At 57.6% G+C, this 230,686-nt stretch carries 191 protein-coding genes, 3 tRNA genes and 2 pseudogenes (2 of these 196 cut by a window edge); 103 read left to right on the forward strand and 93 right to left on the reverse strand.

Annotated features, from left to right (window positions below; all coding sequences use genetic code 11):
- The 16 genes from SH664x_RS09225 to SH664x_RS09300 form a co-directional block, all read left to right on the forward strand.
- Positions 1–462, forward strand: partial view of a GntR family transcriptional regulator gene (locus SH664x_RS09225; RefSeq protein ID WP_437206894.1) — the final stretch only. Its footprint begins 702 nt before the window's first position; only the last 462 of its 1,164 coding nucleotides appear in the window; its start codon lies off the left edge, out of view; it ends in the stop codon at positions 460–462.
- A 109-nt stretch (positions 463–571) separates the two neighbouring features.
- Positions 572–1,651, forward strand: coding sequence for a DUF1559 domain-containing protein (locus SH664x_RS09230; protein WP_437206896.1), 1,080 nt, complete (start codon positions 572–574; stop codon positions 1,649–1,651).
- 199 nt (positions 1,652–1,850) lie between these two features.
- Positions 1,851–2,375 (forward strand): carboxypeptidase-like regulatory domain-containing protein, encoded by a 525-nt coding sequence (locus tag SH664x_RS09235; protein WP_437206898.1) that lies wholly within the window; start codon positions 1,851–1,853, stop codon positions 2,373–2,375.
- 160 nt (positions 2,376–2,535) lie between these two features.
- Entirely contained in the window at positions 2,536–3,330 is a 795-nt protein-coding gene (locus tag SH664x_RS09240) for a HEAT repeat domain-containing protein (protein ID WP_437206900.1), read from the forward strand.
- A complete protein-coding gene (hisD, locus tag SH664x_RS09245) occupies positions 3,327–4,625 on the forward strand; it encodes a histidinol dehydrogenase (RefSeq protein WP_437206902.1) in 1,299 nt (432 codons plus the stop codon). The genes SH664x_RS09240 and hisD overlap by 4 nt, the downstream gene beginning before the upstream one ends.
- Positions 4,626–4,721: 96 nt before the next feature.
- A complete protein-coding gene (locus SH664x_RS09250) occupies positions 4,722–5,309 on the forward strand; it encodes a sulfatase-like hydrolase/transferase (RefSeq protein WP_437207200.1) in 588 nt (195 codons plus the stop codon).
- The gene (locus SH664x_RS09255) at positions 5,288–6,115 is read left to right on the forward strand and encodes an HpcH/HpaI aldolase family protein (RefSeq protein ID WP_437206903.1); all 828 of its coding nucleotides are present in this window, start codon (positions 5,288–5,290) and stop codon (positions 6,113–6,115) included. Before SH664x_RS09250 ends, SH664x_RS09255 begins: the two co-directional genes overlap by 22 nt.
- A gap of 1 nt (position 6,116) precedes the next feature.
- Positions 6,117–7,136 carry a Gfo/Idh/MocA family protein gene (locus tag SH664x_RS09260; RefSeq protein ID WP_437206904.1) on the forward strand — a complete coding sequence of 340 codons (1,020 nt, stop codon included), beginning with the start codon at positions 6,117–6,119 and terminating at the stop codon, positions 7,134–7,136.
- Positions 7,133–7,927, forward strand: a complete 795-nt coding sequence (locus tag SH664x_RS09265; RefSeq protein ID WP_437206906.1) for an SDR family oxidoreductase — start codon at positions 7,133–7,135, stop codon at positions 7,925–7,927. Before SH664x_RS09260 ends, SH664x_RS09265 begins: the two co-directional genes overlap by 4 nt.
- Positions 7,921–9,036 (forward strand): alanine racemase, encoded by a 1,116-nt coding sequence (locus SH664x_RS09270; protein WP_437206908.1) that lies wholly within the window; start codon positions 7,921–7,923, stop codon positions 9,034–9,036. The genes SH664x_RS09265 and SH664x_RS09270 overlap by 7 nt, the downstream gene beginning before the upstream one ends.
- On the forward strand, positions 9,033–9,953 hold the full coding sequence (locus SH664x_RS09275) for a dihydrodipicolinate synthase family protein (protein ID WP_437206909.1): 921 nt from the start codon (positions 9,033–9,035) through the stop codon (positions 9,951–9,953). The genes SH664x_RS09270 and SH664x_RS09275 overlap by 4 nt, the downstream gene beginning before the upstream one ends.
- Entirely contained in the window at positions 9,950–10,795 is an 846-nt protein-coding gene (locus SH664x_RS09280; protein ID WP_437206910.1) for an amidohydrolase family protein, read from the forward strand. The genes SH664x_RS09275 and SH664x_RS09280 overlap by 4 nt, the downstream gene beginning before the upstream one ends.
- Before the next feature lie 147 nt (positions 10,796–10,942).
- Entirely contained in the window at positions 10,943–11,896 is a 954-nt protein-coding gene (locus tag SH664x_RS09285) for a 3-hydroxyacyl-CoA dehydrogenase family protein (RefSeq protein WP_437206911.1), read from the forward strand.
- On the forward strand, positions 11,893–12,984 hold the full coding sequence (locus tag SH664x_RS09290; protein ID WP_437206912.1) for a dipeptidase: 1,092 nt from the start codon (positions 11,893–11,895) through the stop codon (positions 12,982–12,984). Before SH664x_RS09285 ends, SH664x_RS09290 begins: the two co-directional genes overlap by 4 nt.
- A complete protein-coding gene (locus tag SH664x_RS09295; RefSeq protein ID WP_437206913.1) occupies positions 12,981–13,460 on the forward strand; it encodes a RidA family protein in 480 nt (159 codons plus the stop codon). The genes SH664x_RS09290 and SH664x_RS09295 overlap by 4 nt, the downstream gene beginning before the upstream one ends.
- Before the next feature lie 7 nt (positions 13,461–13,467).
- Positions 13,468–14,940, forward strand: a complete 1,473-nt coding sequence (locus tag SH664x_RS09300) for a hypothetical protein (RefSeq protein ID WP_437206914.1) — start codon at positions 13,468–13,470, stop codon at positions 14,938–14,940.
- Positions 14,941–14,962: 22 nt separating this feature from the next.
- Here the strand turns inward: SH664x_RS09300 and SH664x_RS09305 are convergent, their stop codons facing one another.
- Together SH664x_RS09305 and SH664x_RS09310 are read right to left on the reverse strand one after the other, a co-directional pair.
- Positions 14,963–15,718: a phytanoyl-CoA dioxygenase family protein gene (locus tag SH664x_RS09305; protein ID WP_437206915.1), complete on the reverse strand. Its 756-nt coding sequence runs from the start codon at positions 15,716–15,718 to the stop codon at positions 14,963–14,965.
- Between the two features lie 19 nt (positions 15,719–15,737).
- Positions 15,738–16,847 carry a GntR family transcriptional regulator gene (locus SH664x_RS09310; RefSeq protein ID WP_437206917.1) on the reverse strand — a complete coding sequence of 370 codons (1,110 nt, stop codon included), beginning with the start codon at positions 16,845–16,847 and terminating at the stop codon, positions 15,738–15,740.
- Positions 16,848–17,169: 322 nt separating this feature from the next.
- On the opposite strand from SH664x_RS09310, the gene SH664x_RS09315 reads away from it, so the two are divergent.
- The 11 genes from SH664x_RS09315 (at position 17,170) to SH664x_RS09365 (ending at position 31,993) form a co-directional block, all read left to right on the forward strand.
- A complete protein-coding gene (locus SH664x_RS09315; RefSeq protein ID WP_437206918.1) occupies positions 17,170–18,957 on the forward strand; it encodes a sialidase family protein in 1,788 nt (595 codons plus the stop codon).
- 116 nt (positions 18,958–19,073) lie between these two features.
- Positions 19,074–20,288 (forward strand): mandelate racemase/muconate lactonizing enzyme family protein, encoded by a 1,215-nt coding sequence (locus SH664x_RS09320; RefSeq protein ID WP_437206919.1) that lies wholly within the window; start codon positions 19,074–19,076, stop codon positions 20,286–20,288.
- Between the two features lie 45 nt (positions 20,289–20,333).
- Positions 20,334–21,350, forward strand: coding sequence for a D-2-hydroxyacid dehydrogenase (locus tag SH664x_RS09325; protein WP_437206920.1), 1,017 nt, complete (start codon positions 20,334–20,336; stop codon positions 21,348–21,350).
- Between the two features lie 1,057 nt (positions 21,351–22,407).
- Entirely contained in the window at positions 22,408–23,445 is a 1,038-nt protein-coding gene (locus SH664x_RS09330; protein WP_437206921.1) for an SDR family NAD(P)-dependent oxidoreductase, read from the forward strand.
- A 401-nt stretch (positions 23,446–23,846) separates the two neighbouring features.
- The gene (locus SH664x_RS09335) at positions 23,847–26,246 is read left to right on the forward strand and encodes an ATP-binding protein (RefSeq protein ID WP_437206923.1); all 2,400 of its coding nucleotides are present in this window, start codon (positions 23,847–23,849) and stop codon (positions 26,244–26,246) included.
- A 125-nt stretch (positions 26,247–26,371) separates the two neighbouring features.
- Positions 26,372–27,883 carry a sigma-54-dependent transcriptional regulator gene (locus SH664x_RS09340; RefSeq protein WP_437206925.1) on the forward strand — a complete coding sequence of 504 codons (1,512 nt, stop codon included), beginning with the start codon at positions 26,372–26,374 and terminating at the stop codon, positions 27,881–27,883.
- Between the two features lie 209 nt (positions 27,884–28,092).
- Positions 28,093–29,010, forward strand: a complete 918-nt coding sequence (locus SH664x_RS09345; protein WP_437206927.1) for a DUF1571 domain-containing protein — start codon at positions 28,093–28,095, stop codon at positions 29,008–29,010.
- 99 nt (positions 29,011–29,109) lie between these two features.
- Positions 29,110–29,277 carry a DUF1328 domain-containing protein gene (locus SH664x_RS09350; protein WP_437206928.1) on the forward strand — a complete coding sequence of 56 codons (168 nt, stop codon included), beginning with the start codon at positions 29,110–29,112 and terminating at the stop codon, positions 29,275–29,277.
- A 264-nt stretch (positions 29,278–29,541) separates the two neighbouring features.
- A complete protein-coding gene (locus tag SH664x_RS09355; RefSeq protein ID WP_437206930.1) occupies positions 29,542–29,811 on the forward strand; it encodes a hypothetical protein in 270 nt (89 codons plus the stop codon).
- Between the two features lie 515 nt (positions 29,812–30,326).
- Positions 30,327–30,399 (forward strand) — tRNA-Thr (locus tag SH664x_RS09360).
- Between the two features lie 97 nt (positions 30,400–30,496).
- The gene (locus SH664x_RS09365) at positions 30,497–31,993 is read left to right on the forward strand and encodes a glycerate kinase type-2 family protein (protein ID WP_437206931.1); all 1,497 of its coding nucleotides are present in this window, start codon (positions 30,497–30,499) and stop codon (positions 31,991–31,993) included.
- A gap of 225 nt (positions 31,994–32,218) precedes the next feature.
- Here the strand turns inward: SH664x_RS09365 and SH664x_RS09370 are convergent, their stop codons facing one another.
- Together SH664x_RS09370 and SH664x_RS09375 are read right to left on the reverse strand one after the other, a co-directional pair.
- A complete protein-coding gene (locus SH664x_RS09370; protein ID WP_437206932.1) occupies positions 32,219–33,049 on the reverse strand; it encodes a hypothetical protein in 831 nt (276 codons plus the stop codon).
- Between the two features lie 564 nt (positions 33,050–33,613).
- Positions 33,614–34,600, reverse strand: coding sequence for a glycosyltransferase family 2 protein (locus SH664x_RS09375; protein WP_437206933.1), 987 nt, complete (start codon positions 34,598–34,600; stop codon positions 33,614–33,616).
- Positions 34,601–35,066: 466 nt separating this feature from the next.
- Here SH664x_RS09375 and ahcY point away from each other — a divergent pair, with 466 nt between their 5' ends.
- The 3 genes from ahcY to SH664x_RS09390 all read left to right on the forward strand — a co-directional run bounded on the left by ahcY (position 35,067) and on the right by SH664x_RS09390 (position 39,296).
- Positions 35,067–36,395, forward strand: coding sequence for an adenosylhomocysteinase (ahcY, locus tag SH664x_RS09380; RefSeq protein ID WP_437206935.1), 1,329 nt, complete (start codon positions 35,067–35,069; stop codon positions 36,393–36,395).
- Positions 36,396–36,864: 469 nt separating this feature from the next.
- Positions 36,865–38,565 carry a family 16 glycoside hydrolase gene (locus SH664x_RS09385; RefSeq protein WP_437206936.1) on the forward strand — a complete coding sequence of 567 codons (1,701 nt, stop codon included), beginning with the start codon at positions 36,865–36,867 and terminating at the stop codon, positions 38,563–38,565.
- Between the two features lie 125 nt (positions 38,566–38,690).
- Complete coding sequence (locus tag SH664x_RS09390; protein WP_437206937.1) at positions 38,691–39,296, forward strand: c-type cytochrome; 606 nt, start codon at positions 38,691–38,693, stop codon at positions 39,294–39,296.
- 79 nt (positions 39,297–39,375) lie between these two features.
- On the opposite strand, the gene SH664x_RS09395 is transcribed toward SH664x_RS09390, so the two are convergent.
- Positions 39,376–40,263: a sugar transferase gene (locus SH664x_RS09395; RefSeq protein WP_437206938.1), complete on the reverse strand. Its 888-nt coding sequence runs from the start codon at positions 40,261–40,263 to the stop codon at positions 39,376–39,378.
- A 394-nt stretch (positions 40,264–40,657) separates the two neighbouring features.
- Here SH664x_RS09395 and fabF point away from each other — a divergent pair, with 394 nt between their 5' ends.
- From fabF to SH664x_RS09425, 6 genes are all read left to right on the forward strand, one after another.
- Positions 40,658–41,941: a beta-ketoacyl-ACP synthase II gene (gene fabF, locus SH664x_RS09400; RefSeq protein ID WP_437206939.1), complete on the forward strand. Its 1,284-nt coding sequence runs from the start codon at positions 40,658–40,660 to the stop codon at positions 41,939–41,941.
- Between the two features lie 70 nt (positions 41,942–42,011).
- Positions 42,012–42,998, forward strand: coding sequence for an alpha/beta hydrolase (locus SH664x_RS09405; RefSeq protein WP_437206941.1), 987 nt, complete (start codon positions 42,012–42,014; stop codon positions 42,996–42,998).
- Between the two features lie 142 nt (positions 42,999–43,140).
- Entirely contained in the window at positions 43,141–44,268 is a 1,128-nt protein-coding gene (locus SH664x_RS09410; RefSeq protein WP_437206942.1) for a cysteine desulfurase family protein, read from the forward strand.
- Between the two features lie 124 nt (positions 44,269–44,392).
- Positions 44,393–45,934 (forward strand): sensor histidine kinase, encoded by a 1,542-nt coding sequence (locus SH664x_RS09415; protein WP_437206943.1) that lies wholly within the window; start codon positions 44,393–44,395, stop codon positions 45,932–45,934.
- 375 nt (positions 45,935–46,309) lie between these two features.
- Positions 46,310–47,299, forward strand: coding sequence for a PstS family phosphate ABC transporter substrate-binding protein (locus SH664x_RS09420; protein WP_437206945.1), 990 nt, complete (start codon positions 46,310–46,312; stop codon positions 47,297–47,299).
- A 170-nt stretch (positions 47,300–47,469) separates the two neighbouring features.
- Entirely contained in the window at positions 47,470–48,786 is a 1,317-nt protein-coding gene (locus SH664x_RS09425; RefSeq protein ID WP_437206946.1) for a YbaY family lipoprotein, read from the forward strand.
- Positions 48,787–49,071: 285 nt separating this feature from the next.
- Here the strand turns inward: SH664x_RS09425 and SH664x_RS09430 are convergent, their stop codons facing one another.
- The 9 genes from SH664x_RS09430 to SH664x_RS09470 form a co-directional block, all read right to left on the reverse strand.
- Complete coding sequence (locus SH664x_RS09430) at positions 49,072–50,175, reverse strand: DUF1559 family PulG-like putative transporter (protein WP_437206947.1); 1,104 nt, start codon at positions 50,173–50,175, stop codon at positions 49,072–49,074.
- Positions 50,176–50,701: 526 nt separating this feature from the next.
- Positions 50,702–51,094 (reverse strand): hypothetical protein, encoded by a 393-nt coding sequence (locus tag SH664x_RS09435; RefSeq protein ID WP_437206949.1) that lies wholly within the window; start codon positions 51,092–51,094, stop codon positions 50,702–50,704.
- Between the two features lie 1,740 nt (positions 51,095–52,834).
- Positions 52,835–53,695, reverse strand: coding sequence for an ATP-grasp domain-containing protein (locus SH664x_RS09440; protein ID WP_437206951.1), 861 nt, complete (start codon positions 53,693–53,695; stop codon positions 52,835–52,837).
- 815 nt (positions 53,696–54,510) lie between these two features.
- Positions 54,511–55,581, reverse strand: coding sequence for a metallophosphoesterase (locus tag SH664x_RS09445; protein WP_437206953.1), 1,071 nt, complete (start codon positions 55,579–55,581; stop codon positions 54,511–54,513).
- A 163-nt stretch (positions 55,582–55,744) separates the two neighbouring features.
- Complete coding sequence (locus tag SH664x_RS09450) at positions 55,745–56,659, reverse strand: alpha/beta hydrolase fold domain-containing protein (protein ID WP_437206955.1); 915 nt, start codon at positions 56,657–56,659, stop codon at positions 55,745–55,747.
- 117 nt (positions 56,660–56,776) lie between these two features.
- On the reverse strand, positions 56,777–57,244 hold the full coding sequence (locus tag SH664x_RS09455; protein WP_437206957.1) for a carboxypeptidase-like regulatory domain-containing protein: 468 nt from the start codon (positions 57,242–57,244) through the stop codon (positions 56,777–56,779).
- 156 nt (positions 57,245–57,400) lie between these two features.
- The gene (locus SH664x_RS09460) at positions 57,401–58,453 is read right to left on the reverse strand and encodes a DUF1559 family PulG-like putative transporter (protein WP_437206959.1); all 1,053 of its coding nucleotides are present in this window, start codon (positions 58,451–58,453) and stop codon (positions 57,401–57,403) included.
- Between the two features lie 225 nt (positions 58,454–58,678).
- Positions 58,679–60,925: a carbohydrate-binding protein gene (locus tag SH664x_RS09465; protein WP_437206961.1), complete on the reverse strand. Its 2,247-nt coding sequence runs from the start codon at positions 60,923–60,925 to the stop codon at positions 58,679–58,681.
- A 2-nt stretch (positions 60,926–60,927) separates the two neighbouring features.
- The gene (locus tag SH664x_RS09470) at positions 60,928–61,503 is read right to left on the reverse strand and encodes a sigma-70 family RNA polymerase sigma factor (protein WP_437206963.1); all 576 of its coding nucleotides are present in this window, start codon (positions 61,501–61,503) and stop codon (positions 60,928–60,930) included.
- Positions 61,504–62,197: 694 nt separating this feature from the next.
- On the opposite strand from SH664x_RS09470, the gene SH664x_RS09475 reads away from it, so the two are divergent.
- From SH664x_RS09475 to tsaD, 7 genes are all read left to right on the forward strand, one after another.
- Positions 62,198–64,675 carry a hypothetical protein gene (locus SH664x_RS09475; protein ID WP_437206965.1) on the forward strand — a complete coding sequence of 826 codons (2,478 nt, stop codon included), beginning with the start codon at positions 62,198–62,200 and terminating at the stop codon, positions 64,673–64,675.
- A 506-nt stretch (positions 64,676–65,181) separates the two neighbouring features.
- Positions 65,182–66,222, forward strand: coding sequence for a DUF1559 family PulG-like putative transporter (locus SH664x_RS09480; RefSeq protein WP_437206967.1), 1,041 nt, complete (start codon positions 65,182–65,184; stop codon positions 66,220–66,222).
- Between the two features lie 72 nt (positions 66,223–66,294).
- Complete coding sequence (locus SH664x_RS09485) at positions 66,295–66,720, forward strand: hypothetical protein (protein WP_437206968.1); 426 nt, start codon at positions 66,295–66,297, stop codon at positions 66,718–66,720.
- 271 nt (positions 66,721–66,991) lie between these two features.
- Complete coding sequence (locus SH664x_RS09490) at positions 66,992–68,290, forward strand: fibronectin type III domain-containing protein (RefSeq protein ID WP_437206970.1); 1,299 nt, start codon at positions 66,992–66,994, stop codon at positions 68,288–68,290.
- 218 nt (positions 68,291–68,508) lie between these two features.
- Complete coding sequence (locus SH664x_RS09495) at positions 68,509–69,831, forward strand: glucuronyl esterase domain-containing protein (protein WP_437206972.1); 1,323 nt, start codon at positions 68,509–68,511, stop codon at positions 69,829–69,831.
- Between the two features lie 160 nt (positions 69,832–69,991).
- On the forward strand, positions 69,992–71,494 hold the full coding sequence (locus SH664x_RS09500) for a S41 family peptidase (RefSeq protein WP_437206974.1): 1,503 nt from the start codon (positions 69,992–69,994) through the stop codon (positions 71,492–71,494).
- Positions 71,491–72,576 (forward strand): tRNA (adenosine(37)-N6)-threonylcarbamoyltransferase complex transferase subunit TsaD, encoded by a 1,086-nt coding sequence (tsaD, locus tag SH664x_RS09505; protein WP_437206976.1) that lies wholly within the window; start codon positions 71,491–71,493, stop codon positions 72,574–72,576. The genes SH664x_RS09500 and tsaD overlap by 4 nt, the downstream gene beginning before the upstream one ends.
- Here tsaD and SH664x_RS09510 read toward each other — a convergent pair.
- Positions 72,548–72,754, reverse strand: coding sequence for a hypothetical protein (locus SH664x_RS09510; protein WP_437206977.1), 207 nt, complete (start codon positions 72,752–72,754; stop codon positions 72,548–72,550). The genes tsaD and SH664x_RS09510 overlap by 29 nt on opposite strands.
- A gap of 51 nt (positions 72,755–72,805) precedes the next feature.
- Complete coding sequence (locus tag SH664x_RS09515) at positions 72,806–73,033, reverse strand: hypothetical protein (RefSeq protein WP_437206979.1); 228 nt, start codon at positions 73,031–73,033, stop codon at positions 72,806–72,808.
- 191 nt (positions 73,034–73,224) lie between these two features.
- Here SH664x_RS09515 and SH664x_RS09520 point away from each other — a divergent pair, with 191 nt between their 5' ends.
- Complete coding sequence (locus SH664x_RS09520) at positions 73,225–73,416, forward strand: hypothetical protein (RefSeq protein WP_437206981.1); 192 nt, start codon at positions 73,225–73,227, stop codon at positions 73,414–73,416.
- A 155-nt stretch (positions 73,417–73,571) separates the two neighbouring features.
- On the opposite strand, the gene tsaB is transcribed toward SH664x_RS09520, so the two are convergent.
- From tsaB to aroA, 6 genes are all read right to left on the reverse strand, one after another.
- Positions 73,572–74,288, reverse strand: a complete 717-nt coding sequence (tsaB, locus tag SH664x_RS09525; protein ID WP_437206983.1) for a tRNA (adenosine(37)-N6)-threonylcarbamoyltransferase complex dimerization subunit type 1 TsaB — start codon at positions 74,286–74,288, stop codon at positions 73,572–73,574.
- A gap of 172 nt (positions 74,289–74,460) precedes the next feature.
- Positions 74,461–74,546 (reverse strand) — tRNA-Leu (locus SH664x_RS09530).
- A 142-nt stretch (positions 74,547–74,688) separates the two neighbouring features.
- A complete protein-coding gene (gene hemQ, locus SH664x_RS09535; RefSeq protein WP_437206985.1) occupies positions 74,689–75,534 on the reverse strand; it encodes a hydrogen peroxide-dependent heme synthase in 846 nt (281 codons plus the stop codon).
- Positions 75,535–75,588: 54 nt separating this feature from the next.
- Complete coding sequence (gene acnA / locus SH664x_RS09540; protein ID WP_437206986.1) at positions 75,589–78,345, reverse strand: aconitate hydratase AcnA; 2,757 nt, start codon at positions 78,343–78,345, stop codon at positions 75,589–75,591.
- 179 nt (positions 78,346–78,524) lie between these two features.
- Positions 78,525–79,982 carry a transcription antitermination factor NusB gene (locus tag SH664x_RS09545; RefSeq protein WP_437206988.1) on the reverse strand — a complete coding sequence of 486 codons (1,458 nt, stop codon included), beginning with the start codon at positions 79,980–79,982 and terminating at the stop codon, positions 78,525–78,527.
- On the reverse strand, positions 79,979–81,244 hold the full coding sequence (gene aroA, locus SH664x_RS09550; RefSeq protein ID WP_437206990.1) for a 3-phosphoshikimate 1-carboxyvinyltransferase: 1,266 nt from the start codon (positions 81,242–81,244) through the stop codon (positions 79,979–79,981). The genes SH664x_RS09545 and aroA overlap by 4 nt, the downstream gene beginning before the upstream one ends.
- Before the next feature lie 539 nt (positions 81,245–81,783).
- Here aroA and SH664x_RS09555 point away from each other — a divergent pair.
- Positions 81,784–83,091 carry a glucose-1-phosphate adenylyltransferase gene (locus tag SH664x_RS09555; protein WP_437206992.1) on the forward strand — a complete coding sequence of 436 codons (1,308 nt, stop codon included), beginning with the start codon at positions 81,784–81,786 and terminating at the stop codon, positions 83,089–83,091.
- A gap of 84 nt (positions 83,092–83,175) precedes the next feature.
- Here the strand turns inward: SH664x_RS09555 and rnr are convergent, their stop codons facing one another.
- Entirely contained in the window at positions 83,176–85,461 is a 2,286-nt protein-coding gene (rnr, locus tag SH664x_RS09560; RefSeq protein WP_437206994.1) for a ribonuclease R, read from the reverse strand.
- 156 nt (positions 85,462–85,617) lie between these two features.
- Positions 85,618–86,148: a hypothetical protein gene (locus tag SH664x_RS09565; protein WP_437206995.1), complete on the reverse strand. Its 531-nt coding sequence runs from the start codon at positions 86,146–86,148 to the stop codon at positions 85,618–85,620.
- A gap of 395 nt (positions 86,149–86,543) precedes the next feature.
- Between SH664x_RS09565 and SH664x_RS09570 the strand changes: the two genes are divergently transcribed.
- Entirely contained in the window at positions 86,544–87,284 is a 741-nt protein-coding gene (locus SH664x_RS09570; RefSeq protein WP_437206996.1) for a sugar phosphate isomerase/epimerase family protein, read from the forward strand.
- A gap of 58 nt (positions 87,285–87,342) precedes the next feature.
- Complete coding sequence (locus SH664x_RS09575) at positions 87,343–88,464, forward strand: aminopeptidase (RefSeq protein WP_437206999.1); 1,122 nt, start codon at positions 87,343–87,345, stop codon at positions 88,462–88,464.
- Between the two features lie 117 nt (positions 88,465–88,581).
- Here the strand turns inward: SH664x_RS09575 and SH664x_RS09580 are convergent, their stop codons facing one another.
- The gene (locus SH664x_RS09580) at positions 88,582–90,063 is read right to left on the reverse strand and encodes a FecR domain-containing protein (protein ID WP_437207000.1); all 1,482 of its coding nucleotides are present in this window, start codon (positions 90,061–90,063) and stop codon (positions 88,582–88,584) included.
- On the reverse strand, positions 90,056–90,637 hold the full coding sequence (locus tag SH664x_RS09585; RefSeq protein ID WP_437207001.1) for a sigma-70 family RNA polymerase sigma factor: 582 nt from the start codon (positions 90,635–90,637) through the stop codon (positions 90,056–90,058). Before SH664x_RS09585 ends, SH664x_RS09580 begins: the two co-directional genes overlap by 8 nt.
- A 358-nt stretch (positions 90,638–90,995) precedes the next feature.
- Between SH664x_RS09585 and SH664x_RS09590 the strand changes: the two genes are divergently transcribed.
- Both SH664x_RS09590 and SH664x_RS09595 read left to right on the forward strand, forming a co-directional pair.
- Positions 90,996–92,075: a DUF1559 family PulG-like putative transporter gene (locus SH664x_RS09590; RefSeq protein ID WP_437207003.1), complete on the forward strand. Its 1,080-nt coding sequence runs from the start codon at positions 90,996–90,998 to the stop codon at positions 92,073–92,075.
- Positions 92,076–92,291: 216 nt separating this feature from the next.
- Complete coding sequence (locus tag SH664x_RS09595) at positions 92,292–92,702, forward strand: hypothetical protein (RefSeq protein WP_437207005.1); 411 nt, start codon at positions 92,292–92,294, stop codon at positions 92,700–92,702.
- 315 nt (positions 92,703–93,017) lie between these two features.
- Here SH664x_RS09595 and SH664x_RS09600 read toward each other — a convergent pair whose 3' ends face one another.
- The 4 genes from SH664x_RS09600 to SH664x_RS09615 all read right to left on the reverse strand — a co-directional run bounded on the left by SH664x_RS09600 (position 93,018) and on the right by SH664x_RS09615 (position 98,332).
- Positions 93,018–95,567, reverse strand: a complete 2,550-nt coding sequence (locus SH664x_RS09600) for a phosphocholine-specific phospholipase C (protein WP_437207007.1) — start codon at positions 95,565–95,567, stop codon at positions 93,018–93,020.
- Positions 95,568–95,806: 239 nt separating this feature from the next.
- Positions 95,807–96,886, reverse strand: coding sequence for a class I SAM-dependent methyltransferase (locus SH664x_RS09605; RefSeq protein ID WP_437207009.1), 1,080 nt, complete (start codon positions 96,884–96,886; stop codon positions 95,807–95,809).
- Positions 96,887–96,998: 112 nt separating this feature from the next.
- Entirely contained in the window at positions 96,999–97,271 is a 273-nt protein-coding gene (gene rpsT, locus SH664x_RS09610) for a 30S ribosomal protein S20 (protein ID WP_437207011.1), read from the reverse strand.
- Between the two features lie 269 nt (positions 97,272–97,540).
- Entirely contained in the window at positions 97,541–98,332 is a 792-nt protein-coding gene (locus tag SH664x_RS09615) for an NYN domain-containing protein (RefSeq protein WP_437207012.1), read from the reverse strand.
- Between the two features lie 226 nt (positions 98,333–98,558).
- On the opposite strand from SH664x_RS09615, the gene SH664x_RS09620 reads away from it, so the two are divergent.
- Positions 98,559–99,023 carry an ATP-dependent zinc protease family protein gene (locus SH664x_RS09620; RefSeq protein ID WP_437207013.1) on the forward strand — a complete coding sequence of 155 codons (465 nt, stop codon included), beginning with the start codon at positions 98,559–98,561 and terminating at the stop codon, positions 99,021–99,023.
- Between the two features lie 172 nt (positions 99,024–99,195).
- Positions 99,196–100,101 (forward strand): 30S ribosomal protein S6--L-glutamate ligase, encoded by a 906-nt coding sequence (gene rimK, locus SH664x_RS09625; RefSeq protein WP_437207201.1) that lies wholly within the window; start codon positions 99,196–99,198, stop codon positions 100,099–100,101.
- A 60-nt stretch (positions 100,102–100,161) separates the two neighbouring features.
- Here the strand turns inward: rimK and SH664x_RS09630 are convergent, their stop codons facing one another.
- Positions 100,162–101,433, reverse strand: a complete 1,272-nt coding sequence (locus tag SH664x_RS09630) for a YkgJ family cysteine cluster protein (RefSeq protein ID WP_437207014.1) — start codon at positions 101,431–101,433, stop codon at positions 100,162–100,164.
- Positions 101,434–101,598: 165 nt separating this feature from the next.
- On the opposite strand from SH664x_RS09630, the gene hflX reads away from it, so the two are divergent.
- Positions 101,599–102,975: a GTPase HflX gene (gene hflX / locus SH664x_RS09635; protein ID WP_437207016.1), complete on the forward strand. Its 1,377-nt coding sequence runs from the start codon at positions 101,599–101,601 to the stop codon at positions 102,973–102,975.
- A gap of 45 nt (positions 102,976–103,020) precedes the next feature.
- A complete protein-coding gene (locus SH664x_RS09640) occupies positions 103,021–103,899 on the forward strand; it encodes an RAD55 family ATPase (RefSeq protein ID WP_437207018.1) in 879 nt (292 codons plus the stop codon).
- A 321-nt stretch (positions 103,900–104,220) separates the two neighbouring features.
- On the opposite strand, the gene SH664x_RS09645 is transcribed toward SH664x_RS09640, so the two are convergent.
- Entirely contained in the window at positions 104,221–105,081 is an 861-nt protein-coding gene (locus SH664x_RS09645) for a hypothetical protein (RefSeq protein WP_437207020.1), read from the reverse strand.
- A gap of 284 nt (positions 105,082–105,365) precedes the next feature.
- Positions 105,366–106,187, reverse strand: coding sequence for a HEAT repeat domain-containing protein (locus tag SH664x_RS09650; protein WP_437207022.1), 822 nt, complete (start codon positions 106,185–106,187; stop codon positions 105,366–105,368).
- 474 nt (positions 106,188–106,661) lie between these two features.
- Between SH664x_RS09650 and SH664x_RS09655 the strand changes: the two genes are divergently transcribed.
- From SH664x_RS09655 to SH664x_RS09665, 3 genes are all read left to right on the forward strand, one after another.
- The gene (locus SH664x_RS09655; protein ID WP_437207024.1) at positions 106,662–107,471 is read left to right on the forward strand and encodes a DUF1961 family protein; all 810 of its coding nucleotides are present in this window, start codon (positions 106,662–106,664) and stop codon (positions 107,469–107,471) included.
- Positions 107,472–107,567: 96 nt separating this feature from the next.
- Positions 107,568–108,974, forward strand: coding sequence for an asparagine--tRNA ligase (gene asnS / locus SH664x_RS09660; protein WP_437207026.1), 1,407 nt, complete (start codon positions 107,568–107,570; stop codon positions 108,972–108,974).
- 961 nt (positions 108,975–109,935) lie between these two features.
- Positions 109,936–110,835, forward strand: coding sequence for a hypothetical protein (locus tag SH664x_RS09665; RefSeq protein ID WP_437207028.1), 900 nt, complete (start codon positions 109,936–109,938; stop codon positions 110,833–110,835).
- Between the two features lie 55 nt (positions 110,836–110,890).
- Here SH664x_RS09665 and SH664x_RS09670 read toward each other — a convergent pair.
- A pseudogene (locus SH664x_RS09670) lies at positions 110,891–111,990 on the reverse strand (IS3 family transposase); the annotation flags it as partial.
- A gap of 385 nt (positions 111,991–112,375) precedes the next feature.
- Here SH664x_RS09670 and SH664x_RS09675 point away from each other — a divergent pair.
- The gene (locus tag SH664x_RS09675) at positions 112,376–112,684 is read left to right on the forward strand and encodes a hypothetical protein (protein WP_437207030.1); all 309 of its coding nucleotides are present in this window, start codon (positions 112,376–112,378) and stop codon (positions 112,682–112,684) included.
- Positions 112,685–112,764: 80 nt separating this feature from the next.
- Positions 112,765–113,082: a hypothetical protein gene (locus SH664x_RS09680; RefSeq protein ID WP_437207032.1), complete on the forward strand. Its 318-nt coding sequence runs from the start codon at positions 112,765–112,767 to the stop codon at positions 113,080–113,082.
- A gap of 120 nt (positions 113,083–113,202) precedes the next feature.
- On the opposite strand, the gene cmr6 is transcribed toward SH664x_RS09680, so the two are convergent.
- From cmr6 to SH664x_RS09755, 15 genes are all read right to left on the reverse strand, one after another.
- Complete coding sequence (gene cmr6, locus SH664x_RS09685) at positions 113,203–114,339, reverse strand: type III-B CRISPR module RAMP protein Cmr6 (RefSeq protein ID WP_437207034.1); 1,137 nt, start codon at positions 114,337–114,339, stop codon at positions 113,203–113,205.
- Position 114,340: 1 nt separating this feature from the next.
- Positions 114,341–114,805 (reverse strand): type III-B CRISPR module-associated protein Cmr5, encoded by a 465-nt coding sequence (gene cmr5 / locus SH664x_RS09690; protein ID WP_437207036.1) that lies wholly within the window; start codon positions 114,803–114,805, stop codon positions 114,341–114,343.
- Positions 114,802–115,635, reverse strand: coding sequence for a type III-B CRISPR module RAMP protein Cmr4 (cmr4, locus tag SH664x_RS09695; protein WP_437207038.1), 834 nt, complete (start codon positions 115,633–115,635; stop codon positions 114,802–114,804). The genes cmr5 and cmr4 overlap by 4 nt, the downstream gene beginning before the upstream one ends.
- Positions 115,635–116,786 (reverse strand): type III-B CRISPR module-associated Cmr3 family protein, encoded by a 1,152-nt coding sequence (locus tag SH664x_RS09700; RefSeq protein ID WP_437207040.1) that lies wholly within the window; start codon positions 116,784–116,786, stop codon positions 115,635–115,637. The genes cmr4 and SH664x_RS09700 overlap by 1 nt, the downstream gene beginning before the upstream one ends.
- The gene (gene cas10, locus SH664x_RS09705; RefSeq protein ID WP_437207043.1) at positions 116,783–118,786 is read right to left on the reverse strand and encodes a type III-B CRISPR-associated protein Cas10/Cmr2; all 2,004 of its coding nucleotides are present in this window, start codon (positions 118,784–118,786) and stop codon (positions 116,783–116,785) included. The genes SH664x_RS09700 and cas10 overlap by 4 nt, the downstream gene beginning before the upstream one ends.
- On the reverse strand, positions 118,779–120,065 hold the full coding sequence (gene cmr1, locus SH664x_RS09710; protein WP_437207045.1) for a type III-B CRISPR module RAMP protein Cmr1: 1,287 nt from the start codon (positions 120,063–120,065) through the stop codon (positions 118,779–118,781). The genes cas10 and cmr1 overlap by 8 nt, the downstream gene beginning before the upstream one ends.
- Positions 120,066–120,086: 21 nt before the next feature.
- On the reverse strand, positions 120,087–120,368 hold the full coding sequence (gene crn3, locus SH664x_RS09715) for a CRISPR-associated ring nuclease Crn3/Csx3 (protein WP_437207046.1): 282 nt from the start codon (positions 120,366–120,368) through the stop codon (positions 120,087–120,089).
- Positions 120,365–121,564, reverse strand: coding sequence for a TIGR02221 family CRISPR-associated protein (gene csx2, locus SH664x_RS09720; protein ID WP_437207048.1), 1,200 nt, complete (start codon positions 121,562–121,564; stop codon positions 120,365–120,367). Before csx2 ends, crn3 begins: the two co-directional genes overlap by 4 nt.
- A gap of 72 nt (positions 121,565–121,636) precedes the next feature.
- Positions 121,637–122,845, reverse strand: coding sequence for a GIY-YIG nuclease family protein (locus tag SH664x_RS09725; protein ID WP_437207050.1), 1,209 nt, complete (start codon positions 122,843–122,845; stop codon positions 121,637–121,639).
- Complete coding sequence (locus tag SH664x_RS09730) at positions 122,838–124,886, reverse strand: DEAD/DEAH box helicase (protein WP_437207051.1); 2,049 nt, start codon at positions 124,884–124,886, stop codon at positions 122,838–122,840. Before SH664x_RS09730 ends, SH664x_RS09725 begins: the two co-directional genes overlap by 8 nt.
- Entirely contained in the window at positions 124,876–125,892 is a 1,017-nt protein-coding gene (locus SH664x_RS09735; protein ID WP_437207052.1) for a virulence RhuM family protein, read from the reverse strand. The genes SH664x_RS09730 and SH664x_RS09735 overlap by 11 nt, the downstream gene beginning before the upstream one ends.
- A complete protein-coding gene (locus SH664x_RS09740; protein ID WP_437207054.1) occupies positions 125,889–126,500 on the reverse strand; it encodes a hypothetical protein in 612 nt (203 codons plus the stop codon). Before SH664x_RS09740 ends, SH664x_RS09735 begins: the two co-directional genes overlap by 4 nt.
- Complete coding sequence (locus SH664x_RS09745; RefSeq protein WP_437207055.1) at positions 126,497–129,310, reverse strand: class I SAM-dependent DNA methyltransferase; 2,814 nt, start codon at positions 129,308–129,310, stop codon at positions 126,497–126,499. Before SH664x_RS09745 ends, SH664x_RS09740 begins: the two co-directional genes overlap by 4 nt.
- A 368-nt stretch (positions 129,311–129,678) precedes the next feature.
- On the reverse strand, positions 129,679–130,701 hold the full coding sequence (locus SH664x_RS09750; RefSeq protein ID WP_437207057.1) for an IS30 family transposase: 1,023 nt from the start codon (positions 130,699–130,701) through the stop codon (positions 129,679–129,681).
- A 115-nt stretch (positions 130,702–130,816) separates the two neighbouring features.
- Positions 130,817–136,246 carry a DEAD/DEAH box helicase family protein gene (locus SH664x_RS09755; RefSeq protein WP_437207059.1) on the reverse strand — a complete coding sequence of 1,810 codons (5,430 nt, stop codon included), beginning with the start codon at positions 136,244–136,246 and terminating at the stop codon, positions 130,817–130,819.
- Between the two features lie 237 nt (positions 136,247–136,483).
- Between SH664x_RS09755 and SH664x_RS09760 the strand changes: the two genes are divergently transcribed.
- The 8 genes from SH664x_RS09760 (at position 136,484) to SH664x_RS09795 (ending at position 142,162) form a co-directional block, all read left to right on the forward strand.
- Positions 136,484–136,816 carry a hypothetical protein gene (locus SH664x_RS09760; protein WP_437207061.1) on the forward strand — a complete coding sequence of 111 codons (333 nt, stop codon included), beginning with the start codon at positions 136,484–136,486 and terminating at the stop codon, positions 136,814–136,816.
- A 244-nt stretch (positions 136,817–137,060) separates the two neighbouring features.
- Positions 137,061–138,812, forward strand: a complete 1,752-nt coding sequence (locus SH664x_RS09765; protein WP_437207063.1) for a hypothetical protein — start codon at positions 137,061–137,063, stop codon at positions 138,810–138,812.
- A 357-nt stretch (positions 138,813–139,169) separates the two neighbouring features.
- Positions 139,170–140,231, forward strand: coding sequence for an integrase core domain-containing protein (locus SH664x_RS09770; protein WP_437207065.1), 1,062 nt, complete (start codon positions 139,170–139,172; stop codon positions 140,229–140,231).
- Positions 140,232–140,291: 60 nt separating this feature from the next.
- Positions 140,292–140,600 (forward strand): hypothetical protein, encoded by a 309-nt coding sequence (locus SH664x_RS09775; RefSeq protein WP_437207067.1) that lies wholly within the window; start codon positions 140,292–140,294, stop codon positions 140,598–140,600.
- Positions 140,601–140,727: 127 nt separating this feature from the next.
- Positions 140,728–141,051 (forward strand): hypothetical protein, encoded by a 324-nt coding sequence (locus tag SH664x_RS09780; RefSeq protein ID WP_437207068.1) that lies wholly within the window; start codon positions 140,728–140,730, stop codon positions 141,049–141,051.
- Positions 141,032–141,424, forward strand: coding sequence for a DUF6876 family protein (locus tag SH664x_RS09785; RefSeq protein WP_437207069.1), 393 nt, complete (start codon positions 141,032–141,034; stop codon positions 141,422–141,424). The genes SH664x_RS09780 and SH664x_RS09785 overlap by 20 nt, the downstream gene beginning before the upstream one ends.
- A 64-nt stretch (positions 141,425–141,488) precedes the next feature.
- Positions 141,489–141,734 (forward strand): type II toxin-antitoxin system Phd/YefM family antitoxin, encoded by a 246-nt coding sequence (locus SH664x_RS09790; protein WP_437207071.1) that lies wholly within the window; start codon positions 141,489–141,491, stop codon positions 141,732–141,734.
- Positions 141,731–142,162, forward strand: coding sequence for a type II toxin-antitoxin system VapC family toxin (locus tag SH664x_RS09795; protein WP_437207073.1), 432 nt, complete (start codon positions 141,731–141,733; stop codon positions 142,160–142,162). Before SH664x_RS09790 ends, SH664x_RS09795 begins: the two co-directional genes overlap by 4 nt.
- Positions 142,163–142,250: 88 nt before the next feature.
- On the opposite strand, the gene SH664x_RS09800 is transcribed toward SH664x_RS09795, so the two are convergent.
- The 17 genes from SH664x_RS09800 to SH664x_RS09880 form a co-directional block, all read right to left on the reverse strand.
- Positions 142,251–143,258 carry an IS30 family transposase gene (locus SH664x_RS09800; RefSeq protein ID WP_437207074.1) on the reverse strand — a complete coding sequence of 336 codons (1,008 nt, stop codon included), beginning with the start codon at positions 143,256–143,258 and terminating at the stop codon, positions 142,251–142,253.
- A gap of 162 nt (positions 143,259–143,420) precedes the next feature.
- On the reverse strand, positions 143,421–149,765 hold the full coding sequence (locus SH664x_RS09805) for a DEAD/DEAH box helicase (RefSeq protein ID WP_437207076.1): 6,345 nt from the start codon (positions 149,763–149,765) through the stop codon (positions 143,421–143,423).
- A complete protein-coding gene (locus SH664x_RS09810) occupies positions 149,762–154,093 on the reverse strand; it encodes a hypothetical protein (protein ID WP_437207077.1) in 4,332 nt (1,443 codons plus the stop codon). The genes SH664x_RS09805 and SH664x_RS09810 overlap by 4 nt, the downstream gene beginning before the upstream one ends.
- Before the next feature lie 69 nt (positions 154,094–154,162).
- A complete protein-coding gene (locus tag SH664x_RS09815; RefSeq protein WP_437207079.1) occupies positions 154,163–154,894 on the reverse strand; it encodes an ASCH domain-containing protein in 732 nt (243 codons plus the stop codon).
- A gap of 74 nt (positions 154,895–154,968) precedes the next feature.
- The gene (locus SH664x_RS09820) at positions 154,969–155,964 is read right to left on the reverse strand and encodes a hypothetical protein (protein WP_437207081.1); all 996 of its coding nucleotides are present in this window, start codon (positions 155,962–155,964) and stop codon (positions 154,969–154,971) included.
- A gap of 60 nt (positions 155,965–156,024) precedes the next feature.
- The gene (locus SH664x_RS09825; protein ID WP_437207083.1) at positions 156,025–157,068 is read right to left on the reverse strand and encodes a hypothetical protein; all 1,044 of its coding nucleotides are present in this window, start codon (positions 157,066–157,068) and stop codon (positions 156,025–156,027) included.
- A complete protein-coding gene (locus tag SH664x_RS09830) occupies positions 157,065–157,685 on the reverse strand; it encodes a hypothetical protein (protein WP_437207084.1) in 621 nt (206 codons plus the stop codon). The genes SH664x_RS09825 and SH664x_RS09830 overlap by 4 nt, the downstream gene beginning before the upstream one ends.
- 214 nt (positions 157,686–157,899) lie before the next feature.
- Entirely contained in the window at positions 157,900–158,688 is a 789-nt protein-coding gene (locus tag SH664x_RS09835; RefSeq protein ID WP_437207085.1) for a hypothetical protein, read from the reverse strand.
- Positions 158,689–158,737: 49 nt separating this feature from the next.
- Entirely contained in the window at positions 158,738–159,379 is a 642-nt protein-coding gene (locus tag SH664x_RS09840; protein WP_437207086.1) for a hypothetical protein, read from the reverse strand.
- Positions 159,380–159,416: 37 nt separating this feature from the next.
- Complete coding sequence (locus SH664x_RS09845; protein WP_437207088.1) at positions 159,417–160,313, reverse strand: hypothetical protein; 897 nt, start codon at positions 160,311–160,313, stop codon at positions 159,417–159,419.
- Between the two features lie 114 nt (positions 160,314–160,427).
- Complete coding sequence (locus SH664x_RS09850) at positions 160,428–161,324, reverse strand: hypothetical protein (protein ID WP_437207090.1); 897 nt, start codon at positions 161,322–161,324, stop codon at positions 160,428–160,430.
- A 36-nt stretch (positions 161,325–161,360) separates the two neighbouring features.
- On the reverse strand, positions 161,361–161,963 hold the full coding sequence (locus tag SH664x_RS09855) for a hypothetical protein (protein WP_437207091.1): 603 nt from the start codon (positions 161,961–161,963) through the stop codon (positions 161,361–161,363).
- A gap of 14 nt (positions 161,964–161,977) precedes the next feature.
- Positions 161,978–163,165: a restriction endonuclease subunit S gene (locus tag SH664x_RS09860; RefSeq protein ID WP_437207092.1), complete on the reverse strand. Its 1,188-nt coding sequence runs from the start codon at positions 163,163–163,165 to the stop codon at positions 161,978–161,980.
- Complete coding sequence (locus tag SH664x_RS09865; protein WP_437207094.1) at positions 163,162–164,745, reverse strand: N-6 DNA methylase; 1,584 nt, start codon at positions 164,743–164,745, stop codon at positions 163,162–163,164. The genes SH664x_RS09860 and SH664x_RS09865 overlap by 4 nt, the downstream gene beginning before the upstream one ends.
- Positions 164,746–164,829: 84 nt before the next feature.
- Entirely contained in the window at positions 164,830–168,252 is a 3,423-nt protein-coding gene (locus SH664x_RS09870; RefSeq protein ID WP_437207096.1) for a DEAD/DEAH box helicase family protein, read from the reverse strand.
- A gap of 76 nt (positions 168,253–168,328) precedes the next feature.
- A complete protein-coding gene (locus SH664x_RS09875) occupies positions 168,329–169,540 on the reverse strand; it encodes a sigma-54 interaction domain-containing protein (protein WP_437207098.1) in 1,212 nt (403 codons plus the stop codon).
- 507 nt (positions 169,541–170,047) lie between these two features.
- Positions 170,048–174,916 (reverse strand): DEAD/DEAH box helicase family protein, encoded by a 4,869-nt coding sequence (locus SH664x_RS09880; RefSeq protein WP_437207100.1) that lies wholly within the window; start codon positions 174,914–174,916, stop codon positions 170,048–170,050.
- 88 nt (positions 174,917–175,004) lie between these two features.
- Between SH664x_RS09880 and SH664x_RS09885 the strand changes: the two genes are divergently transcribed.
- The 5 genes from SH664x_RS09885 to SH664x_RS09905 all read left to right on the forward strand — a co-directional run bounded on the left by SH664x_RS09885 (position 175,005) and on the right by SH664x_RS09905 (position 180,020).
- Complete coding sequence (locus SH664x_RS09885) at positions 175,005–175,526, forward strand: hypothetical protein (protein WP_437207101.1); 522 nt, start codon at positions 175,005–175,007, stop codon at positions 175,524–175,526.
- A 266-nt stretch (positions 175,527–175,792) separates the two neighbouring features.
- Complete coding sequence (locus tag SH664x_RS09890; protein ID WP_437207103.1) at positions 175,793–176,125, forward strand: hypothetical protein; 333 nt, start codon at positions 175,793–175,795, stop codon at positions 176,123–176,125.
- Positions 176,118–179,030, forward strand: a complete 2,913-nt coding sequence (locus SH664x_RS09895; RefSeq protein WP_437207104.1) for a tail fiber domain-containing protein — start codon at positions 176,118–176,120, stop codon at positions 179,028–179,030. The genes SH664x_RS09890 and SH664x_RS09895 overlap by 8 nt, the downstream gene beginning before the upstream one ends.
- Before the next feature lie 136 nt (positions 179,031–179,166).
- Positions 179,167–179,787, forward strand: coding sequence for a ParA family partition ATPase (gene parA, locus SH664x_RS09900; protein WP_437207106.1), 621 nt, complete (start codon positions 179,167–179,169; stop codon positions 179,785–179,787).
- Positions 179,784–180,020 carry a hypothetical protein gene (locus SH664x_RS09905; RefSeq protein WP_437207108.1) on the forward strand — a complete coding sequence of 79 codons (237 nt, stop codon included), beginning with the start codon at positions 179,784–179,786 and terminating at the stop codon, positions 180,018–180,020. Before parA ends, SH664x_RS09905 begins: the two co-directional genes overlap by 4 nt.
- Here SH664x_RS09905 and SH664x_RS09910 read toward each other — a convergent pair whose 3' ends face one another.
- Positions 180,021–181,067 carry an NAD(P)-dependent alcohol dehydrogenase gene (locus SH664x_RS09910; protein ID WP_437207202.1) on the reverse strand — a complete coding sequence of 349 codons (1,047 nt, stop codon included), beginning with the start codon at positions 181,065–181,067 and terminating at the stop codon, positions 180,021–180,023.
- A 490-nt stretch (positions 181,068–181,557) separates the two neighbouring features.
- Here SH664x_RS09910 and mobF point away from each other — a divergent pair, with 490 nt between their 5' ends.
- Both mobF and SH664x_RS09920 read left to right on the forward strand, forming a co-directional pair.
- Complete coding sequence (gene mobF / locus SH664x_RS09915; RefSeq protein WP_437207109.1) at positions 181,558–184,434, forward strand: MobF family relaxase; 2,877 nt, start codon at positions 181,558–181,560, stop codon at positions 184,432–184,434.
- Positions 184,435–184,437: 3 nt separating this feature from the next.
- Positions 184,438–184,854, forward strand: coding sequence for a hypothetical protein (locus SH664x_RS09920; RefSeq protein ID WP_437207111.1), 417 nt, complete (start codon positions 184,438–184,440; stop codon positions 184,852–184,854).
- Between the two features lie 38 nt (positions 184,855–184,892).
- Here SH664x_RS09920 and SH664x_RS09925 read toward each other — a convergent pair whose 3' ends face one another.
- Positions 184,893–185,123: a hypothetical protein gene (locus tag SH664x_RS09925; RefSeq protein ID WP_437207112.1), complete on the reverse strand. Its 231-nt coding sequence runs from the start codon at positions 185,121–185,123 to the stop codon at positions 184,893–184,895.
- Positions 185,124–185,293: 170 nt separating this feature from the next.
- Here SH664x_RS09925 and SH664x_RS09930 point away from each other — a divergent pair, with 170 nt between their 5' ends.
- Together SH664x_RS09930 and SH664x_RS09935 are read left to right on the forward strand one after the other, a co-directional pair.
- The gene (locus SH664x_RS09930; RefSeq protein ID WP_437207204.1) at positions 185,294–185,557 is read left to right on the forward strand and encodes a type II toxin-antitoxin system ParD family antitoxin; all 264 of its coding nucleotides are present in this window, start codon (positions 185,294–185,296) and stop codon (positions 185,555–185,557) included.
- 74 nt (positions 185,558–185,631) lie between these two features.
- A pseudogene (locus SH664x_RS09935) lies at positions 185,632–185,841 on the forward strand (type II toxin-antitoxin system RelE/ParE family toxin); the annotation flags it as partial.
- Positions 185,842–186,083: 242 nt separating this feature from the next.
- Here SH664x_RS09935 and SH664x_RS09940 read toward each other — a convergent pair.
- Positions 186,084–186,353: a hypothetical protein gene (locus SH664x_RS09940; protein WP_437207114.1), complete on the reverse strand. Its 270-nt coding sequence runs from the start codon at positions 186,351–186,353 to the stop codon at positions 186,084–186,086.
- 343 nt (positions 186,354–186,696) lie between these two features.
- Here SH664x_RS09940 and SH664x_RS09945 point away from each other — a divergent pair, with 343 nt between their 5' ends.
- On the forward strand, positions 186,697–186,822 hold the full coding sequence (locus SH664x_RS09945) for a hypothetical protein (protein ID WP_437207116.1): 126 nt from the start codon (positions 186,697–186,699) through the stop codon (positions 186,820–186,822).
- Between the two features lie 95 nt (positions 186,823–186,917).
- On the opposite strand, the gene SH664x_RS09950 is transcribed toward SH664x_RS09945, so the two are convergent.
- The 3 genes from SH664x_RS09950 to SH664x_RS09960 all read right to left on the reverse strand — a co-directional run bounded on the left by SH664x_RS09950 (position 186,918) and on the right by SH664x_RS09960 (position 188,395).
- Positions 186,918–187,148: a hypothetical protein gene (locus tag SH664x_RS09950; RefSeq protein WP_437207117.1), complete on the reverse strand. Its 231-nt coding sequence runs from the start codon at positions 187,146–187,148 to the stop codon at positions 186,918–186,920.
- Between the two features lie 142 nt (positions 187,149–187,290).
- Complete coding sequence (locus SH664x_RS09955) at positions 187,291–187,710, reverse strand: hypothetical protein (RefSeq protein WP_437207119.1); 420 nt, start codon at positions 187,708–187,710, stop codon at positions 187,291–187,293.
- A 4-nt stretch (positions 187,711–187,714) separates the two neighbouring features.
- On the reverse strand, positions 187,715–188,395 hold the full coding sequence (locus SH664x_RS09960) for a hypothetical protein (RefSeq protein ID WP_437207121.1): 681 nt from the start codon (positions 188,393–188,395) through the stop codon (positions 187,715–187,717).
- 613 nt (positions 188,396–189,008) lie between these two features.
- Here SH664x_RS09960 and SH664x_RS09965 point away from each other — a divergent pair.
- Both SH664x_RS09965 and SH664x_RS09970 read left to right on the forward strand, forming a co-directional pair.
- Positions 189,009–189,284, forward strand: coding sequence for a DUF1778 domain-containing protein (locus SH664x_RS09965; protein ID WP_437207122.1), 276 nt, complete (start codon positions 189,009–189,011; stop codon positions 189,282–189,284).
- On the forward strand, positions 189,284–189,790 hold the full coding sequence (locus SH664x_RS09970; protein WP_437207123.1) for a GNAT family N-acetyltransferase: 507 nt from the start codon (positions 189,284–189,286) through the stop codon (positions 189,788–189,790). The genes SH664x_RS09965 and SH664x_RS09970 overlap by 1 nt, the downstream gene beginning before the upstream one ends.
- Positions 189,791–189,840: 50 nt before the next feature.
- Here the strand turns inward: SH664x_RS09970 and SH664x_RS09975 are convergent, their stop codons facing one another.
- A complete protein-coding gene (locus tag SH664x_RS09975) occupies positions 189,841–190,794 on the reverse strand; it encodes a DUF3991 domain-containing protein (protein ID WP_437207125.1) in 954 nt (317 codons plus the stop codon).
- Positions 190,795–191,261: 467 nt separating this feature from the next.
- Between SH664x_RS09975 and SH664x_RS09980 the strand changes: the two genes are divergently transcribed.
- Positions 191,262–192,335 (forward strand): replication initiator protein A, encoded by a 1,074-nt coding sequence (locus SH664x_RS09980; RefSeq protein ID WP_437207126.1) that lies wholly within the window; start codon positions 191,262–191,264, stop codon positions 192,333–192,335.
- A 7-nt stretch (positions 192,336–192,342) separates the two neighbouring features.
- Here SH664x_RS09980 and SH664x_RS09985 read toward each other — a convergent pair whose 3' ends face one another.
- Both SH664x_RS09985 and SH664x_RS09990 read right to left on the reverse strand, forming a co-directional pair.
- A complete protein-coding gene (locus SH664x_RS09985; RefSeq protein WP_437207128.1) occupies positions 192,343–192,762 on the reverse strand; it encodes a type II toxin-antitoxin system VapC family toxin in 420 nt (139 codons plus the stop codon).
- Positions 192,759–193,007 (reverse strand): FitA-like ribbon-helix-helix domain-containing protein, encoded by a 249-nt coding sequence (locus SH664x_RS09990; protein ID WP_437207129.1) that lies wholly within the window; start codon positions 193,005–193,007, stop codon positions 192,759–192,761. Before SH664x_RS09990 ends, SH664x_RS09985 begins: the two co-directional genes overlap by 4 nt.
- A gap of 236 nt (positions 193,008–193,243) precedes the next feature.
- Here SH664x_RS09990 and SH664x_RS09995 point away from each other — a divergent pair, with 236 nt between their 5' ends.
- From SH664x_RS09995 to SH664x_RS10050, 12 genes are all read left to right on the forward strand, one after another.
- On the forward strand, positions 193,244–194,140 hold the full coding sequence (locus tag SH664x_RS09995) for a hypothetical protein (RefSeq protein WP_437207130.1): 897 nt from the start codon (positions 193,244–193,246) through the stop codon (positions 194,138–194,140).
- Complete coding sequence (locus SH664x_RS10000) at positions 194,103–195,014, forward strand: hypothetical protein (protein ID WP_437207132.1); 912 nt, start codon at positions 194,103–194,105, stop codon at positions 195,012–195,014. The genes SH664x_RS09995 and SH664x_RS10000 overlap by 38 nt, the downstream gene beginning before the upstream one ends.
- Before the next feature lie 140 nt (positions 195,015–195,154).
- The gene (locus SH664x_RS10005) at positions 195,155–195,820 is read left to right on the forward strand and encodes a SprT-like domain-containing protein (RefSeq protein ID WP_437207133.1); all 666 of its coding nucleotides are present in this window, start codon (positions 195,155–195,157) and stop codon (positions 195,818–195,820) included.
- Between the two features lie 37 nt (positions 195,821–195,857).
- Entirely contained in the window at positions 195,858–197,009 is a 1,152-nt protein-coding gene (locus SH664x_RS10010) for a hypothetical protein (protein WP_437207135.1), read from the forward strand.
- Positions 197,010–197,048: 39 nt separating this feature from the next.
- Complete coding sequence (locus SH664x_RS10015) at positions 197,049–197,609, forward strand: hypothetical protein (RefSeq protein WP_437207137.1); 561 nt, start codon at positions 197,049–197,051, stop codon at positions 197,607–197,609.
- Positions 197,610–197,712: 103 nt separating this feature from the next.
- Positions 197,713–198,450 carry a hypothetical protein gene (locus SH664x_RS10020; RefSeq protein WP_437207139.1) on the forward strand — a complete coding sequence of 246 codons (738 nt, stop codon included), beginning with the start codon at positions 197,713–197,715 and terminating at the stop codon, positions 198,448–198,450.
- Between the two features lie 41 nt (positions 198,451–198,491).
- The gene (locus SH664x_RS10025; protein WP_437207140.1) at positions 198,492–199,076 is read left to right on the forward strand and encodes a hypothetical protein; all 585 of its coding nucleotides are present in this window, start codon (positions 198,492–198,494) and stop codon (positions 199,074–199,076) included.
- Between the two features lie 12 nt (positions 199,077–199,088).
- The gene (locus SH664x_RS10030) at positions 199,089–199,784 is read left to right on the forward strand and encodes a hypothetical protein (protein ID WP_437207141.1); all 696 of its coding nucleotides are present in this window, start codon (positions 199,089–199,091) and stop codon (positions 199,782–199,784) included.
- Between the two features lie 74 nt (positions 199,785–199,858).
- Complete coding sequence (locus SH664x_RS10035; protein WP_437207142.1) at positions 199,859–201,415, forward strand: type IV secretory system conjugative DNA transfer family protein; 1,557 nt, start codon at positions 199,859–199,861, stop codon at positions 201,413–201,415.
- Positions 201,408–202,172, forward strand: coding sequence for a hypothetical protein (locus SH664x_RS10040; RefSeq protein WP_437207143.1), 765 nt, complete (start codon positions 201,408–201,410; stop codon positions 202,170–202,172). Before SH664x_RS10035 ends, SH664x_RS10040 begins: the two co-directional genes overlap by 8 nt.
- A gap of 15 nt (positions 202,173–202,187) precedes the next feature.
- Complete coding sequence (locus tag SH664x_RS10045; protein ID WP_437207145.1) at positions 202,188–202,733, forward strand: manganese efflux pump; 546 nt, start codon at positions 202,188–202,190, stop codon at positions 202,731–202,733.
- 153 nt (positions 202,734–202,886) lie between these two features.
- Complete coding sequence (locus SH664x_RS10050) at positions 202,887–203,183, forward strand: helix-turn-helix domain-containing protein (RefSeq protein WP_437207147.1); 297 nt, start codon at positions 202,887–202,889, stop codon at positions 203,181–203,183.
- Between the two features lie 12 nt (positions 203,184–203,195).
- Here the strand turns inward: SH664x_RS10050 and SH664x_RS10055 are convergent, their stop codons facing one another.
- Together SH664x_RS10055 and SH664x_RS10060 are read right to left on the reverse strand one after the other, a co-directional pair.
- Complete coding sequence (locus SH664x_RS10055; RefSeq protein WP_437207149.1) at positions 203,196–204,365, reverse strand: tyrosine-type recombinase/integrase; 1,170 nt, start codon at positions 204,363–204,365, stop codon at positions 203,196–203,198.
- Positions 204,366–204,546: 181 nt separating this feature from the next.
- A tRNA-Arg gene (locus tag SH664x_RS10060) sits at positions 204,547–204,620 on the reverse strand.
- A 711-nt stretch (positions 204,621–205,331) separates the two neighbouring features.
- Here SH664x_RS10060 and SH664x_RS10065 point away from each other — a divergent pair.
- From SH664x_RS10065 to SH664x_RS10075, 3 genes are all read left to right on the forward strand, one after another.
- Entirely contained in the window at positions 205,332–205,844 is a 513-nt protein-coding gene (locus SH664x_RS10065) for a transposase (RefSeq protein WP_437207150.1), read from the forward strand.
- A complete protein-coding gene (locus tag SH664x_RS10070) occupies positions 205,808–206,146 on the forward strand; it encodes a hypothetical protein (protein ID WP_437207206.1) in 339 nt (112 codons plus the stop codon). Before SH664x_RS10065 ends, SH664x_RS10070 begins: the two co-directional genes overlap by 37 nt.
- A gap of 75 nt (positions 206,147–206,221) precedes the next feature.
- A complete protein-coding gene (locus SH664x_RS10075) occupies positions 206,222–207,139 on the forward strand; it encodes a GntR family transcriptional regulator (protein ID WP_437207151.1) in 918 nt (305 codons plus the stop codon).
- Between the two features lie 534 nt (positions 207,140–207,673).
- On the opposite strand, the gene SH664x_RS10080 is transcribed toward SH664x_RS10075, so the two are convergent.
- The 6 genes from SH664x_RS10080 to SH664x_RS10105 all read right to left on the reverse strand — a co-directional run bounded on the left by SH664x_RS10080 (position 207,674) and on the right by SH664x_RS10105 (position 210,863).
- Positions 207,674–207,868 carry a hypothetical protein gene (locus SH664x_RS10080; RefSeq protein ID WP_437207153.1) on the reverse strand — a complete coding sequence of 65 codons (195 nt, stop codon included), beginning with the start codon at positions 207,866–207,868 and terminating at the stop codon, positions 207,674–207,676.
- Between the two features lie 89 nt (positions 207,869–207,957).
- Complete coding sequence (locus tag SH664x_RS10085; RefSeq protein ID WP_437207155.1) at positions 207,958–208,344, reverse strand: phage holin family protein; 387 nt, start codon at positions 208,342–208,344, stop codon at positions 207,958–207,960.
- Positions 208,345–208,686: 342 nt separating this feature from the next.
- Positions 208,687–209,157, reverse strand: coding sequence for a hypothetical protein (locus SH664x_RS10090; RefSeq protein ID WP_437207157.1), 471 nt, complete (start codon positions 209,155–209,157; stop codon positions 208,687–208,689).
- A gap of 136 nt (positions 209,158–209,293) precedes the next feature.
- The gene (locus SH664x_RS10095) at positions 209,294–209,554 is read right to left on the reverse strand and encodes a hypothetical protein (RefSeq protein ID WP_437207159.1); all 261 of its coding nucleotides are present in this window, start codon (positions 209,552–209,554) and stop codon (positions 209,294–209,296) included.
- Between the two features lie 269 nt (positions 209,555–209,823).
- The gene (locus SH664x_RS10100) at positions 209,824–210,282 is read right to left on the reverse strand and encodes a CsbD family protein (RefSeq protein WP_437207161.1); all 459 of its coding nucleotides are present in this window, start codon (positions 210,280–210,282) and stop codon (positions 209,824–209,826) included.
- 410 nt (positions 210,283–210,692) lie between these two features.
- A complete protein-coding gene (locus SH664x_RS10105) occupies positions 210,693–210,863 on the reverse strand; it encodes a DUF1328 domain-containing protein (protein WP_437207162.1) in 171 nt (56 codons plus the stop codon).
- Between the two features lie 721 nt (positions 210,864–211,584).
- On the opposite strand from SH664x_RS10105, the gene SH664x_RS10110 reads away from it, so the two are divergent.
- Complete coding sequence (locus tag SH664x_RS10110; RefSeq protein ID WP_437207164.1) at positions 211,585–211,842, forward strand: hypothetical protein; 258 nt, start codon at positions 211,585–211,587, stop codon at positions 211,840–211,842.
- Positions 211,843–212,068: 226 nt separating this feature from the next.
- On the opposite strand, the gene SH664x_RS10115 is transcribed toward SH664x_RS10110, so the two are convergent.
- The 3 genes from SH664x_RS10115 to SH664x_RS10125 are packed head-to-tail and all read right to left on the reverse strand — an operon-like array spanning position 212,069 to position 215,117.
- A complete protein-coding gene (locus tag SH664x_RS10115; RefSeq protein WP_437207166.1) occupies positions 212,069–213,172 on the reverse strand; it encodes an HlyD family secretion protein in 1,104 nt (367 codons plus the stop codon).
- A complete protein-coding gene (locus SH664x_RS10120) occupies positions 213,169–213,984 on the reverse strand; it encodes an ABC transporter ATP-binding protein (protein ID WP_437200695.1) in 816 nt (271 codons plus the stop codon). Before SH664x_RS10120 ends, SH664x_RS10115 begins: the two co-directional genes overlap by 4 nt.
- Positions 213,981–215,117 (reverse strand): ABC transporter permease, encoded by a 1,137-nt coding sequence (locus SH664x_RS10125; protein WP_437200696.1) that lies wholly within the window; start codon positions 215,115–215,117, stop codon positions 213,981–213,983. The genes SH664x_RS10120 and SH664x_RS10125 overlap by 4 nt, the downstream gene beginning before the upstream one ends.
- A gap of 321 nt (positions 215,118–215,438) precedes the next feature.
- Here SH664x_RS10125 and SH664x_RS10130 point away from each other — a divergent pair, with 321 nt between their 5' ends.
- The 8 genes from SH664x_RS10130 to SH664x_RS10165 all read left to right on the forward strand — a co-directional run bounded on the left by SH664x_RS10130 (position 215,439) and on the right by SH664x_RS10165 (position 222,200).
- A complete protein-coding gene (locus SH664x_RS10130; RefSeq protein ID WP_437200697.1) occupies positions 215,439–215,675 on the forward strand; it encodes a hypothetical protein in 237 nt (78 codons plus the stop codon).
- Between the two features lie 234 nt (positions 215,676–215,909).
- Complete coding sequence (gene infA / locus SH664x_RS10135; protein ID WP_437200698.1) at positions 215,910–216,128, forward strand: translation initiation factor IF-1; 219 nt, start codon at positions 215,910–215,912, stop codon at positions 216,126–216,128.
- A 33-nt stretch (positions 216,129–216,161) separates the two neighbouring features.
- Entirely contained in the window at positions 216,162–216,626 is a 465-nt protein-coding gene (gene rnhA / locus SH664x_RS10140; protein WP_437200699.1) for a ribonuclease HI, read from the forward strand.
- Positions 216,627–216,679: 53 nt separating this feature from the next.
- Positions 216,680–218,764, forward strand: a complete 2,085-nt coding sequence (recG, locus tag SH664x_RS10145; RefSeq protein WP_437200700.1) for an ATP-dependent DNA helicase RecG — start codon at positions 216,680–216,682, stop codon at positions 218,762–218,764.
- Positions 218,765–218,853: 89 nt separating this feature from the next.
- Entirely contained in the window at positions 218,854–219,735 is an 882-nt protein-coding gene (gene modA, locus SH664x_RS10150; protein ID WP_437200701.1) for a molybdate ABC transporter substrate-binding protein, read from the forward strand.
- Positions 219,732–220,631, forward strand: coding sequence for an ABC transporter permease (locus tag SH664x_RS10155; RefSeq protein WP_437200702.1), 900 nt, complete (start codon positions 219,732–219,734; stop codon positions 220,629–220,631). The genes modA and SH664x_RS10155 overlap by 4 nt, the downstream gene beginning before the upstream one ends.
- On the forward strand, positions 220,628–221,275 hold the full coding sequence (locus tag SH664x_RS10160) for an ABC transporter ATP-binding protein (RefSeq protein ID WP_437200703.1): 648 nt from the start codon (positions 220,628–220,630) through the stop codon (positions 221,273–221,275). Before SH664x_RS10155 ends, SH664x_RS10160 begins: the two co-directional genes overlap by 4 nt.
- Positions 221,276–221,438: 163 nt before the next feature.
- Positions 221,439–222,200, forward strand: coding sequence for a hypothetical protein (locus tag SH664x_RS10165; protein ID WP_437200704.1), 762 nt, complete (start codon positions 221,439–221,441; stop codon positions 222,198–222,200).
- 113 nt (positions 222,201–222,313) lie between these two features.
- Here the strand turns inward: SH664x_RS10165 and SH664x_RS10170 are convergent, their stop codons facing one another.
- From SH664x_RS10170 to SH664x_RS10200, 7 genes are all read right to left on the reverse strand, one after another.
- Complete coding sequence (locus SH664x_RS10170) at positions 222,314–222,850, reverse strand: rhodanese-like domain-containing protein (protein WP_437200705.1); 537 nt, start codon at positions 222,848–222,850, stop codon at positions 222,314–222,316.
- A gap of 32 nt (positions 222,851–222,882) precedes the next feature.
- The gene (locus SH664x_RS10175; protein WP_437200706.1) at positions 222,883–224,565 is read right to left on the reverse strand and encodes a SufS family cysteine desulfurase; all 1,683 of its coding nucleotides are present in this window, start codon (positions 224,563–224,565) and stop codon (positions 222,883–222,885) included.
- Between the two features lie 24 nt (positions 224,566–224,589).
- Entirely contained in the window at positions 224,590–226,029 is a 1,440-nt protein-coding gene (locus SH664x_RS10180; protein ID WP_437200707.1) for a family 2B encapsulin nanocompartment shell protein, read from the reverse strand.
- Positions 226,030–226,111: 82 nt separating this feature from the next.
- Positions 226,112–227,569 carry a family 2B encapsulin nanocompartment shell protein gene (locus tag SH664x_RS10185; RefSeq protein ID WP_437200708.1) on the reverse strand — a complete coding sequence of 486 codons (1,458 nt, stop codon included), beginning with the start codon at positions 227,567–227,569 and terminating at the stop codon, positions 226,112–226,114.
- A gap of 92 nt (positions 227,570–227,661) precedes the next feature.
- On the reverse strand, positions 227,662–228,621 hold the full coding sequence (gene cysK / locus SH664x_RS10190) for a cysteine synthase A (RefSeq protein WP_437200709.1): 960 nt from the start codon (positions 228,619–228,621) through the stop codon (positions 227,662–227,664).
- Between the two features lie 548 nt (positions 228,622–229,169).
- Positions 229,170–230,378 (reverse strand): FecR/PupR family sigma factor regulator, encoded by a 1,209-nt coding sequence (locus SH664x_RS10195; RefSeq protein ID WP_437200710.1) that lies wholly within the window; start codon positions 230,376–230,378, stop codon positions 229,170–229,172.
- Positions 230,379–230,382: 4 nt separating this feature from the next.
- Positions 230,383–230,686 carry the 3' portion of a sigma-70 family RNA polymerase sigma factor gene (locus SH664x_RS10200; RefSeq protein ID WP_437200711.1) on the reverse strand. It continues 263 nt past the right edge of the window, so only the last 304 of its 567 coding nucleotides appear in the window; the start codon falls outside the window, past its right edge — the gene reads right to left on this strand; it ends in the stop codon at positions 230,383–230,385.

Here is a 230,686-nt window from a genome sequence, read left to right on the forward strand (position 1 = left end):
CTGATGGAGCAGGCGTTTCGGCAGGCTCTGGGAGATCAGGTTGATCTGCAGGTGTGCTACGGGGCGGTCGCTTCGACTGTAGTGTCGAGGCACGAACAGGAACTGGAACAGATGCTGGACCGGCTGTTTGCCTTGCCGGCGCCACCAACAGCGATCTTTTGCACATTCGATTCGTATGCAGAGATGCTGTACGTACTGCTGGGACGAAGAGGGATCCGGATTCCGGAAGACGTCTCTCTCGTGGGGTTTGGTGGAGCCCGGCGCATTGGCGCGATCCAATCGCGTCTCGTTTCCGTCACGCTGGATGAAGAATTGCTGGGGCGTGAAGCCATTGATCTGCTGAACCGGATGCGGAGCGGGGAATTGCCGATTGATCTGGCAGTGACTCGCGATCTGCCGATTGGATTAAGTGAAGGGACCAGTCTGAAAACGTCTGGCATCACGGGCCGTCCCTGCTCATGATGCTGTGCTAGAAATTTGCGTTGTGCTTTGAAGTGAATACTTGTTGGTAACGCTCACCATTCGCTCGAGAATTTTTTTTATTTCACCATATCCAGGCGAAGGAGTTTGAATGATGCCGATTGCAAGAAAGCCCAAACGTTACTGCGGATTCACGCTGATTGAACTGCTCGTGGTCATTGCGATCATTGCCGTTCTGATTGCATTGCTGCTGCCTGCCGTGCAGCAGGCTCGGGAAGCCGCCCGCCGTTCCCAGTGCAAGAACAACCTGAAGCAGATGGGCCTGGCCCTGCATAACTATCTCGACACGTTCGGCGTGTTTCCGATCGGACATTGCTATCGGCCCAGTGGCAGCGCCGCGAGCGGCAACTCCGGCGGCGGAAAAGGCTGGAGCTGGGCCACGTTGCTGCTCCCCTATCTGGATGGTGGCAATGTGTACAACTCGCTGAATCTCAGCGCGACGATGGCGGATACGAAAGAGGGGAGTACGACTGCCGGACCGGTGTTCCCCGGCAGCAATAACAAGGCGTTTGTATCGACACCCATGCCCTGGGCGCTCTGTCCTTCCAGTGCCACCCCACTGACGGGAGCCAACGGAGGCACCGGGCTGCCGGGGCGTTTCGACGCATTGGCAACAACGAACTATAAGGCTTCCGCTGGATCGTTTCAGGGGAGTGAGTCCGGCTTTCAGAGCCACCCCTCGACGGAACGATACAATGGTCTGTTTTTCCGCGACAGCAACATCAGCCTGCGGGATGTCACGGACGGTTCGTCCAACACCATTGCGATTGGTGAGAACAATTGGGAGCTCAGCCAGATTGGTCGTCTTTATGGGGCAGTCGCACAAGCTGGGGGAACAACCAACGGCGGTTCTTTCTGGTTTCTCAGCAATGGCGAATGGCCGCTCAATCCTCCCGCAGGGTTAACACCTGCAACGAACTGGTATGACTATGGCTACCACAGTGCCCATAGGGGGGGAGCCCAATTCGTCTTTGCCGATGGCCACGTCTCATTCATCAGCGAGAACATTCATCACACTTTCCGCTGTTGGGGGAATAACTCAAACACGAACAACTCGAATTGCAGTGCAGCGACTCCGACTCTCGTTGCGGACGCGAATGCGGCCACTACTTACGGACTTTATCAAAGGCTGTTTTCGAGAGCTGACGGGTTCATCATCGGTGAATTCTGAGCGGGCTGATGTTGACGTCTGCGGAACAGTGAAGTGGAGAGAATGGGGTGACGGCCTAGCTGTCATGAAGTGAGGGTGCCCTCCCAGGTCTGTTGATCAACCGGATCCTCTTTCTCCCCTTCGAATCAGTCCCCCGGATGATCCCTGATCTTGACGTGGGATGATGCGTCTGTCGGAGCGTGTCGCGGAACAGATTTGTATGCAGCAGCATTTCGCTGTCGCGGTCGACCAGATCACCATGGAGTCAGAAATGTGTGGGTCTCGTTTCCTGTTGAACAGCACGATCTGCTGGCCGGGATTGTTCGCCGTATTACTCGCGGGATGCGGTGGAGCCGGGGTGCCGCTGACGGATGTCAGCGGCGTGGTCACGCTGGACGGAAAACCACTCCCCAAGGCAACGATTCAGTTCATGCGTGTTGACGAAAATGGACAGGGGATCAGCCGCCCTTCTGTCGCGACCACGGATAGTTCCGGACGGTACAAGATGCAATACAGTACCCAGCATCATGGTGTTCCCCCCGGCACCTATCGTGTGACCATTTCCACGTTTAAATCGGAGTCACTCGACAATCAGGAGCGGGTCATCCCCCGTGAGCCGGAACTCGTTCCCGAAGTCTACAATACGAAGTCTGAGCTGAGGGCCGACGTTTCCAAACGGACCACCATGGACTTCGACCTGAAGAGTGATGCGGGGCCGATTGTACAGCCGGATGGTCGGAAATAGTTGCCGGTCGTCAGAACGCAGCTGAAATTTCTGACCTTAAGCTCATTGGACTGTGATGACAGTGGGGCCACTCAAACTCTGGTGCATATCGATGGCATTCATTGCTGCGATTCACGCTCCCTTCGCACAGAGAGCGGATGCACAATTCACGGATGAGAAGATGACAAAGGAATTGAAAGATGCACTTCAGCTGCAGGGGACCTGGGTCAGCATTCATGCCGCTGATGCCCTGTTGCAGCTGGGAGAGCTTCAAACGGTTTGGAACGCGTTTGAGGCTCAGCAGGAAACGTCTGAACCACGCTACCGGATTGGCGTGTGGAGAACACTGGCAAAGTCGGCGCCAACCGATTCACAACGAGCGAAGTTCGTAGGGAGAATTCAGGAAGTCCTGCGCGATGATCAAGCTACAGATCAGCTCCATGCTGTTGAAGCGCTGGCCAAGCTGCGGTTGCCGATTGCACAGGAAGACCGGGAAGTTGTGCAACGGATGGCCTTTTCTTCCACCGATGCCGGCGCCCCATTCGCATTGTGGTGTCTGATGAATTCCGGCGATGCCACCGCGGCAGATCAGCTGGTGGCCTGCATCACGAGTCCGTTACCGGTCGCCAGGGCGCGGGCAGCTTATGTGCTCTGGCAACGGGGTGAGGTGACCGATGAACGGCGGGGTGCGATTGAACAGCAGCTTTCCAGCGAATCGGACGATTCTCCCGCAAAAGTGATGCTGACCGCTGCGTTGGGCGGTGAATCTGCATTGAAACTCGCACAGGAAGGGACCACAGCGGGAGCCCGTTCGATGGGGGCTATGGCGATTGTCGGAAATCAGTCTCAAGCGGCGCGGGACGCCCTTGAGAATCTGATGAAAGATCCGGATCAGGATCTGCGCGTCGCTGCTGCGTTTGCGTGGTTGAAAAACTTCTCAAAGTCCGCCGTGCCTGCCGGAGTGACCACACGATGAAGCTGTTGAAGGATGGCGGCCACCGTCTGTTCGAGAGCGATCCCGAAACAGGTCGCATTGTCTCTGAAATGCTGCTCGATCTCGAAACGCATGGCATGAATGCCGTGCGCAAGTACAGCCAGCGATTTGACCATTGGTCTCCCGGAAGTTTTGAACTCTCGGCCAGTGAAATCTCGCGTGCCGTTAGTTCGCTGCCGGAGCAGCTGATCGAAGACACTCGCTTCTGCCAGGAGAACGTCCGTCGTTTTGCGGAAGCCCAGCGGCAAACGCTGCTGCCGCTGGAGGTCGAGATTCGTCCTGGCGTGATTCTGGGACATCAACACATTCCGGTCGAAAGGGTGGGGAGCTACATCCCTGGCGGTCGTTACCCGATGTTCGGCTCAGCGCAAATGAGCATCATTCCCGCTAAGGTGGCCGGGGTGAAGCAGGTCTCAGCCTGCACTCCTCCTGTCGTCCGGGATGGAAAGCCCGTCGATCCCGGTTACTTTGCAGCCACCGTCTTTGCAATGCAGGCGGCCGGCGCGGACCGGATCTTCATTCTCGGGGGAGTTCCGGCACTGGCGATGATGGCTTTCGGGCTGGGGGACGTCGAGCCGGTTGACATCCTCTGCGGTGCCGGCAACAAGTTTGTCGCTGAAGCGAAGCGGCAACTGTTCGGTCGCTGCGGAATTGATCTGCTTGCCGGCCCGACCGAGATTCTGATCATTGCTGATGATTCCGCCGATCCCGAACTCGTCGCCTGTGACCTGCTCGGGCAGGCTGAACACGATCCCCACAGCGGGGTCTGTCTGATCTGTCTCAGCGAGGATTTCGGTCGCCGCACTATCGCCGAAGTTGAGCGGCAGTTAAAAGTGCTGCCGACGCGGGAAATTGCTTCGCAGTCCTGGCGCGATAACGGCATCGTCATGGTTGCCGACAGTCAGGCAGAAGCCGTGGCTCTCAGCGACGACTATGCTCCCGAGCATCTGGAACTGCACGTCAGTGACCTCGACGGGTATTTCAACAGCCTGAACAATTATGGTTCGCTTTTCATCGGGGAAGAGACCACCGTGGCCTACGGAGACAAGTCCATCGGCACCAATCATATTCTGCCGACCAGCCGGGCTGCCCGTTACACCGGTGGCGTATGGGTGGGCAAGTTTCTGAAGACCTGCACTTACCAGCGGATGACCCCAGCAGCGAGTCGGCAGGTTGGTGAAGTGACACAGCGGCAGTGCCTGGTCGAGCGGATGGAGGCTCACGCCCTGACCGCGGAGATTCGGGTAGAACGTTATGCTGTCGTCGGCACGCCCTGATTCTGCCGCAGGTCGGTTGAGTATCATGAGAAGACCTATCAGTGGGGATGAATGCCGTTGGGAAATCTGATTTGCCGTATCTGCGTGACGGTTGTCATGTTGGCTGCGGGAGGTAATGCGGGCCGCGGTGCCGTGCCGTCACGACCGAACGTGCTGCTGATCGTTTCCGAGGATCACAGTCCACAACTCGGGTGCGACGGTGATGGAGCGGCGCGCACTCCACGATTGGACACTTTGGCCGCCCATGGAGTGCGATTTGAGTGGGCCTTCGTCCCCTTTGCCGATTGCAGTCCTTCCTGCGCGTCATTTCTGACAGGCCACTTTCCTCACCAGAACGGGCAAATCGGACTGTGCGCTCACCGGTTCACCAGGTATGACGCAAGTGTGCCTGGTGCCTTTTCATCACTGAAGGCATCAGGCGATCGCATCGGGTTGATCGGCAATCTGCACGTTTTGCACGAAGAGAGTTTTCCCGTTGACGTCCGCGCCATTCCGGATGTGAACTTCAATCATCGGAACATCAGTGACTACGCGGCCGCGGCAGCCGGTTTCTTCGATCAGAGCGATCAGCCGTTCTTCGCATCCAATAACTTTGCGGACGCCCACCCCTGGGACCGTCGCAAGATTGAAGTTTATTTCTTTTACCTAAATGGAATTTGTCGGTGGCCAGAACCAGCCGTGTAATCGAAAACCTTAAGCAGGGTCTCCCGTCTCTGGGGGTTAGTCTGCATCTGAATGAGCCCTCCGTATACGAGCTGACGAGCCTGATGGGATTTGACGCCATCTGGCTCGACCTGGAGCATCACACTCATTCCGTGGAATCGGCCAGCCGGCTCATTCAGGCAGCCCGTGTGGGAGGAACGGATGTCGTCGCCCGTCCGGGAAAAGGAGAGTTCATGCGGATGGCGCGCCTGCTGGAAGCCGGCGCAGCCGGGATCATGTATCCCCGCTGCGATTCCGCCGCCGAGGCCGCCGAGGTCGTGAAGTGGGCCCGGTTCGCCCCCCTTGGCAAGCGTGGCTTCGACGGCAGCGGAGCCGATACAGCGTTTCTAATGACACCGATGAAGGAATACATCAAGCGCGCCAACGAAAACACGTATGTCATCATTCAGGTCGAAGAGCCGGAAGCTCTGGATCAGTCCGATGAGATTCTGGCCGTCCCCGGTGTGGATATGCTGATGTTCGGCCCGGCGGATTTCAGCGTTCTGACGGGTATCCCCGGCGAGTTCGGACATCCGAGTATCCAGTCTGGATTGGAACGGGTCGCCCGCGCGGCGCGTCAGGCGGGGAAACACTGGGCGGCGACGTGTGGAAGCCTCGATGTCGCTCACCAATATATTGAAATGGGTGCGCGGCTGGTATTTCACGGTTGCGATCTGGTCTACGTGAAGCAGGGACTCGACCAGTTACGGGAAGCCGCCGGAGAGAAGCTGGGGATGAAAATCGGTCCCCGCTCCCAGGGCACAAACAGCTATCTCGCGGGGAACTAGCGTGCCGGCATCATCTCACAAGATTGTCATTCTTGGAGCCGGCTCGATTGGTGAGCGGCACCTGCGCTGCTTTCTGGCGACGGAGCGGGCACAGGTCGGCTTTGTGGAGCCGCGCGCGGAACTGGCTGCCGAGATCGCCAGCCGCTACCCATCGGCGACGCTCCATGCATCCCTCAGTGCCGCCATTGCTGAAGGCGTGCAATCAGCAGTCATTGCCACGCCAGCGCCCTTGCACTTACCACAGGCGAATGAACTCGTGTCTGCCGGGCTCCATGTCCTGATTGAAAAGCCCTTAAGCATCAACCTGACTGGAGTCGATCAACTACTCGAGGCACGGGCACGGACGGAACGGATTGTGGCCGTGGCCTATGTCTATCGGGCGAACCCCGTGTTGACGGAGATGCGGCAGGCGTTGCAGAGTGGGCGATATGGCTTGCCGTTGCAGCTGGTGGCAACCTGTGGCCAGCACTTTCCAACGTATCGGCCAACTTATCACCAGACTTACTACACGCGACGGGAATCGGGAGGAGGAGCCGTTCAGGATGCACTCACCCACATTCTCAACGTCGGCGAATGGCTTGTCGGCCCTATCGACCGGGTCGTTGCGGATGTCGGGCATCAGGTCCTGCCGCATGTGGATGTCGAGGATACGGCTCATGTGCTCGCCCGGCATGGGCAAGTGATGGGGAACTACACACTCAATCAGCATCAGGCTCCCAATGAGGTGACCATCACAGTGGCCTGCGAGCGGGGAACCTTGCGGTTCGAAAGTCATCAGGCACGCTGGCGGGTGATGGAAACCCCCGACACCCCCTGGACCGATTCTGCACCCGTCACGCTCGCGCGGGACACCTTATTCATCCGTCAGGCGAATTCATTCCTGGATGCGATTGAAGGTCGGGCGGCCCCGCTTTGTTCTCTGGAAGAGGGAATCGCGACCTTGCAGACCAATCTGGCGGTACTCGCCAGCGCGGACCAGGGAACCTGGCAGCAGGCACCGGGAAAGCAAGAACCGGCATGAGCAATCCATCCGTTCAGGAACTGTTTAGCCTTGCCGGGAAGACCGCGCTGATCACCGGCGCGACCGGGCATCTGGGATCGGCGATGGCCCAAGCCCTTGCGGAGGCGGGAGCACGCGTCGTCGTCAGCAGCCGCCACATCGAAAAGGCGCAGGCGTTCGCGAATCAGCTGCCTGTTTCGCCGACAGGTCCGCACGCCGCTGTCCAGATTGATCAGACCTCCGAACTCTCTCTACAGCGGGGGATGGAAGCTGCCTGCGAAGCCGCAGACGGGATCGACATTCTCGTCAACAACGCCCATCAGGCATTAGGGAGCGACTGGACAACCGTGACCGGCGAACAGTTTCAGCAGCAGTTGGCGAATCTGACGGGGTATTTCCTTCTCGCACGGGCCTTCCGTGATCAGGCAGTCAACCGGCAGTCAGGGGGAAGCCTGATTTTCATTGGCTCGATGTATGGAGTGGTGGGCTCCTATCCGGATGCCTATGCCGGAATTGGGGCGGCCAGTCCGGTCGCCTATCATGCCCTGAAGGGCGGGATCGTGCAGATGACCCGTCACCTCGCGGTCTACTGGGCGGAGGACCGGATTCGGGTGAACTGTCTCAGTCCGGGGCCGTTTCCTTCCGGGAATGCCCCCCCCGAGATGGTGGAAAGGCTGAAAGCCAAATCTCCCATGAAGCGGATGGGGACGGCCTCAGAACTCAAGGGGGCCGTTGTATTTCTCGCCAGCGAGGCCGCCAGTTATGTGACGGGCCAGAATCTCGTAGTCGATGGAGGCTGGACAGCATGGTAGAGACTTTTCAATCCGCACGGGAAGCCGTTGCCCAGACCCCGTCGCTGGTCATCGACATCGCCACGGTCGACCGGAATATCCGTCGGCTGGCCGAGTACGCGGCCAGCCACCGCCTGCAGATTCGTCCTCACACCAAGACGCATAAGTCGTTGTCGTTCGCGGAGCGGCAACTTGCGGCCGGCGCGAGCGGACTGACAATTGCCAAGGTGGGGGAAGCGGAGACCATGTCCCGCGTCTCTTCCGATCTGCTGATAGCCTACCCCGCTGTGGATAGCGTTCGAGCACAGCGGATCGCTGAGCTGGCAAAGCGGCATACGGTGCGGGTCGCGGTCGATTCGTCCGCCGGTGCCCGCTCGCTGGCGACTGCGGCGCAGGCCGCCGGCTCCACGATCAGCGTGCTGGTGGATATTGACGTCGGGTTTCACCGCACAGGAGTGCAGAGTGCGCTGGATTCCCTGCTGCTAGCCCGAGAAGTCGTCTCCCTGAATCCGGCGCTCCGGCTCGGCGGACTTTTCTTTTATCCTGGCCATGTCTGGTCCTCGGGAGCCCAGCAGGCTACCGATCTGGGAAAGGTCGAAGCCATCATCAGTGAAGCGATCGATTGCTGGCGTCGCGACGGGCTGGAGGCACGCATTGTCTCCGGTGGCTCGACACCGACCGCGTTTCAGTCCCATCTAGTTTCGAGCCAGACCGAGATCCGCCCCGGGACTTACATCTTCAACGACATGAACACGGTGCAGGGGGGATTCTGCAGCCTCGAAGACTGTGCCGCTGGCATCGTTTGCACCATCGTCAGCACCACCGTTCCCGGCAAGGCGGTGATTGATGCCGGCACGAAGACATTGACCAGCGACCGGAATGTGACCAAACCCGAGTCCGGGCACGGTCTGGTGCTCGAATACCCTGGTGCCCGTCTGGTCCGCCTCAGTGAAGAACATGGCGAGATCGACCTCGCAGAATCGCCGGCGACTCCGCGGATCGGAGACCGGGTCACGATCATCCCGAATCATATCTGTCCCTGCATTAACCTGCAGGGAGTCGTCTGGGGCCAATACTCTGGGGGAGCATTGGAAAAAATCAACATTGACACGCGGGGGCTGCTGACATGACGGCATCGTCGACCACCCTGGCGGGAGTTCTGCCAGTCTTTCAAACACCGTTTCATGAAGATGAGACCATTGACAGCGACACGCTGGAGCGTGAGATCGACTGGCTGTTCGAGCGCGGCTCCGACGGCATTGTGATGGCAATGGTCTCCGAGGTTCTCCGGCTGGATGATCAGGAGCGGCGGCAACTGGCCGAACTGGCCTGCCGGTTTGCCCGGGGACGCGGAGCGGTCGTCATCAGTGTCGGCACTGAATCGACGACCACCGCCGTCCGCCTGTCGAAACACGCTGCAGACTGCGGGGCAACGGCACTCATGGCCATTCCCCCCATCTCGATCGGCCCGCTGGAGGATGAACTGTTCCGCTACTACGAGCGGATCGTCACGGCGACGCCGCTGCCAGTGATCGTGCAGGATGCCAGCGGGTACGTCGGCCGGCCGATGTCGATCGCGTTTCAGGCACAGTTGATGCGGACTTTCGGCGGCGACAGGATTCTGTTCAAGCCGGAAGCGACACCGATCGGTCCCCGTCTGTCGCAGCTACGGGACGGAACGGGAGGACAGGCTCGCATTTTTGAAGGGACCGGGGGAATCGCGCTGGCCGACAGCTTCCATCGTGGCATCGTCGGCACCATGCCCGGAGCCGACCTGATCACGGGCATCGTCGCTTTGTGGAAGGCACTCAGCGCCGGACGGGAACAGCAGGCTTATTCGCTGTCCATGCCGATCAGTGCGATTGTCGCGCTGCAGCACTCACTGGACGCATTCCTCGCCATTGAAAAATACCTGCTGGTGCAGCAGGGAGTCTTCCGCAACACCATCACCCGCGGGCCCCGGGGCTATCAACTCGATCCCGAAACACAACAGGAAGTCGACCGGCTCTTCAGGATTCTCGGCCGGACGATTGAGGAGCAGGCATGATTATCGATGTGCATAGCCACGTCTGGGAGTACCCGCTGCACTTTGGTGACGATTTTGTGAAGCAGGCAATGCGGGCTCGCGCCGGACAGGAAGTCGATCTGACCGTCCGCTACGAGGATTACCGCGCGACCTGTCCCCCGGAGACAAAGACCGTCGTCTTCGGCGGCAAGGCCCGACTGAGCGGTCAATGGGTCGAAGACGAATACGTTGCCAATTATGTCAGCAAGCATCCCGATACGCTGATCGGCTTCATGTGCCTGGACCCGACGCAGCCGGGCTGGGAACGGGAGATGCGACACGGGCATCAGGGACTGGGGCTGCGCGGCATCAAACTGCTGCCGATGTATGCCGGCTTTCGCCCCGACGATCCACTGCTGGACCCGATGTGGTCCTACGCCAGCCGGCACGAGCTGCCGGTGCTGCTGCACACCGGCACGACCTTCATCTCACAGGCGCCGCTGGAGTGCACGCTGCCGCGGCATCTGGACACGGTCGCGATCCGCTTTCCGGAAGTGAAGATGATTCTCGCCCATCTGGGGCATCCGTATGAAGGAGAGTGCATCGTCACCATCCGCAAGCATCCGAATCTGTATGCCGATGTCTCCGCCCTGCATTACCGTCCTTTCCAGCTGTATCAGTCGCTGATGCTGGTGCAGGAATACGGGGTGTGGAACAAGGTGTTGTTCGGCACCGATTACCCGTTCACCACCGTCAACGAATCCGTCAACGGGCTGCGAAAACTGAACAGCATGGTCGAAGGAACCAACCTCCCCCGGCTGAATGAAGACCAGTTGGAGAAAATGATTCACCGCGATTCCCTGACCCTGCTGGGGCTCGCCTGAGCGGTGAATCGAAGCCCGGAATTGGGAACGTCTGGGGCTTCCCGTCGCTCCAGCTCCGGCGATTCGTCGGCCTACGGTCCCTCATCAGCACTCCCCAACCCGTCGCGGCCGGCCCGCGAGTTTGACTTCGGAGATTGTGAACGAACCATGGCTTTGCAAAAAATCGGCGTCGTCGGACTGGGCTTGCTGGGACGGGGAATCGTCACCTGCCTGCTGTCGCGGGGATTGATTGTCTTCGCCACCGATCGAGTGGCTGCCGTCCGGGATTCCGCCCGGCAGCATATCACCGCGGCCATCGCAGAAATGCAGGCCCGGCAGGTCGTCTCAATGGAGACTGCCGCCGATTGGCCACAACGTTATCACGAGGTCGTTTCACTCGAGCAATTCGCCGACTGCGACTTTGTCATTGAAAGCGTGGCTGAAGATCTCGAAACCAAGCGAACGGTCTTCGCCCAATTGGAAACGGTCATCGGTTCCGAGATTCCGCTGGCGAGCAACACGTCGGCTCTGCCGATCACGTTGCTGCAGGGATCCTGCCGGCACCCCGAGCGGGTGGTGGGCATGCACTGGGCCGAGCCCTGCCATCTCACCATCTTTCTCGAAGTGATCCGTGGCGAACTGACCAACGACCAGACGGCACAGGCAGCCATCGAGCTGGGCAAAATCGCGGGCAAGGATCCCGCACTGGTAAAGAAAGACGTTCCCGGGTTCATCGTGAACCGGCTGGGCTATGCCATGTATCGAGAAGCGTTCTGGCTGCTGGAAAATGGCGTAGCGGATGTGGAGACGATCGATCGGGCGTTCCGGAACGCGCTGTCGGTCTGGGCGAATATCGCCGGACCGTTCCGCTGGATGGATCTGACAGGAGTTCCGGCCTATGCCCGCGTGATGGAACGGCTCTTCCCTGAATTGAGCCGCACACAGGAGGTCCCCTCCATGATGCACCAGCTGGTCGACGATGGGGCGCTCGGAATCGCGAACGGTCGCGGATTTTATGAATACACTCCGCAGCAAGCCCGGGCCTGGGAACACCTGTGGACGGAAAACGTCTGGAAGGTGAACCAGATGAGAGAAGAATTGAAAATGGAGGAATCCACATGATTCCGATCATCGACGCTCATCTCGATTTGTCGTGGAGCGCGCTGCAGTGGAATCGTGATCTGACGCTCTCCGTCGATCAGGTGCGGAGTGCTGAAGCACATATGACCGATCACCGCGCGCGCGGGCGCAACACGGTCACACTCCCGGAACTGCGCCGCGCCAGGGTCAGGTTGTGTCTCGGAACGGTCCTGGTCCGTTCCAAGCCGGAAGTCTGTCCGCCCGCCGGATTCAATCGCCGGGATCTCGATTTTCGCAATCAGCACATCGCCGCTTCAGTGGGGCGAGGGCAGGTGCAGTATTATCAGCTGCTCGAAGAGCTGGGCGAAATCGTGATGATCCGCACGCGTGAGGATCTGCAATCATTCTGGGAGCAGAAGACGGCTGACGGTCCCATCGGCCTGATTCTGGCCATGGAGGGGGCCGATCCAATTCTGACTCCGCAACATGCCCGAGAATGGTGGGATCTGGGGCTGCGCTGCGTCGGCCTGTCCCATTACGCACAAGGGCCGTATGCCATGGGGACCGGAGCGCAGGGACCGGTCACGCCGGTCGGCCGCGAACTGCTCCGGGAGTTTCAGAAGCTCGGGATGATTGTCGACCTGACTCACTGTGCAGAACCGGGCTTTTTTGAGATTGTCGACCACTATGAAGGTCCGGTGCTTGCGAGCCACAACATGTGTCGCAAACTCGTTCCGGGGGACCGGCAGTTCTCGGACGAGCAGATTCATCGCCTCATTCAGCGGAATGCGGTCATCGGCATGGCCTTCGATGCCTGGATGCTCTCCCCCGGTTGGGTCATCCATAAATCGCATCCTTCCGAAGTGAGCATCGAAGCGGCCGCTGATCATATTGACCATATCTGTCAGCTGGCCGGTAATACGCAGCATGTCGGCATCGGCAGCGATCTCGATGGCGGCTTCGGTACTGAGCAGACACCCGGAGATCTCGACACGATCGCCGACCTGCAGAAGTTGACCGGCATCCTGAGCCGGCGCGGCTATTCGCAACCGGACATCGAAGCCATCTTCTTTGGAAATTTCCTGCGACTCTTTTCCTTAGCATTGCCACAGGGGGGCAGCACCCGATGATCCGACAACGTGAACAAAAGCTCGAACAACTGGGTTTTCCCCTCGACCGCATCCCCGCAGAAGGGAGTCTGGTCGACGCGCTGACAGTTGTGAATGATATCGTCTATGCCTCGGGGCAGGTCCCATTTGACGGAACCGAACTGGTGAGCGTCGGTAAAGTTCCCACTGAAATTTCCGAGGAAGCGGCAACGCGGGCGGCCGCGCTGTGTGCTGCGAACGTCCTGCGAGTCGTGAGCAAGCATCTCGGCTCGCTTGATGTGATTGAACGGGTCGTCCGGATCACCGGATACGTCAATTCCACGCCTGACTTCACGAAACAGCATCTGATCATTAACGGCGCCTCCCAACTGGTCCGCGACGTCATGGGAGAGCAGGGACGTCACGCCCGCACGGCTCTCGGAATGGCGCAGCTGCCGCTCGGATCGAGCGTTGAAGTGGAAATGATTCTGCAGTTGAAGTCTGGTTATTCGAACTGAAATGGACATGCTGATGCTTCGGTTAGGGCTGTTGACGGTCTTGTTCTCTGCAGGGTTTTTGGGGTCCGCAGAGGCTCAGACTTCTGCGACACCCGTCGACATCGGCAATCGGCGCGAATTGTTTGTCGACCGGTTTCTGCTCGATTCTCTCCACGGACTTGAACTGCAACTGCAACGCCCGCAGGATGCCGGAGTCGCCTTTGCCTTCGATCACCCGTGGGAAGGGACTTTCAGCGGATATGTGACGATCATCCAGGATGGTGACCTGTATCGCGCCTATTACCGTGGCCATGCCCCCAAGACCGACAAGGTCTTCGACGGCAGTCCGGATGAATTGACCTGCTATGCCGAATCACGGGACGGCAAAGTCTGGACCAAGCCCGCTGTGGGACAATACGCTTATGACGGCTCCAAAGAAAACAACATCGTTTTGTCCAACGCCTCACCGGTGACGCATAACTTCTGTCCGTTTCTGGATACCAATCCCAACGCGGATCCGCAGCAGCGTTACAAGGCAATTGGGGGGATCGCCAAAACAGGACTGCACTGTTACGTCTCCGCGGATGGGCTGAACTGGCGACGTTTGCAGGACGGACCAATCTTCTCCGACAAAGGCTGGGTCTTCGATTCCCAGAACCTGGCCTTCTGGTCCCCGACGGAAAACTGTTACGTCTTGTACTACCGTCGCGTGTTGAACAAAGTCCGCGGAGTCGCCCGCGCCACGTCTGCCGACTTCATTAACTGGACGCCTCCCGAGGTGATGACATATTCAAACACAGGGAGCGAAATCCCCCGGTATCAGCTGTACACGAACCAGACCCAGCCGTATTTCCGCGCGCCGCATCTGTATCTGGCCACACCCGCCCGGTTCATGCAGGGGCGTCAAGTGCTGACGAAGGAGCAGGCGGAACAGATTGACGTTCACGCCCAGTACTTTGGTGACACGAGCGATGCGATGCTGATGACCTCGCGCGGCGGCAACCTGTATGACTGCACGTTCGAAGAAGGCTTTATCCGGCCGGGGATCGGCTATTCCAACTGGGTCTCCCGGACCAACTACCCCGCGTTGAACATCGTGCAGACCGGACTGAACGAGATGTCGCTGTACGTCAATCAGGACTACGGACAGCCGACCGCCCACCTGCGCCGCTACGCACTCCGGCTCGATGGACTGGGAGCTCTGCATGCCGGAGCCTCTTCCGGAACGGCCCTCACAAAGCCGCTCAACTTCAATGGCCAGCGACTCTCCCTGAACTTCGCCACATCGGCGGCCGGGGGAATCCGGATCGAGCTTCAGCAGCCTGACGGTACGCCGATTCCGGGCTATTCGCTCGCCGACAGCGTTGAACTGATTGGCAATGAACTGGATCGCACGGCGCTCTGGCAGGGGAAAGGCTCGGAACTCCCTCCCGGTCCAATTCGTATGCAGATCGAGATGCGGGATGCCGATCTGTTTTCGCTGCAGTTCACTGAAAATTGATGTCCTTAGATCCCACGATTGATCAGGACACCATCCCGGCTTCAGCGCGTTGCTGCTGTAGCGACTGCAGATAGCGCTGATGGGCCGCTTCATCGCGGCGGCAGCTGATTCCTTTGAATACCATCGCAAAGGAACGGCGGTGTCGCGTGGTGGAGCGGTTCGGCTCGGCACGGTGGATGGTCCAACCATGATGCACGGTGACATCTCCCGGCTGCAGATGGATCTCCACTTCATTTGTCAGATCAGCCTCGCCAAAATCGCTGATCCCCTGCGAAAAGCCGACAACCTTGCTCAGATGATGGGGACGGGGAGGCTGCAGATGTGACCCCTTCACATAGCGCAGGCACCCATTCTCGGCGTCAACGTCGTCGAGGGCGCACCAGATGGTCAGCACATTCGGCGGGACGAGCTTGAAGTAATAATTGTCCTGATGCGGAGGAGTGGGATGCGTCGTCTTCGGCGGCTTGTTGAACCATTCCGGATCATCACAATGGGCTGGCTCTTCCAGCATCGCCTCGGCGAGCTCTTTCCATTTCGGATTATCACAGTAGGCCCGAAAGAAATCGGAATTGGCTGCCATCGCCTGCAACTGCTTCAATGTGTCCGGTTGGCCCGGGGTCTCATAGAGAGCCACATTGCTGGCGAGTGTAGGAACGACGTTCTGAATGAACCCGTCCAGTTCCTGCCGCAACATCCCCAGTTCGGAAGGAGTGAGGAACTGGCGGACAATGGTGAACCCTTCGCGATCGTATTCGCTTTTGTGTTTGGCGTAGGGCATGCAATCTCCTCAAGGTCTGTCACCGGGCCGGAGGGGCCAGCGTGGAGCCGGCGGATAAAGTCAACGGCATCATGGAAACGGATTGATCGAACAAAGGACGCGCGCCGCTGCGCATTTCGCTGAGCAGCCGGACGGCGGTTCGCCCGAGTTCTTCTTCGTCAACGGCGACCGACACCAGTCGACTGGTGATCGCCCCTTCCCGCCACGTGCCCCCGAAACCGATCAGCGACATCTGATCGGGAATCGACACCCCCATGCGGTTCAACAGCACATAGATCAGTTCCGCTTCAGAGTCGAAAGGGGTGAATATCGCCGTCGGTGGTTCCGGGTGTTGCAGCAGCTTCGTGAGTGTCTGTTCGACGAACCGCTCATGCGCGGGAGTGATCTTGGCGGTGGAATCCCAGAAGACGAATTCCCTGGGGACGATTCCGCCCCCCGCTGCCAGCGTCTCCCGCAGCGCGTTTTCGTACGCCTCTGTGAATGGCGTCCGTTGTGCGCCGAGAAACGCCACTCGCCGATGTCCCGCCTCCCGCAGCGCGCGGGCGGCCATCTCACCGACGAGTGCCGGTGAAAATGTCACCAGCGGAGATTGAATCCCTTCCACGGGTCGGTGGCAGCAGACGACCGGTACTCCCCGGTCCTGGAGCGGGCGAATCTGATGGGCCGGCGTCGCCGGAATCGTCGTCGGCACGATGGCAATGCCGGCGATCTTCTGATCCAGGAGCTGCAGAATGGTATCCGCCTGCCGATGGGGATCGTTCTCAGTATCGCTGACGATGACTTGCAGCCTCAGGTCGGAGGAAGCATTTTGGAAACCCCGCAGCAGAGAGGGGTAGAAGCCGCTTCGCGTGTCGGGCACGAGCAGGGCAAAGATGTCGACCCCGGCATTCAGCCGTTTCAGGGCATCTTCGTGAATAAACGTACCGCGACCCGGAATACGGCGAATCATCCCCGCGTTTTCAAGTCCCGCCAGTGCCTGCCGGACCGTATTGCGAGACACCTGCGCTGTTTCGGCGAGGGCATGCTCGGTCGGGAGTGCTCCCCCCGGGCGAATGCGTCCTTCGCGAAGCTCGCGAATCAACCACGCTCTCAGCTGCTCGTGTTTCGGAAGTGTGTCGACTGCGTCCATCCCCCCTCGCCTTTATGTGCAGCTTTGTTCCGACAAATGTTTCACTGAGACATGCTCAACGTCACTGGCCCACAATCTGTCCACGTCCAAAAAAAAATTCTTTTGAGACTCATGTTCTATTGTTTTTTCAAAAGAAAAGCAGCCGCTTGCTTCGGTTTCTGCTTGATTCGCCATCAGTATTTCCTGGACCTGAATGCCGATTGTCTTGAAAAGATACCTACAAATCAAGTACAAACTCCTTCGGCGCTGACAAGTCTCCTCCAAACCAACTCCTCCGTCCCTGCAGGTCCCGAAACGGAGGTGACCAGAAAGGTTGCTGTCGATGTCTGACATGTTCAAGTGTTGGTCCGCCGCCCTGTTGTGCATGGCATTCTGCCTCTCGGCCATCGCTGAGGGGGCACCTCCCCAACGTGTGGAAGGGTTCGATCAGATCGAATTCCACTACGACGCCAGCAACGGCCGAGCCACTCGCGATTACCGCGGCATGGCCAAAGGTTTCACCACCGCCGCCTGGTGGGCTCCCGGCCAATGGAAGCAGAACGAAGTCATCTGGAAATCGGCCATCGTCCCCGAGAAAGAAGCGGCCACTTTTGTCTTTGTTGCCGCCAGTTCCCCTTTGCCCCCGGAACTCGCTCGAGGTCCCGAAGCGAAAATCAGTGTAAATGGTCATTATGCGGTGACTTTCACGCTGGGCTACAACCGCGACATCACTTGGGCCGACGGTGATTGCCGGCTCAAATACACCTCCAAGCGGGTCGAGTTTCCATTCACGGGGACGCATCGCCAGCAGGAGCTCAACGGTAACAGCGGTCTGTATGAACTGACTGTCCCCGCCTCCATGATCGAGGCGGGCAAGCCGGCCACAATCAAGGTCGAAATCCCCTCCTTTCCTGCCTGGGAGCGGGGATGGTTCATGATCAAGGAGCGCCGCGATGTGATGACCGAGACCGTCTCCTCTCTGCAGGGAGAAGTCGAAACACTCCGGCAGGACATGGTCGCAACGAATCAGAGCATTCAGGCGCTCGCCAATGCCCTCTACGGAGAGCAGCAGGCGAATCACGATTTTCAGCACACAGTCATTTACACCAACGGCCATCGCCACCTGCATCCCGCCGACCTGATCAAGCTGCAGAATGGCGAACTGCTGATGATGACTCGGGAAGCGACAGACCATTATGCCCGTGATGGAGAAGTCATCATGATCCGCTCCAAGGACGGCGGATTGACCTGGGGAGAACCGCAGACAATTGCTGCGATCAAGAATTTCGATGAACGGGAAGGGTGCGGCATTCAGTTGTCCGACGGCACGATCATCGTCGGCGTGTTCTATAACAACCTGTACCGCGACGACGGAACCTATATCTTCAACGATCGCCAGCATCTGCAGGAACCTCAGCGCCGGTTTCTCGGCAGCTATATCATCAGCTCCACGGATAATGGCCATACCTGGTCGGAGCCAGCTTACGTCGACACGACTGACATGCCATTCAAGAATGTGGAAGGACCGACCGATGCTCCCATCGAAATGCCGGACGGTTCCATCCTGATGGGACTGATCGGCTACAACTTTGACGGTGATGAAAAGAACCGCGCAGCGGTCCTGATTCGCTCGACCGACAAGGGAAAATCCTGGAAGTTCCACGCCGTCATGGCCGGCGACCCGAAGGGGCTGCTCGGCGGTTTCGTGGAGCCCGGGCTGGTGCGCACCAAATCGGGGCGGCTCATTGCCGGGCTCAGAAATCACGGTCAGGACCATGCCATCTGGATGACCTATTCCGACGACGAGGGACTCACCTGGACACCTCCGCAGAAAACCGATCTGCATGGGCATCCGGTCGATCTCATCCAGCTTGCGGATGGGAGGGTGATGGCAACCTACGGGATCCGCACTCCGCTGCACGCCCGACCGGGCGGCGTTCGTGCCTGCTTCAGCAATGACAATGGCGCGACCTGGGATTTGAGCACAGAAGTTCAGATCCGCAACGACTTCCTGAACTGGGACGTCGGCTATCCGGAATCCATTCAGCTCGAAGATGGCCGGATTCTGACCGTCTACTACTACAACCAGTCTGGCAAGTATTTCATCGGGGGAACTTTCTGGACCCCGTGATCCGAAACAATTTCTTCGGCGTCCGGTTTAGCGGCACACTTCAGGTCTGCCGCTAACAACCACCTTGCTCACCCGTTTCGAATACTGCCGTTCTGCAAGTCTTCGGGGGAATTCCCATGGTGATCACTGACGTTCGGACCACCTTACTGACAGGCCCCTGCACGAATGATCCGTTTCTCAGCGAAGCCCGTCAGCTGCGTAGCGTGGCGATGGTCGAGATCTTCACCGATACGGATTTGATTGGTATCGGCGAGACGTATGCCGGTTACTTCTGTCCCGAAGCGGTGCCGGCGATCGTCGATTTCTTCCGCCCGATTCTGATTGGCCAAACTGTCGACGATGTCCCCGAACTCTGGCGACGGATGTATCACTGCGGGAACTTCTGGTGTCGCGTCGGCCTGGGGGTATCCGTCCTGAACGGGATCGAAGCCGCACTTTGGGATCTGAAGGGAAAGCTGCTCGGACTCCCGGTTCACAGTGTCATCGGCAGCTGTCGCCATCAACGTCTTCCCTGTTATGCCACCGGGGGCCCCAGCAACTATCCACTCGACCGGCTGGCTGGCAAGATCGACCATTACTTCTCGCTCGGCTTTCGTGGCATCAAAGTCGGAGTCGGGAGCTATTCAAAAGAGAATGGGTGGTACATTCCCGGACAGCCGCAGGAAGCTGCGGAGTTTGAGGCCGCCAAACTGGACTTCATGCGAAAGAAGATCGGCCACGACGCCTGGCTGATGCTCGACGGACACATGGGGAACAGCCACAGCAACACCTGGAATGTGGAAACTGCCACGGCCGTCGCCAACGCTGCCGTCCCGTTTGACCTCTTCTTTCTCGAAGAGCCGTTGCACTACACCGATGCCGCTGGTTACGCAAAGCTCTGCGCCGCGACGGCACTCCCCATTGCCGGGGGAGAGTGCCTGACCGCCAGTTCCGAATGGCGGGCCTTCATCGATCAGGATTGCTTCGACATCGGACAGCCGGACGCTTCGTTCATGGGGGGACTTGGAGAGTTCCTGAAAGTCGCTGCCCAACTGGAAGCCCGATCCCGGTCGATCGCCACGCACGCGTGGGGGGCCGGCGCCTCGCTGATGCAGAACGTGCATGCCGGCTTCGCGGTCACTAACACCGCCATGCTGGAGGTGCCACCCGATTATGGACCGCTACATACGGAAATGATCGACGGCGGGCTGGTGATTCGGGACGGTTACGTGCTTCCTCCTGAACGTCCCGGACTGGGGATCGTCTTGACCGACGAGATCAAACGGCGGTTCCCGTTTATCCCCGGAACGGGAGAATTCAACAGCGTCCCCGGGAAGATCCTGAATCACTGAACGCCCTTTTAACGTGTCGCGATCAATCGTCACGAGGCTGAACAAATGGCTGTGAACTTATTGGTCGACATGCCTGTGAATCCGCAAAAGCTGGCGGAACTGCAGACGATTCCGGGCTTGCAGATTGACTGCCTCGAAAACCCGTCTGAAGAATTCCGGGAAATTGACCCGCAACGTCTGCGGGGAGTGCATGCGCTATTCTGCACCCGCCCCCCCACGAACTTCAGCGAGTTCGACAACCTGCAGTGGATCCAGCTTTCCTCCACCGGCTATACCCAGATTTTTGGTCTGGATCTGGTCAGTCGAGGAATCCGGGTGACAAACGCCCGTGGCTGCTTCGATGTTCCCATCGCAGAATGGAACATCGCCATGATGGTGAATCTCAGCCGCAACCTGCGTCAGATGCTCCACAACCAGGAGCAGGGGCGCTGGGACCGCAGCGCCGCATTTCAAAGCGAGCTGCGCGGTTCCGTCGTGGGCTTATGGGGCTATGGAGGGATTGGTCGTGAGACCGCACGATTGGCCAAACTCATGGGGCTCAAAGTGCATGTTCTCACCCGGCATGGCACTGGTTCTCGCGGCCTCATGTATGCGGTCCCCGGCACAGGAGATCCAGCAGGAACATTGCCCGATCGGGTGTTTACAGCGGAGGAGACCGCTGAGTTTCTGCAGGGACTCGACTTCCTGATCATTGCCTTGCCGCTCACCTCTGCTACGGAAGGAATGATCGGAGAACGGGAATTGAAGCTGCTCCCGAAGTCAGCGTTTGTATTGAATCCCTCCCGGGGGCCCATCATTCAACGCGCAGCACTCCTGAAGTCACTGCAGCAGAACTGGATCGCAGGGGCGGCACTGGATACCCATTATCAGTACCCGACACCTCCCGAAGACGAATTCTGGCGGCAGCCGAACGTGATCTTCACCCCCCACATTGCCGGCTCATCCCTGAATCCCAACTTTCTGGACAGGATCTGGGACATCCAGGTGCAGAACACGCGCCGCTTCATAGACCAGGCCCCGCTGCTTAACGAGTTGACTGTGGCACAGCTGCAGGGCAAATAAAACGCGATCCTTCGGTTCGGGCGTTTTCCGCAGCAGCGAAACCGACCGCGCCCCAGGCGCTTTCGGACCGAGTCAGAGACCTCGAGAAGCTCAATCAATCCCCGCTTGGGGGTCTTTCAATCAGCCCGCAGAGTCAGGCACGTGAGGAGTTGCTCCTGCGTGAACTCCTGAGGGCTGTTGCGATACGAATACGGCGTCACATGCCTCCGCGCAATCCACAGGGAGAGCGATGACTTCCAACAGGATGTTCGTGCGTGGCGGCTTGCTCATCAACCGCGTCGAGCGCATTCGTCACACCGGTTCCAGAAGACCTTTCAACAGAGCAAACGCAGTTCGGAAAGCGATCAATCCTTCCTGCATGTCGCCTCAAGCCAATTGATGGTCAAACGCCTCGCATAACACACTTATTGGACACCCTCTCAGAACGGTCGACGATGCACCCGGTTGGGACAGGATGGCCTGCCTTCCGTGAAATTCAAAGCAGCTGCGAGTGCTGATTCATCAAGCCACGAAGTCCCGGGCCGATCTCTCCGTCCCCAATCCGAGCAGACAAAAGGGGTGAGTTCGGTCAGGGTGATTTCGTAGTCCGGGCCACTCCCCGCTGTGCCGGATCACAAGGGTGAAGTACTCGCAATATGACAGGGGAAAAGCGAGGAGCTGCTTGTCGGGATTGCCGCAAATTTCACAAGTCAGCGTCTAGCAGTTCCTGGAATCCCTCAGGCCAAGAGCGATGCATCTTTCGGTAAGAGGCAACGATGGGAGGCCTCAAGAACTGGTTGCGAAGCGAACATCCATCGCCCGTCCGGAGCGCGGTCTGTCCGATCTCGTGACCCCTCAAGGTGTTCCAGAATCATGCAATAAATACGCAATCCTGCCGGCGTGCACGATTCCTGGGACACGGGGTGCAGATTTCCGACGTCCTGCCGAATTCCGGAATTCGATTTGCTTCTCACGGGAGGTGAATCGTTTCGGAGCGACCTCCCTTCGCCTTGGTCTGTTGAATCCTCGCGTCTGTCCTGCGACCGATCCCTTGGGCCGGAAAAATCATGGAAATCTCATGGCAAGTCTGACAAAAAAACTGCTCGTCGGAGTTGGCATCGCAGCCGGGGCAGCGCTCGCTGCCCGATCAATCGTGCGTCAGTCACGCTGGATTTCCCTTGAGGGGAAAACCGTCCTGCTGACCGGAGGGAGCCGGGGGCTGGGGCTCGTCATGGCACGGCAGCTGGTCGATGCGGGTGCCCGTGTCGCTCTCTGTGCGAGAACCGAAGCCGACCTGGATGTTGCGGCTGCTGAGCTGCGCGAGCGGGGGGGCGACGTCTTCGCAATCCCATGCGATGTCAGTGACCAGTCGCAAGTGCAGCGCATGGTGGAGGAAGTGCTCAAGGCATTTTCCCAGATCGACATTCTGATCAACTGCGCCGGCATTATTCAGGTAGGCCCTCTCGAAGCCATGACGACGCAAGACTTCGAAAAAATCATGCGGGTGAACTGCTGGGGGCCGCTGCACACCACTCTCGCGGTCCTGCCCCGCATGCGGGAGCGGGGGACTGGACGGATCGTCAACGTTTCCTCTTTCGGCGGGAAGCTGGCGATGCCTCACCTGCTCCCCTACGTCGTCAGCAAGTTTGCCCTCATCGGATTGTCACAGGGGATGCGGGCCGAGTTGCTGAAAGATGGAATTCTGGTGACGACAGCCATTCCCGGACTCATGCGGACCGGGAGCCCGCGGAATGCTCAGTTCAAAGGCCAGCATCGCAAAGAGTACGCCTGGTTCTCCATCGGCGATTCACTGCCAGGAATTTCGATGCCCGCTGAGGAGGCCGCCACCCAGATTCTTCAGGCCTGCCAGGCGGGAAGCCGTGAAGTTCTCGTTCGGCAGCCTTGGAACGTGATGATGCTCGCCCAGCAACTTGCACCCGGACTGGTGCAGGAATTCGCGAATCTGAGTGACCGACTGCTCCCCGCAATGGGGGGAATTGGTCAGGAGACGGCACTTGGTTATCAGAGTGAGTCTGTCTGGTCGCCATCCCTGTTGACGACACTGACGGAACAGGCCGCTGCAGAGAATAATGAACTCCGCCCGATATCTCCCTGAATCCTCTATCTCCACTGCGACTGCAGCCCGGTCAGCGAAGGAATCTTCCGCTGACGTTCAGGCGGGTCATCTCGCTGTGCAGCGGAATGGAAAGAAGTTTCGGCGCTTATTCATCAGCGATCTCCGGTGTCAATCCATTTGTCCGCATGCTGCCGGGAGAGTCGAACGAATTCACCCTTTGCGGTAAAACGCCCGGGGGCGATACAATATCTGGATCGATTGTTCGGCGAACTTCCGCCAGCGGGTGAAGGAGATGAGAGAAGAACGTTTTAAACGTGAGCTTGTTCCTGGAATTCCTTTCTCTGTGAGTCGGTCGGGAACGGAGACGTGGAGTCGGGCGCCGGAGCGCAAAGCCGGCTCCCGGTAAACTGAAGACGACGGGGGCGGAGGCGTTGTTCTCTATGCTGGACTGGATTTCAGCGATCTTCGAGACCGATGGATTTCCGCCTCGATGGGAATGCGGCACCGGGTGGGCAGATGCCCCGTTCTGGGGTTGGCTGCATATTCTGGCAGACCTCGGGACGTTTACAGCCTATGTCTGCATTCCGCTCGTGTTTATCTATTTTCTCAAGCGGCGGCCTGACCTGCCGATGACCCGGGTCTGGTGGTTGTTTGCGACATTTATCTTTGCTTGTGGCACGGTACATTTGCTGGAAGCGATTATTTTCTGGGTTCCGGTTTACCGGCTGTCGGCGGTCATCAAGCTGGTGACCGCCATTGCCTCGTGGGCAACTCTGCTTTCGTTGTTGCCGATGCTTCCGATCGTGCTGACGCTGCGCAGCCCCACGCAGTTGGAGAAGGAAGTCCGTGAGCGGACCGCTGAAGTCCGCGCTGCCCACCGGCGGATCCAGGAGAACGACGAACGGCTGCGACTGGCACTGCTGGCCGGTCGGATGGGAACCTGGAGCTGGAATCTTGAGCCGAACACGATGGAACTCGACGCGACCGAGATCGAGTTGACCGGCCTCGGGAAACGTTCGGGAACGATCACCGCCGAACAATATTTTGAGCGGGTCCACCGCGATGACCGCGAAGCTCTGGACCGTGCGCTGCGGGAGGCGATAGATGGGCTGGAGCACTTCAATCATCTGTTCCGGCTCTACATTCCCGAACGGGGGTACCGCTGGTTACAGGCGCGCGGCAGCGTGATCGGCTCTCCCGGCGGCAAAGCGGAACGGATGGTCGGGGTCAACTTCGACGTCACCGATCAGATGGCCGATCAGGAAGCCCTGCGGGTCCGGACACGGGCGATCGAGTTTGCGACGAACGGCATCGTCATTACCGATGCCCGGACCTCGGGAAATCCGATTATCTATGTGAATCCGGCGTTTCAGGTGCTCACAGGCTACCTGCTGGACCAAGTGATCGGGAAGAACTGCCGGTTCCTGCAGGGCCCGGAGACTGACCCGACCGCGGTCGACGAATTGCGCCAGGCCATTCGGAATCAGGTCGAATGTGAAGTGACGATACTGAATTACAGGCGCGATGGACAGCCCTTCTGGAATCATCTGCAGATCGCACCGGTGACCAACGATGACGGACTGGTGACGCACTTCATCGGCCTGCAGACAGATATCACAGATCGCGTGGCGAACGAGCGACGTCTCTTGGAGGCTCAGATCGTGGCGGAATCCGCCAACCGGGCCAAGAGCGAATTTCTCGCGAATATGAGCCATGAGATCCGCACGCCACTCACTGCGATTCTCGGCTGCGCGGACAGTCTGTGCCGGGAACTTTCTGGCGAAGCACCGCGGGCGACGGCCAAAACGATCCGTTCCCAGGGCCAACTGCTGATGGGAATTCTCAATGACGTCCTTGATCTCTCCAAAATCGAAGCGGGGAAGCTTGAGATCCATAAAGAGCCCTGCTCGATCATGGCCACGATCGCCGACGTGCGGTCGCTGATGGACCCGCAGGCGAGTGCCAAAGGACTGGAACTGATCACCTGCTTTGACACAGCGCTGCCGGAAGTGATCCACACGGACCCGCTTCGGTTTCGTCAGGTTCTTATTAACCTCACGAGTAATGCCATTAAATTTACTGAAAGGGGGAGAGTGGAACTCCGCATTCAGGCGGATTCGGAGAACTCCCTGCTGCAGGTCTCGGTCGTCGATACAGGCATCGGGATTCCTGCCGAAAGGTTGAGAGCGATCTTTGACGCCTTTACTCAGGTGGATGATTCGATCGTCCGCCGCGTGGGGGGGACAGGGCTGGGGCTGACAATCTGCCAGAGGCTGGTCCAGATGCTGGGAGGGGAGTTGACTGTTGTCAGCCAGCTGCACGAGGGGAGCATGTTCCGCTTTTCCATTCCATTTGGAATGGAGGGGGAGCAGTCCCTCTTCACCGTCGACGAACTGACCGAGCGTCGGTCTCAGAAGGAGTCAAATGAGTCGCTGGATGTCCGTATTCCGGCTCGCATCCTGATTGCCGAGGATACAAAAGCGATTCAATTTATGCTCAAGCGAATGCTGGAGCCGATCGTTGACGAAATTGTCGTTGTCAATCACGGAGCGGAAGCACTTGAGGCCCTTGATGCTGCCGATCCGGACGCCAATCCTTTCGCGCTGGTCCTGATGGATATGCAGATGCCCGTCATGAACGGCTATGACGCGACCGCGGAAATCCGGGCTCGAGGATATCAGCTTCCCGTCATCGCCCTGACTGCGGGAGCCATGGCCGGTGACCGTGAACGGTGTCTGGAGGTGGGCTGCTCGGACTATCTGGCGAAGCCGATCGACCGTGGAGCGCTGCTGGCAATGATGGTGACCTATTGCAATCAGGGTCTGCGGAAGCCACCATAAGAGCAGTGCGACGGATAGCGGTCCATTTTTGATTCGAAGTCCTGTCACTGCTGTCCGCCGAACACACCCGCATTCAAGCAGACGAATGCGGGCGCCGCCTTGCCGCAAACTCCAGAATAGCAATTATGGCCACGAAGCCGCGTGCGCTGATTATCGACGATGACCGGACAGTTCTGCATTTGGTGCAGAAGTCCCTCGAGAAGCTGGAGATTGATGTCCTCTCGGCCTCCTCGGCCGATGAAGGACTCAAATTGATTGCCGACCAACGGCCCGATGTCGTCCTGCTCGATATTCTGATGCCCCGGATGTCGGGGCTGGAAGTTTTCCGAAAGGTGCACGATCTCGATCGCCGCCTGCCGGTGATCTTTATCACCGCCGAAGCGGGGAGCGAAACCGCGATCGAAGCGATGCAGATGGGAGCCTACGATTATGTCGCCAAGCCGCTGGATCTGAATCGCCTGAATGCGCTCGTCGCGAAAGCTCTGGAAACCCGCAGGCTGATGAGTGTCCCTGTGGCGGTTCCCGTGCGCGAACAGGAGAAGTCTTCGAGTGCCACTGGTGATCTCTTTATCGGTCGCAGTTCGGGCATGCTGGAGGTGTTCAAAGCGATCGGGAGAGTCTCAAAACAGAACGTTACCGTGCTGATCCGGGGGGAAAGCGGAACGGGGAAAGAGCTGGTTGCCCGCGCTCTGTACCAATTCAGTGACCGTGCAAATCGTCCGTTTATGGCCGTGAATTGTGCAGCACTTCCCGACACCCTGCTGGAGTCGGAGCTGTTCGGTCATGAAAAGGGGGCGTTTACCAGCGCCGATCGACGACGCATCGGAAAATTTGAACAATGTAACGGCGGAACGCTGTTTCTGGACGAAGTGGGCGATATGTCTCCACTCGTGCAGGGGAAAGTGCTGCGGTTACTGCAGGAGCAGCGGTTCGAACGTGTCGGCGGTAACGAGACCATCGAGACCGATGTTCGCATCATGGCGGCGACGAATCAGCCGCTCGAAAACATGGTGGAACAGGGAGATTTTCGCAGCGATCTGTTTTACCGGCTGAACGTTGTCACCATCACGCTTCCACCGCTCCGGGAGCGTGCGGGGGATATTCCGTTGCTGCTGCAATACTTCCTGACGCGAGTTCGCAAAGAGCTGAATAAGCCGGAAATGGAAGGCATTTCTCCCGAAGCCCTGGAAATCCTGCAGCGTCACTCGTGGCCCGGCAATATCCGCGAGCTGCAGAGTGTGGTCCGGCAGTGTGTGTTGCGGGCGACCGGTCCGGTCATCGTCCCCGATTTCCTGCCGCAGACGGTACTCGAAGAGAGTGAAGTCCCGACTGCTGAGCCGCGTCTCTCCATTGCTCCCCTGGTGGAAGTAGAATTCGCGTCGGGACACCGTGAGGGGACACCTCCTCTGAATCTGAAAGACTTCATCGAGGCCCGGCTCGCAGCAGGAACAACGAACCTGTATGCCGAAGCGGTCGAGATGATGGAGCGGTTTCTCTTCACCCGCGTTTTGCAGGCGACCGGGGGGAATCAGACCAGGACTGCCGAGACGCTCGGCATCACACGAGGGAAAGTGCGCGATCGCATTGCCTCGTTCAATATCTCGCTCGGAAAGAATGTGACCATCGACGGCGATTGAGCGACAAGGACGTGACTGGACGCTGAGCGACCAGTCATGAAGGATGCGGTTCAACCGTCGCTCGCCCGCATCTCCTCAAGTTGGAACGAGTCCTCCGCAGAAGCGACTTTTCATCGTCAATGGTGCAAAAAATCACCTTTTCAAACGGTTGGCACGCCCGTTGCCCTAAGGTTTAACACCTTGCCGGACAACATTGTGGGAGTGGGACGATGAGAATTTTAGCCGTTTTGACGTTGGTAACGGCCGGTGCACTGACGCTGTGGGGAAACCCCAGCGTTGAGAGTGTCCCCCCCTCAGCAGCCCCCACTCCGGAGCAACCGAAAAGTGTCTCTCCGGCACAACCGGAAACTCCATCGACGTCCTTGCCGGTTGAAACAATTGCGCGCTACCGCCCGGCCCCGACCGCAGATGAAACATCTTCGGCGCGGCCTGTTGAGGATTCGCAACAGGGTTTACAAGAGCTGATCCACCGTCTGGAAAAATGCCTCACGGCCTGTCAATCGCTGCATTGCTACACCGCGACTCTGGAGCAGCAGGTCCGTATTAAAGGGACCCTCCGCGATGTGGAAATGGTGAGTTTGAAGGTCCGGCGTAGCCCCTTTAGCGTCTATATGCAGTGGCAAGAAGATGGGCAGGAAGTGCTTTATGTCGAGGGTCAGAACGACAACCGGCTGCTGGCGCGACCGACACGGGGGCTCGTCTCCTTGCGGGGTGTCTGGAAGCTGCGTCCTGACAGCCCTCAGGCCATGAAATCGTCCCGATACCCGGTGACGAAGTTGGGGATCGAGAAACTGACCGAAGAAATCCTGCAGTTCTATCAGGCTCGGCACTTCAGCCCAGAGGAACTGCGGATCGAGCAGTCACCGCATCAACAGGGGAAATCCGCCTGCCAGAAGTTTGTTGTGACGTTCAAATCTTCGGAAGTCGCTCGGGAATATTCCCGCTCGCAGCTCACTTTCTGTAACGACTCCAATCTCCTGATCGCTCTGGAGAATGAAGGCTGGTCCGATAAGGGCCGGCCGAATGGTCTGCTTGAGAAGTATCTTTATCACGACCTGAAGAGTGGAGAGGTCGAGGATCACGAATTCGAGTCCTCGAACCCCGCTTATCACTTCGCCCAGGACTGATCCGTCCGGGTCTGCCGAGTCTGTCTGACCGCTTCTTCCCGAGTGGCTGCCTGTGTTCAGCAGCCCAGGGGGAGCGCATCCTCACGTGGAGTACGCCCCATGTTGTCCTACGCCCTGACATTCCTGATTATCGCCATCGTCGCTGCGGTCCTTGGTTTCGGGACACTTTCCGGAATGGCCGCGACCGCTGCCAAGATCTGCTTTGTCGTGTTTGTGATTCTGTTCCTGATCTCGCTGGTGACGGGACGTCGCACCCCGACAGTTTAGAGCGCTTTGACTTTTGCTTGCCCAGTCTGCCATCGGAAAGCCAGCGTGTCCCTCTCTGGAACGCTGCTGGTGCACAGGGAGGTCTGCTGCTGTCAAGGCGATCTCTCCTCGTAAAGCAGATGGAATAAGCAAGTTGGTCCCCACGTGTTCGAGCGGGTGTCACCCTCCTCTGGAATGCTTTTTCCAAAGGTCTGCCATCTCCTTGCAGTCGCGGTGGACCGACACCTCGGTCTGAAAGCGTCGGTTGAACGAAAGGAAGCTGCCATGCGCGGCGTGATCATTCTCATCGCGATCGTCGTCATTATGGTCCTCGCCGGATGGCTGACATTCTATTCGTCGCGGGGTCAGGTGGGCGTATCCGTTGAGACGGAGAAGATCCAGAAAGATACGCAGATTCTTCTGGAAAAAGGGGAGCAGGCTGCGGACCGGGCGAGCCAGAAGATCGATGAGGCGATTCACACTCCGCGTGAATCGACCCCTCCCGAGAACTCAGGGCCGAGCGTTTCCCCCAAATCTGTCGACTCCAATCGCTAAGCTGGAGCGGGAGTCGTTTTCCCGTCTTGTTGAAAGTCCTGTCGCCCGCATTGGCAATTGCCGGTGCGGGTTTCTTTGTTTTAACTGGTCGGGTCGGCGACGGGAAATCAGAGGTCAATCCGCTCGACTGCGAGTACCTTGGGGCTTGAGCTCCGGGGACGACCGTTCGAACTCTCGCGTCGCGGCAGCTGGATGGTTATTCGAAGCACATCGCGGACGATTTCACTCAGGAAGGGAATCCCCGCTTGCAATTCTTCGCCATTTCTCAAATACTCACGCAACGTTGAATCGAGGCCCCGGCCCGGAAGCTCCAAAACTGCGTGGCAGATGTCTAATTTGCCTTCATAACCTCTCAGAGGTGTGGAGGATACGACAAGCACTCCGGTTGGAAGTGAGAATCTGAGTCGGTTCGATTCTACGGAGCCCGTATTCGTTCGATGCTTTCCCACTTCTGCGCCGCGAGAGGCTGGCTGCGGCATGCAGTTCGAAGGGGTGATGCAGCGATCACGCCAGTGGCCACCGTAGCTCAGCTGGCAGAGCAATGCTTTCGTAAAGCATAGGTCGTCGGTTCAAATCCGACCGGTGGCTCTTCGCCCCTGCTTTTTGGCGGGGGCTTTTTCATGCGCGGCTGACGGAGCCGGTTCAGCCCCGGCTCGACAACTGTCTGGTCTCTCCGGTGGTCCGAATGTCTGAATCACATTCCATTTCCACGCTTCGGCAGGATGCACTGGCCATCTGGCAGGCGGGGGTCGATGCCGTTGCTTCTGAGCGACTGGTCTCCCGGCAGATCTCCACCTGGAAAGGGGGGCTGACCGTCTGTGGCCACCGCTGGATCGCCAAGCCGCAAAGCCGTATCTGCGTTGTGGGGGCAGGCAAGGCGGGGGTCGGAATGGCGGTCGGTCTGGTGCGGGCACTCGGTCCCGAGTGGCTGTCGCGGACCAATGGCTGGATCAATGTTCCGGAAGACTGTCTGGAACCGTTCGATTCGAATCATCCCGCTGCCGATGCCACTCTCGCCAGTTGTTTTTCGATTCTTCGAGGCCCACGGGAGATTGCTGCGCTCCGGCAGCTTCCTGATCCGGGGGGCTTCTATCTTCTCGGGGCGCGACCGGCCGGACTCAATGAACCGACCGAAGCGGGGGTGTTCGGGACTCGTGAAATTCTTCGTCGCGTCAGCAGCCTCACTCCCGACGATCTCTGCCTGGTTCTGATTTCCGGAGGAGGCAGTGCGCTGCTTCCGGCGCCTGTGGAGGGAATCAGTCTCGCCGATAAGCAGCAGGTCACCCGCTTTCTGATGCGCTCCGGAGCCACCATTGATGAGCTCAATGCGGTCCGTCGCTCGCTCTCCGCGGTCAAAGGCGGTGGCCTGCTGCGTGCCTGTCGTGGAGGGCGGTTGATTTCGCTGATTATTTCCGATGTGAGTGGCGATCCCCTGGAAGTGATTGCCTCAGGACCAACGGTGAATGTCAAATCCGATCCGCAGCGGGCCCTCGAAGTTCTGAACCAATTCCTTGAGCGGTCTGGTGACTCCGCCGCGGTCCCGGCGGCAGTGTTCGAGGTTTTGACTCACCAGAGAAATCAGCAACAGGCACGGGGAACGAAGAGTTCACCAGTCCGCAGCGAGTTTGAAAACTGCATTATCGGCAACAACCGGACAGCAGTGACTGCCGCGGCGGGAGAAGCCGTGCGAAGAGGCTACCACGTGGCAGAGACGGAATGGGACAAGTCGGGAGACGCTGCCCAAACCGGCCGTGAGCTGTCGCAACGCCTGCTCCGGATTTCAAAAACTCCCACACCCGGCAATCGAATCGCCATCGTGAGCGGAGGTGAGCCAACAGTACAGCTATCGCGACACAGCGGGGAACAGAAAGGGGGCCGCAATCAGGAGCTGGTCCTCGCTGCTGCGGCCGAGTTCCTGAAGCTGCCCGACACATCGATCCCTCGAATCGCTCTCGTCTCCGGGGGGACCGATGGGGAGGATGGACCGACGGATGCCGCCGGTGCGGTGATCGATCGGGTCATCCTGGAAGAGATCCGGTCTACTCAGGTGCGGCCGGACGAATTCCTGCAGGCGAATAACTCTTACCCGTTTCTGGACCGGTTTGGAGCGCTGGTAAAAACCGGACCGACACACACCAATGTGATGGATCTGCGCGTCGGCCTGATCGACCGGGAGTGCTGATTTACGCTGGCCGTTCGCGATGATGCAGCCTCATTCGAAGCCCTTCGCAGAACCAGCGGGCCGGAACATCTCGACTGGCGACTGATCCGTTTTCACGACGCGGGGATGAGCAGTTCACCAAACGAAGCATGGGCGACCCGGGACTGAAGAGAGCGGCCTGCACTCAGCGGCACCTGTTCGCGATCGGCTGGTCCGTCTTAGGGCGGTCGCCCCGTTCGCCGGACATCACCGCTGCAACGGAGTCACCAATCGGTAGGAGCCCCGGAGGCTGATCGTCAGCTTGTTGGCTCGCAGCATCAAGGCAAAGGCCTGAGCCGGATCGGCGTTCACGAACTCGCCCGTGTAGTTGCCGGAGACTCCGGTCGTCATGACCTGCCAGCCCGCCTCTTCACCGAGTGTCCGGAACACGGTTTCCAAGGGGACGTCGATAAAGCGGAAGGTGCGACGGGCAGGATCCTCGACACGAACCACTTCGACGCCACGGGGACGGGGGGCGATCTGCGCCGCTTGTGCGACGCGCGTTTCTGGTTCCAGTGGCAGGATCCGGGCGACGTGCGCGGGTTCTTCCCGGGTCAGCTTCGGAGGCGGTGCGATCTGCTGCTGCGAGTCCTTCACTTCACGCTGCAACATCGACAATTGCAGTCGGAGGAGTTCCTGCTTGATGTCCATCAGGTCGGCCTGAGTCACAGCCGCCGGGTGGTAACCCGGGGCGACCGGATCAGGAACGGGGATGCTCCGGGGAGCCATCTCGGCGATTGGCATCGGCGGTGCAGCAGGGACAGCGGCCGGAGGAGCGGAGGTCACCCCGAGCGGCATCGACGGGTCAGCGGATGCGACCTGGAGGGGACGGGCGTTGACGGGAGCAGATTGAACTGGAGCTGCGGCAACCTGTGCCGGTTCCGACTGAACTTCCGGCAAGGGACTCGACTGCCCGGACGGGGCGTCCTGACCGGACTCTTTCAGCACATGGGCGAAGGGAAGCTGCGGCGATTTGTGCTTCGCCTGCATTGCCAGCCGGACCCGCTGCGGGCTTGGGATACCCAGTAACAGCGTCATCGCCAAGGCCAAGCCAAGCGCCCAAAATGCGGTCCGGAAAGGAGTTGTCGACATAGCGTGGCCGGAGCAGACGTAATCCGGGACCGCTGTTCAGATCGTTGACGCCACCATCACAAACAGTCGGCCGCACGTTCTCGTGAGCTGCTCTCCCCACATCATCGGACGGCATGCTGCCGGTTCTTCCGCGGATTCCATGAAATCCGACTTTTCGATGCAAAAAGCGACAGACCGGTTTCCAGACATGCGGTCGTTCGTGCAAGAGAGCCGACATCGGCGCAGCAAAAAACGCGGCAAGGTCCCCTCAAAGCTCCCAGCTTCTCCTTGCCGCGTTCGGATGTCGAACACGAATTTCGGGCAATCAGACCCTGGCCCAGACAGGGTGTTCCCCGTCCAGCGACGGCGAACATGCTGAACCATAGGTCACCGCTGGAAGGTGTCAAATTGAATTGATCGTTCCGGTCAAAGAATTTGGGCGCGTTACGGAACGGGGCGAAATCAGCTCGCAGACAGGGGGCCAGGAGGCAACTGTTCTGTTGAACAATCGACACGAATGCGATTCGGCAACTATCGCTGCGCGGGATGCTTGGAGCCGGCCGTGTCGCGCAGCGGCGTTCGCTCTGCGACGCTGTAGGTATCGCGCTCGGTGGCGGTATTGGCGACGATCAACTCTCCGAGCAGACCGAGAGAGATGACCTGCGCGCCGAGCAGTAATGCTGCAATCGAATAAAGCAGCAACGGGCGGCTTCCGATCGGCTCTGCAGAGACCAGATGCAGCACGTTCATGAGAAACCAGAGTCCACCACAGTAAAACATCCCCAGCAGACCGACGGCAAAACAGCCGACTCCGATTCCCCCGAGGAGGTGGAGCGGTCTCTGTCCGAACGCAGTGAGAAACTTGACCGTCAGGAGATCGAGAAAGCCGCGAAGGAAGCGACCGAAGCCATATTTCGAATGCCCGAATTGTCGTGGCCGGTGATGCACAACCGATTCGGTGACTTTGAAGCCCCGCGCGTGAGCGAGAACTGGAATGAAGCGATGCAGTTCTCCATACAGTCGCAGTTCCCGGGCGACCTGGGCACGAAACATTTTGATGCCGCAGTTGTGGTCGTGCAGCTTCAATCCGGTCAGTCGGCTCACCATCAGGTTGAACACGCGACTGGGGTAGACCTTGTGCCACGGATCGAGACGCCGACGTTTCCAGCCGTTAACGACATCGAAGCCCGCTTCAATCTTCTCGAGAAAACGGGGGATCTCGGCGGGATCATCCTGCAGGTCGGCGTCAATCATCATGACGAGTTCTCCGCGGACACAATTGAGTCCAGCGGTCAGCGCAGCGGCCTTGCCAAAGTTCCGCCGCAGGCGAATCCCGAAAACCCGGGAGTCCTGCTGGGCCAACCCCTGAACGATTTCCCAGGAACGATCGATCGAACCATCGTCCACAAAGATCATTTCCACTTCGATCTCGTGTTCTGTACAGACCTTGCAGATCTGGTCGTACAGCTCCCGCAGGCTGTCTTCTTCGTCGAGCAGCGGGATCACGATCGACAGCATCAGGAAACCTCTCAACGTTGCGCAGGAACCGGGGGCTCGGAAAGCGATTGTGCACCTAGCATATCGCGAAACAGGAGACAGAGACCAGCGGAATCGGCTCTCACCCGTCGGTCGAGCTCGAAGCTCAGAGGAATCAGGGGGCCATGCCGGATATTGTGTCCGGAGTCAAAAGATTTCCAGTCTCGTTCGCCCTGTCCCGTGCGGCGGATCGGCAGCTGTGGTGGACGCGGTGTTGACGGGGGCCAAATGGTCCAGATTGGCGAATTTGGTTCAAAACGCAATCACAGCCTCCGATCTGTTGGTGGAAAAAGTCCCCTAAAAGTCGTTCCGGGATTAACCGTTTTAATAGCCTGACCTCTCATGAATCCCTATACTGACCGCTCCCCGCCAAGGGGTTAGGTTGAGGAGGGGGCACGAGGCAGCCCACATCAGCCTCAATCATTCTGTAAAAACTCGGAGATCCAATATGTCGACAGTGGAAGCACTGCCCTACAAGGTCAAGAATCTGGCGCTGGCCGAACTCGGTCGGAAGGAAATCGAACTGGCCGAATACGAAATGCCAGGCTTGATGGCCCTGCGCAAGAAGTACGGCGCGAGCAAGCCGCTCAAGGGGGCCCGCATCGCTGGGTGCCTGCACATGACGATTCAGACCGCAGTGCTGATGGAGACGCTGATCGAACTCGGCGCTGAAGTCCGCTGGTCGAGCTGCAATATTTTCTCCACGCAGGATCACGCGGCAGCCGCCATGGCCGCTGCCGGCATTCCGACCTTTGCCTGGAAGGGCGAAACCGAAGAAGAGTTCAACTGGTGCATTGAGCAGACCCTGTTCTGGCCAGATGGCCAGCCGTTGAACATGATTCTCGACGACGGTGGGGACCTGACCCTCATGGTGCACGAGAAGTACCCGGAACTGCTCGCCGGCATCAAGGGGCTGACCGAAGAAACGACGACCGGCGTTCATCGGTTGCATCAGATGTTTGCTGCCGGAAAGCTGGGTCTGCCGTCCATCAATGTCAATGATTCGGTCACCAAGAGCAAGTTCGACAATTTGTACGGCTGCCGTGAATCGCTGGCCGACGGGATCAAACGCGCCACCGACGTCATGATCGCCGGCAAGGCGGTTGTGATCTGCGGATACGGAGACGTCGGTAAAGGCTGCGCGGACGCAATGGACGGCCTGGGTGCCCGCGTGATCGTCACCGAAATCGACCCGATCTGCGCCCTGCAGGCGGCAATGGAAGGCTATGAAGTCACCACGATGGAAGAAGCCGCTCCTTATGGCGACATCTTCGTGACCACGACCGGCTGCATCGACGTGATTACCGGCAAGCACCTCGAAGCGATGAAGCACAACGCCATCGTGTGCAACATCGGTCACTTCGATTCCGAAATCAACGTGGCCTACATGAAGAACCGCAAGGACATCCAGCGGGTCAATATCAAGACCGACGCTGACGTCGGCGGTCCGGTTGACAAGTACATTTTCCCGGATGGCAAGGCAGTGCTGGTCCTCGCCGAAGGGCGCCTGGTCAATCTGGGCTGTGCAACCGGTCACCCCTCGTTCGTGATGTCCAACAGCTTCACCAATCAGGTGCTGGGACAAATCGAGCTCTGGACCAAAGCCGATCAGTACGAAATTGGCGTGCACGTGCTGCCCAAGCATCTGGACGAGGAAGTGGCCCGCCTGCACCTCGACCAGCTGGGCGTCAAACTGACCAAGCTGACGCCGGAACAGGCGGAATACTTGGGCGTGCCGGTCACGGGACCGTTCAAGCCCGATTATTACCGGTACTAAGAGGCGGACACTCTTTCCAGCTCCCGAACGCCGTCTCCCGCTTGATCAACAGGGAGTTTCGCGTGGTGGGGTGAAAGGAAAGAATGCTCCACGAGCCTTCCAGGAGGCTTGGCATCGATTGGCCTGCCTGGCGTGAATCTTCGAAACGCGAAGCGGCATGGTTTCTGACCGTGCCGCTTTTGCATGCGCGAAAGAGACTCACCGGGCGCGTCTGGAGTGGGCTGCCGCGGATCACTGTCTCGCCGGTTCCCGTGATGGGCCGGACGGCTGCGGCAAATCAACGAATCAATAAGTTCCTGCGAGATGACGAAACCCGTTGCGTCAGGTAATCTGTGACCAGCATCGGAAGAGTTCGTCTCCCGGCCCGCCGGAACCCCTTGGCGACAGAGCTCGATGCATCCGTGTTTGATTCACCACTGTTCGACTCTTCAGTCGCAGAAGGTTCCTACCTTCACACCAGGGAAGCCACATGATCCGCACCTTCGTCTGCCTGCTGGGTACCTGCCTGATCGCAGCAACTGCCGTTGCCGCAGATCCTGCAGAACAGGGATTTGTCTCGATCTTTGATGGGAAATCACTGGCGGGCTGGCGAGGCGATGCCGCGATCTGGCGCGTCGAAGACGGAACCATTGTCGGTGAAACAACGCCCGAGAAGACGATCCCGCAGAATACGTTTCTGGTCTGGGATCAGGGTGAGGTCGATGACTTCGTTCTGAAACTGAAGTTCCGGATTTCCGGCGAGAAGGCGGCCAACAGCGGAGTGCAGATCCGGTCCAAGCAGCGTGAAGATGGCCGCATGATCGGTTATCAGGCAGATTTCGATCTGGCCGGCAAATGGGTCGGCGGAATCTATGAAGAACTCGGCCGCGGCGTGCTGGTCAGGCCGGGAACAAAACTTGTCGCCACGACGGAAAAGAAGCCCAAAGGAGAGGAACTCGTCTCGCGCGAGGAATTGGACAAACTCTATCATCAGGGGGAATGGAACGATCTCGTAATTCGCGCCGAGGGGCATCATCTGACCGTTCAGGTCAACGGCGTCACCACTGCCGACCTGACCGATCGCAATCCGGAAGCCGCGGTCTTCAAGGGACTGGTCGGACTGCAGGTGCACGCGGGACCACCCATGAAGGTCGAGTTCAAAGACATTGCCCTCAAACGTCTTCCGCTGCAGTTCGGGTTCAAGAAAGTCGTCCTCGTTGCCGGTTCCCGCAGCCACAGCTACTTCACCCACGAACACAGGGCGGGCTGCCTGCTTCTGCAGGAAGGAATCGACAATTCCCGGAAGGAGCAGGGACTCAAGGTCGTGACCTCTCTTTATACGGACGGCTGGCCGAAGGACCCGACTGCGTTCGATAATGCCGACGCAATCGTCTTCTACTGCGATGGCGGAGCCAAGCATCCTGTTGCCGCGCACCTCGATGAGATCGATCGGCTGGTAAATGAAAAGCAGGTGGGCGTCGTCTGTATCCACTACGGGGTCGAGATTCCCAAAGGGCCTGGGGGAGACCATTTTCTCAAGTGGATCGGCGGCTACTTCGAAACCAACTATTCGGTGAATCCCCACTGGACGGCCAGTTTCAGCGTGCTGCCGGTACATCCCGTGACGCGGGGTGTCAATCCGTTCGAGATGAATGACGAGTGGTACTACCACATGCGGTTTGTACCCCAGATGACGGGAGTCATGCCGATCCTGTCCGATATTCCGCCGCGCGAGACGTTGAATCGTCCGGAAGGTCCGCATTCCAGTAATCCCCATGTGCGTGAAGCGGTGCTGGTCCGGGAAGAGCCGCAGCATGTGGCCTGGGCGTATGAGCGTCCTGACAGCAAGGGACGGGGATTCGGATTCACGGGTGGACATTTTCATCAGAACTGGCAGAACGATGACTTCCGCAAACTCGTGCTGAACGCCATCGTGTGGACAGCCGGAGCGGATGTTCCCGCGACCGGTGTCGAATCGCCTACTCCCGACGAGGCCCGGCTCGAAGAGAATCAGGACGAGGCCAAACCGAAGAACTACAAGCACCCGGAGCCGGTGAAGTATCCCCCGTTGAAGGCCACTTCTCACCTTGAACGAATTCCGACCGGTGCCTGGCCGGAGGGGGTGCACGTTTCGACTGAAGTTCCGGAAAAAAAAAGGATGAGCCTCTCCCTGATGGCTGGCAATCGCTAATTGACCAGCCCGGCAATCCGCGACAGCAGCAGGCGATCCGGGAATATCTGCTGGACGATCGACAGACCTGGCGCAGCCGACGCGAGCTGCTGGCTGCGCTGGGAGAGTCGGAAGCGGGGAGTCGGTTGCTCCTCAAGCTGCTGAACGAGGCCGCACTGAGCGATCATCTGAAGATCACCGCGCAGGCCACACTTTCAATCTGCCGATTTCCTGCCCTGCACAAGGAGATCAAGGGGGCGGTCCCCGAGTTGCTGAACCGGGATGGCCAACCTCTTCCTCCCCTGTGGGAACTCGCCCGCAAACCGGGCGATCCGGTTCAGGGAAGAATTCTGTTTCATACGACTGCTGCCTGCATGAAGTGCCACCAGGTGAATGGTCTGGGGCTTGAGGTCGGCACGAACCTTTCGGAAGTGGGCAAAAGCAATTCGAAAGAGGGGCTGCTGCAATCGGTGTTGTACCCTTCCGCGCAGATCTCACCCGGTTACGAGACCTGGCTGATCGAGCGGACCGATGGTCGCCATACCGCGGGCCTGCTGATCAAGGAATCTCCGGAAGAATTGCAGCTGCGCGAAGCGACTGCGGAAGTGATTGCAATCCCGCGGCAGGAGATTGAGAACCGGATCCAGCAACCGGTCTCATTGATGCCGTCGGGGATTCAACGGTTGCTGACGACGCAGGAACTGATCGATCTCGTCGAATATCTGGCCACGCTCCAGCAACGTCGTCGCTGATGAGGACGGGGGGACGAGCCAGACGCCCTTGGGCGGTCGACAGGAGAGCGTCAGCGTGAGAGTGATTGGCGGCGAAAGTTCAGAGCGCGCCACTCCCGGTGACGACGACCCCAATCGTCCGTACCAGAATCTTGAAATCATTCCAGACGGTGAGGTTCTGCAGGTAGTGCAAATCGAAGGCGACCTTGCGTCGAAAGCTTTCAATCTCGTTGTCGTAGCCGTTCAGAATCTGTGCGACGCCGGTCAGTCCCGGTTTGAGGCCGAGTCGGTCGAGATATCCGGGAATCTCGTCGCTGAGTCCACGAATGAATTCTGGCCGCTCGGGTCGGGGACCGACCAGTGACATCTCGCCGATCAGCACGTTCCACAACTGAGGCAATTCATCGAGACGGGTCTTGCGCAGCAGCTTGCCAATGGGCGTAATGCGGCTGTCCCCTTTGACGGCGAATTTTGCACCATCTTTCTCGGCGTCCACCCGCATCGTGCGGAACTTGTAGAGAGTGAAGTGTCGTCCGTACGCGAATTCGGTTCGTCGGTCGCTGCCGGGGCGCCGGCGTTCCAGTTCGGGAGGAATGTCGATTTCGGTTTGTCGGCGGTCCGGCCCCGGGCGACGGAGGTTCAGTCCGACCCGCGTCTGACGAAAGATAACCGGGCCGCGTGAGGTCACTTTCACGAGCAGCGCGACGACCAGCATCACGGGGGCCAGCAGGATCAGCATTGAGGCAGCGACAGTGACATCCAGGAGCCGTTTGCCCAACTGGGTCCTTTCCGGGACGCAACGGATGTCGGTTCGGGGGCAGGGCAGGTTCAGCAGCGTGAACCACCAGACAGACCGAAACGGGTCTGTCCCTGCGAACTGGATGACGTCGTTGAGTGAAGGTGCTTCTTCGGCGTGACTTTCAGGAGAGTCGACGGACCGAGTGGTGGTGGCTGATGCGATCATGGGAGATTGAAGGTGAGTACCCATTGCGCGCTCCGGCAAGCGGAACGGAATTCCGGTTTTAGGGGTCGTGGTCAACACTACTTCATTGTTTGGGCAAAGTCTGATTTCTCAGGCGTTTCTTCGTAAAACTCGGGAAGTGACTGCTCGAAAACTACAAGGCTGTGGGTCGGGTTTTCCGTGGCGATTTGTTGCGCAAAAGAAACATTGGCGTAACCTGTGTCACGGGTTTCGGTTATGCGATCGCTCCCAGGGGCGAATTGCCCTCTGCGGGCTTCTCATGATTGACAGAACCCGCATATAATCTCTGAATTCCCTGTTCCCCGTCTTGGCCGAGGTGCGCTGAGGGGGGCCTGGCAACGGATGCCGGGTGTCGGTGAAACTGAGCGCCGACAATTGAATGTCATCTGAAGGTTGTATCATGCGAAGACGAGTCGTCGTCACCGGGCTGGGGTGCGTCACCCCGATCGGCAACAGTGTTCCCGAAATGTGGTCGGCACTGCAGCAAGGGAAGAGCGGCATCGATTTCATTACGCACTTTGACGCTTCCGGATTCCCGACAAAGTTCGCAGCCGAAGTCAAAAATTATCGCCTGGGCGATTACATCAGCCAGCCGGAACGCTTTGAATATGCCGGTCGCAACATCCGTTTTGCGATCGGAGCAGCCGTGCAGGCGGTTAAGGATGCAGGGATCGGCGATCAGAAGTTCGACCCGACCCGCTTTGGCGTGTATCTGGGTGCAGGGGAAGGTCAGCAGGACTTCCTGATGTTCATGGGGCTGATTGCCAACGCCCAGAAGAACGGCGAGTTCGATCTCGAGCAGTTCACCCGCGAGGGGTTGCAGAAGATGAATCCCCGTGAAGAGGTCGAACAGGAGCCCAACATGCCGGCCGGACACCTGGCCAGCCTGTTCAATGCCCAGGGGCCCAACCTCAACTGTCTGACAGCCTGTGCCGCATCCAGCCAGGCGATCGGCGAGGCGACCGAGATCATCCGTCAGGGAGAAGCAGACCTGATGCTCTCCGGCGGTGCGCACAGCATGATTCATCCGTTCGGGGTGACCGGCTTCAACCTGCTGACGGCGCTCTCGACCAATAATTCGAATCCGCGCGGAGCATCACGTCCCTTTGATCGGGACCGGGATGGCTTTGTGCTGGGCGAAGGGGCCGGGATGCTGATTCTCGAAGAACTCGAACATGCGAAACGCCGCGGCGCGCGCATCTACGGCGAGATCCTCGGCTATGGTTCTACGGCCGATGCTTACCGCATTACGGATATCCATCCGGAAGGGCGGGGGGCCACTGCGTGCATCAAGATGGCCCTGAAAGATGCTGGCTGCGAGCCAACCGATATCGATTACATCAACGCTCACGGCACCAGCACGGCGGTGAATGACAAGGTGGAAACGCTGGCGATCAAGCAGGCGTTTGGTGAGCAGGCCTATAAAACGCCGGTCTCCAGCACGAAGAGCATGATGGGACACCTGATTGCCGCTGCGGGCAGCGCGGAAGCGATTGTCTGTCTGATGACCATGAACGATGGCTGGATTCCACCGACTATCAACTACGAAACACCAGATCCACAATGCGATCTGGACTATGTCCCCAATCAGCCTCGCGATCTGAAGGTGCGCAAGTCGCTGTCCAACAGTTTCGGTTTCGGGGGACAGAATATCTCTCTGATCTTCTCACGCTTTGATGAGTGACGGTGGAGAGCACAAACGGGATCTGAATCAGTTACGGGCCAGTTTCTGATGAGAGAAAGTTGTGAATATCATGTCGCAATGGCAGCTCTGGCTGCTGGGGACGATTGGAGTTTTGGCAATCGTCGACCTGCTGATCCATCTTGGCTATTCCCTCTTTGCGATGCGGCGATTTGAAAATCGCCCGGCCTTTTTCGTTCAGTCCCCGCCGGAGGATGGCCCTCTGGCGGAGCCGCTGAGCATCCGGACCAAAGATGGGCTGACCCTTTCCGGGGGAGCCTATTTCCCGGCGGAAACTCCTCCACGCGGGGTAATTGTTTTTGCCCCGGAGACTGACGGACGATACGAGACCTCCATGAACTATGCGGGGGCTCTGGTCGACGCCGGTTTCGTGGTGATCGCCTTCAGTTTTCGTAACAGCGGAGAGAGTGAAACACTCTCGACGTACCAGGCGACTCACTGGATCACCCAGTACGAGGCGGATGACCTCCAGGCCGTGCTCGATTTTGTTCAGTCTCAGCCACAGTTCGAAGGGTTGCCGCTGGGGCTGGTCGGAATCAGTCGTGGTGCGGGAACGGCGCTGGCCGTGGGGGCGGCCCATCCTCGAGTTCAGGCGATCTGGGCTCAGGGGGCATATTCCACCCATTCCCTGGCGCTGCATTACTCGGTCGAGCGGATCGTGCAGTTCGTCGGCAGCTGGGGCCGATTCATTCCCCGCTGGCACATTCGAACCACGCTCTGGTTTACCTTCCGGTTGGCGGAAGCCAAGTTCGGAGCCAAGTTCATTTACCTCGAATCGCTCCTCCATAAGTGGAAAGGACGTCCGGTCAAGTTTGTCAGTGGCGCACGCGACAGTTACGTCCCGAGCCTCATCTCGCAGCGGCTGTGCCAGCTGAGCGGCCATTCACCCGACCAGGCCTGCTGGATCGTTCCGAAAGCAAAGCACAATATGGAGCGAGTCGCCGCCCCGCACGACTATGATGAGCGAATCGTTCAGTTCTTCGATCAGATGACCGAACCGCATTACGCTTCGCCGGTCCACACAGCGAGTGCACGTTAATTCCTGCTGTACTCGGCCAGCGGTCGGCGCCGGCTGTTCACCGGACATGGCAAGTCGACAGCGAAACCCTGTCGTGTGCGAGATGGTGGCGTACTGAGGTGAACCGGGACCGGGGGAGCGCTTTCAACCTGGTCAGAGCTCGATGATTTATCTGGATAACAACGCGTCAACGAGACTCGATCCTGAAGTGGCCGCCCGGATGGCGGAGCTGTCGCAGGTCGCTTTCGGAAATCCGGGGAGCCGTCACGCGGCCGGACGTAAAGCGCGGCAGATCCTTGAAGATGCGCGCGAGCAACTCGCAGAACTCGTTGACGCAGCCCCCGAAGAAGTCATCTTCACCTCAGGGGGGACCGAATCGAACCATCTGGCGATTCATGGACTCACCGGCAGTCAGCGCGGAGGATTACTGGTTTCCCCGGGGGAACATCCTTCGGTGGAAGAGCCTGTTCGCCGACTGGTGCATCAGGGATGGCAGAGACGCCCGTTGGCTATCGATGCACTGGGGCGACTCGCCGATTGCGGTGAGGTTTCACTCGATGGCATCGTTCTCGCTGTTGCCTTGCTGGCTCACAACGAAACGGGCGTCATCCAGGATCTGGGAACGCTGGCGATTCGATGCCGCGAGGCAGAGGTTCCGCTACACATCGATGCTGTCCAGGCTGTGGGAAAGATCGACGTCCGATTTCGTACCTCGCTGGCGGCCAGCATGTCGTTGGCGGCCCATAAGTTTCATGGGCCCCGCGGAATCGGCGCCTTGCTGTTGAGTCAAGGCTGTCGGCTGGTTCCTCAGATGCTGGGGGGGCATCAGGAACAGGGACGGCGGGCCGGAACAGAATCGGTTGTCCTGGCCGCCGGGATGGCAATGGCCCTCGCCCGTTGGAAGCAGCAGCAGACGGCTCGCACCGAGGCACTCACGGCACTGAGAGACCGCCTGCAGCGCAGCCTTGTCGAGACCTGTGCACCGGTGGTGATCAACGGAGACACGAGGCACCGTCTGCCGAACACCTTGCATCTCGCGTTCCCCGGCTGTGCGGCGGACGCATTGCTTGTGGCGCTCGATCTCGCTGGAATCTGCTGCTCCCTCGGCAGTGCCTGTGCGAGTGGATCGACCGAGCCGGCTCCCATTCTGCTGGCAATGGGGTTGCCGCGCGAGGTTTATGAGTCGTCGCTGCGGCTCAGCCTCAGTCATGAAAACACCACCGAAGAGGTCGACGAGGCGGTCCGGCGGATTGCTCATGTCGTCAAGAGACTCCGCGCCCGGGAGCGGTGATCAACGTCCGCACGGTCGCTGGGGGCTGCTTTTCGGGGGCCGGGGTTGTTTCAGGCGAATCCCGATTGGTAGACTTCGCCATCCCGTCGGGAGGTCTGGGAACGCCGTATAAAGGACTTCGGCCGTGTTGCTGACTCGCTCCATTCGCCGCAAACTTGCCTTGGCACTGGCACTCGTGCTCTGCCTCGTCAGCCTCTCGGCGGCCTGTAGTGTGCGTGGAGTCTACAGTTGCCGCCGCATGGTCCGTGACCTGGAACTGAGTATCAAAAATCTTCCCCGGCGCGACGGACTGGTCGCTACCGTGAGCGACGTTCTCAAGCCGTTCGCTCACGATTTCCCCGCCCCGATGCAATATGAAGAATTCCGCGACAACTTCGCGAAAGTCCGTGAGCGGGCACGGGAATTCGAAGACAACTGGAAATCGCTCGACGACTCGCTGCAGCACTCATACGCAGAAAACGGGACATATGCCCTGCTCTTTTCCTCGGTCTCCAGCTCGCTGAACGAGATCGAAAGTGGAATGTCCCGGCTGGCCGACTCACAAACCTATGAGCAACAAAAAAACTCTATTCTGCGCAGCGTGACACAGGTCATCTCCGCCATCGAGGCCCTGCCTGATCCGGCGAACCGATTGAACGAAAAGCTGCTGCAGGCTCGCTCGGATTACAGTCTGCAGTTGCGTCTGGTCTCGGGACTGGGGGCCTTTTCGGTGGTGCTGGTGATTGGGCTGATGTTCTGGGGCTACAACCTGATCTTCATGCCGCTCCGCAAACTGCATCATGGGGTCCGTCGCGTGGCCGATGGCGATTACTCGCATCGACTGAAAATCGACACGCAGTGCGAGATTTCGCATCTGGCTCATGCATTCAACCAGATGGCGCAACGGATTCAGGAAGAACAGCGAAATCAGTCGCGGGCCATTGAAGAACGAAGCAAGCAGCTGGTCCTCTCCGAGCGACTGGTCGGTGCGGGCTTCCTCGCTTCGGGGGTTGCCCACGAAATTAACAATCCTCTTTCCGTCATCATGACCGCAGCCTACGGGCTGGAAATGCGGCTCGATGATCAGGCTCTCTCCCAGCTCTCAGAAGCCGATCGTGCGGACATCCGTGAATACCTTGGACTGATTCAAAGTGAAGCGGAGCGCTGTGAACGGATTACCAAGAAGCTGCTCGATTTTTCGTACGGGAAGGATCAGGAACGAAACCGTTACGACGTTACAGCGATTGCGGCGGAGGTCGCTGCGATGGTGGGGCATTTAAGTCGATATCAGGATCGGAAGCTGACCCTGAGCCAGACACTCCCGCTCCATGCATGGGTCAATGCCGCCGAAATCAAGCAGGTGCTGCTGAATCTTGTCGCCAATGGACTGGACGCCACCGGCCCGGGGGGACGTGTCGAGATCGAACTGAGCGAATTGCCGGACGAGGTGGAGATCACGGTCCGGGACAATGGCTGTGGCATGACCCGGGAGCAGATGCAGCACATTTTTGAGCCGTTCTTTACGACGAAGGAAGTCGGTAAAGGGACCGGACTGGGGTTATCGATTACGCACCGCATCGTGCGCGACCACGGGGGGACGCTGGAAGTTCACAGTGCCGGGACGGGTCAGGGCTCGAGTTTCACGCTGCGGCTTCCCAAGGCGGCCCGCCGGAGTCAGGCGGCCTGAATTGTCTTCTTCAGCCCGTTGGCCGGCAAAGGGACGCCCTCCGCAGAATCTGGAGGAGCCGCTCACATCGTTTGCGGCTCGTGGGTCGCGCCAGCGTTCAACACCGAGGCGGGCGCAATCGGATCGGCCCCGGTTTTCTCACAGCCGCCACGACAGTAAGACCGCCGGCTGGATTTCTGAGAGCGGCGCGTCAAGGGATTGCGGCGATTTTTCGCCCAAAATCTCGTCTTGAGCAAATTCTGCCGATCCGCTTATATTTTCGCCAACATGACTGCGCGATAGGTCCATCCAAGGGGGGTGGAGCAGCCAGGGAGCAAGCATCCGACTGGGATTTTGCACCGTCTGCCGGAGTCGTGTCCCAAGGAGGGAAGTGGAATGAAATTGCATGGAGTGAAATTGCTGTTAGGTCTGGCTGTCGCTTCACTGACCGCCATTGCAGTTCAGGCAGAAGAACCAGCTTCGATTCCCGCGATCGATCCCGCTCTGCCGCCTTATCAGCGGGTTGAAGGACTGAAGGGAAAGCTGACCCTGATCGGCTCCGACACTCTGGGACAGATGGCCTCTGTCTGGGGACAGCACTTTCAGCAGCTCTATCCGGAAGTCAAAGTCGAAGTGGTCGTGAAAGGTTCTGTGAATGCCGTGGCTTCAGTCATGGATGGACAGGCCCAGATCGGCCTCCTGAGCCGTCAGATCAACCAGGATGAGATCGCACAGTTCCAGAAGCGATTCGGATATCTGCCGACCGTTCTCACACCTTCATTTGAGCCGATCGGAATCTATGTGCATCAGGATAATCCCATCACCTCGCTAACCATGCAGCAGCTGGATGCCATTTTCTCGACATCCCTGAAGCGGGGTGCTCCGAAGACCGCAACCACGTGGGGCGATGTCGGACTGGCTGGCAATTGGGCCACGGCTCCGATTGCCGTTCAGGGACGCACCCCCACGACCGGATCTCAGCTCTTCTTTCAGGCTGGCGTGCTCGGCGGCGGTGAGTTCCGGAAGGAAATGGTCAGCAATCCCAGCAATCTGGGCATGATCAAGGCGGTCGCAGCCAACCCGAACGCAATCGGTTTTGTCGGTGCGATTCACGAGATTCCCGGGGTCAAAGCGGTGCCGCTGGCCATGCAGCCCGGCAGCACCCCCATCGGTGTGCACAGCCACGGATATCCACTGGTGCGTCCGCTGCAGATCGTTCTCAACAACTCTCCCAAAGACAGCCTGTCCCCGCTGGAAGTGGAGTTCGTGAAGTTCATCTTCAGCAAGTCGGGACAGCAGGACGTGGTCATCAGCGGTTTCGCACCGATCAGCGGCGCTGCCACCGAAATCTCGCTGCAGGCGATCGGCGTGCATACCCTGAACTAGTTGAAATCCGGAGTATCACTTCTGTTCGGAACTGCAGCGCAGCCTGATTCCGTCGTGCCCCGCAGAGCTGTCGTCTGGACACAACAACGATCATCCTGCTCTTTACTGCAGAACATTATCTGACTTCATTCGAAACAATTCTCTCGCATTCGCGAGCCAGGAGCCTGATCATGAAAAGGATTTCATATATCTCTGCAGCGCTCGCTCTGGGAGCTGCCCTGACGATGACAAGTCAGACGCAAGCAATTAATCCCGGGCAGTCAACGACGACGCCAGCGCTGCAGCCCAATTACGGGATTGTGAACCCCGGTGTGCTGCCCGGCATCGGCTATTCCAACCCGGCCATCCAGAACGACCCGTTTCTCTCATCGAGCATTTACAACTCGGCTCCCATCTATCCGAGCATGGGAACCACGAACTTCAGCCCACTGATCAACCCGGGAGTTCCAAATCCGGACCCCCACGCATACCCAGACGGCCGCTCCCGGCAGATCGTTCCGGGATACAACCCGGGTAACCCGTCCAACAACCGCAAATGGCGGTTGGGGGTTTACTCCAAAGATCTGGACACCGGCGTCAAGATCATGGATGTGGTGAACGGCGGCGCTGCCCACCGGGCCGGGCTGGAAGTCAATGACCTCATCGTCTGTGTGAGTGGTTACCAGGTCGGGTATGTCGGCGGCCAGCTTTATGACTGTACTTCGGAATTCGATCGCAGCGCTGACCAGAACGGCTGGGTCAGTCTGCTGGTGCAGAACAACCGGAATGGCCAGCTGCAGCTCGTCTCGGTTCAACTGGATTCGAAGTTCTCGTCGCTGCGTGGGTCGATCGCTCTGCCGAACCGCCAGAACCTGCCGAACAATGCCCTGATCAATGTCGAACTGCAGGAAATTGTCGGCAATACCGCGCGGCCGGTGACTTTTGCGAGCACGCAGATCAACAATCTGACGCAGTACCCGATTCCGTTCTCGATCGACTTCGATCCGGCTCGGATGTCTCCGATGGGCCGCTACATTGTGTATGCGAGCTTGGTGTCCGGCAATCGCGAGGTTTATCGCACGACTCAGAATCTGCCGCCGATGATGCATGGACAGCCCCGCACGGTAAACCTGCAGCTGGAGCAGGTGCAATCCATGTATGACCCGCGCTCCAACTCGCTCGACCAGAGTGCACAGGTCGCGCAGATTGTGAACTGGTTCAATCTGTATCTGGGACGTAACCCGTCGGATCGCGAACTGGGGAACTGGCTGGAAGCCCTCCGCAACGGAGCTTCAATGGCGCAGGTGCAGCAGGAACTGCTGGGCAGTAATCAGTTCTTTAACGCCTGCAACGCCGACCGCCGGATGTATGTGGAGCGGGTCCATGAACTGATCGTCGGCCGTAAACCGAATCAGGAAGAACTGAACTACTGGTTGTCTCGCTACGACCAGAATGCAGCTCGCCGTGATTTTGCCCGCGACTTCCAGAATTCGATGGGCATTCAATAGCGGATGCTGCTCGTTTCGGTCTGTACGCATTCGGCTTTGAAAGTTCGCTGAATACCACTCCCCGTGTGACAAGATCGGGCCGATCGAAACCAGAATGTCTTAGTCCCCATCGTACGAACGGTCCGCCTGCCGTGCGATAAATCAAGTCGAACTGAGCCCGGATTCAAATTGAGTCCGGGCTTTTTCATTGCACGTCTGGGAATGTGAGCCGCAACAGTTCACTCTCGCGGGGCTCGCAGATGACTTCAAATCATCCGCAGCGGGGCAAGCAGCATCCAGAATGAGTTAAAACTCTCCAATCACCTCGTTGCCGCTGCGGGTTCCGAGTGCACGCCAGATGTCACGGCTGACATTGTCGCTCGCGAAACGGACGGAACCATCGCAAAGCCCGAGCATGACTCCCCCACTGTGACGACTGCGTGCGGCTGTCAGGCCGGAATTATGACTCGCATTCCCGCAGTCGAACTGGGTGGAATTCGGCGTATAGAAGTGGTTGTACAGGGTGTCGCCGTAATGCCCGTTGAGCCACTTTGCTCCTCTCATCCCGGACCATGTGGTGGAACCGGAGGAGACACAGACCGCCTCGCTGGTCAGCGTTCCGCCTGCGAGTTCCAGAACCTCACCTTGTGGCGATCGGGGTGAGCCACCCGGCTGGGAACTGGGAAGTCCTCCGGGCCCGAGAGTCTGCTCAGAGAAACAGGCAGTGTTCGATGTCCCATCGGTGATGTCCCTCAGGCGGGTTGCCGATCCCGAATACATGACGCCGTTTCCCTGGGAAATGTGGCTCGCATTCTCGACACCATCCCCTGTTGTCGCCGCGTAGTTGGTCGGGGCAAATTCGGAATCGGGAATCTGTCCGAAATCGCTGGGGCAAAGATAGGCAGGAATTCGGGTTCGTGCGGCGATCTCGTTCTGTTTCATCGGCGACGACGGAAGACCGAAATTGGGCGACGTGTTGAAGTCGAGTAATTGGTAGAGACTCCCGCCATCCATCAGCGGCAGGATCTGTGCCTGAACGGAAAAGACCTTCGGATAGTTGACCCGCCCGGGGGGCAGCACGCCGTGAGCGGACTCGTAATTGTGCAGCGCGAGCCCAATCTGTTTCAGGTTGTTTCGACATTGCGAACGCCGCGCAGCCTCACGCGCCTGCTGCACCGCCGGCAGCAGCAGTGACACCAGAACCGCGATGATGGCGATGACGACGAGCAGTTCGATCAGCGTGAAAGCTTGTACCCGCCGTACGAACACGCGCGATCGGCACGGCCCCTTGAGTTCCCCTCCCGTCGAAGAGTCACGGTGCTTCAGCGACAAGCCACGCTTGAACGCCGGGTTTTCTTCCGACAAATGGCCAGGCATCTTTGCGATGCGATCCGGAAAATGTTGATTCATGATGGTATTCATCACCCCGGATTGTCTCCGGGCCCCCAAGGCAGACCACTGGCCTGATATCACAGCAGGAACATGAAGAGCCTGCATCTGGCGGCGCGTGATGGCGCGCTCACACCGGAAAATGGACTGCTTGGAGAGCGAGCCTGATTGACCGAATGAGCGCGCGAACTCGCGCCGACAGAGCGACACACATTGCAACAACCACGTGAGAACCATTCCCTGGGGAGGATTGTGTCACCGCGCAGAACAGAGACCGCACATCCGCGAGGAGGCACATTGCCATTTCATCTCGAAATCGGCTGGCAACCTGGCGAGAGCATTTGGACTCGTGATTGCCTCTTCCTCGCTTCCGGAAGACAGCATTTCACCACACGAAACGCTGGCTGCGCGGACACTGGAAAGAGCAGCCTGCTCAAGGACACTTCCTTCTTGTCCGATCGCTGGCGGCCGTGCGTTGAAAAAGTCTGTCAGACAGACGCTCAATACGTTTAGCAGCGACCCGCATCGGCAGAGTTGGTTCCCAAAGTCAGGCCGGCGAGCGGGGCGGAGGAACCGGAGGGGGCAAGAAGGTCTCGGGAATGCGCAGCATCCCGGTCAGCGCTGGCTCCGTCGAGATGCCCTCTGGCGTGGGGATCACCATCGCGGCGTCGATAATCGTCCAGGGCATGGACGTCCACGACATCGTTGAGCCGCTGCACTGTTCCGCCAGCAGCCTGATCACATAGTGGTCTTCAGAGGCGTCTTCAGCCGACGCAAAAGTCTCGACCGGACGCCCGGTTGTTGTGGCAAGTGATTCGGAAGTCCCCTTCTTCTCGCAACAGCTGGATCGAACGGGTGCGGCACTCGCTTTGATCGTCTGAATCTGTGCCGTGCAGGTTTCCTGTCGAGCTGCAGCCAGCACAAAAGCGGGCAACGTCACGCGATTTTCTTTCGCCCACGCCAGTTTCTGTGAATTGGAAAAGCAGCAGCACGTTTTCCAACATTGGTCCGCTGAGCGACACCCGCAGGCTCGGTGCTGACAGGGGAACGGTCGCGAAAGGTCTTTCCTGGCAGCCGTTTCACTGCGCAGTTGCGGCAACGGCAACGGAAAGAGCAAAGCGATCCATCCGAGGCAGAGAAGCAACGACACCGCACGACGGGGCTCGCGCAACCCGTTCAGCGTTTGCCAGATTGTAACCCGCCGGCGCATCATGATGATTTCTCTGGCGCTGCCAGAGCCGCTGTTCCGGCTCGCTCTCCACTGGAAAGATTACGCTCAGAAGAGACCGCTGTCACGCGAGTCGGAGGAAATCGATGTTGTCCATCCCCATTTCTCGAACCTGAAAAAAGCGTTCTCGCGTTCTTGTCGACTGATTGCTGGTTCGACATCGCGCAGCTTCGAGAGAGTTTGGAAGGCGCGAGGCCATCCTCAGGGAGTACAAACGTCTTCCCCAGTCGACGGTTGAACTTCCCGGATGTTCTGTTCGGCTGAGATGAGCCCGTCAGTACCTGAAAACGACGCTTGAGTACCCGCCACCGCTGGATGGAGATTGACCTCGGTGTGGCAGACCGAAACGGCTGATTGACTCTGATCTGTCCATTTTCAGGAAACGAGACTGCGCCTTTCCTAGAATCCAAATGCACTGGACATGCACCGGAGAGGACCACCTTCAGGCGTGCCGTGGCTGGCCGGAAGCCTGGCAGACATTGTTCAGGACTGAGAGATCTCGCAGTGGGGTGCTCGATGCGAGATGTGCGATTTCCTGTCAGCCTCCGCTTTTGATCGGAAGTCCTCAGTTGGCTCTGGGGTAAGGATCACGCCCCTCCCGATCGGCCTCGGCTGAAAAATAGTTTTGCGCCTTTTGAGCCATGCGGCTCTTCATATCGGAATTCCACGGCTCGTTTCGGCGGTACCCAGCCATCTCTTTGGATTCCTGGGATAGACACAGGAAAAGCGCTGCACTCCAGCGACATGTTACTACTGGGACCTGTGAAGTGTCGGCAATCGATACCGGGGGATCTCGCCGTGAGTTCCTCCGTGTCGAGCCGACATGACGTGGTTCGTTTTCAGGTAGCCTTTGGACCGCGATGTTCTGGCTGCGGCTTGTGCAGCTCGGAGTGCCTGATAAAGAAATCTGGTAATCAACAGGAACATCAATTTCAGTGTGATTGCCAGCACGAGCCTCAGTCGACTTGTGATTTTCATGGTGCGAGCCCATGGTGAAAACTCGGTCGGGAAAGTCGCGCGGGGCCCGGTGCGGATCTGAATAGTGATCCATAAATCGGGTCGCATCTCGGTCAGTACGCGACATCAATGCGAAGCTTGTCGTGAATCCATGATGTCAACGAACTTCTCCAGTGCAAAGTGAATATCACTGGTGAGCTTACGAGACTCGTCAGACGACCTGCCCAGACAGCGGAGCCTACCAGAAATTCGATGATGTCCCGGTACGTTGTCTTCAGGGCGGCGTGCAGGATTAAGGAGGTCAACAATTGCTTCTGCGTGAACTTGGGCGGGCCTTTCAGATACGAATTATGGGGTGACTTATTTGCGTCCCGTCCGCATCGAGGGAGAAGTGCCTTCAATTAGATCATTCATTCGTGATGTCTCGCTCATGGAATGCGTTGCGGCACCACACAAATCAAGATTCAAGCCCTGTATCAACAGGGCAAGGGGAGTTCATAACAGGGTCAGGATGGCGTGGGCGAACCTCGACGGAGCCTCGGGCGAGAACCCGAGGAACAGGAACGGCTCGTTGATTTCCAATTCCATCAACAGGAATCGCCCGTCGCTGACCACTCCGTCAACCCGGGCGTACAGGAGCGGCGAATCCACTTTCGACAGAACGTCACGCGCCTGTGCGATCAGTTCGGGCGATGGGTTTCCGGACTGGTATCGCCCACCGTGCTGGTGCTGGATGCGGAAGTCTCCTGGTGCCGGACGTTTGACGACTGCGTGACTGTACTCCCCCCTGAAAAAAACGAGAGACCATTCCCCCTCTGAGACAATTTCGTCCATGAACGGTTGAACGAGAGTGTCACTCATGCCGCATTGCTCCTCAAACCGGGCTTGATCTCTGCCGGCCTCTGCGAGCGACGTCCTCCACGTCTGATGGGCTCCCGCGGACACGACGGGCTTCACGACCGCCTCCCTCCAACCCCGTGCTTCCAGAACCTGACGCAGTGGCCGCCGGTTTCCCATTGTCAGATACTCCAAGGGGACAATCTCGACCCCCTGTTCCGCCAGGTCCAACAGATATTTCTTGTGGATATTGGCGAGTACAGCTCGAGCGGGATTCCAGAGGTTGACCCCGGCCCTCTCGCAGGAGCGGAGCCAGTCTGCATACTGAACCGGGAGATGGTGGTAATTCCAAGGGGAGCGAATCACGACACCAGAGAATCGAGACCACTCGACGGTCGGGTCCTCCCAGGGGGCCGAGGCGACAGAAACTCCTTTTGATTGCAGGAGGTCCGTCACGACCATGTCGTCGTCGACGATGCCGGGTGATTCTTTATAAGTGACAAAGGCCACTGTGCTCACAAAACGCCTCTTGATGGCAACTTGTGCTGACGGTGAAGACGCGAGAGGAACGTTACCGTGATTCCAGTCGTGAGCGAGACATGATAGAGCGCCACGTTCTCCAGCAACATGATGGAATTGGCGGCGAGAAACTTTCGTGCCTTTCCGGCGCCTGATTCCCGAGGTATGGCCGGTGAGGATTGGGCTGGCGATTCCCGCACTGAGAGTGACAGGTCCCGATCGATTGGATTCCCTCCTCAATTTCTTGATCCACCTGGCGGCGACAGAAAAACCTCCGGGGACCGAACATTCGCCCCGCCAGTAGCGGACGAAGTTTTTCGCAGAGCAGGGCTTTTTCGGTCTTCAGGGATTGCTGGCGACGCGTGTTGTTGGGCTTCTGTGCCAAGTCACAGGATGAACCAATCAAATCCTCCAGACGCATGCGCCGGAAGCCGGAGGTTGTGAGATTCTCCGCTTTCGGCCACGGATGCTCATTACGTGCTGCACGTTCAAAAGCGACTCGAGCTGGTTCAACGCTTCCTTAAGCAGATTCGGCCTTAGGCGAGCGGAAGGAGCCCATGATCCTTGAAACTGCCATGCTCAGATCTCACCTCCAGGCGGCGGAACCGGCTGTGCCACGAGATCGCGAGTTCAATCTTTCAGCGACTGCCGTCTCTCTCCAGGCGTAATCAGAATTCCCCAATCAAACTTTCAAGGAGACTGGGGCAGAAAACGGCGGCAGGTCGACTGTCATAAAAAAAGCGACCGGCATGGCCCCGGCCGCTTTCAGGTTCATCCGCCGGAAACTGCATTCCGTAACGTGCTGAGGCCCCGCCTCAGAGAATGGGGGCGGTCTGCATTTCAAACTTGTTCTCAGTTGATTCGTTCCGCTGTCGACGGGTGGGTGAGTAGTCTCCGACTCGCACCACCCGACTCTCCGGCTGGAACTCCAGCAGCCGCAACCAACCATCACCTCCATTGGGACGCATCTGGAAGTTGACAACCATTTGCTGCACGTCGCGGCCGGAGGGAGTGCTGGTGACCAGCCTGCCCAGCCCGTCCTCCAGAACATGCCCGTTCATTGTCAGCACGAAATTTTCGTGCTTGCAAATCAGATTGTTCCATAACTCTTCGCCATCCATGACGTCCTGGTTGTTATTCTTCGCCACGGCGTAGCGATGCGGGTTCCACCGCTGAGCGTCCCCATAACGGGCCCAGTCTTCCCGGGTTCCATCGGAATGCAGATAGGCGTGAGTCGTCAGGATGACTTCGTGATCGGCGTTCCGGGAGACCACGTCGTTGGCCCAACGAACGACGTCGTGTCGGGGCCCAAATTCCAGTGCGAGCACCAGAAACTTCCGACCACCGGCCGAAAACCGGTGGTAGCTGTTGGTCATGCTTTCCGGTTCTTTGTCATAAGTGCCCCCAAAAGTCGGCATCGACCGGTAGTCTTTCACCGGAAAGTAGTCGTTCACCAGCGTTGTCCGATCCTGGCACTTGCCACCAGCCCCATAGTCGTGGTTGCCGGTGACAAAGCTATAGGGGACCCTGCCATCCAACGCTTTCAGGGCCGCAGCGGCGTTCACGTACTCTTTCGCCAGGTTATGGTTGGTCAGATCCCCGAGTTGGCAGACCCAGGCGATGTTCCTGGCCTCGGCGTTCTCCAGAATCCAGTCGGTCTGTGCCTTGGCGATTTCCGGACGACGTTCCGTGTAGTTCTGAATATCCGGCAGCACAACTACGGTGAAAGCACCGGGAGTGACCGGTGCCGGGACTCCGTCCACGAGCACACCATCAGCGTACGGGTCGGGCTTGGCATCCTCTGCCAGAACAAATGGATTGCAGCAGGACACGACGCCGAGTGTCATGCCTGCTTTCAGCAGATCGCGTCGAGAGATCGCGTTCATTTCACACTCCATACTCGGAAGGTTCAAAGGGGGGGAAACGGGGTGAGACAGCCAACGGCTGTGCGCACGAGACGAACTCAGCATCGCCCGCTGGACTCGTGCAGAATCAGCACTTCGTCCGGCAAGACGCTGGCTGCGCAGACAGGGGGCGAAGCAACTGCCCTTATTTCTGACTTGAGACCGGGGAGGGGGGAGCCGCGTGTGCCCCCGACTTTGCCGGCGCCTTGTCAGAGACACTGTTGATGAACTCCAAAGATCTAGTAATCACTTCCGGAGTGATCCCCATGTGCCCCGCGGTCTCGTAGTGATGGAACACATGAGGCGCGCTCTTCGCCTTCAACTCTTCCACCATTGCCAGAGCATTGGCGATGGGGACGGACTTGTCGTTATCGGCGTGAAAAATCAGCAGCGGTCGCATCTGGGCACTGACGTGACGAATCGGCGAAGCGTGCTCGCGGGCGACCGTGGAATCGACGCCTTGAGGTGTCCACAGATTTCCCCAGGGGCAGGTCAGCAGATCATGAGGTCCCGAAACACAGATGGAAGCACAGAAATCATCCCGGGCATCTTCCCAGCCGCCAGTTTTGGCGAAGTCGTTATTGCCGAGCGTGGCGGCCAGTGACACCATGTGCCCCCCCGCCGACTGCCCGATCAGAAAGATACGATCCTCGTCGATATTGTACTCTGCGGCGTGTGCATGGATGTAGCGGATGGCGCACTGTACATCCTGGTAACAGGCCGGTGGAGGGGAACAGGTCCGCAGCCGATAGTCGATTGTCATCGCGAAGAAACCCATCTCTGCCCACTGCTGGACGTTGATCGCCCCGTTATCTTTCTTCGTGCCTCGCGACCAGCGCCCCCCATGCACCGACAGAATGGCCGGAATTTTCTTTTCGGATTTGGGATAGGCAATATCAGCCAGTAACCCGGCCCCCAGAACCCGGCCGTAGACGACATCTTCCTTGCAGACAATTTCGGGCTGAGTCGAGCTCAGTTCCGAGGCTTGAGCTCGTGACGAGCTGAACACCAGCCCCTGCAGAACGAGAACAAGGGAAGTGGTGCACACAAAGACTTTCATATGGAATCCTCATCTGATTCCCCGATCGCTTTTCGCATCGGAGTTGCAGAACAAATGACAACGAGAATGACTGTAAACTCACAAAGACCAAGAAACGGAATGCGTGCCGTTTCTGCTTCAGCTGCTCAGATCGAAAACGAGATCTTTAGCACCTTGCTCGGGAATGGTGACTTCCAGACCGCTGTCCGTGGGGGAAGCATATTTGGACGGAATCTTGCGGATTGGCCCCATTGTGCTGGGGCGGGGGGGAGCAGGTTCCCCCGGAGCCGGAGGTTCCGGGGGATGAATGGTCACCAAGAACTCCCCCACAGGCATGCGTTCAATGCGAAACTTTCCATCAGCATCGAGAACGCCAAAAGCTCCAAGGCCCGATGATCGGGATTCAAACGCCACGACACCGTCCTGCAAGGGCTTGCCGTCAAGCGTCACTGTCCCTTCCGCCGTGGCAATCTTCACTTCGCGGACCGGGCCCGAGCACCCGCACATCAACAGGAGTGCAAGGATTCCAGAGACACTGAAAGTCGCCGATGGCCGCTGCACCCAGGGGCTCTGCAGGACTTCGCCCATAACAGAAGTATTATGCATATTGTCGATAACTTTTTAACAAAAGACGCTTTGCCAGTATTTTGCGACACACACAGTTGTCACAAGGGCGACGAATATCTTCCGGAACGAGATTGTTACGACGGGCGGGACAGCCCGTCGTAACGACCCGCGATCCCTTCTTGTTGCCGAGTGCTATTAAAACTCACCCAGCGGCAGGCCGTCATCGCGGGACCCCAACTTTAGAAACGTGCCGAAATCCATGACGTCCGCAACGAACCGTGCACTTCCATCGGCCAGCAGCGCATGGATGCCTCCCACGTGAGAACTTGTAAGAATCGTGTTGGCATCGTAGGCGTTATTGGAGCCGACGGAGACAGTCGGCGAGTTGTTAGCGTAGCGAATCGTCGTGGTCCCGGTTCCGAAAGCCTGACTACTCGCAGGAAGCGTCGTGAAATCACGGTAGGTTGTCGAGGCATTCCCCGAGGTATAGCCGGCCCAGCCTCCGAAATAATTGTTCCGGTAATCGAGGCCCTCGACCGGGCCGGACTGCTCGGCCACGATCATGGTGTTGGACGTGCCGTCGGTGACGTCCCGAACTCCCCAGGACATGTTGGGCATCAACAGTCCATTGCTGCAAAAGATGCCGCCGTAAGAGAGCTGGGTGGAACAGGTCCCGGCAGTTCGACCGGCCGGGTCCGGTGTGGCTCCCATAATACCAATATAGTCATGCGTTTGCCCCAGATCGAGATTGTTCATGGGCGGATCTGTTCCAGCCGCGGTGGTCCCCAGGAAGCTGGAAGGGCAGGCATAGGCCGGAACAACAAACCCCTTGAGAATGGAGTTCTTTTCTGTGCCGTACCCAAACGTTCCGGCAGGATTGCGCGATGCGAATCCGCCGATGTTATCGAGGCCTGCAAAGTCGAGCGCATTGTAGACATTGGCCTGATCCAGATAGGGCAGCAGGCTGACGCGCCAATTCGGCTTATTACGAGGGGCGAGTGTCCCCACGGGAAAGCGATTATAGACGTCGTGATAGTTGTGCAGCGCCAACCCCTGCTGCTTCAGGTTGTTCTTGCACTGGCTGCGACGGGCGGCCTCCCGGGCCTGCTGAACAGCAGGCAGCAGCAGTGCGATCAGCACCGCGATAATGGCAATAACCACCAGCAGCTCGATGAGCGTAAATGCACCGGAGCGCCGTCGGCTTGCGCTCTCCAGGTCAACAGGGTTACGAAAGGTAACAATAGACATAGGCACCCCAAACAATCCTGGCAGAAAAGAAGTGAAGTATGAACTTCGCCTGAACGCCGGCGATTTCGACTGATGTGATCAAGACTTGTCGTTGTAAGGGACCTGACCAGAGAGAAGATGAATAACTTATTAATAACCAGGTTTTGGCTGTCGAAATGTTTGTACGTCTATTATGCTTTTGGCCAATATTCACTCCAGGAGCGACAGATTGTTGATGCCCCGCCATCAGGGAATGGCCGGGGGAATCGACTCGTTAGTGGCTGAAGGGGACAGGGGAACAATCCGGAACCAGTCGAAGTTCCCCAGCCGCCCGCTGCTATGGTTCGCTTCCATCACGACGCGCAGCAATTGGCGGCCGGCCTGCAGCTCGACAGGTGCCGAGGTCACCGTCGCATACCAGTTCTCGACAGGTCCGTGCTCCAGCGTGGTGATCGGAATGGCGACAGAGGGAGTGATTGCGGGGTTGTCGGCATTCTCCACACCGATTTCAAACCGGAACTTCCCCCCTCTGAGCTGCGACCCGGCATGGGCTTGGATGACATATTGACCAGGCTGCTCGATGTCGACGGTATACGTCAGCCACTCGCCGGCCCGGGCTACTGAGACGTTGGTGATCGTCTGCTCGCCGAAGAGATACTGTTTCAGCTCCACGCTTTCGTTGGTGCGGTAGACGTTGGCCAGTGAATCTGGCGTTGTGTCGTAGTAGGCGACATCCTGTCCGCCCAGGTCGAAATCTTCCGCCTCGATGATCTGATCGACGTGAAACGGACGGCCCCGGAAAGGACGCGGGATCAGGTCCTGCGTCGCCGGGACGACCGCGGGATGATTTTCCCCGTCAGACGACACCACGATGCGCAACTGATCGGCTTCTCCCCGGGCAGTGCAGCGGACGGTCAATGTCTTACGATCGGCGCTCAGCCGTACCCAGTCATTCGGGGCAGGAGATTCATGCAGGTAGGGCAGGTTCCACTGGCCGCTCAGCCCGCGAATGGCATAGCTGGGGGAGAAATTGGAACTGAAACTTTCCTTTGCTGTTTTTCGAAAAATCGGGAAACCCTGATACTGCGTCTCACGACAGGCCAGCCACTCGTCACTCCCTGCCAGTTGATCGCCGCGAGCAATGACCGCCAGAATCGGCCGGTCAAACGAGACCGAACCTTCGACAACAACCGGCGACTGACGACTTCTTGAGCCGACGGGATCAAAATGGACCAGATAACTGTCGACATGGAGCCCCGCAGGCAGCCACGCGGAGCGGTTGTTGAAGGTCGTATACAACCCGGGCTCGGTCATCGTGACGGCGAGCGGGGAAACGAGTTCCTGATCCTCTCGTTCCAGGAAGAGAGTCAAAGAGTCATTGGCTTCGGTTCGGCCTTCTACGATGCTCGCGGGGGCGGGGTGAACAAAGCGCATGGCACCTGAAGTTTCGGCCACGAGACTGTTCAATCGCCATGCCCGTGAGAACCGTTTCGGGTTGAAGGCGATTTGCCTGACCGCCAGATTCGTCGCGGTGAAACCATTGGCCTCGCCGGTTGTCAGCGTGATCGGATTCCCCGGACTTCCTCGATCGGTGAAGTGGGGGCGCACTTCCACAGCCCCCTTGAAGACATGCACTTCACTCTCCCCATTGAAATCAGTGGAGAGCCCGAACTCTGTCCCCAGGTCAATCAGCTTGACCGTGGGAGTATCGATCATAAAACCGGTGTCCTCCGGAGAAACCTTGGCCACGAGCTGCCCGTGCCACAGCTGACGGCCGCCGTTCTGTGTGAATTCGATTTCAGTCGGTGCCTCGATCGTGGCTTCAGTCCCCCACGGAAACACGACCTTGGCCAGCCCTGACGAAAGGGTGTAGCGTCCTACGGACAACCAGTCTCCTTCCCCCAACGTGGCCACGACGCCGTTCACCTTCCAGGTACAGTCCGTGGAGCGAATAATCTTCGCAAAACGAGCCGGGGTTTCATTGGTGGCAGGTTTTTCCACCAACGTCGAGCGAGATGCCCACCAGCCGCAGGTCCCGCCGATCAGGAGCAGCAGGCTGCAGACACAAATCCCTGGAAGCAGTCGCAGTGACCGCTTCCAGCTCCTCTTCTCTCGAGAGACCTGCGGTGCTGCAAGATGGCCGCAGAGGACATACGGCACGACATCGTCGGTTAGCCGCGAAATCCAGGTGAAAACATCTTCGGTAGGATGCGGCCTTTCCACTCCCGGTTCGGAATCCGCAGGAAGTGGCGACTCCTCCTGTGTGACAGCCCCCTGTAATTCACGGATCAGCCGGCCTTCCCGCAGCTGACGGTGAATGGAAACACTGTCATAGACATACTGAACGTAGGCCCAGCGCGCATCGTCCGACTCGCAGACCAGTCGATCCAGTCGGGCCTGCTGCTCCTCAGATGCCACCCCCGCAATCACTGCGTCCGTCAGGGCGCCGATTTCATCGAACAGGTCAGACTCTGGACGGGAATGTCCGAACATTTCTACTCCAGCGGGCGGATCGCTCTCTCAACACATTGCCTCAATAGACGCCGCACCCGGGTCAGCGCCTGATACGTGGACACCACCGTCCGCCCCAACTTCCAGGCGACCTGCTCAATCGACAGTTCGCCGCCGTAGGCCAACTCCAACAGGTTTCGATGCGGGGGAGCCAATTGCTCCATGCAGTGTTCAATCGCCTCGAGCCGCAGCTTCAGCTGATCCGATTTGGCTTTCTGCATCACCGCGATTTGATCCATCGACGCATCACTGAATCGCATCCGCTCACGACGCATCCGGTTGCGATGATTGAGCACCTGATAGTGGGCAAAACCACACGCCCAGGCATAAAGATCGCGGGTCGAGTCCCATTCATCGATCCGCTGCAGCAGCCGCACATAGGTCTCCTGCAGAATCTCTTCAGCCAGTGCCCAGTCCAGCACGAGTGAAAAGATGTACGCATGCAACAGACGCTCGTGGCGAACGAGCTGTCGCAGAAACTCTTCACGATGCGAATTGCTCGCATGTGGCGAATCCGAGTCATACCCGTGGGCAGCCGCTGGGGGACGGCGATCTGCCATAAATGCGACTCCTGGGAGAGTGAGAGGCTCCGGAAATCAGCAGGTATAGACCGTGGTTCCGGATTTCTGACAATGATTATTGGGACTCAAACATAAAATTCCGAAGATTGACATTTCATCAGTGTGGCACGATCTGTGAAATGCTCTCGTCTCCCCGCGGGAAAAACCTTGTCTGTCTCGCCGAAATTGGATGCCGCCGATGCGGCCGCCCACGATTCGACCCTTTCTGAACCTCACCCGGGCGGATCGCATTCACGTTGACCGTCGTGATCGCCTTGCCACTCACAACTCGTTTTTTTTGCGAAGCACAACGAACTTGGAGCAGTCGGACTCACAAGTAGGGCCGAACTCCTGCACACGGGCATCGGAAGAACTGAATGTCCCCGGAAAGTGGCGTCACCCAGCGACAATCCGAATCAGACGGTTGGCTTCCAGCTCGCCACTTGAAATAGAACAAACAAACCTCGCGAGCGAGCTTCCGGAACATTCGGACATGCAGGTGTCCGTTCAATACAATCGCGGATCTCAACGGGAAAGGTAATGTGTGCACCGAATGTCGTTGCGTACCGATCGCAGACGTCGTCCTATCTTCCTCAACTTTGCAACGCGTTTCTGCTGCCGTATCAGGTGAGTGTCCTTCGACCTCCCACTTCGTCGTCGCACGAAAGCGCTGCATCAACGGACTTCTTCGCCGATGCAAACACAACCTGGATTTTTGGCGACGTTTGTTTGTCTCGTAGGGCTCTCTGCACCTCTTTGCGCGGAAGATTTGCCCGACCATTCCACTGCCACTCTTCCCAATACCCAGCCCCTCCAGCTGATTGAACCGTTAAACGAAGCGATGGTTCGCGGGATCTCGCTGTATGCCGAGCGCGAACTTGAACGGGCTCATCGGGAGCGCAAAGCCGGCTGGCTGAAGCATTCCCCGGACTCCGCGCAGGGGCAACAGGACCGCATGGCAGCCCGGGAACGTTTGAAAGAAATTATCGGTCTCCCCCGGCAGCTGGCGGAGTTGCCGACATTGCTGAGAAGCGGGAACGACCCCGCTGCCAGCGGTCACACGGCTCCCGGCGGATTGCTGGCTGGAAGCCGCGTCATCACCTGTCAATGGGATGCCTTCGAAGGAGTGACCGGCCGAGGGCTGCTGGCTGTGCCGACCAGTGTTCGTGGGGACAAAGCATCGAGCCTGCCCCTTGTCGTATTCATCCCCGATGCTGACCAGACACCGGAGGCGTGCTTCGGCCTGTCGCCGGGGATTTCTGAATCGCAGCAATTTGCGCGGCTGCTGGCGGAACAGGGGTGCCTGGTACTCTGCCCACTCCTGATCAACCGCGATTCCGAATTCACCTATCGCAATGCGGAACTGCCGCATCGCGAGTTTATTTATCGACTTTCATTTGACCTCGGCCAGCACCCTGTCGGTTATGACGTCGCGAAAATCCTGACCGGAATTGAAGCAGTCAAACGGGACCTCGACCGTCCGCTCTCAACAGTTGTGATCGGCACAAGTGAGGGTGGCCTGATCGCGCTCACCGCCGGGGCGATCGCACCGCAGTCCATTGAGGGAGTTGCCGTTCGGGGGTACTTCAATGAACGCACACAGGTCTGGAGAGAGCCGATCTACCGTAATCTGTACGGCCAGTTGCGTGAATTCGGCGATGCCGAAATGGCCAGCCTGATCGCTCCGCGGCCGCTGTTGATCGAGAACTGCGCTGTCCCGACGGTGACCCGGACTGCACTGCCCGATGGTCGACCATCACGGGCTGCGCCTGGAGAGATCCACACCCCTGATCAGGAGAGCGTTCAGCGCGAGTTCAACAGAGCTTCCGCATATTACCACCAGATGAACGCCGGACCGGCCGCGACATTACTGCTCAACACACACAGTAACGAAGCAGACAGCCGATCGCTGGCAGCGCTTGACCGGATCATTACTTCTGTGATTCCCGACTTTCACGTCCGGCCCCGCGAGGCTGACGTTACACGGACGTCCTTCGGAAATTCGGAAGCCTTTCAGAAGCAGCGGATGAAATCACAGGTCGAGGAACTCGTCCGCTATAGCCAGCGGATTCTCGATCGAAGTCAGAAGTTTCGGGAGGACCTCTGGCAGGACCTTCGCAGAGCGAGAACCGTTGAACAGCACATCTCGCTGTGCGACAAGTATCGCCAACTGGTCCATGAGACTTTTATTGGCACACTCCCTTCCGCTTCAGTCCCTGCAAATCCCCGTTCTCGAAAAGTCTTCGAGAATGCCGACTGCACCGGCTACGAAGTGATGCTTGATCTCCATCCTGCCGGCCCCCAGACTGCCGGCTCTGCACTTCAGGATCCAGGTGTCTTCGCCGGGGGAATTCTGCTCGTCCCCCATGATTTGAAACCGGGTGAAAAACGTCCGGTGGTGGTCTTTCAGCACGGGTTGGAAGGGACTCCGCAAGCGACCCTGGAGACCGACCCGAATTCGAGAGACTGGAAATACTACAAAGCAGCCAGCCTCGAACTGGCGAAACGGGGATTCGTGGTCTATGCCCCGCAGAATCCTTATCGCGGCGTTGACCGCTTCCGCATCCTGCAGCGCAAGAGCAACCCGCTCGGTCGATCGCTGTTCAGCTATATTGTCGAGCAGCACCGCCAGACGCTGAATTGGCTCGCCGGGCTCTCCTATGTCGATGCAGACCGGATCGCCTTCTATGGTCTGTCATACGGAGGAAAGACCGCGATGCGCGTCCCCATGCTGCTGGTTCCCGGTGAGAACAGACCTGGGTATTGCCTGTCGATCTGCTCCGCGGATTTCAATGATTGGATTCGCAAGAATGCGTCAGCGGAGAGTTCGTACTCGTATGTGTACACCAATGAGAACGAGATCTTCGAATGGAACATGGGCCATGTCGCCAATTATGGAGAGCTCGCCTGGCTGATGATTCCCAGACCATTCATGGTCGAACGGGGGATGGATGATCCCGTGGCGCCGGATGACTGGGTCTCCTCGGAATTTGCCCGGGCGCGTCGCCCCTACATCAAGCTGAATCTGGCCGATCTTGCTGAGATTGAAATTTTCAATGGCCCGCACACGATCAATGGCCAGGGGACTTACGATTTCCTCCACCACCATCTGAACTGGCCGAAGCGATCCACCAATGCATCTGTCGAAAGTGGTGAATCGAAATCGAATTAACAGTTCGTGAGTCAAAACTCAGGGTGCTGGCAATCCGGCCGCCCTTGCGGGCCACAGTCCGCCACGGCGGTGAGCTTCATCAGCAGAAAGTACGCCCCATCGCGACCCTGCTCCTACTATCCATGCACAATGGTCGCCACGATCACTCCCAGCGTGTCGACCGCAATGTGCCACTTGTGGGCCGTGATTTTCTAGCCGGCGTCGTATCTCTGTTCGTCTTCTCCTACGCCCGTTCGCACCGACTGGCTGTCGAGAATCGCGACGCTGGGGCGGTGCTTGTTCCGCCAGACACCCCCGCAACAACTGCCATGTCAGTTGTTGCAACTGCCTTGACAGCAGTGAACAAATCCATCACATTTGACCAAAACTGGTCAACGTGTCGGGTCTTTTCTTTGTGTGCTGTTGGAGTCCTTCGCAATATCGAAAATTAACTTCTTCTTCCTGAGTTGTGATGCGCTCGTCCCCAAGATCATCCCCGTCTTTCAATCTTGTCACGGAGTCAAGGCATGAAGCGTCGCCGAAAACAACAGGCTGGTTTTACACTCATTGAGCTCCTGGTGGTGATCGCCATCATTGGGGTCCTGGTGGCTCTGCTGCTGCCGGCAGTGCAGCAAGCTCGAGAATCGGCGCGTCGCAGTCAGTGCAAGAACAATCTCAAACAGATCGGGCTGGCACTTCACAACTACTACGACGCCCACAACAGTTTGCCTCCGAGCGCCATTCAGGACCGCCGGGTGAACACTGCTGAAGCAGGACTGTGGGCCTGGACGGCCATGATTCTGCCGTACGTCGATCAGGCTCCGATGTACAACCTCCTGAAAGTCGGGGATCAGCGGGTCAGCGATGCTTACCAGAAGAATCTGGCGGAGATGCAGGCCGGGATGCCGGTCTTCCGCTGCCCCTCGGACATCGGCCCCGTCACGCACAACGTGAACCGCTACTTCAAAGATCCCGTCACCTCGGAAGAGGTCTATCTGGCGGTCACCAACTATGTCGGTTCCAACAGCAATCGCGGAGTGATCCGGTGGACCTCACCCAATCCCCGTAACGGCAGCGACAACGTCAACACCGGTGGCGCCACGGGTGCCTTCGTTCCGAACGGTGCCGGCACTCCCGCTCGTGGTGCTCCCATCAAATTCAGTCACATCACCGACGGTCTGAGTAACACGTTTTTTGTCGGGGAGCGGGCTTACGAGATTGGCGGTGCTCCGGCTCGACCCGAGGCCGGAATTCTGTATGCCGTGGCGAACCACCATACGGCGGCCAGCCTCGCCGAAGGGCTCCTCGGCGGGTCCAACCAGTCCACAAATCATCGCGGGCAGAACACTGCCGTCGGGGCAGCCTGGCTCCCGTTGAACAGCACCATCACCGGCGAGCACAAGAGCGGATATAGCTCCAATCATGTGGGTGGCGTGCACTTTGTGATGGGTGATGGCTCTGTCCGGTTCATCAGCGAGAACATTTATCACGTCCCGGGGAATACCATTAACTGTACCCTGGGGTCCCTCATCGGCATCGCGGATGGTCTGGTGGTTGGGGAATTCTGACAGCGGATTGGAACGTCTGTATCGACAGGTCCCCTACGCTTCCGTATTCCACCCAAGACCATGAGGTGTCGCTTGAAGATTCCAGTTTTCACGAGACTCCCCTGCCTGCTGGCGTGGGGAGGAATTGCCCTGTTGCTCCCCGGATGCCACAGGGCTGACTTGGACATCGCTCCTGTCACGGGCATCGTCACTCTGGACGGCGTCCCACTGGAAGGAGCCGTGGTGGCCTTTTCCTCAGGGAAGGGGCGTCCTTCTCTGGCAGTGACACAGGAAGATGGCAGCTACGAGCTCACGTACACCGCCAGCAGGAAAGGGGCCCTCGTGGGTCCCCATACGGTCCGCATCACCACGGAGAGGAATCCTCAGGAGGGTTCCGGCAATCAGCCCGGAGTGAAAGGGATCAAGGAGTTTCTGCCTCCCCGCTATCACGAACAAACGGAATTAACCGCCAATGTGATTTCCGGCAGCAACAAGATTGATTTTGCGTTGACCAAATGAAGAGACCTCTCCCAGCGGGGGGCGATCACAATTGATCGTCCCCTGATTTTTCCTTCCTGGCCACGCCGTGACTCATCGGAAAAGCTGCCTAGACACTTTCCGGTCCTCCTCGCGCATTTTGACTCTTGAGTGTCCCGTTCTCGCTCGGCGGAAATGAGCCCTTCATCAGACGAACTGTGTGCCGCGCAGGACCGAGAGAGGAACTTGCTCGCCATCCATTCCGCTGGCTGAATCAACCTGCCAGCCACACCCTCCGAACCAGGAACTCGCCATGCACGATTTGAATCGACGCCACTTTCTTCAGGCTTCTCTGGCAGGGCTTTCCGCGATCCCTTTATTTGGCCACTCCTCGCTCATCTGGTCGAACGAAGCTGCAGCCGACGGATTCTTTCCGTTGAAGCCCAAGGATACACCCCCCGACTTCCGAAACGGGAACCCGGACACGCTGTTTCTCACGTGGCAGCGTGATCCGACCACGACCATTCTGCCAACATGGGTGTCCGGGGAACTGCCCGAGGCTCAGGCCCGGATTCACATCGCGAAGGTCGGCGAAGAAACCTGGTACACCTTCCCGACACAACGGCGCAACTACCCCGTTCCGGAACTTTTCGTTTATCGCGCGGAAGCGACTGGCCTCGAACCGGGCACGCAGTATCAGCTGAAGATCGGCACGGGAACCGAAATCCTGAGGTTCCAGACGATGCCCGCCAAAATCACCAACAGTTTTCAGTTCGTTTCTGGTGGAGACAGCGGCCCCAAGGACGATGCCCGAACGAGCAATCTGCTCGCAGCCAGTCAGGATCCCATGTTTGTCCTCATGGGTGGTGACATCGCCTATGACGTGACCAGCGCGGGAGCCCGTCCCGGAGCGAATCTCCAGTTCCTCAAGAACTATCGGGCGGACATGCTCGACTCCGCCAAACGCCTGATTCCCATCGTGCCGGCCATCGGAAATCACGAGGCAATTACCATCCGCGATGCCCGCGTGGCTCCGTTTTTCAGCGCACTCTACGCAGGACTGTTTCCCGAGCAGACCTATGCTACGCTCGATTTCGGTGACTACCTGAGCCTCGTCCTCCTTGATACCGGACACATCGCTCCCATCGACGAGGAGCAGACGTCGTGGCTGAATCACCAGCTGCGGGAACGCACCGAACGACCGCACCTGATCGTTGCTCAGCATGTCCCCTCCTATCCTTCGTACCGGTCGTTCGAGAAATCGGGCGTGGAGAGCCGCGAACACTGGGTGCCGCTGTTCGAAAAATTTAACGTCGACGTGGTCCTCGAGCATCACGACCATACGTTCAAACGGACTCACCCCCTGAAGGACGGTTTGATCGACAAGAACGGGTTGGTCTTTCTCGGCGACGGATCATGGGGCGCATTGCGTTCATTGCACGATGTTGAGCCGCGTCCCTATATGGCGTCAACCTCCTCGAATTATCATGTGACTCTGCACCGCATTGAAGGAGATCGGCGATTCCATATCGCCATGACTCATTCCGGTCGGCTTGTCGACATCTGCACGACACAGAAACGCCCCCAGCATCCGATGGGGCGGGGTGCCTGAATCCCAGGCGATCAGCACTGTCGGTTTTGACGTGGCAGCGATCGCGTTTGCTCCACCGCACTCCGTTGCCACGTTCATCACTCCCCTCACGGTCACAAACGATTGGTGAGCGGCGTGGATCGCGGCGCGGCCTGATAGTCAGTTCCTCCCGAAGGCGGGGGAACAAGCCTGTGCAGAACACCTGACATTTGGTTCCTCTCCTCATCCTCGGAACGTCTATGAACTCTTTCCTGAAGAACATATGCGCTGCAGGCCTGCTCCTGCTGTCACAACACCGCCCACAGGCATTCGCCAGAGATAAGTACAACTTCGATGAGGACAAAGTCTCTCCCTATACGCTGCCCGATCCCCTCCGAATGGAAGACGGCACGCCGGTGACCGATGCCGGGATGTGGCACGAGAAACGTCGACCGGAAATCCTCCGGCTGTTCGAGACACACGTCTACGGCAAACCGCCCGCAGCCCCTCAATCGATCGAATACAGAATCGTTGAGCAATCGGACGAAGCACTGAACGGCAAGGCGATTCGTAAGCAGGTCGAGATCGTGCTCGCGACCAAGCCGCAGCCCATCACCATGATGCTGTTGCTCTATGTCCCGAAGCGCCCGCATCCGGTCCCCGCGTTCCTGGGACTGAATTTTTGGGGGAATCAGGCAACCACGACGGATCCCGCCGTCCTCATGAACGCAAACTGGATGAGAGATGATCCGTTGAAAGGGATTGTCGAACACCGGGCCACTGAAGCCTCGCGGGGCGTGAATGTCAGTCGCTGGCCATACGAGAAGGCCATCGACCGCGGATACGCTGTCGGCACGATTTTCTATGGAGATCTGGATCCGGATTATGATGACGGCTTTCAGAACGGCATTCACCCTGCCTTCTATCGCGCGGGACAGACTCGTCCTGCCCCTGATGAATGGGGAAGTATCGGGGCCTGGGCGTGGGGGCTCAGCCGGGGGCTTGACTATCTGGAGAAAGATGAACTGATCGACGCCGGCCATGTGGCGGTGATCGGACATTCCCGACTCGGTAAAACCTCTTTATGGGCGGGAGCGACCGATCCCCGTTTCGCCATCGTGATTGCCAACGATTCCGGGTGTGCGGGGGCGGCCCTCAGTCGCCGCCAGTTCGGGCAGACGGTCGAGCAGATCCGCACCAAGTATGGGCAGTGGTTCTGCGGGAATTTCCAGCAGTATGGGGATCAGAATCCTCCTCCGGTCGACCAGCATCAGCTCATCAGCCTGATTGCTCCCCGTCCGGTCTACGTGGCGAGTGCTCATCTCGACCGTGGCGCGGACCCCAAGGGGGAATTTCTCGGAGCGCTCCACGCCGACCCGGTGTATCGGCTGCTCGGGACCAACGGAATGGGTGGCGAAGCCCCTCCCAGTGCGCAGCCTGCGGTCGATCAGCCACTGACGGGCTCAACAATTGGTTACCACGTGCGGACTGGCAATCACGACATCACCGAGTATGACTGGGCTCAATACCTCGATTTCGCGGATCGACACTTTCAGCATCCCACACCGTCGGTTCGCGAATGAGCCTGGAATGCCCCGATTGACTTGCGAAGGTCAGGGGCGAAGAGAGGGGCCGCCTCGCTCTATCGCGAGGGGACTCCTGCGGTCATCTTGCTGCGGGGCGCAGGCGTATCTACAATGCGACAGCGGAATAATCTTGCACCACAGGTCGAGGGATGGCCGGATGTTGAAGAGTTCTCAACAACTTTTTTGTCTCATTGCTCTCTTCTGTTTCGCCGGAACGCTTGTTCCCGGCACTGTCCGGGCTGAGGACGGGAAAGCAGCATCGACCGAGGCGAGTCCGGACAAGCCCGCGAAAACGACCGATGAAGAGTACTACGAGTTGATGCGGGTCTTCGTCGATACCTTTCAGGAAATCGACCGCAACTACGTGAAAGACGTCGACCGCAGAAAACTGATCGAGGGCGCCGTCCGCGGCATGCTCACCGAGCTCGATCCCTATTCGGATTACATTGCCCCCGAAGATCTCGACAAGTTCACCCAGGCCCTTTCACAGGAATTCACGGGCGTCGGGATTCGCGTGAATTTCGACGAAAAAGACCGGGCGATTGAAGTCGTCACCCCGCTGGCCGGCAGCCCCGCCTACGATGCGGGGATTCATTCCGGAGACCAGATCGTCGAAATCGACGGCAAGCCGGTCAAAGACTTCCCCCACCAGAAAGAACTGACCACCGCGGTCGAAATGCTGCAGGGCAAACAGGGGGAGAAAGTCGAACTGGGGATCGTCCGCGCGGGGGACAAAGACCGCAAGGTCGAACGCCTGGAGCTGATTCGCGACACGATTCATCTCGACACCGTGCTCGGCGACTCATGCGACAAAACCGGCAAATGGGAGCTGATGCTCGATCCGGAAAAGAAGATCGGGTATATCCGCATCACGCACTTCACCAGCCGCAGCGCTGCGGAAGTTCGCGAAGCACTCAAGAGTCTTCGCCGGCAGGGGATGAAGGGCCTGATCATCGACCTGCGTACGAACCCCGGCGGCCTGCTCCAGTCGGCGGTGGACATCTGCGATCTCTTCATTGAAGAGGGAACCATCGTTAGCACGGATGGCCGCAACAGCCTTCCCCGCAAGTGGACTGCCAAGAGCTTCGGTACCTTTACCGGCTTCCCGATTGCGGTACTGATCAATAAATACAGTGCCTCCGCCAGCGAAATTGTGAGTGCCTGTCTGCAGGATCACGGCCGAGCGGTCGTCATCGGCGAGCGCAGCTGGGGCAAAGGGAGCGTGCAGGACGTGATTGACCTGGAAGGGGGCAAAAGTGCCCTCAAGCTGACCACGGCCAGTTACCATCGCCCGAGCGGAAAAAACATTCACAAGTTCCCCAACGCCAAGGATGAAGACGAGTGGGGAGTCTCGCCGAATGAAGGCTATCGCATTGAGTATTCGATGCCCGAGTTCATGAAGTACCAGGAAGACCGCCGGCTGCGTGATATCCCCGGCAAAGGGGGCGAGAAACCGAAGTTCGATGATCGCCAGCTGAACGCTGCTCGTAAATACATCGAAGAACAGTTGGCAAAGGGGACGGCCGCTCCCAAGAATGAGGGACAGAAAGCGGACGACCAGAAGAAGGAGGACGAAGCTCCCCCCGCACCTGTCGAAACCAAGAAGGCAGCCCGGAATTTCTTCCGTCTGTATCCCGTGCCGGCAGGGCAGGCAACATGACGGAGTTGCAGTCGAGTCCACTGCCGCCACCGGTCGCGGCAGCGGATTCCGCATCGGTTGGTCCCTTGCTGGCGATTGAATCATCCTGCGATGAAACCGCTGCCGCAGTGGTCGACGAGCAACTGCGAGTGCTCAGCAGTGTCGTCGCCTCACAGGATGAACTGCATCAGCGGTTTGGCGGCGTCGTCCCGGAAATTGCATCACGCGCCCATCTGTCCCGCATTCTCCCGGTGATCCAGGCGGCACTGGAACGCGCGAAGATCTCCCTGTCACAGCTGTCGGCAGTTGCTGTGATGACGGAACCGGGACTTGTCGGGTCGCTGCTGGTCGGAGTGACTGCTGCCAAAACATTGGCGCTCGTCCTGAACAAGCCGCTGATTGCGGTCAATCATATTCATGCCCACCTGTACGCCTGCCGGATGATCGCCGAACGGGATGTCTTTCCGGCGATCGGACTTGTCGTCAGCGGGGGCCATACCAACCTGTATGACTGCAAATCGGCCATCGAATACGAACTGATTGGCTCGACCATCGACGATGCCGCCGGCGAAGCATTTGACAAAGCGGCCGCGCTCCTGGGGCTGCCCTATCCCGGAGGACCCTGGATTCAAAAGATCGCTCAGGGAGGGAACCGGAAAGCCTTCGATTTTCCCCGATCCTTCCTGCACGACGACCGGCTCGCCTTCAGTTTCAGCGGACTGAAAACCGCGCTCCGCTATACGGCGATCGGCCAACCGGGTTCGAAGCAGGTCATTCCCCCGCTGACGCCTGAACGCACCGCGGATCTGGCTGCGAGTTTTCAGGAGGCCGTTGTCGACGTCCTGATTGGGAAGTGCAGACAGGCACTCAAGCGGTATCGGCGCCGCACCCTCTGCATCGGCGGCGGTGTCGCTGCCAATGCCCGGTTTCGCGAGCGGCTGGAAGAGCTGCGGAAGAAAAACGGCATCGACGTGGTCATCGCCCCCCTGTCACTCTGCACCGACAACGCTGCGATGGGAGCGATTGCCTGGGAGCTGCTGCGTGCGGGCAAAACAGCTCCGCTCGATGTCGATGTCACTCCCGGACTCGTTCGGCAGGCCTGAAGCCCCGCTCCGCCCCCGAAGCCTGCTGCCTCCTGAGCGACTCAATCTCCGGGCCGATCCAGCGTCGGCAAAGCTCCGTAATAGGAATCTGCAGCCGGGCTGCTTCCTGCCGTAATGCCTTCCAGTCGGTCACCGGCAGGAAGATGGAGATCTGCTTGCGAACTTCCACTGCGGACATGCATTGCCTCTGATGATGGGGGCGGACGAGAAAAATCGCAGAGTCGGGCAGCTATCGATCGTGGCGTGGATCGCCACGTCGGTCAGCCGTTCGATTCAGACTGGGGGGGGCCCCCGACTTGGTTGCTCCCGGGACTTTCGCGACGCGGCGTTTGCGGCGACGCTGCACATGCGGCAGAGCCCGATCGATTCCCGGATCGTCGCAATCCCAGTCCTGCCGACTGATCTCCGGAGGAACAGGACGATCTGCATCCCAGCCCAGACGAACTTCCCGAACCATGATCCCAGCCTTTCCCTGAATGTGAACCTTGCCAGACAGCATTCCCCTGCCCGCTGCGATTTCTCAAACAGCCGTCCACCCGTTTCAGTCCGTGCAGCAACGGGCCCGTGGAATGGTTCATCCCAGTCAAACCGCTCCGGATAGCTCCGCGAAGGTTGCGCAGGACGCCCATCCGCGACGGCCCTGAAACATTGAGAACTCTGCACCGCTCCACCTTCCTCTCGCAGCAGCAAACGAGTCCGATTGTCGGGACCTGCTGCGACCCGGAAGCCGAAGAGCACAATGTGCTGAAGAAATACGTGCGGGGAGAGAAAACCTTTCAGGAATTTCTCAAAGGAGCAAGGCAGATCGCGACCGGCTCCGGAGAACTCGTCGGCCTATAGGGAACCGGGGCCGATTCCGGTGCTCGTGCCATATACGCTGGGACTGATAAAACGCACCACCCCGCGCATCAGCGACCGCCGGATCAAAAGTCAGACCGCGACTCCACCGGGGAGCATCGGTCCGCAGCGTCCCAGCAGATGACCGCCAGACCGGTTCAACTCTGGCCCGACGCCTTTGCATCCGCCTTTTCTTCTGCAGCACTCCGGCGGATATAAACCGGTTCCAGCGACCAGGCATCGTCACACTGGTTGCGGTCGGCGCGCTGAGAGGCCAGTCGGGCGACTGATGCCGCCTGCGGAGAACAGTCAGCGCCAGTCCGCAACGCCAACCCCTGCAAGTCCTCGGTCAGCTTTTCTACTCCCGGTCCGGAGACAGACTGCGACGAAGTGACGAGAGAGCGCCACTCGGCCAGTGCCACCAGCCGCGGAGGCGTGACGCAGCTCCAGTCCCCCTCGGTGCTCTGGTGGTATTCACCTGCGAAGAGGTCACCACGCAGGGCATCGTCGATGACCCACACCGACCGCACATCTGGCGGCGACTGCGAGGCCACCGCGAGAAAGGTATCGACTCCCACAATTCTGCAGCCGGTCGCAAAAGCGAAGGTCTTGGCGCAAACGCAGCCGGTGCGCAGCCCGGTGAAGCTTCCCGGACCGATACTGACACCCACCACATCAACATCGAATGACGTCAGCTGATGACGCAGGAGCAGCTCGCCGATCTCAGGGACCAGTGTTCGCGCATGTCGGCGACCGCTGGCAGACAGTTCCACGTTCTCGAGCAGCTCTCCATCCCGCAGCAGGGCAACGGAGCCGGCACGTCCCGAGGTTTCGATTCCGAGTGTGATCATGACAAAATGGGAGGCAGGGGACACGTTTCCATGTCCGGGCGGACGGCGATCCCACATCACATCGAGCCTGAACAGGGGCGCAGGCTCATGGGCCTGAGGCTCTGCTAGGGAGGAGCACCACCACTCACAAAAAAAGCCGCTTGCCCGTGAGGAGCAAACGGCTGAATCCATCGGCTCGTCAGTGAGCCGAGGCAAATGCTCGGGACAGGATTCGAACCTGCAAGCCCAGTTACGGGCACCAGCACCTCAAGCTGGCGCGTCTGCCAGTTTCGCCACCCGAGCGGTAGTCCGGTACTCTAATGGGGGACACGTGATGCAGCAACTCAGTTCGCCGCTGCGGAACGCGGAAAATTGCATTCTCATGTCCGGGGGGACTGCCGCAATGACCCCCACGTCCCCGTCAGGGTCGTAAATCCGTCAGCAGTCACATAATCCGCAGATGCTTCAGGACCTCTTCCGCAGACATCAGGTATCCGAGGTAGAATGGCCCGAACTCCGCATAACGGGCCGATGCCTCATCAAACCGCATTGTATAGACAATTTCCTTGATGTATTCCGGAGTCCGCCCCCACAGCGTGACACCCCATTCCCAGTCGTCGAAACCGGTTGACGCGGTAATCAACTGAGACACCTTGCCGGCGAACTTGATGCCGGACGTGGCGTGCTCCGCCATCAGCGCGGATCGGGCACTGAACGGCAGCTGATACCAGTTCGCCTGCGGATGCCGGATCTTGTTCATCGGATAGAAGCAGATCACCGGCCAGGCGGGGGCTTCCGGATACAACCGCTGCTGATTCATCATCGGCAACCGCTGTTCATAGGCCTTCACCTTGGCGGCATACGACGGATCATCAGGGGATGTCCCGGTCGCCTGCAGCTTTTCGGCGTACTGCTCCACCGTCGGGACGTATTCAGAGACCTCGGTAATCGAGACAAACGAATACGTCGGCTGCAGAGCGGCTCCCAGACGGGAGGCCCGCAGCCCCTGATGCACCGCATCGAGCTTGAGAGGATCCGGGTCAAGCAGCATCAGCCCCAGATCGGCCCGATGTCCCGAGACCGCGGAAACGAGCAGCCGCTGCGGTGCTCCTTCCCGTTCCGGATTCAGCAGGTCGATGACCTCCGCCGCCCCGGCTGCACGGTCCTCCGCAGACAGGGCAGCCAGAGCAGCCCGGTCCACGGAGTAATAAATGTGCAGGCAATGCCAGCCTTCCTGCAGACGAGTGGTCGGTTCTGGCAGGGGGGGAGCGGAATGTCCGGGGCGACTCATGACAGCCTTTCGAGCGGTCGCAGTCGGGATCTCCAACGTCGAAGGACGTCGAAATCAGCTCTTCAACAGGTCTCGCAGCACCTTGTGCAGAATGCCGCCGTTGCGGTAGTACTCGACTTCCACCGGGGTATCGATCCGGCAGGTGGTGACGAAGTGCACGTCTTCCCCGTTCGCACGGTGAGCGGTCACTTCCACAGCCTGTCCCGGCTTGAGGTCATCGTTCAGGGCGACGTCAAAGACCTCGGTGCCGTCGAACTCCAGCGCTTCGCGACTTTCACCAGGGCGGTACTGCAACGGCAGAATCCCCATCCCGATCAGGTTGGAACGGTGGATCCGCTCATAGCTTTCGGCGATGACCACCCGGATCCCCAGCTGCTGGGTTCCCTTGGCGGCCCAGTCGCGGGACGAACCGGTTCCGTATTCCTTACCGGCCAGAACAACGAGCGGCGTGTTGGTCTCCTTGTACTTCATCGCCACGTCGAAAATGGATCCCTGAGTGGCGGTCGGCAGGTGGACGCTGACGCCCCCTTCGGTCCCGGGAGCGAGCAGGTTCCGCAAGCGGATGTTGGCGAACGTTCCGCGGGTCATCACCCGATCGTTGCCGCGTCGGCTTCCGTAGCTGTTGAAGTCGACGGGGGGCACTCCATGCTCGATCAGGAATTTTCCTGCCGGGGAGTCTTTCTTGATGCTGCCGGCCGGGCTGATGTGGTCGGTCGTGCAGGAATCCCCCACGCTGACCAGCACCCGGGCCCCGGTCACCGACTGGATCGGGGACGGTGTCTTCGGGATGTCGACGAAGAACGGAGGCTCTTGAACGTAAGTGCTGTCTGCATCCCACTCGTAAAGGTCTCCCGTTCCGCTCTGAATCGCCTGCCACTGCTCGGGGCCTTCGGCCGCATGGGAGTATTCGCGGACGAACATCTCGGGATTCATGGCTGCGGCAACGGTGTCGGCAATTTCTTTCTGGCTGGGCCAGAGGTCTTTCAGATAGACCGGGTTCCCCTGCTGATCTTCCCCGATCGGTTCTTCGACGAGATCGATGTCGGTCGTTCCGGCGAGGGCATAGGCTACGACCAGCGGCGGGCTGGCGAGGTAGTTGGCCTTCACGTGCGGATTGACCCGTCCTTCGAAGTTCCGGTTGCCGGACAGGACCGAGCAGACCACCAGATCGTTCTCCTGAACGGCGTCGGCGATCGGGTCCGGCAGCGGACCGCTGTTACCGATACAGGTGGTGCAGCCATAGCCGACGGTCTGGAAGCCGAGTGCGTCGAGTGCTTCAGTCACACCGGCGCGCTTCAGATAGTCGGTGACGACGCGGCTTCCCGGAGCCAGTGAAGACTTCACCCACGGTTTCCGCTGGAGTCCCCGTTTAACGGCATTCCGGGCGACGAGTCCAGCCGCCATCATGACGCTGGGATTGCTGGTGTTGGTGCAGCTGGTGATGGCCGCAATGACCACGGCACCATGCTTCAGCTTGAACTGCTCTCCCTCGTATTCCACTTCCACGCCGTCGAGCCCCGGATCAGCAGACACTGCTGCTGCGGTCGCGAGCGCCGGGCCCCCTTCGTCGAGCATGGAGGCAGGAGTCGAATCGGCGGTGGGGGTCGATTTGCCGAACGTCGTCGACAGATCCTGCTCCCATTGGCTCTTCATGCCGGAGAGGAGGATGCGGTCCTGCGGACGCTTTGGCCCCGCCATCGAAGGTTCGACGTTCGCCAGATCGAGTTCCAGAGTGACGGTAAATTCCGGATCGGGAGTGTTTTCGGTCCGGAACATTCCCTGTTCCTTGTAGTAGCGTTCGACCAGATCGACCAGTTCCGGGCTGCGGCCGGTCCGTTCGAGGTAGCGGAGAGTTTCGGCGTCCACCGGGAAGAAGCCCATGGTCGCACCGTATTCCGGGGCCATGTTGGCGATGGTGGCGCGATCGGGCAGCGACATTCCCGCCAGTCCCGGACCGAAGAACTCCACGAACTTGCCGACCACACCCTGTCGTCGCAGCATCTGCGTCGCGGTCAGCACGAGGTCGGTCGCGGTGGAGCCTTCCGGCAGTTCCCCGGTCAGTTTGAAACCGACCACTTCCGGCAGCAGCATGTAAATCGGCTGGCCAAGCATTACCGCTTCCGCTTCGATCCCCCCCACACCCCAGCCGACAACCCCGAGGCCGTTGATCATGGTGGTGTGCGAGTCGGTCCCGACCAGTGAGTCCGGATAGGCGACGCCGTTACTCGTCAGCACCACGCTGGCGAGGTATTCCAGATTCACCTGATGCACGATCCCGGTGGCGGGAGGGACAACGCGGAAGTTCTGGAAGGCCTGCTGTCCCCACTTCAGGAACTGATAGCGTTCCTGATTCCGTTCGAACTCGCGATCGACGTTGATCTGCAGCGAATTGAAGGCGGCAAAGCTGTCGACCTGCACGCTGTGGTCGATCACCAGATCGCAGGGGACCAGCGGGTTGATCTTGCGCGGGTTCCCCCCCATGCGGACCATTGCCGCCCGCAACGCAGCGAGGTCGACCACGGCGGGAACGCCGGTGAAGTCCTGCAGCACGACCCGTCCGGGCATGAACGGGATTTCGGTGTTGGAGACCTGATGCGGAGACCAGTTCAGAATGTTCTGCACATCCTGGCGGCTGACGATGTAGTCATCGCAGTTGCGGAGCGCTGATTCCAGCAGCACGCGGATCGAGAACGGCAGCCGGGAGACTTCCCCGAGACCGGATTCGGTCAGTTTGTTCAGACGACTGATTTTGACGTCGCCCGCTTTGGTCTTGAGGACGGCTTCTGAACCGAACAAATTGGATGCGCTCATAATGGGGTTCAACTCCGGTGTGGCTGGATCGGGGCGTCGGGTGAGGACTCTCACGCTGCGGCCGCCCGGAAAATCAGGCTGCTGGGAGGGCAACCTGCGATCTCGCTCTCTTCGAATTCAGGGTGTCGGCACTATTTTGTCCGGTGTCGGAGCGGACTTCAAATCTGCTGAAAAAATGGTCAGTTTCCGGAACGAATCAACAACGTCTGATATCCCCCATCCGCGGGGGTTCCGGGCCAATGTTCACGGACGCTTTCGACCCGAAATTCGGGATGATCCGCCAGCACCGCGTGAACCACCCCTTCATTCTCGTCCTGATCGATGCTGCAGGTTGAATAGAGAATTTTTCCCCCCGGTTTGACGCGGGAAAGTGAGTCTCGCAGCAGCCGTTTTTGCAGGTCGACCAGTTCCGCCAGGGATGCCGGAACGAGTCGCCACCGGGCCTCGGCCCGTTTTCCCAGCACCCCGGTATTGGAGCAGGGGACATCCAGCAGGATGGCATCGAACGGTCCGGCGGGAAGATCTTCTCCTGACGGATGAATCTGCTGAACATGGACATTCTGCAACTTCAGTCTGGTCACATTCTCGTCGACCGAGCGGAGCCGGGCATCTGAAATGTCGCAGGCGATCACCTGTCCGCTGCCGCGCAGGCGTTCGGCCAGATGGGCGGTCTTCCCGCCGGGAGCAGAACAGACGTCGAGAATGGTGTCGCCCGGCTGGGGATCGAGCAGATCGACGGCGTTCATGGCCGATTCGTCCTGCACGCTGAACCAGCCCTCGCGAAACCCGGAAATATTGCCAACAACCGCGCTCCCCAGCAGGTTGATCGATTCCGGCAAGGGACCGGCGACAGCGGGAACGCCCGCCGCCTCCAGCACCTCCAGCATTTTCTCGCGCGTCGTCTGGAGAAGATTGACCCGCAGCGACATCCGCCCCTGCGTCGTCAGCCATAGACTGGTTCGCCGCAGCTTCTCGTTGTCCGCGAAGCGGGCGTGCCACCGATCGATCAGCCAGCGGGGGAGACTGGCGACTTCTGACAGCCAGGCCCGCGAATCGACGTGCGGGTCCGTAAAGACCGGACGTGCGAAACGGACCGCGCGAACGCTCCACTCCAGGCCCTGTAATTGAACCAGCGGAAGGAGATCTGCCCCATCGACCGATGGGCTCTCCGGCTGATCCGCACCGGCTTGAGTCAATTCCCGTTCCAGTGTCCGCAGGACACCGTTGATGAATGGTTTGGCGCGATCCTTCTTCACCAGATCGCACAGCTGCACTGTTTCATGAACCGCGGCATGGACCGGAATATGCGGCAGGCAGACAAGCTGGCAGCATCCCAGCCGCAGGAGCCACCACAACTCGTCTTCGACACTTTCGCGCGGACGCGAGACATATCTCGACAGGATCTTGTCGAGAGTCAAGCGACGACGGACCACTTCATTCGCCAGTTCGGTCGCCAATCGCCGTTCGCGCGGGTCGACCTGCCGGGCTTCGAAGAGTTCATCGAGAACCTTGGAAACGAAGGCGCCCCGCTGCTCAAAGGCCTGCAGCGCCAGAAACGCCAGCCAGCGCGCACTGGCCGCTGCGCCCGAAGGGGCTTTTGAACTGCGAGTCGACGATCGTCTGCGCGGCGACGTCATGTTTCGCCTCGACAGAGTTGATCCAGATCCGCGAAAAACTGAGGATACGTCTTGGACGTACAACCCGGGTCCGCGATCGAAATGCCCGGCGCCCGCAGCCCCAGCAGCGCGAAGCTCATCGCCATGCGGTGGTCGTCGTAGGTGTGGACGAGTGCCGGTTGTGGATTCCCGGGGTGAATCGTCATGCCGTCATCATGCTCTTCCGTGCGGATCCCGCAGCGATTGAGTTCCGTCACCACGGCAGCCACGCGGTCCGTTTCCTTGAGACGCATATGGGCGACGTTGCGGATGCGCGTCGGCCCACTGGCGAACGGAGCGACACAGGCCAAGGTCTGGGCGGTGTCACTGATGTCGTTCATATCGACGTCAATTCCCTGCAGCGCTCCCCCCCGCACCGTAATGGAATCGGATCTCCAGTCGACCGAGCAGCCCATCCGTTCGAGTGCGAGCACGAAACGAACATCCCCCTGCAGGGCCTCGCGATGCAGGCCGGTCACTGTGACTTCGCCTCCGGTGACCGCCGCTGCCGCAAAGAAATAGCTGGCGGCCGAGGCATCGGGTTCGATGTCATATTGCCGTCCGGTATAGGGATGGGACCGAACATGAAACACGTTGGGATGCGGCTCGCTGATGTGTGCCCCAAAGTCCTCCATCATCCGCAGCGTGATGTCCACATACGGGCGGGAGACCAGTTCTCCCAGCACTTCAATCGTGGCGTCGGACCAGGCCACCGGCGAGACCATGAGCAGGGCACTCAGGTACTGACTGGAAAGATTGCCGGCAACGTGCATCTTCCCGCCCGGGAGTCCCTGCGCGTTCACAATGACGGGCGGACAACCGTTGTCGAATTCGCAGACGATATCGAGCCCGACGCTGCGGAGCGTATTCACCAGTGGGGCGATGGGCCGCTCGCGCATCCGAGGATTGCCGTCGAGTCGATAATCGCCGTGCGCTGACGCGCAGAGCGCTGTCAGAAAACGGATACTGGTTCCGCTGTTTTCGCACCACAGGTCGGCGGTGTGGTTCGGCAATCGACCTTCGGTTCCAGGAATGACGATCGTCTGCTGTTCAAAATCAGTTTCAATCCCGACCCCCAACGCGGCGAGCCCGTCGGCCATGACCCTGGTGTCGACACTGTCGAGGACGCCGGTCAATCGGGTGGTCCCCCGAGCCAATGTCGCCAGAATCATTGCCCGGTTCGTAATGCTTTTGGATCCGGGAGGCCGGATTGTTCCCTGAATCGGCTTCGAAACAGGTGTCATCTGCAGAGAGGTCATTGCGTTCTGACGTTCTAACGCGACAAGGGACGAAGGGCAGGGTTCACGACGGGTGGAATTCAGCACAAAAACTCATCTTACGGGAGAAACCGCGACTTGTCGTGCGACTGCAGCCAGCGGCTGGGCTCGGTTCTTCCGGCTCGACGGCAGGACCACGATCCGACGGCGTGCCTGTCACGCACTTCCGGTTTATTGCAGCTGGACTCTGAGGATCAACACGCCTGTCATTTCCCCCCAAAAATCAGGCCGCGTCATAGCAGAATCGCTGCCTCATTCAAGCGGGAAAGCCTGAATCATTCACACTTTCCAACGAAGCGGCACATTTGAGACTGGATCGCGATGAATCCCCTGAAAACATTGAGTTTTCACTCTCGCGTTTCCGACGGGGGTTCGACAGAATCACCCGAGCGAAGAAATTTTTCGAGACACCCTGGCCTGACCCCGACCGATCCATTCCCGCGCTGAACCAGTTCGGCAACCGTTCGGATTTTGTCAGCCTCCGCGACCAGCACACGAGCCGGATCATGAATAATATTGTCTGTTTCATTCTGGGAGGGGGGAAAGGGACTCGTCTGGTCCCGCTTACCGCCGAGCGGTCGAAACCGGCTGTCCCGCTGGGCTGTAAGTACCGGCTCATTGATATTCCCATCTCCAACTGCATCAACAGTGGAATCCGCCGGATTTACCTGCTGACCCAGTTCAATTCGGTCAGCCTCCACCGACACATCCGACAGACCTACAATTTCGATCCTTTCTTCGGGGGATTTGTCGAGATTCTGGCCGCGCAGCAGACAAATGACGGCGCGGACTGGTATCAGGGGACAGCCGATGCCGTTCGCAAACAGCTCCGCTATCTGCAGCAGCCCGGCGTCGATTACGTCTTGATCCTCTCGGGTGACCAGCTGTACCGGATGGACTTCGACAAGATGCTGCAGACGCATCTCGACCATCAGGCCGATGTGACCATTGCCGCCCTGCCCATTTCCCAGGAAAAGGCGGGATCATTCGGGATCATGCGGCTGGGGGAAAACGGCCGTGTGAATGGCTTTCTGGAGAAGCCGAAGACCTCCAAGGAACTCGCCCAGTTCGAAACCGATCCGGCCTGGATCGAGGCGCAGGGGGTTCCCAGCGGCGGCCGGAATTACCTGGCCAGCATGGGTATTTACCTGTTCAACCGCGATGTCCTTGTGGAATCGCTGGACAAGACGAACTATCAGGACTTCGGTAAAGAGGTGTTTCCCGCCTCGATCCGCGCCAAGCATGTGCAGGTGCACCTGTTTGACGGATACTGGGAAGACATCGGAACGATCAAGGCCTTCTACGAGGCCAATCTCGATCTGCGTCTCGCGAATCCCCCGTTCAAGCTCGATTGTCCGACAGCACCGATTTTCACCCGGCCCCGCTGGTTGCCGCCGACCCGGATCGATGGCGCTCAGGTGACAAATAGCCTTCTCTCGGATGGATGCGTCCTCGAACCCGGGGTCGTGGTCGACAATAGCCTCGTCGGCCTGCGCAGCGTGATTGGCGAAAACGCCACCATTCGCCACTCCGTCCTGATGGGAGCTGATTTCTATCAGGGAGACAAACGGGCCACGCACGCTGATCCCACCGCCCCGCCGCTCGGGATCGGCGCCGGCTCCACAATCGAAGGAGCCATCGTCGACAAAAATGCCCGCATTGGCCGTAACGTCGTGGTCCGTTCGCCTTTGGCCAACCCACCGGACGGCCGCTGCGGGCCGATCGTCGTTCGTGACGGAGTGATCGTCATTCCCCGCGATGCGGTTCTGCCCGACGGGTGGAAGATGGACAAGATTGAACCCTGCCAGTTTTAGCGCAGGTTGCTCTTTTCAGCCCCCGCGCAGCAAGCGATCCGTATGCTGAAACGCTTGCTTCCGCGAGGGGAACGCCCAGACTGATTACCGGCGATGCCGTCGGGAACGGGACGGCTTCGGTTTGGAACTCTTCGATTTGCGAGAAGTTCTTCCCCGGGGCGCATCGGCCCGACGATGATCTCCCTCGCCGTTCTCGCGCCCCCGGGATTTTGAGCGCGAACTGGCGGTGACCAGCTGGAAGTTCAGCTCTCGTCGATCGACATCGACATGCGCGACTTCCACCTTCACCTGATCTCCCAGCCGAAACTGATGCCCGGTGCTGCGGGAGATCAGCGCCATCGCTGTCCGGTCGAAGTCGTAATCGTGCTTGGGAAGAGCGCTGATATGGACGAGCCCTTCCGCCGGAATCTCGACACCCCTGCAGAAGAAACCGAACCGGTCCACGCCCGTGATGGTGGCGTGCATCTGTTCGCCCACCCGTGATTCCAGATACGACAGCAGTTTGATTTTCGTCAACTCCCGCTCTGCCCGTTCTGCGCGGCGTTCCGTGGTCGAGCAGTGTCGTCCCAGCCGCAGCAGTTCTTCCATCCCCGGGCCGGCCGCTGCCTTGTTGCCCGTCAGTAACGACAGCATCTGGCGGTGAATCAGCAGATCGGGATAGCGTCGAATGGGACTGGTGAAGTGGCAGTAGTGCTCTTCCGCCAACGCGTAATGACCAAGGACCACCGGCGAATACTCGGCCTGCTTCAGGCTCCTCAGCAAGGCAAAGTTGATGGGGTGTTCTTCCGGCTGGCCTTTGACCCGCTCCAGGAGCTGCTGCAGATCGCGGCGACTCTGCACCTTCTTCATCGGGTAGCCGAGAATGGCGGCAAACGCGGCCAGTGCCGTCAGTTTCTGCAATGCGGGCTCACCATGTACGCGTCGCATCAGGGCTTGCCCCCGATCATTCAACTCCACCGCTACGGCGACATTGGCGGCCAGCATGAATTCCTCAATGATCTGATGACTTTCATCGTGCACCGTCTCATGAGCCCCGGTCACTTTCCCTTCCTTGTCAAGATCGAGCTTCACCTCGGGCATATCCAGTTCGAGTGCCCCGTGAGCGAAACGCCGTCGTCGCAGAATCATCGCCAGTTCGTGCATGTCGCAGAGCAGCTTGCGAATTTTGGCCGGCACTGATTTTCCTGCGGCGGTCTGCACAGCTTTCCCATCGTTCGCCTGTGAGGCAGTCACGATCGGCATCACCTCTTCATAGGCAAAGCGGCGATTCACCCTGATCGCCGATCGGGCGAAACGGGACGAGATCGGAATCCCTTCCGCGGAGAATTCCATAAAGGCGGACATCGTGTAGCGAAGCCGATCCTGCTGCAGAGAGGCCAGACCGTTCGAGATGATCTCCGGCAGCATGGGGATCACTTTGCTCGGCAGATAGACGCTGTTTCCCCGCTTCTGTGCCTCGCGATCCAGCTCGGTTCCCGGTTGCACAAAATGCGAAACGTCCGCAATGTGAACCCCCAGATGCCAGTGTCCGTTAGCCCAGCGTTCCAGCGAGATGGCATCATCAAAGTCGCGGGCATCGACGGGATCGATCGTCACTATCAGCATCCCCGTCAGGTCTTCACGCCCCTCTTCAATCTCCTCGCGGAAGTTTTCCGCTTCCAGTCGGGCTGCCGCGAGAACCGGCTCGGGAAACTCGTCCGGAATCCCGAACTCGTGGATGATCATCTGGGTGTCGACGCCCGGTTCACCGCGGGGCCCGAGGACTTTTGTCAGAACCCCCTCGCCAACCTGCCCGACGGCGGGAAACCGCAGCATTTCCACCACGACCTTGTCGCCGTCCTGAGCCCCTTTCGCCCCGGGATCACCCACGGAGATCGGTTCGCGATAATCTTTGCCGTCGATCCGGACCCAGCCCTGGTCCCCTTCTTCGAAGTAGGTGCCGACAAAAACGTTTGTCGCCCGCTCGACAACCTCCACGACGTACCCGCAACGCTGTCCCCCCGCCCGGCGGCGTTTGGTCAACTTGATCTGCACTTCATCGCCGCTCTGGGCATCACGCAGATCGTTTCGATCGACGAAAACGTCTCCCGGGAGGTCCGTCGGCTTGGGGTCATGCAGGATGACGAAGCCATCGCCACTGGAAATCTTTCGCAGGATTCCGAGATACACATCCGCGGGTCGCCGGGCCTGAATCCGCCCGGAGGTGGTCAGTCGAATGTCCCCGGCTGCAATCGCCCCCTGCAATGCTTCCTCGAACGCGGGCATCTTCTTTTTGGTGACGCCCAGTTTTTTCGCCAGCACCTTCGGCTTCATCGCCTGATAGGCAGGGGCCTGGACGAACTTGGCGATTTCGGATCGCAGACGGGACATGAAGACTCCACGAGCAAGAGTTCACTGCCGGGATGGCCAAGCCCCGACAGGCGAGGCAACAGCTTCGTTCAAGCTTATCAGGTCGCGTCAATGCAAACACACCCGACCAGAAATGGCCGGGTGTGCGAGTTTTCGAAGTTCGGGAAGCCCGTTTGATCATTCCTTGCGGAAGAAATCGCTGGGGCCCTTGTGGGTGTAGTACGGATAAACGACCGCTCCGCCGACCGCTCCCTGAGCCGGATAGACCAGGTCATTGGGACGCTTGTAAGAGTACGAATAGCCGTGCTTGGGATACCAGTTCAGATCGTTGCCGTTGCCGCAGCTCCGGCAGCCGTGCGGGCAGCCCCCATTGTTGGGGCAATTTCCGTGGGGGCAGTTGCCGTAATATTCACCACCTGCTGCACCCGCCCCACCCGGAGGACAGGCTTGACCACCGCGTGCCGGTGCGTACTGACCGACGTTTCCATTGTGGTAGGTTGTGGTTGTATTGTGATGCTCGTGATAGCAGTCGACCGCTTCATCCACCACGGCCCGAATCGGCTGATGGCCATGGCTGTAGGTCACGCCGGCACTGGGGACCAGTTCCGGGTTCTGGCCACGGGCGACAGTATTCATCGAAGTACAGCCGGCAGCGCTGAAAGAGGCCAGCAGGCACGCGGTCAGCATGTGTAAATTCAATCGCGTCATGTCTTTGTCCCCAAAGTCCCTGTGCGGTGGACTGCCCGGAGCCTCGGCCCGAACAGGCGGTATGCGACCGCTGCGGACATCGCCGCCCCTTCATCCCCCTGCGGAACGCATCACCCGATACGCTTCCGTCAACCGCTCGTCCCCCCCCTGTGGGGCTCTGCGGATTCCCTGTCGTTCGTTATCGGCATTTTGCACGACAAAATGCGAACAATCCGTGAGAAACGATAATTCGGCCCCTTCGGAAAAATTCGACGATCTTGCAGGATTCGCCCAGTCGGAATAGAGTACGGCGACGGCGTCTTTCACGCAGTTTGACCGTTATGGATTACGGTAAGTCCGCTCCTCCCGGGGCGGTTCTGTGAGCCGATTCGAGAATGCAAGCAGGGAGTGTGCGCGTGTTTGTTGCCGCTTCAACCAGGTGTTTTGCCGAACTGGATTTCTGGGAAGCTCTGAATCAGATCATCGACCTTGAGTTCGATAAGGTTGAGCTCTGGATTGACGAAAACGGAGCCCTGAAACCAGAAGAGATTCTGACAAATCCGGATGATTTTACCGCCCGCATCCGGGAACAGACCCGACTTTCGCCCGTCGCCTTTACTCTGGCTCACGACCTGGATCGGGCCTCGTTTCAGGGACTGTGTCGCGTCGCGAAGTCCCTGCGCATCACCCAGATCGTGCTCCCCTCGTCACCGCTGGGGACACCATTCAATTCGGAAATTGACCGCCTCCGCGATCTGGTCAAGTTTGCTTTGACCGACGGGATTCGTGTCGCCATTAAAACTCAGGCCGGACGGCTTTCGGGTGACCCGCACACAGCCGTCGAACTCTGCCAAGCTGTGGAAAAACTCGGGTTGGCCTTCGATCCCAGTTATTTCCTCGACGAAAAAACCGTCGACGCCATTCTCGATCTGGTTTCGCCCTACACCTTACACGTGCATCTACGTGATTCCACGCGGGAACAGTTGCAGGTTCAGGTCGGACTGGGGGAGGTCGACTACAGCAAACTCATCACGCAGCTGGAACGTCGTCGCTACACGCGAGCTCTCTCCGTCGAGATCCTCCCCGAGTTGATGCCGCTGGATCAACGTCCGCTTGAGCTGCGGAAGTTGAGAATGCTCATCGACTCCTTGCTGTAAGCCGAATGAAGTCCCTTCCACAGGCATCTGCCACTGAAACCGGTTGGAAAGCAGACGCGTGAAAGACCCACGGATTGAGCGGTTGGCCGATCTCCTGATTTCTCACAGTTGCGCCCTCAAGGCGGGAGAGCGGGTGCTGATCGAGGCCTTCGATCTGCCGGAACCGGATCTCGTCTGCAGACTGGTGGAAAAGGCGGCTGCCGCGGGAGCCCAGGCGTTCGTCTCCTGGAAGAACAATACGATTCTGCGGTCGCTGTACCAGTCGGCCACGCGGGAAGCGCTGCAACTGACGGGCGAACTCGAAGCAGCCGCCATGGCAAAGATGGATGCCTACATTGGCATCCGTGGCACGTCCAACAGTGAAGAGCTGTCGGACGTCCCCGGCTCGCAGCTGGATCTGGTCCAGTCCTGCATCTGGCAACCGGTCCACATTAACCTGCGGGTGGCGAAGACCAAGTGGGTTGTGCTCCGCTATCCCACCGCTTCGTTCGCACAGGCCGCCCGAATGAGCACCGCCGCGTTCGAAGACTTTTACTTCGAGGTCTGCACCGCCGACTATAAGTTGATGGCTCAGAATCAGGAGCCCCTCAAGCGCCGGATGGAAGCGGCGGATCGCATCCACATCAAGTCACCCGACACCGATCTCCAGTTTTCCGTCAAGGACATTCCGGTCGTCACCTGCAATGGCCGGCGCAATATCCCTGACGGTGAAGTCTTCACTGCCCCGGTGCGGGACAGTGTGAACGGCATTATCACCTATAACGCGCCGTCGCGGTATCAGGGAGTCATCTTCGAGCGGGTCTGCTTCGAGTTCAAGAACGGCAAGATCGTGAATGCCACCTGCCAGGGCGAGACTCGGCGCCTCAACGAGATTCTCGATGCCGATGAAGGGGCCCGCTACATCGGCGAGTGGTCGCTGGGATGCAACAACAACGTCAAGCGGCCGATGCTCGACACGCTGTTCGACGAGAAGATCGGCGGGTCGCTGCATTTCACCCCGGGAAATGCTTATGCCACGGCAGACAACGGCAACCGCAGCCAGGTCCACTGGGATCTGGTGCTGATCCAGACCCCCGCGTATGGGGGAGGCGAGGTCTGGTTCGATGGTGAACTGGTTCGCAAAGATGGCCGCTTTCTTCCTGAAGACCTGGTGCCGCTCAACGTGGGCCTCGACGCCTGACCGACCCGCGGGAGGTTTCGGTTCTTGAACGGGACCTTGTTGCTTCGTCCGCGCTGACCGCAGCCGTCCACTTCCGCAGAAGAGCAGGAAATCCGCGAACAGGCAGGGAATCCCGGATTACGGGTTTGTCAGCTCCTGCGGGGGAGTGACGTCCGTGTGTGCTGAAACCCGATGTTCTCCCGCGGGTGATTGTTGCGCGGATGATTGTTGATCGTGAGGAACCACGACGATCGCATACATCAGCGAAGAATCGGAATACGCATTCACTGATCCGAGCTCAACTGTCCCCGGCTGAGGGATTGAACGCTTCCAGAGAGAGAGTTGACGATCGACGGAGACTCCTGGCCCCACGCCGAGTCGCTCGGGTCCCGTGCTCACGGTTTGTTCGTCAATCCCCACCCCTTCGGGCATCAGAATGAATTCATTCTTCAGCCAGGAAGGGGGCGCCGTGCGGTCATCAAAAATCAGATACAGATCGGCCGGCCGGCTGAGCGTGATGGACAGCCGCAGGTCCAACTGCTTGTCGCCGTTGAAGGTCATCAGGTAGTCAGCGCCGAGAAGATAAGCAGGGAGTCCGGCCTCCGTCATTCCGTTAAACTCATGTGGACGGTCGACGTAAATCTTGGCGTCCTCTCCAAAAGCCCGCTCGGCGACACGATAGTAATTCAGGGAATCGACACTGCGGATGTTGTCCCGGACATCAACGATGAGCGGTTGCCGCGAGGGGAGTTGCTGCTTTGTCGGGAAGCTCGCATCCGTCACCAGGTAAAGGCGTTTGAGCACGCCGGATTCAATCAGGACCCCTTGACCTGTTTTCAGCTGGGTTTCCGTCCCCCCTTTATCGGGCCGGACGCCCACCACTCCTTTCACGACGGCGACTTCCGCAGTATTGTTATCTCCAATCGAGACCCCGAACTCCGTTCCATAGTCGGTAATCTGCGTCTCCGCCGCACGAATGCGGAACCCGGAAACCCCTTCAGGAACCGTCACGAACGCTTTGCCACGATGGAGCACGCAATTCATGCCGTCTTCGAGAGTGACTTCGCTCAGTCCCGCCAGCCGCATCCGGATGCCATTCAGAAACCGGATCTCCGCCTGCCGATTCTCCACAACCACGCGCTCTCCGAGGTGGATACGTCGGACCACCTGCGCCTCCGTCGCGTCACCTTCATGGTTAACGAGGTGCATTTCCCCAATCTGAGGTGCCGATGTGACCAGGCGGCTGCCGGGGCTGACTCCCGTCAGCGTCAAGTTGCCGGTCACGACGGCCGCGAAAAGCAGACAGGCCACGACAGCTGCAGCCTGTGACCAACGGCGTCGACGATGGCTCCCCCCGGCCGGCGTCTCAGACGCCCGGTCGCCTCCACTCTTACGAGACGGAAGGGCCTCCGTCAGATGGGCTTCGGAATACCTCGTCGAAACCTGTCGCAACTTGGCATGCAGCGCCACCTGCGTGGTGAAATAGTCACACGCCTCAGTGCTGCGGACAATGATTTCGCTCAGCTGCCGCCAGTCGGAAGGGGTGGCGCGGTCATCCAGAATTGCATTGACCAGTTGCGGCAATGGCTCATCGAGGGCTGGAGAATCACGCTCAGGCATGATTGGCCTCCGCTGTGACTTTGCCTGTCACACATTTCCAGAGTAAATCACGTAGCCGTTTCAGCTGCAGATATAATGAGTTCGGAGTCATCCCGATTTCACGAGCGACGTCCTGCAGCGGTGTCGATGACGCATAGCAATTTCGCAAGAGCTGCTGTTGTCGGGCCGGCAGACGGGCGACGCAGGCTTCGAGCGCACAAACTCTCTCCTCCAGCAACGTCTCCTGACGTTCGAAAGAGGCTCCCACCGCTTGCAGGGCTTCGTCAGTCAGCGTCAGCATGCGCCGACCCTGCTCACCCAGATACTTCTGAACTTCCATTCTGGCGAAGCCGACCGCCCAGGCGACAAATGGCCGGTCGGGGTCGAAGTTTTCCCGCTTGGTCCAGAGAGCCAGCGACACGCGCTGGAAGATCTCATCCACCGCTTCCCAGCCGGAGACCTGAGTCATCACGTAAGCATAAAGCTGACGTTGGCTTGCAGTGAATTCTTTGATGAAGAGCTCGTCCCGTCGGGCGGCCGATCCCGCTTCAGCAGACCTGGGGCACACCGGGCTCAGAGGTTCGTGCGTTGACATGGGGATGTTCGCATCAGGCGGGTCGCCACCATTCAATTGGACCATCTCTCTCCCGTCATTCCGGCGAAATCTGTCATCCGAATTGAAATTTTTGTTTCTGGCGTGGCCGCACCGTCCCTCTGGCTCGGTCTTCAGCTCCGTTCCGAGTCTGATCTCCCGCGCGCACCGCAGGTGTTTCCCTCGAGTGTACGAGAAAAATCCAAAAACAGATCGGGATTCGCAAATATCTCGACAGATTCAAGAAAGTCGATGGGAAGATACTTATCGGCCCACCATTCGGATTGGACCGAACAGCCTCATGGCTTGATCTGCTGTCACGTTCCCCTTGCTCATTTCGCTCTTCCGGAGGAGATTCAGCATGTCTCGGTACTCAACGCGTCGGGCATTTACGTTGATCGAGTTGCTTGTCGTCATCGCGATCATCGGTGTCTTGGTGGGCCTCTTACTCCCAGCGGTGCAGCAGGCCCGCGAGGCTGCCCGCCGCACACAATGCAAAAACAATCTCAAGCAGCTGGCGCTGGCTCTGCACAACTATCACGACACGTTCGCAACCTTCCCCCCGGGGTTGGTCGCCGTCGCCACAACCTACAACGTTGAAACAGAGGGCTTCAGCGGCTCCTCTGGCAGCGAGAAGGGTGGGCCCCGTGCCAAGCGGGGTGCGCCGGACTATGCCTGGACGTCGTTTGTACTCCCCTATATGGAGCAAACCGCCGTCTTTAACACGCTGGGCGTGAACAGCGTCGATGCGATGGACGCCATCAAGAGCGCCACCGTGCGGGAAGTGATCAGCAAGCCGATTCCGGCATTCCTCTGCCCATCCGACACGAAGCCCTCCGAGACCGAAAACCGCAAGTTCAAACCGGATGGCACGGTTAAGTGGGCACTCGTGGATAGCTCCGGCACTCAGTACAACGACATTCTCGCCCTGCAGAATTATGTGGGCAACATGGGGCGGGGACGAGACGCCCTCACTTGCTGCAGCGCGGATCGATGGTACCAAATGAACGTCGGTGCCTGGACAGAGGGACCGTTCAATGTGAACTCCCGCGTGAATATCCGCTCGATTACCGACGGGACATCGAACTCAATTCTGTTGGGGGAACGCGCCTGGACTTTCAATGCCGGGGGACGCGAGCTGCAGTCCAGCGCGGCAGCCTTGTTCTACACCCAGTCGATCAAGGGGCCCACAGAAGGACACGGGGCTTCCCATGCCCTCGGGATCGGGGGAGGGGGGATTAACTATCCCTATAACGAAACGGAAAGGCTTTCCGGCATCTTCACCTCCCGTCACACCGGCGGCTCACAGTTTGCCCTTTGCGATGGTTCCGTCCGCTTCATCAGCGAGAACGTCGACCACCGCACCGCAACCGGTGCTTACGATTCCACGTTTGAACGGCTGCTCGCCATTCAGGATGGTGGAACTCCCGGTGAGTTCTAAGGCATTTTGACCGAGGTCTGCCCTGCCTCTGAAAGCGAAACGATTCCTTCGGGCACTCGAAACGCTGGTTGTAGAGGCAGGGCTGCGGAGGCAGAGGTGAGGTGACAGCAACAGGGATGGGGCCGGCTCGACAGCGACGCTCCGGCCTCTCCCTGCACCCCCTCTCCAGAGGATCACTTCGAATCACGCGGAAGGTCGAATCCCATGAATTTCCTGATGAACCAAGTCCGATTGGCTGCCGGCCAGTTCCTTCTCTGGGGCCTGCTCGCCCTGTGTCTGTCTGGTTGCGGTGGCGAGAAGCTCAAGTTTTATGACGTTCATGGCTCTGTCACTCTCGATGGCAAGCCGGTCCGCTATGCGGAAATGCACATCGACCCTTCGTCCGAAGATGCGAACAGCGGCCGGACGGTGCATGTGAAGGTCATTAACGGCCAATACACAGCCCCCTTCAAAGTGGCAGGTGGGCCCGCGAAGTGGAATATCGCTGTCGTTGACGTCGATTCACTGGGGATCAAGGATCCCGACAACATGACGCCGATGGAAGATGAAAAGTTCCTGCGTGCGAAGAAGCTGACCTTCGAGAAAGAGATCGCCGTGGAACAGGAAGAAATCAATCTCGAGCTGTGAGCAGATGCCGGCCTGAGTAAGTCACTGTTCGAGCGAACCAGATTCACTTTCCATTCACGGGTTGACTTGCCGCGGTCATGACTCGCTGATTGCTTCCGACGCCGTTCGGACAGTCAATCAGCAGCTTTCCAAAGGGGCACGCCGGAGCAGCCGGGAAGAAACGGGCTGCAATCGCACGTCCAATTTCTTTTTCGGCTGCTTGCTGATTCCACAGTCAATCCCGATGCGGCAAGCGACATCTCACGCCCGGAGGATGGCCTCCGCTCACAGGGACGGAATTTCCCTGACAACGGGCCTGCTGATTTCACCCAAGGATCAGGTGTCCGTGCCGACGGAGGCCGCACTGACCTTCCCGGCCATCAGCGGATCGCTGGTCGTCCACTCCCCGGTTTCCAGTTTCCCGGCGTAACGTTTGACGAATCCGGGAAGCTGTGGGCTGGTGACCTGGATGTCGTACCAACCTCCCGAGGAACGAGTGTCGAACGAAATCATGCCGGTCTTCTCCTCTCCCGATTTCCATTGTTGCGCTGGGTGTCCGTAGGACAGGTCCGTCACGTCAAGGATCAACGGTGTCTCGTTTGATGGAGAATCAAGTTTGATTTGAAGCTGCGCCAATCCCGCTACCGGGGTCGAGGAGCGCTGCACCGCTTCGTGGAACTGCACCTGGCCGAGCGGATCACCCGCATTGCCGCGAAACTCCCGATAGTAGCCATTGGGACCGTGCACGCGCAGGTGATAACGCCCATCCTGGAAATCGCTGAGATCCCAGGAGTCTTCAACAGCACTTCCCGGCTCGACCCCATAGTATCTCACCTTGAGGCCACGGCTGGTAACGGCATAGACGATGAAGGGGGAGCCGGCGGCACGTTCGCCGAAACGCTCCTGACGCGCTTCAAAGCGAATTACAAACTGGCTGCGGCTTTCGCTGAGCGCTCCGTTGACTGCAAGCTCGTATGGGAGCGGGCAGGCGACACGGGTGTCGGGCTCCTGCCGGGGGAGTCGGGAGTCCTGTGGAACTTGTCGGATTTGTTCCACTTCGGCATCGGTCAACGGATCATAGCCCGCGGGGAGTCCTTTAAACCTCGAGTTGTAGATCTCTTCGATGTAGGTATCCCGCACGAGAAAATCATTGAGACCGGGCGATCCTTCCGCACTGGGGCGAAACGCGGCCGTCAGGTCACCACAAATAGCGCGGCGCCAAGGCGTGATATTCGTCTCGCGGACTTCACGTCCACTGCGGTGCGAGGCAATCTTCTCCAGCAACCGCAGCACCGAAGTGTGGTCGAAGACCTGCGAGCAGACAGCGCCTCCCCGACTCCAGGGAGAGGCGATAATCATCGGCACGCGGAAACCGAGACCGATCGAGTTGTCCCGCAGGCTCGACTTGGGCTTGTATTTGAAATCGGCGTCCCTCTCCAGATATTCGAACGCCGTGCTCAACCCGGGTGAACTCCGGCCGGTTTCCGGGCGATTGGGATGCGGCGCCTGAAACGGCGGAATGTGGTCGAAGTACCCATCATTTTCGTCGTAGGTCAGAATGAAAATCGTCTTCTTCCAGACGTCGGGATTACTCGTCAGGATGTTCAGGACTTCGGAGAGGTACCACTGCCCGAACCACGCATTGGATGGATGGTCGGAAAACCGGGCGGAAGGAACGATCCACGAGACGCCCGGAAGGGCCCCCTGTTCCACATCCTTCCGGAACTGATACAGCACATCTCCCCGGGGAACGTTGAGTCGGCGGGTTTCCGCTCCATCCCGATAGGAGAGTTCTTCGAGTCTGCGATAGTGGGAATCGCCGGAGTTTGTCGTAAACGCGCGGGCGTGCAGGCTCTTTTCACGCTCCGAGAGTTTGTCATAGGCAATCTGTGAAAACTCCTTGATATCCTGGAGCTGATCCGCCAGTCGCTGCTTCAACTTGTTGAGCTGTTTGGTCAGCGCCGCTGCTTCTTCTCCTGACTTTCCGGCGAGTTGCTCTTCCAGGAGGGCGATTTCCCCCGGCAGCGCTCGGTTGCTCTTCTCCAGATATTGCCGATGACGGGGATAGAAGCGGCTCTTGAACTGCAAAAAATGTTCAATCGGATTGTCCCCATAGTTCGAGAGCCAGCCCTCTTCTTCGCTCGACAGTCCCGTCGGCAGGTCGAGTTCGTTCTGGTAAATCTTCCAGGAGATCCCGGCATCCTGCAGTCGCTCCGGGAACGTCGTCCACTGCACCCATTTCCGGTATTCGCAGTCTTCATTCCGCACAATGATTTGGGCATCGTCCGTCTGGGCGGTCCGGCTGGTTCCCGTCCAGAGATACAGCCGGTTGGGAATCGTCCCCGTCAGGGTGGAGCAGAAATTCTGGTCGCAGATCGTAAAAGCATCCGCGAGTGCATAATAAAAGGGAATATCTTTGCGGGTGTGGTAGCCAAGGGTCAGCGGAATCGAGGCATAGTCCTTACGGCTCGATTTCTTAACATCGAGCCAGCGATCATGCAGCCCCTTGTTGGCGGCGTCGACCTGATCGGTCCAGCCATGGGGGAGTGAGCCCATCCACGTCACTTTGGTCTGCTTCATGTCGAGTTCGAAGGGGACATGACGGTCACCTTCCTTGCTCGTCTGCACAAAGACCGGATTGCCATCCGCCAGCCGGATGGCCCGGGGGTCATTGAAGCCGCGAACTCCACGGAGACTCCCGAAGGCATGGTCAAACGAACGGTTCTCCTGCATGAGGATCACAACGTGTTCCGCATCGAGAAACGAAGATCCCTGCTCCGGTTCGATCGCTGCGGCACGCTGGACCGCGGCGAGGAGACTTCCTTGCAGTCCGGCTGCACCAGCCAGAAAGGCCATATTCTGGAGAAAGTGACGGCGGGTTTGCATGAGTGCACCTGCGAGCCCTGGAACAGAAGGAGAACGTAACCGGAGGCCAATCAAGGGAACTCCGCGTGCGCGGCAAAATGGTGGCGACCGAGCAGAGTTATGATAGCGAACGGATCCGCTCGTTCCGAGGGAATCTCGCAGCCGATTCCGTTCCCGGATGAGCACAGAACGAGAGCACTGAAGCCACACCTGAGCGTCTCCCCTCGGAAAGGGAGTAGGTCCCGCCATCTGCAGCGACTTCAGCGGGAGACGTAGTAACTATTGGCCAGATCGTGCGGGAGTTGATGCACCCCCAGCAGTTCAAAGCCCGCCTCCTGCAGCATCCGGATGGCCAGTTCTTCACCCCACATCGTCCCGAGCCCCGCGCCATTCAGGGCCAGCGAGACCGTCATGCAGTGCATGCAGGAGATCGTATAAAGATAGGGCCCCAGCGGGTGCGTCAGATTCTTTTCAAGGTGGCTCGAGGCCTTGATGTCCTGCATCAGATAGCGGCCATTGGCCCGCAGCGACCGGCGGATCGAGGCCAGCACCGCCGCCGGCTCCGCCTGGTCATGAATGACGTCGAAAGAGGTAATGAAATCGAACTGCTGCGACCCATCGAGCTGGGAGATATCGCGCTGTTCGAAGCGAATGTTCTTCAGGCCCCGTGCATCGGCCAGCGACTGGGCAGCGGCAATCGCCTCCGCTGAAAAATCGTATCCGGCAAAACGGCTCGCCGGATAGGCGGCTGCCAGCTTCAGCAGAGCCCAGCCGGAACCGCAGCCGACATCGAGGACGTCAATCCCTTCCTGCAGCCTGCCGATCATGCCAGGGACCAGCGGCAAGATGTGGTCGAGCAGTGCCACGACGACGGTTTTCTCACTCTCCTCGGCCATGACTTCATGAAACCGGGGGAACTCCGAGTAGGGGACTCCGCCGCCGTTGCGGAAGCAGTTCAGGATCTGCTCTTCCACCTGGCCCAGGATCGGAATGAACTGCATCGACGCAGCGATGTTCAGTGAGCCAGGTGAGCGGACCAGAAAGGCGGCGTGCTCGGCAGGCAGAGAGTACGTCTGCTGCGCGGGATCGTAAATGACGATGCCACCGGTCGTGAGAGCCCCCAGCCACTCCCGGACGTAGCGTTCATTCAGCTGCAGCCGTTCCGCCAGACCAGCGGATGTCAACGCTTCCCCACGGCCCAGCGCGTCGAAGAGTCCAAGCCGGTGGCCGATGGAAATCATCAAGGCCAGACCGGCGGAATTCAGAATGCCCAGCAGTCGCTCAGCGAACTGGTCCGCGCGTGCGGAGTCGAACTGGGCCGATTGGCAGACAACACACATCCCAGATTCTCCCGCCAATCCGCTGAAAAGTTGTCAATCATCCATGACAGGATCATTGCAGATTCAGATTCGGACTGCAGGATCTCCTGATCTCCTCCCTGAAGAGGAAGTCTCAGGCCTTCTTCGCTTTTTCAGCGAGCAGGTGGGCCAGACGCGATTTGGTCCGAGCAGCGGTGTTCTTGTGAATCAGCTGCTTGGCTGCGGCTTTGTCGAGCTTCTTGGTCGCTTCCTGCAAAGCCGTCTGAGCAGCCTGGAGGTCGGTCGACTCAGCGAGCGTGCGCACCTTCTTCACGGCGGTGCGGAGCGTGGAACGCTGCTGACGATTGAGCAAACGACGCTTGGCGCTTTGACGCAGGGCCTTTTTGGCGCTGGGTGTATTGGGCATGGATCTTCAGTTGCCTTCAGGATTTCTGGACAATCGCCACCGACAGAATCTCCGTGCTCGCGGCAGCGAAACAGGAATGATAATGATCCGGTCACACCGGTTCCAGCGAGAAGGGAAGAAAATTACTCCTGTCCCTGCACGAGTTTCCGCTGAGTTGAATCGTTCCGCCGGTCCCATTCCGGAGAAGACGAGCGAAACCGACTGAACTCCGGCGAAACGCATGTCAAAAACCCGCCTCACACACGCACAAGAATTGTGGCACAAACAGGTTACAACATCTCTTCCCCTCGCAGCAGATCACGCACACGCTGCTCCCAGAATGAGAGTTCGTCGGCATCGATCGCTGCAGCCTGGGGCGCTCCGCCCTCCTCATTCGCCTCGGGTTGCTGGACGACAGGTGTTGGGGATGGCAGTTTCCCCGCGGGCAATGGATTGCCGGAGGGCAGGGGCGGCGTGGTTGGCTTTGCGGGTGCCGGTGCCGGAGGAGGACTGGAGGCGGGCGAGGGGGACCGCAGTTCTTTGTTCACGCCACGACGAATCGAATCGACATCGATACTCTCGAATTCTTTCAGCCACCGCTGCAGCTCTTCGTCAGACACCTCGCGGGGTCGCTCTCCACTCCGTTGCGGCGCAGTCTGTGCCTGCTGCTCACGCCCCAGACGATCTTCCAGCTGGTCCAGAAACTGATCGGAGTCCAATGCCTGGGCGCGGCAGACGCGTGCCACACGCTGCAGGCGATGATCGCTGGAAACAACGATGAGTTGTCGCGGAGAAAAATGCCCGTGAACGAGATCTTCAATGACGTCGTCCGCCTCGCGACCGGATGGTGAGAACAGGACCGTCATCCCCCAGGGGTGGCATTCCTGACGCGAAACATGCTGCGCATCCCGCGCGTCGAAGACGATCGTGGTTCGCTGCAGTTCCTCCGCTGTCAGCAATCGGCGGAGCAGTTTCAAAAGCCGGTCCCGGGCCCGTTCCAGATCCCCTGGCCCATAGCGGGCGCGTGCGAACCCCGCTGCATGCAGCAGGTTATAACCGTCGATAAGGAAATCGATCGACATGACGTAGGGACGCGATTCGGGAATGGCGAGCGGAGTTCCGTCCGCAGCAATTTCTCAATTTCTCCGCAGCCTCAGTTCAATTCCGAAGGAATCGGGATAAATTGTACTCGAACCAGTGCGGGAGCACTGCGCGGGGATCCGATCTGTCGCTCACCGCTCCCCGCCCCCGAGAGTGATGCCCCCGACCTCTGCCGACGCAACAGTTTTCTTCGGTGCTGAAAACCAGATGGCCAATTCCCCCCCGCAGCTGACGATTGCAGGCTGGCGAGAATGGATCGCACTCCCCGAACTGGGGGTTTCCGCCATTAAAACCAAGCTCGACACGGGAGCCCGCACCTCCGCAATTCACGCATTCGACATCGAATTTGTCACCCGGCGAGGACAAAAATGGGTTCGGTTCCAGATTCATCCGTGGCAGCGGCGAACTCGTGGTACGGTAACTGCTGAGGCACCGCTGTCGGGATACCGCGAGGTTCGCAGCTCCAGTGGACATGTCGACCTGCGGCCCTGCGTCTGCACGGATGTTCAGTTATTCGGCTCCGTTTTTCCCATCGAATTAACGTTGGCCAATCGCGACCAGATGGGGTTCCGCATGCTTTTGGGGCGCGAAGCCATTCGGGGACGATTCCTTGTTGACGCCGGCAGTTCCTATCGCGACAGTTCCCGCGTGCCGGTGAAGAACAGAAGCTGATTGCACACAGAGCCGTTGAATTACAGAGGTCCTGAATTTCAGACGGCCCGATTTTTTTCGTTTCACTGGCACCACACACTCCCTGGCTGTTACCGGCTGATTTATGTCCCCCGATGAAATTGAGCAGCCAGAACACTCTGCAGAGCAGGCTCCGACGGAACCGCCACGGCCGTTGAAAATCGCCATCCTTTCACGGAAGTCGTCGTTGTACTCGACGCGCCGACTCAAGGAAGCGGGCGAGAAGCGCGGGCATCGTGTCCATGTGATCGATTACCTCCGCTGCTACATGAACATCACCTCGCACCGCCCGACGATCATTTATTCGGGGCGGGAGCTGAACGATTACGACGCCGTCATTCCCCGCATCGGCGCGTCGAATACGTTCTACGGAACGGCGGTCGTCCGGCAGTTCGAGATGATGGGGATTTTCTCGGCCAACGAATCGCAGGCGATTACCCGCTCGCGCGACAAGCTGCGCTGCCTGCAGTTGCTTTCCCGCGATGGGATCGGCCTTCCGGTCTCGGGGTTTGCCCATTCCACGAAGGACATCGACGGCCTGATCGATATCGTGGGGGGCGCTCCACTGGTCGTGAAGCTCGTGGAAGGGACACAGGGGGTCGGGGTGATCCTCGCGGAAACCCGGAAGGCGGCGGAGGCGGTGATCGAGGCCTTCCGCGATCTGGAAGCAAATATTCTGGTTCAGGAGTTCATTCAGGAGGCGGCCGGCAGCGATCTGCGTTGCCTCGTCGTCGGAGGGAAGGTCGTCGCCGCGATGATGCGGACAGCCCGAGCGGGAGAGTTTCGTTCGAACCTTCATCGGGGAGGAACCGCCGTCAAGGTGAAGATCACTCCCGAGGAGCGGACGACAGCCGTCCGCGCGGCGAAATCGATGGGACTGCGGGTTGCCGGGGTGGACATCCTCCGTTCGCGGCACGGTCCCGTGGTGATGGAAGTCAACTCCTCACCGGGACTCGAAGGGATTGAAGGCGCCACGAAGATCGACGTGGCGAGCAAGATCATCGAGTTTGTCGAAAAGCATGCCGAGACCAGCGACACGAAAGATCGTGTGAAGGGATAGCGGGGGCCGGGACGGCGAGCAGCTGGAGAAAGTCAGGCTTCACGCGGCATCTGGCTTTACTCACTGGGCAAAGGTGGCGATCAGACCGGCCAGGTCCCCCGTCGCAGCGAGATTCTGAACGCGGCGGCGGAAGCCCCATGTGCCGAACGCTTCGGAGTAGCCGTGCTGATGGTCGACGATCATCAGTGCCTGCTGAATATCGTCCGCGGTGATTTCCGAACGACCACTCGTGACGGCGTGCCAGCGGGCAATCCAAAGCACTGCCGGGAAGACCAGCGCCAGGCTCTGGAACCCTTCCACCAGCGGAATCTGGTAGTAAGCGGGGCCGAAGAAATGGAGCCCCTGAATTTTCACGCGGAAGTAACGTGTCAGCAGCCTCTCGGATTCCTCCGGCACCCCTCCGAACGGGCCGGACAACGCGTTAAACGGCACCCCTCCTAACTGCTCGTGCAGGCGCGGCAGCGAGCCGGTCCCTTTCATCAGTCTCCAGGCGGCCAGCAGCTGCCGGAATCGTCCGCTCCACGTTTTATCAAGGGTGGCGGCGACATCTTTTCGAACATAGCGCCCGACCAGCAATCGAAACTGGGACATGCCTAAAGACGAGGGGGGCTCCGCAGGCGCCGGCACTTCTGAAATCTCACCCACCGACGCCTGACGAAGCAACGTCAACAGTTCTTCGAGACGACCACCCCGCATACTGGCCAGCCGCGCCTTGCCGATCAGATCTATCCAGAACAACGCCCTCAGCAGCTTCAGAGCAACGGGAGTCGTCGACTCTGCGAGACTCTCGTCGAGGTGCTGAACAATTCGCAGTGTATCGGTCCAGTCGAGAGTCGTCTTGCCCGTGATGGCGGGGGGAGGAGTCTCACGATAGCGGGGAGGGACAACCAGCTGCGCTAGCGTCTGCAGCTCCTTTTTCTGGTTGGTGAGCGGTTCTCCCCGGTTTCCGACCACGGACGGACAACTGAAACGGAGGCTGACGGCAACCTCTTTCCCAGCGGGGTGGAACGCGTAGGGATAAATCCGGCAGGCGAGGGGTTTCGCCGCTTCGCCAAATTTCGCATGGATCCGGCACAGGCCCTGCTCGTTCAGGAACACACAGGCACCATCAGTCTGCTGCGCGAGCCGCAGGGGAGATGAGCCGACCCAGGATTTGTCCTGAGCAAAGAGAGGTTGCCCGGCCGGAATTCCGCTCTCCGGCCCCCAGTTCTGGCTGAGAATCCGTTTCTGCTCGGCATCCGTAATGAGGACAGCATGTTGCCGGCAGCATCCGCCACAGTTGTGGCAGTTCCAGTTCTGGAGGATCGGCAATTGCAGCGGGATGCGGGACATGCGGAGATGATGGCCGAGGAAAGGCTGTTCGTCTATTGTTTGACGACAGGAAGAAAAGATGAACCTGTTTTCCGTTCAATTTGTCCAGACGGATGAACAGGTCCTGATTAGAATGTGAATGTCGGCCGGAAGAGCAGGCCGTCGGCCCCGCCCTTCGCGGCGGCGGTGATTCGCAGCACATCGAATTTTCAGGCAATCCACAGGAGCGCGAGCGCTTTGGGCGAACCACAACGGGAAACGTTAAAAGTTCACGGTCGGCAATGTGTTCTGGTCGCTGTCAGAGAACGCGACGTGAACCGGGATAAAGACCGTGTGTTTGACGAAATGCGCGGTCTTGTCGAGACCGCAGGTTCTGAGATTGTCGGAACGCTGATGCAGATCCGCGAGCGTCCGGACCCGGCGTCTTATATTGGCAAGGGGAAACTGGTCGAGCTGAAAGAGATCATCGGTGCGACCGGTGCCGACCTGATCGTCTTTGACAATCACCTTTCCCCGTCCCAAGGGAAGCACATCGAAGAGACGACAAAAACTCAGGTCGTCGATCGCAGCGAAGTGATTCTCGACATTTTCGCGACGCATGCCCGATCGTACGAGTCGAAACTGCAGGTGGAACTGGCGCAGCTCCTGTATATGCGGCCGCGTCTGACACGCATGTGGACCCACCTGGAACGAATCGAAGGGGGGATCGGCAGCGGAAAAGGTCCGGGGGAAAAGCAGCTCGAAACCGACCGCCGACTTGTCGACAAGCGGATCAGCGAACTCAAAAAGAAGCTGGAAACCGTTGAAAAACGTCGCGAGCTGCAGGTTGCCAGCCGCACAGATCACAAGACGATTTCACTGGTCGGTTACACGAACGCCGGCAAGAGCACACTGATGAATGCCCTGACGGGGGCCGATGTCTACGTGGCTAACAAGCTGTTTGCCACGCTCGACACCCGGACCCGGAAGTGGACGCTCCCTCACCTGGGGGATGTGCTGCTGAGCGACACCGTCGGTTTCATCCGTTCCTTGCCGCACCATCTGGTGGCGTCGTTCAAGTCGACGTTGGCGGAAGCCCGGCATGCCGATCTGCTCCTCCATGTGGTGGACGCCAGCCACCCTGAAGCCCAGCAGCAGATCGAAACCGTCAACCAGGTGCTGGAAGAGGTCGGTGTCGATGCCGCCGACCCCATTCTCGTACTGAACAAGATCGACCTCGCGGAAGACCGTTCGAAGGTGGACATTTTGCGGGCCAAGTTCCCGAACTCGGTGACGATCAGTGCCTTTGACGGGACGGGACTCGATCGCCTGACGCGGGCCGTTGCGGAGCGCTTGGCGGGAGACTATCTGGAAGTCCGCATCGAGACCGACGCCGGCAATGGTCGGGTCCACTCCTTCCTGATCGAACATGCGGACGTGCTGAAGACCGACTATCAGGAAAGCCGCGTGGTCTACGAATGCCGGCTTCCCAAGCGGTTTGTGCACACGCTGGAAAAGGTCGGGGCGGAGGTGTTGACGCTGGACGGCTTGCCGCTGACCCGCGACGATGCACTCGCGTTTTGAAAGTGCTGCAGCCATCCCCTCATCCCCTGCAAAATCCCCTAGCGAATGAATCGACAATCCACGGGCATCCCCGCCCTCGATGAACTTCTGGGAGGTGGACTGCTCCCGGGAACACTGGCCGTCGTGCTCGGAGCCACCGGCATCGGCAAAACCCAGCTGGGAATCCAGTACGCCCGCGCGGGCTTAGAGCAAGAGAGGGAGCCCGGCGTCCTCTTCGACATGACGACCAGAGGCGACTCGCAGAGTCATGCGGAGTATGCGCAGCGGCTCTTCGACTGGAAGGTCCGTCAGCGTCCGGCTGAGCTGTCTGCGTTTGTCCCCGAAGATGTCTTCGACAGGGACAAAGCCCGCTGGGATTTTTTGCACCTCTTTCAGCGAGCCGGTCGGCGGGTCACTATGTCGGACATGGACTTTGACCAGCAACGGGAATGGAAAGCCGAACTCAACCGGAAGCTGTCTGAAACCATTGCGTTTTTCTATGGAAATTTCGCCAATGGGGTCCGCCGCTGCGTGATCGACGGCATCGAGCCGACCGACCGAGCCAGTGACTCGTACCAGTTTGAACTGTTTGAATACATCTACCATCAGATTCTGCGCAAGGAACATGATTGGGTCGCCCGTGATCTCTTCCGTGCCCAGTTCCGAGCGCATGCGGAACAGGTGCAGGCCCACGCTTACGATCATCAATCGGTTGGCTGCCTGATGCTTTGCACCACGCATGAAGTGCTGCTGGACGACCTGCTGACCAGAAAGATCGAAAGCGGTGACGTGCTGACCAACGCCAACACGATCATCGTGATGGGCAAGGTGCGGGAGGGAACCCGGATGACCCGGGCTCTGCACGTGGCCAAGCACCGTGGCAGCGCGTGCGATGACAGTATCCGCACCTTCGAGATCACCGAAAAGGGGCTGGTGATCAAGTAGGTGAGGGGACTTTGACTTTTGATCGAATCGTCCTCACCACGCGAATGGCAGCCTTTCGCCCTGCGAGACTGCTGCTGCGAGACTGGAAAGAGCAAGCTGCTCCCGGTCGGGCGATTCGCTGAGCCAGTCAAGCAGGCACCTTTGAACGAATCGGGAGGCACACTGTCGGGAGTCGCGGAACGCACTCCAGTTCCCTGTAATGCAGCGTGAATCCGCCGAGGCATCTGTGTGACGCTGGCTGCTCTTCCACGAACAAAGGCCAGAGCAGAGGGGATCCCTCATACTCTGGCCTGATGAATTTGCAACGTCGGTCGCGACGGTCTATTTCTGGGAGATGCGATTCCGCACAGGGGCTACACTCTTCTGTTCGGTCGCAGGCTTTTCTTCCAGAGCTTTGCTCTGAGCGGTCGCGACAATCATCCGGGCAGCCTGCAGCTGGGCCGGGCTGAAGTAGGTCGGCGACATCGCGGGGTTGATATCGTCGGTCCGCTTGGCAGCGAGCTGTTCCCAACTCATCCCGCTGGAGACATGCCAGGCGGCTGCCTGAGCGGCACCCTGATCCAGTTCCCCTTTAGCGACCATCTGGACGAGAGACTGCACCACCGGGTCGGCTGAGAATTCGGCAACGGGAGCAACACGCAGCTTGGTGCGCGGCCCCGGTTCTGATTTTCCGTGTTCGAGGCAGACTGCGGTGTAGGGAACTCGCAGGGTCCGACCGGCTGGAATGGAGAAGAATCCGCCACCGGCACTGCTGCCGCCGCCGCCTCCCATCCCGCCAATGCCACCGCCGCCCATGCCTCCGCCGCTGGTTTGGGCACCGCCGCCACCCATCCCGCCTCCCATGCCTCCGCCCATCCCCATTCCGCCACCCATCCCCATGCCGCCAAACTGTGCGGAGATGGGAATGCCGACAAATCCCTCTTCGGGGACCTTGACGGTGACAGGAATATCCTGCTTATTGCTGATGAACAGGTGTCCGCCGAGCGAACTTTTGGCGACCATCTTGACCTCGAGTCGACCTTCGCTCATTCCGGTGAACATCTCGATCTGTTCAGCATTGGGATCGAAGGTGGACTTGGTCAGCGGACGTTCCGCGACAGCGGTCGATCCACCGCACAGCATGACTCCCATTCCCAGCGCCAATGCGACGACGCAACCGAAGGATACCGAGACCGATTTCATACTGATGCCCCTGACGCGGGAAAGGATCGTGGCGGAGAAACGGGTCGTGCCGATTCCTCCGCAGCTGTGGATCATGACAGCAACGCACCGGCCACGTGCGCAGCACGGCTCTTTGCGATGTTATCGATCCCGGAGGTCGAATCACAACGAATTCTTTCCCACTCTCCCTGAATTGCGACGATTCGCAGCGTCGTTCGTTGGAACGATCCGCAGATCTGTCGTTCCCGGAACACCGGCCCCGCGCGATTCCTGCAACAGTCGCTCAGCCGACATCCCTTCCCGATTTACGGAGCGCTCACAGCTTGAGTTTCGATCAGCTCGATCGCCTGTGAGGCCGCGGTCCCCAGTTCCCCCGACTGTTCGAACTTGATCTGCCGTAATTGGGGAACGGCCGGTTCCGCGGGCGGTCCAATTCTCCCGAGCAGTTCAATGACCAGCCGTGTCACTTCCGGCGGGTTTTCCTGTGCCAGAATCTTTTTCAGCGAGTCCAGATGCGGGATCGCCTCCGGTCCAATGCCACTCAGATTCATGGCCGCCATTTGCCGCAACTGGGGATCTGCCGATTCCAGCAATTGAATCAGAGTGGAGGTTGCCGCTGCAGTGTGATCCGGGCACTGCACCAGCGCCGCTGCGGCGTTTCCTCGAACAAACTCGGAGTCATCCTGCAAAGCCCCGGTCAGGGCCTTCACCGCGGGAGCCGCTTGTGGTCCAAACAGCGCGAGCAATGTCGCTGCCATCTCCCGCTCCATGAAGTCCCCGGACTGCAGGCGTTCCCCCAGGAAGGGAACAGTCTCCGGTCCGAGATTCACCAGTTCCTGCTGGGCCGCTTCCCATTCTGCCAGCTCGACACCCGGAGTGACCAGTTTTTGAAAGAGAGCCGAGGCTTTGTCGGACGTGGGGGTTGGCTGCGGAGCCGAGCGGACATTGAGAACGCCGGTTGACAGTTCGGCAGTTTTTGCCGGCTCGTGCTCAGAGCGCACGGTCATGACAGCCGATCTGTCCTCCGGAACATCGGTGGCAGCGGGAGATGCACCGCAGCCGGCCAGGCCGCAGTTGAGCAACACGACTCCCCAGATCCGGGATTTCCGCAAATACTGCTTCAGCATGACACAATCCATTCGCTTGATCGCTTCCCGGCGCAGCCCTGCGCAGGGGGAGGCCCCTTGTCCTCAGTATCGATATCGGCAATCGACCGGGCTTTTTCGTGGCTGGTTTTGAAAGTCTGTGATTCAGGAATCAAAATGAGCTGCGTGCACTTTGATATGTCGACTTGTCGCTGCGTTTTGACCTGCCGCCGGGGGCACTTCAGGGGCGATCCGAACTTCAAAAGTTCAACCGATTTCCCACGGTCGTTGGGACCGGAGAGTTGAAAACTGGCCCGGGCGCAACGAGAGTGATCGAAGAGTGCATGTGATCACCTTGGCAATTCCGGTTCGCGCATCCAGCCCGAACCGACTGACTTCAGCGCGGGATGCTGTCGCCCGAGACCCGGCAGTGCGCATCTCCTTTGATCAAAGCACACCCCTCTCGTCTAGGGAATGGGCGGTTCGAAAATCAGAATGCTGTCGCGGAGTCCATGAATGAGATTGTTTCCCCGCATCTGCCTGTTGCTGATCACATTCTCGATCGATGCCTTGGCGGCTGAGCCGGCGGACCTGCCGCCTCAGAATAAAACAGGAGCACCTCTTCCCCTCCTCGATGTGGACTGGGAGCACCCTTTCTTTCAGACTCGTTTTGAGACGGCGGCGGTCTTGTCGGATTGGTCGATGGAAGGTCCCGGGACCGCTTCCATTCGCGAGGGCAAGCTGATTCTGGAGACCGATGCCGCCCCCGAGGGAATACCTCTCGAAAAGAACCCCCATCACATTGTCTACTGGCTGAAGCGGGAGTTGCCGGCCGACTTTCTGATCGAGTTTCTGGTCAATCCCCGGAATCGGCAGCAGGGGCTCAATATCGTCTTCTTCAACGCGCGAGGACTGAACGGAGAAAGCATCTTCGACCCGGCACTTGCTGCCCGGGATGGAACGTTCAAGCAATATCACAGCGGCGATCTGAATAACTATCATGTTTCGTACTGGGCCGGAGACCGCGGGACTGCCCATATCCGCAAAAACAAAGGGGCATATCTGGTCGCGCAGGGAAACGACCTGGTGAACGGGGCTCCACAGGGAGTTCCGCAACAGGTGCGCATCTACAAGCGGGGCGGCCAGATTCGAGTGACCGTAGACGGTCGTCCCTCGGTCGCCTTTGATGACGATGGAGTCCAGTATGGGCCCGTGATTGAAAACTCCGGTTGGATGGGACTTCGCCAGATGGGGTGGACCCGCCACTGTGAATACGACGATTTGACTGTCTATCCTTTGCTGCCGACTGCGGCCGAAGTGAAATGACGCAAGCTCCGCACACAACACCCTGCCCGCAATTCAGAAATTGACTCAAGAATTGTCGGCTTCCAGCGCCAATCAAGTCAGACCAGGAGGGTTCCAATGTCCGCTCAGCGATTCCGGGTTGCCACGCTGCTTCAGTCTACTCCGCCCGGGACTTCGGTTGAAATCTCGGGCTGGGTTCGTACCCGGCGGGACTCGAAGCAGGGCTTCTCCTTCATCGAATTGAACGATGGTTCGTGCATGGCCAATCTGCAGGTCGTGGTCGACGGGCAGGTTCCCGGTTATGCGGAAACGATCAAACAGGTTTCCACGGGAAGCAGTCTTCGGCTCCGGGGTGAATTGAAAGAGTCCCCGGGAGCCAACCAGCGGGTCGAACTGCACGCTTCCTCCCTGGAACTGCTGGGAGGGGCCGACCCGGAAAAGTATCCGCTGCAGAAGAAGCGGCACAGCTTCGAATTTCTGCGCGAGATTGCCCATTTGCGTCCCCGGACCAACACGTTCGGGGCGATTGCCCGCGTCCGCAATTGCGTCAGCACCGCGATTCATGACTTCTTTCAGGAGCGTGGCTTCCTCTACGTGCACACGCCTCTCATCACCACCAGCGACTGTGAAGGAGCTGGCGAGATGTTCACGGTCACGACCTTACTCGGCGCAGAGTGTGAGTCGAAGGGTTTCAAACCCGGGTACCTCGACTTCACAGAAGATTTCTTCGGCAAGCGGGCGTCGCTGACAGTCTCCGGTCAACTGGAAGGGGAAATCTTCGCCTGCGCTGTCGGCCCCATTTACACATTTGGTCCCACATTCCGGGCCGAGAACTCGAATACGACACGTCATCTGGCCGAGTTCTGGATGATTGAGCCGGAGATGCCGTTCTACGAGCTGGTGGACGATATGGAGCTGGCGGAGAGCTTTATCAAATTCATCGTGCAGCGCTGTCTGGACCGCTGCGGCGATGACTTGCAGTTCTTCAATGACAGGATCGACAACACCGTCCTGCAGTCGTTGAAAACGATTCTCGAACACGACTTCAAACGAGTCTCTTACACCGAAGCGGTGCAGCTGCTTGAAGCGAGTGGGAAAACGTGGGAATACCCGGTCTCGTGGGGCATCAACCTGCAGGCCGAACACGAGCGCTGGCTGACAGAGGAGCATTTCCACCAGCCGATTATCGTGTACGATTATCCGCGGTCGTTGAAGCCCTTTTACATGTATTGCAACGACGACGACAAAACCGTCCGTGCGATGGACGTGCTTGTCCCGCGCGTCGGCGAAATCATCGGGGGAAGCCAACGCGAACATCGGCTGGACCGACTGGAATCACGCCTGATCGATTGCGGCTTGAATCCGGAAGATTACTGGTGGTACCTCGACCTCCGCCGCTACGGAACCGTACCGCACAGCGGATTCGGCCTCGGCCTGGAACGCATGATTCTGCTGCTGACCGGAATGCAGAACATTCGCGACGTCATTCCGTTTCCACGGACTCCCAAGAGTGCGGACTTCTAGCAGCCCGTTGAATTTCTCTCCGTGTTTGACACCCCTGATCACATCCTCCTCGTGTTTGCGCTGGCGGGTTTGATCCTCGTCCACTCCGCTCCCACACGGCTCACAGAGCCGGTGGCACCCCAGGTTTCACTCACTCAACCCGGGCACCCGGCCTCATAAAGAAAGAGGGAATGGACTCCCCGAATTCTGAGTTTCACGATGAAACGCCGGTAACTGCGAGGTTTGTACTTGCGATCGTTTGGAACGGGGCGAGTGGAGCTATTGGCGTAAATACTTAACGATCGGCAGTTAGCATTACAAACAGTTCGCAGGCCACACAACGTAAACTCGGTTGACACAACAATCGACACAGATTCGAAAGTACGTCTCTTTGGCTTTGAACGAGGCGGGCAATGAAGAAGACGTTCGACCAACTGCGGCTGTCCCCTTCAGAGGCCTAGCTTCTGGATCACCAGCTGACATCTCCCAGTGAAGCGTATCGCTCATACGTTGTACTGGAACCCATTACCCACCAGGGAATCACACGAGTTTCTGTCACCGCTCGTGACGAAAACATGAATGTCCTTTGGGGCCTTCGGTTCCGTAGGTCTTCCAACGTTTCAGCTGATAAAACGCAGGTTGTCGACGGAAGTCGTTGGTGCCAAAGAGTGTTGCAAGAGAGAATGGAAGCAGCGATCGATCGCCACGATTTCCAGATTTTACAGACTTTTATGAAGGATTACTAAGGATTCTCGGACAGTTTTCGGACAGCGATATCAATATTCGGTCTCAAAATTCTTTGCACTCTTCTTTGCTTAGCTACAAGACGTCTCTGACGGCTTTTTCTGTTTGTAGCGATACCCGCTTTGGGTTCTTCCAAATCGCCTTGTTTAGGCCATCCGTATCCGCTGTTTTCAACGACGAGGCGCTGTACAAACAAACTGCAACTCCAATCCAGAATACAGATTGAGACAATAGCGGAATGTCGACCATTTTCCACCCATTGCTGGCCCTGATTGCTTCGGTGACTGATCGTGAGCTGGCCCGGTATGTCGAGTTCCTGAAGGAAGAGAACAAGATTTTGCGGGCACGCATTCCTGGGCAGGTGCATACAAAGCCGCATGAGCGGGAACGTCTATTGGCACTGGGAAAGCAACTGGGACGAGCCATTGAATCGCTGCTGACGATTGTGAGCGTCTCGACGTTCTATCGCTGGCTACGGGAAGAGGGAGGACCAAAGCGGAAGAAGAACCCCAAAGGTGGCCAGCGGAAGCCCAGAGAACTGCGCGAACTGGTGATCCAGATCGCCAAGGCAACCGGCTTTGGGTACACACGGATCATTGGCGAACTTAGGAAGCTGGGCATCAAGAAGATCAGCCGTCAGACGGTCCGCAATATCCTCAAGGAGGAAGGAATCGTCCCCGGTCCAGATCGGACATCAGACAGCTGGGACAACTTCATCGAGAGGCATGCGAAGACACTCTGGGCCGTGGACTTCTTCAGTGTCAAAACCGTGACGACACAAGGGTTCAAAGAGATGTATGTGCTGGTCTGGCTGTGCATGACCACCCGGGAAATCATCGTCTCGGAATCCACGCAGCATCCGAACTCCGCATGGGTGACGAAACAGGCCGGACGGTTCCTTGATCAGACGCTTAGCCGTGACGAAAAGCCAAGCATCGTGATGCACGATCAGGACACGAAGTTTACCAAGGAATTCATAGAAAAACTGAAGCAGCACGGTGTGCGGAACAACAAATTGCCCAAAGCCAGCCCGAACTTGAATGGACGCTGTGAGAGTGATCTGCGTCAAATTTCTGTACCAGGTGCTATGAAGGTTTGTTTGGGGAATCTCCGCTGTGCCGGCGGAGTGAGGCCGTAGGCCGAACGCAGCTGGCACAGCGGGCCGCGCCGGGGACCGTCCCCGAGCACTGGGCCGCGTACTCGGCCGGGGTCGCATACCCCAGTGAGCTGTGCGGTCGGTGATGGTTATAATCCTCTCTCCACGCCTCGGTCAGACGCTTTGCTGCCGACAGGCTCTCGAATTCTTCCAGCCCCAGGAACTCGTCTCGCAACCGGCTGTGGAAGCTCTCCGCGTAACCGTTCTCCCAGGGACTTCCCGGAGCAATGGACAGCGACTGGATCTTCAGTCGGCCCAGCCAGCCCCGAATCGCTTTGGACACGAACTCCGGCCCATTGTCGCTACGAATGGCCTGGGGCACGCCCCGCATTGCAAACAACTCCGCCAGCGTGTCGATCACATCTTCGCTGGTCAGGCTCCGGGCCACCTTGAGCGCCAGGCACTCCCGGGTGTACTCATCCACTATGCTCAGCCACTTCAGTGGACTCCCGTTCGCTGTCCGGTCGAACACGAAGTCCCAGCACCACGTGTGGTCCTGGTGCTCGGCCTTCCGGCGCTGGCAGCCGTTCTCGCTGACTCCCAGGCCGCGGCGTTTCCGCCGCTTTCTCGGCACTTTCAGCCCTTCCCGACGCCACAAGCGATACACCCGCGTATCGCTGGCCCGCCACCCTTCGTTCCGCAACAGACTCCCGATCCGGCGGTACCCGAACCGGGGACGACGCCCCACCAGTTCCCGCATCCGTCTGGTCATGGGGCCTTCATCACTCCGAGGCTGTGACTCGTAACGCTGGCTGCTGCGCGGTTGATCAACCACTTCGCAGGCCCTGCGCTCCGACACCTCGAACGTCTGCTGCAGTTCCTTCACAGCGGCTCGCTTTCGAGAAGGGCTTACCAGTTTCCCTGCTGAAGATGCTTCAGCATCCGGTTGTCCAAGGTCAGCTCAGCGACCACTTCCTTGAGATGCTTGTTCTCGTCTTCCAGTTGCTTGAGGCGCCTGGCCTCCTCGGACTTCATTCCGCCGTACTGGTTCTTCCACCGCAGGTACGTCGCCCAACTGATCTCCAGAGCCTGCAGTACCGCAGCTTCGTCCTGGCCGGCGTTCAGCATCGCTTCGGCGTCCCGCAGCTTCTTGACAATCTGCTCGGGCGTATGCCGCTTCCTTCGCTTCGTCGTCATTCAAGGTCTCCTTCGCCCCCTCCGGGGCCGCTGGAAACCTTCATACCATCTGGATCAGGTTTTCAAAGGCAGGCCAAGAGGGCGATTTTCACCCTGAAAAATGAGTGCCTTCGTAAGTTCATTATTTTCGGCAAACGGCATCTGGACCATCTGCTGTCGGAGTTTACGGAATACTACAACACGACCCGATCCAGCATGGTCAGGGATCACCTTCCGCCAGTTCGCAGCGAACCGGAACAGGTCGAAACAGTCAAACTGGACCAGATCCGCGTGAAGTCGTACGTTGGCGGGTTAGTGCAGGGGTTTGAGAGAAAGGCGGCATAAGGATTGTCGGTCATCATCTGCTCGGGCATGCTCGATGTCACGTTTCCAGAGGAGTATTGCCATGGCCGATCACGATGATGTCTTTGCCGGCAAATTTCCCAATGGGTTTTCCATTCGTGATGAAGCGAATGCCCTTGTGGCCCTCGCGTTCCGGAACGGCCCGCTGGAAGATCTGCATGCAGGGAAGCACTCGCCGCTGCTGGACGATCCGTCTTTGAGCCGGATTACCGATGCCGAGATGAAGGTCTTGATGATCAATGCCTGCGAGAAGGTCGAACAACTGCTCAGGTTGAAACAGGACGATCCGACCGAATACGACCGTACCGTGAAGTCTGCCAGTTTCATCTACTGCCTGAGCTGGGAGCGGTAAGGGGCAGGGGGCATTCGGAGTGATTTCTTGACAGTTGCTGGGGAATCATGGCATGGGATTCGGGAACAAGGAGAATAGCCATGCCCAAACGATCGCAACCCGAACCGAAAGAATCCACACCAGCCCATCACAACGGCCCTGCTGCCACACTCCGTCAGGGGAACCTGAAATGCGTCATCTGGCGGAATCAGGGAGAACGAGGAGCCTGGTACAATGCCGAACTGGTCCGCACGTTCAAGGACGAAAGCGGATACCACGACACGAACAAGATCCCGGCCGATGATCTGTTGAGAGTGGCGTTTCTCGCGCAGCAGGCATTTGGCAAGGTTCAGGAACTGCGAGCAGTTGACCGCGAAGCTTCCAATTCCGATGGATCAGATGAACCCGCTCCGTACTGAACTGGCCCACTGTGTGAAATCATCGAATCAATCATTGGGGTTAAACCAATTTTCGATTTTTCTGTTTCAAATTTGAGGATGTGACCAGTCTTAAATCCGCAATTCCTTCTTTGTGATCTGTTACCCCTTCCGATTCGTCTTGTTCTTTGACTTTGCTTTTTCCTTTGATCGTCCGGCTCGCTCCAATTCCGCATCGGTCGGATAGCGGAATGCGATTTCACTCGGCTTCGCTGAGGCGACGATGAGCGAGAGCGTATCGCCAGCCTGCTTATCTAATGGAACTTCGTTGGTATTCTGCACCGGACCGGAGATGCCAGTTGCGACATGCCTTGCCTTCCAACCACCCTTTTTGGTTTTCTCCGTAAGTAATACTGCTTCAACGGTGCCTTTATTAGGCGTTGGCAAATCGATTGATTTTTGAACTTGCACCTGTGGTACTGTTGTTTGAGTCTTGGCTTCTGCTGATGAAGCTGCTATTTCCGAGGATGTTTCAGCAAAGCGGCCGTAGCCAACCGAAGTCTTTGCTCCAGCACCGAGCCATTGGAGGGCTGCCTTGAGCCAATCCTCGACGATTGGCAGGTATTCGTTAGCCGCTGGAGTTCTGGTGGCGAAAGAGAACAGGAACGGTGTCCCGACAGCGACAACCAGAAATGGGATTGGCACCGGACTGATCCAGTCGCCCGGTATATGCCCCTTTTGATAATAGTCGTCATAGTGAGGGGTCATCACATCGGCTTCTAACCGCACTGACCGCGTCGGCAGGGCGTCAAAGATGATCACGGACCCGACTTTTCCCTTCTGGTTGTCCTTGATATCTCCAGCCCCGAGGATTGCGTCGATCTGAGACCTGCGCTCCTGATCATCCTCCCAGTCACGCGCCCAAGCCCGCAGCAATCCCTTGATACCTGACCCCGGCAAATACGGAACGCCGAGTGTTGGATGCCAAGCAAACCCGTTTTCCACCGGATGCTCTTGCCCCAGCCCTGTCACAAAACGGCTTTCTGAATGAAGCTGCACGCAAACCCCATTCAGACTTTTCTCCACCATATCTTTTTGGCGACCAACATGCTGAGCAATCAACGATTGATCGCCGATCGGACGGCCGTTTGCCAGTTGGCTGATCCACTCGGCCTTTTGCTGCGCTGGAAGTGTCCAGCCACTTTGCCATTGATCGCAGAACTTGTCGTACCAAAGTCCGGCGTTAGAACAGTCAGGTTCGTAGTTTGATGCTGAATCACGGTAAAGAGGACGAACCATTTCACGCCCCCTTTCCTGAAAGATATGCTTGAGCAAACTTCTTGAGCCATTCCAGATAGGCCAGCGATTCGGATTGGGCACGAATGTATTCAGACTGGCCGTGGCCGATCACTGCATCAATCAACTCTTCCGCATCGTCCGGATACACCTTTGCCTCCTTAAGCAGCCAATCACTCAAATGATCATACAGGCGGCGGTGAGCACTCGTGTTCGTATCTTTATTTTCGGCTTTGGCCAACAGCATCGCACATGCCTGACCAAGACCGCTCATGACGATCGTTGCAGGCAGACTTTTTACATTGGACAGATATTCCTCACGATACTTAAGAGCCTGCTTTTGTTTCTTTTCATCAGCTTGAGCGTCGACGATTCGCTGTTGAACAAAGGATTGTACATCTTTGACTCGTTTCAGGGCGTGCTGCGCTCTGTATTGATCGCGAGTGAGGAATGGGCTGCTGTTGGTCAATTTGCACCTCCTTCCTGCGGCGTACTGAGGGCGAACCATCCGTGGCCGATGGTTTCGTTGCCGCCAACCTGTATGTAGGGCCGTTTTTCGAACAGTTCTTTGACCTTGTCCAGGGCACCTGCACTTCGTTCCGCGAGTAACCAATAGAACAGCGAATCCGGAGGAAGTGTTTCCTCGTACCAGAGATTTTTGCTCGTCTTATTCTTCTCATCGAGCACATTGCGAGCATTCACGGACAGGCCGTACCGTGCAAACCAGGCAAAGCTTTCATCTGAGACGATAGCCAGTTGTTTGCTGAGTCGAGCAGCGGCTGTGTCGTGGGCGAAGAGAGGACGGAGAGTTTCAATCAGCCCATCTGGCAAATTACCAGCGTAAGCAAACTGCCGTTCTTCCAAAAACAGCTCCCCCACATCTATGCCGAGATACTTCGGTGGCTGCTCGGCAACATCTTCGAGGGCAAGCGACCGGAGTTGCTCGTCGATATCCAGAGTTCGTTTTCGATCCCGGCTATATCGTTCGATGAGATGGGGGCACGTCAGCCACATGTAACTGGACGTCAGACTTCTTACCGGCAACAGCAAAAGCCGGGCGTCAGAGACGAGTAGTCCACCTGCATTGTCATGTTTTCCAAACACGTCGTTACGTTTGGATTCATCCCAGTCGTAATCCCGTGCCATTCCCAACAAGGCACCTTTCATTCCCGATCCCACGATGACCGGGTAATCGGTAGCGGCCTCTCTGGCAACTGGCAAGTCGACAAATCCGGTGGATTGCCCTGCTCCGGGATGGATGGGTGACTCGGCGAACAATCCATACAACATCGTCTTCATCAGGTGTCTCCCTTGCTTGTCGGCCAAGCTCCGATTGCGATTTGCCCCAACCCGTGGGGCTTTCGATCGCCAATGGTTTGTCCGTGCATTTTCAAAAGTGAATCCAGTGCATCGGGGCGAGCCAGTTCACAGAACCAGGTTGATCCGGCTGGTAGATAGGCCTGTAGCGGTTCCGGCTCTCGATGGACAGAGTTCCAACCACCGATCCGAATCGGCTTCCCGATACAAGCCGATACGATTTTCGCCCCTGATAGACTGTGGAGCATTTCTCCCGGCTGTGGATGCGTCTGCTGTCCTGTCGAAGTTGCGGGCAACAACAACGGAGTCAGGAGACTGACTGTGAAACGTCCGGATTCACTGATTTTCTTGACAGGGAGGTCTGGCAATGGCCTTTCTGATTTTGCAGTTTCGCAGTGAGCGAGTCGCGACTCGCCACCGAAAGCGTTCAAATCGGGGATTGTCCAGTCATCAGGGATCCCATCGACCCAGGTGGCGAGTTTGACCTCTTTGTGAAGCCGGATAAAGGAAGGGCTGTATAGTTCGCCATCTTTGGCAGCACGGGAGTTGTGATCTCGTGCCAGCCCCACTCGTGATTCGGTCTTCCAGAGTTGATCAGAATGGAAAAGGGAACTCTGCTCGGGATATTCTCCGCGCAAAATCCGGCTGTAGCCATTAACCGTTACCCATACTCCGACTGGTTCTTTGAGTAGTCCCTCTTTGGAATGACTCTGGGGGACGGGAAAACGCACATGTCCCAAATCACATTCCAGAGTCGCCTCAGACGGTGCGAGGAATGTCGTTGGCTTCCATCTCACAGCATTGGGCTGCTCTCCCGAGCCTCCGAGGAGGTGTAAGGGAACCGGAAGAAGTGTTTGTTGTTTGCGCGTTACAAACGGTCCAGTAAAATGGAGAGCCCCCAGATTGTGGGCACCATTCCCTAGAGTGGAATGGAGATCATTGTTCCAGGCTCCTCGTCCATTCCAACCTTGACCTTGTGCCAAAGCGGCACGAACGGTCCCGATTACAGTGGGAGCGTGAGGCGGAAAAAGGCTCCGTACATCGGTCTGCCCTGATTCGCCCAAGTGATACGGGCGGCCATCCCGAAAGAACCAGGCATCCACTGGAGTGAATGAGAGTATTCGTGTGTTCATACCGTCGCCTCCTCTCCTTCACTGGCGAGGAAGCGAGCTACCAGTGGACCGTCCATTCCCAATGACCACTCGTCGATGTGAGTTTGTTTGTCTTTGTCGCGGTAAATACGTCGACAGACCGTTGTCAGTAATCCCAACAAATCTTTTCCGCCTTCGGGGGGCGAATCCGTTTGCTCATTGGCCTGGCCGTATAGACTACTGACACGCAGGTACTCCGCTCTGAGAAGAGCTTCCAGGTCGATCCCTTCCGGAAGCTGTCCGAAACACCCCGGCTCGCTCAACGACTGGTCTGTCAAACGCGCAAATCGCTCCCGAATCTGATACAGGAATCCAGACGACAGTTCGCCGGGGCGGTCTCCTGTTCCACACAGATGCTCGGCAAGTGTCATCAATACGGTCGGTAAGTGAAGTTCTTTGTGTTTCCACGGAGCCGACCATTGGGCAGTGATCCCGGATGATTTCATGACGGCGATCGCGAGGCTGTCCCGGCCCGTTTGATCCTTGGCAATGTCATCCAGCAGATGATGAGCTGATCCCAAAACTTCGCGGAGCGGAGCACGAAATGGACAATAGACGACAGCCGCTGAAATTGTAGCCTGTTTAGCAGTCTCGGAATCACAAGCGTCAGCAAACGACTGCCGATACAGATCCGAAAGAGCGGTTGCACAGCCAAGTGCGTTTGGTACCGGCATCATTGCCAGCACGTCATCACCACCGCAGTAGATGGTCACTCCGTCATGCTCACTCACTGTGGTCGGAACCCGATCGGCAAACAAACCGAGCGCACGTGTCACGGACTGTTCGTTTTCCGGGGATTTCTTTCTGGCCTCGGAAAGCAGCCCTCCCATTGAATCGCCGTCCATCAGCAGCAATGCGTAGAAGAAACTCGGACGTGATTGAACTGTTTTGTATAACGCATTGAGTTTCGACAACAACTCGCCACGAACTCTCGCTTCATCCTCTTCAGGTAGTCCCAGCGGCATCCCCTTGGCGTTGGACAGTGCATTTTCGTGAAAGAAGTTGCCGTCCAAGTGGAAGAAGTCGCCCACATTCGGAATCGAGTTGAGGGAACGAATCTTCGCGTTTTTTTCTCCAAGCGGTCTTTCGACTTCTTGAGTGATTGCCGTTGCATATTGTTTTGCTGCATCAGCGTGAGACGCTCCGGCCTTACCCAGCCAAGGGATGGCAGCAATATAAGGTGTCGATGGCCAGTTGGCCCCTTGCAGGTCAGTGCCAATTACATCCTTGGCAACGAGTGGAAACATTCTCTTGATGACAGCAATCGCACAGAGGCGTTCGTCTTTTCCCAGATGCATACCGCCGAGTTTCTCCCGAAACTGCTCCCAGAACTTGTCTTGATCTTTCCGTTCTTTTGACCGGATGAATCCAGAGAGTTCCTGAAAATCGCCCATCATCGTGCAGTGATCGCCCGGTTCGGCAGTGACCGGAGTCGTCCGCCAGTTCTTGCGTTGGGCTAGCGGATCAAACAGGATCGACGAATCCGATGACGAAATCACCCAACTGATTTCCCAGAAGTTTTCGACCTGCCGGGACCAAATCGCTTCGGCTTCGTGCGAAAACAGATCCCGTTTCTGTTGCGCACGATGAGGAACAGACGCAACCGGCTTGCTGGAGGTTGCGAACTCGGCAAGATATCGACTCCAGACTGCATTGGCGATTTTCTTCCACGTTTCATCGATCGCATTCTTGGCCGCAGCAGCGGCGGTCTTGCCATCAACAACATCAGCCACAAATCGGTTCGGCCAGCGGCCATGCCGTGTTCCAGAAACCGTCCCTTGTGTCACCGCTCCATCACCCTGATCCCGATAAGGCAAGATGATCTTGTTGCCATTGCCAGAATCTTCAACAGCCTGCATCGCCACCTCTGCCAGATGCGAAAGCAGATAAGAACTGGCCCATAAGTCCCGCGTCCGGCGCGACTGTGCCACAAACGTCTGAACCGGGCCAATCGTCAAGTGAAGTCGCGCTCGTTCAGCCATGCTTCACCTCCACGACGGTTCCGAAAGGTTCCTGACGCTGGTTTTGGTCCAGCAGGCGATTCAGGAAGCCGCTTACGGGACTCCAAAAGTTTTCGTCCGCCAACACAACGGTGCGTTTCTCCCAATCTCCCGAACCGCGATGACGACGCTCTCTCTTCCCCACCGATACTCCACCTGCCTCACGGGGAAGGAAAATGGAGGGGATAAACGTAAGAGCTGCGATGGGGACTGATTGATCATTGACTTGATGAACATGAATAAATAGCGGGCTTGCTCGTCGATCGTATCCTGCCGCAGGTTCAACATGTTCTGTGGTTGATTTCCCATAGTTGTGAGGCAAGCCGAACACGATTCGTTCCGGATAATTGTTTCGATTTTTCCAATCCTTCTTCATAAGGTCATGATCGCCCTTGAAGTTTTCTTCTCTGTCCTGATTACGAAGCACTTTTCCATTCCTTCCCCAACTGCGGTAACGGACCATTTCGCGGCCCACGCGATCCAGCAACGCCAGTGACGTTCGGTCCTGTTTATCTGGATTCAAAATGAGGATGCGTGATGCTGGCGAAAACGCCGTCCACTCTGGGAGGTCGTTGAATACCGCGTCGTCGGCATTACCTGTTTGAATCTGGCTGGAACCAAGCAAACTGCTGAGAACCTGAACCAGTTCCTGAGTGTTCTCAGGCGGCTTCCAGGGGGGCGATTCCCCATCAAGTGACATCAGCGTCAAACTGCCGTAGCCTTTACGAGCTTTGCTGCCCAATCCACCCAGCAATCCCAACACTTTGATTGCCCGCTGAACTTGATTTCGTTGCTTTTCCGACACGCCGGTTTTATACAACAGTTCTACGGTAAAACTGAACGGGGCAAGCAGACAGGAACGAGTGAGTTGAGCTGCTTTGGTCCCCTTGTTGTGGCTGGCGAAAGCCTCCATAACCCCATATCCAAGATACCGAGCACCTTCACCCACCTCGCGATTTGAATCCATCAGTTGTTGTGGGGGGCGACAGACGGTCTGACCAGCATCCGTAGGAACGAGTCTCATCAATACTTTGGATTGGCCAACGTTCTCGTCACTGCTGCCAAACAGGGCCGCTTCCTCTTGGCGAAGTTGTCGAACGTCCCGACAGCGATCCCTGGCCAAAGCCCGCCACCAGAATCGAAGTGCCCCCTTGAAACTGGGAAGCCGCAACTCCGCCTGTTTCGGGTCCGCTCCACCGAGAAACATCGGCGTTGTCACGCGATACGTTGCACTAATCGCGGCAGGTTTTCCTTGTGTCATGACGTGAACTCCCGCTGAGGATTATGCTGTTCCGAAATCGACGTCAATAATTTGGCCGTCATGGTAATCTGGATGATGTGATGCAATCACGACTGCACCAAGTCGAGGGTCGTACACGGCCACTGCCGCCGCAGCTGATCCATGGAGATTGTGAAATGCCATGCCGTATCGCCAAATCGGAGCACGCCCTTCGATCACAACCAGGCTTCCGCGAGGAATTGATGGTACAGCCGGAAGCGGTTGGTCAGGCGTGATTGGTGCATCGACCCCAATCGAATACCGCACAATGTTTCGGTTGCTCATGCGATTTTCTCCTTGAAGTCGCTCCAAATAGCTTTGAGTTCAACAGCAATTTCCCGAATGGCCTTCTCAATCTCTTCTGGAGTCTTGGGGTTTTTCCGAAAACCTGCATGAAGGACATCGTTTCGAAGATTTGCCAGATTAAATGGCTCATTCCAAATTCGAGCGAGTCGTTTGCGAAAGTCCATGGCTTGCCACAATACTCGCCGTGGAGACTCCCTCTCAATTTCTCCGCTCACCTTGTTAACGCTTTTACCTCCTCTTTGAAGCAAGAATTCCATATCTGATCGTTCATCATGATCCATCATGTCAACGTCGAAATAGACGCATAGAAATGAAGGAAGCCACTCGCGTGCAAGTGCATATGCTTGAACGAATTGTCGTCGTTCAAGATACCAATCCACCATTTTCAATTGAGCTTCGAGTTGTTGCTTCGGAGATGTATCATCGATTGAAAATCGCCCGTAGCTCTCGGAGATGTGGTTCAGCATCTCAGCAAGTGGCGGGATTTCATGGGAGGCTTCCTGCGCCGCCTGATGGACTTTGCTTTCCAATTCCGATGCGGATTGGGTGACCACAGGCGGCCGTAGCAAGTGCAGGCCGTCAGAGAGTTGGAGAATTCCGTTTCTTAATTCCCCAATTGCCCCGTCGGCATCAACTAATAACCCCGCCAAAGGCCGTCCGTATCCTGTTTTCAGGAAGTGATCCGAAGCAATCATCCAGTCGAACAAAGCCAGGAATGACGTAAGTTCAAAAACCGGACTTTCGTTCTTCTCTTTGTCACGAGCCTCGTAGGCTCCATAGACCAGATGTTCGACCGTGACGTCCTTTGAAGATTTCAGATAGGCAGCGACCAGCAGTCCCAACAATGGCAGCGACCGAAACCCATGTGTGATATCAATAGCCAATTGGTCATGTGGTTTAACGCTTTTTACAATCTTGTCAAAAATCTTCCAGAGATCTTCTTCCGATGCCCCATCGACAATATGCACAGGAGTGGCGTTGATCGACTCTTGCAGTTCACGCCAGTTATCATGCTTCTCTGCGTCCGATGTCAGAAAGACGAATATCTCCTCTGGTTCAAGCCAATCGGCCAAGGCGAGAGGGAAAAGACGTGTGTTTTTACGCTTCCCTTTTTCTGCCCAAGTGTAGGTCGTCGGCAAATAGTTGTTTGTGCCGAGAAATGTTAATAATTTCACGTTGTATTCCTGGTATTCCTGAATAGCCGGAAATCTTATACGTCGTAGTATGACTGCTGGGGCCAAACGCCCCTATCTATTTCCCAAAACCAACCCCGCATTCTCCGGGTCATACCGGAACTCACCAATCGTCCCGTCTTTGATTTTCTGGATCGTTTCGTCGATTGCAGTCAGCGGAACCAGGAACCATTCTCTGGGTTCCACTTGAGAGCCGAAGCGGTCTTTCAGTTCGAGGTCCAGGCGGGCGTTGGCGAAGAACTTGTGAATCAGGGCTTCCAGGGCTTTCCGGTTGATGTTGGCCAGCTTGTATTCCGCCACGATTTCCACATCCGCCAGCAAGTAGGTCGGATCTTTTTTCGCGTTGGCGATCCGCTTTTTTACGCTGCCGCCAGTGACGCCGATTTTGTGAATGGCTTTCCGGTGTTCAGCGATGAAGGAGTGATCGGACAGGCTGCGGAGGACGTAAACGTAACCGGTCGCCTGATCCCCCTCTTCTTCGTTGTCCAGGAATAATGGGCCGACATGCTCCCTGTCGGTGATGCGGCGGCTCGCTTTGTCCTTGTACAAGGCCCGTTGCAGGGAGCGGAGGAGCAGGTCGCTTTCGGTGCCGTTGTCGTAAATGACGCGCAGCCGGTGATCCGTTTTTCCGTAATCGGTGACGAACTCCTCCCCCACCTTGGCTACGAACACCTTCTGGCCGTCCAGAATGAAGAGGTGCCCCTCTTTGATGGCGGCCTTTTCACCGTATTTCACGGTTTTGCGTTCGCCTGCATCCAGTTCCTGCTGAACCGTCTCGAACAGCGGTTTGAAGAGGTGGAAATCCGGGCATGGAGTCCGTTGGGCAACCTCTTCGGCCGCGTTGATCTCCGCTCGCGGCCGGACATGGACAAGGTTGGTGATGTCACTGCCAGAATCCGCAGCGACACCTAACTCTGCCAGTAGGTCTTCGTCGTCCTGTTCCTGCTCATCGTCTGGAGGGGCTGACCCGGCATCTCCCAACAGTCCCTTGGAATCCAGGTCTTTGAGGACTTCGCGGCATTCTGCGGAAGCCTTGATCTGGTCCAGCCGGACGGCGTACAGCCGCTCGAAGATGTCCCGGCCTTCGCCGTGTTCCGGATGCCTGCCGTGTTGTTCGATGAACCGTTCGATTTCCTCAAAACCAGCGATGATGCGTTGCTCTCTGGGAGTACGACCGCCCGTTGAAACCGGTTCGGTCTCGACTCCCAGTTCATCCAGCAAATCGTAATCGTCGTCGGTGACCTGTTGCTTTTTCTTAGCCATTTTTGTTCGCCCTCGCTTCTCGCTGGAGGAACGCAATTCCCTCCGCCATCCGTTTTTCCCACGGATCAGCAGCGGTCAGTGAAGGCAGTCGCCCTTTCTCCGCTTTGAATCTCAAGGCCCGTTTCGCCAGATCACGGGCATCCTCCAGCGTCATCGTCACTTTCTTGGCCGTAATGATCTCCGCCACCTGACGGAGCCGTTCTTCGCTCATCGACTTGGCCAAAATTGCATAGGCTTCTCCGAACGGATTGATTCGGTCAATCAGATCGATATCCAGTTCCTTCACCGACAACGCGAATTTCCGCACACCGTCAATCAGCGATGTGTTGCGGGCTTCGCTGCTGTCTGCTTCGACAAGAGCTTTCTTCGCCTGTTGAACAAAGTTCAGGGCAGCGACGGCATGCTGACGAACTGCTTCCTGATCCTCATCATCGAGGTTCGGGAACTTCTCTTTGATGATCTTTCCCATGCGAACCTGGGTCAGTTCCTCCGGCACCAGTTCTTCATCGAACAGCCCCCGTTCAATGGCCTGTTTGTCCTGAACGAAGGCCGTCACCAGCTCCGTGAGATCTTCGCGGCAGATGCGTTCCGCTTCCTCGCTTTTCGGTTCCGCCAGCCCTTTGATTTCCAGTTGAACCGTACCGGTCGTCGGGTCGACGCCCACATTACATTTGTTGGGATCGTAACCGCCGTCTCCGTAATCCAGTCCGGGCGTCGCCGTGTTGGTCGGAGTCTTGGGACGAAACTCGAAACGGGGTGCCAGCACCTGTTCCATCAACAGACTGGCGGCAATGGCCTTCAGCGTGTCGTTGACCGCTTCGACGACGGCGGCTTCCGTGGCATCCGGCTCGGCAATAAGGTTGGTAAACCGTGCCCGTGTCTTGTCGGGAGCATCACGCGTGGCTCGGCCGATGATCTGAACGATCTCTGTCAGGCTCGAACGGTAACCGACCGTCAGTGCGTGTTCACACCAGATCCAGTCAAAGCCCTCCTTGGCCATCCCCAGGGCGATGATGATGTCCACATGGTCCCGGTTGTTTTTCTGGGCCGGGTCTTTGAGAGCAGTAGAGACCTTGTCCCGTTTGGCGGGGTCATCATCCACGAGATCAGCGATCCGGAGGACTTTTCCGTCTTTGGTTTTGACCAGTTGGAAACCGGTCTTTGCGTCAGTTCCCTGCCAGTCTCCCAGCTCTTCGATGATGTGTTCCACCTCCCGGATCTTGTCCTTCGTGCTCTCCTTGGAGTTCACGTTCGGGATATGCAGAATCGTTTTCTCGGCCGGGTTCAGAACATTCAGGATTTCATCGGTGTAGCTGCCGGAATAGAAGAAATACCCGATATCAAGCTGCTTCAGGTACTGATAGCCGTTGAGCTGTTCGTAATAGGTGTAAGTCACCGTCTGGAATTTGGACTCATCCTCTGGATGCAGCACCGCTTCCGCATCCCCTCGAAAGTACGAACCGGTCATGGCGACCAAGTGGGCCTTGTCTCTGGCCACAAACTGCCGGACATGCTCCCCCAACCGGTTGTCGGGATTGGCGGAAACGTGGTGGAACTCATCGACGGCAATCAGCCGGTCATCGAACGCTTCCACGCCGAATCGCTCCACGGCAAACCGGAACGTCGCATGCGTGCAGACCAGCGTCTGGTCTGTACTGTCGAGGAATGCCTTCACGGAATCGACTTTGCCACCGTTGTCGCCACCGGGGGCATTGCAGAGATTCCACTGCGGTTTCACTTCCCAGTCAGTGAAGAACCCGAACTGGCTCAGCGGTTCATTATTGAAGCTGGAACCGATGGAGCGTTCCGGGACCACGATGATCGCCTGCTTGACTCCCTGATTTTGGAGTTTGTCCAAGGCAACGAACATCAGCGCCCGGCTCTTTCCAGAAGCGGGAGGCGACTTGATGAGTAAATACTGCTCGCCCCGTTTCTGCCAGACACGTTCCTGCATCGGACGCATACCGAGGGCGTTCGATTTTGTGGACCGTCCATCCTGAGCATATTTAACAGAGACGGAGGGAATTGATTTACTGCTCATGATCACGGCCCTTCTGCTTGTTCTTCTTCAACTCGTCCTCCAGTTGTTCAATCTCCTTCAAGTCCTCCGCATCGGCTGCCAGAGCTTCTGCTTCCCGCCGGTTCTGGTCGAAGGTCTCGAATCGTTCATGAACGATTCGCTTCATGTCGTCATGGCTCACTTTGCCAGCCCCTTCCAGGACCGGCCGGTCGTTGAATTGCAGGAGCTTGTCGACATTGTCACGCCAGTAATCCAGCGTCAAATCGTTCCGCTGCTTCACCCGCAGTTCCGCCTGTTCCAGAAAGATCACCACCAGACGGTTTAACGTATCGATTTCGTCCTGGCTCAAATAATTTTTAGCGGTGATGACATCCTGCTTACGAACCCGTGATCCACTCCAGCTGGTCAGGTTCATATTCGGCGAGTTTGGATCAGCCCGTTTGAGGACCAGTTCGGCGGCTGTGTGACGAGTCACCGCATAGAGCAGCTTGTTCTGCACTTCCGCGAAGAACAACATCGTTTCCTGTTCTCGGATTTTATAATCCGAACTCAGAGCGAACAGATCCCGGACCTTCTGGTAGAACCGTTTCTCCGAAGCCCGAATTTCGCGGATGCGGGCCAGTAGCTCATCGAAGTGATCCCATCCGCCGGGGTTCTTTAGGCGTTCATCATCCATGACGAACCCTTTGACGATGAATTCCCGCAGGTGGGTGGTCGCCCATTGGCGGAACTGCGTCCCACGCGGGGAACGGACCCGGTAGCCGATCGCCAGAATCAGGTCGAGGTTGTAGAGTTGCGTGCGGTATTTCTTCCCGTCGGCGGCAGTTGTCAAGGATTCCTTGACAACTGAATTCGGGGCCAACTCCCCCTCCTTGAAGATGTTTTTGGCATGCAGGTTGACGTTCTGCTTCGTCGTCTGAAATAGTTCCGCAATCTCCAGTTGCGTCAACCAGATCGTCCCATCTTTGACGCGGAGTTCCAGCCGGGTCTGGCCGTCTTGGCTGGTGTAGAGAATCAGGTCACTCATTGTTGATCCTCCATTTTCCACGAGCGGCGGGGTTCATCCCCGTCGTCTTTGTTCGTATCCCGGCCGTCCATCCAAACCACTCGATTTTCAATGACCTCTGCCAGTTTTCCCGATTGATTTGCGGTATACCGAATCGTTTCAAGCACCGATCGCTCTCCCCGACGCAATCTGTCGCTCCCTCCAGATGTCCACCAACGACGGGATTGACCCGCCGACTTGTTCAAATCCGACTGTGTGACACCTTTGAGGATTCGTCGCACCGCTGGTCCATCGGTCGGACAATTCGACAAAACGACATGCACATGGTTCGGCATTACCGCTGCCCGCAGAACGATCCACTCCCGTTTCTGGCTCAGATGCACCAGAGATTTTGCGACCACGATTGCCTGTGATTGGTTCAGCCAGACAGTCGGCCACTTTTGAAGCGAGCGGGCCCGTTCGCGAGTGTATTCGTCACCATCTGCATACGGTGTCCCGGGTCGATTCCGCTTCGGGTCGAATCCGCCAGTGGGATGCCGTTTGTTAGAAACATGCCCCCGTTCATCGCCGGGAAGCCAAGTCCCATAGGTTGTCCATGTGAAGAACATCGCAAAGAGTTCGTCACTCATGATGAACTCCTTTTACGGCGGGGTTGAACCCCGCCGCTCTTCTTGGCGGTCATCTGAGTGTACATCTCGAACAGCTTTTCCAGCCGTTCAGTGTCGTTCTTGAACCGGCGACCGATGTAGATCCGTTCCAGCGTCTCATCATTCCGGTCATGGGCTTCGCGGAGATCGTCCGGCATCTTCTCCGGATCGTAGAGATCAGCAATCGTGGCGGGAAAATGTGATTCACGGGCCAGAAGAATCTCTTCCGCACAGCGGGTCAGATCGGCTTTGTTCTGCTCGGTAAGAACGGGAACCGGGAACGTGTTCCAGCCGAGCGTGTTGGAATAGCGATAGTCGGTTTTCATTCGCCCGCAAACGGTCGCAATCCAGACCAGATGCAACTTGGAAGCGATGATCGCCATGTTCCAAAGCGGCGCGTCGTACAGGGCGAATAGCAGATCGCTGACAATCACCCTGCCGTCCAATAAATCAACTGGAATGTATGGCCTCTTCTCTGACGACACCTTCGCAACCGCAAGGGAGTGCCGATGTGCGGTCCCTGCAATCTGAACAAACCTGTGTGGTTTCAGTGCAAATTCACGCGTCGACGCGGCGACACTTTTCGATCGAACTTTTGCGACGGAATCCAATACGGTCCGAAGAAATGGATGTTCCGTTGCGTACTCCGCCTTTTCATCTGGAATCCAAACGCACCAGCGAGTTTTCCCTTGAATCATCTCCTCTGATCCCAGATAGGGGCGGACATATGGGGATAGCTCCGGGTAATCGATTAAAACCTTTCGGCGATCGTCGCTCGCCATTACGAAATGGCCACCATCACGGGGCATATTCCCAAATAACATCGAAGACAATCCTGCTCTTGGTTCTCGTGATGGTTCAATCCAGACCTGCGTATGTGGCACAAGGTACGAATTGATTTTGTCCGAAACACGAATATCAATCGAGCCGTCGTCACTTGCGTAATATAATTTCCGCTTGTTCCCTGGATTATTAGAAATGCCGATTATCACTACAGTTACACCCGCATTGTGGCTCGCAAGATTAGCCCACTTGAAACTGGTGTACGCAAAAGAAATCTCGCTACCAGTATCAAAGATCAACGGCCACAGAATCGGAACCTGCTGCCCTTGGCAGATTGAGTTTGTGGAGACAAAAGCAGTCGCTGAATTCGTGTGCGTTCCATAATCTGCCGCTTTCATGAGCCAGCCGCAGACGTAGTCAAGCGATTTTGCATCCTTTGTTCTTCCGGCACATACATCTCGGATGTCTGCCTTTTGCTCAGCCGTTTGCCACTTACTTCCTAAGTACGGCGGGTTTCCACAAATGTACGTCTCGCCCCCTTCGTTCTCGAACTCCACCTCCGCCTGATCGACCGGTTTACTGAACAAGTCATCGGCACGGTGTTTCACTTGCTCCCCGGTCGGCGGACAGATGCTGAGCCAGTCGAGCCGCAGGGCGTTTCCGCAGGTGATCCAGTTGTTCGCTTCCAGTGGCAGGAACTCCGCCAGAGCCAGCTTCTCCCCGCGATAGAGCACATCGCACTGGTATTCCGCGATGATCAGCGCAAGTCGGGCAATCTCACATGAAAAGTGTCGGATCTCGATCCCCCGGAAGTTCGTCAGCGGGATGTCCGAACGCCGGTCTGCCTCGCTGCGACGCTTGTTGATCTCCGCTTCAATCGCCCGCATCTCCTTGTAGGCGATCACCAGAAAGTTCCCAGAACCGCAGGCAGGGTCGAAGACACGAATCCGGGCCATCCGATTCCGCAGATTCAGCAGCTTCCGGGTATTGTCGCCCGCTTCTGCCAACTTCTCCCGCAGGTCATCCAGAAACAGCGGATTGAGCACTTTCAGAATGTTGGGAACGCTGGTGTAGTGCATCCCCAGTGCGCCCCGTTCTTCATCATCGGCCACCGCCTGAATCATCGAGCCGAAGATATCGGGATTGATCTTCGTCCAGTCGAGATTGCCGACATGCAGCAGATAGGACCGGGCAATCTTGCTGAACTTGGGAACGGTTTGAGCGGCGGGGTTCAACCCCGCCGTTCGTCCGAACAGCCCCCCATTCACATACGGAAACTGATCGGCCCAACTGGGGAGTTTCGCGGCCTTCCGGTTTTTCTCGTTCGATTTGACCTGCATCGCCCGGAAGATTTCGGAGATCACCTCGTGGGTGTTCGATGAGTCCTTCGCGCTGAACTGCTCGACGGTGGCAGTGAACAGCGTGGGCGACCGGAAGATGTTCGTATCTTCCGCAAAGAAACAGAAAATGAGCCGGGCAAAGAAGTGATTCAGTTCTTCCCGACGCTCTTCGGTGTCCCAATCGGGATTGGTCTTGAGCAGTTCGACATACAGCCGGTTGAGTCGGCTGGTCGCCCGGATGTCGAAGGCACTTTCATCAATCTGTCGAACGGTCGAGATCCCCGCCAGCGGCAGAAAGAACGTGAACCGATCGGGAAAGCGGGTGTATTCGCTGACCAGCGTTTCACCATCAATCAAGCGTTCCGACTCCAGCGTGACGCCGTCTGTCGCCAGAATGTACTTCGCCTTCTGCCGGGCCGTGGCGGGACTTTCCCGGAGAGCTTTCAGCGTGTCGGTCACCTGACCTTCGCTGCAAACTTTGATGTGGATGTTATTGCGTTGAAGAACAGCCCCATCAATGTCTGTGTTATTGGACTTTCCGCTCTTCAGAATCTTGATCGTGGTGGCTTTATTGCCAAAAGCTTCCAGAAAGGCATATGGAAATTCCGCCGCATCGAACGGGGCTTCCGCAAGTTCAGAGACAGCTTGCTCAATTTCGACTGCATTCATGTCCGCACGAAATCCATAATGATCTATCAATAACCTTTGCTTGGCTCCGCCGAGCGAATACCCGCCTGCTTATCGGCAAGATCCTCTAGGGCGGAAAGTTTACCGCCAAAAATGGGGTTGCTGAGTTCAGCGAGACCGCCATCATATAAGACATCCGCCCGTTCACAGAGGAGGACAGTCTAGCAAGGAACTGCAATACTGACAATGAGTTACGCTGTCTCACTCAGCGTCAAAAATTCGGTAGCAAAGCTTCAGTCAGGCAGATTGAATTTCCGCAGAAAAGGCTGCAGTCGTCCATGGGGAGAAATCGCTTTCGTGATTGAGAATAGAGGGTACCTCGCTCTGGAATCAGGTTGAAGTGCGACGGTTTATCGCAAGCATGATGCCAGATCCTGATGCTGATGTACATGATTATAGAACACCTCATGAGGTGTTCTATAATCGAGGCACTTGCGTGGCGTGTGATTGACGTGCTGACTGATTGCACGCAGATCGGCCGCGCTCAACTCGTTGACGTTCGTGTCGCCCGGCAGATAGCGGCGAAGCCTTCCGTTGGTGTTCTCGTTCGTTCCTTTCTGCCACGGCGCCTGCGGATCGCAATAGTAACTGCCATGCTCGACATGCCGTTCCAGCATGCCCCATGCGCTGAACTCAGGCCCACGATCGAACGTGATGGTTTGCCTCGAATGGCGGGGAAGGGCGCTCAGATGGTCCCTGATCTGGCCCATCACCGTCATCGATTTGCGGTGCGGATTTTTGATGAGTACGCAATACCGGCTCTTGCGTTCAACCAGACAGGTAATGTTGGCTTCGCCATAGTCTTTCCGGAAGATGATCAGATCACCTTCCCAATGCCCGAAGTCGTTTCGATCCTTCACGATCGCGGGTCTGTGCGAGATGCCCATGTGCTCGGGAATGCCCCGATGCCAGCGAGGCTGTCTGCGAAACCGCTTGCGGCGGTTTTTGAAGCATCGCTTCAGATACCGGTAGAGATTCAGGGCGCGACCTTCGGCACTGTAGATGAACGCGTAGATCGTTTCATGAGACGCGTAAAAATCAGGGAAGCCCAGACGCCGGAGATGGCCCGCAATCTGATCTGGTGACCACAAATCTCGCAGTCTTTGGATGATGTAATCCCTGAGCTGCGGTTGCCGAAGCAGTTTGCACAGCTTTGCTCGACGCGCGGCCGCCATGTCGTGCGCATTGACATGGAAATATCCGTTGTTGAAATGATCCTCATGGTAAAAACTGTTGCGTCGGACTTCGCGAAACAGCGTCGAGCGGTGGCGACCCAGGATTCCCGCGATCTCGGCTTTGCTCTTGCCAGCCTCCAACAGCTTGAAGATGGTCCGGCGCTCGTCCAGGCTCAAATGACAGTAACTTTTTTTCATGCAACTTTCTCCTTCCTAAAACCCTCCAAGAAGGGCACAAATCAGCGAAAGTCGTACTTCATTTTTGATTCCACACGCTGTTTTCCATAAGAGTGATAATAAAGAATACGGAAAATCACACGACCGGGGCAGGGTGGTGGAACTCACGGACGGGAATGGTTTCCCTTTGGCGGATGCGGAGTGTGACTGGTGGTTCGGCTGCGAGTGATTTTGTCGGTAGACGTTCAGGTGCGGCTTCAGTTTGGAACGAGCTTTTGAAGGCGTTGATCTGCCGTGCGAGCTCGCCTGTGCTGGGACCATCGGTGTCGTTGGCAGCCGGGTTTGTGGCGGCCAGGTTGATTTTCAGCTGGTCGCGGAGCGTCGTCAGATCAGACAGATAGCCTTCCAGCGTGAACGGTTTGCCCAGTCGGGACTGGTAGTCACGGAGCTGGGACTGGGCGATGGAGAGATCCTGGCGCAGCTGATCGCATTCTTTTCCGTAACCGCTGGCAAGCCGTTCAACAGCGTTGAGCAACGCCCGTGGTCCCTGATGGTCTTTCGAGAGCCTGGATTTGCGGGTGAGCTGGCCTTGTAAATATACTTCGGGTGAGAACTCGGGATCGAGGATCAGCCCGAACTCCAGCCCGTGGTACGTTCCGAACGGGATCTTGGTCGGTTGATTGAGCAGTGCTGGCAGAGATTCCAGCTTGTCAGCGATGGCGGGGATCAGGTCGTCTTTCGAAACAGCTCTTCCGTTGATCGTGACCGGGTCTCCGTCGTGGTGGGTCATGCGGGATTGGTCAGTGGTCAGTTTCTCCAGCCGGTCGGCATAACGATCGATCAGGTCTGGTAAGTCGCGGACGTTCCTTCTCGCGAGGAACTGTTCATCCATGTGGCTCTTCTTCAGCAGATGCAGGCGTTGCAGTTCAGCGTCCGCTTCCGCCAGTGTCAGCACAGCGGGATTGCCGGACGCAATCGCTTTCACCTCGGCATACGAGAGTTCCTGACCGCCGATGTCTTCGGCAGTGCGGAGGGCATTATCACCGGTCATCACCTGATTGATGAACCGGGCTTTGGTTTCCAGTGCCTGCCACATATAGGCATCGAACGAACCTTCGGTGACATACCGGAAGATCGACACTTCCTTGTTCTCGTTCCCCTGTCGCAGGATGCGGCCGTCCCGTTGTTCCACTTCGGCCGGTTTCCAGGGGGCATCCAGATGATGCAGGGCGATGAGCCGTTTCTGGACGTTGGTGCCGGTTCCCATTTTCTGGGTACTGCCCAGCAGCACACGAATAGCTCCTTCCCGCACCTTCTTGAACAGGGCCTGTTTCCTGGCATCACTTTCCGCATCGCCGATCGACGCAATCTGTTCACGCGGAATGCCGGATTCCGTCAGCTTGCGGATGATCTCACTGTACGGCGAATAACCCCACGCCGTCGGGTTCACGCCCATGTCGGCGAAGATCATCTGTGTGCCGCGATGGCTGGCGGACCGGTTGAAGATCTCCGTCACCGTTTCCACCAACCGATTGATCTTCGATTCCGGGAAGTCGTCGGCCACCGGATCGAGCATGCGGGCATCGGTTGCCAGTTTGCGTCCGTCGGTGGTGATCGCCAGAGCGTTGTCTTCCCGGGGATCGATCTTCTCATTCCGAATCCGTTCGTAGCGTTTCACAAGATCCTGCTGAATGCTGAACTGCTCATCCGACATCGGGCAGGCGATGACCTCGGGTTTATTTCCCTTGAGCGTGGGCCTCGGAAGGTTGAGCATCTCGGCGGTCTGGACATCGGCGAATGCCCGAAACATCTGCTGCAGTTCCGGCAGGTTCGTGAACTTCGCAAACCTACTTCTTGGACGTAGCCCGGAACCATCGGGAGTGATCTCCATCGAGTCGACCACTTCCCCGAACGTGGCGGCCCAGGCGTCGAAGTGCTCAATCCCCCGGCTCCGTAATCCGGCCGGATCAAGGAACCTTTGCAGGGTATAAAGTTCCATCATCGTGTTGCTGATCGGCGTCCCGGTGGCGAACGTGACACCGTGACCGGCATGCAGCTGATCCAGATAGCGGGCTTTCATGTAGACATCGAACGCCCGTTCGCTGCCGCCGGTCTGGATGCCTGCCACGCGGTCCATCTTCGTGGGGGTTTCCAGGTTCTTGAAATAGTGGGCTTCATCGATGAACAAGTGATCCACTCCCAGCTCATCGAACACCAACCCATCATCCTTCTTCTCTTCCGCCAGCAGGTTTTTCAGTTTCTCCTCACGGGACGCTTTCTGCTTCTCGATCGTCTTGATCAGGTTCCGGCGGTTGCCTTTTTCGGCCGCATGCTCACAGAGCAGGGTATCGTATTCGGCGATCTGTTCCCGCAGGAACTGTTCCTGATAGCTCCGGGACATCCCGATCCGTTCGAAGCTGGAGTGCGTGACGATGATCCCGTCCCACTCCCCTGATGCAATCCGGGCCGTCAGGAACTTGCGTCTGTCCCGGGTGAGATCTTCCTTGGCGGCGATCAGCAGCTTGGCATTCGGGTACAGCTGCAGAAACTCCCGGGAAAACTGTTCCAGCAGGTGGTTCGGCACCACGAACATCGGCTTCTTGATGAGAGATGCCTGTTTCATTTTCATGCCGGTCGCGGCCATCGTGAACGTCTTCCCCGCTCCCACGCAGTGGGCGAGCAATGTGTTCCCGCTGGACATCCCCCGCCAGACAGCGGCGTTCTGATGGGGCCGCAGCTGAACCGTGTCATTCATGCCTGGATAATCGAGGTGAGAACCATCGAACACTCTCGGCCGCAGGTTGTTGTAGAGATCGTTGTAAATCCGCACGAGCCGTTCGGTCCGGTCTGGATCGGTAAACACCCAGTTGCGGAACTGCTCCTTGATCAACTTCTGTTTTTCGCGGGCAGCGAGTGTTTCGGTCTGGTTGACGACCCGTTCCCCCTGATCGAGCGTGTCATAGACAGTCGGGGATTTCATGTTCAAAGCCAGTTCCAGCAGCCACGTTCCGTTGGCGCGGGGTGTCCCGTAATCAATGGTGGTTGCCACCGACTGCAGGGCCGCATACCCGGCATCCAGCGACCAGACGGCGTCTTTCTGCAGATGGGCAATGGGAACAGAGGAACGATCGACGCTGAACAGTTCAGCAGCGAATGTCTGAATGTCCTGTTCCGGTATCCAGGGAGCGCCGAGGTTGGCGTCGATGTCGCCGGGGAGGACGTCCGGCGGCTGAACGTCCGCCAGGGCCGAGACGTTGCGGAAGTAGGCCATTCCGGCGGATTCAGCGATCTTGAGCTTCTCACGGACGTTGCCGGAGAGATAAACATCGCTGGTCTGCCACTCCTGCAGCTCCGGATCGTGGAAGATCAGATCCCCCAGTTCCTCGATGATGGAGGATTCCGGTTTGGCGTAGAGCTGGGAGATGAACGGCAGATCGACTTTCCCCCGCTGATTCAGGGTGACCAAGAGCCCCTCCTCCGCAGACTGCACCCGCGTCACCGGTGGGGTGCGTCCCACGACATCCCGCTGCAGGATGGCGGCTTTCGTCGCCTTGCCGGTCGGCTCATCATACTCTTCCAGCGACATCACCAGCATCGCATCGGGATCTTCCCGGAACTTGACGAGGTTCGGCATCCTGCGGATGGAGGTGCCATTGGAAGTCTCGCTGAATGTGGTCTTGTTGATCGGGCCGTAGGCCATCACGAACCGGTCGTACACCTTATTGAGTTCCTTCCGGGCCGCATCGCGATGTTCGATCGGCCAGTCTTCGTTCTGGGACTGGAGGACGCGGCGGGCATGGTCCCGCAGCGTGATCAGTGCTCCCATTCGTCTGCCGACCAGTGTGCCGTCGGCACGCAGCTTGGTGCCGCCATACACAACAGGCACCCCCTCGCCCCTTTGCGACTGGTAGATAACCTTGTCCTCCCCGATGAAGAAACTCCCTTCATCGATATGCCGCTGTGGCGGTGGGGGAACGAACGCCGGTGGTGGTCGGGCCGATTGCGGTGTGGGAGCCAGTGGAGCGAACGATGGCAGACGGTTGAGCGCTTTGGGCAACTGGATATGCAGGTCCCCATTACAGACGACGCTGTAACCGTCGCCATAAAGCCTGTTCTTGCGGGACCAGTTGCCGAGCACCATTTCCGGGTGATTGTGGAAGTATTTGTTGATCGAGACTTCCGCTCCCGCTCCTTCAATCGACAACGGAGCCACGCCGAGCCAGTCGGGATCAATGTGGTGGGCAGGTTCACCGAATGGGCGTTTGCGGAGGAATACGATATCGGTCACCACTGCTGTTCCATCCCGTCGGAACGCATCGGACGGCAGGCGGATCGCACCGACGAAATCCGCCCGCTCCGCCAGATATTCCCGGATGGCGGCATTCTGCTTGTCGAGCGTGTAGTGCGACGTCACCAGTGCCAGTACGCCGCCGGGTTTGAGGGCATCGACGGACTTGGCGAAGAAGTAATCGTGCAGCGAGAATTTTTGGCCGTGGTGATCGAGCTTGAGATCGGAGAACGGGACATTGCCAATCACCGCGTCAATCTGGCCTTCAGGCAGCTTTGTCTCCCGAAAACTCTCGATCCGGATGTCGTGCTGGGGGTAGAGTGCACGCGCCATCCGGCCGGAGATCGAGTCCAGTTCAATTCCGATGAACTGCTGTCCCGATGGACCGTATGCCAGAAATCTTCCGATCCCGCAACCCGGTTCGAGAATGGTCGCATTCAACGGTATGCCCAGCTGCGCGAGGGCGAGGTGCATCGCCTGAATGACCACCGGCGAGGTATAGAACGCATTGAACGTGGTTCGCTTGGCGCTGTCGTATTCTTCGGGCGTGAGCAGCGATTGCAGTTCTTCTCCCAGTGCCTGCCAGCTGGAAGACTTGTACTGACCGGTTGCCGGGTTGGGGAAGATCGACAGGGCCAACGCTCCAAACCCGGAGAATTTCGAAAGCATCTGCTGTTCTTCAGCCGTGGCCGGGCGCTGTTCGGCTTCAATCGTCTTGAGTGTCCGGATGGCGGCAATGAGTTCCTGGGCACTCCCTTTCTCACCGGTGAAAGTGGTCGGCGAATGCGGCAGGTTGATGAGGCCGGGTTGAGTGGCCTCTGCTGTGAGCGGTGGTGATTTCTGGTTCCGGTCGGTGGACGGTGAAGAATATTCTGCTACCTGATCGGAATCCGTCGTGTCATTCCCCGATGAAGCCCCTTCTTCCGGTTTGTGTGGCGTCGGAGTGATCAGCGGTTTCAGGAACAGGTCGAACAGCCGTTTCTGCTGCTGCGGTGGTTTCGATATTGGGAGTTGGGATTTCGGTGGGGTACCGTTGGTCAGTGGCTTTGGAGGTAACGTCCCGTTCTGGTTGGCAGCCGTACTACTGGTGAAATCCAGTCGCAGCTGTTTGTTCTTCCCGGAATGACTGACCGGTTCGGAGGTTGTTGACGGTGAGGGTTTGGGCGTTGGTTGTCTGGCAGTCGATGGTCGCTTCGAAGCAGGTTCAGGTTCCGCTGCCGCTCCGAACAGCGAAAACAGTGTCGGATGACCCCACCATGTGCGTTTGCGGGACGCCATCGTCAGTGCTGTCCGTTCAGTGTTCCTGAACGACGCTCTCCAGCGACAACATCCCTCTGTCGCTCCATTTCCAGCAAAGTCTCCATGATTCACGTTACCGCTCTCCGCACCACGGCGCAAGCCCTGCAATTCTGCGGATCGAGCATCGTTCAGGAACCAACGCCGGTTGACAGCCTGCTCACTCTATGGCAGACAGAGAGGAGCGAATCGCCGGTGATCCGGCAGGGAAGGCTCAGCATGGCGAACACCGCAACCACACGGCAATTACTGATTTCGACAGGGTTTTTGATCGGAGGCATCATATTAGGGTGGGGACTGTTTTCCCTCGGACACTCCGCACAACAACCATTCGATGCGGGATCAAGTGAGACCACACGAATTGATGTCGATGCGCAGAAAGGCACCATTCGGTTCATCGTGAACGGCCAGCCGGTGGCCCTCATTGACACGGACGGGCTCACCATCGCCCACAATGTCCGGTACGGTGGCCTGAGCATCGATCTGGGCGAGGAACTGGCCCGCTCACGCCTGGAACAGCACTCATCTTCTTCAGGGCTGCACGATGAGTAATCGACGACGCAGCCTGCGGACATGGCTCGTTCTGGCAGCGGCCCTTACGTTCACCCTGCCAGCGTGGTCACAGGAACAGCCGGGAGATCCCTGCTCCCCGGACAATGCCATTGGTCGTTCCGGAGGCACCGAAACCGGCGGCAAAGGGTTTTTGCTGACCTGCCAGAGCGGAGTCTGGAGCCGGATCTATGAAAGCGACGCCAACGCCAATCTCGGAGTGAAACAGGAATCCCCGAAAGCTCCGTTGCATGTCGGCGGTGAAGTCATCGTCGGAGAAACGACCGGTCTGGATTGCGATGCCGATCGCAAAGGAGGGCTGCGGTGGAACGACACTCAGCAGACCATTGAGATGTGCGACGGAGTGACCTGGAAGTGGATTGCTGGTTCTGCATTGGCCGCTGGTCCCGACAGAGCGATTCAGTTCAACAACGGCTCGGCACTGGCGGGGGCTTCAACTTTCATATACACCAGCGCGGGCCTCGTGGGGATCGGGACGAATGCCCCCAACGCCAGGTTCCATATTGTGGATAATACGGCGGGGACGCTGCTGAATATCGATCCGTCACGGACGACTTCCAGTTCTTTGGACAACTCAGCTGCGGTCAACCTTTCTCCCGTCATGACGGCGACCGGCGGCACGACGGATATTGAGCCCGGTTATGCCTTTCTGCGGGTGGCCCCGGTCTTGAACAATTACCGCCATCTAAAAGGAAAAGGGATTCATATCGCTCCGACGTTTTCTGGAATCACAGGCGCCAATCAGTTTGTTCCGCTCCAGATTGACGATGCTTATTCAGGGACATTGATCAATATCAATCCGTCCAGAACGTTTACGTCGCATCCGCCAGGTCATATTTATGCCAAAATATCGCCGACTTTTATCGACAACAACAGCGGCAACAATACTCCTTACCGCCTGTTGGAAGTTTCACCTTCGATTACGTACGGTTTTAATCTCCATGGGGTCAGTTCGTTTGTCAGTATTTCACCCGCTTTTACAGCGAATGGAGGTTACGATATCGGGCAACATCAGGTGCTTTTGCGGCTTGCACCGAATTTCACAAATGCGAGGCATGTGAACGCCAAAGGGATTTACATCGATCCGACCTATTCCGGCGTTCCGGGCAATAAACATTTCACGGCGTTTCAGAACACGGACGGAAACGTGTTCCTGATTTCCTCCGCCGGGTCGCAATCGCGAGTCGGGATTGGGACCACAAGCCCCTCTTCCTCGCTCAAGCTCGACGTCGAAGGCTCGGTCGGCGCGACGGCGTATTGCGACAGTGATGGGAATCACTGCTTCAACCCCGCCAGCGGCGCGGCGGCAGCGGGGCCGGAAGGGGCGATCCAGTTCAACAGTTCCTCGGCGCTGGCGGGTGCAAGTACATTTGTTTATACCAGTTTGGGAAATGTCGGGATCGGAGCGGAAACTCCTGCATCTCGGCTGGAAGTCAGCGGAACTGTTACAGCAACGGCATTTGCAGTTCCCGGTAGCTACACGCCGACAATCACCTCTGGCACAGGCACGAGTATGAATATTCTTGCGACCAATGGCTATGGCCTCGTCGTTGATGGCTGGGGCCAGAAAATCCAGCTTCGCTCGGGAGTGCACGGCGTTGTTATTGGGAGCAATGAATCCTCTTCAGATGCGCAATCCAGCGGCGGAACGTTAAGAGGCCCCAATGCCTCGGGCAGCAATAGACGAGGCGGAAACATCACGCTGGCAGGCGGCAAAGCAACCGGCAATGCGCTTGGAGGTTCTATCGTGTTCCGGACTTCGGATGCGGATGTCAGCGGCTCTACGCTGCAAACTTATAGCACCAAGATGATCATCACACCCGAAGGCCAGGTCGGCATCGGGACAGCGAACCCGGCCAGCACGGGCGAGCAGGTTTTGAAGCTTGATGTCGAAGGCCCAGTTGGTGCGACGGCCTACTGCGATAGCGACGGCAACAACTGCTTCAACCCCTTCGGTTCCGTAGGTCGTTCGAGGTAGGGTGCCCAAATTCCGCTAAATGGCTTATCTCACAAGAGTTTCCGCTCGCCATGAAACGCATCTCGGCGTTTCCAGAATTTCCATATTTTGCTATGGATTTCGCCGCTTAGCAAGGATTCAGTGACAACAATTGTGACAAATCGCATGTTGTCACCTGCCTGAACGACGCTGCTTCATAAGCCGGAATGACCATTTCCCGGCCGCTCTCCGCGCCAAAAGTTCCACTTGTAACGGCCATGGATTGCGGCCTTTCAGATGTCGTCTGAATGGCGGCTTCAGGTGGCTGTTTTCAGGGACAAGGCGCTGTACAAACAAACTGCAACACCGTTCCAGATTACAGATTGCAACAATACCGAAATGGCGGCGATTTTCCACCCCTTGCTAGCCCTCATTGCCTCCGCGACGGACCGGGAACTGGCCCGGTATGTCGAGTTCCTGAAGGAAGAGAACAAGATCCTGCGTTCACGTTTGCCCGGTCAGGTGCATACGAAACCACATGAACGGGAACGGCTGCTGGCACTGGGAAAGCAACTGGGACGATCCATCGAATCGCTGCTGACGATCGTCAGCCCCTCCACGTTCTATCGATGGCTGCGGGAGGAGGGGGGACCGGAGCGGAAGAAGAACCCCAAAGGTGGCCAACGAAAGCCCAGAGAACTGCGTGAACTGGTGATCCAGATCGCCAAGGCGACTGGGTTTGGCTATACACGGATCATTGGTGAGCTCCGAAAGCTCGGCATCAAGAAAATCAGCCGCCAGACGGTTCGCAACATCCTGAAGGAAGAGGGGATTGTCCCCGGTCCTGACCGGACGTCAGACAGTTGGGACAACTTCATCGAGCGGCACGCGAAGACACTCTGGGCTGTGGATTTCTTCAGCGTGAAGACCGTGACCACTCGGGGGTTCAAGGAGATGTATGTCTTGGTGTGGCTGTGCATGACCACCCGGGAAATCATCGTCTCGGAATCGACACAGCATCCGGACTCCGCCTGGGTGACGGAGCAGACCGGCCGGTTCCTCGATCAAACGCTGAGCCGGGACGAAAAGCCCAGCATCGTGATGCACGATCAGGACACGAAGTTCACGAAGGAATTCGTGGAAAAACTCAAGCAGAACGGTGTGAGAGCCAACAAATTGCCGAAGGCCAGCCCGAATTTGAACGGGCGCTGTGAACGCGCGATCTTCACCCTGAAGAACGAGTGCTTGCGAAAGTTCATTATCTTTGGCAAACGGCATCTGGACTATCTGCTGGCGGAGTTCACGGAGTATTACAACACGACCCGGTCGAGCATGGTGCGGGATCATCTGCCGCCAGTTCGAAGCGAACCGGAACCGGTCGAAACGGTCAAACTCGATCAGATTCGGGTGAAGTCGTATGTCGGCGGGTTGGTGCAGGGGTTTGAGAGAACGGCAGCATAAGGATTGACGGTCATCATCTGCTCGGGCATGCTCGGTGTCCCTTTTCAGGAGAGTGATGTCATGGCCGATCACGAGGATGTCTTTGCCGGGAAATTCCCCAACGGGTTCTCGATCCGTGATGAAGCGAATGCCCTTGTCGCCCTCGCGTTCCGGAATGGCCCTCTGGAGGACTTGCATGCAGGGAAACATACCGAGCTGCTGGATGATCCGTCTTTGAGCCGGATTACTGATGCCGAGATGAAAGTCCTGATGATCAACGCCTGCGAAAAGGTCGAACAGCTGCTCCGGCTGAAACAGGACAATCCGGCCGAATACGACCGTACCGTGAAGTCTGCCAGTTTTCTCTACTGCCGCAGCTGGAACCGGTGATCTGATCACTGTCCCTTTCCAACATTCAGGCGGGGCGGTGGAAAAGAGGGGGGGAATCGCGGCGGATCTGGCGTCTTGACAATCCAGCGGGAATCGTGGCATGGGATTCGGGACAAGGAGATTCACCATGCCGAAACGAACATCCGCACAATCCCAAGCGAGTGAACCTGAGACAACCACCAAGCACGGACCAGCCGCAACCATCCGCCAAGGGAATTTGAAATGCGTCATCTGGCGGAACCAAGGGGAGCGGGGGTCGTGGTACAACGCAGAACTGGTCCGCACGTTCAAGGATGAGAGCGGCTATCACGACACGAACAAGATCCCGGCGGATGATCTGCTCCGCGTGGCATTCCTCGCCCAGCAGGCGTTCGGCAAAGTACAGGAACTGAGAGCGACCGATCGAGAAGCGGCGAATGCCGAAGGACCGGATGAATTCGCTCCGTACTGAACTCGCCCAGTTCACCGGATCGACGCAATGGTTCCGGCACAGCTTCAACCGAGCGATGATCTATACCGAGGGAATCCAGTATCTGGCTGAGCATGGCGGTGCGTACTGGTTGATTGATGCCATTGCTTCTCATCTCGCCAGTGACGAATTCCAGAAGGCGGCCCGAAAGGATCAGCGGATCGGTCTGATGCACTTCTGGAAACTGGCGGTCAAGCCGGACCATTCCGCATTGCTGACGGCCATTCCGGACAGTGGCGAACCGGAATTCATCCAGCAGGCCATCCCGTTTACGGATTTCCCGCTCGATGAAATCGACCTCTGGGCGCAGAACGACGACCGGCACTGGGTGTTGATGTTGCCGAGCGAATACTGATTTCTTGACTTCCTTCGGGAACCATGAGAGAATAGGACTAGTCTAACTGGTCAAGGAGAACGGCATGTCACTTTCTGAATGGAGCATCGCTGACGCGAAGAGCAAATTGAGCGAAGTGCTCAATCGGGCAGAGCTGGAAGCCCAGATCATCACCCGCCGCAACCGTCAGTACGTGGTCCTGGACGGCGATGAGTACCGGCGGCTGACTGGGGACCGTCCCAGCCTGAAAGAATTGATCCTCAAGGGCCCCAGCCTTGAAAGTGTCGACCTGAAACGCGATCAGTCCACAGGCAGGGAGTTGGACCTGTGAGAACTCTGGTCGACACCTGCGTTCTCTCGGAAGTTCAGCGACGGCAGGGCAACCCCATTGTCCGCAAACGCTTTGAAGCCCTGGCTGATGAAGATGTTTTCCTAAGCGTGCTGACCCTGGGCGAACTTCGGAAGGGGATCGACAAGCTCAAAGCAGGTGCGAAGAAGCGTTCGCTGACAGCCTGGTTTGATCAGCTCGTCCTCACCGCCCGGGACCGCATCCTGCCGGTCGACGCCGAGACGGCCATCATCTGGGGCGAGATCACCGCCAAGGCGGAGCGGAAAGGAAAGACGGTTCCCTCGGTCGATGGTCTGATTGCTGCCACCGCACTCCGGCATGGCCTGCACCTGATGACCCGCAACGTCGCTGATTTCGAGGCGACAGGGGTGTTGCTTATCAATCCTTGGGACGACAGCCTCGAAACCTGAAAGAGGTGATTTGATTCTAATCGTTTAGCTGACTTCGCCTTTGGAATCTCTAACCCAATCGCGAAGATTTGATGTCTGACCATAGCGCTCATGCCGCTGTCTGTAAATGGGCATCCAGCACCTCCTGCGGTGTCCGATAGTCCAGGCACCGCCTGGGCGTGCTGTTCATGATGACGCAGACCGCGTAGAGGTCTGCGTCATTGACCGCCTGCAGATTGATCTCGCGCGAGAAAAACCGCCTGATCCGGTTGTTGTTGCTCTCGACCGTGCCTTTCTGCCACGGCGCCTGCGGATCGCAGAAGTAGCTCTCCATGCCCAGATCCTGGCGAAGCAGGGGATAGCGCATGAACTCGAATCCCCAGTCGAACGTCATCGTTTGCGAGAGATCGTCCGGCAGCCTGGCCAACCGGTCCCTGATCCTGCTCATGACCGGAAAAGGGCGTCTGTCCTCGTTCTTAAGCAAGATCGTATACCGGCTCTTGCGTTCACTCATCGAGGTCAGATTGGCCTTGCCGTGCTCGCGGTTGAAGATCAACAGGTCTGTCTCCCAATGCCCGAACGTCTCGCGGCTGCTGACGATTTCCGGCCGGAAGGCAATGCCGTGATGCTCCGGTATCCGGGTGTCACGCGGCACGCGGCCGAATTTCCTGCGCCGCCGGTGGCGGCCCTTGAACAGATACCGGTACAGCCCAAGTTCATGGCCCTCAGCGCTGTAGACGAAGCGATAAATCGTCTCCATGCAGGCGTAAAAGCTCGCCAGACCAAGCCGCTTCAGATAGCCCGCAATCTGGTCCGGCGACCAATACGCTTTCAGCTTCTCGACCACGAATTCCTTCAACGCGGGATAGCGTTCAAACAGCCGCAGGCTCTGCCGACGCCGGCGGTAATACTCCTGCGCATTGAGGGGGTAATAGCCGTTGTTCTTGTGGTCTTCTTCGTCCCAAAACCCGTTCCGCTGAATCTCACGATAGACCGTCGAATGATGACGACCCAGCAATGCAGCGATCTCGCAGACCGGCGTCTTCCGGCCCAGCAGCAGGTAAATCTGCCGCCGTTCCTCCAGTGATAAATGCGTGTGATGTTTCTTGGTGTCCATTGGCGAAAACTCCTTCCTTCCGAACCGTTGGAATTACTCGGTTTTCGCGATTGGGAATAGAGGGTACCATTTTTCGTAACGCCGAAGTGATAATGTTTGTTCTGGAAAATCTTTGACGGGCAGGGACTGGTCGCTACCGGATCGGACATCGGTGCGTCGAAATTATGTGGAAGTGAACTCTCGCGTGGAACTCGGACTGAGAGACCCTTTGGCCGTTTCCCAGTCCTTTTTTTCGACCTCGAACCATACCCCGTGCGACCGCCGTCGACATGTGGGATGGAACCCGAATAACCCTTGTCCGAGGATGATCTTGTAGAATTGATTCCCGTTAGGCTTCTTCGTATTCAAGTAGATTACTCGATCATGATCGACGAAATAGCCGTCATTGGGAAACGTGACTTTGAGACGATGGGATGCAAATTTCGCTGATATGGCCTTTGCTGCAGCATCCTGCTCTGGCCAGCTCGCGAAATTGGCTCTCCGTTCGTCTCCGCGAACGCGTCCAGCTTTCACGATGACTTCTGCGTCATCCGTAACTTTAAGTACCTTGAGAAACTCTTCGAGTACCGCAATTTGCTGTGGACCGTGAACGATGTGAGGGTCAATGATGACAGCACCGCCGATGAAGTGCTTCAGCAGATTTCCAAGAAGTAGCGGTGAAAAGAAGTTGTGATGCTTGCCCGGTTCAAGCGTGAACTCATTGAACTCGCGTAAAACGGGAAGTGTTAACGACTTTGCTGAAGGTGCGGCGTCGACTGCTTCATTGGCCTCATGTTCTCTACCCAGGCGATTTCTGCATACGCCGTCTACTTCCGGACCAAGAGGACAATCCCACGGCCATTTCCAGACGGTATTGAGGGTTTCATCGCTGTTAAAGACAGACAACGTGGCGACCTCTCTGGCACCCCGCTCACACGACAAAACATTTACACCGAGAGCCTTCAACTCAGCAACTCGATGATAGGCCAAGGTCATCGATGCCGCAGACCCTGCAGCTGGAACTTTCCCCAGGATGAGCGTGACTTTGTCGGCACCACAAGGTCGACTTGCAAGCTGCTTCAGGACGTCGAACCAATCGCGATTCAGACCTCGGATTGGGCCGGGCATAATCTCATCCACAACCAGAGATACAGTTGCTGCGGCTGACATCAAAGAATCGACCATTTCGCGTCCCGGTGAAGCACTGATATCTCGCCACGGACTTGGATGTCCAGAGTCCAATGCATCAACTAGCACCCCCAGGTACTTGAGTGGTGCCCCGCGTGATAGCTCGTCATGCGCGAACTGATTCTGGTAATCGCAGAGACATCCATAACAGCCCGTACTGTCTGGGTCACAATCGCAACCAGCGAGCAACTCCTGCGCCCGGCGAATCACTTTTGGAAGTGAATGAAGGATGCGACGGCAGTGACCGGCACCTCCCGGCACTGCATCGTAAATCACGACCGCATGACGATCTGCCTGATCCTCAAGTGGTACGGTGGTGGCTTCCAGATCCGAGCGCTCAATGTTCAACTCGCGGCAAGCAGCATTCGTCAGGGCGTAAGCCAGACTTAGCCAGAACCCCGTATCGATTCGGGAATGCCCAGTTCCGTGAAACTCAAGCCACACAACATCGGTTTCATACCGATGGCCCAATGCAACTGCTTGTCCCTGAGAATTTCCGCCAATCTCGATCGGCCCCTGACATGATTGGCCGCGATCGTGATAAGGAGGTCGGTGTCGACGCGGCGTATCCTTCTTGTCAAAGTGCACTCGCCCACACTTACCGCACAGTGTGAATCCTTTCCGTCGCGGGATGCCATGACGGTCGGTGGTAAAGTCTCCGAGATTCAGCACGAGAAGACTTCGTCCGCTGAGGTAATTGCCTTCGACGCGAGTCGGGCTGTCGTTCGTGGGAAACGACTCACTATTTTCAGTTGAATGGCTGTCTGAACTCTCTGAATTTCCCCAGTAACGAAGGAAAAAGGCCCGAGTCGCCTGAATTCGCGCGGGCCGCTGCCCACGTGGCTCTTTACCTTTTTCTTTCACATCGGTGACAAATCCCCATCGAGGTGCTACCCATTGAAGCGGCCGATCGTTGCCGGAGGTCAAGGGCTGGCCGCACGTTGTACATTCCGGCTTCACGTCGTCAGGTTTTTCGGTCCCTTGGGGCCATGCCTCAAGAGCGTTGCAGTGATTGCACCAGCGGAACCAGTTTGTAGGATCGAATTCTAGGGCAGGAAATTTTCGCAGTCCGACTGAACGGTAGATCCTCTTACCCGCAACGACCTCCGCACCGGGCGCGTATTCGCCCAGTCCGATCTTGCCGTCGCGCTCGAACTTCAATCGTGACGGGTCTCTCGCTGATCGGTTCGGATTGAATTCCTCTCGGAGGACATGCAGTTTCACGACATTCACGGGGAAGGCGAAGCTTGGCAGTGCTCCACGACTCATCAGGAAGGAAATCAGGAATTCATCACGCTGCTGTCTCAGGAGTTTGCGGAAGGACTTTGCTAGGTTCAGTTCCAACTCTCTTTCACCCTTGAGCGTGTTTTCCAGTTCTTGTTTTCCATCTTGCCGAGCTGCCATCGCCTCGTCAGCAAGGTGTGAGGCTCGATTCTCATGCCGTTCCTCTCCAGATCGAAAACTATTTACGAGATGAACCGCATCATCGCATGCCTTCGCCAATGGGTTGTCGCCCTGTGGATTAGGGTCGGCAATCAAATCGAGGACATTTTGGACGTCTGCCGCCCGAAGTTCGGGAAAGGCGCTTGAAAGCCGTGAAGTGCAGATCTCACGATTTCTTTTGTCCATCAGCCAGTTGCGTAGGTGATCGGCGGGGGTGCAGTTCGTTCCATCAAGCCGATCTTCGAAGTACGCACCCACCGTACCTGACATGCGGAACCGTTCTCTCTCGCCGCCAACGACTTGTTGGCTAAGCCAAGCCCAGAATTCCGCCAAGATCTCTGCAAAGCAGTGCCGCTGCAGGATTTTCTTGTTTGTCAAATCAATACGGGGAGGATCGACATCACCAGCAATCATGTTCTGAGGTTTCTTGAAGTACGTTTGGTCATGCGGCCGTCTTTGGCAGTACGTCAAAACAAACGCCACTGCGTCAGCACGGCGGCCAGCCCGCCCCGCGCGTTGCAGGTAATTCACGGTACTTGGAGGAACATTGCGAAGCACAACTGATTGAAGCGAACCAATGTCGATTCCCATCTCAAACGTCGTGGAGCAGGAGAGGACATTGACCTGACTACACTGAAACGCTTCCTGAGTCTGCTGGCCAAGTTCTGAGGCAAGCTGGGCGGTGTGCTCTTCACATCGAAGTTCAACGCGAGACCCATTCACGAACCTCGCAGTAAACATGTTCTTGGAAAAATCGTTCTCAGGGAAATCTGAGTGGTCGACTGTTCCGATCTCACCTTGGCAGTGTGGCTCAGCACAAACACCGTCCAGGAATGACGTCGTGAAGGCTCCGCACGCAGCGCATTGCCACAGTCGCGAAGGACGTCTGACTCGCAATCCATCATGTCGGACGGCAATGGCGGGCACACCACTCTGTTGCGACGATTCCAGCAGATCGCCAAAATCGTGAACAAGTCCATCAAATAGGAAGGTCAAGAATTGACGAATGGCTGTATCGCTGACATCCGCTCCTCCTCGTTTCTTTCCCCAGCGTCGAAGCATGTCGACGTAAATCGTATCCTGTCCGCCTGCGTTCCACATTCCATGCAAAATGTCGTCACTACCGCTTGGTTTTTCTTTCACCAAGTAGTGCTGTTTGGAGGCAAATCCCGGTCGTTCGACGCCCGACGGGACAGTCATCAGATACTGTCGTCTCATGAGCCGGATAACGCGATCGACGAGGTCGCGCAAGTGGCCCAGCGTTAGCTGTGGTCCGGGCCACGAAAAATCGAGATTCAGTGGTTCGTCCTGCCGTTCTTCAAAAAGGGCGCGAATTCCATCTGGCCACTCAACTTGAAGCAGTCCAAGTGCCTCCAGAACCAATGGCTGTGTTCCCGAGATTTCACGAAGGACGTAGTTCAGAATGGCATTCTTCTTGTCGCTGACGCTTGACAAGTACGATTCTTGGTACGGGCTATCCTTTAGCTCTGCAAGGTCACGGTCCTGAAGGAACGGGACTTGCAATCCGCGCTGCTCGATCTGCTTGATGGCCCCATTTGCCCAGTCGCTCAGAGACAATGCCTGGTCATGTTCCCGCAGGGCATCAAATGAGACTTGGCGAATCAAGTCCTCTCGCGAGTGATCCTGCAGGTACGAAGCCATGAAGGCTGCGTTCTGACGGCTGTCACTGAAGACCAGCAGTTTTCTGCCGCCTCCGGTGAACGGATCAGAGTTGACGCCGAATCTATGGGCAAAATCAGCCTGCAGTTCATCTCGCTGAAGTGAGGTCAAAGCAGGAAGCAGAGCATACAAGGACTCAGTGAGTACGCTGACTGGCGCATCTTGACCAGTCTGAAAGCGACCAGTGACCCGCCCATGGCGGTGGTCGCTACCACAATGGGGACATTTCTGGACATCCGTGTGATCGGAACTTCCTCCGACGCGATACAGGGTGCGCCAGATTGGAGTTCCGGGCGATGTGCCTCCTTCGAGTTGTCCGTTTCGCAGATCAACCCGGATCGCATCCAGATGGGAGCCATCCGCAGAGTCGGGAGCAAAAGCCAAAAATTGAACAGGTCGGCTCCATACCGGTGGCTGGTCGAGTCCTTGTGCTTGGGGGTTCAGATCAACTGAAAGGAATGGATATTTGCAGCTTCGACAGTGTGAAACCTCAAACGCAACACGATCCGGCGGCTTCTTGCGTGTGACTGCGAGGCTTCTCACCCTGAGTTCTGGAACTTGCCATGGAATTTTCGGATCGGGAAGCTCCGCATCACCAGCCAAGTCGACAAAAAAGCCCTCCAACGCACTTGCAAACAGGTGATAACGGCACGGCAGAAGTGCCTGCTCACCGGGGCACCGTCGGGCAGAGTTGCACGACGATACAAGCCGTTCAAGGTGAGATGAGTATTCCTCAATCTGATCCGAGGACCATTCCAATGCCAGTCGCTCAAACTGCTGGGGTGTTTCCTTCACCCGTTCCCAAAGCCAGTGAAACCGAGGGTGCCTTCGCAAGAGGTGATAGAGAAATGCCCGACGATCCTCTTTCGCGTGAGTTTTGGCCTCATTCCAAATGTGTGCCGGCGCAATGCCCTTGAACACAGACCAGAATTCGTCATCAGCCGTTCGATCGAGATCTGACAGGGCTTCTGGCGGGATCGATGCCCAAGCACTGTCACTCTTCTGCTCCGCATCAGCCGCATCAAATTCCCAGCGGTCTGCATCTGACGCGGGATCGAGACGTTCGGCGAAGATTACTCCGGATTCATCAAAATCCAACCCAAACAAGGCTGCGGCGAATTCGGCGGTCTTCTTTCGCCGTTCGTCAAAGGACATTTTCTCACCAGCAAGTGTTGCGCTTGTTGCGATACAGACTGGATCATGAACGGAGACACCTCGCTTCTGTTTTCCACGACGCACCGCAGCACGAACCCGTTGCATCAGCCGCGCCAACTCGATCCCTTGCGCTCCTCGGTAACTGTGAGCCTCATCGAGAATCAAAAACCGCCATGCGAATTCGTCGACGTCGTCAAAGAACGGGGATTCCTGAGGCCGAAGCAGCGCCTGCTCAAGCATGGCAAAGTTCGTAATCAGCAGATCCGGCGGATTGGCGATGATCTCGTCTCGGGCAAGAAGTTGATTGGCGGGTGCATTTGGCTCTCTGTCCATCCCATCTTTCCGCGTATTCGCCGTTTCGCTTGTATAGCGTGCGAACGTGATTGGGATCGGCTGGTCGCCTCGACTCGGCCAGTAACCGACAAGTTGCGTGAGTCGTCGAATCTGGTCATTGACCAGCGCATTCATTGGGTAGACGAGCAAGACTCGAATTCCACGTCCGACAACATCTCCATTGCCAGTTCGTGTTGGATGCCTCAGAATCCAGTCGATAGACGGAATGAGGAAACATTCCGTCTTACCGCTGCCGGTACCGCTTGCCACCACTGTGTGGCGGTCAAGATCGAAACGACTAGCCTCACGACAAAGCCGTTCAATCGCCTGCTCCTGATGACGATACAGTGTGCGATCACGCGGAAATCGCTCTCGGCGACGAGGAGCTACACGCTGGGACGTCCTTGAAGGTCCGACCGATGCTCGCAACCCAAATCCAGTTGAAGCCGTCGTGGCTTGAGACGTTCCTCCCGTCTCTGGTGACGAGAAGAGCTTTGCAAACGGCGGAATAAGAACACCGTCTTCGACCAGACGGCCCAATGTTCGTTCCCCTGGCAAATAGGGTGCAGTCGCTTCCAAAAACGGACCTGCCAGAAGCTGGCCCGGTTCAGAAAGTAATGCCGAGAATCTTTCAGATAGCTGAGCGATTCCTGCATTCAGACCGAACGTGGTGGTCAAATAGGAGATGTACTGATTTTTGAGGCGATTGGCGACGTCAATTGGGTTCATGTGTCTTCTATCAAATTGGGCCGGCGGCGTCGGTATTTTGGGAGGTGAGCCTTTCTGGTGCCGAAATCCACGGCCATCTCAACGGCCTCCCACCTTGGCTTCTTTTGCAGTTTGCAAGTGACACGCATACCGCAGATTACCTCAGCCATGTGACAGTGCTCGTGGTGACCTCCATTATTTGCCTTCTGAGCCTGCATTCTCTGCAGCCGCTCGCGAGAGCCTTCGGATATGGAAGGCCACCTGAAGCTTGCAAACCAGTGCTGCTCGGCATCGCCTTGGGTCACGTAGTCGTGGAGTGTGGCTTCGAGTGAAGGAGAACTGCGGTGATGCAGGAGAACGATACCGATGCCAGCGTCGTAGCCCACAATAATTCCAGATACTTCACTTGCGCTATCTCCTGTCGGCCTGATGATTGAAGCCGGTGAAGGAATCGTTCCAATGTGGGCTTGGGGAAGTGTCTCCAATATGGACATCTGACTTTCAGTGTGATCACTCCGGAATCGTGCAGCAGCTCCGAGTCCCCCGCGATAAAGCGTCCAGTACACGAGTTCTGCGAGTGCAACTGTCCTTTGCATCAACTTCGGCCACTGAGCGATGGCAACCGCCAATGCACTTAGGAATTCGCGTTGGATCGCCGAAATTTCATCAGGCTGTTCAAATCCAGCATTCTCGCCTTCCCAGGCTGAGATGCGGTCTATCCACGCAAGTTGCCATGCAATCAGTGCGAGTGGTGGAAGACCAGCGCGAGTTTCAACCTGAACCGTGCGGCCAAAAAGCTCCTTGACCTCCGATTCCCCTGGCTTGAAGATCTCTGCATGCAAAGGACCGCTCGTCGGATCGGCAACAAGAACATCCTTGTAACGGTCGAGGAAGTTGAATGCGGCTATCAGCTCTGGAGTAAGGATTTCCTTGTGCGTCCAAGTGGCTAGTGATTCAAGGATGGTTGTGTTGGCGAGTTCCCTTGCAGGGATTGGTTCAACGACTAGCGGCTGCGTGTTGGTAAAGCAGCACGTTGGAGATGACCGATTCAGGGTCTCGATAGCCCATCGGTTCTCGTCAACACTCCAGTAGAGCGAATAGCCAGACGGAGGTGACGTCGAGCGACCTCGTCCGCGACCGCCATTCGCCTGACTGCCGCGTGAATGCGTGTCAAAGAACTGGTCGTCGCAGGTCGCTTGACAGTCCAGAGCCTTGTCATCAAATCCCAGCACCTCACAAAGCTCATCCGGCGTTTCCAAGGAGTTCGGGAGAGGTGGGAGGGCAAAACTGTGATGGTGTCCTAGGTCAGTGCTGGCGGTCATTGCAGTTCGGCGACTCAGTGGCAAAAACGCGGAAATCGACGGCAAGTCGAGTTTCTCGTGATATTCCAAGACTCGACTTGCAGCTTCGGATTGCATCTCATCGAACTGTTGCGGCAGACTCTCACCGCATTGTTTCAACTGATGTTCGAGTAGCCTGCGTCCCGTGCCAAGCAACCACAGATCACGAATGTAGGTCAGTGGATATGCAAAGGTGTTGGCAGGCAGCTGGCCGGTAGCAATCCAACGAATCGGGTAGAAGCGTCCGACGGGAATCCCCAACCTCAGAAGCGAAACGAAGATCTCGGGAGCATTATCCCCCGATAGGGCAAGACCAGGGGTGTCTCTGGAGACGCGACGGACGAGCGTCAACACGGCACGATGAATCGCCTGTGCCCAGTTGCGATCCCGATCATTCGTGGATGGCTCTGCGAGCGTTCTATCCAAGTCGGCCAAGAGGCGAATCGCACTCGCCAATTCGAATTCATTGCTAGAGACCACGTCTGATAGCAATGTGGCAATGCCTTCACATTCAAATGCGCTGCGATTCAGGCGCATCAACGAGATGTGATGAAGAAACTCCGGCCACGTAGCCGGTCGGCCGACGCTGAGTCTGACCTCTCCAGTTGAACGACTCAGCAATAGAGAAGCCGGCTCCAGTGTCTCCGACCGCCGTGCTGCCAAGTGGAGGACTTTTTGGAAGAATCCACCGGCAGATCGAGCGAGCGAGATGGAAGTCCACTCTGTACCCGGCAGGTCATCGCAGTCCGCCAACCACTCACGGAATTCCAGTTCCGGTGCGGAGAGCGAGAAAGCCTTTGGAGATGACAGTACATCGCAGGGGTTCCACGCGACCACCACCATACCACCTTGTTTAGTGGTGGACTGCCACGTGACAATCAGTGATTCCGCGTCCGAGTCACCCTGCAAGGAATCGATCAATGGACGCTCGCTCTGAAAAACAGCCGCATACCGCTGGCCTTCGCTTTCCAGTTCGACCGTTTCGCCGTACGACAGCAGACTCAAGACGCAGGTGTTGCCAGAAGGACCCGTCTGAACCCTGCCAGTGTATGCCTCTCTGTTGATTTCCAAATCTGAGCCAGCGGGAGTCTGAATTTCAAGCTGTGCGTCACGCTCTGCGACCGTCTTCGGGCTGATGAAGAGCGGCTCACGAGTCCATCCCGAATACTCGTCGCCAGCGTGAGTGATTCGCCAGCGCAGTGCTTCTAAGGGCCAGCGAAATGTCAGTGGCGAAATGCTTTCCGTGGACCAGCACCACCTTACTTTGAGCATTGGCTCAACTGTTGTGGATCGCATGATCCAATGTCGTCCATCTTTGGTCAGCTCTGCTTCTCTATCGTCGCAGATCTGGCCAGCGTCGTCCGCAGCGGAGATTACGACGGAAGCACTGAGGTTTTTGGAGTCGGTGACTGGCCCCTGGATCTTCAACCCAGGGACAATCGCAAATCGTAGAAGAGTTCGACCAACGCCTCGCGACTCACGAAGCTGATAGATTCCAGCCTGTTCAACAGGCAGCCGAGTAGCGGTTTCAGGCTTCAGGTCAACTCGCACTATCACCGCAACTGAATCAGTCGATTCTTTGAGAAGTTGCAGCGAAATTGGCAACTCTCGCCGGAGGATCACCGTCGGAGCAGCCGCGTAAACGCCGAGCTGATTTCCATCTGGTGTTGCCGCCTGCGCGATTGAAGAATCGACGAACTCAACTCGGGGGCCGGGACGTCGTGCGAGGGGAACGCGGAAGCAATTGTCGCCGACGAACCATTCCAGATGCGTCTGCGAGGCTGATCGAGGAGGGACTTCTACTTCCCAAGCAGTCCAGTTTTGATTGCCCTTAAACCAGCTCCATTTCAACTGGATCTGAGCGACAAAGGGAACTGAACACTTCGAGGGAGTCCCTTCGAAAACCACGTACCATCGTCCCGAGCCAATTCCACTGGCATCAATGGCCAGACCGTCTTCGAGGTTTCCGTTATGCGCGTGGAACCAGTAGCCCGGCCACTCCGATGGGTAGGGGGTAAACACTCGCCCCGTTCCACCAGCGGGAGTGGTTGGATCAACCGAGATCTTTTCAGGGAACGGCCCGTTGAATTCAGCGGTCTGTCCTAGATGCGTGCGAGACCAAAAAAGTTCAATGGGACGTCGGTCCGACGTGACTTTCCAATTGGTCGAGGTATCGCTGGGGAACGTCAACCGAATCTCGCCGGTCTCAGGATCGTATCGCAATTGAGGAAGCGCCGCTCGCGCTACCCTCGGCGTCTCTGATTCCGACGGCAACGCAGCACGAACTTCATCCGGGTCCAAGGCAAGCGGCAGCTGCTGAAGCTCGTCGTTGCAATCCCCCAAAGTCTTCCATGCCAGCACAACCCGAGCGAGGCAGCCCCACAGCTGGGTTGCTCCCTGCAGGTTGCTGGACAGCAGACGTTCAACGTTGCGATGAAGGAAATGGTTGATCACCAACTGTGAGCGAATATCAGAAGGCAGCGTAACTGCCTGGGGACCGAATTGGTCGCAGGCCATTCCGATGACGGCCATCGCTCTCGGAAGCGAGGCACTCGGCATTCCTGCGTGAAAGACAATCGGTCCAACATATGCCTGCCCTTCGCTTGGAACGCTGTAGCCGAATGATTCTAGAGCCTCACGAAACCAACGCCCGAGCAGGGATTGAGACTGCGGACCAGCGAGCACTTGACCCCAGAACTTCTCCGGATCGGCAAATACCGCTTCTCGGATCCGGCTAAACAAGAACGGCCAATATTCCTGGTGCCCCTCCGCTGCATAGTCTTGTCTAGCGACACTCACCATCCCGACAAGCACTTGAGCCAGGAGCACTTTATCGGGTAAATACGGCTCTGTGTGATGTCGCAGTATCTGGAAATAGATCTCGCGAAGACATCGCTGAACACAGCTCTCGTCAGCGCAGGCATCCACGAGTCCGACAATGTCAAACTCGTTTTGCTCAAGAGCATCGACTAACGACTTGTCATCAACAGGCATTGATGTCGTTGACATATTGAGTGTCGTGATTCTTACGCTTGAGATTTCAACTCCATTTTTCGGGCCGATTCCTGAAGCCTTGGATCAGGAGTCGTTGTTGGCACCAGTCCTGAGGAGAGACTCCTGCACGTCTGGCAGGAAATCATCCGGAAAGAGTTCCCATGCCTTCTCACAGGCAGCTCGGAAATGCGGAAGGCCGGTGAGATAAGCATCCTCATCCGGAAACGCTGCCTCCAGCGTTTCGTCTCGGTCTGGAAAGTAGATACTGATCCAATCTTTAATAATGAACGAAATCTCTTCTCCCTTCCCGTCTACCATGATTTGTGCGTCTTCAATGGTGGCTGATTCGGGATAGAACTCGGGCTTGATCAGAGGCTGTGAGGAGACCATCTCTTGGACGAGATGTTCTTCGACGGTCGTCTTCCAGAGGTTCAGCTTGCCACCACAGGGAATTGGGCTCGCCAGCACTCTGGGATTCGCGACGATCCAGCAAAAATCCCCGACCACGAAATGTGGACCAACGGCATCATTCAATTCGTACTTTGATACGAGTGGCTTGAGCCGCTTTGCCAGTTCGTCGATGTGAAAGACATCCACAAGCTCGACGCAGCCAAGGATGGATGAGGTCGTCAGGCTTTTCTTGTCGATCCCGAAGAATCGGCACTCTTCAGCGTCGACTTTTCCTGATGCATGAATCCAAAGCGGTCCACGATACCTCGTGTCCCAACTCCGATTCTCGCACCAGTCTTCACCGGTCAGCAAAAGTGAAGCCCACGGCTGCCGGACCGACAGCACCGTCAGTTCCTGGGTCGACATGTTGCCCGCCTTCGAATGCCGGATGAAGTGGAGAGAAGTTCCTTCAACTGTGAGATTGCCACATGTTCCATTGGCTAGCTGATACGCCCTATCGTCCGCAAACTCGGCGACTTTAGCAAATCACCGGGCGTGACGAAATCTGCGATTGCTGCTCCCACTTGTGCTGCCAATGGTCCTGCCATCGGGGCTCCGTAGCGAATTTGGTCGCTGGCCAGCAGCGAAGCGGCGTAGTCCGCGGCAGCTTGTTCGAGATCGTTTGGCGAGACATCGGGCGTTGCCGCAGCTGCCATGGCGCGGCCCGCCCTGGGAGCATCGACATAGGCTTCAATCAGTGCTGCAAGCTCGGCATCTGAGACCTGGTCAGCTGGCGGAACTCCCGGAGCCGCTGCCATGGTCGCCCGTTCCAGCTTCTGAGGCTGTCGCATCAACTTTCCCAAGAGGCTATCCGGATGCACATTCGGGAGATCGTCTCCCGACGGCGCCGAAAACCCTCTGCGGCGCAGCCGTCGGTTGGATCGTCTCCGCATGGTTGAACTGACCTGCGAGCCGATCTCCAGACTGTACGGATCGTCGTCGACATCATCCGCTTCGTCATAACAGCGAAAGACGAATTCCGAGCAGATCATCGGCTGTTTTCCACTGGCGGTCAGCTGAGCAATGAAGGAATTCGCTTTGTTCATCGCCTTGAACGCAATTTTCCCTAGGAGAGAATCCTGCAGGTTCAATTTTCTCGTCAGGCAGATCGCTGCCACCAGCAGGATCTCGGCATAGGCGTACCGGTTTCCATCGGCAATGTAGCGCTGTGCAACGTTCATTACCGGTTGGCTGCTCAGATTCCGGCCTGAGAGCCTTCGGACGTCAATCCAGTTGGTCCCCTGAAACGAGGTCGCGACGGGATTGGCATGCACGCCGGGCTGTCCCACCATCAGGGCCTCCCCGACCATGCCATTGTCCAGATAGATTCCGGCATGGGTGACGTCGGTCCCATCCAACTTCCGAATGAGCTTTCCGATGAGGGTCTGGCTGCTGTAGAGCAGAACGTCGCCGGGTTGAAGATCGTTGGGGTGCATTTTCGAGCCTTTCAGGTTGTCTTCCGATCAGCGTGACAAGTTGTTGATCCTCTTTTACATCTATGCATACTCGATTCTGGCAGCCTCCAGCCTCCTGAACGATCGCGACAAGTCATTCTCGATGTCGTGCTTAAGTTGATCCACTTCGCGTTGCAATTGATATAGTCCAGCAAGCGTTGCTCCTTCGGAACAGAAGATCTTCCGCGTTCCATTGGGCACGTCCAGCGAGTCGCGAATCCATTGAGTTGCCGCCAGGTGGTCAAGATGACGCTTGCAGCGTTCCAGCAGGAGTAGTTCCATGCCGTGCATGACGGTGAGCTGGGAGTTGTTCATCGAGTACACGATCGCGGCGATGTCATAGCTCGACAAATCGACACCAGCATCAGAATCGTACTTCAACGATTTGAGCAGCCGAATCGCTTTACGGAGGCCGCCGAGAGTCTGCTGGTCTTTGTTGTGAAGGCGGTCGTTGTGGAGGAATGGGAGATTGGCCAGACGGACCCGCTTGTGGGCGTCCAAAATGTGAATTCCCCGATCCCGCTTCAGGCCAGACCTCGCATATTCATTGGTGTCGTGCCAATTCGAAGCCACCACATCGATCTTCCGTCTGAGCGAGCCTCCCTCGATGGAGACGGATTTTGAACCACTGCTGTCCACCGTCGCTTCTGGGAAGTTTTCAATGAGCACGCGGGTGCTCGCTCGACGCAAAATGACGAGGTCCTCGACCGGATCTCCCTGATATGGATACGATGGCCTCTGTGGGGGCTCCAGCGACACGAAGGCACAATGAAGTGTCAATAGGTCGATGTCGCTTTTCGCCTTGATGTGCGTGTCATTGGTTACGGAGCCCTGATAGTCATACTCACAAATAATCCCCTGTCCGCCGAGGTACTTCTCAAGCTGATTGCGGACGCGATCACCTTCGCGGAAAGTGTTGTCCGTGTATGTCGGATCAATCGGCTGCATCGCACCAATCGCATACTTGATGGCGCTACTCGATTCGGACATCCGTTCGTAAACTTCATTGGCCCGCGCGTACTTCTCAGTCGGCTCATGCGGGTCGATGCGTCGCTCACGGAGCCGTTGCAAACGAGTTCCGGTCATGTAGTGTGGTCCTTGCATTTCTCTGTCTGCTCCTTGGTCGGCACCGTGATACGAGTGAGCTTCATCTGGCCGAAGCTGCGCCTGTTGTGATCGTTGAAATACATTCCCGTGGCAGATGTGCATGCCTCATCAAAGATCAGCTCGCACGTCCCGTGATGCGGAGACAGGACCGGTTGCCCCGGCCTGGGTTCATTTTGATAGTTGTAGAGCAGCCGGATGCCGTGGCCATCGTCTGCCGTGATGCTCGCTGGTCCGCTTGTGGAGCGAGAAGTGTCTGTGCAAATCGCAACTGACAAGCGAGACCAAGTCTGCTTAATCGTGACGGTCCCGGTCCATGTCTGTGCGGGGTTCCCGTCCGAATCAAACCGTTCACCTTGGCAATGCCACTTTCCGTTCAAATCAGGAAGTCCGAGAAGTCGTCGGATCAGCGACAACTTCCACAGGTAACGATCAAAAACGAGAAACAAGACACTGAAGAGCGTGAAGCTCGTGACCGCCAGGCCAATCCCAATCCATCCGCTGATCGCGGTGATGACCGGGAGGAGCGTCGATGCTCCGATTGCCAGATAGAAAATGATTCTCTCGCGCGGGTGCCCCCGCATGGAATAATCGTGCATGACTCCGCCCGCATGGCGTCAAACAAGTGGTGGTCGATGATATTCCCTTCCAATTTGCATTGAACGTGCCAGTCCTGACGCGGGATCAAAGATTTCAGAAATGCAGTGTTTTCTCAGGCCACCGATGGGCCAGTTACCATCTCACGGCGTGAAAGCCACATCGACAGTTGTTTGAGGACAATGGTATTTGTGTAATGCCACATTCTGCCTCGCGTTACGCTTCACGACGTCGAACGAGGTACAACTGGGTATCCAGGACCTGCCTGGAGTAGAGGGCGAGGCGATCCAGCGGGTGCAGGTTCCTGCGTCGCCAATAGACCTGTGATTCCTCATCTTCGGGAATCAAGCCTCGTTGAGACTTAGCGTCACCTTCCAAGATCTCCTCAAGAAGTGTTTTGATGCGTTCCAGCGTCTGCTGGGCAGCGATCTGCCGGTCCGGGAGTGCGGACATAACCCGTTTCACCATCGCGGCAGCAGTGATCGGCTGTTGAATCAGGACGGGGGTCGAGCACAGGTAGGCCGGGCCGGCGTTCCGGAAAGCGACGTGATGGTCATCGTCATCCGGAAGATCGCCGATGGCGGTCGGCGGAATCCAGACTGAGCGGTCGACCGTGGTCTCTGTCCGGTATGCTTCATTGAATTCTACGGGCTCATGAAACAGAGGGGCCGCGTAGAAGACGAGATCCCCGGCCTGGTCGCGTTTCAGCAGTTCGCTGTGTTGCTGCGACAGGCGTTTCGGCCGCAAGTGCATCCGGTAGAATGGGCAGGTCAGCAGGCCGGCGCGAGACTCAGCCGCGGTCGACCGCTTCATGTAATCACTCAGCTTGAACTGAATGAACAGCGGGATTCCCCCTGCCTGGATCATCACGTCATATCCGAACCCCGCTTGCCCCTCCTGATAGAGAGAGGGGAACACCGGCGCAGCCACGATTCCCGGCAGACAGTGGAGCAGTTCGTGGGTGATCGCGAAGCCATAGCTGAACTCGGAGATGTTTGGCTTCATATCGCGTCAACCGGAAAATGGCCTGGCATGCTCTCCTTTGGACGCGAAATTACCGCCATTCACCGAACGCGCCTTTGGACCAGTCAGGAGCCTTCCTGACGATGTCGCTAAAATAGTGCGTCGACTCGGCATGTTCGCGAATGGCGTCGATCAGATCGACCCGTTGTCCCTCTCGCTTCTGATCCTTCTCGACTGACTCGCAGACGTAGCGGTTTTGCTTGAGCCATTCCCCAACGCCGTCCTGCTCGACGAATTCCAACGGAGCATATTCCCGGATACAGCGACGACAGACGCCGTGAAACGCGTTCGCGTGCATATCGAGACAGTGAACTTTGACGGTGTGTTCAATGTGCTGGTACGGCCTGCGACAGATGGCACATTTCCCATGATCCCCATCTCCTGCCGTCACAGACTCGAACCGCCAACCTTCTTCTGGGTCGATCGAACGAGCGCGGATCACCTCCAGAATCGGAGGGAGCAGTTCATTGACGATGATTTGAGCGTTCAATAGGTTGCTGTAGTCTTCTTCGCTGTAGGTTCCCGCAGATTCGTGGTCCCCCCGATCGGCGGACTGAATGGCTTCCGCGAACCGAAGAATCTGGCGGCTTGGAATTGGCTTCGTCAGCTCATCAATGCGGCCGTCGAGGAGGTCAACCAACTCCTGATAGTCTTTCACGGTCATGTTATTCATGGCTTGATATCCTCTGCATCTTGCACATTTAAGGTTACTATCCGCCGAGGCCGTAGTAGGCGGTGATGGCGGCGGGGATCAGATTTCCAGCGGTGGCGACCGTCACGTCCCAGGCTCCGCTGGCAGCCTTGGTCATCATGGTTCCGATCCAGGCACTGACTTTCGGGCCGAAGCCGGAAGGGGAAGTCGGTTTCGGGTCTGCATTGAGGGCTTCCTTCAAAGATTCGAGGTCTTCAGCCGTGATTCCCGCTTCAGTCAATCGCTGCTTGAGACTGTTGAAGTCCCCTGCCTTGATGGACATGTTCAAGTTTTGGGTGACCGTACTGCCGGCGACATCGCCCAGAATTCCCTGAAAGCTGTTGATATGGATGTTCTGGCTCGTCATCGCGATGGCCTTCTCTTCAGACGTGAATCTCATCCCCTCACCAAGAATCCCCTGTTTCTCCAGCCGAAGAGACCATTCAAGAATGGTGTTACGGACAGCATCGAGAGCCCTGACCACATAAATTCGTGACATCTGCATCACGGGCTCCATTGGAAATTGCCCCTGTCCCTCCAATAACAAGTTGCGGACGCCTGGCGGCATCTGTACCTGAAATGTTGACGATTCACTTGCCGCCAATGCCACCAAATCGGCGAGTGGTTGCATCATGGGAACCCGAGTAAGTTCTTCGTCCAGATCTTCCGGAAGGTAGTAAGGAATCAGCCGTCGTTGAACGTTATTGAATACATGCAGCGATGCCTGGGCACGTCGATATTCGGGAACCTCGCTTCCGGCGGTGTAGCCGTGTAATTCGCTGTTGATCCATTGGCTGAAGTCTTCAATGGCAAGTTTCGTTGCTACAATCAGTGCCTTGCGGAGCAGTTCGTCCACAGGGCACTTGCCGTCGCTGGCGAGCCGTTGGAGTTCGATCACGATTGGATCAGCCATCATCTTCCTTTTCGCAGTTGTCTACTTTTGGAGGAGACCTAATTTGCTTGAACGTTCCAAGGAATGACATCATTCCACCACTCTCGTCGGATGTGAAAAAGAACGGAGTACGCCTCGCTATTCCTCGAAAAGTTCTTTTTGCTGACGTTTCGGAGGAGGGGGTGAATGCTTCAGAACCTGCCTGACGACATACTGCCCAGTACGGCGGTAAGCCGACGTTGACTCGTCGTACTTTTCGCCAATCTCCAATAGCACCTGTAAACGGTCCCCGGCCCCGAATTGCTCGGCGCGTCCCCGCACACGCTCACGGAATGCTTCGTCGGCCATCGACGCGGAAATCGTCTTACCTTCGTATAGGAATTTCCACTTTGCTTTGCCCGCCAAAACGGGAGAGTGGACGACGAGCGTCGTATGTTCCCCACGAATCCGTTCATCAGGTAGTTCCTCATCTTCACCAATGTCTGGGTACTTGAAGTATGGGAACTCCTGTCGGGAAATGTTGACGATTTCTTCCTGCGTTGCATTGTTCACAAGCTGGACGCCGTCGATGGCTTTGTCCTTTTCGATGTCAACGAATGCTTGATGCAAAGCTGCAGTCACCTGCGGGTTCTGAACGATATTGATGACAACATTGTCGCCTGAGTTCACTATTGTTGGGCTTTGGGACGGCGATTCCGTTGACAATGTCTCCGGCGGCTTCCCCTGCAACGACTTCTTCAGATCAACGGCTTGCTGGATCGTCTTGAGTATTCTTGATGCCACATCATTGAGCGCTAAAAGCCCCAGGCCTCCGTACACAATCAGATCAAACGGAATCTCAAGGCTGCCCTCTTCGAAGGGCCGAACCCGTATTGCAATTTCTCGCTGGTCGCCGATTCTCTCGTTCGTTTCCTCAATGAGTACGACGAGGGCGTGCAACATCGATGCAACCGCAGCTGCGTCCGCCGTCGATTCGGGGGTTCGCAGCCGAAGCGAAACCGATTCAATTTCATCAGTTGTGGTCGCTGTACTCATGTGCCCACGTCATTCCGATTCCACCTCGACTTTTCTTCACAGCGACGGCCACATGGCGGCGATGGATGCTGCTTCCCCTTGCATCAGGGCGAGGAGATTCCCATCGGGTGGTTCGTCGGTGATGAGCTTTCCCCGTCGGACGTCCAGTAGTCCCATCGTGAGCGTGCGTGTGGAGTTTTGAAGGTTCGCATCCATCAGCGACAAGATCCCCCGAACTTCAAGCTTTTTGGGTTCCGGGCCTTTGAAATAGAGCTTGATGACATTCCTGGCCCCGTTGAATTCCAAGCCGAGTTCAGGATTGACCGACACAGACACCCCGTGAGCAGTCCAGTCGGCTTGGGGAGGTTTGAACCACGTGACCTGCTTTCTCCCAAGGAATTTCTTATACCCTTGGGCAATCTCCGGATAGTTATCTCGCTTTGACTTGTTCGAGACGTTCGCCGCAATGGTCTCGATGGTCGAAAATGACTTCCCATTGCGGTGGTGCGCCACGATCGCATCGCGAATCTGCTTGTAGTAGTCCGTGACGGGATCGTAGCCGTCAGCAGATTGCTTCTTCGTTTCTCGCAGGGACGTGAACTTCGGCGACCCGCTTTTTATCGTGAAGTCGATGAACCGCGTCAGAGAGATTTCGATCATGCCCGCTCCTGAAGTCAGAGATTTCCGCGAAAGGCACGTTGGACAAGAGAATAAAAGAGGCCGTCGGCATCATCTTGATGAGTCTGTGTTGATGCAATGTAGCCTTCGATTAATCGCATTTCGTCGTTGAGACGAAGTTGGGATTCGATGGGCGGTATGGGGACTTCTAAGTTCTTCAACAGATCCAGGTTCGTACCACTCTGGCCCGCAGTGCGTTCCGAATGGGCAACGACTACGTCGTGAATCTCTGGTATTTGAAGCAAATGGAAGATGAAATCCTTGGTTGTTCGCTTGGTTGGCTCGGCCTTCATTAGGGCGACATTGTAGCTGCCCTCTAGACCTCTCAGTATCTGGAATACTGGCGGTCCGTATCGCGCGATCATGACATCGTCGCTTTTGAAGGGGCGCTTTGCCAGTTCTGCTGGAATGTAGGTCGGATACTTGTCAGTCTTGAAGTCGCGAATCTGGATCAGTCGCACATACCCAGGACGCGGAGCGTTAACGAAAGTGCTTTTGGGGGGCTGTGAGCCACCTACAAAAGTGATCACATTCCCCAGCTTTTCGATCGGCCAACGATGAGGATTTGTATGGGGATCGCCCAGTCCAGCACGGAAGGTGGACGTAAGTAACGCCTCTTTCGCCATTCGAACAGCCTCCTGCCGTTTGCGGCGGATGGCGTCGGCCTTGTCGAGGATGTCGGCGATCCGCTTCTGCTCAGCCAGCGGCGGCAGGGGGATCTTGAGCCCGAGCAACTTGTCGGTTCGCACGGCACTCTGATTGACCCATCGAGTACATAGTCCTGTAAAGACCTTGCGCTGCTGTTGATACGTCAGCCATCGGCCCAAATACCGTGGTTCGAGGATGTCGGATTTGACGCGCACTCTCGTGAAGTGGTTGCTAAAAACCACGGGTTCGCGGTGTCCGAGGAAAACGGCCGTCTTTCCTACTAAATCCGTGCTATTTGTATTGTTGAATAAAACGTCTCCGGGTCGAAGACTAAACTCCTCGATCTGTTTTCGGGATGCAGGAACCCGAGTTGCCTGAGTGAGGTTGAGCGCCCCCGATGTGTCGACGTTGTTCATCCGGATCTGAATGATTCCAGCATCATCGCGATCTCCGCTTGCAAATCCTGATCGAGTATCGGCAACAAGTTCCGACAAAGGTGCCGGTGCCCAAGTGTTGGAAGTAAGCGAGTTCTTCATCCGAGCATCGCCTCCAGTTCCTCCAGGTCGTTCGCGATCTCGGCTTCCAGCTTCTTGAGCCGTTTCAGGATCACTTTCGGCGAGTCGTATTTCACTTCCTCGTGGACGATCTCCTTGTACCGGTTCAGCGACAGGTCGTAGTCGTTCTCAGCGATCTCTTTCTTCGGGACGAAGAACGCTTTGCCGGTGCGGTCGGAGAAATGTTTCTTTCCTTTCCCGCCGTTCCATTTGGCCCATTGCTGCGGCACGTCGTCCACGTCCTGAAAGTCAGTCTCGCTGCCGATCTTGTCCCGTTTGTCGTCCAGCGTGAACCCGTCGGTCTCCACGTTATAGAACCAGACGTCTGTCGTCTTGCCCCCCTTGGTGAAGAGCAGAATTGCAGTGGAAACACCCGCGTATGGTCGAAAGACCCCTGCCGGGAGTTTGACAACGGCTTCCAACTGATGATCATCCACCAGCAGTTGCCGCAGGGCTTTGTGGGCTTTCGAGGAGCCGAAGAGCACGCCGTCAGGAACGATCACCGCGCAGCGGCCCCCCAGCTTGAGCATCCGCAGCATGAGGACCAGGAACAGCAGTTCGGTCTTCTTGGTTTTCACCTTGCCGGTGAGCGAGGAATGGACATCTGCCTCGTCCAGGCTCCCCTTGAACGGCGGATTGGCCAGCACCAGATCATAGGCGTCGGCGGCCAGCTTGGGGTGTGCGTCGCTAAAGGAGTTGCTGAGGGTGTCCTGATAGCTGATGTTTGGCTGATCGACATCGTGCAGCATGAGGTTCATCGCTGCGATGCGGAGCATGGTGACATCGAAGTCGAAACCGAAAAACATGTCTTTGTCGACATGCTTGCGATACGGTTCGAGCAGATCCTCGCTGTAGGTGACTTCCTGCTCACCGTCGGCATTGGTCTCGACGACTTTCCCTTCCGGGGACGTGTATGTGCGGCGAAGGTATTCGCGGACAGCGACGAGAAACCCGCCGGTTCCGCAGGCGGGGTCGGCGATGGTCCAGTCCGGTTCGGGCTGTACGAGTTCGACCATCATCTTGATGATGTGCCGGGGGGTGCGGAACTGGCCGTTGATGCCAGCGGTGGTCAGCTTGCCGAGGAGGAATTCGTAGAGATCTCCCTTGGTGTCGGCATCGGCCAGGGGGAGCTTGTCGATCATTTCGACGGCGGAGATCATCAGGCTGGGCTTTTGAATCATCAGCTGAGCGTCGGCCATGTATTTGCCGAACGTGGTCGCTTCGCCGTTGGCGTCTTTTCCCAACGATTTCATGTGAGGGAAGACCTTGTCGCGAATGTGGGCGAGCAGTTCATCCCCCTTGCCGATGTGCCGATAGTGCGACCAGCGGAGTTTCTGGCCCTTTTCTTCGGGAGGAAACAGCTTGCCGGGGAACGGCTTGCCTGCCCGTCCCTCTTTTGTGTGTTTCCATTTGCGCTCTTCGCGACTCTCTCGCATATCGAGCAGGCGCGAGAATGCGAGGAAGGAGATCTGTTCGATGACCGTCAGGGGATTGGTGATCCCTCCGGTCCAGAACTCTTCCCACAGTTTGTTGACTTGAGCTTTCAAGGTGCCGGTAATCATCCTGATCAGGTGTCCTCAGTGGTCGTACGGTGCGATGGCTGACGAAAGGAACGCGGTTGGCGTTCGCGAGTAACGGAGATTTGCTCAGCCTTCGCTGGGCGGCTGAAATGATTCAAGGATCTGGAGGAGTTCGGTGGCGAGGCCGTTGGTGAAGACCCCTTCCAGTCCTTCATGATGTACGTTGGTGAATGGCGGCTCGTAGAGACGATCGATCTCGATCGAGCCATATTTGCTGATGTGATTCTGCAGCAGGTCCAGAAACCTGATCTGATGCGATGCCAGATTGGGATGGGCCTGGACAAACTGGGTGAAACGCTGCTGGACGGTCTGGGCATCCATTCCGATGACGCTGCGGATGGCGTGATCGAGGCTTTTGGCCTGCGGGTAGTAATCGGTCAGATCGTGCAGATCGAGGCCCGGTTCCTGGGTGAGGACGAGCGAGCACAGGGCTTCGAGGTCGTTCTGGTCAACGGGCTGACCGGCCTTGATTTTCTGCAATGTGGCGTTGCTGTCGAAGATATCGAGCAGCACTTTCAGGACACGGTTGCGATAGGCGACCATGTCCAGGCCATCGAGCTTGACCTTATGGCGTTTGCGCTCGATGAGGGCTTCGTCTTCGGCGACATCGATGACTTTGGGAGGAAGTGGATTGGGATTGTCGATCCGCCGATATTGAATGACGCCGCGAAGTTCGGTGCGGATCGTTTCCAGATCGCTGACTGTGACGTCTTTCCAAAACTCCGCTCCCTTCAGCTTTTCAATGAACGGCAGCTTGACCTTCACCTGGCTGAGGTTGATCCGCAGACTGCTGACAAGGTTCAGCAGTTCGTCCTTGAGATCCTCGAACCGGCTAGATTTTCGCAGCAATTCGACCTGCATCCGGGCGATGAGACGGTCGAACCGATGGGCTTCCTCGTGGCCGGTGATATTGACCCACTCCATCAGCGGAGCGATGTCTTGACGGAGCGTGGCCTGGGTAGCAGCGTCAAACTGTTGGAGGGTCTCAGCTTTCCGAATGCTGTTGATCTGCTTCCACTTCTCTTTGACTGGGATGCTTTTCTCGGGCAGAGATGCGATGTCTTTACCGATCAGAGAGATGGCCAGATCGAAGGCATCGCCGCTCTGAATCTGGAGTGCCGTTTGAGCCAGATTCAGTCGGGCCTCGAAGACCGTTTCGACCAGAGACTTTGAGCGCGCCTGTTCGGCCTTCTCGTAACCTTCGTCGAAGCGTTCAAAGTTGCCCCAATGATCGAAGATCTGGAATTCAGTTTTATCCTTTCCTGGCCCAAACAAGTTCGGGCAGAGACGGGTTCCGCGTCCGATCATCTGCCAGAACTTAACGTAGGAGAAGACAGGTTTTGCAAAAACCAGATTGACGATCTCGGGGACGTCGATGCCCGTGTCGAGCATGTCAACGGAGACCGCGATGGTCAGATCCGGATTGTTCCCTTCCCCCTTGAAATCGTCGATCAATTCTTCTGCTCGGGAGTCATAGGTGTCAATCACCCGGCAGAAGTTTCCGCCGTATTGAGGGTACATCTCGTCGAAAAGATTCTGGAGCAGCACTGCGTGGTCGTGGCTGCGGGCGAAGATGATCGTTTTGCCGAGTCGACTGCCGTCCGCGACTCGAATGCCGTTCTCCATCAGGTTTCGCAGAATCTTCCGGCAGGTGTCCTTGTTGAAGATGGCTTTGTCAACTTCCTTGGGGTCATAGTCGAACAGGCTGGGATCTTCTCCGTCGTCCTCCAGTTGTGCCCGTTGATCCTCAGAGAGTTCTGCATACTTTATGCCTTTCCGCAGGAATTGCGTGGTGTGAGTGTCGACTCGAAACGGAACGAGGAATCCCTTGTCGACCGCCTCGGCGTAGTCGTAATTGAACGTAGGGTTCAGGTCGTCGCATTGGAACATCTTGAATGTGTTCCGATAGTACGGTCCGAGCGTCTGCTCGTTGACCGGCGTAGCGGTCAGGCCAACCTGGTAGCAGTCGAAATAATCAAAGATCACCTTGTAACGGCGGAACAGGCTCCGATGGGACTCGTCGGCGATGATGAGATCGAAAAAACCGATGTCGAAGGCTTCGAAGCACTTCATCATGGCTGGATAAGTCGCCAGATAGATGCGTTGATTCCGGTCGTTGGAGGTCGCGGCAGTAATGTACGTTCGCGGTTCGGAAGGCAGGAATTCCTTGAAGGCGTTGTGGGCCTGTTTGCGGAGTTCCCGGCGATCACAGAGAAACAGAATCCGCTTGGCCCAGCCGGCCCGGATCAGGGCATCGGACAACGAAATGGCGACCCGTGTTTTGCCGGTTCCGGTCGCCTGGACAATCAGGGCCTTCCGTTTCTTTTCCGCAAACCGTTCGACGACGGCCCTGACAGCTTCCAGCTGATACATGCGGCCGGCGATTTCAGGGTTTCCGGCCACATTATCGAGTGATTTCTTCTGCGACCTTTGGCGATGAAGGTACTGCAGACTGTCTCGCGAATAGAGCCCGTAAATCCTTCTCGGCGGCTCCTTCTCGGCATCATTCCAGATCCAGACATCGTACCCGTTCGTGCAAAACAGGACTGGCCGCTCTGCAGAGGAGAGATTGAGCTGCTGCTGCAGACCGTTGGCATAGAGCTGCGCCTGCGTACGGCCATCTTCGGCATTCTTAGCCGTCTTTTTCGCTTCGATGATCGCGAGTGGTTTGCCATTGTCGTCCAGAAGTACGTAGTCAATGAAGCCCTCGCCTGAATCGGTTGGCTGGAATGGAACTCGAACCTCTTTCTGGACCTGGTCAGAATCCTCCTCATTGGGACCGACCTGCCATCCGGCTTCCGTCAGCATCAAATCGATCAGATAGCGGCGGGTTTCCGCTTCACTGAAGGCTAACGGATCGACTTGCTCCAATTCGGCGAGCGATTTCTCGCCAGAACTCGCGGCAATGGCAACTTGCTGCTCAAGCTCTGTTTTAGAAAGCTCCGCCTGCTGCGCCCGATTTCGCTCATCTTCCAAATCGCTGAGCAGCTTCTGCATTTGCGATTCTTGGGCGGCGATCCGCTCCAGTATGGCCCGTTTTTCACGCCTCCGTTCGAGACCCTCCACCCCTCCCTCCGGAGGATTGGCAAAACTGGGACAGTTGTCGATGCTTCCCTTGGCATAGGTGAGATAGAGCCATCGACTGACATTGAAGGCGTCCTCTAAAAGCCGCAGCGCGGAAGTGGTGTCCCCTCGGCTGCCGTGAACCGCCTTGTTGCCCTCGATTCGAAGAGCGTGCAGCTTTGATTGGACCACATTGGGGACGACATCCCGGAATGGCTGATTCTCCAGCAGGTCCATGAGATTGGCCCGTGGAGGTCGGGGTAATCTCAGATCATGATGCACTCTATCAACGACCTGCTCACAGAAAGATCGCAGCTTTCCGATGGCCCCGAGCGGATCGGAGTGGGCGTACGCCTCGGCGAACCCTCCCAGGCCCGCGAGTTCCGGCCATTTCGGTCGTAGGAACTCGAAGTTGATTGACTTCATGAGTTGGTCAGATTCCACAAACATGTCGAGCCGCAAAGGCAACGACTGTGCCAAGCGGCTGACTGGACAACGATTTTCACCGGTTTGCTCCCCACTCGCCCTGTACGTCCAGCCGTCTCAGCTGGGCATCGAGAGTTTGGTAATTTTTCATGCCGAGTAGTCGTGCTGCCTGTGCCTTGACCCCTCTCGCTTCTTCCATGGCTCGCTGCAAATACCTTTTGCGAAGAGAATTTAGATGCTCTTCCAACTCGAATCCATCGCCGAGCGGCTTGTCCAGACCCCGCTCTGACGAACCGTTTACATCGGGCATTTCTCCAAGGGCAGCCGCCAATTCCCGGCGACCGACTTTGTCGCCATCGGTCAGTACTGCAGCCTGAGTCAGCGCGTTGAGGAGCTGTCTGACATTGCCCGGCCACGAATGTTCTTTCACAAAAGAAATGGCGGAGGGAGAAAGGGATTTGTGCCGGTACTGCCGCTCATCCAGCTCAAACTGCCGATTCAGCAACCCGAGAAGGTGCTCGGCAATTCGGGGAATGTCGTTCCTTCGGTCACGGAGAGGAGGCAGCGTGATGGTGACGGCAGCCAATCGGTAATAGAGGTCCTCACGAAACGTCCCGTTGGAAATGGCATTGTGCAGGTCGCGATTGGTTGCGGCGATGATTCGGACGTTGACCGTCCGATCTTTGTCTTCACCGAGCCGGCAGACTTTCCGAATGGCCGGTCCCTCGCCCGCGATCGGTTGAAGGACTCGGAGGAGTTTGGCCTGAGTCTCCAGATCGCATTCGCCGATCTCATCCAAAAAGAGAGTGCCGCTGTCTACCGCCTCGAATGCGCCCTTTCGTTCCTTATCTGCTCCAGTGAATGCTCCCTTGCAGTGCCCGAAGAGTTCTGACTCAAGCAACGTTTTGGAAAGGGCGGCGCAGTTGATCGCCTTGAACGGCTTCTCACGACGGGAGCCCGCTTTGTGAATTGCCTGAGCGAACATCTCTTTGCCGGTTCCACTCTCCCCTAGCAAAAGGATCGAAATGCTTCTTATGGCAGCGCGTTTGGCCCTTCCGACTGCTTCGCGGATCGCCCTGCTATCTCCCACGATGTCGCCAAAGCCTTCAATTTCTCCGGGGGATTGCGCAGCGAGATGCTGAAGATAGAGATCAGGATTTCGTAACACTTCCGGGATGACGTCGATCAGATCGAATGGGACGTCCGTGACCCAGGATTTGCCTGCAAATGTCTCATAAAACGTTGCTGGAAACCGCGTCTTCCCAAGCAGCAACCAGACTGCTGCCATTGCCGGGGTTCCCGGGCTGAGATGCAGACAGAGTTCGCAATGCACTCCGTCTTTGGACGACCGCAGTGACTCCAGTTGGCTGTTTGCGATTTGGAAAATTGATGCGTAGTCAGTCGGTTTCTCCAATGGGGTCGAGACAACTGTCGGATTTCCACCAACCCATGCAGCGAACCAATCGTTGAAGTGATCTGGATAATTGCTGAGAAGCCGGACTTCGGAAAACTGCTGCGTACAAAGCAGCGTTTTCGTTGGGCCTTCATCTCCAGGTGGTGGCAAGGTGCCCCCGACTTTCGAGAGAATATTTTTCTGACGTGGAGCAGGAGACTGCGCGGCGAGGGCACGAAGGTCCGAATGACCAATCCATTGCACAAGTACTCGCTTACGGCTCATGTCACCACCTGGAATGTGCTGCAACAATTCCATTTGTACCAAAGACGCCTGAAAAATACTTCCATTCAGTGGCATTCTCGCGGCTTCTGAATGGTATCAATCGCTAAATGATCGACATCAGGCGTAAGGGACCGAGTAGCTCAGGTCGGAGGATCGGGGGATGGAATAAGCGTCCGTCGTGAATGGATCAAACGCTTTCGCCGTGGAGTCGAATGCGTCATCCATAATCGGGATTGGCTGTGTCGGCTCCCGGTTGCGGATTCTGCTCGTGATGGGTTCCTCGGCGGCGATTTGACCTTGGCGAGGGCGGTCGGGGACGGCTTCGGTCTGGAACGAGGCTTTCAGGGTGTTGATCTGCTGGGCGAGGTCGGCGGTTGACGGGCCGTCGTTATCATTCGCTGCATGACTGGTCACTGAGAGGCTGATTTTCAGCTGATCGCGAAGTGATGTCAGTTCAGACAGATAACTTTCCAGGGTGAACGGTTTGCCGAGACGAGACTGGTAGTCGCGGAGCTGGGACTGGGCAATCGACAGATCTTGTCGTAACTGGTCGCCTTCCTTTTCGTAACCGCTGGCGAGACGTTCGACCGCGTTCAGGATGGCCCGTGGTCCCTGATGGTCTTTGGAGAGCCGGGTTTTGCGGGTGAGCTGGCCCTGCAGGTAGATCTCGAGTGAGAACTCGGGATCGAGGATGAGGCCGAACTCCAGCCCGTGATACGTTCCGAACGGAATTTTGGTGGTGTGCCCGATCAGCGTGGGGAGAGATTCCAGCTTGTTTGTCAGCGCCGGGATCAGTTCGCCTCTTGGAACTGCGCTCTCGCTGATCGTGATCGGTTCGCCGTCGTGGTGGGCCATGCGGGAACTGTCCGCCGTCAGTTTCTCCAGCCGGTCGACATAGCGGGCGATCAGGTCCGGCAGATCACGGACGTTCCGTCTGGCGAGGAACTGCTCATCCATGTGGCTCTTCTTGAGTAAGTGGAGTCGTTGCAGTTCAGCTTCTGCTTCCGCCAGTGTGAGCACAGCCGGGTTGCCGGAGGCAATCGCTTTCACTTCGGCGTATGAGAGTTCCTGACCACCGATATCTTCCGCTGTGCGGATGGCGTTATCGCCGGTCATCACCTGATTGATGAACCGGGCTTTGGTCTCCAGAGCCTGCCACATATAGGCGTCGAAGCTTCCCTCAGTGACATACCGGAAGATCGAGACTTCCTTGTTTTCATTCCCTTGCCGCAGGATGCGGCCATCCCGTTGTTCCACTTCGGCTGGTTTCCAGGGGGCGTCGAGGTGGTGCAGGGCGATGAGCCGTTTCTGGACGTTGGTGCCGGTCCCCATTTTCTGGGTACTGCCCAGCAGAACCCGCACCGCTCCTTCCCGGACCTTCTTGAACAGAGCCTGTTTCTTCGCATCGCTCTCCGCATCGCCGATGGACGCGATCTGCTCACGCGGAATACCGGATTCCGTCAACTTGCAGATGATCTCCGAATACGGCGAATATCCCCACGCTGTTGGGTTCACTCCCATGTCAGCAAAGATCATCTGTGTGCCGCGAAGAGACGCAGAACGATTGAAGATCTCGGTCACCGTTTCGACCAACCGATTGATCTTCGATTCCGGGAAGTCGTCCGCGACCGGATCGAGCATTCGGGCATCGGTCGCTAGTTTGCGGCCGTCGGTCGTGATGGCGAGGGCATTGTCTTCCCGGGGATCGATCTTTTCATTCCGTATCCGTTCGTAGCGTTTCACCAGCTCCTGCTGAATGTCATGCTGTTCGTCCGACATCGGACAGGCGATGACTTCGGGTTTGTCGCCTTTCAGCGTGGGGCGTGGCAGATTCAGCATCTCCGCTGTCTGCACATCGGCGAACGCCCGGAACATCTGCTGGAGTTCCGGCAGGTTGGTGAACTTGGCAAACCGCGACCGGGGCCGCAGGCCGGAACCATCGGGAGTGATCTCCATCGAGTCCACCACTTCCCCGAACGTCGCCGCCCAGGCGTCGAAGTGTTCGATCCCCCTACTTCGTAACCCAGCAGGATCAAGGAACCGCTGGAGTGTGTACAGTTCCATCATCGTGTTGCTGATCGGGGTTCCCGTGGCAAACGTCACACCGTGTCCCGCATGGATCTGATCGAGATAGCGGGCTTTCATGTAGACATCAAACGCCCGTTCGCTCCCGCCCGTCTGAATCCCTGCCACCCGGTCCATCTTGGTTGGGGTTTCGAGGTTCTTGAAGTAATGAGCTTCATCAATGAACAGGTGATCCACTCCCAGTTCGTCGAACACCAACCCATCATCCTTCTTCTCCTCGGCCAGCAGGTTTTTCAGTTTCTCCTCGCGGGACGCCTTTTGCTTTTCAATCGTCTTGATCAGGTTGCGGCGGTTCCCTTTCTCGGCAGCATGTTCACAGAGCAGGGTGTCATACTCGGCGATCTGTTCCCGCAGGAACTGTTCCTGATAAGACCGCGACATTCCGATCCGCTCGAAGCTGGAATGCGTGACGATGATCCCGTCCCATTCGCCTGAAGCGATCCGGGCGGTGAGGAACTTGCGTTTGTCGCGAGTGAGATCCTCTTTGGCGGCGATCAGCAGCTTGGCATTCGGGTACAGCTGCAGGAACTCTCTCGAAAACTGTTCCAGCAGGTGATTGGGGACCACGAACATCGGCTTCTTGATCAGACCGGCCTGTTTCATCTTGATGCCGGTCGCGGCCATCGTGAACGTCTTGCCCGCTCCGACGCAGTGCGCCAATAGCGTGTTTCCGCTGGACATCCCCCGCCAGACGGCGGCGTTCTGGTGCGGCCGCAGCTGGACCGTGTCGTTCATCCCGGGGTAATCGAGATGGGAACCATCAAACACGCGAGGCCGCAGGTTGTTGTAGAGATCGTTATAGATCCGGACGAGCCGTTCGGTCCGGTCGGGATCGGTAAACACCCACTGCCGGAACTTTTCTTTGATGAGTTTCTGTTTTTCACGGGCAGCGAGCGTTTCATTCTGGTTGACGACCCGTTCCCCTTGGTCAAGCGTGTCGTAAACCGTGGGGGATTTCATGTTCAGAGCGAGTTCCAAGAGCCACGTTCCGTTGGCGCGGGGTGTCCCGTAATCAATGGTGGCTGCCACTGATTGCAGGGCGGCGTATCCGGCATCCAGCGACCAGACCGCATCTTTCTGCAGATGGGCGATGGGAACAGCAGAACGGTCGACACTGAACAGCTCAGAGGCGAACGTCTGAATATCCTGTTCCGGTATCCAGGGAGCGCCGAGGTTGGCATCGATGTCGCCGGGAAGAACGTCTGGAGGCTGCACTTCCGCCAGAGCCGAGACATTCCGGAAGTAGGCCATCCCGGCCGCTTCGGCGAATTTCAGTTTTTCGCGGACGTTGCCGGAAAGATAGACATCGCTGGTCTGCCACTCCTGCAATTGCGGATCGTGAAAGATCAGATCCCCAAGTTCGTCGATGATGGAGGATTCCGGTTTTCCGTACAGCTGGGAGATGAACGGCAGATCGACTTTGCCCCGCTGATTGAGAGCCACCAGTAGTCCCTCTTCCGCAGTCTGCACCCGGGTGACGGGAGGTGTGCGACCGACGACGTCCCGCTGCAGAATGGCCGCTTTCGTGGCTTTGCCGGTCGGTTCATCATACTCTTCCAGCGACATGACCAGCATGGCGTCCGGATCTTCCCGGAACTTGACGAGGTTCGGCATGCGGCGGATGGAAGTCCCGTTGGCGGTTTCGCCGAATGTGGTCTTGTTGATCGGGCCGTAGGCCATCACGAACCGGTCGTAAACCTTATTGAGTTCCTTCCGGGCCGTGTCGCGATGTTCGATCGGCCAATCTTCGTTCTGGGACTGGAGGACGCGGCGGGCATGATCCCGGAGGGTGATGAGTGCTCCCATCCGTCTGCCGACGAGGTTTCCATCGGAACGGAGCTTCTTGCCGCCATAGATAACGGGAATCCCCTCGCCTCCCTGGGACTGATAAATCGACCGGTCCTCGCCGATGAAGAAACTCCCTTCATCGATATGCCGCTGCGGCGGTGGTGGAACGAACGCCGGTGGTGGTCGGGCCGATTGCGGTGAGGGTGCCAGAGGTGCAAATGATGGCAGACCGCTGATGGCCTTGGGCAACTGGATGTGCAGATCCCCGTTACAGACGACGCTATAACCGTCGCCGTACAGCCTGTTCTTGCGGGACCAGTTGCCCAGCACCATCTCGGGGTGGTTGTGGAAATAGCGGTTGATTGAGACTTCAGCTCCTTCAATCGACAGGGGAGCCACACCGAGCCAATCGGGATCGATGTGGTGGGCGGGTTCACCGGGCGGTCGTTTGCGGAGGAACACGATATCGGTGACCACTGCAGTCCCGTCCCGCCGGAACGTATCCGACGGCAGACGGATCGCTCCCACAAAATCCGCCCGGTCAGCCAAATATTCCCGAATGGAAGCATTCTGCTTGTCGAGCGTGTAGTGCGAGGTCACCAGTGCCAGCACTCCGCCGGGTTTGAGGGCATCAACAGATTTGGCGAAGAAGTAATCGTGCAGCGAGAATTTCTGGCCGTGGTGATCCAGCTTCAGATCGGAAAACGGGACGTTGCCGATGACCGCGTCGATCTGGCCTTCCGGGAGCTTTGTGTCACGAAAGCTCTCGATCCGGATGTCGTGCTGGGGGTAAAGTGCACGAGCCATCCGGCCGGAGATCGAGTCCAGTTCAATTCCGATGAACTGCTGTCCCGGTTGACCATATGCCAGAAATCTTCCGATCCCGCAACCCGGTTCGAGGATCGTTGCATTCGCTGGTATGCCCAGCTGCGCGAGTGCCAGATGCATCGCCTGAATGACGACCGGAGAGGTGTAGAACGCATTGAACGTGGTTCGTTTCGCACTGTCGTACTCTTCCGGCGTGAGCAGCGATTGCAGTTCCTCTCCCAGTGCCTGCCAGCTGGAAGACTTGTACAGACCGGTTGCCGGGTTGGGAAAGATCGACAGGGCCAACGCTCCGAACCCGGAAAATTTCGAAAGCGTCTGCTGTTCTTCAGACGTGGCTGGGCGCTGCTCGTTTACAACGGTCTTGAGTGTCCGGATGGCGGCGATGAGTTCCTGGGCGATTCCTTTTTCACCAGTGAAGGTGGTCGGGGAATGCGGCAGGCTGATGATGCCGGGCGTCGTGGTCTCTGCTGCAAGCGGTGGTGATGTCCGGTTCCGATCATTGGACAGTGCAGGGTGTTCTGTATCGGAGTCGAGAGCCGCTGCGCTGATTCCAGAATTTGCCCCCTCCTCCGAAACGTTTGGCTTTGGAGTGACCAGCGGTTTGAGAAACAGGTCGAACAGCCGCTTCTGCTGCTGTGGAGGCTTCGAAATCGGGAGATTGGGTTTGGGGGCAGAACCGTTGGTCAGTGGCTTCTGCGACGAAATGCCATTCTGGTTTGCAGCCGCGCCCGTCGTAAAATCCAGCCGCAGCTGTTTGTTCTTCCCGGAATGCGTGACCGGTTCGGAGGATATTGGTGATGGAGTTGATGAAGCCGGTCGGTTGGCGTTCGATGGTCGCTTCGAAGCAGGCTCTGGTTCCGCTGCCGTTCCGAACAGTGAAAACAGTGTCGGATGACCCCACCATGTGCGTTTGCGGGACGCCATCGTCAGTGTCGCCCGCTCAGTATTCCTGAACGACGCTCTCCAGCGACAACATCTCTCTGTCGCTCCATTTCCACCAAGGTCTCCATGATTCACGTTACCGCTGTCCGCACCACGGCGCAAGCCCTGCAATTCTGCGGATCGAGCATCGTTCAGGAACCAACGCCGGTTGACAGCCTGCTCACTCTATGGCAGACAGAGAGGAGCGAATCGCCGGTGATCCGGCAGGGGAGGCTTGGCATGGCGAACACCGCAACTACACGGCAACTACTGATTTCGACAGGGTTTTTGATCGGAGGGATCGCATTGGGGTGGGGGCTGTTTTCCCTCGGACACTCCGCACAACAACCATTCGATGCAGGATCGAGTGAGACCACACGGATTGATGTCGATCCGCAGACAGGCACGATCCGGTTCATTGTGAACGGCGAGTCAGTGGCCCTCATTAACAACGACGGTCTCACCATCGCCCACAATGTCCGGTACGGTGGCCTGAGCATCGATCTGGGCGAGGAACTGGCCCGTTCTCGCCTTGAACATCCTTCGTATTCATCAGGGTCGCAGGATGAGTAGTCGACGACGCAGCCAGCGGACATGGCTCGTTCTGGCAGCTGCCCTCGCATTCACCCTGCCAGCCTGGTCACAGGAACAGCCGGGAGATCCCTGCTCCCCGGACAACGCTATCGGACGTTCTGGAGGTACCGAAACCGGCGGCAAAGGCTATTTGCTGACCTGCCAGAGCGGAGTCTGGAACCGGATCTATGAAAGCGATGCCAACGCTAATCTCGGTGTAAAACAGGATTCTCCGAAAGCCCCGCTGCATGTGGGGGGCGAACTGATCGTCGGTGCATCCACCGGTCTGGACTGTGACGCTGACCGTCAAGGGGGTCTGCGGTGGAACAACAGCCATAGCACCATCGAGATGTGCGACGGAGCGACCTGGAAGTGGATTGCTGGTTCTGCCGTCGCAGCGGGTCCAGAAGGGGCGATTCAGTTCAACAGTTCCTCCGCGCTGACGGGCAATGCGAGTTTTGTTTATACAAGCGCAGGTCGCGTGGGAATTGGAACGGCTACGCCATCAACCTTGTTTCATATTCATAATCCTGTCCAAGGCACAGGCTCTTACGGAGTCTTTAAAGTGTCCGGGGCAGGAGGGTTGAATAATGTCTTTGTGACCAGCCGGGGGAGGTTATCAATAGGTTCTGTCAGCCCGGGCGTGACGGATTACATGATCAATGTTCGCGGGATTGACTGGGAGAATGGCAATGCGGCTGTCGATCTTCTGGCTTTGCGAAACGCCGGATACTCCATGAGATTCTCGGTCGAACACAGTGGTAATGTTTATGCATATGGAAATGTTGGAATAGGAACAAATTTTCCAAGCGCTAAACTGCATGTGATCGGCGATGTCCGTGCGAATTCTTATTGCAACACCACCGGTGCGAACTGCTTCAACCCGGCGAGCGGCGCAGCGGCCGCCGGGCCGGAAGGGGCGATCCAGTTCAACAATTCCTCCGCGCTGGTGGGAGATGCGAATTTCATTTACACGAGCGAGGGGAATGTCAATATCGGCGGCCATGTCAATTTTTTCAGCGGATCTGATGTTCTGCGCGTTGGTGGACATAAATTCCTTTTTATCAGCGGGTCAAGCAATGTCGCCCTGGGTATCGGTGCTGTTACGAATACAAGCCATTCCATTTCCATTGGTCAAAATGCATCGACTTCAGGACCAAGTTCTATCGCCATTGGCTTTGGTGCTTTAACACTGAATCAAGGCGGTGGCAATAATGTCGCTATCGGTAGCGGTGCAAAGGCAAACGCTTATGGTGGGGTTGCGCTCGGCCAAGGCACTGCTGTAAATACAGGCAGTATTGCGATCGGCGGGCAAGGAACCAATGCGCTGACGGATAATGCGATCGTAATCGGCCGCAACAGTAAAGTTAATTATGCTGGTTCTGTTGTTATTGGCTATCAGGCTGAAGCGACTGCGTCGAATCAGCTGGTTCTGGGAGGAAAATACAGGCCTCATGGCCTGCAATCCGCCTATTTCGGGCCGGTCACAGTGGCGGAGCCGACAGATTTCATCATCAACGCGACTGGTGGTGAGGGAACCGACATCGCCGGAGCCAGCCTGAGTATCGCCGGTGGGCGCGGCACTGGTAATGCGCGGGGCGGGTCGATCGTGTTCCAGACATCGGATGTTGGCGTTAGTGGCACAACCCTGCGCGATCTCAGCACCAAGATGATCATCATCCCCGAAGGCCAGGTCGGCATCGGGACAGCAAACCCGGCCTCAACGGGCGCTCAGGTCCTGAAGCTCGATGTGGAGGGCCCCGTCGGTGCGACGGCCTACTGTGACAGCGACGGCAACAATTGCTTCAACCCCGCCAGCGGGTTGGGAGCATCCGCTGCGCCGGGCAGCGATCAACAAATCCTGTTCAATGATTCCGGCACGTTTAACTCAGCATCGGGATTCGTGTTTAGTTCCGCGAGCGGAAATGTTGGGGTTGGCTTGGAAAACCCGGCAACGAAAGTGGATATGACAGGAACGCTGAGATTGAGATTACCGTCCCTGCCGGACAATGATGAATGGGTTGAATTGTCCGTGAAGGACGGTGGGGGCTCTCCTTATCTTTATTTAGGCAGGGGCATCCCCGGTACCCTTACCATTGATTCACCTGCTCGCGTTTCTTTCACCAAAGGTGTAACCGTCAATGGTATACTGAGCGCTGGCGGCTCATCCATCATTGACACCGGTGGAAGCACAAACCTTACGATCAGAGGCGGAAGCACTTCTTTTCCAGATAGAAGCATTCGCTTTCAGAACGGTAACGGTTCAACGAACATTATGACGCTTCTGGGGGGCGGACGCACGGGTATTGGGACTTTAACACCACTGGCGATGCTCCAGGTCAATGCTGCTTCCGCAGCGGCTATTGGTCAAATCATCAGGGGTGCGGCATCACAGACAGCCAATCTGACGGAATGGCAGGACAGCAACGGCACGATTCTCTCCGCGTTCTCCTCTGCCGGGGCACTGGCGATCGGAAAATCGACCCCGACCGTCGCGCTCGATGTGGTGGGCGATATTGCTTATACAGGGGATATCACCGACGTCTCCGATCAACGTTTGAAGAAGGACATTCATCCGCTGTCTGATCGTGGCCCGATGCTGGACCTATTGGGCAAGGTCAAGACCTACAGCTTCGTCATGATCGATGACAAGCACAACCAGACGAAGTTCGGCGTGATGGCGCAGGAACTCGAAGAGATCTTTCCCGAGCTGGTCAAGACCGCGCCTGATGAGTTGCGAACGAAATCCGTCAACTACATCGGTCTGATCCCTCCTCTCATTCAGGCGATGCAGGAACAACAGATCGAAGTCCATTCCCTGCAGCAGACCAACCAGCAGCTTGAGCAGCAGATTCAATCTCTGGACAGCCGTCTTCGTCGACTGGAACAGCAGGCCGCTGAGTAACCATCAGCTTTCACCGTTCTCCCACTCCTCGTTGATCTTAACGGGGTTTCGCGAATTGCTGCTTGCGCTGTGCAGCGAACCGGTGTAGCGTGGTGTCGTGTTCCTGTATCACTGGGGACAAAGAAACACGACATTCATGATTACAGCATTTCTGAACCAAAAGGGGGGCGTGGGAAAGACCACGTTATCCATTCATACGGCCGCTGAGCTGACCCGTCGCGGGCAGCGGGTGCTCTTGATCGATGCCGATCCGCAGGGGAGTGCGCTCGCCTGGGCGAACTGCCGGGAAGAACCGACATTCACGGTGGTCGGCATGCCCAAGGCGTCTATTCACAAAGAGATTCATCTTCTGGCCAAGGACTACGACGAGATCGTCATCGATGGTCCGCCACGGATTGCCGAACTGGCCCGCTCGATCCTGTTGGCCGCCGACATGGTCGTGGTCCCCCTCCTCCCGAGTCCGCTCGATGTCTGGGCGGCTGCCGAGACGGTCGATCTGGTGCGGGAAGCCCAAATCTACAAACCCGATCTGAAATGCTGTCTGGTGGTCAACCGCAAGGTCGGGTTCTCCGCGATTGGCCGGGATGTGCGACGGGCTTTAAGGGAACTGGATGTTCCGCTATTGGAAGCGGATGTCGCCCAGCGGGTGGCGTTCGCAGAATCACTGGCTGCCGGGGATACCGTATCGAGCGAACAGGACCGCAAGGGGTTCAAAGAGATCAGAGGTTTTGTGGACGAACTGAGGAACATCACATGAGCAAACGCATCAACATGACCACCCGCCCGAAACAGAACCCGGCCGCCGACCAATGGGTCGAAACCCGCCATGCTGTTGCCGAAGAATCGCCCGTCAAACTCAAACGCCTGACGATCGATCTCGATCCCGAGCTCCACAAGCGGCTCAAGCTGCACTGCTTCCAGCAGGATATCCCGATTGCGGAGCTGCTGCGGGAACTGATTGAACGGTCCTTGAGATCAGGATCGAACTGATCAGGGAGTGATCGCGATTTTCAGAACCCCGTCCCGCTGGTTGGCAAACAGATCGTAGGCTTCTTCAATCTGGTCGAGTGTAAAGCGATGAGTGACTAACGGCAGAAGATCCGCCCGTCCGGATTCCAGCACATTCATCAACCGCCGCATCCGCTCTTTTCCGCCCGGACAAAGCGTCGACACGATCTGATAGTCTCCCAGACCGGCTGCATAGGCATCCAGTGGAATAGTCAGTTTGCCGGAATACACTCCCAGCGACGACAGCGTTCCTCCGGGACGGAGAGCCCGCAGGCAGCTTTCGAAGGTCTGCTGTGTTCCCAGCGATTCGATCGCCACATCGACTCCGCGACCATTCGTCACTTCGCGGATCACGTTGACGGGATCTTCGTTCTGGAAGTTGATGACGGTATCTGCTCCCAGCTGGCGGGAAATCGTCAGTCGCTTTTCGATGGAATCGACAGTGTAGATGGTCGTGGCACCGGACAAACGGGAACCGAGCGTCGCACACAGCCCGATCGGGCCTTGTGCAAACACCACGACAGAATCACCGATTCGCACCTTGCCTGCTTCCGCTCCGCTGAACCCAGTGCTCATGATATCCGGGCACATCAGTACCTGTTCGTCGGTGAGCGTGTCCGGGATCGGAGCCAGATTGACCATGGCATCGGGAATCAGCACATACTCTGCCTGACACCCGTCGATCGTATTTCCCAGCCGCCAACCTCCCATCGCTTTACCGCCGCATTGGGAATGCTGACCTCCCAGGCAGGAGAGACAATGGCCACAGGGAGTGATCGCGCCAGCAATGACCCGCTGGCCAATCTCATAGCCTGTCACCGCACTTCCCAGTTCTGCAATCACCCCAACCGGCTCGTGTCCAACCGTGAGCCCTTTGGCAACGGGATATTCCCCTTTGAGGATATGCACGTCTGTGCCGCAGATCGTCGTCAGCGTCACCCGCAGCAACGCATCACGCGGTCCGATCACCGGGATCGGCTTATCCGTCAACCGGATCTTGCCGGGTTCCACGAAGACGGCCGCTTTCATGGTGGAGCCGCGCGGGCTTGCAGTGTGGGATGCGTGAGACATGAACCGTTCCCTCTCAACTTAGCATGCGATTGTTTTGCTGGGCGTCGAACGATTAATGAAATCGTTCACTGCCAAGGCATTCTACCGCGACCAGGTTTAAGGCGTCACCCTGAGGTTTGTTATGTCGTCCCAAATTTGGGACGGATGTCTTCGGGCGGAAATTGATCACATTTCATCGTGACGAAAATGACATCCGATTCCCTGTGGATGAACCGTGACGTGTATTCCGAATCGGGTTGCTGGGGGGCTGTGTTAGGTTCATGTTTGATCCGGCCTATGCACTGCATAGGAGACAAGCCTATCTGAGTATTTCTGTTTTTCAGACCCCCAATTGACCTTCCCATTGGTCGCGCCTACGGTTCATGAGATTGCTTGCTCAGACTCCTCTTTCTGCATCGCGGATCAACGTTTCGTATCCGCCTTCGTCTTCCGGTAGGAGGCTCGTTTCATGCTGATGGCTACGCAAGGCACCAACGTCGCAGCCACCCGGCAATACTTCGAAACCGTGTTGACGCAGGGGGACTATTACCTCGGTCAGGAAGTGGGTGGACAATGGCATGGTCAGGGGGCGCTGCTGCTCGGATTGGATCAGGGAACGACTGTCACCCGGGAACAGTTCGCCTCCCTCCTCGCTGGAAAGCATCCGGTCACTGGCATCAATCTGACACAACGCAACCGGGCTGATCGGAGACCAGGCGTCGATCTGACGTTCTCCGTTCCCAAGTCAGTCTCCCTGGCCTGGGGGATTCTGCAGGATGAACGGATCGTGGACGCGTTGAAGAAGGCTGTGCACGACACGATGGAGCGCGACGTCGAACCGCTGATGATGCGACGGGTGCGGGACAATGGCCGGGCGAATACCAGCGACCGGACGAAAACCGGCAAGCTGATCTATGCCGATTTCCTGCACAAGACTTCCCGACCCGTCGAGGGCAAGCCCGATCCGCATCTGCACATCCATGCGTTCGTGATCAACTGGACGGAACAGGATGGCAAGCATTACGCCGGTGAGTTTGAAGAGATCATCCGGCAACGACCCAGTCTGCAGGCGAAGTTCGAAGCACGGCTGGCCCGGACGTTGGAACGGGAGCTGGGGTATCGTGTCGAGCGGACACAGTTCCGGCAGAGTGGCCGTCTGAAATCGGGTTGGGAGATTTCCGGGATCTCGCGGGAGACGATCGAAAAGTTCAGCCGCAGAACCGAACAGGTCGAGGAATTCGCCCAGTTGCACGGGATCACCAATGCTGCTGAAAAGGGACGGCTCGGTAAGAAGACCCGGGAGAAGAAGGATGCCGGGACATCGATCGATCAGCTGCGGGACGAATGGCTCTCCCGTCTGAATGATCAGGAACGGGAAACATTCGGGGGGCTGGTGGGAAAAGGATTTTCAAAGGAGCAGGTCAATGAGCACCAACTCGCTGAGAAATCACTCCAGTTCGCCCTGGAGCACCACCTGTTCCGGCAATCGACCGTGGAACGGCATCAGGTGATCGGGACCGCTCTCGAACAGGGGGTGACCGTCTCTCCCGAACAGATGGAACAGGCTTTCGACAAGTTGCAGGTGATCCAGCGGAAGCGGAACGTCGACGGAGCGGACCGGGAACTGGTGACGACAAAGGAAATTCTCACTGCGGAACAGGAGATGATTGCGTTTGCCCGGGATGGCCGAGGAACTAGGAAAGCGATCGGGCACCGGGAATACGAGTTCTCCCGGGACTGGCTCAATGAACAACAGAAGGACGCTGTCCGGCATGTGCTCACTTCCCGTGACACGGTCACCGCCATCACGGGTGGGGCCGGAACCGGAAAAACCTCGCTGATGCAGGAAGCCGTCGAAGCGGTCTGGAGCAACGGGAACGTCGTGCATGTGTTCGCCCCCTCCACCGGTGCCCGGGACGTGCTGCAGGAGAAAGGGTTCCAGCATGCCCAGACGGTCGAACATCTGCTCCGCAACGACAACCTGCAGCAGCTCGTCAAAAATCAGGTGCTCTGGATCGATGAAGCAGGACTCCTTGATCTGCGGTCGATGTGCACGCTGTTCCGCATCGCGAAAGAGCAGAATGCCCGCGTCATTCTCTCCGGTGATACGCGGCAACATGCCTCGCCCCGTCGTGGGGAAGCCCTCCGTCTGCTGGAGAAGGAAGCCGGTCTGAATATCGCTCGAGTCGAAACCATTCAGCGTCAGAAAGGGGACTATCAGCAGGCGGTGAAGCTGATCAGCCAGGGGCATGAAGTCGATCAACAAACCGGCAAGACCGGCCTGCTGGCCGGGTTCGATCTGCTGGACCAGCTTGGGAAGATCAAAGAAGTATCGCCAGAGCAGTTACCGACAATGGCCGCCGAACAGGCGCTGACCGCCAGAGATCAGGGAAAATCGACGCTGGTCGTCGCTCCCACGCACAAGGAAGGCCGGGACGTCACCGCTCAAATCCGCGATGGTCTGCGGCAACGGGGCGTGTTGAGCGAAGACGAACAGTCTGTGAAACAACTGGTGTCGCTCAATCTCTCCGAAGCCCAGAAGGGGGAACCGGTCACCTATCTTGATCAGGACAATTTGATCGTCCAGTTCCATCAGAACGTGGTGGGCGGGTTCAACCGGGGAGAACGCTGGCGGGTCGCTGGGGTGTTCGATGGCCGGGTGGAATTAACGTCGCTCAACAGCACGGACCGAAAGTTCCTCCCCGCCGATGTTGCGGACCGGTTCGAAGTCTACCGGGAAACAGAGCTCAAACTCTCGATCGGCGATCAGGTGCGGTTCACCCTGGGAGGCACCGCCCATGACAGCCAGCGGCGAATTGCCAATGGTCGGCTGGATGAGATCAAGGAAATCGATCCCGAAGGGCATCTGATCCTGAAAAGCGGCATGACCGTTCATCGGGACTATGGGCATCTGGATCTCGGTTATGTCATCACCAGCCACGCCAGTCAGGGGAAAGACCGGAACATCGCCATTGCGGCCATGGGGTCCGACTCCCTCCCCGCGATCAATGCCAAACAGTTTTACGTCACGGTCTCACGCGGAAGCGAAGACGTCGCGATCTACGTCGACAACAAAGCCCGTATCCGTCGAGCTATCGAACGCTCCGGCGAACAGCTTTCCGCGACGGAGCTGGTGAAAGCACCGGAAACCGAACGGTCCAGCGAGCCGGAACGCAGCTGGGAGTACGAACGACCTTCCCGGCAGTCCGTGCGCGAACGGTTCGTGTCGTGGTTCCGCGACCGGGTGGAGAATCAGCGGGAACGTCTTTCCGCCATCGAACAGCATGAACGGGATTTTGGTCGCTCACTTGGGTATGGCTCACCAATGGGCCTCAGCAGGAGTTAAGCCATGAAATCTGCCGCCAGAGCATTTGCGGATCAGCGTCGTGAAGAGATCTTCGGGAACCGCCCGCAGTCGTTACTGCAACCTGCTGCCCCTCCTCCCACTCCCTGGCAATCAATCCGCAGCGGTGAAATGCCGCCGCTCATGTTCCAGCTGCGGTTCCGCACCGGCGAAACGATCAGCTACGCCTACAGCGACCTCCGCGAAATCCGCGTCCGTGATGCCGGTCGGGTGCAGCTGGGGATTCAGGGGCTGTCCAAACTGCTGATCACGATCGAAGGGCGTCATCTCCGCGATCTGGGCGAACTGATCGGCAGCGGACTCCTCCGCTGGCTGCAGGAGACCGACGAACGCACCATCGACATTCCGGAAGAAAGTCCCTGCATTACGGCCATCATGATCGAGAAACTCACCGGCAGGTGATCGTCCCAAATTTGGAACGAGGTGCAGTGACCTTCTTTTCAGGGAGTTTCACGGGGAGGAAGCCCCGCTTCGCTTCTCAGGTCGGCTTCCACTTCAGCGGCGGGCCGCCCTCGTCCTGATTTCAAATCATCCAGCCCCTGTTTGATTGCCAACCGGTCATCATCTCGCTTCACTAGTTCAAGTAGAAACTCGTCAATCGTGATTCCTTCGGCAGCAGCACTTCTCTGCAGCCATTCGAAAGTGTCATCATCGATTTCAATGTCAGGCATCTGCGTTCTCCGTTGATTGACGATAGCACGGCTTCGCAGGGCTGAGAAACGCCGACAGGTATGCCGTCCCAAATTTGGGACGGCTGGCTCGACAAGCCCCGGCCTCATAAAAGTGTTGCCCGAATATACCAAGAAATGGTGTTATTGGGTGTTAGAGCCATGTGGAGAGCATCATGTCCAAAAACACCAGCGTCACCTTGGGCGATCATTTTGAGAGTTTCATTGATCGGCAGATCGCCTCGGGGCGGTTCAGCAATGCCAGCGAATTGATACGCTCGGGATTGCGTCTGCTCGAAGAGCAGGAGCAAAAGCGGGAAGCACTCATTCAGGCCTTGATGGCAGGAGAACGCAGCGGCGACGCCGGTGAAGTGGACTTCGCCAAGATCCGCCAGGCAGCACGTCAGCAGGCAGGGATCTCCGCGGCCGATGCGTAAACTCGTTCAGGACCGGGCAGCCGAACGCGACCTGATCGGGATTGCCACGTTAGACCTACAAGACGTGGGGTTCCCGGCAGACAGACCGCTACCTGGATCTGCTGGTAGAAGGAATTCGGAAGATCTCGCAGCATCCTGAAGCGGGACTACAGCGAGAAGACCTGCTTCCCCACTATTGGTCCGTGCGGATTGAGCATCACATCGTTTTCTCTACGTTTAACGACGTCGAGGTACGAATTCGGCGAGTGCTCCACGAGATGATGGATCACGACCGTCATCTGTAATCCGTTTCACTTCGAAAAACGCCGACAGGCGTGCCGTCCCAAATTTGGGACAGAGTGATCTGGAGTAGAAATCCCCCCTCCTCCCACAATCCGCAAATGAGCTTGAGCTGGTCTGCCGGTAGCGCAGGTCTGATCGTCCCAAATTTGGGACGGCCCATTTCAGCGGGGGCAGTGGGAAAAGAATCGGGGCGTGTGCGCAGGCGAAAACGTACCGGGATCGCTCCCGGCACGTTCTGGGTCGGTTACTCTTCGCCGTCCTCAGCATCGTCGTCGCTATTGCGGGACTGGATCTGGTTCTGTATCCAGCTGTGCGTCTGGTCGGCCAGCTTGGCCAGGGCCAGCAGGTCGTCGCGTCCGAAGCTGCGGGTGTTTCTCCAGCCATCAGCGGTACGATACCCCCGCTGGAACTGGGCGTTGTAGAAGCTGGTCCCCTGATCCGTCTGGTTTTCGAAGATCGCGGCTGAGATGTTGCCGATGCGGATGCGGTGAACAGGTTGTTTGTGGTCTGACATGGTTTTCTCCTTAGTTGTCATGTGGTGGCTCGCTTTCGCCAGCCGTAAGCGTCCCGGGCCAGGCCCCAGTGACCAGCGTCATGGTCAACACGGATTCTTGGAGCGGGCAGACCATTGACGCGAGGCGGTCACGGGCATGGCACAAGCGAACAAGGCTGGCTGAATTGCGATGGCCAGAACGGTGTGACAACAGGCAGGGAGAACCAGTTCGATCAGCAAACCCGATTTGCCGTGCTTCCGTGTCGTCGTATCAGCGTGAAATCGTGAATGCGTATTAGGGACGAAATGCAGCAGCAACGCCCCTCTTCCTGCGGAATTCGCAGTTGATGAAGACCTTCACAGCGTGGCTTTGACGAAACCGAACACTGGTCGCGAACTTTCAGGCAAGATCGTCTGGCGTCAGATCCTGTTGAGCAAAATGCCTGACGCGTACGATGATGACGGTGCGATCGGCGATCCGGAAAACTAGCGGCTGGCCTGTTCTGACGAACGATGGTCCCGCCACCACTCATAGGCCAACTGAAGATCCTGGTCGGCAGGCTCCGAAATCACGATGCTGAACATTTATGCCTGCGGTGCCAGACCATTGCGTTCGCGGAAATTCCGCTCAAACTCTTCCAGTGGTTTCATCTGGCCATGTTCTACCGCCAGCAGACCTTCCCGAATGACTGCCCGATCTGCATCGCGATCCAGCAGCATCGCGATATAGTCGTCGACCCGCTCAAACCCGGCAGCCAGTGCCTGAGCCTGCACGTCACGATCTCCGGTCAGTGTGATGTGAAATGTCGTCTGCATGGTTTGAACTCCTGATTTCATGGTAGCACATCAGTTTGGGCTGGGGCAAAATGGATTGAACGTCGGACGCGAAGGCTTCTCCCTCGCGTCGGGATGCGGCAAATCGCAGTGCCGTAATGTCGTATCATCGTGATGACGACGATCAGCCTGAGTGCTCCGCCCATTGCCGGAACGTGGTCAGTGTTTCTTCAGCGACGCGCAGCTCATCCTCCAGAAATGCTGCCTGATCGCTGGCTTCCAGCAGATTGCCGTAGGCCAGCAGCCTGGTTTCGATTTCGCAGACGGTGGCGTAATCACCGAAGTTGAGCGATTCGGTCTGCTCGTTGGCAAACTCTGCTGCCGCTTTCGACAGCGTGAACAGTCTTTCTCCCAGCGGTGAGAGCGTGCCCGGCGGATGGTCGATGGGAATGCAGTTCTGTTCGTTCAAGGTTTCTGGCTTGGTCTGCTTTACCCAGGTCCATTGATGCTGGAGATCGCTGCAGAGCCGCAACAGCCTACGGAGGGCGTGTTCGGAGTTTCGGGCGAGGATCTCGACTTCGATGGTCAGGCGATAATGTTTCATGGTTTTAGTTCCTTTCGTTGGTGGGTTGAAAAATCAGGCAGGTGTCGTGCAGGCCGGGGATGAAGCTGGACGTGTAGGTTTTTCGCGAACTGCTGTTGTTGTGCTGGAATCGAATGATCTCAGTTGTTGCCAGCCATAAGCCTTCGCGGATGGCCCGTTCGACCAGCAGGTGGGAGAGCGGCATGTATTTGCCATGGTCGGTGTAGTTGCCGATCAGGATGGCGATCTTCCCCCTCCTCGTCAGGACCCCTTTCGAAAGCCGTAGGATCAGCTGCATCCGGTCGAGAAACGCTTCCAGCGATGGTGCGTTGGAGAGGCAGCGGGGATCGTCGCTGTATTTGATCTGCCGGAAGTACGGCGGATGTCCCCAGACGAAGTCGACCGGTTTGATTCCGGCATAGCAGTCAGGATCGGCGGCATCCCGTCCCCGCTTGACTTCCAGCTCGGTGCAGGGAATTCGCAGTTCCTTGCAGACGTCGCCGCAGGTGCCGGAGCCTCGCATCAGGTCGAGAACGGAGCGGGAGCCGTAGTATCGCAGCAGATCTTTGATGAGATGACCTCCGCAATTGCCGCGATATCTCGGGTCGCCATAGGGGCCGCGTCCCGTGCGGGAATGGATGCTGGTCAGGTGTGGCACCGGGCTGGCGTTCTTCGGTGCTGCGGGTAAGGCGATCATTTGTGTCATGGGTTCCTCCATCAGGTTGGTTGCGTTCCCCTCCTCCTCGCGCCGGGGCAATGTTCGACGGCTCAAGAGGTTTGGGTGCGGGCAGACGCAGTGCGTCCACACGGCCTCTTGAAACGGCGAACGCCTCGGCCAATCTGAGGGAACGCTGCAACCGACTGATGGGCAGGAACTCCCACAAATCGCCCCCTCCTCCCGGATCATGAAGACGACAATCCGGAACGACTGAAATCCGGCATCACGACGTTACAGAAGCCCGGCGACACAGAACCGCGTGAATGCGGTCTTCTGTCAGCACAGGATGCGAATCCCACGCAGGCTGAAGCCGTCCTGATGGTTGCGTGGAGAATTGGCCAAACATGGCTAACGGATCACGGAATGACTGCGGCCAGCGTTGAAGTACCGGGCAGGTATGTTGCCTCCGCTCTTCTGCATGGCTGACAAGTCGGACGCGATCCGCCTGGGGAGCATTTGGTGCGACAATCCGGAACTGCGGACTGCCGTGAACACGACGATACGATTTTACGGGAAGAGTGCGATGGAGAGGAGGTTACCGACAAATCTTGACTCTGTACGGCGGATTGCCGTATGATGAACTAAGGAGGTGACATTCATCATGAACAACAAAACCGCACGTCTGGAAGCGAGACTGACGTCCCAGAACCATACGGTCATTCAGTATGCTGCCGCACTGCGGGGGCAGAGCGTGACCGATTTTGTCGTGGCCGCTTCGCTGGCAGAGGCCCAGCGAACGATCACGGAGAACGAGGTCATCTCGCTGACCATGGATGACCAGCAACGTTTCGTGGACGCATTGCTCAAGCCGAAAGCCCCCACGTCCGGGCTGAAGCAGGCGGCCAAAGCACACCGCCGATTGCTTGAGCCGTCCTGATGGCGCCGTACCGCATGGAATTGCTCAGCGATGACCATGATCGAACCGGATTCGATTGTGGTGTCGCTCCGTTGAACGACTATCTGCTGCGACAGGTGGGGCAGGATACCCGTCGCCGGGTGACCACCTGCTTCGTGGCTGTCGAAACCGCATCTGATCGACTGGCAGGATACTACACGCTTTCGGCGGGGAGCGTGGTGCTGGATGATCTCCCGGAGAAGACTGCCAAAAAGCTGCCGCGTTACCCGACGGTTCCGATTGTCCGTATCGGTCGGCTGGCTGTCGACCAACGCGATCAGGGGCAGCAGTTGGGATCAGCATTGCTGTTCGATGCCCTGAAACGTTCGATTAGTGCCGAGATCGCCGCCTTTGCCGCTGTCGTGGATGCCAAGGATGATCACGCCAAGCGGTTCTATGAGCGATTCGGCTTTCAAAGCCTGAACGCCAAACCACGTGTGCTGTTCTTACCGCTCAGTGACGCCATCAAGAAGCTGGCTCTCCAATAATCTTCATAAAGACAATGCCTCCGGGGTTCTGCAGCATCGCCAACACGATGTCATGACAACCCGGGAACACGATCCTGCGGCAATACAGAATGCCGTAACACATCATTCCAGTCGGCTCCCGGTTGCTGTGGAAAATCTTCGATGATGTCGCAACCGGTCGGAGTCAGTGCGTCGCGGATCTGCTCGGCGAGGGCCTTTCCGCCGTCGTCGTTGTCGAGTGCCAGCACGACACGGGAACCAGCGGGCATGTTCAGGACTGCCGATCGCAGACATTCCGCCTGGAGGGGGCTGATCTGACCGGCCGTGCTGAACAGCCGTTTGCCATCGATGCCTCTGATCGTCGCATAGCTCAGTAAATCGATGAACGTCTCACAGATGACCATTTCCCGGTCAGCCGATCGGGGGCGGGAGCAGGCGAGCCCTTTGATGCCACCGGGCGAAAATCCCGTCCAGCCGGTGTTCTTCGTCTCAAACCCGCACAATCCCGCCTGACTGTAGTGCGGAAACAGAGCATTTCCCCGGTCATCAATCCGGATGCGGTCTTCAAAGATCGGATGCTTCAGGACCGCTCGCGAGATGTGACGGACGGTTTCCAGATAAGGATGCGTCTGGCCGATTGGCTTCGCCTGCAGCCAGCGTCCCAGCACCTGGGCAGCGTCATGTTCGGATGGTTGCAGATCGATCGGCAATGCCTGTGATGCCGGAGGAGGGGAGGCGGTTCCATTCAGCCACGGCCGAAGCAGCTTGCGAACTTCCCCCAGAGAACACCGTTCCCGGGACTGCACGAAATCGATGATCGTGCCGTTGTCGTTTCCTTTGGCGTTGAAGTACATGAACTGGCCGTTGCGGTTCTTCGCCACGATCAGCTTGTCCCCATTGGAATGTTTCAACACAGCGGACGACCGGGAACTTTGCCGACGATCCAGTACGAACCCGCGCGAAGCGGCATACTGGCACAGATCCAGCTTCTTGAATTCTTCCAGCTCCTGTTCCCGGGACATCATCCTGACAACGTAGCGCGAATTGCTGCCGTGCGCCAAGCAGAACCGGGGCGATGGGAACGAAAGTTTGTGGATCACCGGGAGGAGGGGGCTTCCGCCTGCCCATCCTTCCTTTTCCCACTGCCCGAATGCTTATTGTGCTTCCGTCGGTACGACGATACAGAACCACAGCAACACGATCTGACTCGCCTCTGGTGTTAAATCAGTGTTTAGAATCTGTGTTACGTTTTCAGAACGGCTTTGAACTCGGCAGTTTCCCTGATGTTTTTACGGGAGCCGGTGTGTAAACCATCGAAACCGGGTGTGCAAAGCATCGAATGACGGTGTGTAAACTATCGAAATCCTGCCCCTGTGTGTGATCCATCGAAACCGGCGCTCACGGTGGGTGAAACATCGTATTTCCGTGTCGGGTGTGTGATGCATCGAAACTGCTTGACCCGGCCAGCGGAATCTGGCTCACTGATCGGGCCATGTCAACGCTTGCTGAACTTCGCTCCCCACTGTTACCAGAACGTCATCCGACGCTGGATCTGTTTGTGGTGGATGTTTTTGATGCAACGCCCAAGGGGGACGTGGCGTCCATGGAACACCCGATCTTCAGCCTCTCCACCAAGCCGGATCACCGTGTCCGCCGGTACGAGCACAGCGGAAAATTCATCGAGATCAAACCATCCTCGGACGGGCTGGCGACAGTGCATGACCGGGACGTCCTGATCTACTGCATCTCGCACCTGATGTCTGCCATCAATGACGGCAAACCGTATTCGCAGGTGATCCGCTTCAAAGCTCATGATCTTTTGAAAGCCACTAACCGGGAAACAACCGGGCAGGCGTATGCCGCTCTGAAAGCCGCGATGGAACGGCTCTCCGGAACCCGGATCAGCACGAACATCGTCACCGGAGGGAAGGAAGAATTCGAAACATTTGGAATCATCGAACGAGCAAAGATCGTCCGAGAAACCCGGGACGGCCGCATGCAGGAAGTTGAAATCAAGCTCTCGGATTGGGTCTTCAGCGCGATTCAGTCGAAGGAAGTGCTTACGCTTCACCGGGATTATTTCCGGCTTCGGAAGCCGATTGAACGCCGGATGTACGAACTGGCCAGAAAACATTGCGGCCATCAGTCCGAATGGCGAATCTCCCTCGATCTGCTCCGCAAGAAATGCGGCTCCGGTTCGACGCTCAAGGAGTTCCGCAGGCTGGTGGGGAAGGTCATTCACGACGACCAGCTGACCAGCCACATGCCTGATTACAGAGTCCGGTTTGCCGAAGAGAACGGGGTGAGACGGGACATTGTCATCTTCGAAAACCGGGGAAGTATGCCATCGCTGACTGCGATCGAGTCGGATGTCGTGATCCCGCCACTCAACCCTGACACCTACCATGCCGCCCGCCTGGACGCTCCCGGCTGGGATATTTACGAGCTGGAACGGGAGTGGCGCAGCTGGCTGAGCATGTCCGGAGCCGAACCACCCCGCAACGCCGACGCGGCGTTCCTCGGGTTCTGCCGCAAATGGGCCGCACGACGGATTGCAAATCCGTAATATTTCTTCAGGATCGCCATGGGTTCACAATGTCGGCGCCGCAACCTTCAAAGTCCTTGACGTTCCGGGTGGCGATGGCGGCACGGTGTGACTGGGCAATGGCAGCGATCATCAGATCCACCGCATCGGTATTGAACCCGTCCTTTTCACGCTGGGCCGCAATCTGCCCGTAGATCATGGCTGCTGGTTCATCAAATGCGAAGATCCGTCCCCGGAACGCGGCATCGATGAACGCGGCAAAGCTCTCTTCCAGTCGCTGACGACGTTTTCCTTTCGGCAGCCGTTGCAGACCCCGCTGAATCTCCGCGACGGTGATGGCGGTGATTCCCAGCTGGGTGGCCTTCTGCCCGCCGATCCAGGCAACCACGCCAGCGTCCGGTGCCTCACGCATCAGTTCGGAGACGACGTTGGTATCAAGGAGGATCATGGCTGGAACGTCACCGGTTCCCGACGGGATTTGCGGGAGGGGAGTTCCAGCTCAACGCCCCCCTGACGCCCAAAGTGCCGGGCTGCCAGTTCCGCGATGTTCACCGACTGAAACTCGTCAGTGCTGGAGGCGATCTGCAGGACATGCCGCACATAGGCTTCCAGCGACAGACCCGATTTCGCTGCCTGCACCCGCAGGGTTTCTTTCGTCTGGTCCGGTAAATCACGAATTGTCAGGCTGGCCATGGATCTGTTCCTCCTGATTTCATTGTATTCGATGATTGCATTGATGTCAAAGAGTGAAGAAGCCTGCGACCTGTCGTGCGGGAGTAATTTGCGAGCGTTTCCTGGAAACCAAGTGTCCAGTTTGCAGAAATCCGACAAAACATAACGAAAACGCGATCCTCGCGAGGATTTCAGATGAAAATCATGAATAATGCTTTCGAACGAATTCCCTCACTCAGAACTCGAAGGGCCGAGTCATGGTCAGCCAACTGTGGGATGATCCGTTGCGGTTGAGGACGGGCGGCAAGGTGATCACGGCAGTAGACAGCGACTGTGCCGGAGTGGATCTGGATTGTGGCTACCGGGCCTCAATGATGTTAGGGACGACAGGTGCTTTTCAGGCTCGCAAGTGGATCGATAAAATTCTGGGAGACTTCGTCGAGCGAATCGACTGGCCTTGGGAGGCATGGTTCGACCAGATTCCCTTTATCAAGCGATTTATACAAAGCTTTTTTACTTCTGGATCATCCGGGCCGCTTCCTCTTGATCTCCCAGCCTGGGTCCATCTTCGCTTTGCAGGTCAGCCATTCAACCGTCGCAATCAGTCGGGCAAAGCGTTTGAGCAAACCGATGAAGTCATCAGCAGAATGGCTTGGAGACATCTTGGCCAGGAGACACTTTCTTTGAATGGCAACGCAATTTCTGCTCAAGGAATCGTCATGCTTCCACCGGAGAACAAAGCGAGTTGCAGGCACATTCGTCTCCGGCAATGCAAAATCTACCGTCGGTATACCAACGCCATGGGAAAGCAGTACCGGGGACGCGAAGAGTGGTATTTTCTGGATGATCCCACCATTTTGAAATTGAAAGGGAAGTGTCGCACCAAAACGACCGTCACCGAACAATTCCGCAATCCCCAGACGTTGATGCAGGAAGCCCCATTGCTTTCCCTGACACGAATTTCGTCGAATTTGAAATGGATCATTTTTCGTTGTTTGTCCGTTTCACCCATCACTGGCCATGTGACCGATATACGCACGGGCATGCTTCAGTTAGGATTCTATTTTCAATCCTCCTCTGACACGCACGTACTGCTGCAATCAGCACTGTCCAACGATGGCAAAGATTTCGCGATCTCAAGCGACTCTCCGTGAGGCGGGTTCGACGCTGAGTGGACTTTTCCAGCCCGACGACCATGCGACACTCCAATCGCCGGGCTTCGAGAAAAGTACCGCGCTTCTGCTGATTGTCACACTGATCGAAGAGATCGCTCAGGAATCTTTTCCTGCATTGAAAGGAAAAACGTTTGCGATCAGGGGACGGGCTGAGTTCCCCGGGGGACATCTTGATGAAGAATTGCTGGAAGATCTGAGCGAATGTCTCTCCGGTGCGCTGTCGCTTCTGGTGGCTGGGAACTCCACCGTCGAATGCGTGATCTCTGACCGTCTGGATTTTCGGCTCAGGCAATTCGGAACGCCCCAAGAGGCCCGTAACTGGCTGAAAGAGCCACCTGTTCACAATAAAGTTGCGCCTTCCTCCGAAACCCCCTACGTTCGGGTGGTTGACAAGGAGGTTCAACATCCGATCACCAAGCCCGATCCCCAGACGCTCACCAAACTGTTTCAACAGCTTACTGCTGCGGATTTGTCGCAGCTACCGGTGGAGCTGCTGGACGAACATGAACAGCAGCTGAAAGAGGCCCGCCTGCTGCAGGCCAAGGCGATGATTGGAGTGAACCGCGATCAGAAGATTACACTTTTCAAGGTCAACCAGTTTCTCAAACGCCACGCCAACCAGTCGTTTGACAATCAATCCTCCGTTTTGCTCTCGCGTCTGATTTCCAATCTGAGATCGACTGAACATCGGAAGTTGATTTTCGACAACGGCGGGCAACCAGTGGAGTGCGTCCTCACTTCGGTCTTCCGGAAGGACCGGGGCACACGCAGTTTTCAATTGTTTGGTGTGGGTGGTCCACAAAAGAGCTACTGGTATCAGGCGGCTCTCCCGCCCGGCTTGCACCTGGAATAACAACTCATTTTGCAGTTTCTCAGAAATCCTACTTGCTTTTTGGCAGTATACTGCCAAGAATGAAAGTCACAGTCAACGCCAGATTGACTGGCGAGTGCTTCCGGACAGGTTTCCTTCCCACAGAGACGAGGGAGTGAGCAATGACGCCGCACAGTATCAGCCAGAGCCTTGACGTCACCGAGTTCATGTATGCGAAGTTCGCCGCACGGTTTAAACGTGCGCTGCCGCAACCGGTCATCACCATTCAGCGTCGCGGCCAGCACAAAGCTCTCGGGTGGTTCTGGGAAGCACGCTGGCTTGATCTGGACTGCCGCAAGATCCCCGAAATCAATCTCTGTGCGGAATACCTCGTGGAAAGCGGGGTGCTGGGTGTCGCCAACATTCTCCTTCACGAAATGGTCCACTATGCGAACTGGTTGGATGGCATCCCTGACTGCACGTCCAGTCAGTATCACAATCAGAAATTCAAAACCCGTTGTGAATCCATCGGACTCATTTGCCTGCGGCATCCCCAACGGCGCTATGGCTGGGCCGTGACGGAACTCTCTCCCGAGCTGGTGTCTTTTGTTGGAGAGATGGGGATCGACGAATCCTGTTTCCATGTGTTCCGTACGCTCCCGAAGTCCAGCAGAGAGGTGGTCTCGAACGAAGACGAACCACTCACCGGCGAGCCTGCCCCTCGCACCGGCTCGAAACTGAAGAAATGGAGTTGCGGCTGCACGAACATCCGTGCCGCGGTGGAGGTCGATGCGACTTGTGGTCGCTGCTTCCGGCAGTTCTGCCGGGCGGAAGTCACCACACGATGAAATCCTTCAAATCCATTCATGAAAGATCGGTGCTCTCATGATCTCTCCAGCTGATGTCACAACCTTGGTCAGCCCGCGCTGCGGGCCATTTCGACAGGCCACTCTGGGCGCCCTTGTCCTGGTCCTGTTTCTTTCCGGATGTACGACACAACGGCAGATCAGTCTGGCGACGGAGCAGGGGGCGAGTGCCGGTCGCAGCGATGGTCGTTCTACCGGCGAGGCGAAAGGGTTCAGGGAGGCGTTTCCCAACGCCCGGAGCAAGGCATATCGCCAGACACTTTGGAGTCTGTACTGGTCAGGCGATTTTCAACGACAGCCACTTTACCGGACAGGGACGGTCGCTCTCGGAATCATTCTGGGGCTCGCTCTCCAGTGGGGCCTCTTCTTCTGGCTGCGTCGCTCTCACCACCTGCTGGATATCGACTTCATCCTGGTGAAACGCGGGCAAAACATCCTCGGCGGACTGCTCATCGCTGCCGGCCTGATCAGTTCGTCAGGGTGTACCAGCCCCGTTCAAAAAGCCTGGAAATCCGCGTACGACAGTGAGTTCCACGATGCCTACCAGGAAGGGCTTCTTTCCGGACAGGGGGAAGGCATTCAGTACGGGCGTGAACGTGGAGAGGAGCAGGCTCAGGAAGCGGCCAGGACCGGAAAATCCTGGTGGCTGTACACCGATTTGATTGCCGGTGGTGGAATTCTGGGCCTGTTGATCGGGACCATCGCTCAGTATGCATCACTCCTCATCGTTCGTCTGACCGGAACGCTGGATGAGTTCTGGGCGAAGCTCTTCGTCCCCGGTATGGCGACATCTGCTGCCTACGGCTGGCTGATCGGTCGTCGTGACGAAATCCGGCACTATCAGGAGCATGTGGAAGTGATTGACCAGAATCTGCAAGCCACCTGCGCCCAGATGAAATCAGACGCAGACCGAAAGGTCGCAGCACTCGCAGCAAGGTCCCATCGGATCGATGTCCGCAACCGTCGCCTCGTTCAAGACACAGAGATCAAGCTGGCCAGTATCGCCAGAAGTGCGGAAACGACGGCGAGTCAAAGTCATGGCACCTCTCTCTGCCGTGCCCGCTGCCCACATTGCAAAGCGATCGGTCGATACAAACCGGAATGCGCTGGAAAAAAAGGACGCTGCGGTTCATGCCGCGCTGTCGTACGAATGCCACCGAAACGTGATTGATGCTGCTGGATTCGAGTCTCTTTTTTGAACAGGAGATGAATGATGAAAGACAACAAAAAAAGTCGTTGGGATGATCTGGAATCCCGGCTGAAGAGCGATCAAACGCACCTGAGCCGTAACGAACCTGATCCCGTGGAAAAACCGGCGGAGATCATTGATCCCGATGGGTTGCCCAGAGAACTTTCGGTGCCCGCGAGCTCGCTGGAGCCCATGGGGTTTCTGATGCAGTTTCGCGAAGGGGTTCGGCAGAATGAGATGATTGCCGAAGCGCTCAAGGCCCGACGTGACGCACAGCTGACGGTCTTGAAGTACCTCCTCCAACAGGCTGTTGCTGCCAGGAACGCACAGACGAATCTGATCGCCAGGCGATATCTGATGGAGCTGGACGATCTTTTCCTGCAGGCTCAGCAGCAGTTCGAGCTCCGGCATCTTGAGCAAAAGGTCGAACTGATCACCGACGTCACGGACCGGATTGTCACCTGGATTGACAGCGTCCGTTCACGCGATTGGCCGGAATCGCTCATCAACCGAACCATCGATCAGTTCCTGGCGCTTCGGGAGCAGGTCGTCAATCAATTTCTGCATGAACTGGGCTCTTGAGACCCCGTCGTCGGCCTTCCCGGATTCCCAGTGGCATCATCGCTGAGAGTCCCACTGCTTGAGTGATCTGGATTTGTTTGATTCCAACTTCAGGAGCTTCTTCATGAATGATCCCTTTGAATTCATTCTGGCCGGAAAATCGTTTCAGGAGGTCCTGCAGGCCCTCGCACGGTCTCATCCTGAACGTCTTGAGAAAACAGGAAGAGAGTTATCTCAGCCGCAGATTGTACAAGTCGATCAATTTGCCCGGAGCAGTTTTGAGTCGACGTCGGTTCATCGCACTCTGGTGTATGGGGCGATGTTTTATCTGCTGTCGTTCATCGTTGACTCGGACTACGTGAAAGTACGATTTGATGTCTTGCTGCAGGAATTCAAAACGTCACGGACGCAGGCGTATCGATGCCGGGCGGTTTGGTGCTGCTTTGGCGAATTGCTGTTGCGGGAACCAGACCTGCAACGCTTCTTTTGCGCTGAAGCACTGAAAATCCTTGCCGAAAGCGAAATTCCACAATCCGCCCGGAATGAAGCGTTGCAGCTCGCTCGGGAGCGGGTCCGTGTCTCGATCAACACCGCAGTGACACTGAAGTATCAGCGAGGAACGTCTGTGGTTCCTGTCAAAACGGACACGGAACAACACGTCGCTCAGGAGGGCTCGGAGCCATTCACTCCGGTGACGTCCCGTCAGAGATCAACTCGCCGCGCAAAGAAATGGCTGTTTGTGGGAGCCGCCGCCCGCATTGAAGTCATCCCGACCCATGCCGCCGAAATCGAGGATGTCGAAGCCCTCATTCACGATCTGGAGGCCGCCATCGCCGAGCTTCGCAACAAGTCGTCCACGTAGCTCCGGGCCTGAAAACCTCTTCCGATTTTTGGAGGACTGCCATGTCGTTTCAGTTTGACCAGTTCGACCGCGCGTTCTCACAGAACGGAGCACCGCCACCGTTGCGGCGACGGAAATCATTCCGCGAGATCTCGGCGTTTGGTCTCGGCAATCTTCTCCTGCTGCCGATGCTGATCGTCATTCACGCCTCGGTGGCCGGTGAGGGGATCGCGAAAGCTCTCCCAGTGTTTCAGCGGAAGTTGCATAGCCTGCCAATCCCCGGGGCGGCATATGCCCGGAACTATCAGGGGTTCGACAAAATTGATCTCAGTTTTGTGGCGGCTGTGGGCCTGTTTTTCATCGCGACGCTTGCGTGGAGGAAGCTATTCCTCATTCTCGCTCAAGCGGGCGGAAGCTTGCGCAGCACGGGAGCAGCGCCTTCAACCTCACTCATTCAACTTGGCATTTCGCTCTGCATCATTGTCGCCGATGCGGCGCTGTTCTGGGCCGGTCTGGCATCGCAATCCGCCAGCGGTTGGAGTGATTCCCCGGCCTATGTGGCCCCCCTGGCCACGTTGCTGTTTACCGCCATTACCGCGTCCGTCGCCGCCTGGCACGCGGACTTCCACACATCTCGTTACTCGTGAGGAGTGTTTGTCATGAACCGTATTTCGATTGGTTTGATGGTCGTGCTCTGCCTGCTGTGCAGCAGCTGTATTAAAAATTCTCCGGACGTCTCGACAACGACTTTTGAAGAGCAGGAACTGGATGCCGTGCTGGCGATCGTGATCGACATGAGCGGTTCTTACAGTGAGATGTGGGAGGACAAGGCCTACCAGCTCTTTCTAGAGATCAGCGATCGGTATTTTCAGGGGGCGATGGGAACGGAAACAAGGCTTCTCATTGGCCAGCTCAGCGGCAATGACAACGTCCTGCTGTTCGAAGGCAAGCCCTCCGACCTGCGGAAGAAATTTCGTTCGCCCGCTGAGTTCACGGAGTTCCTCAAAGCAGCAGCCGATCCGAACAGTTCCCGGGTGTACGCAGCGACCCGGCGAACACTCGATTATGTCAGCACGATCTCGGGTGTCGGGCCGAAAACGAAACTCTTAACAGTCCTGCTGTCCGACATGCAAGATTCAGAATTTCATCCGTCCGTGGCGGGAGTGGCGTTGGATCAGCTGAACGAATCGCTGCAGCGGTATGCCGACCGGGGAGGGAGCCTGGCACTGTATTACGTTGATGAATCCGAACGAAGCCGCTGGGACACGCTGTTACGGAACGCCGGGTTTATGACGGGCCGCTTCATCATCGAAGGAAGCCTCACCTCCAGCCCCCGTCTTCCCAGCTTCGAGTGATCCGCCCGATTCATTGCTGAACACCGTTCGCCACGTGGCAGACCGTCTTTGTATCAGTCGAAAGCGAGGTCCTCATGCTTCAACAACAACCCTCTGATCTGCTGGATGACCTCCCGCGTGGTCGCAGCCGGGAACATATCGGAACGCCCCCGCACGCGTATTTCGAATCGACCCGCAATTTGGCCGCGACCGAATCTCTGCGGTTCGATGCGGAACGCAATGAGGATTCAAAACTGTTCCTGGGTGTGATCGGTGGTCAGGTGGTGACCGGAGACCGTTTGCCGGATGGCCGCCTCTCCCGGCATGTGGTTGGTGGAACGCCCATCGGTCTGGGAGACGACCGGCATCACGTCTTGGTTGCAGGGTCGCGCGCGACGAAGGGAAGAGCCGTTTTATTGCCAAATTTGGTCTGTATTCCTCCGACAACGTCGCTGCTGGTTCTCGATCCAAAGGGAGAACTCGCGCGATTGACGGCAGTCTACCGGGCGAAAGTTCTGAAACAAAAAGTCATTGTGCTCGATCCGTTCGGTGTTTCTGGACCTGAAACCAAGACACTCCGGGGAGCGTTCAACGCCCTCGCCATGCTTGATCCGGACGATCGCCGCAGCTTTGTGCCGAATGCGAAGCTGATTGCGGACTCCCTCATCGTATCCGGAGACTTCAAAGACCGGCACTGGGATGAAACTGCGAAACAGATTTTGGCGGGGCTGATCATGCATGTGGCCACGTATGAACGTTATGAAGGTGTCCGGGATCTGGTCACGGTCTGGCATCTGGCTTCGGAGTTGACCGCTCCCGATCCAGATCATCCCAAACTATTCTGGCTCGAACAGGAGATGCTCGCGAACGGCGATGCGGCCGGTGGGATGGTCCGCAATGCCACTCGTGGTTTTTATGACCGTTCCGGAGGAGAGTTCTCTTCGGTTTTAAGTAATCTTCGCAAGCATCTCGATTTTCTCGGAATCGAATGCATGCGCGATGTGCTCTGCGGACTATCGGTCAATCTGCGGGACATGAAGCGTTCTTCACTGGCGCTCTATAGCTGTGTTCCTGCGATGAGACAGGGCGACCTGAAAGGTTGGCAGCGCATGCTGGTCCAGCTCACCATGGGAGCTCATGAAGAAGAGCCCATCCAGACTGGTGGTGCGTCAGTCCTGGTCCTGGAGGAGTTCCATGCGCTGGGGCATCTGGAGTGCTTGGAATTGGCTGCGGCCCAATTTGCCAGCCTTCTCAAGCTGCTGGTCGTTCTACAGGATCTGACACAGGTTCAAAGTCGATACCCCAAGTCCTGGGAGACATTTCTCGGGAATTGTGGTTGCCTGCAGGTGTTCGGCCTGGCTGACCAGACCACGCTGGAATACGTGTCAAAAAAGCTTGGCGAAACCGCCACGATCACCCGTAGCACCAACTCCCCGGGGTTCGATCAGGCAACGCAACATGCCGCCACCGGGGAGTCCTGGTCACTCGGCACCAGCCGCCTGCTGACGCCGGAAGAGATCGGCCGGTTCTTCGCCCGGGATGACAAACAGTTGCGGCAGCTCATATTTCGGCCAGGCTATCGTCCCGCCATCCTCCAGCGGGCGTTCTATGACCAACACGAGCTGTTTCGCGGGAGGTTTTCCGATGCCTGAAGCACGCTTTGAACGGATCACTGCTCCGGGACTGCCCGCCTGGCCCTGGCTGATGTTCAACGAAGAGCATCAGCGGGCGATCGTGTCGTTTCGATTGGCAACGTGGCGCAGCGGCCAGCAGGCCGATCGCCTGAGCCAGCAGGCCGCCGTGGGAATCGCACTCCTGATCGGCTGGAACATCTGGAACCGGGTCGCGTTCTTCGACAACCTGATCGGGCAGGCGATCGTCACACTGATCGGTTTCGGATGCATTCATCGGGTGCTGAGTGGCTGGATTCCGCTGGCGTTCAGTTCATTCCTGGCCCGTAAAGTTTTTGCCCGTCGCAGTACGGTCTGGTTCACCCCCAATGAAATCGCGTTCCGCAGCCGGTTGTATGAACGCGGCATCGTCATTCCCCGCACATGGAACGGCCACCCCGTCCAGATCCGGTTCGATGTCAGCTCTGATCCGGATGCACAGGAAGAACTCGCCCGATCACACAGACACCAGAACCATGATGCCCGGCACCGCCTGCAATCGGCACACATGCTACGTCTGCTGATCTCCGCTACTGATCCCCAGCGGAGCCTCGGACAATCAGTTCAATCCCCGCTGGCCCGGGCCATTCCGATGTTCCAGGTCGATCTGCACGACGCCCAGCGGCTGACCGTGGTGCTGGCCGCCGCCGCTCAGCTCACCGCCCGTATTCCTCTTCCCACTGCCCAATCCGTCCCCGGTCCGGATGACGGTCTGGACATTGATGCCAATCCGACTTGATGGAGGACTCACGCCATGACCTTTTGGGAAACCGTTCTGATTTCCGGTTGCGTGTCACTGGATACGTTTGCTGCTGCACTGGCGATCGGACTGGCGACATCGCGCATGTCCCTAAGACAGATCTGTCTGGCGACGGCAGCCCTCACGCTCCCGTCCGTCGTGATTCTGCTGGTGAGTCAATCCATTGCGTGGCACTGGCTCCCTGCTGATCGGATTTGGACGCAGAGCGAACACACCTCAATTGCACTCTTCTGGATTGGTCTGGCCATGATCATCGGACCTGATCGGAAATCGACGCCATCCGCAGCTGAGACAAACTGGCTGCCGTTGCTGATCCTCGGCGGTGTCTCCAGCTTCGATGTCGGCCTGTTCGGGCTGACGATGGGAAAGGAACAGAGCAATTCTACAGCACTGCTGATCCTGATTCCCGCATTCACCCTCCTGTTCGTTCTGACCGGCCTGCTGCTGGGATCAAAGCTCAACACCCACACCGGCCGCTACGCAGAAATCGCAGGCGGATCACTGCTGATCGGCATGGCACAGCACGGGTTGCTCTGGTGAATGACAGACACTTCGCAGGTATTCGAATTCAGACGTCCTGGTGGACAATGCAGGCCAACCCCAACTCGTTTCTGACAATCCGCGAAGTGGCGCAGGTGCTGAAACTTGAACAACAAAAATGAATGAAGTCGCCGACCGATGGAGATGCTTCTCATGGGAAATGCACGTAACAACGCGAAGCAACGATCCGGAACTCCGGAAACGACATCCATGGTCGAATCGCTCCTGTGGAGAGTTTCACAAGTCGCCAGACGGCTGAACTGCTCGGTTTCAACTGTCTATAGCCTGATCGAATCAGGTCGTCTGGAGCACCATCGCTGTCCAGGAATTCGCATCAGCGAAGAGCAGATCCTTGCGTATCTGGAACAGACGAAGCAGGGGAGAACTCCCCGGAAAACGAAGCAGGCGAGGATCAATGGTCCCCGCCTGCGGCATATCACTCTGAAATAGAGCCGAACGTCTTCACTCCGCAGCTTTGCGGGCCTGACTGAGCATGTGCACCGGATTGAGGGCCACGTGCTGATAAACCCGCGACAGCGTACTGGGGTCAGAATGCCCCATCAGGATTGCTGTCGTCAGTGGATCAACTCCCTTCTGCAGAGCATTGGTGGCCCAGGTATGACGCAGTGCATACAACGAATATCGCGGAGCCAGGCTGGCCGCCAGTTTTTTGGTCAGCTTCATCCGTGCTTCCACAAACAGCATCCGAGCGGATTTGGTGATTTTCTTCTGCTTGACGCGGCAGGTGGGCGCCAGCGTTTTGGCAAATGTTTCGATCTCCTCGTCGCTGATCGTGATGCCCTGCTGTTTCATGATCCGTTTTCCAATCCGAATCCGGGCCAGCAGCAGAGCATCATTGACCGCATCCGGCTTCCACGGCTTTCCGTTGGAGTTGCGGAACAGTTTGCCAGTCGGATGAGCGACCGCCAGTCGCGATGTGATGGCGGCAGCGGCATCGGTCAGATACACAACCCGCGAAAGTTTCCGGTTCTTGCTTTCGGATTTTGGAAAAACCCAGCGTTGATTCGGAAGGTCGACATGGCGGGCCTCCACGCGCAGCGATTCCTGCGGACGGCAACCCGTCTCCCAGGTGGTGATCACCAGATCACGAACTCCCGGATTCCGGATGTTGTCCAGCAGATCCTGATACTCATCTGCTGTAATCACGATTTCCCGGCTTTCACCGGAAGGAACTTCCAGATCGCGAATGCGGTTTCGTTTCACCAATCCACGGGATCTGGCCCACTTCAGGCATTTTTTGGCAGCCCGAAAGTAATTTCGCCGGGATGTCACCGAGAGAGAGTATTCATCAACCCAGTCTTCGACCATGGCGGTGGTCAGTTGGGAAGCTCCGATCGTGGGATACCGGCGAGCAAGGCGTTCCAGACGATAGCGATACCACTCGAACGTATCCGATGCCCGACGGGGCTTGAGCCACCCCAGAAAAGCATCGATGACCGCAGGCAAAGAATGGGCAGGGGCCTGCCGGACTTCTTTGGGCTGAGAGATCAGACGGGCATACTCATCGAATGCCACTGCCTGATCTGGGCCAAGATTGACCTGTTTTCCATCCAGCGTGACGTACCAGACACCACGCGATGCACGAAACCACGGTTTTGCAAACTTCGGCATGATTGAACCTCCCGACTGGAAAAAAATCCAGCCACGAGCCGAGAGGTTCGTTGCGAGGCCCTCGTCAGTGACAGCTGACGGGGGTCTTTTCTGTGACAGGGGTCACACATTCAGTGACAGAAACCTGTGACAAGCAATTTTACGGTTACCAGAGTTTGACGCAAGTCCTTATCTGGTAAAGTGCACCCCTCAGGGTTCGAACCTGAAACCTTCGGTTCCGTAGACCGATGCTCTATCCAATTGAGCTAGGGGTGCTGGTGGAGACATGTTGTATCGGCTTGCCGAGGCGGACTCAAGTGTTTTGCCGGTCGCTTCAGCCCGCCTCCCTCCAGATCTCTCCAGCAGAGGGGCAGTCAGGACGCTTTTTATCCCTCGACGGTTCACTTCGCAACGGCTACCGCCAGAAATCGTTGCAGCTCTCGTCATCGAGACGGTGCGAGACGCTGTTTTTGCCGCCTCTACGGATTCTCTCGGCCGTCGTTGGTGCACAGTCTGGACTGGATGCCCGCGGCATTCCAGCGAATTAAGTGATTTTGCACGGAACTTCAACCAAGTCGCCCGGACATTCGGTCGGCTGTCAAAAGCACAATTCCTTGAGGCTTTTGTGATCTCAAGAAGGAGCAGAAGCTGAACCCGCGCTGCCACGAATTGAATGACGCCCAGTGGCGGTAGGTCAAGGATGTTGCCGGGGAAAAAGGGGCCCCCGCTCGCACAACGGCCGGCAATGGACTGTTCCGGGATGCAGGGATCGAAGTTCTGAAGTCCGGCATCTCGTACTCGGATCTAACAGGTGGTCAGATCAACCCAAACCGGTCGGGAGGCGATTTCATCTCCGGTGCGCCAGCGGAGACTGCCGAAGGCGTTTTCTGGCAGAGAGTTACCAGCCCGTTGAATTTCTCTCCTGTGTTTGACATCTCTGATCGGCTGCGGGCGGTTGTGGTTTGAACTTCTCAGGGAGAGACCGGGATGAGGTTGGGGAAGCGGGAAGAGTCGCGGCAACAGGAGTTCTGGATGCCGGTCCAGAACCTCTCCAAACGGCCGGGGCATGTCTTTGACGACAAGCTCAACCAGGTGCTCACCCAGGCCGGGTTCGATCGAATTCTCGAAGACCTCTGCCGACCGTTCTACGCCCGAACTGGCCGGCTGTCGATTCCGCCGGGTGTGTCCTTCCGCATGCTGCTGGTGGGGGACTTCGAAGGGATCGACTCGCAGCGGGGCATCACCTGGCGATGTGAAGATTCGTTGTCGCTGTGGCGGTTCCTGGGGATTCTATTGGGGAAAGAGACTCCCGATCACAGTTCACTCACTCGCATCCGTGACCGGCTCCCGCTGAACATTCACGAGCAGGTGTTTCAGGAGGTCCTCAGTATCATCGACCAGCACGGCCTGCTGAAGCTGAAGGCGGTCGGCGGAGCGAGAAAGTCGAGCGCAGCTTCGCCCACATCTGCGAGACCGGCGGAGCGACACGAACCTGGCTGAGAGGAATCGAGAAGATCAACAAGCGTTACCAGATCGTCGCCGCCGCGAGGAACCTGGGCCTCCTGATGCTCCAAGCGTTCGGCATCGGCAAACCGAAAGGCGTGCAGGGCGGACTGGGGGCATTCCTGGCACTCTGGGGTGTCTGTGTGCTGCTCTGGACCGCTCTAAAAATCGCTCTGCGCTCACCGACGGTGAGAACAGCACTTCAAGCGACGATCCAGTCCCCCGACTGGCAGTTGACGTCGCAGCACACATTCACACCCAGACAAGTCAAAAACCTGCCAACTTCAACGGGCTGTTAGATCCGATTCGGTATGATGTTCCGACGCGTCACTGCCAATTGACCGAAACCGGGCGGCAGTGTATTTTGATTCGGAATGACTATTGTTGAACATATCAAAGGTGATCTGCAGCAACGGATCAATTCAGGCCGTCCGCTGCCGACAAAAATGACATTGGAGTCACTCGCAAGCCTGTATCAGGTGAGCGTCACGCCGGTACGCGCTGCCGTCAACGAACTCATTGCCGAAGGCTTGTTGATCAAAGGGGAGAACCGGCGGCTCAGCCCCGCCAAGCCCCCGGATCACACACTCGCTGTTGGAGACCATCGGCCAGTCGTTCCCCCGGATCCGACCGTTGAACTGCTCAGTCAGGTCTCCAGCGACCTTGTCAAAATCAGCCTGGGGGGCGAGCCGGTTCAGATCCGGGAAGAGGAAACCGCCGAGAAGTACCACGTCAGCCGCTCGGCGTTGCGGAATATCTTTCACCGGCTGGCCGGGTCGGGACTACTCGAGCACCTTCCCCGCCGTGGGTGGGTTGTTCGCCCTTTCCGGCAGGAAGATATGCGGGCATTTCTTGAGGTTCGTGAGACTCTCGAGCTGAAGGCCCTCGAGTTGGCACGGCCATCTCTGCGTGATGAAGATCTCCAGCGGATGCTGGAAGGCAACCAGATCCCTGCAGCAGAGGGCGAGCAGCCCATGGTCGACAACTCGCTCCACGCCTATCTTATTGAGAAGGCGGGCAATCCCTACATTCGTGACTTCTTCGAACGTCACGGACGCTATTACGAAATTCTTTTCGACTGGGAAGACGAAGACCGCGCGGCAGCCATTGAAGCTGTGCGTCAACATCGCGAAATTCTCGATGCCTTGTTGCTGCGCGACTGGAAATCAGCCCGCCGCGCGCTGGCTCATCACATTCGCAGTAACCACCCGGTTCTCAGCCGAATCATCGATCGTCAGGCCTCAGCTCTGTTGCACTCCGCCGGTGCGAGAAGCGGCACCAGCCCTGCGTAGTGCAAGCCGTTCTTTCAAGACGGGGGCAGTGGGCGCTGTGCGTGACGACGCCTCACTTCCCGCGAGCGAGAATTAGGCAATCAAATCTCTCAATTTACCTGCGCGTGGTAACAGCGTTCGGAGTTCCAACAGGAGCAGCCCGGTCTGGCACTCATCCAGCGTCAGGCTCAGTGGCATCTGTCAGGTTGCTCTCCGACGTTGTGGAAGGCTTTAAAACCCTGTGGAATCACATTTAAAAAAATCGCGCAAGCGGCGAAACAATTCCGTCCGGGCGTTCTACAAAAACACCGCTGGTGGGAGATTCTGGTTCAGCCGCGGTCGCTGCAGCGATTAGTATTGCTCGACGAAACCGGGATCGGAGCATTTTGACTGTGGATGGCACTGTCCTCCCAACTCGGCTGTCAGCCTCTCGCCGTAAGACACGCTTGCTTCGCCAGCAATGGAAAGTGCAACCTGCACCCACGAAAAAAGACTCCCGCGATATCGGGAGTCTCGATCTGATTCCGAGCGGGAGTCTCAGGCGCGTGCTGATCCTTACCAGGGTTTCAGTTTCCAGCCGAGGACAAATCCGATTCCAAAGCACCAGAGGGCAGCCATCTCCGGTTTTTCACGGGCATAGGCCTTCAGGTACAGGGACAGGTCTTCCAGCGGCTGCTGACTTTCTGACAAACGGTTGGCGACCTGGGCTGCGCCCATTTCGTTGCCGCGGGTTTTGGGTGTTGTGCTCATGATCTGCTCCTCTACTGATCAAGTGTTAATAGTGAATCGCTCTGCAGGGAGAGCGAACGGCATCATCAGAAAAGCTGATTGCCTGAAGTTCAATCATCGTCCTGCTTCAGGAAACTGGACCGAAACCAGGCCACGTTTTCCTGCCACTCCTTTTTCGACCGTCCGAGAATCCCGCCGGCTCGAGTCAAATTATGGATGCTGACCCAGGCACCGAGACAGCAGATCGCCATCATCCCCAGGGAAATGGAAATTGCTGCCGTCGCAAACGAGATTTCCAGCCAATCCTGCAGCAGATACGCGATCCCCAGCAGCAGGACCGGCAGCGCGGCAAGACAGGCAATGCCCGCCACAACGCTGATGATCAGTGCCGTACGCGCCTTTTGCCAGAACTCACGGACGTCGATACTGAGCAGCTGAAACTGAAGATCAATCAGACGAAACGCGTCCTGAACAAGCGCGAAAAGATTCGTGCGCATTCCGGAATAAGCGTTCGGCGTCGACTGACCTCCTATCGCCGCTTCAGGAGGAATCCGGCTCCCATCCCCAACACCAACGCCAGGCTGATACTGAGTACGGGATTTTGCATGATCCATTTTCCAACCCTCTGCTCAGTTCTGACCAAGGCACTCAGTGGCGGCTGTCTCACCGGAGGAGCCTTTGGAGGCACTTTTGTATATGCGGGATTTCCGTTTTTTGCGTGAATCATCGCAGACCTGCCGATGCGGGTGTTTGTCTCGCGGATTTCAGCCGCGACAGCGAAAGTCTCTTTATACTTCATGTCACCGTCCGTGGCCGGCTCCTGAACAGAGCAAGCTGTTCTAGGGAGTCCGGTCTACGGAATCAATTTCGGGGGCGGGCCTCCGGGGAGGAACTCGCCTCAGTCCCTTGAGAAGGTTGAGGTTCAGATTCCCCTGCTTCAGTTGTTCTCCGAGATAGACGACGCCAGAGCGTAAAAACGTCGTGGCAGCCATCATCACTAAGGACTGCAGCAGGCCTGGCTTCGCCTGACTTGCACCACTCCCCAGTTTCTCATTGATCGCCGCCAGCTCCTTCGCCGCCCCCGTGTCCAGCACAATTTTCTTCAGACTCTGCCTGCGAGGGATCAGGAGAAACCCGAGCGCCGTCGCAGCGGAGACAATTGCCCACGGATATCTCTTGAGATAATAGCGCCAATCCGTCAGCTGCTGGGCGTGGGCGATGAGTCCCTCGACATCGTTATCGAGATACCCGCGAATCCGCTGCATCCGGTAGCAGATACGTTCGACTTCCTGCGGATCGGACGTCGACATGGATGAAAGTTCCTGAGCATGGGGGCTGAAAAAGAGGAAGCCGGGGCATGTGGCCTGACCGTCCTGTCCCTTATGGCAATATTGGAGAACCTTTCCCCAATACGCACCGCACGGTCACCGGACAGAGCGATCGACCCTACGATCGCCACAGGTTGGCAATATTTGCCGGCAGGTGCTTGTGCACAGCTTCAGCGATCCGCTCGCTGAGGTTCTCACTTTGATGCATCAACCGTTGTCGGGTGGACTGCGGTTGAGAGGCACAGTAAGCCGCAACGGCACCAATTCCCAGGACGAAACCTGCAGTAAAGGCTGCGAACAACGATTCGAGAGGTTGTTGTTCGACCCGTTCGTTGGCCCACTCCATCACGCCATGGCCTTCGTTTGCTGACCGCTGCATCGACTGTTCTGCTTGAGTAAATCGTGATCGCTGGCCTTGCATTGGAACCGTCTCCTCTTCGAGGTCCAGAAAAAAGGTCCGATCCCAGGCAATCGATGTTCGGATTCCCGGGAGTTTCGGACCCGTGTCAATTCGTCCTTGTCAAAGTGCCTGCCGTCTTCTGGTTTTAAGCGGACTGTGCTTGCCCCGTTCTGGCGCAGCGAATGTCAGGCATTTCACCAGGCGAAACGCTGATTGCGCGAGAACTCGAAAACGCAACCGGCTCTCGATTAACGGCGATCCGATCGCATCAGCAAGCTCACCACCACACCGGAAATAATTCCGGCCCCAAAGGCCGCTATGACCGATTCCAGTGGACGATGCCGAACAAGTTGCTGGGCCTCGCCCATGCCGGTTTCAATCTGTTCGGTCAGCTGCTGATAGCCTTCCTGAACCCGTTTGCCGGCGGTCTCAGCGTATTCTCGCGCCGCTTTGCTGGCGGTGTCTGCGTATTGCCGGGCTGTGTCGACAGCCTGCTGGGCAACGCCTTGTCCCTGTTGAACCACTTCATCGAGAAAGGCTTCGATTTCCCGTCGTGATTGGCCGGTCTTCTGCTGAATCACCCCGACGAGTTGCTCTGCACTCCCTTTTGCTTCCTGAAGCTCATCTTCGGTGAGTTGGCCCCACTTTTCACGAATCTGGCCCTTGACGAGCTTCCATTTCCCTTCCAATTCCTGTCGGGTAATCATGTCAGATCCTCTCTGTTGCTGTTGGGGTAAACGCTGTCAGAACTCTTGCTGTGAGCTGTGGCTCAAACAGGCTGCGAGTCCCGGTTGGACTCGTTTCACCCACAGCAAAGGATGTTCCAACACTCCGAACTCAGCTCATTATCCAATTCGACGACGGCCAATCGAGCAAATTGTGGCTGGAATTATCCATTTGGTGAAATTCCTGCCACTCCGTTGGAGAGATGGCTGACGATCTGCTCGCCCTGCGACCGGAAAAACGATTTCACCGAGTCGTTGAGTCTGTGCAAGCATCATTCGTCGCAGAGCGGCCCGTAAAAACAAATACCTCATCGCCAGTCATTAAAAATAAAAAGAGCTGGCATCGAAGATCGATCCCAGCTCTTGCTAAACAGCTTCAACGGGTAGACGGGTTATACCGTCGGTCGACGGGCCACACCCGCAATCATGCTGACGAGAAACAGCACGATAAAGACCGCAAAGAGGATTTTCGCAAACCCTGCGGCGCCGGCGGCAATCCCGCCAAATCCGAAGAGTGCTGCAACCAGTGCGATGATCAAAAATGTGATTGCCCAGCTTAACATGATTGTATCTCCTGTCTTCGTGAGAGGTGTCAGCCCCGGAGTGGGTTCGTCTTGGAGGGAAGACTTGTCAAAGGGATTCAGCATTTGGCGTACCAATCACAGCCGGAAGCACCTTCGTGACGGGGATGGATTGACCTGACAGCGTGTCGCTCGCGCTTCATCCAGATTGAGTTTTGGACAACCAGATTGCTGACAGCTCTCAGGAGGTCCCGCGATCGATCTCACGGCGAGGGAGTGTTTTGGGTGACCTGCTGGAGGGCGAGACGCCTGTTCCTCGGGATCGCCCCGACGGACGGACAGGTGGAGTGCTGTCCCGTGGATCTACGAAGTCAGGCTGCTGCCAGTTTCTTTTTTAATGGTGGGAGCAGGGTGACAGGGCTGTCTGAATTCGCGGTTTGGGGAAACCTTGAAGGTCGCTCGGTTCTGAATGACACAACTTCTTGAGGAGACGAATCCTGGGTTATTCCTGGGAGATCCGGCTGACTGGTCGCCATTCGACCAGTTCCCCGGAGACGGGATCGGGCGATGGGACGCCTTCGGGGGCGGCGACAAATTTTGGGCGCGTGGGAAATCCCTAGTGAAACGCGTGTTTTCTCGCACGAGTCAAGATCCGGCACACGACTTGCTTTGCCGACTTTCGCTGGTGGAATTCTCGCAGGGTTGATTTCAACCCTCAATTGTCTCTCACCGATCGATGACAACCTCACAGGGGAGCGGAATAATGGCTGTGGCAGAACTTGATCGTGAACTGGAAGTGGATATGGGGCGGGCGGAGTTCGAGCGGGACGATGTTTACCTGCCAACCCGTGAAGAGATTCTGGCAAGCTGCCGCGAAATTCAGGCGGAATGGACGGAATCCGAGCGGGCCCGTCGAGCTCGGGGACAGGCAGGCAAAGTCCGCCAGATTCCCGTCTCTTCGCGTCGATTTGTCCGCATCCTGCTGGACCGTCGCGATTCTCCCGATGAACGAGCTGCGTAGTTCGCAACAGAAGACTGACAGCGTGAGCGCACTGGAGTGATTCGCCCGTTCCGAGGCTTGAGTGAACTCCTGTCTGCGCAAATTACGAGGCGGGGACGACCTCTCCGATTCAGTCTAGCTCGGATTTCTTTTCTACATGGAATGACGAGCAGGGTTGCCTGTGTCCACCAAGCCCGCGGTGGTGCAGCGGCCTTGCTCGTCACTTTTGTTTGTGTCCGAGTCTCCGCTATTTTCCTGGCAGCCAGTCTGCCGGGATCGGTCGTTCGGGATCCACGTTGAGGAAAACATCCACCTGCTCGCCGACATAGAGAGGCGGATTCTCGGGGTGATCGACAACTTCGTAGATGACTTGCAGCACCCGCGTGTCGACCCGCTCCGTATTGCGTCCGGTCAATGAGGTTTTGGGGATGATATACGGTTCGATCTGCACGAACTTCATCTCGAAGGTCTTGTCGGGATGTCCTTTCAACATGCCCAGTGCGGGTGTCCCCTTTTCAAAACGCGGGATATCGTACTCGTCGATGTTTACCCGGACGTGCAGGGGATCCAGCTGACCGACCAGCACCAGCGGCTCGGACGACGGCGTGCTGACATATTCTCCCGGGCGAATATTGACCTGCAGAACATCTCCCGCCACATACGTGCACATCGTCATCCGGTCGAGAACCGTCTGGGCTTCTTCCACGTTGGCTTCTGCCATTCGTACGCGCGCATAAGCCGCAGAAATTGTCGGCTCCCACGCACCTGCAAGCAAAAGTGCCAGATCGGCTTTGGCTCGTTCCAGATTCGCCTGCGCGTTCTCCAGCAGTTGACGTGAGATCATCACCTGCGATTCCGTCGTCGCCTGGCTTTTGGCCAGAGCTGATTGACGCTGGAAATCATCCTCCCTCTCTTTCACCGTCGCCTCCGCCGCACGGACGCCCGCTTCCAGAATGGGAATCTGTTCCTTTCGCGGCTGGGCTCGCAGTTCGGACAGTTCCGCCTGAGCCTGTGCCAGCTGGGCCTCGGCCACCTTGAGCCGAGCCCGCTCCTGCCGGTCATCGAGACGGAACAACCGTGCTCCCTGCGAGACACGGTCGCCTTCTTTGACGAACACTTCGGCCACGATCCCGGGCAGGTTCGTTCCGATGGCAATGTTCTCCGATTGCGGTTCGATCATGCCCGACCCTGAAACGGTCTTTCGGTAGGGAGAGAGCGAAGGTTTGGTGGTCGGCTCCACGACCGGCTCGAGTGCTTTCGAATGGGAGACATGCCAGATGGCAAAAATGAGCATGCAGGCCGTCAGCAGCGGCAGGCCGATTTTCAGTGCTCCGTTCAGGAACGCGTTCATGGTTCACCTGTCGACTCAAAATGCGGGGCGGCCTCGACATGAGGAGCATGCGCATCGAAATAACCTTTTTCAGCCCGGACGACCCGTCCATCGTCCATCTGAATCATCGCATCGGCGTAGTGGAAAATCCGGGAATCGTGGGTGACGACAATGACAGCACGGCCCGTCTCCACCGCCACATTCCGCAACAGTTCCATCACCACATGCCCCGAATGGGCATCGAGCGAGGCGGTCGGTTCATCGCACATCAGCAGACGCGGTTCATGAACGAGGGCTCGGGCGACTGCGACGCGCTGCCGTTCTCCACCCGACATGACATCAGGGAGTGAATTGCCGCGCCGAGCCAGCCCCACTTTGGCGAGATATTCGTTGGCTGCGGCCAGGGCCTTACGTCTTGAGACTCCCGCGAGCGTCAGCGGAACAGCGACATTCTCGGCTGCCGTCAGCGAAGAGAGCAGATTGTGTTGCTGAAAGACGAACCCGATGTTCTTTCCCCGAAACTGCACCTTGGCGGATCCCGAGAGCGACAGCAGATTCGTACCGAAGAGCTCCACGTCCCCGCCGGTCGGCGGCAGGAGGCCTGAAATAATGCTGAGTAATGTGGTCTTCCCGCAGCCACTGGGCCCGACGAGCAATGTCATTTGCCCCGCTTCAACCTGAATGCTGACATCTTTCAGGGCCAGCAGTTTCTCTTTGCCGTCGCCGAACTCTTTAGTGACGTGTGTGCACCGCACCGCCAGCGGGCCGGCACTGCTTCCAGTTTGAGAGGGCGTCGCAGTGGACGCTCGGGGAGTCGTGCCTTGTGACGTCATGCGCGGAAAACCTCCGCAGGATCGAGGACCAGTAGTCGTCGCAGGCTCAGCAGACTCGCCACGGTGACAATCAGGGTGACCGCCACCCCCGTTCCGGCCAGAACCTGCAGCGGCATATAGAAAGCCAGCTTGTCGGTTGATTTGGCAAACTCGCCGAAGAGTGCCGCGATGCCAACGCCCAGTCCATAGCCGATCAGGCCGACGACCGCTGCCTGCATGATGACGAGAAACGTAATGCGAAGATTGGTCGCCCCCATGGCCTTGAGCATGGCGTACTGCTTCAGGTTCTCCATCGTGAACAGATAGAAAGTCTGGCCGGCGATGGCGGTTCCGACAAAAAATCCGAGCACCACCGTGATGCCGAAGTTGAAGGGGATTCCGGTCTCGCGCATGTAGTACCAGATGGTCATCCAGACGAATTCAACCCGGGTTTTACACATCAGGCCGGTCTGTTTCTGAACGGCGGCGGCCGCCTGTTCATCGGAATATTCCGGCTTTTTATCTGCCAGAATCATCGACATGACTCGCCGTTCATTGGGAATGTATTCAATGGCTGCGCTATACCTCGTGAACACGATGGGGAACGCCTGGAATGTTTGCAGCATCTTGCAAACTCCCACGACGCGGGCCCGTTTGTCATTCATCTCCAGAATTCGACCGACTTCGTAGGGCTCGCCGGGCCACAGATGATTCCAGCCCCGTTCATCAATGATGACTGCATCCGGCAGCCACAGATCGTCCAGCTTGCCGATGATCATTTTTTTGGGGCCGCCGATCAGAGTGGCATCATCCACTCCCAGGAGAATGACGGAGCGGTAATCTCCATTCGGCAGCCGCGATTCCGCCTGACCTTTGAAGAAGGGAACTGCCCAGGCAATCTCCGGGACGCCGCGGACCCGCTGCAGATCCATGTCTCGCAACGGTTTAATGTTGTCGATGTTTTCCATATTGGAATCCATCACCCACAGCGGAGCATCGCGCAGGTCACGGATGGCACTGGTGGTCAGCAGCATCAGCCCGCAGAAAATGGAAGCCTGCTGGGCAATTAGCAGCGCGGCAAAGGTGATTCCCAGCACGATCCCGAGCAGCTTGACCCGGTCGCCAAACAACATTTTGAAGCCGATCCACGCCATAAAATGTTGCTGGCCCTGCTCTCGTTGGATCTCAGTCCGGCCGCCCCGGTCGCCCGAAGGAACTTTCCCAACGGAAAGGTATGGAACAACGCGTCGGCACGAATCTGAAGACGAACTTTTGCTGAAATCTCGGAGAAGTGCCGAACGACACCTCTCAAAAATGATGATCTTCCCGATTGTAGACGGTGTGACCGCAGTCCTGTGAGAGTCGTCACATTCTTTTCCCGGGTTTGATCCGCGATTGTGAAAGCGGTCGTGACAGTCTTGCCGCCCGGTCGCAATCTCGTGTGGAGGAAGGGCTGCGGGGACGATATCAGGGGCATGTCTCCGACAACGATGTTCAGCCCCGTGACTGGCTCCTCGGAAGGTGCTCCGGCACTGACGGGCTCCAAGCGGTGGGCCGACTCTATCTCATTTCAGGATAGTCAGTTAGGCGGCATCCTGGCACTGCGGAAGTTGTGGCTTCAGCACGAGTTGAAAATGGTCGAATGGGATCTCCGGGAGAGTGCACTTCCCACTCCGCCGGATTTCTGGCTGGCAGGACAGGAGCAGGTTTGAGAGTTCCGGTCAGTTAAAACGATCTTCCCGGATCTGCAGAATCTCGTTGTCAGACATGTCGCCACGTTGATGGAAACTTTCCTCCCCAAGTGGCGCTGGGGATGCCGGGAAACGGACCTGACTTCGGTTAATGTGAGTGTTCAAGTCCAGCCCGATTGCTCTTTTGCGCGCACGCCGATAGACTTCCCGATTCCCCCGTTGATCCGCTCGCACTCCTTGAAAGGTGGCAGGTTTATGGCCAAAGAAGGGGCCATTGAGATGGAAGGCGAAGTGCTTGAAGCACTCGCCAATACGCAGTTTCGAGTCAAACTCGATAACGGCCATATCGTCCTCGCGCACGTCTCCGGAAAGATGCGCAAAAACTTCATTCGTATCGTCCCAGGCGACCGGGTGAAGGTGGAGATTTCTCCGTACGACCTCGAGCGGGGCCGTATCACCTACCGCTCGAAATAGTTCGCGAATCCGTTCGACTGCCAGTCGCTTTCCATGCCGGAACCGTCCCGCCCGTTCGTTCAGCTGTTTACCGACGGTGCCTGTAGTGGTAATCCCGGTCCCGGCGGCTGGGGGTATATTCTCCGTCACCCGGCCAGCGGCAAAGAAAAAGAAGCTTCTGGCGGAGATCGCGAAACGACCAACAACCAGATGGAACTGATGGCTGTCATCAGCGGCCTGGAGGCGCTCAGCCGCGCCAGCGATGTGGAAGTGATCACCGACAGCACTTACGTCGCTAAGGGGGCACAGGAATGGCTTCCCAACTGGAAGAAGAATAGCTGGCGCCGACGCGAGAAAAATTCGTGGAAGCCGGTAAAGAATGAAGATCTCTGGCGCCGCATCGATGAGCTGCTCGGGAAGCATCGGGTCCGCTTCAAAGTAATCAAGGGACATAGCGGCCATCCTGAAAACGAACGGTGCGATCAACTGGCCGTCGCCGCCGCGCAGCAATACAAATAAGAGTGTGGCTCGAACTGCTTCGCCTCACTTTTTCCGCTGCGGACTTACTGGTGATGTTCCCCGTGTCTCTCGACACTGCTGTTCAGTACCTGAAAGGGGTTGGTCCCGATCGGGCTGCGGTCCTTTCCCGGCTGAATATCCAGACCGTCGGAGACCTGCTGTGGCATCTGCCCCGCGAGATACTGGATTTCACCAGCGTTCGCCCTCCGCATGAACTCGAACCGGACGCCTCGCAGACAGTCCGTGGAACGGTCGTCGATCTCGACGCCCGGCAGCTGCGCAATAATCGTTCGCTGGTGAGCGTGCTGCTGGATTGCGGCAGCGACTTCGTGCGGGGGATGTGGTTCAATCAGCCCTGGATGCTCCGGAAACTGGGAGTGGGCCAGCAGCTGTTGTTCTCCGGCAAGCCGAAGCAGAGCAAAGGCCGCTGGGAGTTTTCGCATCCGCATGTGCAGTGGCTCGGTGCGGATGAAGACTTCGACAATTCCGAACTGATCCTCACTCGCTATCCCCTGACCGAGGGGCTGAGTGCCGCGGAGCTGCGCCGCATGATGCGCAGTGCGGTGGCCGAAGCGGTTGAGCAGATTCCCGATCCCCTGCCGGAAGATTACCGCAAACAGTTGAAATTCCCGTCGCTGTCAGAAGCTCTCCGAAGCGTGCATCAGCCCCGGACGGTTGCTGAATACGAACAGGGGCGTCGCCGGCTGATTTTCGATGATCTTTTTGAATTTCAGCTCGGTGTGGCCCTGCGGCGGCGATTGTGGCGAGCACGGTGCAACGCTCCGGTCATCGAACGGACCGCAAAGATCGATGCCCGGATTCGACGCCTGTTTCCGTTTCCGTATACCGACGGACAGAATCAGGCGGTTCGTGAAATTGCCGGTGATCTGAAAGCGGGATACGCCATGCACCGGCTGCTGCAGGCGGATGTCGGCGCGGGGAAAACCGTCGTCGCCATCGACACCATGTTGACCGCGGTCGCACAGGGCTGGCAGGCTGTGGTCATGGCCCCGACCGAGCTGCTGGCCACGCAACATTGGGACACCATTGATTCCGCATTGAGCGAAAGCCGGGTGCAACGGGCACTGCTGACGGGCAGCCTGACGGCCAGGCGGAGACGCGAAATTGTCGATGGAATTGCGGACGGCTCCATTCAGTTGATCGTCGGCACGCAGGCGCTCATTCAGTCGGGAATCCGCTTTCATAAGCTGGGCGTGGCGGTCATCGATGAACAGCACAAGTTCGGTGTGGCCCAGCGGGCCCACTTCAGCCAGACCTCGCAGGCTCCTCCGCATATTCTGGTGATGACCGCAACGCCAATTCCCCGCACCGTCTGCCTGACCCAGTTCGGTGACCTCGATGTCACATCGGTCAAAGATCGTCCGGCGGGCCGGCAGGCCGTGCAGACCAGCAAGATCGTCGGCCCCGCCGCCCGTCAGAAGGCGTGGAGCTTTCTGACGGAGAAACTGCAGTCGGGGCGGCAGTTGTATGTCGTCTGCCCGCTTGTGGACTCCGGGGAGGAGACCGCGTTGGGGACAGCGGCTGCAGAACAGGTGTTTCAGGAATTGAAACAGCGTGAATTGAGAAACTTCCGGGTAGGACTGGTGCACGGTCGGATGAATCGCGATGAACGGGACGCAACGATGGCCGCCTTCCGCGATCGCGAACTGGATGCGTTGATCGCGACGACGGTGATCGAGGTCGGTGTCGATGTCCCCAATGCGACATTGATGGTGATTCTGCAAGCAGAACGTTTCGGACTTTCGCAGCTGCATCAGCTGCGTGGTCGCGTGGCACGTGGCAAGTATCGTGGCTACTGCTTTCTGTTTTCGGAATCGGACTCGGCAGATGCGGTTGCACGGCTGGCTGTGCTGGAACGTTCCAGTGACGGATTTGAAGTGGCCGAACAGGATTTCGAATTGCGGGGGCCGGGGGACATTCTCGGGAGTCGACAGCACGGGGCCTTGCCTCTTCGGTTTTTCAGCCATCTTCAGGAAGAAAAAATTCTGGAGCTGGCCCGTGAGGAAGCCCGTCGGCTTGTCGGGAGTGAAGCGTTCGACGAAGCTCCGTTTGCGGATCTCAGACGGAAAGTGCTGTCCCGGTTCACCGAATTGATGGACCTGCCGCAGAGCGGATAGGGATCGCTTCGAAGGACATCGCTTCGCTTCCCGGGAGCCCTCGCTCACAGACTGGCCGTGATTTGTTCATTGAACTGTCGAGATCGTCCATGCAGCGACAGCCATTGTTTCTCGCAGCTCTCTCGCTCGTCGCGGCAGCGATGATCATCTTCTCACTTGGTCGGGGGCCTGTTCGGAGCCTGGGGCCCTCTGCGACCGGTCAGCCTGAGGATGCCGCGCAGGCCGAGCCGTTAGTGGTTCTCTGCGCAGCCAGCAACCGGGCTGTTCTTGAGAAAGTGATTCAGGATTATGAGGAGGCGACCGGAGAACGTGTGCTCGGCCAGTACGGTCCTTCGCAGACGTTGCTCTCCACGCTCGACGTCAGTCGCTCCGGAGACCTGTACCTTCCGGCCGATGAAAGCTACCTCAAGCTGGCGACCGACAGGAAACTGATCGATGAGGTTGTCCCGCTGGCGACCATGCAGCTGGTGATCGCCGTCAAACAGGGAAATCCATGCGGGATTCAGCATTTTGAGGATCTGCTTCGATCCGACGTCCGGCTGGTGCAGGCCAACCCCGATGTTGCGGCGGTCGGCTTGTTGACCCGTCAGGCATTGCAGCCGCAGGACCTTTGGTCAGCACTGGAGCGGAACACGATTGCCTTCCGTACGACGGTGACCGAAGCCACGAATGACGTGAAGCTCGGTGCCGCCGATGCGACGATCTCGTATGATGTGGTGCTTCATGCCGATCCGACGCTGGAGCCGATTCGCTTGCCTGAACTGGCTGCTGTGAGGGCTGCGGTGAAGGTGGCGGTCCTCACGACATCCCGTCAGCGTGCGAGGGCGCTGAAGTTTGCCCGGTTCCTCTCCCATGAAAACCACGGTCTGAAGCGCTATGTGGAATACGGATTCACTCCCATGAACGGAACTCGGTCTGCGCACGAGTCACCCACGACTCCGGAAACTCCGGAAACTCCGGTGGCTCCATGACCTCTCCGATCATGTCCGGCCCGGCCCATGCCAAAAGAACGCAGAACGGCCCTCCGGAAGGTAGCGGCCCGGTCTTCGCCGGAGAATTCCGGGAGAGCCGCGACTGGCCGTTCCTCGCAGGCTTAGGTCTGCTGGGGGGCTGCTATGTGGTCCTCATTCTGATGCTGCTGCTGGCAGACGTGCTTTACACGTCTCCTCAACATCTCTGGCAGGCGCTGCGGCAACCGGAGATTCAGGCCGCCGTCGCGCTCACTCTCAAAACTTGCACGCTGGCGGCCATACTCTCCCTCTGGGTTGGCGTCCCGTTGGCCTACCTGCTGACCCGTTTCCGCTTCCGGGGACGCGGGATTGTGGACACGCTCGTCGATGTGCCGATTGTGCTGCCACCCCTGGTTCTGGGTCTGAGCCTGCTGATCCTCTTTCATCTGCCGGTGAACGGAACGGATCTGGAAACCTGGCTGCGCGGACGCATGGGGATCGCCATCACGCATCATGTGGGGGCTGTCGTGCTGGCGCAGTTTGTGATTGCGACCGCGTTTGTCATCCGGACGATGCGGGTTGTCTTTGCGCAAATGAATCCGCGTGCAGAAGATGTTGCCCGAACGCTCGGTTGTTCGCGTGGGCAGGCGTTTGTCCGGGTCTGCCTGCCGCAGGCCCTCCCGGGGATTCTGGCGGCGTTTACTGTGGCGTGGGCCCGGGCGCTCGGAGAATTCGGGCCAATTCTGGTCTTCGCGGGGGCGACGCGCATGCGGACCGAGGTGCTCTCAACGACCGTGTTTCTGGAAATGAGCGTGGGAAATCTCGAAGCGGCGGTCGGGGTCTCGCTGTTCATGGTGACGATTGCGATTATCGTATTGCTGGTACTTCGGCTTCTGGGAGATCGGCTGCGCATATGATCGACCTGCAACAGGCCACGATTCGGGCGGGGGACTTCTCGCTCTCGAAGATCAGCTTTTCGGTCCGGCCCGGAGCCTATGTCGTCCTGATGGGACGAAGTGGGACGGGAAAGACGACACTGCTGGAGGCGATCTGCGGGCTGCGACCGATCGAGTCGGGAAAACTGCTGATCGCGGGCAAAGAGATGACCCGCAGCTCCCCGGCGGCTCGGCAGGTCGGTTATGTCCCTCAGGATCTGGCACTGTTTGCCACGATGTCCGTCCACGAACATCTGGAGTTCGCGCTCAGAATCCGCAGCATTCCTCGCCCTCAGCGAGAACAACGGGTGCGGGAACTCGCCACGCTGCTCGGGGTCGAGCCGTTGCTTTCCCGCCCGGTGACGGGTCTCAGCGGCGGAGAGGCTCAGCGAGTCGCGCTGGGGAGGGCACTCTCTTTTTCTCCACGGGTCCTGCTGCTCGATGAGCCACTCAGCGCCGTTGATGAAGAAACGCGGGGAGATCTGCAACAATTGCTGCGCGATGTGCAGAAAAAAACGCAGGTCACCGTCCTGCACGTCACTCACAGTCGCGATGAGGCGCGGGCTCTGGGAGATGAGTTGTGGGGCATGGACGATGGCCAGATCACGCCGCTGACGTTGACCTGAGGCGGTCGCTCCGGCCGTGTTACACCAGTTGCAATCATTTGCTGTTGAGGCCGTTCAGGACAACTCGATTTTCCTGGTGACCGCTGCGAATGTTGCACCGTCGCCGTCCGTCACGGTTTTCAGACACATACGCAGTTGACTCCCCAGGATCTCGCGGACCTGATTGCCTACCTCACCCGGAAGTGAAATCCGTCGCGCCATTCTGCTGGGACAGAACACGGCCTGGTCGACTGAATCCGGGTTAACGATTGAACGCTGGCTGATCACTCGTCCTGATGGAGTTCCTTTGCCCGCACTCCGGTATCGGCCAGCAAGCCCCTCGCTCTACGTCCATGAAAAGGGGAAGCAGGCATCCAGCGGAGAAGGGAAATCTCACGTTAGCGCGGAGCGCCTCGCACGGAACGGGGCCACCGTGCTGGCAGTCGATCTGCGTGGAACGTGTGAAACCGCGCCCCGGAGTGGGTCTCGACAGGAAAAATTCCACGGCGGTGAAGGAAAGCTGGCGACGATTGCTTATGTCCTGGGGCAGAGTCTCGTCGGCAATCGCACTGAAGATCTGATGGTCTGTGCCCGGTGGATGAAGAATCAGGAGGGCGCCGCTCCCTCAGCTCGCCCGTTGACACTAGTCGCTGCAGGGAGTGTCAGTGTTCCGGCCCTGCACGCAGCCGCGCTGGAGTCAAAGCTCTTTGGAGATGTGCAACTGCTGAATGCGCTCCCCACCTCGGCGGCGATTATCGCGTCTGCCAATGCCACGAAAGGTCAGTTCGATAATGCGGTCCACGGGGCGCTGCGCTGTTATGACCTGACCGACCTGTCTCGCCTGTTGGGCAATCGACTCAAACTTGTGTCTGTGGAGAACAGCCACGAGTCGCTCAGAACACGTTGCTGTCTCCCGTGCCCGCACAGCAACCGTTTCGTCAGGTGAAATGCTCACATTTGCGTGGCGAAGACAGCACAGACAATCATCGAAATGCTCAGGCGGGAATGTGGGCCACCCTTGGAACTTCAACAGTTTCCATAATGTGTCCCTGCATTAACTCAGCGTGAGCACTTCTGATTCCACGGCATCTGTGCCAGCAACATTCCCATTCCACAGGTATCGGTGATTCCCGCGAAGACGAGACCGGCCCCGACGAAAGCCGCCAACCCAAAGAATGCGGGGGCCACAAACCAGCCAAGAATGACTCCCAGCAGAACGAGTGAACCGGCGGCGATCCGGACCTGACGTTCCAGCGACATCACCTTTTTGCCATGCGTCAGGGGCAGCCCTGAGTTCAGACAGGCGGTGGTTCCCCCTTCCACGTTCACCGTATTCGGGAAGCCGGCCTTGATGAACTGTTCTTGCGCCTGGCGTCCTCGGCCTCCCGATTTGCAGATCACATAGATCGGCTCCTCGGCGGGTGACCGACGCGCTTTCACCACCTGTTCCGGCTGCAGCTGATTCAGCGGGACGTTTTGGGCAAAGTCCACATGCACTTCTCCGAACTCCGCCGGAGTGCGGACATCGATCAGGTCGATGGGCTTCCCCTGTCGGTGAAGATCGGCCAGCTGGCTGGCGGTAATGGTGGCACTCATACTGGTTCCTTCCTGATGAATCCGGGCCGGGATCAAAAGACTCTTGAGACGCTGGGGGACCGCTGCTCGATCCGTTTCAGCGAACTGACCAGATGATCAATTTCATCATAAGTATTATAGATGGAGAATGACGGTCGCACGGTTGTTTCGAGTCCAAATCGTCGCAACGACGGCTGTGCGCAGTGATGGCCTGAGCGGACGGCAATTCCCTCGCGGTCGAGCAACCGTCCGATCTCTTCGGTCGGGCGATTCTGCATGACAAACGAAATCACGGAAACTTTGTCCCGCGCTGAGCCGATCAGCCGCAATCCATTGATGGAGGACAGCTTGTCCGTCGCATACTCCAGCAGCTGATGTTCATGTCGGGCGATCTGCGGCAGCCCAAGCTGCGTGACATAGTCGAGTGCCGCTCCCAGTCCGACCGCGTCGGCGATGTTGGGAGTCCCCGCTTCGAACTTGGCGGGGGGATCGCTGTACGTTGTTTCTTCAAATGTCACGTTCTTGATCATGCTGCCCCCTCCCTGCCAGGGGGGCATGATCTCCAGTAGTTCAGAGCGGACGTACGCGGCACCAATCCCTGTCGGTCCAAAAATCTTATGTCCGGAGAAGACGTAAAAGTCACAGCCCAGCTCCTGCACATTCACAGGAATGTGAGCCACCGACTGAGCTCCGTCAATCAGCACTCTCGCGCCATAACGCTTGGCCATCCGGGTCATCTCCGCCACCGGCAGCAACGTTCCCAGGCTGTTGTTGGCATGTGTGAAGGCGGCGACACGAGTCCTGGGCCCCAGCAACCGTTGATACTCCTCGAGGAGAATCTCCCCTGAATCATTGACCGGGACGACTCGAATGACCGCGCCGGTTTCCCGGGCCACCATCTGCCAGGGGACGATATTGGCGTGATGCTCCAGAGTCGTCAGGACGATCTCATCTCCCGGCTGCAGGAACTTACGACCGCAGGTCTGGGTGATCAGATTGATCCCCTCGGTGGTTCCGCGGACAAAAACAATCTCCTGCGGCGAGCCGGCGCCCAGAAACTTTTGGACTTTCTGCCGGGCATCCTCATAAGCATCGGTTGCCCGCGCCGCCAGTGAATGCGCCCCGCGATGGATATTGGAATTGTCCGTCGCGTAAAACCGCGAAAGCTCGTCGATGACGCATTGCGGCTTTTGAGTCGTGGCGGCGTTATCCATCCAGACGAGCGGATGGCCGTGAATCGATTGTCTTAAGATCGGAAAATCACGTCGAATTGCCGCGACATCGAATGCACGGGCACTTTCCCGAACGGGGGAACGCCCTCCGAACAGACGGGTGGAATTGATCTCTTCCTCACCCGGTTGGCCCCACGACGGCTCACGCGAGATGTGCGATGTCTGAATCCCCTGCACGAAGCTGCGCAGGCCGGCCCCCCCGCTGCCGCTGCCGGAAGATGCACGCGTGCTGGTTCCAGAGCCGGGACGTGTACCGACTGGCTGCCGTGCCGAAATCCGCCGGGCCGCTGCAACCAGTGACTCGGAAATATGGGGGAGAGGGTCGGCCGACAGGCCGCCGGAACCCGCTTCCAGCGGAAGCTGTTGGAGGAAATCAGTCGTAGCAGCCGCATCCGGATCTGGGCCGCCCGGCCATGCAGACTGAGGGACCGACTGCATCCCCGGCAACTGCTGGAAGAGCTTGGTAGTGATCTCGGTCAGTTTTTCAGGTGTTAATTCGTGCATGCTTTTCCCCTGACGGGATGGCGACTACTTCGGGGTCCGGCGGCGGTGTTCGTAATCGTGGTAGTACCCGACTTCGACATTTTCGAGGACGCCGAGGGCATCGTCGGTGAGGACCGCACACGAGAAGTACAGCGTCAGCAGGTAAGAGGCGACCCCCAGACTGTCGAGCCCCATCAGCCGTGCGGACAGACTCGGCATGATCTCCCCCGGAATTCCGGTCTGGTGCAGACCGACGACTCCCTGATCCTCTTCTCCGACCCGCAGCAGCAGAATGCTCGTCGTCCCGAACCACTGGTTCGACTTGTAGCGGTTGCTCATCTCCAGCTTGTCACAGGGGACGATCGGCACGCCCCGCCACATAATCACCGGAGTTCCGAACAGGTCCATCGTCACCGGCGGCACGCCCCGCCACGTGCACTCCCGTTCAAAGGCGGCGATCGCTTTCGGATGTGCCAGAAAGAACGCCGGCTTCTTCCAGACCAGCGCCAGCAGTTCATCCAGATCGTCCGGAGTGGGTGCCCCGTAGCGGGTGCTGATCCGCATGGCCGGATCGACGGAGTGAATCAGGCCGAACTTCGGATTATTGATGAGGTCCCATTCCTGACGTTCTTTGATCCCTTCGATCGTCAGCCGCATCTGTTCTTCGAGCTGGTTATAGGGACCGTTATAGAGATCCGAGACCCGGGTATGGACCCGAACCACCGTCTGCACCGCCGAGAGCGAATACTCACGTGGATGGGCGGAGTAGTCGACAAACGTTTCCGGAATCTCCACGTTCTCAGCAAAGCCCGAGACCAGATCGATATTCCGTTCCCCGTAACGGTTCACGGTGGAACGCAGTTCCCGGTGCTCTGCCACCGCACGCTGGAAATCGTCCGACAACTTCGGAGCTTTCCCCAACGCCGCATCCAGATCCTTACGCGACAGCGTTAACAGAATGCACGGGGTCAAAGTCCGGATGGTCATGTCGGAGGGATTGTCCGCCACGAGATCCGCTTCGCCGAAATACTCGCCATCGGTCAAAAGAGCCAGCCGCAGGTCGCTGCCGTGAATTCCTTTGCTGAGCACCTCGACCTGACCCTGGGCGATGATGAAGAACTTGTTTCCACCTTCCCCTTCGCTGATCAGTTGTTTGCCGAGGGGGACTTCTTCCGTTTTGAATCCAGAAGCGAGCCGGGCGATGATGGCGTCGGAGAGACGGGAGAAAAGCGGAACACTTCGCAGGGCTTCCGGCAGGAACATCACCGTCTTGCCGGCGACATCCACCCCGACCCGTTCGGCCTTGCTGAGTTCCACCTTGGTGCGGTTGACTCGGTAAGTTCCGCCATGCACATGCACCCACGGCAGCAGGCTGAGCAGCCAGCGCGGGGTGATCGACATCATTTTCGGGGACGTCTTCGTCGTGTCCGCCAGATTTCTGGCCACGGACGTCGTCACACTACGTTGAAGCAAATTGTCCGACATCGTGCATCGCCTGTGAGATGATGTGATTCAGGAATGTGGGTTGTGAAAAAGTGAGCAATGTCAGGCTGAGGAAACCGTCGGTTCAGATGCCCAACCCTTTGTCGAATCCGAAATTCTCGCGATGTTCGTAGTTGTGGTAGTAGCCGACTTCGACATTTTCGAGGACGCCGAGGGCATCGTCGGTGAGGACCGCACAGGAGAAGTACAGCGTCAGCAGGTAAGAGGCGACCCCCAGACTATCCAGACCCATCAGCCGTGCGGACAGACTCGGCATGATCTCCCCCGGAATTCCGGTCTGGTGCAGACCGACGACTCCCTGATCCTCTTCTCCGACCCGCAGCAGCAGAATGCTCGTCGTCCCGAACCACTGGTTCGACTTGTAGCGGTTGCTCATCTCCAGCTTGTCACAGGGGACGATCGGCACGCCCCGCCACATAATCACCGGAGTTCCGAACAGGTCCATCGTCACCGGCGGCACGCCCCGCCACGTGCACTCCCGTTCAAAGGCGGCGATCGCTTTCGGATGTGCCAGAAAGAACGCCGGCTTCTTCCAGACCAGCGCCAGCAGTTCATCCAGATCGTCCGGAGTGGGTGCCCCGTAGCGGGTGCTGATCCGCATGGCCGGATCGACGGAGTGAATCAGGCCGAACTTCGGATTATTGATGAGGTCCCATTCCTGACGTTCTTTGATCCCTTCGATCGTCAGCCGCATCTGTTCTTCGAGCTGGTTATAGGGACCGTTATAGAGATCCGAGACCCGGGTATGGACCCGAACCACCGTCTGCACCGCCGAGAGCGAATACTCACGTGGATGGGCGGAGTAGTCGACAAACGTTTCCGGAATCTCCACGTTCTCAGCAAAGCCCGAGACCAGATCGATATTCCGTTCCCCGTAACGGTTCACGGTGGAACGCAGTTCCCGGTGCTCTGCCACCGCACGCTGGAAATCGTCCGACAACTTCGGAGCTTTCCCCAACGCCGCATCCAGATCCTTACGCGACAGCGTTAACAAAATGCATGGCGTAATTGTGCGGATCGTGACATCGGAAGTCTTATCGGAGATCACCTCCGATTCCCCGAAGTATTCGCCGTCGGTGAGGAGCGCCAGCCGCAGGTCGGTCCCATGAATTCCTTTCCGGAGCACTTCTACCTGACCCTGGGCGATGATGAAGAACTTGTTTTCATCTTCCCCTTCGCCGACCAGCTTATTTCCCAGTGAAACCACCTCCCGTTTGAACGCCGACGCGAGCCGGGTCAGCAAAGGCTCCGAAAGCTGTGAAAACAGTGGGATGTTACGAAGGGCTTCCGGAGAGAAGGAAGCGACTCCCCCCGCGACTTCAACAGCGACCCGTTCGGCCTTGCTGAGTTCCACCTTGGTACGGTTGACTCGGTAAGTTCCGCCATGCACATGGACCCACGGCAGCAGGCTGAGCAGCCAGCGCGGGGTGATCGACATCATTTTCGGGGACGTCTTTGTCGTGTCCGCCAGATTTCTGGCCACGGACGTCGTCACACTACGCTGCAGGAGGCTGTCGGACATCGTTTACTCACTTCGTTACAAAACGTCTGCTGTCTTGGGGGGTGTCGGGAAGGAAAGCCGACCGTTCGGGAGCAGTCGGCGTGCTGTTCCCGCTATTCCGGGAAGAGCTTCGTCGAGAGGTAGCGTTCACCGAGATCCGGCAGAACGACGACGATCAGCTTCCCGCGGTTCTCGGGGAGTCGGGCCAGTTCGCGGGCCGCCCAGACCGCTGCGCCGCAGCTGATTCCGCACATCATCCCCTCGAGCCGGGCAAGCTCTCGGGCAGTCTCAAAAGCTTCCTCATCCGTGACCGTGACCACCTGATCGATGACGTCAATCTTCAGGTTTTCGGGGATAAAGCCGGCACCGATTCCCTGAATCATATGCCGTCCGGACTGCAGCGGCCGACCGGCCAGACGCTGCGAGATGACCGGACTGGCAGCAGGCTCCACCGCCACAATCTGCACTCCGGGTTTACGGGCTTTCAGCACTTCACCGACGCCGCTGATCGTCCCGCCCGTCCCGACGCCGGCGACAAAGATGTCGACCTGTCCGGCGGTATCTTTCCAGATTTCTTCGGCTGTCGTCTTCCGGTGAATTTCGGGATTGGCAGGGTTCCGGAATTGTTGCGGTACGAAATAACGAGTGTGGCTTTGCGCCAACTCCTCTGCTTTCCGGACCGCTCCGGGCATCCCTTCCGCAGCGGGGGTCAGAATGATTTCCGCTCCCAGCGCCTTGAGCAGCCGTCGGCGTTCCAGACTCATCGTCTCCGGCATCGTGACCTGCAGCTTGTACCCGCGCGAGGCACAAACGTAGGCCAGACCGATTCCGGTGTTGCCGCTGGTCGGTTCGAGAATGATTGTGTCGCGGTGAATCTTGCCGTCCCGCTCAGCTGCATCGATCATGGCCCGGGCGATGCGGTCCTTCACGCTTCCCAGCGGATTCATGCTTTCCAGCTTGGCGACGACCTGGCCGCCAGCCTCTCCGAGAATTCTCCTCAGGCGGACGAGGGGGGTTCCGCCGATACAGTGGGAAACGTCGGCATGAATCTGCTGCTGCGGTTTCGCGGCCATCGATCACCTGTTGCAATCCGGCTGCTCTGCCACAGGGAAGCAGCGACCGCGACGGGGCGCTGTTCTCAGATAGCAGCCAGCAGCATTCGATCTTCAGCTTGAGGGACAATACAGAACGGGAGAGCCGTCAGGCGGCCTCCGGTTGTCCGGTCAGTCGATCTGCGTGTTAAGACTTCATTCCAGGTTGTTCTGACGCTCGGTCAGATTTCCGGGAAGTCTAACGAACAGAAAATAGACATCCAATCCACGCCACAGATTTCCCGGAAAAGGTGTCCACGAAAGCTCGCCGATCGTCGAGCATGTGGCTCCTTCCAGCCCCGCCCAGCAGGCGTTTCGTCTCGTGAAACGCCACCTCCCGCGTGGTGAGGACGGGCCAATCAACCTCAAAAATGCGCGTGCCCGACAAGGTGGGAGAACCGCTCAAAATTTCGTTCCGGACAGAATAACGGGGTCAGTCTGTTGGCGATTGATCTGCCTGTCCCTGCGGGCGCGAAACGATGCAGTCGATCCACCGGGCAGTGCGAGCCGAATGAAACGACCACCCTGCCCTATTTGAGAGGGGCCACGGAGCGAAAGCTGTCGCCAATCCGGATCTCGTCGAAATCTGTCGAAAAGTTCGCATTCACGGTGATGCCGTCGAACCGGAAATCGGGGACCTCCAGTCGAAGCGTCGCCTCTCCCGCCTTCGGCTCCGCCGCGAGCCCGGGATTGATCCAGACAGATGCATCCTCGGTTCCCGGTCGAAATTCCAGTCTTGTGACCAGAAACGCCATCTCGCCCGAGGGGACTGCACTGGAGCGCAGATTCACCTGCGCCCCGGTCAGCAGCCCGGTGGCTGTCCAGTTTCCGGAAGGGGCGGCCCCGACTTTGCCGAGCCGATATCCGGAAACCTCCCGGCTGCCAATCTGAAAATACGCGAAGCGGTTGTTTTCGGCTGTGCTGTTATAGGACTGTGCCAGGAAGCTGATCCAGATGACCGAGCCATCTTTTCCAAGGCCTCCGGCATCGATCATGGACTCGGGAAACGCTGACAAATTCAGTTTACGGGAGGTCAACGACCTCGCCCCCATCGCCGTGCGCATCTGCAGTCCCGAAGTCTGCAGTTCCCTCCCTTCCGGATCGCGATGGCTGAGCGGCTTGAACTTTCGCATATCTTTGGGAGGCCAGTTCATCTCATTCACATGGTCGACGATCACAGAGACTTTGGGACCGGTCTCTTCCCACGGGCCCGACCAGCCGTGGCCCCCCTGCAGTCCCTGTAAACCGCCGGAAGTCGGCCACGTTTGGGCTTCGGGGGCGGGGGCGGGAATCGATGACGCCGGGTATTCAAAGCCATCGTAAGCCTGTGACACGGCGGCTACCGGAACCGAGAGAGGCGCCCGGGTTTTCAGCAGCCAACTCCCTCCGATCCCCCCCAGCAGGAGCAGTCCCGCTACCAGGAAACGCGAAAATCCCGATGCTTGAGGTCGCTGAATCTGCAGTTCCGCAGGAGCAGGCCTGAACAGTTCTGTGGTCGGGTTGAACTCTTCTGATTCCACGTCGAGGGGGATCAGATCTGTCCGGTTACTGAGAACGGGGAGTTTCTGTGCCTGCAGACGGCGCCGGAGAAAGGAATGCAGGAAGATGCGGTGAAATGCCCGTTCGGCATGCTGGGGATTTGCCCGCAGCCAGGCGGAAAGTTCTTCCACCTGCTGCTCTGTCAGCGTCGCCTCATCCAGATGCGCATCCAGCAGTTCGAGTGCTTCCTGTTCTCGCATGTCATCACGCATTCGAAGCAGAACGGGGTTCGACAACGGCCTGTGCACAGTCGGTAAGGGCAGTGCGGATGCGGGACAGGGCGACACGGACGTACCGCACGGACATGCCGAGTCGGGCGCCGATTTCCGGAGAACTCATCCCTTCCGAATACCTGAGATTCAGCATCTCGCGCGAGCGATCGGTCAATTTGCTGAGGCATTTTTCGATCGCCAGCTGTTCATCCGAGAGCTTTTCATGAGCCGTGACGCAGGCCTCCGCCAGAGCGTTCATCGACTCCCCCATCAGAATCACCTGACGTCTCTGACGA

This window comes from Planctomicrobium aquicomposti (assembly GCF_051466325.1).
Taxonomy (GTDB): domain Bacteria; phylum Planctomycetota; class Planctomycetia; order Planctomycetales; family Planctomycetaceae; genus Planctomicrobium.

Bases quoted from the DNA above. Each gene is read 5' to 3' on its own strand.
- SH664x_RS09370 (WP_437206932.1), bottom strand. From the start codon at position 33,049: ATGACGCTGTTACTGGGTATCCCAAGCCCGCAGCGGGTCCGGCTGGCA.
- recG (WP_437200700.1), top strand. From the start codon at position 216,680: ATGTTCCCCGTGTCTCTCGACACTGCTGTTCAGTACCTGAAAGGGGTT.
- SH664x_RS10130 (WP_437200697.1), top strand. From the start codon at position 215,439: ATGTCTCCGACAACGATGTTCAGCCCCGTGACTGGCTCCTCGGAAGGT.
- SH664x_RS09675 (WP_437207030.1), top strand. From the start codon at position 112,376: ATGGCCGATCACGATGATGTCTTTGCCGGCAAATTTCCCAATGGGTTT.
- cysK (WP_437200709.1), bottom strand. From the start codon at position 228,621: ATGGCCGCGAAACCGCAGCAGCAGATTCATGCCGACGTTTCCCACTGT.
- acnA (WP_437206986.1), bottom strand. From the start codon at position 78,345: ATGAGCGCATCCAATTTGTTCGGTTCAGAAGCCGTCCTCAAGACCAAA.
- tsaD (WP_437206976.1), top strand. From the start codon at position 71,491: ATGACGGAGTTGCAGTCGAGTCCACTGCCGCCACCGGTCGCGGCAGCG.
- SH664x_RS10185 (WP_437200708.1), bottom strand. From the start codon at position 227,569: ATGTCCGACAGCCTCCTGCAGCGTAGTGTGACGACGTCCGTGGCCAGA.
- SH664x_RS09420 (WP_437206945.1), top strand. From the start codon at position 46,310: ATGAAATTGCATGGAGTGAAATTGCTGTTAGGTCTGGCTGTCGCTTCA.
- SH664x_RS09495 (WP_437206972.1), top strand. From the start codon at position 68,509: ATGAACTCTTTCCTGAAGAACATATGCGCTGCAGGCCTGCTCCTGCTG.
- SH664x_RS09820 (WP_437207081.1), bottom strand. From the start codon at position 155,964: ATGCACCCCAACGATCTTCAACCCGGCGACGTTCTGCTCTACAGCAGC.
- SH664x_RS09650 (WP_437207022.1), bottom strand. From the start codon at position 106,187: ATGCTGAAGCAGTATTTGCGGAAATCCCGGATCTGGGGAGTCGTGTTG.
- SH664x_RS10095 (WP_437207159.1), bottom strand. From the start codon at position 209,554: ATGCAGCGGTCAGCAAACGAAGGCCATGGCGTGATGGAGTGGGCCAAC.
- SH664x_RS09770 (WP_437207065.1), top strand. From the start codon at position 139,170: ATGGCGGCGATTTTCCACCCCTTGCTAGCCCTCATTGCCTCCGCGACG.
- SH664x_RS09865 (WP_437207094.1), bottom strand. From the start codon at position 164,745: ATGATTACCGGCACCTTGAAAGCTCAAGTCAACAAACTGTGGGAAGAG.
- SH664x_RS09465 (WP_437206961.1), bottom strand. From the start codon at position 60,925: ATGTTCGGACATTCCCGTCCAGAGTCTGACCTGTTCGATGAAATCGGC.
- SH664x_RS10155 (WP_437200702.1), top strand. From the start codon at position 219,732: ATGACCTCTCCGATCATGTCCGGCCCGGCCCATGCCAAAAGAACGCAG.
- SH664x_RS10020 (WP_437207139.1), top strand. From the start codon at position 197,713: ATGAATGATCCCTTTGAATTCATTCTGGCCGGAAAATCGTTTCAGGAG.
- SH664x_RS09810 (WP_437207077.1), bottom strand. From the start codon at position 154,093: ATGTCAACGACATCAATGCCTGTTGATGACAAGTCGTTAGTCGATGCT.
- SH664x_RS10010 (WP_437207135.1), top strand. From the start codon at position 195,858: ATGATCTCTCCAGCTGATGTCACAACCTTGGTCAGCCCGCGCTGCGGG.
- infA (WP_437200698.1), top strand. From the start codon at position 215,910: ATGGCCAAAGAAGGGGCCATTGAGATGGAAGGCGAAGTGCTTGAAGCA.
- SH664x_RS10075 (WP_437207151.1), top strand. From the start codon at position 206,222: ATGACTATTGTTGAACATATCAAAGGTGATCTGCAGCAACGGATCAAT.
- rnhA (WP_437200699.1), top strand. From the start codon at position 216,162: ATGCCGGAACCGTCCCGCCCGTTCGTTCAGCTGTTTACCGACGGTGCC.
- SH664x_RS09920 (WP_437207111.1), top strand. From the start codon at position 184,438: ATGAAATCTGCCGCCAGAGCATTTGCGGATCAGCGTCGTGAAGAGATC.
- SH664x_RS09355 (WP_437206930.1), top strand. From the start codon at position 29,542: ATGCGCGGCGTGATCATTCTCATCGCGATCGTCGTCATTATGGTCCTC.
- SH664x_RS10025 (WP_437207140.1), top strand. From the start codon at position 198,492: ATGTCGTTTCAGTTTGACCAGTTCGACCGCGCGTTCTCACAGAACGGA.
- SH664x_RS09890 (WP_437207103.1), top strand. From the start codon at position 175,793: ATGGCGAACACCGCAACTACACGGCAACTACTGATTTCGACAGGGTTT.
- SH664x_RS09925 (WP_437207112.1), bottom strand. From the start codon at position 185,123: ATGCCTGACATTGAAATCGATGATGACACTTTCGAATGGCTGCAGAGA.
- SH664x_RS10065 (WP_437207150.1), top strand. From the start codon at position 205,332: ATGAGGTTGGGGAAGCGGGAAGAGTCGCGGCAACAGGAGTTCTGGATG.
- SH664x_RS10175 (WP_437200706.1), bottom strand. From the start codon at position 224,565: ATGCACGAATTAACACCTGAAAAACTGACCGAGATCACTACCAAGCTC.
- SH664x_RS09285 (WP_437206911.1), top strand. From the start codon at position 10,943: ATGGCTTTGCAAAAAATCGGCGTCGTCGGACTGGGCTTGCTGGGACGG.
- hisD (WP_437206902.1), top strand. From the start codon at position 3,327: ATGAAGCTGTTGAAGGATGGCGGCCACCGTCTGTTCGAGAGCGATCCC.
- SH664x_RS09640 (WP_437207018.1), top strand. From the start codon at position 103,021: ATGAATCGACAATCCACGGGCATCCCCGCCCTCGATGAACTTCTGGGA.
- SH664x_RS09395 (WP_437206938.1), bottom strand. From the start codon at position 40,263: ATGGGTACTCACCTTCAATCTCCCATGATCGCATCAGCCACCACCACT.
- SH664x_RS09295 (WP_437206913.1), top strand. From the start codon at position 12,981: ATGATCCGACAACGTGAACAAAAGCTCGAACAACTGGGTTTTCCCCTC.
- SH664x_RS09345 (WP_437206927.1), top strand. From the start codon at position 28,093: ATGAGAATTTTAGCCGTTTTGACGTTGGTAACGGCCGGTGCACTGACG.
- SH664x_RS09680 (WP_437207032.1), top strand. From the start codon at position 112,765: ATGCCCAAACGATCGCAACCCGAACCGAAAGAATCCACACCAGCCCAT.
- ahcY (WP_437206935.1), top strand. From the start codon at position 35,067: ATGTCGACAGTGGAAGCACTGCCCTACAAGGTCAAGAATCTGGCGCTG.
- SH664x_RS09645 (WP_437207020.1), bottom strand. From the start codon at position 105,081: ATGAAATCGGTCTCGGTATCCTTCGGTTGCGTCGTCGCATTGGCGCTG.
- cmr4 (WP_437207038.1), bottom strand. From the start codon at position 115,635: ATGAAGACGATGTTGTATGGATTGTTCGCCGAGTCACCCATCCATCCC.
- SH664x_RS09740 (WP_437207054.1), bottom strand. From the start codon at position 126,500: ATGAGTGACGAACTCTTTGCGATGTTCTTCACATGGACAACCTATGGG.
- SH664x_RS09785 (WP_437207069.1), top strand. From the start codon at position 141,032: ATGAATTCGCTCCGTACTGAACTCGCCCAGTTCACCGGATCGACGCAA.
- SH664x_RS09405 (WP_437206941.1), top strand. From the start codon at position 42,012: ATGTCGCAATGGCAGCTCTGGCTGCTGGGGACGATTGGAGTTTTGGCA.
- parA (WP_437207106.1), top strand. From the start codon at position 179,167: ATGATTACAGCATTTCTGAACCAAAAGGGGGGCGTGGGAAAGACCACG.
- cmr1 (WP_437207045.1), bottom strand. From the start codon at position 120,065: ATGACACAAGGAAAACCTGCCGCGATTAGTGCAACGTATCGCGTGACA.
- SH664x_RS10110 (WP_437207164.1), top strand. From the start codon at position 211,585: ATGGCTGTGGCAGAACTTGATCGTGAACTGGAAGTGGATATGGGGCGG.
- modA (WP_437200701.1), top strand. From the start codon at position 218,854: ATGCAGCGACAGCCATTGTTTCTCGCAGCTCTCTCGCTCGTCGCGGCA.
- crn3 (WP_437207046.1), bottom strand. From the start codon at position 120,368: ATGAGCAACCGAAACATTGTGCGGTATTCGATTGGGGTCGATGCACCA.
- SH664x_RS10015 (WP_437207137.1), top strand. From the start codon at position 197,049: ATGATGAAAGACAACAAAAAAAGTCGTTGGGATGATCTGGAATCCCGG.
- SH664x_RS09730 (WP_437207051.1), bottom strand. From the start codon at position 124,886: ATGAGCAGTAAATCAATTCCCTCCGTCTCTGTTAAATATGCTCAGGAT.
- SH664x_RS09725 (WP_437207050.1), bottom strand. From the start codon at position 122,845: ATGGCTAAGAAAAAGCAACAGGTCACCGACGACGATTACGATTTGCTG.
- SH664x_RS09875 (WP_437207098.1), bottom strand. From the start codon at position 169,540: ATGGCAGCAGTCTGGTTGCTGCTTGGGAAGACGCGGTTTCCAGCAACG.
- SH664x_RS09330 (WP_437206921.1), top strand. From the start codon at position 22,408: ATGGCAAGTCTGACAAAAAAACTGCTCGTCGGAGTTGGCATCGCAGCC.
- SH664x_RS09665 (WP_437207028.1), top strand. From the start codon at position 109,936: ATGTCGACCATTTTCCACCCATTGCTGGCCCTGATTGCTTCGGTGACT.
- SH664x_RS10105 (WP_437207162.1), bottom strand. From the start codon at position 210,863: ATGTTAAGCTGGGCAATCACATTTTTGATCATCGCACTGGTTGCAGCA.
- SH664x_RS09410 (WP_437206942.1), top strand. From the start codon at position 43,141: ATGATTTATCTGGATAACAACGCGTCAACGAGACTCGATCCTGAAGTG.
- SH664x_RS09280 (WP_437206910.1), top strand. From the start codon at position 9,950: ATGATTATCGATGTGCATAGCCACGTCTGGGAGTACCCGCTGCACTTT.
- SH664x_RS09500 (WP_437206974.1), top strand. From the start codon at position 69,992: ATGTTGAAGAGTTCTCAACAACTTTTTTGTCTCATTGCTCTCTTCTGT.
- SH664x_RS09600 (WP_437207007.1), bottom strand. From the start codon at position 95,567: ATGCAAACCCGCCGTCACTTTCTCCAGAATATGGCCTTTCTGGCTGGT.
- SH664x_RS09750 (WP_437207057.1), bottom strand. From the start codon at position 130,701: ATGAAAAAAAGTTACTGTCATTTGAGCCTGGACGAGCGCCGGACCATC.
- SH664x_RS10085 (WP_437207155.1), bottom strand. From the start codon at position 208,344: ATGCGCACGAATCTTTTCGCGCTTGTTCAGGACGCGTTTCGTCTGATT.
- SH664x_RS09385 (WP_437206936.1), top strand. From the start codon at position 36,865: ATGATCCGCACCTTCGTCTGCCTGCTGGGTACCTGCCTGATCGCAGCA.
- SH664x_RS09960 (WP_437207121.1), bottom strand. From the start codon at position 188,395: ATGACACAAATGATCGCCTTACCCGCAGCACCGAAGAACGCCAGCCCG.
- fabF (WP_437206939.1), top strand. From the start codon at position 40,658: ATGCGAAGACGAGTCGTCGTCACCGGGCTGGGGTGCGTCACCCCGATC.
- SH664x_RS10115 (WP_437207166.1), bottom strand. From the start codon at position 213,172: ATGAACGCGTTCCTGAACGGAGCACTGAAAATCGGCCTGCCGCTGCTG.
- SH664x_RS09980 (WP_437207126.1), top strand. From the start codon at position 191,262: ATGTCAACGCTTGCTGAACTTCGCTCCCCACTGTTACCAGAACGTCAT.
- SH664x_RS09825 (WP_437207083.1), bottom strand. From the start codon at position 157,068: ATGACCGGAACTCGTTTGCAACGGCTCCGTGAGCGACGCATCGACCCG.
- SH664x_RS09585 (WP_437207001.1), bottom strand. From the start codon at position 90,637: ATGTCAACGCACGAACCTCTGAGCCCGGTGTGCCCCAGGTCTGCTGAA.
- SH664x_RS09700 (WP_437207040.1), bottom strand. From the start codon at position 116,786: ATGAACACACGAATACTCTCATTCACTCCAGTGGATGCCTGGTTCTTT.
- SH664x_RS09300 (WP_437206914.1), top strand. From the start codon at position 13,468: ATGCTGATGCTTCGGTTAGGGCTGTTGACGGTCTTGTTCTCTGCAGGG.
- SH664x_RS10195 (WP_437200710.1), bottom strand. From the start codon at position 230,378: ATGCGAGAACAGGAAGCACTCGAACTGCTGGATGCGCATCTGGATGAG.
- SH664x_RS09830 (WP_437207084.1), bottom strand. From the start codon at position 157,685: ATGCACGATTATTCCATGCGGGGGCACCCGCGCGAGAGAATCATTTTC.
- SH664x_RS09895 (WP_437207104.1), top strand. From the start codon at position 176,118: ATGAGTAGTCGACGACGCAGCCAGCGGACATGGCTCGTTCTGGCAGCT.
- SH664x_RS09240 (WP_437206900.1), top strand. From the start codon at position 2,536: ATGACAAAGGAATTGAAAGATGCACTTCAGCTGCAGGGGACCTGGGTC.
- aroA (WP_437206990.1), bottom strand. From the start codon at position 81,244: ATGACACCTGTTTCGAAGCCGATTCAGGGAACAATCCGGCCTCCCGGA.
- cmr6 (WP_437207034.1), bottom strand. From the start codon at position 114,339: ATGGTTCGTCCTCTTTACCGTGATTCAGCATCAAACTACGAACCTGAC.
- SH664x_RS10035 (WP_437207142.1), top strand. From the start codon at position 199,859: ATGCTTCAACAACAACCCTCTGATCTGCTGGATGACCTCCCGCGTGGT.
- SH664x_RS09305 (WP_437206915.1), bottom strand. From the start codon at position 15,718: ATGCCCTACGCCAAACACAAAAGCGAATACGATCGCGAAGGGTTCACC.
- SH664x_RS09430 (WP_437206947.1), bottom strand. From the start codon at position 50,175: ATGAATCAACATTTTCCGGATCGCATCGCAAAGATGCCTGGCCATTTG.
- SH664x_RS09985 (WP_437207128.1), bottom strand. From the start codon at position 192,762: ATGATCCTCCTTGATACCAACGTCGTCTCCGAACTGATGCGTGAGGCA.
- SH664x_RS09270 (WP_437206908.1), top strand. From the start codon at position 7,921: ATGGTAGAGACTTTTCAATCCGCACGGGAAGCCGTTGCCCAGACCCCG.
- SH664x_RS09235 (WP_437206898.1), top strand. From the start codon at position 1,851: ATGCAGCAGCATTTCGCTGTCGCGGTCGACCAGATCACCATGGAGTCA.
- mobF (WP_437207109.1), top strand. From the start codon at position 181,558: ATGCTGATGGCTACGCAAGGCACCAACGTCGCAGCCACCCGGCAATAC.
- SH664x_RS09775 (WP_437207067.1), top strand. From the start codon at position 140,292: ATGGCCGATCACGAGGATGTCTTTGCCGGGAAATTCCCCAACGGGTTC.
- SH664x_RS10050 (WP_437207147.1), top strand. From the start codon at position 202,887: ATGGGAAATGCACGTAACAACGCGAAGCAACGATCCGGAACTCCGGAA.
- SH664x_RS09365 (WP_437206931.1), top strand. From the start codon at position 30,497: ATGTCTGAATCACATTCCATTTCCACGCTTCGGCAGGATGCACTGGCC.
- SH664x_RS10100 (WP_437207161.1), bottom strand. From the start codon at position 210,282: ATGATTACCCGACAGGAATTGGAAGGGAAATGGAAGCTCGTCAAGGGC.
- SH664x_RS09870 (WP_437207096.1), bottom strand. From the start codon at position 168,252: ATGAAGTCAATCAACTTCGAGTTCCTACGACCGAAATGGCCGGAACTC.
- SH664x_RS09790 (WP_437207071.1), top strand. From the start codon at position 141,489: ATGTCACTTTCTGAATGGAGCATCGCTGACGCGAAGAGCAAATTGAGC.
- SH664x_RS09445 (WP_437206953.1), bottom strand. From the start codon at position 55,581: ATGAACGCGATCTCTCGACGCGATCTGCTGAAAGCAGGCATGACACTC.
- SH664x_RS09835 (WP_437207085.1), bottom strand. From the start codon at position 158,688: ATGAAGCCAAACATCTCCGAGTTCAGCTATGGCTTCGCGATCACCCAC.
- SH664x_RS09340 (WP_437206925.1), top strand. From the start codon at position 26,372: ATGGCCACGAAGCCGCGTGCGCTGATTATCGACGATGACCGGACAGTT.
- SH664x_RS09460 (WP_437206959.1), bottom strand. From the start codon at position 58,453: ATGTCTATTGTTACCTTTCGTAACCCTGTTGACCTGGAGAGCGCAAGC.
- SH664x_RS09780 (WP_437207068.1), top strand. From the start codon at position 140,728: ATGCCGAAACGAACATCCGCACAATCCCAAGCGAGTGAACCTGAGACA.
- SH664x_RS09970 (WP_437207123.1), top strand. From the start codon at position 189,284: ATGGCGCCGTACCGCATGGAATTGCTCAGCGATGACCATGATCGAACC.
- SH664x_RS09580 (WP_437207000.1), bottom strand. From the start codon at position 90,063: ATGCCTGAGCGTGATTCTCCAGCCCTCGATGAGCCATTGCCGCAACTG.
- SH664x_RS10170 (WP_437200705.1), bottom strand. From the start codon at position 222,850: ATGAGTGCCACCATTACCGCCAGCCAGCTGGCCGATCTTCACCGACAG.
- SH664x_RS09250 (WP_437207200.1), top strand. From the start codon at position 4,722: ATGTTGGCTGCGGGAGGTAATGCGGGCCGCGGTGCCGTGCCGTCACGA.
- SH664x_RS09655 (WP_437207024.1), top strand. From the start codon at position 106,662: ATGAGATTGTTTCCCCGCATCTGCCTGTTGCTGATCACATTCTCGATC.
- SH664x_RS09800 (WP_437207074.1), bottom strand. From the start codon at position 143,258: ATGGACACCAAGAAACATCACACGCATTTATCACTGGAGGAACGGCGG.
- SH664x_RS09905 (WP_437207108.1), top strand. From the start codon at position 179,784: ATGAGCAAACGCATCAACATGACCACCCGCCCGAAACAGAACCCGGCC.
- SH664x_RS09840 (WP_437207086.1), bottom strand. From the start codon at position 159,379: ATGAATAACATGACCGTGAAAGACTATCAGGAGTTGGTTGACCTCCTC.
- SH664x_RS09350 (WP_437206928.1), top strand. From the start codon at position 29,110: ATGTTGTCCTACGCCCTGACATTCCTGATTATCGCCATCGTCGCTGCG.
- SH664x_RS09735 (WP_437207052.1), bottom strand. From the start codon at position 125,892: ATGAGTGACCTGATTCTCTACACCAGCCAAGACGGCCAGACCCGGCTG.
- SH664x_RS10040 (WP_437207143.1), top strand. From the start codon at position 201,408: ATGCCTGAAGCACGCTTTGAACGGATCACTGCTCCGGGACTGCCCGCC.
- SH664x_RS09955 (WP_437207119.1), bottom strand. From the start codon at position 187,710: ATGAAACATTATCGCCTGACCATCGAAGTCGAGATCCTCGCCCGAAAC.
- SH664x_RS09940 (WP_437207114.1), bottom strand. From the start codon at position 186,353: ATGTCAGACCACAAACAACCTGTTCACCGCATCCGCATCGGCAACATC.
- SH664x_RS09480 (WP_437206967.1), top strand. From the start codon at position 65,182: ATGAAGCGTCGCCGAAAACAACAGGCTGGTTTTACACTCATTGAGCTC.
- rnr (WP_437206994.1), bottom strand. From the start codon at position 85,461: ATGTCCCGTCTGCGATCCGAAATCGCCAAGTTCGTCCAGGCCCCTGCC.
- SH664x_RS09975 (WP_437207125.1), bottom strand. From the start codon at position 190,794: ATGATGTCCCGGGAACAGGAGCTGGAAGAATTCAAGAAGCTGGATCTG.
- SH664x_RS09885 (WP_437207101.1), top strand. From the start codon at position 175,005: ATGGCGGCGATGAGTTCCTGGGCGATTCCTTTTTCACCAGTGAAGGTG.
- SH664x_RS09545 (WP_437206988.1), bottom strand. From the start codon at position 79,982: ATGACGTCGCCGCGCAGACGATCGTCGACTCGCAGTTCAAAAGCCCCT.
- SH664x_RS09605 (WP_437207009.1), bottom strand. From the start codon at position 96,886: ATGTGTGTTGTCTGCCAATCGGCCCAGTTCGACTCCGCACGCGCGGAC.
- SH664x_RS09760 (WP_437207061.1), top strand. From the start codon at position 136,484: ATGGCGAACACCGCAACCACACGGCAATTACTGATTTCGACAGGGTTT.
- SH664x_RS09265 (WP_437206906.1), top strand. From the start codon at position 7,133: ATGAGCAATCCATCCGTTCAGGAACTGTTTAGCCTTGCCGGGAAGACC.
- SH664x_RS09620 (WP_437207013.1), top strand. From the start codon at position 98,559: ATGGCCAATTCCCCCCCGCAGCTGACGATTGCAGGCTGGCGAGAATGG.
- SH664x_RS09275 (WP_437206909.1), top strand. From the start codon at position 9,033: ATGACGGCATCGTCGACCACCCTGGCGGGAGTTCTGCCAGTCTTTCAA.
- SH664x_RS09965 (WP_437207122.1), top strand. From the start codon at position 189,009: ATGAACAACAAAACCGCACGTCTGGAAGCGAGACTGACGTCCCAGAAC.
- SH664x_RS09335 (WP_437206923.1), top strand. From the start codon at position 23,847: ATGCTGGACTGGATTTCAGCGATCTTCGAGACCGATGGATTTCCGCCT.
- SH664x_RS09910 (WP_437207202.1), bottom strand. From the start codon at position 181,067: ATGAAAGCGGCCGTCTTCGTGGAACCCGGCAAGATCCGGTTGACGGAT.
- SH664x_RS09425 (WP_437206946.1), top strand. From the start codon at position 47,470: ATGAAAAGGATTTCATATATCTCTGCAGCGCTCGCTCTGGGAGCTGCC.
- SH664x_RS09595 (WP_437207005.1), top strand. From the start codon at position 92,292: ATGAACCAAGTCCGATTGGCTGCCGGCCAGTTCCTTCTCTGGGGCCTG.
- SH664x_RS10180 (WP_437200707.1), bottom strand. From the start codon at position 226,029: ATGTCGGACAATTTGCTTCAACGTAGTGTGACGACGTCCGTGGCCAGA.
- cas10 (WP_437207043.1), bottom strand. From the start codon at position 118,786: ATGGCTGAACGAGCGCGACTTCACTTGACGATTGGCCCGGTTCAGACG.
- SH664x_RS09230 (WP_437206896.1), top strand. From the start codon at position 572: ATGATGCCGATTGCAAGAAAGCCCAAACGTTACTGCGGATTCACGCTG.
- SH664x_RS09515 (WP_437206979.1), bottom strand. From the start codon at position 73,033: ATGGTTCGGGAAGTTCGTCTGGGCTGGGATGCAGATCGTCCTGTTCCT.
- SH664x_RS09590 (WP_437207003.1), top strand. From the start codon at position 90,996: ATGTCTCGGTACTCAACGCGTCGGGCATTTACGTTGATCGAGTTGCTT.
- SH664x_RS09630 (WP_437207014.1), bottom strand. From the start codon at position 101,433: ATGTCCCGCATCCCGCTGCAATTGCCGATCCTCCAGAACTGGAACTGC.
- SH664x_RS09845 (WP_437207088.1), bottom strand. From the start codon at position 160,313: ATGATGGCTGATCCAATCGTGATCGAACTCCAACGGCTCGCCAGCGAC.
- SH664x_RS09325 (WP_437206920.1), top strand. From the start codon at position 20,334: ATGGCTGTGAACTTATTGGTCGACATGCCTGTGAATCCGCAAAAGCTG.
- SH664x_RS10120 (WP_437200695.1), bottom strand. From the start codon at position 213,984: ATGACGTCACAAGGCACGACTCCCCGAGCGTCCACTGCGACGCCCTCT.
- SH664x_RS10125 (WP_437200696.1), bottom strand. From the start codon at position 215,117: ATGGCGTGGATCGGCTTCAAAATGTTGTTTGGCGACCGGGTCAAGCTG.
- SH664x_RS09565 (WP_437206995.1), bottom strand. From the start codon at position 86,148: ATGACGCGATTGAATTTACACATGCTGACCGCGTGCCTGCTGGCCTCT.
- hemQ (WP_437206985.1), bottom strand. From the start codon at position 75,534: ATGAGTCGCCCCGGACATTCCGCTCCCCCCCTGCCAGAACCGACCACT.
- SH664x_RS09855 (WP_437207091.1), bottom strand. From the start codon at position 161,963: ATGATCGAAATCTCTCTGACGCGGTTCATCGACTTCACGATAAAAAGC.
- SH664x_RS09455 (WP_437206957.1), bottom strand. From the start codon at position 57,244: ATGCATAATACTTCTGTTATGGGCGAAGTCCTGCAGAGCCCCTGGGTG.
- SH664x_RS09510 (WP_437206977.1), bottom strand. From the start codon at position 72,754: ATGTCCGCAGTGGAAGTTCGCAAGCAGATCTCCATCTTCCTGCCGGTG.
- SH664x_RS09310 (WP_437206917.1), bottom strand. From the start codon at position 16,847: ATGGACGCAGTCGACACACTTCCGAAACACGAGCAGCTGAGAGCGTGG.
- SH664x_RS09475 (WP_437206965.1), top strand. From the start codon at position 62,198: ATGCAAACACAACCTGGATTTTTGGCGACGTTTGTTTGTCTCGTAGGG.
- SH664x_RS09375 (WP_437206933.1), bottom strand. From the start codon at position 34,600: ATGCTGTCGATCGTGATCCCGCTGCTCGACGAAGAAGACAGCCTGCGG.
- SH664x_RS09745 (WP_437207055.1), bottom strand. From the start codon at position 129,310: ATGAATGCAGTCGAAATTGAGCAAGCTGTCTCTGAACTTGCGGAAGCC.
- SH664x_RS10000 (WP_437207132.1), top strand. From the start codon at position 194,103: ATGGCAAAGATTTCGCGATCTCAAGCGACTCTCCGTGAGGCGGGTTCG.
- SH664x_RS09320 (WP_437206919.1), top strand. From the start codon at position 19,074: ATGGTGATCACTGACGTTCGGACCACCTTACTGACAGGCCCCTGCACG.
- SH664x_RS09850 (WP_437207090.1), bottom strand. From the start codon at position 161,324: ATGAGTACAGCGACCACAACTGATGAAATTGAATCGGTTTCGCTTCGG.
- SH664x_RS09950 (WP_437207117.1), bottom strand. From the start codon at position 187,148: ATGCAGACGACATTTCACATCACACTGACCGGAGATCGTGACGTGCAG.
- SH664x_RS09805 (WP_437207076.1), bottom strand. From the start codon at position 149,765: ATGAACCCAATTGACGTCGCCAATCGCCTCAAAAATCAGTACATCTCC.
- SH664x_RS09450 (WP_437206955.1), bottom strand. From the start codon at position 56,659: ATGAAAGTCTTTGTGTGCACCACTTCCCTTGTTCTCGTTCTGCAGGGG.
- asnS (WP_437207026.1), top strand. From the start codon at position 107,568: ATGTCCGCTCAGCGATTCCGGGTTGCCACGCTGCTTCAGTCTACTCCG.
- SH664x_RS09555 (WP_437206992.1), top strand. From the start codon at position 81,784: ATGAATAATATTGTCTGTTTCATTCTGGGAGGGGGGAAAGGGACTCGT.
- SH664x_RS10030 (WP_437207141.1), top strand. From the start codon at position 199,089: ATGAACCGTATTTCGATTGGTTTGATGGTCGTGCTCTGCCTGCTGTGC.
- rpsT (WP_437207011.1), bottom strand. From the start codon at position 97,271: ATGCCCAATACACCCAGCGCCAAAAAGGCCCTGCGTCAAAGCGCCAAG.
- SH664x_RS10090 (WP_437207157.1), bottom strand. From the start codon at position 209,157: ATGTCGACGTCCGATCCGCAGGAAGTCGAACGTATCTGCTACCGGATG.
- SH664x_RS10055 (WP_437207149.1), bottom strand. From the start codon at position 204,365: ATGCCGAAGTTTGCAAAACCGTGGTTTCGTGCATCGCGTGGTGTCTGG.
- SH664x_RS09990 (WP_437207129.1), bottom strand. From the start codon at position 193,007: ATGGCCAGCCTGACAATTCGTGATTTACCGGACCAGACGAAAGAAACC.
- SH664x_RS09615 (WP_437207012.1), bottom strand. From the start codon at position 98,332: ATGTCGATCGATTTCCTTATCGACGGTTATAACCTGCTGCATGCAGCG.
- SH664x_RS09290 (WP_437206912.1), top strand. From the start codon at position 11,893: ATGATTCCGATCATCGACGCTCATCTCGATTTGTCGTGGAGCGCGCTG.
- SH664x_RS09815 (WP_437207079.1), bottom strand. From the start codon at position 154,894: ATGTCGACCCAGGAACTGACGGTGCTGTCGGTCCGGCAGCCGTGGGCT.
- SH664x_RS09490 (WP_437206970.1), top strand. From the start codon at position 66,992: ATGCACGATTTGAATCGACGCCACTTTCTTCAGGCTTCTCTGGCAGGG.
- SH664x_RS09315 (WP_437206918.1), top strand. From the start codon at position 17,170: ATGTCTGACATGTTCAAGTGTTGGTCCGCCGCCCTGTTGTGCATGGCA.
- SH664x_RS09860 (WP_437207092.1), bottom strand. From the start codon at position 163,165: ATGAAGAACTCGCTTACTTCCAACACTTGGGCACCGGCACCTTTGTCG.
- SH664x_RS10080 (WP_437207153.1), bottom strand. From the start codon at position 207,868: ATGAGCACAACACCCAAAACCCGCGGCAACGAAATGGGCGCAGCCCAG.
- SH664x_RS10005 (WP_437207133.1), top strand. From the start codon at position 195,155: ATGACGCCGCACAGTATCAGCCAGAGCCTTGACGTCACCGAGTTCATG.
- SH664x_RS09995 (WP_437207130.1), top strand. From the start codon at position 193,244: ATGGTCAGCCAACTGTGGGATGATCCGTTGCGGTTGAGGACGGGCGGC.
- SH664x_RS09755 (WP_437207059.1), bottom strand. From the start codon at position 136,246: ATGGCGTCCCGCAAACGCACATGGTGGGGTCATCCGACACTGTTTTCG.
- SH664x_RS09470 (WP_437206963.1), bottom strand. From the start codon at position 61,503: ATGGCAGATCGCCGTCCCCCAGCGGCTGCCCACGGGTATGACTCGGAT.
- SH664x_RS10160 (WP_437200703.1), top strand. From the start codon at position 220,628: ATGATCGACCTGCAACAGGCCACGATTCGGGCGGGGGACTTCTCGCTC.
- SH664x_RS10045 (WP_437207145.1), top strand. From the start codon at position 202,188: ATGACCTTTTGGGAAACCGTTCTGATTTCCGGTTGCGTGTCACTGGAT.